Source organism: Pseudomonas helmanticensis (genome assembly GCF_900182985.1).
Lineage (GTDB): Bacteria > Pseudomonadota > Gammaproteobacteria > Pseudomonadales > Pseudomonadaceae > Aquipseudomonas > Aquipseudomonas helmanticensis.
In genome coordinates, this window is sequence record NZ_FXUY01000001.1 from 3725469 (window position 1) to 3956154 (window position 230686).

General features: G+C 60.3%; 189 protein-coding genes, 4 pseudogenes and 1 riboswitch (2 of these 194 only partly in view). Of the genes and pseudogenes, 92 read left to right on the forward strand and 101 right to left on the reverse strand.

All coding sequences use genetic code 11. From position 1 onward, the window contains the following. The 4 genes in view from mutL to QOL84_RS16705 are tightly spaced (at most 51 nt apart) and all read right to left on the reverse strand, a layout consistent with a single transcriptional unit that may run on beyond the window. Positions 1-1756 carry the 5' portion of a DNA mismatch repair endonuclease MutL gene (gene mutL / locus QOL84_RS16690; RefSeq protein ID WP_174823959.1) on the reverse strand. 146 nt of this gene lie to the left of the window's left edge, so only the first 1756 of its 1902 coding nucleotides appear in the window; its start codon is at positions 1754-1756; its stop codon lies beyond the left edge, outside the window. 8 nt (positions 1757-1764) lie between these two features. Continuing rightward, on the reverse strand, positions 1765-3150 hold the full coding sequence (locus QOL84_RS16695; protein ID WP_430458734.1) for an N-acetylmuramoyl-L-alanine amidase: 1386 nt from the start codon (positions 3148-3150) through the stop codon (positions 1765-1767). Positions 3151-3201: 51 nt separating this feature from the next. Further along, positions 3202-3672 carry a tRNA (adenosine(37)-N6)-threonylcarbamoyltransferase complex ATPase subunit type 1 TsaE gene (tsaE, locus tag QOL84_RS16700; RefSeq protein WP_283437909.1) on the reverse strand — a complete coding sequence of 157 codons (471 nt, stop codon included), beginning with the start codon at positions 3670-3672 and terminating at the stop codon, positions 3202-3204. After that, positions 3660-5159, reverse strand: a complete 1500-nt coding sequence (locus QOL84_RS16705) for an NAD(P)H-hydrate dehydratase (RefSeq protein WP_283437910.1) — start codon at positions 5157-5159, stop codon at positions 3660-3662. Before QOL84_RS16705 ends, tsaE begins: the two co-directional genes overlap by 13 nt. 63 nt (positions 5160-5222) lie before the next feature. Here QOL84_RS16705 and queG point away from each other — a divergent pair, with 63 nt between their 5' ends. Further along, positions 5223-6287 carry a tRNA epoxyqueuosine(34) reductase QueG gene (queG, locus tag QOL84_RS16710; RefSeq protein WP_129388287.1) on the forward strand — a complete coding sequence of 355 codons (1065 nt, stop codon included), beginning with the start codon at positions 5223-5225 and terminating at the stop codon, positions 6285-6287. 94 nt (positions 6288-6381) lie between these two features. Here queG and QOL84_RS16715 read toward each other — a convergent pair whose 3' ends face one another. Together QOL84_RS16715 and orn are read right to left on the reverse strand one after the other, a co-directional pair. After that, on the reverse strand, positions 6382-6993 hold the full coding sequence (locus QOL84_RS16715; protein ID WP_129388284.1) for a trimeric intracellular cation channel family protein: 612 nt from the start codon (positions 6991-6993) through the stop codon (positions 6382-6384). 174 nt (positions 6994-7167) lie between these two features. After that, a complete protein-coding gene (orn, locus tag QOL84_RS16720; protein ID WP_053116764.1) occupies positions 7168-7710 on the reverse strand; it encodes an oligoribonuclease in 543 nt (180 codons plus the stop codon). A 107-nt stretch (positions 7711-7817) separates the two neighbouring features. On the opposite strand from orn, the gene rsgA reads away from it, so the two are divergent. The 4 genes from rsgA (at position 7818) to QOL84_RS16740 (ending at position 10914) form a co-directional block, all read left to right on the forward strand. Further along, positions 7818-8849, forward strand: coding sequence for a small ribosomal subunit biogenesis GTPase RsgA (gene rsgA / locus QOL84_RS16725; RefSeq protein ID WP_129388278.1), 1032 nt, complete (start codon positions 7818-7820; stop codon positions 8847-8849). A gap of 210 nt (positions 8850-9059) precedes the next feature. Further along, positions 9060-9467, forward strand: a complete 408-nt coding sequence (locus tag QOL84_RS16730) for a TIR domain-containing protein (RefSeq protein WP_283437911.1) — start codon at positions 9060-9062, stop codon at positions 9465-9467. Between the two features lie 2 nt (positions 9468-9469). Then, positions 9470-10429 carry a caspase family protein gene (locus QOL84_RS16735; RefSeq protein ID WP_129388271.1) on the forward strand — a complete coding sequence of 320 codons (960 nt, stop codon included), beginning with the start codon at positions 9470-9472 and terminating at the stop codon, positions 10427-10429. Further along, on the forward strand, positions 10429-10914 hold the full coding sequence (locus QOL84_RS16740) for a toll/interleukin-1 receptor domain-containing protein (protein WP_129388268.1): 486 nt from the start codon (positions 10429-10431) through the stop codon (positions 10912-10914). Before QOL84_RS16735 ends, QOL84_RS16740 begins: the two co-directional genes overlap by 1 nt. A gap of 322 nt (positions 10915-11236) precedes the next feature. Here the strand turns inward: QOL84_RS16740 and motB are convergent, their stop codons facing one another. Continuing rightward, the gene (gene motB / locus QOL84_RS16745; protein WP_283437912.1) at positions 11237-12289 is read right to left on the reverse strand and encodes a flagellar motor protein MotB; all 1053 of its coding nucleotides are present in this window, start codon (positions 12287-12289) and stop codon (positions 11237-11239) included. Positions 12290-12292: 3 nt separating this feature from the next. Next, positions 12293-13144: a flagellar motor stator protein MotA gene (gene motA / locus QOL84_RS16750; protein ID WP_007952169.1), complete on the reverse strand. Its 852-nt coding sequence runs from the start codon at positions 13142-13144 to the stop codon at positions 12293-12295. Between the two features lie 166 nt (positions 13145-13310). Here motA and QOL84_RS16755 point away from each other — a divergent pair, with 166 nt between their 5' ends. The 4 genes from QOL84_RS16755 (at position 13311) to QOL84_RS16770 (ending at position 18522) form a co-directional block, all read left to right on the forward strand. Next, positions 13311-14849 carry an HDOD domain-containing protein gene (locus tag QOL84_RS16755; protein ID WP_283437913.1) on the forward strand — a complete coding sequence of 513 codons (1539 nt, stop codon included), beginning with the start codon at positions 13311-13313 and terminating at the stop codon, positions 14847-14849. A gap of 42 nt (positions 14850-14891) precedes the next feature. After that, a complete protein-coding gene (rhdA, locus tag QOL84_RS16760; RefSeq protein WP_283437914.1) occupies positions 14892-15707 on the forward strand; it encodes a thiosulfate sulfurtransferase in 816 nt (271 codons plus the stop codon). An 18-nt stretch (positions 15708-15725) separates the two neighbouring features. Beyond that, on the forward strand, positions 15726-16586 hold the full coding sequence (gene asd, locus QOL84_RS16765) for an archaetidylserine decarboxylase (protein ID WP_283437915.1): 861 nt from the start codon (positions 15726-15728) through the stop codon (positions 16584-16586). Positions 16587-16770: 184 nt separating this feature from the next. Next, positions 16771-18522, forward strand: a complete 1752-nt coding sequence (locus QOL84_RS16770; protein WP_283437916.1) for a molecular chaperone — start codon at positions 16771-16773, stop codon at positions 18520-18522. An 81-nt stretch (positions 18523-18603) separates the two neighbouring features. Here the strand turns inward: QOL84_RS16770 and serB are convergent, their stop codons facing one another. Continuing rightward, on the reverse strand, positions 18604-19818 hold the full coding sequence (gene serB / locus QOL84_RS16775) for a phosphoserine phosphatase SerB (RefSeq protein ID WP_129388249.1): 1215 nt from the start codon (positions 19816-19818) through the stop codon (positions 18604-18606). A 134-nt stretch (positions 19819-19952) separates the two neighbouring features. On the opposite strand from serB, the gene QOL84_RS16780 reads away from it, so the two are divergent. Beyond that, a complete protein-coding gene (locus tag QOL84_RS16780; protein ID WP_283437917.1) occupies positions 19953-21467 on the forward strand; it encodes an AhpA/YtjB family protein in 1515 nt (504 codons plus the stop codon). 323 nt (positions 21468-21790) lie between these two features. Here the strand turns inward: QOL84_RS16780 and QOL84_RS16785 are convergent, their stop codons facing one another. From QOL84_RS16785 to QOL84_RS16825, 9 genes are all read right to left on the reverse strand, one after another. After that, a complete protein-coding gene (locus QOL84_RS16785) occupies positions 21791-22504 on the reverse strand; it encodes a PqiC family protein (RefSeq protein ID WP_129388243.1) in 714 nt (237 codons plus the stop codon). Positions 22505-22681: 177 nt separating this feature from the next. Beyond that, positions 22682-24946 (reverse strand): DNA topoisomerase IV subunit A, encoded by a 2265-nt coding sequence (gene parC, locus QOL84_RS16790; protein WP_129388240.1) that lies wholly within the window; start codon positions 24944-24946, stop codon positions 22682-22684. 7 nt (positions 24947-24953) lie between these two features. Beyond that, a complete protein-coding gene (locus QOL84_RS16795) occupies positions 24954-25478 on the reverse strand; it encodes a retropepsin-like aspartic protease family protein (protein WP_283437918.1) in 525 nt (174 codons plus the stop codon). After that, complete coding sequence (locus QOL84_RS16800) at positions 25475-26464, reverse strand: esterase-like activity of phytase family protein (protein ID WP_129388233.1); 990 nt, start codon at positions 26462-26464, stop codon at positions 25475-25477. The genes QOL84_RS16795 and QOL84_RS16800 overlap by 4 nt, the downstream gene beginning before the upstream one ends. After that, positions 26464-28371, reverse strand: coding sequence for a DNA topoisomerase IV subunit B (gene parE / locus QOL84_RS16805; protein ID WP_129388230.1), 1908 nt, complete (start codon positions 28369-28371; stop codon positions 26464-26466). The genes QOL84_RS16800 and parE overlap by 1 nt, the downstream gene beginning before the upstream one ends. A gap of 41 nt (positions 28372-28412) precedes the next feature. Continuing rightward, positions 28413-29021 (reverse strand): YqiA/YcfP family alpha/beta fold hydrolase, encoded by a 609-nt coding sequence (locus QOL84_RS16810; protein WP_283437919.1) that lies wholly within the window; start codon positions 29019-29021, stop codon positions 28413-28415. Between the two features lie 173 nt (positions 29022-29194). Then, positions 29195-30010, reverse strand: coding sequence for a 3',5'-cyclic-AMP phosphodiesterase (gene cpdA / locus QOL84_RS16815; protein WP_283437920.1), 816 nt, complete (start codon positions 30008-30010; stop codon positions 29195-29197). 99 nt (positions 30011-30109) lie between these two features. Further along, positions 30110-30562, reverse strand: coding sequence for a DUF1249 domain-containing protein (locus tag QOL84_RS16820; RefSeq protein WP_053116744.1), 453 nt, complete (start codon positions 30560-30562; stop codon positions 30110-30112). Next, complete coding sequence (locus tag QOL84_RS16825) at positions 30553-31170, reverse strand: NUDIX domain-containing protein (RefSeq protein ID WP_093430152.1); 618 nt, start codon at positions 31168-31170, stop codon at positions 30553-30555. Before QOL84_RS16825 ends, QOL84_RS16820 begins: the two co-directional genes overlap by 10 nt. Before the next feature lie 227 nt (positions 31171-31397). Here QOL84_RS16825 and QOL84_RS16830 point away from each other — a divergent pair, with 227 nt between their 5' ends. Further along, positions 31398-32144: an RsiV family protein gene (locus QOL84_RS16830; RefSeq protein ID WP_283437921.1), complete on the forward strand. Its 747-nt coding sequence runs from the start codon at positions 31398-31400 to the stop codon at positions 32142-32144. On the opposite strand, the gene cytX is transcribed toward QOL84_RS16830, so the two are convergent. Continuing rightward, positions 32113-33405, reverse strand: coding sequence for a putative hydroxymethylpyrimidine transporter CytX (gene cytX / locus QOL84_RS16835; protein WP_283437922.1), 1293 nt, complete (start codon positions 33403-33405; stop codon positions 32113-32115). The genes QOL84_RS16830 and cytX overlap by 32 nt on opposite strands. 148 nt (positions 33406-33553) lie before the next feature. Continuing rightward, positions 33554-35446, reverse strand: a complete 1893-nt coding sequence (thiC, locus tag QOL84_RS16840) for a phosphomethylpyrimidine synthase ThiC (protein WP_129388215.1) — start codon at positions 35444-35446, stop codon at positions 33554-33556. 146 nt (positions 35447-35592) lie between these two features. After that, positions 35593-35698, reverse strand: a riboswitch (TPP riboswitch). A 206-nt stretch (positions 35699-35904) separates the two neighbouring features. Between thiC and QOL84_RS16845 the strand changes: the two genes are divergently transcribed. Continuing rightward, positions 35905-37338, forward strand: a complete 1434-nt coding sequence (locus QOL84_RS16845) for a TolC family outer membrane protein (protein ID WP_129388213.1) — start codon at positions 35905-35907, stop codon at positions 37336-37338. Between the two features lie 169 nt (positions 37339-37507). Here the strand turns inward: QOL84_RS16845 and waaA are convergent, their stop codons facing one another. Continuing rightward, positions 37508-38782 (reverse strand): lipid IV(A) 3-deoxy-D-manno-octulosonic acid transferase, encoded by a 1275-nt coding sequence (waaA, locus tag QOL84_RS16850; RefSeq protein WP_283437923.1) that lies wholly within the window; start codon positions 38780-38782, stop codon positions 37508-37510. Positions 38783-38793: 11 nt separating this feature from the next. Then, entirely contained in the window at positions 38794-39690 is an 897-nt protein-coding gene (locus QOL84_RS16855; RefSeq protein WP_283437924.1) for a LysR family transcriptional regulator, read from the reverse strand. A gap of 109 nt (positions 39691-39799) precedes the next feature. Here QOL84_RS16855 and QOL84_RS16860 point away from each other — a divergent pair, with 109 nt between their 5' ends. From QOL84_RS16860 to QOL84_RS16875, 4 genes are all read left to right on the forward strand, one after another. Further along, positions 39800-40132 (forward strand): DMT family transporter, encoded by a 333-nt coding sequence (locus tag QOL84_RS16860; protein WP_016985677.1) that lies wholly within the window; start codon positions 39800-39802, stop codon positions 40130-40132. Positions 40133-40278: 146 nt separating this feature from the next. Further along, positions 40279-41454 (forward strand): NAD(P)/FAD-dependent oxidoreductase, encoded by a 1176-nt coding sequence (locus QOL84_RS16865; RefSeq protein WP_129388204.1) that lies wholly within the window; start codon positions 40279-40281, stop codon positions 41452-41454. Next, on the forward strand, positions 41451-42263 hold the full coding sequence (locus QOL84_RS16870; protein ID WP_283437925.1) for an aldo/keto reductase: 813 nt from the start codon (positions 41451-41453) through the stop codon (positions 42261-42263). Before QOL84_RS16865 ends, QOL84_RS16870 begins: the two co-directional genes overlap by 4 nt. Before the next feature lie 31 nt (positions 42264-42294). Further along, entirely contained in the window at positions 42295-43263 is a 969-nt protein-coding gene (locus QOL84_RS16875) for a metal ABC transporter ATPase (protein WP_283437926.1), read from the forward strand. 78 nt (positions 43264-43341) lie between these two features. Here the strand turns inward: QOL84_RS16875 and hldE are convergent, their stop codons facing one another. From hldE to msbA, 4 genes are all read right to left on the reverse strand, one after another. Beyond that, positions 43342-44763: a bifunctional D-glycero-beta-D-manno-heptose-7-phosphate kinase/D-glycero-beta-D-manno-heptose 1-phosphate adenylyltransferase HldE gene (hldE, locus tag QOL84_RS16880; RefSeq protein WP_129388195.1), complete on the reverse strand. Its 1422-nt coding sequence runs from the start codon at positions 44761-44763 to the stop codon at positions 43342-43344. Positions 44764-44865: 102 nt separating this feature from the next. Then, positions 44866-45477 carry an adenylyl-sulfate kinase gene (gene cysC, locus QOL84_RS16885; protein WP_283437927.1) on the reverse strand — a complete coding sequence of 204 codons (612 nt, stop codon included), beginning with the start codon at positions 45475-45477 and terminating at the stop codon, positions 44866-44868. Then, the gene (locus tag QOL84_RS16890) at positions 45470-46174 is read right to left on the reverse strand and encodes a sulfotransferase family 2 domain-containing protein (protein ID WP_283437928.1); all 705 of its coding nucleotides are present in this window, start codon (positions 46172-46174) and stop codon (positions 45470-45472) included. Before QOL84_RS16890 ends, cysC begins: the two co-directional genes overlap by 8 nt. 256 nt (positions 46175-46430) lie before the next feature. Beyond that, the gene (gene msbA, locus QOL84_RS16895; RefSeq protein WP_283437929.1) at positions 46431-48233 is read right to left on the reverse strand and encodes a lipid A export permease/ATP-binding protein MsbA; all 1803 of its coding nucleotides are present in this window, start codon (positions 48231-48233) and stop codon (positions 46431-46433) included. Between the two features lie 154 nt (positions 48234-48387). On the opposite strand from msbA, the gene QOL84_RS16900 reads away from it, so the two are divergent. Further along, the gene (locus QOL84_RS16900; protein WP_283437930.1) at positions 48388-50250 is read left to right on the forward strand and encodes a bifunctional O-antigen ligase/aminoglycoside phosphotransferase family protein; all 1863 of its coding nucleotides are present in this window, start codon (positions 48388-48390) and stop codon (positions 50248-50250) included. Further along, positions 50250-51467: an acyltransferase family protein gene (locus QOL84_RS16905; RefSeq protein ID WP_283437931.1), complete on the forward strand. Its 1218-nt coding sequence runs from the start codon at positions 50250-50252 to the stop codon at positions 51465-51467. Before QOL84_RS16900 ends, QOL84_RS16905 begins: the two co-directional genes overlap by 1 nt. A gap of 18 nt (positions 51468-51485) precedes the next feature. Here QOL84_RS16905 and QOL84_RS16910 read toward each other — a convergent pair whose 3' ends face one another. From QOL84_RS16910 to glnE, 16 genes are all read right to left on the reverse strand, one after another. Next, on the reverse strand, positions 51486-52370 hold the full coding sequence (locus QOL84_RS16910) for a glycosyltransferase (protein ID WP_283437932.1): 885 nt from the start codon (positions 52368-52370) through the stop codon (positions 51486-51488). Continuing rightward, positions 52367-53521: a glycosyltransferase family 4 protein gene (locus QOL84_RS16915; RefSeq protein ID WP_283437933.1), complete on the reverse strand. Its 1155-nt coding sequence runs from the start codon at positions 53519-53521 to the stop codon at positions 52367-52369. Before QOL84_RS16915 ends, QOL84_RS16910 begins: the two co-directional genes overlap by 4 nt. Beyond that, complete coding sequence (locus QOL84_RS16920) at positions 53518-54954, reverse strand: PIG-L family deacetylase (RefSeq protein ID WP_283438662.1); 1437 nt, start codon at positions 54952-54954, stop codon at positions 53518-53520. Before QOL84_RS16920 ends, QOL84_RS16915 begins: the two co-directional genes overlap by 4 nt. A gap of 8 nt (positions 54955-54962) precedes the next feature. Continuing rightward, positions 54963-55859, reverse strand: a complete 897-nt coding sequence (locus QOL84_RS16925; protein WP_283437934.1) for an antimicrobial resistance protein Mig-14 — start codon at positions 55857-55859, stop codon at positions 54963-54965. Then, positions 55859-56989, reverse strand: coding sequence for a glycosyltransferase (locus QOL84_RS16930; RefSeq protein WP_283437935.1), 1131 nt, complete (start codon positions 56987-56989; stop codon positions 55859-55861). Before QOL84_RS16930 ends, QOL84_RS16925 begins: the two co-directional genes overlap by 1 nt. Continuing rightward, positions 56973-58730 carry a carbamoyltransferase family protein gene (locus QOL84_RS16935; RefSeq protein WP_283437936.1) on the reverse strand — a complete coding sequence of 586 codons (1758 nt, stop codon included), beginning with the start codon at positions 58728-58730 and terminating at the stop codon, positions 56973-56975. Before QOL84_RS16935 ends, QOL84_RS16930 begins: the two co-directional genes overlap by 17 nt. A gap of 165 nt (positions 58731-58895) precedes the next feature. After that, positions 58896-59684 carry a DUF3800 domain-containing protein gene (locus QOL84_RS16940; RefSeq protein ID WP_283437937.1) on the reverse strand — a complete coding sequence of 263 codons (789 nt, stop codon included), beginning with the start codon at positions 59682-59684 and terminating at the stop codon, positions 58896-58898. Between the two features lie 68 nt (positions 59685-59752). Beyond that, positions 59753-60085, reverse strand: coding sequence for a YceK/YidQ family lipoprotein (locus QOL84_RS16945; RefSeq protein WP_283437938.1), 333 nt, complete (start codon positions 60083-60085; stop codon positions 59753-59755). A 216-nt stretch (positions 60086-60301) separates the two neighbouring features. Continuing rightward, on the reverse strand, positions 60302-61753 hold the full coding sequence (locus tag QOL84_RS16950; RefSeq protein ID WP_283437939.1) for a lipopolysaccharide kinase InaA family protein: 1452 nt from the start codon (positions 61751-61753) through the stop codon (positions 60302-60304). After that, positions 61753-62505: a lipopolysaccharide kinase InaA family protein gene (locus QOL84_RS16955; RefSeq protein ID WP_283437940.1), complete on the reverse strand. Its 753-nt coding sequence runs from the start codon at positions 62503-62505 to the stop codon at positions 61753-61755. Before QOL84_RS16955 ends, QOL84_RS16950 begins: the two co-directional genes overlap by 1 nt. Beyond that, positions 62502-63236, reverse strand: coding sequence for a lipopolysaccharide kinase InaA family protein (locus QOL84_RS16960; RefSeq protein ID WP_283437941.1), 735 nt, complete (start codon positions 63234-63236; stop codon positions 62502-62504). Before QOL84_RS16960 ends, QOL84_RS16955 begins: the two co-directional genes overlap by 4 nt. Then, positions 63236-64042 carry a lipopolysaccharide core heptose(I) kinase RfaP gene (gene rfaP, locus QOL84_RS16965; RefSeq protein ID WP_283437942.1) on the reverse strand — a complete coding sequence of 269 codons (807 nt, stop codon included), beginning with the start codon at positions 64040-64042 and terminating at the stop codon, positions 63236-63238. Before rfaP ends, QOL84_RS16960 begins: the two co-directional genes overlap by 1 nt. Further along, complete coding sequence (locus tag QOL84_RS16970; protein ID WP_283437943.1) at positions 64042-65163, reverse strand: glycosyltransferase family 4 protein; 1122 nt, start codon at positions 65161-65163, stop codon at positions 64042-64044. Before QOL84_RS16970 ends, rfaP begins: the two co-directional genes overlap by 1 nt. Beyond that, complete coding sequence (gene waaC / locus QOL84_RS16975; protein WP_283437944.1) at positions 65163-66224, reverse strand: lipopolysaccharide heptosyltransferase I; 1062 nt, start codon at positions 66222-66224, stop codon at positions 65163-65165. Before waaC ends, QOL84_RS16970 begins: the two co-directional genes overlap by 1 nt. A gap of 1 nt (position 66225) precedes the next feature. After that, a complete protein-coding gene (waaF, locus tag QOL84_RS16980; RefSeq protein ID WP_129388133.1) occupies positions 66226-67260 on the reverse strand; it encodes a lipopolysaccharide heptosyltransferase II in 1035 nt (344 codons plus the stop codon). Positions 67261-67587: 327 nt separating this feature from the next. Next, positions 67588-70527, reverse strand: a complete 2940-nt coding sequence (gene glnE, locus QOL84_RS16985) for a bifunctional [glutamate--ammonia ligase]-adenylyl-L-tyrosine phosphorylase/[glutamate--ammonia-ligase] adenylyltransferase (protein ID WP_283437945.1) — start codon at positions 70525-70527, stop codon at positions 67588-67590. A gap of 384 nt (positions 70528-70911) precedes the next feature. Between glnE and aceE the strand changes: the two genes are divergently transcribed. From aceE to msrA, 5 genes are all read left to right on the forward strand, one after another. Beyond that, positions 70912-73557 carry a pyruvate dehydrogenase (acetyl-transferring), homodimeric type gene (aceE, locus tag QOL84_RS16990; protein ID WP_129388127.1) on the forward strand — a complete coding sequence of 882 codons (2646 nt, stop codon included), beginning with the start codon at positions 70912-70914 and terminating at the stop codon, positions 73555-73557. Between the two features lie 11 nt (positions 73558-73568). Further along, on the forward strand, positions 73569-75530 hold the full coding sequence (aceF, locus tag QOL84_RS16995; RefSeq protein ID WP_283437946.1) for a dihydrolipoyllysine-residue acetyltransferase: 1962 nt from the start codon (positions 73569-73571) through the stop codon (positions 75528-75530). Positions 75531-75810: 280 nt separating this feature from the next. Beyond that, positions 75811-77208: an alkaline phosphatase D family protein gene (locus tag QOL84_RS17000; protein ID WP_283438663.1), complete on the forward strand. Its 1398-nt coding sequence runs from the start codon at positions 75811-75813 to the stop codon at positions 77206-77208. 247 nt (positions 77209-77455) lie between these two features. After that, positions 77456-80152, forward strand: a complete 2697-nt coding sequence (locus QOL84_RS17005; protein ID WP_283437947.1) for a putative bifunctional diguanylate cyclase/phosphodiesterase — start codon at positions 77456-77458, stop codon at positions 80150-80152. A 183-nt stretch (positions 80153-80335) separates the two neighbouring features. Continuing rightward, positions 80336-81001, forward strand: coding sequence for a peptide-methionine (S)-S-oxide reductase MsrA (gene msrA / locus QOL84_RS17010; protein ID WP_283437948.1), 666 nt, complete (start codon positions 80336-80338; stop codon positions 80999-81001). 129 nt (positions 81002-81130) lie between these two features. On the opposite strand, the gene QOL84_RS17015 is transcribed toward msrA, so the two are convergent. Next, positions 81131-81970, reverse strand: coding sequence for a 23S rRNA (adenine(2030)-N(6))-methyltransferase RlmJ (locus tag QOL84_RS17015; protein WP_053116708.1), 840 nt, complete (start codon positions 81968-81970; stop codon positions 81131-81133). A gap of 330 nt (positions 81971-82300) precedes the next feature. Here QOL84_RS17015 and QOL84_RS17020 point away from each other — a divergent pair, with 330 nt between their 5' ends. Then, positions 82301-82717: a T6SS amidase immunity protein Tai4 family protein gene (locus QOL84_RS17020; RefSeq protein WP_283437949.1), complete on the forward strand. Its 417-nt coding sequence runs from the start codon at positions 82301-82303 to the stop codon at positions 82715-82717. A gap of 97 nt (positions 82718-82814) precedes the next feature. Here the strand turns inward: QOL84_RS17020 and QOL84_RS17025 are convergent, their stop codons facing one another. The 4 genes from QOL84_RS17025 to putP form a co-directional block, all read right to left on the reverse strand. Further along, entirely contained in the window at positions 82815-83135 is a 321-nt protein-coding gene (locus tag QOL84_RS17025) for a hypothetical protein (RefSeq protein WP_283437950.1), read from the reverse strand. A 333-nt stretch (positions 83136-83468) separates the two neighbouring features. Then, positions 83469-84173, reverse strand: coding sequence for a DUF4123 domain-containing protein (locus tag QOL84_RS17030; protein WP_283438664.1), 705 nt, complete (start codon positions 84171-84173; stop codon positions 83469-83471). Continuing rightward, positions 84163-86178, reverse strand: a complete 2016-nt coding sequence (locus QOL84_RS17035; protein WP_283437951.1) for a type VI secretion system Vgr family protein — start codon at positions 86176-86178, stop codon at positions 84163-84165. The genes QOL84_RS17030 and QOL84_RS17035 overlap by 11 nt, the downstream gene beginning before the upstream one ends. A gap of 353 nt (positions 86179-86531) precedes the next feature. Next, positions 86532-88016, reverse strand: coding sequence for a sodium/proline symporter PutP (putP, locus tag QOL84_RS17040; protein WP_129388105.1), 1485 nt, complete (start codon positions 88014-88016; stop codon positions 86532-86534). Between the two features lie 458 nt (positions 88017-88474). Here putP and putA point away from each other — a divergent pair, with 458 nt between their 5' ends. After that, positions 88475-92428: a trifunctional transcriptional regulator/proline dehydrogenase/L-glutamate gamma-semialdehyde dehydrogenase gene (gene putA, locus QOL84_RS17045; RefSeq protein ID WP_283437952.1), complete on the forward strand. Its 3954-nt coding sequence runs from the start codon at positions 88475-88477 to the stop codon at positions 92426-92428. A gap of 278 nt (positions 92429-92706) precedes the next feature. Then, positions 92707-94509, forward strand: coding sequence for an acyl-CoA dehydrogenase (locus QOL84_RS17050; protein WP_283437953.1), 1803 nt, complete (start codon positions 92707-92709; stop codon positions 94507-94509). Positions 94510-94710: 201 nt separating this feature from the next. On the opposite strand, the gene QOL84_RS17055 is transcribed toward QOL84_RS17050, so the two are convergent. The 3 genes from QOL84_RS17055 to QOL84_RS17065 all read right to left on the reverse strand — a co-directional run bounded on the left by QOL84_RS17055 (position 94711) and on the right by QOL84_RS17065 (position 97277). Continuing rightward, a complete protein-coding gene (locus tag QOL84_RS17055) occupies positions 94711-96648 on the reverse strand; it encodes a methyl-accepting chemotaxis protein (protein ID WP_129388097.1) in 1938 nt (645 codons plus the stop codon). A gap of 99 nt (positions 96649-96747) precedes the next feature. Then, positions 96748-97050, reverse strand: a complete 303-nt coding sequence (locus QOL84_RS17060) for a cell division protein ZapA (RefSeq protein WP_129388094.1) — start codon at positions 97048-97050, stop codon at positions 96748-96750. After that, positions 97047-97277, reverse strand: coding sequence for a hypothetical protein (locus QOL84_RS17065; protein WP_283437954.1), 231 nt, complete (start codon positions 97275-97277; stop codon positions 97047-97049). Before QOL84_RS17065 ends, QOL84_RS17060 begins: the two co-directional genes overlap by 4 nt. A gap of 343 nt (positions 97278-97620) precedes the next feature. On the opposite strand from QOL84_RS17065, the pseudogene QOL84_RS29545 reads away from it, so the two are divergent. The 6 genes and pseudogenes from QOL84_RS29545 to trxC form a co-directional block, all read left to right on the forward strand. Then, a pseudogene (locus tag QOL84_RS29545) lies at positions 97621-98277 on the forward strand (MCP four helix bundle domain-containing protein); the annotation flags it as partial. A gap of 303 nt (positions 98278-98580) precedes the next feature. Further along, positions 98581-99180, forward strand: a pseudogene (locus QOL84_RS29550) (methyl-accepting chemotaxis protein); the annotation flags it as partial. A 533-nt stretch (positions 99181-99713) separates the two neighbouring features. After that, positions 99714-101456: a potassium/proton antiporter gene (locus tag QOL84_RS17075; protein ID WP_283437956.1), complete on the forward strand. Its 1743-nt coding sequence runs from the start codon at positions 99714-99716 to the stop codon at positions 101454-101456. 34 nt (positions 101457-101490) lie between these two features. Next, complete coding sequence (gene mscK / locus QOL84_RS17080; RefSeq protein WP_283437957.1) at positions 101491-104844, forward strand: mechanosensitive channel MscK; 3354 nt, start codon at positions 101491-101493, stop codon at positions 104842-104844. 48 nt (positions 104845-104892) lie between these two features. Next, entirely contained in the window at positions 104893-106356 is a 1464-nt protein-coding gene (gene selO / locus QOL84_RS17085; protein WP_283437958.1) for a protein adenylyltransferase SelO, read from the forward strand. Positions 106357-106436: 80 nt separating this feature from the next. Then, on the forward strand, positions 106437-106871 hold the full coding sequence (gene trxC / locus QOL84_RS17090) for a thioredoxin TrxC (protein WP_283437959.1): 435 nt from the start codon (positions 106437-106439) through the stop codon (positions 106869-106871). 129 nt (positions 106872-107000) lie between these two features. On the opposite strand, the gene QOL84_RS17095 is transcribed toward trxC, so the two are convergent. Next, a complete protein-coding gene (locus tag QOL84_RS17095; RefSeq protein ID WP_283437960.1) occupies positions 107001-107771 on the reverse strand; it encodes a ParA family protein in 771 nt (256 codons plus the stop codon). 352 nt (positions 107772-108123) lie between these two features. Between QOL84_RS17095 and QOL84_RS17100 the strand changes: the two genes are divergently transcribed. The 22 genes from QOL84_RS17100 (at position 108124) to QOL84_RS17205 (ending at position 127541) form a co-directional block, all read left to right on the forward strand. Next, complete coding sequence (locus QOL84_RS17100) at positions 108124-108852, forward strand: beta-ketoacyl synthase chain length factor (RefSeq protein WP_283437961.1); 729 nt, start codon at positions 108124-108126, stop codon at positions 108850-108852. Beyond that, the gene (locus QOL84_RS17105; protein WP_283437962.1) at positions 108828-109637 is read left to right on the forward strand and encodes a lysophospholipid acyltransferase family protein; all 810 of its coding nucleotides are present in this window, start codon (positions 108828-108830) and stop codon (positions 109635-109637) included. The genes QOL84_RS17100 and QOL84_RS17105 overlap by 25 nt, the downstream gene beginning before the upstream one ends. Next, positions 109618-109878 (forward strand): phosphopantetheine-binding protein, encoded by a 261-nt coding sequence (locus QOL84_RS17110; RefSeq protein ID WP_110719529.1) that lies wholly within the window; start codon positions 109618-109620, stop codon positions 109876-109878. The genes QOL84_RS17105 and QOL84_RS17110 overlap by 20 nt, the downstream gene beginning before the upstream one ends. A 9-nt stretch (positions 109879-109887) precedes the next feature. Next, entirely contained in the window at positions 109888-110142 is a 255-nt protein-coding gene (locus QOL84_RS17115) for an acyl carrier protein (protein ID WP_064388843.1), read from the forward strand. Continuing rightward, positions 110139-110684 (forward strand): COG4648 family protein, encoded by a 546-nt coding sequence (locus QOL84_RS17120; RefSeq protein WP_283437963.1) that lies wholly within the window; start codon positions 110139-110141, stop codon positions 110682-110684. The genes QOL84_RS17115 and QOL84_RS17120 overlap by 4 nt, the downstream gene beginning before the upstream one ends. Beyond that, complete coding sequence (locus QOL84_RS17125; RefSeq protein WP_283437964.1) at positions 110681-112360, forward strand: acyl-CoA synthetase family protein; 1680 nt, start codon at positions 110681-110683, stop codon at positions 112358-112360. Before QOL84_RS17120 ends, QOL84_RS17125 begins: the two co-directional genes overlap by 4 nt. A gap of 77 nt (positions 112361-112437) precedes the next feature. Beyond that, entirely contained in the window at positions 112438-113172 is a 735-nt protein-coding gene (locus tag QOL84_RS17130) for a glycosyltransferase family 2 protein (protein ID WP_283437965.1), read from the forward strand. Then, positions 113169-114116, forward strand: coding sequence for a lysophospholipid acyltransferase family protein (locus QOL84_RS17135; protein ID WP_283437966.1), 948 nt, complete (start codon positions 113169-113171; stop codon positions 114114-114116). The genes QOL84_RS17130 and QOL84_RS17135 overlap by 4 nt, the downstream gene beginning before the upstream one ends. After that, the gene (locus tag QOL84_RS17140; protein WP_129388042.1) at positions 114097-115641 is read left to right on the forward strand and encodes an HAL/PAL/TAL family ammonia-lyase; all 1545 of its coding nucleotides are present in this window, start codon (positions 114097-114099) and stop codon (positions 115639-115641) included. Before QOL84_RS17135 ends, QOL84_RS17140 begins: the two co-directional genes overlap by 20 nt. Next, a complete protein-coding gene (locus QOL84_RS17145; protein WP_201230110.1) occupies positions 115634-116059 on the forward strand; it encodes an acyl-CoA thioesterase in 426 nt (141 codons plus the stop codon). Before QOL84_RS17140 ends, QOL84_RS17145 begins: the two co-directional genes overlap by 8 nt. Continuing rightward, the gene (locus QOL84_RS17150) at positions 116056-116658 is read left to right on the forward strand and encodes an outer membrane lipoprotein carrier protein LolA (protein ID WP_283437967.1); all 603 of its coding nucleotides are present in this window, start codon (positions 116056-116058) and stop codon (positions 116656-116658) included. The genes QOL84_RS17145 and QOL84_RS17150 overlap by 4 nt, the downstream gene beginning before the upstream one ends. After that, positions 116642-118981 carry an MMPL family transporter gene (locus tag QOL84_RS17155; protein WP_283437968.1) on the forward strand — a complete coding sequence of 780 codons (2340 nt, stop codon included), beginning with the start codon at positions 116642-116644 and terminating at the stop codon, positions 118979-118981. The genes QOL84_RS17150 and QOL84_RS17155 overlap by 17 nt, the downstream gene beginning before the upstream one ends. Next, on the forward strand, positions 118978-120141 hold the full coding sequence (locus QOL84_RS17160) for a cation:proton antiporter (protein WP_283437969.1): 1164 nt from the start codon (positions 118978-118980) through the stop codon (positions 120139-120141). The genes QOL84_RS17155 and QOL84_RS17160 overlap by 4 nt, the downstream gene beginning before the upstream one ends. Then, on the forward strand, positions 120128-121375 hold the full coding sequence (locus tag QOL84_RS17165; RefSeq protein ID WP_283437970.1) for an NAD(P)/FAD-dependent oxidoreductase: 1248 nt from the start codon (positions 120128-120130) through the stop codon (positions 121373-121375). Before QOL84_RS17160 ends, QOL84_RS17165 begins: the two co-directional genes overlap by 14 nt. Then, positions 121372-122097: a class I SAM-dependent methyltransferase gene (locus QOL84_RS17170; RefSeq protein WP_129388024.1), complete on the forward strand. Its 726-nt coding sequence runs from the start codon at positions 121372-121374 to the stop codon at positions 122095-122097. The genes QOL84_RS17165 and QOL84_RS17170 overlap by 4 nt, the downstream gene beginning before the upstream one ends. Before the next feature lie 128 nt (positions 122098-122225). Continuing rightward, positions 122226-122693 carry a hypothetical protein gene (locus tag QOL84_RS17175; protein ID WP_129396082.1) on the forward strand — a complete coding sequence of 156 codons (468 nt, stop codon included), beginning with the start codon at positions 122226-122228 and terminating at the stop codon, positions 122691-122693. Continuing rightward, the gene (locus QOL84_RS17180) at positions 122690-123886 is read left to right on the forward strand and encodes a beta-ketoacyl-[acyl-carrier-protein] synthase family protein (RefSeq protein WP_129388021.1); all 1197 of its coding nucleotides are present in this window, start codon (positions 122690-122692) and stop codon (positions 123884-123886) included. Before QOL84_RS17175 ends, QOL84_RS17180 begins: the two co-directional genes overlap by 4 nt. Next, entirely contained in the window at positions 123883-124347 is a 465-nt protein-coding gene (locus QOL84_RS17185; RefSeq protein ID WP_129388018.1) for a hotdog family protein, read from the forward strand. The genes QOL84_RS17180 and QOL84_RS17185 overlap by 4 nt, the downstream gene beginning before the upstream one ends. After that, complete coding sequence (gene fabG / locus QOL84_RS17190) at positions 124340-125068, forward strand: 3-oxoacyl-ACP reductase FabG (protein ID WP_129388015.1); 729 nt, start codon at positions 124340-124342, stop codon at positions 125066-125068. Before QOL84_RS17185 ends, fabG begins: the two co-directional genes overlap by 8 nt. Next, positions 125068-126303: a beta-ketoacyl-ACP synthase gene (locus QOL84_RS17195; RefSeq protein ID WP_283437971.1), complete on the forward strand. Its 1236-nt coding sequence runs from the start codon at positions 125068-125070 to the stop codon at positions 126301-126303. The genes fabG and QOL84_RS17195 overlap by 1 nt, the downstream gene beginning before the upstream one ends. Before the next feature lie 20 nt (positions 126304-126323). Next, a complete protein-coding gene (locus QOL84_RS17200; protein ID WP_283437972.1) occupies positions 126324-126767 on the forward strand; it encodes an excinuclease in 444 nt (147 codons plus the stop codon). Between the two features lie 336 nt (positions 126768-127103). After that, positions 127104-127541, forward strand: coding sequence for an excinuclease (locus tag QOL84_RS17205; RefSeq protein ID WP_129388006.1), 438 nt, complete (start codon positions 127104-127106; stop codon positions 127539-127541). A 103-nt stretch (positions 127542-127644) separates the two neighbouring features. Here the strand turns inward: QOL84_RS17205 and QOL84_RS17210 are convergent, their stop codons facing one another. Continuing rightward, complete coding sequence (locus tag QOL84_RS17210) at positions 127645-128547, reverse strand: LysR family transcriptional regulator (RefSeq protein WP_129388000.1); 903 nt, start codon at positions 128545-128547, stop codon at positions 127645-127647. 118 nt (positions 128548-128665) lie between these two features. On the opposite strand from QOL84_RS17210, the gene QOL84_RS17215 reads away from it, so the two are divergent. Beyond that, entirely contained in the window at positions 128666-129940 is a 1275-nt protein-coding gene (locus QOL84_RS17215) for an MFS transporter (protein ID WP_129387997.1), read from the forward strand. Positions 129941-130063: 123 nt separating this feature from the next. Here the strand turns inward: QOL84_RS17215 and hemE are convergent, their stop codons facing one another. From hemE to QOL84_RS17270, 11 genes are all read right to left on the reverse strand, one after another. Further along, positions 130064-131131 carry a uroporphyrinogen decarboxylase gene (hemE, locus tag QOL84_RS17220; protein WP_016983859.1) on the reverse strand — a complete coding sequence of 356 codons (1068 nt, stop codon included), beginning with the start codon at positions 131129-131131 and terminating at the stop codon, positions 130064-130066. 361 nt (positions 131132-131492) lie between these two features. Next, positions 131493-132911: an FAD-dependent oxidoreductase gene (locus QOL84_RS17225; RefSeq protein WP_007909438.1), complete on the reverse strand. Its 1419-nt coding sequence runs from the start codon at positions 132909-132911 to the stop codon at positions 131493-131495. Positions 132912-132944: 33 nt separating this feature from the next. After that, positions 132945-137390 carry a glutamate synthase large subunit gene (gene gltB / locus QOL84_RS17230; protein ID WP_283437973.1) on the reverse strand — a complete coding sequence of 1482 codons (4446 nt, stop codon included), beginning with the start codon at positions 137388-137390 and terminating at the stop codon, positions 132945-132947. A gap of 350 nt (positions 137391-137740) precedes the next feature. After that, positions 137741-139330 carry an AAA family ATPase gene (locus QOL84_RS17235; protein ID WP_283437974.1) on the reverse strand — a complete coding sequence of 530 codons (1590 nt, stop codon included), beginning with the start codon at positions 139328-139330 and terminating at the stop codon, positions 137741-137743. Between the two features lie 10 nt (positions 139331-139340). Then, positions 139341-140441, reverse strand: coding sequence for a 3-dehydroquinate synthase (gene aroB / locus QOL84_RS17240; RefSeq protein ID WP_129387985.1), 1101 nt, complete (start codon positions 140439-140441; stop codon positions 139341-139343). A gap of 152 nt (positions 140442-140593) precedes the next feature. Next, on the reverse strand, positions 140594-141112 hold the full coding sequence (aroK, locus tag QOL84_RS17245; RefSeq protein ID WP_129387982.1) for a shikimate kinase AroK: 519 nt from the start codon (positions 141110-141112) through the stop codon (positions 140594-140596). A gap of 4 nt (positions 141113-141116) precedes the next feature. Beyond that, positions 141117-143198, reverse strand: a complete 2082-nt coding sequence (locus QOL84_RS17250) for a type IV pilus secretin PilQ (protein WP_283437975.1) — start codon at positions 143196-143198, stop codon at positions 141117-141119. A gap of 13 nt (positions 143199-143211) precedes the next feature. Further along, entirely contained in the window at positions 143212-143739 is a 528-nt protein-coding gene (locus tag QOL84_RS17255; RefSeq protein ID WP_283437976.1) for a pilus assembly protein PilP, read from the reverse strand. Then, positions 143736-144359: a type 4a pilus biogenesis protein PilO gene (gene pilO, locus QOL84_RS17260; protein WP_129387974.1), complete on the reverse strand. Its 624-nt coding sequence runs from the start codon at positions 144357-144359 to the stop codon at positions 143736-143738. Before pilO ends, QOL84_RS17255 begins: the two co-directional genes overlap by 4 nt. Continuing rightward, complete coding sequence (locus QOL84_RS17265) at positions 144356-144922, reverse strand: PilN domain-containing protein (RefSeq protein WP_129387971.1); 567 nt, start codon at positions 144920-144922, stop codon at positions 144356-144358. Before QOL84_RS17265 ends, pilO begins: the two co-directional genes overlap by 4 nt. Then, positions 144922-145986, reverse strand: a complete 1065-nt coding sequence (locus tag QOL84_RS17270; protein ID WP_283437977.1) for a pilus assembly protein PilM — start codon at positions 145984-145986, stop codon at positions 144922-144924. The genes QOL84_RS17265 and QOL84_RS17270 overlap by 1 nt, the downstream gene beginning before the upstream one ends. 216 nt (positions 145987-146202) lie before the next feature. Here QOL84_RS17270 and QOL84_RS17275 point away from each other — a divergent pair, with 216 nt between their 5' ends. Beyond that, on the forward strand, positions 146203-148650 hold the full coding sequence (locus QOL84_RS17275; RefSeq protein WP_129387965.1) for a penicillin-binding protein 1A: 2448 nt from the start codon (positions 146203-146205) through the stop codon (positions 148648-148650). Between the two features lie 315 nt (positions 148651-148965). On the opposite strand, the gene QOL84_RS17280 is transcribed toward QOL84_RS17275, so the two are convergent. The 3 genes from QOL84_RS17280 to rpmE all read right to left on the reverse strand — a co-directional run bounded on the left by QOL84_RS17280 (position 148966) and on the right by rpmE (position 151461). Then, positions 148966-150234, reverse strand: coding sequence for a malic enzyme-like NAD(P)-binding protein (locus QOL84_RS17280; protein WP_283437978.1), 1269 nt, complete (start codon positions 150232-150234; stop codon positions 148966-148968). Positions 150235-150418: 184 nt separating this feature from the next. Continuing rightward, complete coding sequence (locus QOL84_RS17285; RefSeq protein WP_283437979.1) at positions 150419-151219, reverse strand: thermonuclease family protein; 801 nt, start codon at positions 151217-151219, stop codon at positions 150419-150421. 14 nt (positions 151220-151233) lie between these two features. Beyond that, positions 151234-151461: a 50S ribosomal protein L31 gene (gene rpmE / locus QOL84_RS17290; RefSeq protein WP_129387908.1), complete on the reverse strand. Its 228-nt coding sequence runs from the start codon at positions 151459-151461 to the stop codon at positions 151234-151236. 286 nt (positions 151462-151747) lie between these two features. Here rpmE and QOL84_RS17295 point away from each other — a divergent pair, with 286 nt between their 5' ends. Then, the gene (locus tag QOL84_RS17295; RefSeq protein ID WP_283437980.1) at positions 151748-153967 is read left to right on the forward strand and encodes a primosomal protein N'; all 2220 of its coding nucleotides are present in this window, start codon (positions 151748-151750) and stop codon (positions 153965-153967) included. A gap of 93 nt (positions 153968-154060) precedes the next feature. Here the strand turns inward: QOL84_RS17295 and QOL84_RS17300 are convergent, their stop codons facing one another. Beyond that, positions 154061-154183 carry a hypothetical protein gene (locus tag QOL84_RS17300; RefSeq protein ID WP_256677627.1) on the reverse strand — a complete coding sequence of 41 codons (123 nt, stop codon included), beginning with the start codon at positions 154181-154183 and terminating at the stop codon, positions 154061-154063. On the opposite strand from QOL84_RS17300, the gene argS reads away from it, so the two are divergent. The 9 genes from argS to QOL84_RS17345 all read left to right on the forward strand — a co-directional run bounded on the left by argS (position 154182) and on the right by QOL84_RS17345 (position 164750). After that, positions 154182-155918: an arginine--tRNA ligase gene (gene argS / locus QOL84_RS17305; RefSeq protein WP_283437981.1), complete on the forward strand. Its 1737-nt coding sequence runs from the start codon at positions 154182-154184 to the stop codon at positions 155916-155918. The two genes, QOL84_RS17300 and argS, sit on opposite strands and share 2 nt — an antisense overlap. Position 155919: 1 nt before the next feature. Beyond that, positions 155920-156627: an SPOR domain-containing protein gene (locus QOL84_RS17310; RefSeq protein WP_283437982.1), complete on the forward strand. Its 708-nt coding sequence runs from the start codon at positions 155920-155922 to the stop codon at positions 156625-156627. Positions 156628-156915: 288 nt separating this feature from the next. Next, positions 156916-157446, forward strand: coding sequence for an ATP-dependent protease subunit HslV (gene hslV / locus QOL84_RS17315; protein ID WP_016984593.1), 531 nt, complete (start codon positions 156916-156918; stop codon positions 157444-157446). 55 nt (positions 157447-157501) lie between these two features. Continuing rightward, the gene (hslU, locus tag QOL84_RS17320) at positions 157502-158839 is read left to right on the forward strand and encodes an ATP-dependent protease ATPase subunit HslU (RefSeq protein WP_283437983.1); all 1338 of its coding nucleotides are present in this window, start codon (positions 157502-157504) and stop codon (positions 158837-158839) included. Positions 158840-158965: 126 nt separating this feature from the next. Then, positions 158966-159343 (forward strand): gamma-butyrobetaine hydroxylase family protein, encoded by a 378-nt coding sequence (locus QOL84_RS17325; RefSeq protein WP_283437984.1) that lies wholly within the window; start codon positions 158966-158968, stop codon positions 159341-159343. Between the two features lie 258 nt (positions 159344-159601). Next, positions 159602-161281 carry a class II poly(R)-hydroxyalkanoic acid synthase gene (gene phaC / locus QOL84_RS17330; RefSeq protein WP_283437985.1) on the forward strand — a complete coding sequence of 560 codons (1680 nt, stop codon included), beginning with the start codon at positions 159602-159604 and terminating at the stop codon, positions 161279-161281. 142 nt (positions 161282-161423) lie between these two features. Further along, on the forward strand, positions 161424-162278 hold the full coding sequence (phaZ, locus tag QOL84_RS17335) for a poly(3-hydroxyalkanoate) depolymerase (RefSeq protein WP_129387894.1): 855 nt from the start codon (positions 161424-161426) through the stop codon (positions 162276-162278). A 138-nt stretch (positions 162279-162416) separates the two neighbouring features. Further along, complete coding sequence (gene phaC, locus QOL84_RS17340) at positions 162417-164099, forward strand: class II poly(R)-hydroxyalkanoic acid synthase (RefSeq protein ID WP_129387892.1); 1683 nt, start codon at positions 162417-162419, stop codon at positions 164097-164099. A 30-nt stretch (positions 164100-164129) separates the two neighbouring features. Continuing rightward, entirely contained in the window at positions 164130-164750 is a 621-nt protein-coding gene (locus QOL84_RS17345) for a TetR/AcrR family transcriptional regulator (protein WP_283437986.1), read from the forward strand. Positions 164751-165005: 255 nt separating this feature from the next. Here the strand turns inward: QOL84_RS17345 and QOL84_RS17350 are convergent, their stop codons facing one another. The 3 genes from QOL84_RS17350 to QOL84_RS17360 form a co-directional block, all read right to left on the reverse strand. Then, positions 165006-165908, reverse strand: coding sequence for a phasin family protein (locus QOL84_RS17350; protein ID WP_283437987.1), 903 nt, complete (start codon positions 165906-165908; stop codon positions 165006-165008). A gap of 10 nt (positions 165909-165918) precedes the next feature. Next, positions 165919-166341 (reverse strand): phasin family protein, encoded by a 423-nt coding sequence (locus tag QOL84_RS17355; protein ID WP_129387886.1) that lies wholly within the window; start codon positions 166339-166341, stop codon positions 165919-165921. 242 nt (positions 166342-166583) lie between these two features. Beyond that, the gene (locus QOL84_RS17360) at positions 166584-166859 is read right to left on the reverse strand and encodes a polyhydroxyalkanoic acid system family protein (protein WP_122599417.1); all 276 of its coding nucleotides are present in this window, start codon (positions 166857-166859) and stop codon (positions 166584-166586) included. A gap of 154 nt (positions 166860-167013) precedes the next feature. On the opposite strand from QOL84_RS17360, the gene ubiE reads away from it, so the two are divergent. The 11 genes and pseudogenes from ubiE to QOL84_RS29560 all read left to right on the forward strand — a co-directional run bounded on the left by ubiE (position 167014) and on the right by QOL84_RS29560 (position 175185). Next, positions 167014-167784, forward strand: coding sequence for a bifunctional demethylmenaquinone methyltransferase/2-methoxy-6-polyprenyl-1,4-benzoquinol methylase UbiE (gene ubiE, locus QOL84_RS17365; protein ID WP_008080626.1), 771 nt, complete (start codon positions 167014-167016; stop codon positions 167782-167784). Continuing rightward, positions 167784-168407, forward strand: a complete 624-nt coding sequence (locus tag QOL84_RS17370; RefSeq protein WP_258677980.1) for a ubiquinone biosynthesis accessory factor UbiJ — start codon at positions 167784-167786, stop codon at positions 168405-168407. The genes ubiE and QOL84_RS17370 overlap by 1 nt, the downstream gene beginning before the upstream one ends. Further along, positions 168404-170008, forward strand: a complete 1605-nt coding sequence (ubiB, locus tag QOL84_RS17375) for a ubiquinone biosynthesis regulatory protein kinase UbiB (protein WP_123592978.1) — start codon at positions 168404-168406, stop codon at positions 170006-170008. Before QOL84_RS17370 ends, ubiB begins: the two co-directional genes overlap by 4 nt. Positions 170009-170089: 81 nt before the next feature. Next, positions 170090-170491: a phosphoribosyl-AMP cyclohydrolase gene (gene hisI / locus QOL84_RS17380; protein ID WP_007909357.1), complete on the forward strand. Its 402-nt coding sequence runs from the start codon at positions 170090-170092 to the stop codon at positions 170489-170491. Beyond that, positions 170484-170816 carry a phosphoribosyl-ATP diphosphatase gene (locus tag QOL84_RS17385; RefSeq protein WP_003220849.1) on the forward strand — a complete coding sequence of 111 codons (333 nt, stop codon included), beginning with the start codon at positions 170484-170486 and terminating at the stop codon, positions 170814-170816. The genes hisI and QOL84_RS17385 overlap by 8 nt, the downstream gene beginning before the upstream one ends. Positions 170817-170841: 25 nt before the next feature. Beyond that, positions 170842-171123, forward strand: a complete 282-nt coding sequence (locus QOL84_RS17390) for a twin-arginine translocase TatA/TatE family subunit (RefSeq protein ID WP_201235906.1) — start codon at positions 170842-170844, stop codon at positions 171121-171123. Between the two features lie 10 nt (positions 171124-171133). Continuing rightward, a complete protein-coding gene (gene tatB / locus QOL84_RS17395; RefSeq protein ID WP_283437988.1) occupies positions 171134-171577 on the forward strand; it encodes a Sec-independent protein translocase protein TatB in 444 nt (147 codons plus the stop codon). Continuing rightward, on the forward strand, positions 171574-172365 hold the full coding sequence (gene tatC, locus QOL84_RS17400; protein ID WP_083367258.1) for a twin-arginine translocase subunit TatC: 792 nt from the start codon (positions 171574-171576) through the stop codon (positions 172363-172365). Before tatB ends, tatC begins: the two co-directional genes overlap by 4 nt. Then, the gene (locus tag QOL84_RS17405) at positions 172362-173069 is read left to right on the forward strand and encodes a 16S rRNA (uracil(1498)-N(3))-methyltransferase (RefSeq protein WP_283437989.1); all 708 of its coding nucleotides are present in this window, start codon (positions 172362-172364) and stop codon (positions 173067-173069) included. Before tatC ends, QOL84_RS17405 begins: the two co-directional genes overlap by 4 nt. A 316-nt stretch (positions 173070-173385) precedes the next feature. Beyond that, positions 173386-174330: pseudogene (locus QOL84_RS29555) on the forward strand (methyl-accepting chemotaxis protein); the annotation flags it as partial. 141 nt (positions 174331-174471) lie between these two features. Beyond that, complete coding sequence (locus tag QOL84_RS29560) at positions 174472-175185, forward strand: methyl-accepting chemotaxis protein (protein WP_430458735.1); 714 nt, start codon at positions 174472-174474, stop codon at positions 175183-175185. A 122-nt stretch (positions 175186-175307) separates the two neighbouring features. On the opposite strand, the gene QOL84_RS17415 is transcribed toward QOL84_RS29560, so the two are convergent. The 18 genes from QOL84_RS17415 to hutC form a co-directional block, all read right to left on the reverse strand. Continuing rightward, complete coding sequence (locus QOL84_RS17415; RefSeq protein ID WP_283437991.1) at positions 175308-176042, reverse strand: amino acid ABC transporter ATP-binding protein; 735 nt, start codon at positions 176040-176042, stop codon at positions 175308-175310. Continuing rightward, the gene (locus QOL84_RS17420; protein WP_053116625.1) at positions 176035-176994 is read right to left on the reverse strand and encodes an amino acid ABC transporter permease; all 960 of its coding nucleotides are present in this window, start codon (positions 176992-176994) and stop codon (positions 176035-176037) included. The genes QOL84_RS17415 and QOL84_RS17420 overlap by 8 nt, the downstream gene beginning before the upstream one ends. Positions 176995-177132: 138 nt before the next feature. Beyond that, entirely contained in the window at positions 177133-177930 is a 798-nt protein-coding gene (locus QOL84_RS17425; protein ID WP_034152980.1) for a transporter substrate-binding domain-containing protein, read from the reverse strand. Between the two features lie 375 nt (positions 177931-178305). After that, positions 178306-180876 (reverse strand): glucans biosynthesis glucosyltransferase MdoH, encoded by a 2571-nt coding sequence (gene mdoH, locus QOL84_RS17430; RefSeq protein WP_283437992.1) that lies wholly within the window; start codon positions 180874-180876, stop codon positions 178306-178308. Then, a complete protein-coding gene (locus QOL84_RS17435) occupies positions 180869-182680 on the reverse strand; it encodes a glucan biosynthesis protein G (protein ID WP_129387863.1) in 1812 nt (603 codons plus the stop codon). Before QOL84_RS17435 ends, mdoH begins: the two co-directional genes overlap by 8 nt. A gap of 431 nt (positions 182681-183111) precedes the next feature. Continuing rightward, positions 183112-183549: a D-aminoacyl-tRNA deacylase gene (dtd, locus tag QOL84_RS17440; protein WP_283437993.1), complete on the reverse strand. Its 438-nt coding sequence runs from the start codon at positions 183547-183549 to the stop codon at positions 183112-183114. After that, positions 183546-184517 carry a prolyl aminopeptidase gene (gene pip / locus QOL84_RS17445; protein WP_064117068.1) on the reverse strand — a complete coding sequence of 324 codons (972 nt, stop codon included), beginning with the start codon at positions 184515-184517 and terminating at the stop codon, positions 183546-183548. The genes dtd and pip overlap by 4 nt, the downstream gene beginning before the upstream one ends. 220 nt (positions 184518-184737) lie before the next feature. Next, positions 184738-185541 carry an N-formylglutamate deformylase gene (gene hutG / locus QOL84_RS17450; RefSeq protein WP_283437994.1) on the reverse strand — a complete coding sequence of 268 codons (804 nt, stop codon included), beginning with the start codon at positions 185539-185541 and terminating at the stop codon, positions 184738-184740. A 10-nt stretch (positions 185542-185551) separates the two neighbouring features. Further along, on the reverse strand, positions 185552-186757 hold the full coding sequence (gene hutI, locus QOL84_RS17455) for an imidazolonepropionase (protein ID WP_283437995.1): 1206 nt from the start codon (positions 186755-186757) through the stop codon (positions 185552-185554). Between the two features lie 135 nt (positions 186758-186892). Continuing rightward, entirely contained in the window at positions 186893-188425 is a 1533-nt protein-coding gene (gene hutH, locus QOL84_RS17460) for a histidine ammonia-lyase (protein ID WP_283437996.1), read from the reverse strand. Between the two features lie 118 nt (positions 188426-188543). Further along, the gene (hutH, locus tag QOL84_RS17465; protein WP_283437997.1) at positions 188544-190067 is read right to left on the reverse strand and encodes a histidine ammonia-lyase; all 1524 of its coding nucleotides are present in this window, start codon (positions 190065-190067) and stop codon (positions 188544-188546) included. A 133-nt stretch (positions 190068-190200) separates the two neighbouring features. Beyond that, the gene (locus tag QOL84_RS17470) at positions 190201-191031 is read right to left on the reverse strand and encodes a quaternary amine ABC transporter ATP-binding protein (RefSeq protein ID WP_077570367.1); all 831 of its coding nucleotides are present in this window, start codon (positions 191029-191031) and stop codon (positions 190201-190203) included. Then, a complete protein-coding gene (locus QOL84_RS17475; protein ID WP_007949591.1) occupies positions 191028-191879 on the reverse strand; it encodes an ABC transporter permease in 852 nt (283 codons plus the stop codon). The genes QOL84_RS17470 and QOL84_RS17475 overlap by 4 nt, the downstream gene beginning before the upstream one ends. Before the next feature lie 83 nt (positions 191880-191962). Then, entirely contained in the window at positions 191963-192931 is a 969-nt protein-coding gene (locus tag QOL84_RS17480) for an ABC transporter substrate-binding protein (RefSeq protein WP_283437998.1), read from the reverse strand. 70 nt (positions 192932-193001) lie between these two features. Next, positions 193002-194474 (reverse strand): purine-cytosine permease family protein, encoded by a 1473-nt coding sequence (locus tag QOL84_RS17485; protein ID WP_283437999.1) that lies wholly within the window; start codon positions 194472-194474, stop codon positions 193002-193004. Between the two features lie 122 nt (positions 194475-194596). Then, complete coding sequence (gene hutU / locus QOL84_RS17490) at positions 194597-196279, reverse strand: urocanate hydratase (RefSeq protein ID WP_283438000.1); 1683 nt, start codon at positions 196277-196279, stop codon at positions 194597-194599. A gap of 480 nt (positions 196280-196759) precedes the next feature. Further along, positions 196760-197329, reverse strand: a complete 570-nt coding sequence (locus QOL84_RS17495) for a HutD/Ves family protein (RefSeq protein WP_283438001.1) — start codon at positions 197327-197329, stop codon at positions 196760-196762. Continuing rightward, a complete protein-coding gene (gene hutC, locus QOL84_RS17500) occupies positions 197326-198036 on the reverse strand; it encodes a histidine utilization transcriptional repressor HutC (protein ID WP_162130175.1) in 711 nt (236 codons plus the stop codon). The genes QOL84_RS17495 and hutC overlap by 4 nt, the downstream gene beginning before the upstream one ends. Positions 198037-198182: 146 nt before the next feature. Between hutC and QOL84_RS17505 the strand changes: the two genes are divergently transcribed. Continuing rightward, on the forward strand, positions 198183-199547 hold the full coding sequence (locus QOL84_RS17505) for a formimidoylglutamate deiminase (RefSeq protein WP_283438002.1): 1365 nt from the start codon (positions 198183-198185) through the stop codon (positions 199545-199547). Between the two features lie 89 nt (positions 199548-199636). Here the strand turns inward: QOL84_RS17505 and QOL84_RS17510 are convergent, their stop codons facing one another. Together QOL84_RS17510 and QOL84_RS17515 are read right to left on the reverse strand one after the other, a co-directional pair. Further along, positions 199637-200206 (reverse strand): lipocalin family protein, encoded by a 570-nt coding sequence (locus QOL84_RS17510; protein WP_129387831.1) that lies wholly within the window; start codon positions 200204-200206, stop codon positions 199637-199639. Between the two features lie 30 nt (positions 200207-200236). Then, entirely contained in the window at positions 200237-200491 is a 255-nt protein-coding gene (locus QOL84_RS17515) for a lipoprotein (protein WP_034152995.1), read from the reverse strand. 293 nt (positions 200492-200784) lie between these two features. Between QOL84_RS17515 and QOL84_RS29565 the strand changes: the two are divergent. From QOL84_RS29565 to QOL84_RS17530, 4 genes and pseudogenes are all read left to right on the forward strand, one after another. Then, a pseudogene (locus QOL84_RS29565) lies at positions 200785-201807 on the forward strand (HAMP domain-containing protein); the annotation flags it as partial. A 93-nt stretch (positions 201808-201900) separates the two neighbouring features. Further along, positions 201901-202665: a methyl-accepting chemotaxis protein gene (locus QOL84_RS29570; RefSeq protein ID WP_371850962.1), complete on the forward strand. Its 765-nt coding sequence runs from the start codon at positions 201901-201903 to the stop codon at positions 202663-202665. A 210-nt stretch (positions 202666-202875) separates the two neighbouring features. Beyond that, positions 202876-203148, forward strand: coding sequence for a type II toxin-antitoxin system Phd/YefM family antitoxin (locus QOL84_RS17525; protein ID WP_158832480.1), 273 nt, complete (start codon positions 202876-202878; stop codon positions 203146-203148). Next, the gene (locus tag QOL84_RS17530; protein WP_158832482.1) at positions 203145-203477 is read left to right on the forward strand and encodes a type II toxin-antitoxin system RelE/ParE family toxin; all 333 of its coding nucleotides are present in this window, start codon (positions 203145-203147) and stop codon (positions 203475-203477) included. The genes QOL84_RS17525 and QOL84_RS17530 overlap by 4 nt, the downstream gene beginning before the upstream one ends. Before the next feature lies 1 nt (position 203478). Here QOL84_RS17530 and QOL84_RS17535 read toward each other — a convergent pair whose 3' ends face one another. The 5 genes from QOL84_RS17535 to QOL84_RS17555 form a co-directional block, all read right to left on the reverse strand. Continuing rightward, the gene (locus tag QOL84_RS17535) at positions 203479-204081 is read right to left on the reverse strand and encodes a DUF924 family protein (RefSeq protein ID WP_283438004.1); all 603 of its coding nucleotides are present in this window, start codon (positions 204079-204081) and stop codon (positions 203479-203481) included. A 3-nt stretch (positions 204082-204084) separates the two neighbouring features. Further along, complete coding sequence (locus QOL84_RS17540) at positions 204085-205095, reverse strand: class 1 fructose-bisphosphatase (protein ID WP_008080580.1); 1011 nt, start codon at positions 205093-205095, stop codon at positions 204085-204087. Between the two features lie 331 nt (positions 205096-205426). Next, a complete protein-coding gene (locus tag QOL84_RS17545; protein WP_400775299.1) occupies positions 205427-206782 on the reverse strand; it encodes a DUF3999 domain-containing protein in 1356 nt (451 codons plus the stop codon). 5 nt (positions 206783-206787) lie between these two features. Beyond that, complete coding sequence (locus tag QOL84_RS17550; protein ID WP_283438006.1) at positions 206788-210372, reverse strand: DUF2339 domain-containing protein; 3585 nt, start codon at positions 210370-210372, stop codon at positions 206788-206790. A 167-nt stretch (positions 210373-210539) separates the two neighbouring features. After that, the gene (locus tag QOL84_RS17555) at positions 210540-212990 is read right to left on the reverse strand and encodes a glycogen/starch/alpha-glucan phosphorylase (RefSeq protein WP_283438007.1); all 2451 of its coding nucleotides are present in this window, start codon (positions 212988-212990) and stop codon (positions 210540-210542) included. Between the two features lie 260 nt (positions 212991-213250). Here QOL84_RS17555 and QOL84_RS17560 point away from each other — a divergent pair, with 260 nt between their 5' ends. After that, complete coding sequence (locus QOL84_RS17560) at positions 213251-213688, forward strand: YkgJ family cysteine cluster protein (protein ID WP_038359983.1); 438 nt, start codon at positions 213251-213253, stop codon at positions 213686-213688. 310 nt (positions 213689-213998) lie between these two features. Here QOL84_RS17560 and typA read toward each other — a convergent pair whose 3' ends face one another. Both typA and thiI read right to left on the reverse strand, forming a co-directional pair. Then, positions 213999-215819, reverse strand: coding sequence for a translational GTPase TypA (typA, locus tag QOL84_RS17565; protein ID WP_129387813.1), 1821 nt, complete (start codon positions 215817-215819; stop codon positions 213999-214001). A 139-nt stretch (positions 215820-215958) separates the two neighbouring features. Further along, positions 215959-217413: a tRNA uracil 4-sulfurtransferase ThiI gene (gene thiI / locus QOL84_RS17570; RefSeq protein ID WP_008080571.1), complete on the reverse strand. Its 1455-nt coding sequence runs from the start codon at positions 217411-217413 to the stop codon at positions 215959-215961. A 328-nt stretch (positions 217414-217741) separates the two neighbouring features. Between thiI and glnA the strand changes: the two genes are divergently transcribed. The 5 genes from glnA (at position 217742) to ntrC (ending at position 223304) form a co-directional block, all read left to right on the forward strand. Next, positions 217742-219148, forward strand: a complete 1407-nt coding sequence (gene glnA / locus QOL84_RS17575; protein WP_008080570.1) for a type I glutamate--ammonia ligase — start codon at positions 217742-217744, stop codon at positions 219146-219148. A 273-nt stretch (positions 219149-219421) separates the two neighbouring features. Further along, complete coding sequence (locus QOL84_RS17580; RefSeq protein WP_283438008.1) at positions 219422-219934, forward strand: DUF4124 domain-containing protein; 513 nt, start codon at positions 219422-219424, stop codon at positions 219932-219934. Continuing rightward, positions 219931-220554 carry a DUF4124 domain-containing protein gene (locus tag QOL84_RS17585; RefSeq protein ID WP_283438009.1) on the forward strand — a complete coding sequence of 208 codons (624 nt, stop codon included), beginning with the start codon at positions 219931-219933 and terminating at the stop codon, positions 220552-220554. Before QOL84_RS17580 ends, QOL84_RS17585 begins: the two co-directional genes overlap by 4 nt. Before the next feature lie 231 nt (positions 220555-220785). Beyond that, positions 220786-221871 (forward strand): nitrogen regulation protein NR(II), encoded by a 1086-nt coding sequence (gene glnL / locus QOL84_RS17590; protein ID WP_283438010.1) that lies wholly within the window; start codon positions 220786-220788, stop codon positions 221869-221871. Beyond that, a complete protein-coding gene (gene ntrC, locus QOL84_RS17595) occupies positions 221868-223304 on the forward strand; it encodes a nitrogen regulation protein NR(I) (protein ID WP_007909238.1) in 1437 nt (478 codons plus the stop codon). Before glnL ends, ntrC begins: the two co-directional genes overlap by 4 nt. A gap of 606 nt (positions 223305-223910) precedes the next feature. Here ntrC and QOL84_RS17600 read toward each other — a convergent pair. Next, complete coding sequence (locus tag QOL84_RS17600) at positions 223911-224351, reverse strand: hypothetical protein (protein ID WP_129387801.1); 441 nt, start codon at positions 224349-224351, stop codon at positions 223911-223913. Here QOL84_RS17600 and QOL84_RS17605 point away from each other — a divergent pair. Continuing rightward, positions 224350-224805, forward strand: a complete 456-nt coding sequence (locus QOL84_RS17605; protein WP_053116597.1) for a tRNA (cytidine(34)-2'-O)-methyltransferase — start codon at positions 224350-224352, stop codon at positions 224803-224805. The two genes, QOL84_RS17600 and QOL84_RS17605, sit on opposite strands and share 2 nt — an antisense overlap. Before the next feature lie 181 nt (positions 224806-224986). On the opposite strand, the gene secB is transcribed toward QOL84_RS17605, so the two are convergent. From secB to QOL84_RS17620, 3 genes are read right to left on the reverse strand one after another with little or no spacing between them, the layout of a single operon-like run. Continuing rightward, entirely contained in the window at positions 224987-225472 is a 486-nt protein-coding gene (gene secB, locus QOL84_RS17610) for a protein-export chaperone SecB (protein ID WP_007909233.1), read from the reverse strand. Positions 225473-225529: 57 nt separating this feature from the next. Further along, complete coding sequence (grxC, locus tag QOL84_RS17615; protein ID WP_025110925.1) at positions 225530-225784, reverse strand: glutaredoxin 3; 255 nt, start codon at positions 225782-225784, stop codon at positions 225530-225532. A gap of 1 nt (position 225785) precedes the next feature. Continuing rightward, the gene (locus QOL84_RS17620; RefSeq protein ID WP_008080560.1) at positions 225786-226199 is read right to left on the reverse strand and encodes a rhodanese-like domain-containing protein; all 414 of its coding nucleotides are present in this window, start codon (positions 226197-226199) and stop codon (positions 225786-225788) included. A 153-nt stretch (positions 226200-226352) separates the two neighbouring features. Here QOL84_RS17620 and gpmI point away from each other — a divergent pair, with 153 nt between their 5' ends. From gpmI to QOL84_RS17635, 3 genes are all read left to right on the forward strand, one after another. Next, positions 226353-227882, forward strand: a complete 1530-nt coding sequence (gpmI, locus tag QOL84_RS17625; RefSeq protein WP_283438011.1) for a 2,3-bisphosphoglycerate-independent phosphoglycerate mutase — start codon at positions 226353-226355, stop codon at positions 227880-227882. 230 nt (positions 227883-228112) lie between these two features. Further along, a complete protein-coding gene (locus QOL84_RS17630; protein ID WP_283438012.1) occupies positions 228113-229399 on the forward strand; it encodes a murein hydrolase activator EnvC family protein in 1287 nt (428 codons plus the stop codon). Positions 229400-229430: 31 nt separating this feature from the next. Then, a protein-coding gene (locus QOL84_RS17635; RefSeq protein ID WP_129387789.1) for a S41 family peptidase crosses the window boundary here: on the forward strand, positions 229431-230686 show its 5' portion. 64 nt of this gene lie beyond the right edge of the window; 1256 of the gene's 1320 nt are visible here — the first part of the coding sequence; it begins with the start codon at positions 229431-229433; the stop codon falls past the right edge of the window.

Below are 230686 nucleotides of genomic sequence, written 5' to 3' on the forward strand. Positions count from 1 at the left end.
TGGCGCGGATCGCGCCGTGGCAGGCCATGGTGCCGAGCAATTCGTTGAGGTGCGCTTGAATGCGGTCGCTGGTGCCGTATTCCATCAGGTCCGACAGCACGTCGCCGACCAGACGGTTGGCTTCAGCCTGCTTCAACAAGGCCGGAATCTGACGGATCGCCAAGGTCTCCGGACCCAGACGCTGCAATTCGAAGCCCAGGCGCTGGAACCATGCCGCGTGCTCTTCAGCACAATCGGCTTCGCGCTGACTGACCGCCAGCGACTCCGGCACCAGCAACGGCTGGCCGCTCAAGCCTTCGCTGGCCATGGCGATTTTCAGGCGTTCGTACATGATCCGCTCGTGGGCGGCATGCATGTCCACCAGCACCAGGCCTTGGGCATTCTCGGACAGAATGTAGATGCCCTTGAGCTGCGCCAGTGCGTAACCGAGCGGGGGAATGTCTTCCTGCCCGGCCGGCAGCGCATTGGCATTGGCCTCAGGCAGCGGTGCGAAAAACTCGCGATACGCAGCCTGAGCCTCGGCAGCCGGCGGCATCGCCGATTGCGGACGCGGTGTGTATTGATACTGATAAGCGCCACCGGCACTGGCGCCGGACGTGGTATTGAACGCCGGTTGCGCCTGCGGCTGTTCCAGCAAAGCGTTGGCCGCCAGACGCATTTCACCTTGCGGACCGAATTCACCGGCATCAAGGCCGGTCGGGCGGACGATGGCAGTGGTCACCGAGCCGGCCAACTGATCTTCCGGACGCACATCGCCCAATGCGCGGTGCAGCGTGCCGTAAAGGAAGTCATGCACCATGCGCCCGTCACGGAAGCGCACTTCGTGTTTGGTCGGATGCACGTTGACGTCGACGGCTGCCGGATCCACTTCAAAAAAAAGCGCAAAGGTCGGATGACGACCGTTGAACAGCACGTCGCGATAGGCCTGACGCACGGCGTGAGCGACCAGTTTGTCGCGCACCGCCCGGCCATTCACGAAGAAATACTGCAAATCCGCCTGGCTGCGGTTGAAGGTCGGCAAACCGACCCAGCCCCACAGGTGCAAACCGTTGCGCTCGATCTCGATCGGCAACGCCTGCTCGAGGAAACCCGAACCGCAAATCGCCGCCACACGCCGGGCGCGAGCCGCATCATCGTGGGCCTCGTGCAGGCTGAGGATGGTTTTGCCGTTGTGGCGCAGATGGAACGCGACGTCGAAACGCGCCAGCGCCAGACGTTTGATCACTTCTTGCAGGTGATCGAATTCGGTTTTTTCGGTCTTGAGAAATTTGCGCCGCGCCGGGGTGTTGAAGAACAGGTCGCGAACTTCCACCGAGGTGCCGACCGGGTGCGCCGCCGGTTGTACCCGAGGTGCCATGTCGCGGCCTTCGGTTTCAACTTGCCAGGCCTGATCGGCATCGCGGGTGCGCGAGGTCAGGGTCAGGCGCGCCACAGAACTGATCGACGCCAGTGCCTCACCGCGAAAACCGAGGCTCATCACCTGCTCAAGATCTTCGAGGTTGCGGATCTTGCTGGTGGCGTGACGGGCCAGCGCCAGCGGCAGGTCATCGGCGGAAATACCGCTGCCATCGTCGCGTACGCGCAGCAGCTTGACGCCGCCCTGCTCAACGTCGACATCGATACGCTTGGCACCGGAGTCGAGGCTGTTTTCCAGCAACTCCTTGATCACCGAGGCCGGGCGTTCGACCACCTCACCGGCGGCGATCTGGTTCGCCAGCCGTGGGCTGAGCAGTTCGATGCGCGCGGCAGCGTTCAGCACTTCGTTCATTCTTTGGACGCCAGTTCGGTGCCAGGAATGGTCAGGTGCTGGCCGACTTTCAACTCATCGCTTTTCAGGTTGTTCGCACTGCGCAATGTGGCCGGCGACACCTGATAGCGCACGCCGATCATCGCCAGCGTTTCACCCGGGCCGACACGGTGATCGCGCGGGCCTTGGGCGATCTTGCCGGAATCACGCAGCCAGGCGATGTAGGTGCCCGGTGGCGGATTCTGCTGGAAGAACTGACGCACGCCGCTGCTGATCGAACGCGCCAGCGCTTGCTGGTGGCTCGATGCCGAGAGCTTGTTGGCTTCGTTGGCGTTGGAGATGAACCCGGTTTCGACCAGGATCGACGGAATATCCGGCGACTTCAGCACCATGAACCCGGCCTGTTCCACGCGCTGTTTGTGCAGCGGCGTAACGCGACCGATGTTGGTCAGGACCTTCTGGCCGACGTTGAGGCTGGAGGTCAACGACGCGGTCATCGACAGATCGAGCAGCACGCCGGCGAGCATGCGGTCCTTGTCGTCGAGGCTGACGTTGCCGGCACCACCGATCAAGTCAGAACGGTTTTCGCTGTCGGCCAGCCAACGCGCGGTCTCCGAAGTGGCGCCACGATCAGACAGGGCAAACACCGATGCACCGAAGGCTGCGGCAGATGGCGCGGCGTCGGCGTGGATCGAGACGAACAGGTCGGCGCCCTTCTTGCGGGCAATTTCGGTACGGCCGCGCAACGGAATGAAGTAGTCGCCAGTACGGGTCAGTTCGGCGCGGAAGCCTTTCATGCCGTTGACCTGACGCTGCAATTCGCGGGCGATCTGCAACACCACGTCTTTCTCACGCTGGCCGCGCGAGCCGGACGCACCCGGGTCTTCGCCACCGTGGCCGGCGTCGATCACCACGACGATGTCGCGCTTGCCGGCCGGGGCTGGCGGCAGCTTGATTGCAGGTTCTGTCGGCGTCACCGGGACTGCCGGCAGGGTTGCCACCTGTGGCGTTGGTATTGGCGCAGGTGGCGGCGCGGCGTCGGCCGGGTTGTCGAACAGATCGACCACCAGACGGTTGCCGTACTGCGCATTAGGCGCCAGCGAGAAGCTTTTCGGGGTGACGGCTTTCTTCAGGTCGATGACCACCCGCAGATCGGTCGGCGTACGCTGGGCCGAGCGCATCGCAGTGATCGGCGTGTTTGCGGTCGGCACATTCAGTGGCGCACCGAGGGTGGCACCATTGATGTCGATCACCAGCCGATCCGGAGCGGTCAGGGTAAAAACGCTGTGCTGCACCGGGCCGCTGAGGTCGAAGACCAGTCGCGTGTTATCCGGCGCCCGCCACAGGCGCACGCTGTTGACCTTTGAATCGGCCACAGCGTTGACGGTTACTGCCATCAACATCAGTCCAGCGGCAGCCACCAACGCGCGAAAGCGCATACCTAACCCCATCATTTAATTGGATTCCAATGCCAAAGCGGCACACCAGGCCTCGCCACGCGAGCCCTGGGATAAAATTTTCAGCGAACGCCCGCTGTCTTGCGGGCTAATGGTAATGGTCAGGTCGGGCTTTGGCAAAAAGCCTGCACCTTTATCGGGCCACTCGATCAGGCACAGGGCATCGTCGTCGAAGTAGTCGCGGATGCCGAGAAACTCCAGTTCTTCCGGATCGACCAAGCGATACAGATCAAAGTGGAAGGCGCGGATGTCACCGATTTCGTAGGGCTCGACCAACGTGAAGGTCGGACTTTTTACCGCGCCAACATGACCCAACTCGCGAATGATGCCCCGCGACAGGGTGGTTTTGCCCATTCCCAGGTTGCCTTCGAGGAAAATCAGGCCATGGCCCTGGGTCACGCGGGCGATCCGTGCGCCAAAGTCGCTCATCGCCTGTTCATCGGCCAGGTACAGGGTTACTTCAGACACGGTGCTTGCTCCTCCAACAACTGACGAATGGCTGGAATCAGATCACTGGCCGCCAGCCCACGGCCGAATTTTCCTTGTTGTATGCCCGCATTGGCGTGCAGCCAGACCGCCAGGCAGGCGGCATCGAAACCGTCCATGCCTTGCGCCAGCAACGCGCCGGTCAAGCCGGCCAGTACATCACCGAGACCCGCCGTCGCCATGGCCGGATGACCTTGGTGACACAACGCCAAGCGGCCGTCGGGATGAGCGATCAGACTACCGGCACCCTTGAGCACCACCACCGCTGTATATTTTTTGCTCAATGCCAGCGCTGCCGCCGGGCGATCAGCCTGCACCTCGGCAGTACCGACCCCCAGCAACCGCGCCGCCTCGCCCGGATGCGGCGTGATCACGCAATCCTTCGGCAGATCGACGAAACCGCTTGCGAGCAAATTCAGTGCATCGGCGTCCCAGACCTGCGGCAATCCCGCATTGGCTGCCGCCGACAGTAACGCACGGCCCCAACTGGCCTGACCAAGACCGGGGCCGACGACCAATACCGACACCTTTTCCAGCAGTCCCATCAATTGATTGGCCGACGATGTACCCAGCGCCATGGCTTCCGGGACTCGCGTCAACGCTGCCGGGACGTGCTCAGGGCGGGTCGCCAGCGAAACCATGCCTGCGCCGCTGCGCAAAGCGGTTTCGGTGCTGAGTAAAATCGCTCCGCCAAAACCGTGATCGCCACCGATCAGCAGCACATGACCGAAGTGTCCCTTGTGCGCAGCCGGGGCACGCGCCGCCAGCCTCGGAAGATTAGCCGGGCTGAGCCGTCGGGCGATAACGGGCATGTCACGATAGATGTCGGCGCTGGCTTGCAGATCATTAAACAGTAACGAGCCGACGTGGTCCGCAGCGTCGCCGGTGAACTGGCCGATTTTCAGCCCGATAAAGGTCACCGTCAGATCGGCCTGCACGGCGACGCCCAGCACATGCCCGGTATCGGCACACAACCCGGAAGGAATATCGACGGCCGTCACCGGCAAACCGCTGGCGTTGATGGTTTTGATCGCCGACAGATAGGGCTCGCGCACATCCCCGTTGAGACCGGTACCGAGCAAGGCATCGAGGATGACCCCGCGCAGTTCGCTCCGGGCTTGCCAGCCTTGCACCGCAACACCTTCGGCCACAGCTTCGGCATGCGCTTGCGCCGCATCGCCCTGCAAACGTTGAGGCTCGCCAACCGCCAAAACCCGCACCTGCCAGCCGGCCCGCTGCGCCATCGCCGCAACCAGATAACCGTCACCGGCATTGTTGCCATGCCCGGCCAGCACGGTCAGCTCAGTCGCCGCCGGCCATTGCCGCACCAGCGCGCGCCACGTCGCATGCGCGGCGCGCTGCATCAATTCGAAGCCCGGCGTGCCGGCGGCAATCAGCCGTGCATCGAGCTCGCGCACCTGTGCAGCGCCATACAGCGCGTCGGGTAATTGATCTTTCGTGTGCGGCATGCGTCTTCGGGCTCCGATGTCTGGCAGAATTATACGCACCTCAGCTCCGGTTTCTCTCGCCTCATGTCCGCCATTACCACAGACCTGCCCGCCCTCGCCCAATCGATCAAGAATTGGGGCCGCGAGTTGGGCTTTCAACAAGTCGGCATCAGCGGTCTGGATCTCGCCGAACATGAGCAGCATCTTGCGCGCTGGCTCGAGGCCGGCTACCACGGCGAAATGGATTACATGGGCGCCCACGGCAGCAAACGCTCGCACCCGGAAGAACTGGTGCCGGGTACTTTGCGCGTGGTCTCGCTGCGCATGGACTACCTGCCCGGCGACACACAAATGGCGCAAATGCTCGCGCAACCGGAAAAAGCTTACGTGTCGCGTTATGCCTTGGGCCGCGATTACCACAAATTGATCCGTAAACGCGTGCAACAATTGGCCGACAAGATTCAATCCGAGATCGGCCCCTTCGGTTTTCGTGCGTTTGTCGACAGCGCGCCGGTACTGGAAAAAGCCATCGCCGAGCAGGCCGGTCTGGGCTGGATCGGCAAAAACACCCTGGTGTTGAACCGCAAGGCCGGCAGTTATTTTTTTCTCAGTGAGTTGTTCGTCGATCTGCCGTTGCCGGTCGACGAGCCACACAGCACTGAACACTGCGGCCGCTGCACCGCCTGCCTCGACATTTGTCCGACCAATGCCTTTGTCGGCCCCTATGTGCTGGACGCGCGACGCTGCATTTCGTACCTGACCATCGAACTGAAAAACGCGATTCCGGAAGATTTGCGCCCGCTGATCGGCAACCGGGTGTTCGGCTGCGATGACTGCCAGATTTGCTGTCCGTGGAACCGTTTCGCCAAACCCTCTGGCGAAAGCGACTTCAAGCCACGGCACAATCTAGACAACGCTGAACTGGCCGAGCTGTTTTTGTGGGATGAGGACAAGTTTCTCAGCAGCACCGAAGGCTCGCCGCTGCGCCGCGCCGGGTATGAGCGCTGGTTACGCAATCTGGCGGTGGGACTGGGTAACGCGCCGTCGAGCATTCCGGTGCTGGAAGCGTTGAAAGCGCGGCGGGACTATCCGTCGGAGCTGGTGCAAGAACACGTCGAATGGGCCCTGAAACAACACGGAATCGCGTAACACCCCTGTAGGAGCTGCCGCAGGCTGCGATCTTTTGATCTTGAAACAACGTCAAAAGATCGCAGCCTGCGGCAGCTCCTACACAGGGATCGCGTCAGGGCTGATCGTTGTAAACGAACTTGGGCATTTCCCAGTGGAAACGGATCGCCAGCAAGCGCAGCAGGAAGCCGCCAAACAGCGTGATCAAAATCGCCTGCTCGCCCGGCACGTTCAGATACAGGCAGAGCATGTAGCACCACGCCGCCGCGAACGAGACGCTGGCATACAGTTCCCGGCGGAAGATCAGCGGGATGTCGTTGCAGAAGATGTCGCGCAGGATGCCGCCGAAGACCCCGGTGATCACGCCGCTGACCGAAGCCACCAGCATGCCGTGACCCATTTCCAGTGCGGTCATGCAGCCGATCAGGGTGAAGGCCACCAGGCCGACGGCGTCGAGCACCAGAAACAGCGAGCGCAGGTGACGCATCCAGCGTGCGGTGAACACGGTGAACATCGCGGCGACCGAGGTCAGCACCAGGTATTCCGGGTGTTTGACCCACGTCAGCGGATAATGCCCAAGCAGCACATCGCGCACCGAACCGCCGCCCAACGCCGTGACGCAGGCGATCAGCACCACACCAAACCAGTCCATGCCGCGACGCCCGGCAGACAGCGCGCCGGTCATGGCTTCAGCGGTGATGGCGACGAGATAGAGCATCAGCAACATGGTGGCGATCCAGGCAGGAAGGCGCGCAGTCTAGCCATTTCGGTGCGGCACCAAAAGAGGGCGTCGCAGCAAACACAAAACCCTGTAGGAGCTGCCGAAGGCTGCGATCTTTTGATTTTGCTTTTAAAAAAGATCAAAAGATCGCAGCCTTCGGCAGCTCCTACAGGGATTACATCAGAATTTGATGAAGTGCTTGCGGTAGTGCTGCAGCTCGGCGATCGATTCGCGGATATCGTCCAGCGCCAGATGAGTGCTGCCTTTCTTGAAGCTGTCACGCACGTCTGGTGCCCAGCGTGCCGCCAGTTCCTTGAGCGTGGAGACGTCGAGGTTGCGGTAGTGGAAGTAACTTTCCAGCGCTTTCATGTGGGTATAAAGGAAGCGGCGATCCTGGCAGATGCTGTTGCCGCAGATCGGCGACTTGCCCTTCGGCACCCACTTTTCCAGGAAGGCGATGGTTTCAGCTTCGGCTTCGGCCATGCTGATGCGGCTATCACGCACGCGCTGGGTCAGGCCGGAATTACCGTGGGTGCGAGTGTTCCATTCGTCCATGCGCGCGAGAACTTCGTCGCTGTGGTGGATAGCGATCACCGGGCCTTCGGCCAGCGTGTTGAGGTCGCTGTCGGTGACGATGGTGGCCATTTCGATGATGACATCGTTGTCCGGGTCCAGACCGGTCATTTCCAGGTCGATCCAGATCAGATTCTGCGGGTTTTGCATATTTCGGCTCCTAGGCAATGCTGCGCAGTTTAGCCTAGGCCAGTGGCCGGGCGTGCTAAACTCGCGACCGTTTTACCTAATCGCTGCATTCTTCAGACGGAACACCCATGGCCAAACGCCAACTCAATCGTCGTCAAAACTGGCGCATCGAAAAGATTCAAGGCGAGCGCGCAGCGCGCGCCGCCAAACGCGAGTCCTCGGCTGTCGAAGCGCTCGAGGGTGGCGACTTGGGCCCGGAACAGACCGGCCTAGTGATCGCCCACTTCGGTGTGCAAGTCGAGGTCGAGGCCACTGATGGCGATCAGGCCGGCCAGGTATTCCGTTGCCACCTGCGCGCCAACCTGCCAGCCCTGGTGACCGGCGACACGGTCGTCTGGCGTGCCGGCAATCAAGGTATCGGTGTGATCGTCGCGCAACTGCCGCGCACCACCGAACTCTGCCGCCCGGACAGCCGTGGCCAGTTGAAACCGGTGGCGGCCAACGTCGACATGATCGTCATCGTCTTCGCCCCGCTGCCCGAGCCGCATGCCAACCTGATCGACCGCTATCTCGTCGCCGCCGAACACGCCGGCATTCGCCCGTTACTGCTGCTGAACAAATTCGACCTGATCGACGAGCAGAACGCCCCGGCGCTCAACGCGCTGCTGGCGGTGTATCGCACGCTCGGTTATCCAGTGCTGGAAGTCTCGGCGCACCACGGCAACGGCATGGAACAACTGCAACAGCAGCTCGACGGGCGCATCAGCGTGTTCGTCGGCCAGTCCGGCGTCGGCAAGTCGTCGCTGGTCAACAGCCTGCTGCCAGAAGTTGAAACCCGCGTCGGGCCGTTGTCCGAGCTGTCCGGTCAGGGCACGCACACGACGACCACCGCGCGCCTGTTCCACTTCCCTGGCGGTGGCGAGTTGATCGACTCCCCGGGTATCCGCGAATTCGGCCTCGGCCACGTTAGCCGCGCCGACGTTGAAGCCGGTTTCATCGAGTTCGACGACCTGCTCGGCACTTGCCGTTTCCGCGACTGCAAGCACGACCGCGAGCCAGGCTGTGCACTGCTCAAGGCGCTGGAAGAAGGTCGCGTGCAGCAACAACGCATGAACAGCTACCGCTCGATCATCGCCAGCCTGCCTGAAAACGGCTATTAAACAGCTGCACCGGCGGCTCTCGCCCGAGGGCTGCCGGATGTCGGTCTGCATCTGACACAGCCCTGTCCTTTTTAAACATCAGGCTTTTCTGTAGGACTTCTGCACGCCTGATTGCAGGACATTTCTCTTTGTTCCTGCACACCTTGTCGGCGCGTTTCACAGGCCTACATTCAGTTCCTCTTCGCACTTTCGCGTCCTTGAGGATCTGCCATGCAAACCTACCATTTGTTCATCAGCCACTCGTGGAACTACTCCCACGCCCACGACAATCTGGTGCGCCTGCTCAGTGCCCACCCCGACTTCACTTATAAGAATTTTTCGGTGCCGACGCACAACCCGATCATGGGCGCACAGACCGACAAACAGCTTGAAGAAGCCATCGAAAACAAGATTCGTCCGTGCTCGGCGGTGCTGATCATGGCTGGCATGTACTCGACCTACAGCAAGTGGATCAACAAGGAAATCGAGATCGCCAAGCGCATGGGCAAGGTGATCATCGCGGTGAAACCGTTCGGCGCCGAGCGTATTTCCACGGTGGTGCGTAACGCCGCACACGCCGAATGCGCGTGGAACACCAACAGCATCGTCGGCGCGATCCGCCTGCACACGGCGGCCTGAACATGCGCAAGGGACTGTTTATCGGCATCAACGACTACACGCATATTTCGCGCCTGAGCGGTTGCAGCAATGACGCCATGGCCATGGCCTCGGTGCTGAAAACCGACGCCGATGGCGACCCCAACTTCAAGAACGTCGTGCTGACGTCGGCTGAGGATTACCTGGGCCGGGAGATGCTCGAAGATCAGATCCGCGAGCTGTTTTCCGGCGACTGCAACGTTGCGCTGTTGTATTTCGCCGGGCACGGCGGCTTCGACACCGACAATGACGAAGGCATGCTGCTGCCCCAGGATTATCGCAACGCCAAGGACGGTATCCGCATCAGCGACATCCTCAACTGGGCGAGCAAAGCCACGCGCATCAAGAACAAAGTGATCATCCTCGATTGCTGCCAAAGCGGCGCCGCTGGCGAGGTGCGTGCCTTGCGCAGTGAAAGCAGCGTGGTCGGCGAAGGCATGACCATTCTCACCGCTTGCAAAAAGGAAGAGCCGGCCATGGAAGGTGCGCAACACGGCGTGTTTACCGGGTTGCTGCTGCAGGCCTTGCACGGTGGCGCGGCGAACATCCTCGGCAAGATCACTCCCGGCAGCCTGTATTCCTTCGTCGACAACGCGCTCGACGCCTGGGAACAACGTCCGGTGTTCAAGACTAACGTCTCGCAATTCATTTCCCTGCGGGAAGTCTCGCCGCTGATCCCCAAAGAGATCCTGCGCAAACTGCCTGACTGGTTTGCCGAAGCCGAATCGACTTACCCGCTCGACCCGAGCTACGAGCCGACCGAAGCCAACTTCAACCCGGACCACGGCGAAATCTTCGCGCAACTGCAAAAGTGCAATCGCCACAGCCTGATCGAACCGGTCGACGCCGAGCACATGTACTACGCCGCCCTCCACTCCACCGGCTGCCGCCTCACCGCCCTCGGCGCCTACTACCGCGAACTCGCGCTCAAAGGACATTTCTGATGCCTGTCTTCATCAGCTACCGCCACATGGATCGCCTGCATGCCGTGGCGATCAACAATCGCCTCAAGCAGGCCAACATCAAGACTTATCTGGATGTGCTGGACCCCGAGTCGCAGACCACCGACGACATCACCGGCGTGATCACGCGCAACATCACCGAATGCACGCACTTGCTCGCGGTGGTGTCGGAGAGGACTGCTTTGTCGTGGTGGGTGCCGTTCGAGATTGGTGAGGCGACCATTAGCAACCGGCGGATTTGCTCGTTCAAGACCGGGCCGGCGGAGCTGCCGCTGTATCTGGATAAATGGCCGAAGTTGAGTACGGATAAAGACATCGATTTCTTTATCGATGCCTATCGGGAGGAAGTATCGAACAAGCGCTCGATGGTGCTGGATTCGATCAGCGAATCCACCAAGGGCACTTACAAGCGCAATGCCGAGCTCTTTCATGATCAGCTGAAGAGCAGGATTCGACGGGGGTTTTGATTGGTCGGCTTGGCTTGAGAGCCCCTCACCCTAGCCCTTCCGAAACGTCGGACCGCCCGGAGGGAGAGGGGACTGACAGCGGTGAATATGCGAGGTTTGCCGACCTGAAATTCCTGAGTCGTACTCAGGTTTTGAACTGCACAAAGATCTGCTCCCTTGCATCAGTCAAACGCAGACTCTGAACAGCATGAAGATCGGCTCCCTTCCCCCTCTACCCCTTGGGGGAGAGGGCTGGTGTGAGGGGGGATGGATCTCAAGTCCCGCACAAGATCCAAACCGACAGCCACAAAAAAGCCGACATCTCTGTCGGCTTTTTCGTCTCTTACTGCTTCGGCGCAGGAGCCGGCGCTGGCGCCGCACTCCCCAGCTCGGCCGGTTTCGGTGCAGCGTCGTCGAACAGGTTCAGGCGTTCGCGCAGTTCGTGCGCCGGTACCGGCTGCTGATCCGCCGGCAGTGCGTTCGGGTCGACCGGCGTCGCCGGAGCGGCGCCGTTCTGGCCTTGATCCGCCGGTTTCGCCGGATCGGCACCTTGCGAGCCTTCGATGGCAGCCTGGGCTTTCTTGGTCAGCACGACGATGTCGATACGACGGTTGACCGGGTTGAACGGGTTTTCCTTGTCGAACAGCGCCGACGAGGCATAACCGACGACCCGCGCCACTTGCGCATCCGGATAGCTACCGGCGACCAAGGCACGACGGGCCGCGTTGGCACGGTTGGCCGAGAGTTCCCAGTTACCGAAATCGCCGGTGCCGGTGTACGGCTTGGCGTCGGTGTGGCCGCTGATGCTGATCTTGTTCGGCACCGCTTTGATGGTGTCGGCCATGGCCAGCAGGATGTCTTCGAAGTACGGCTTCAGGCGTGCAGAACCCGAGTCGAACATCGGCCGGTTCTCGGCGTCCATGATCTGGATGCGCAAGCCGTTCGGCGTGATCTCGAAGAGGATCTGATCCTTGAATTTCTGCAGTTGCGGGTTCTCGTCGACCTTGTTCTGCAGTTCTTGCAGGAGCAGTTCCAGACGTTCCTTCTCGACCTGCTCGGCCATGCCTTCAACCTGCTCGGTGTCGACCGTGACCTTGTCCGGTTGCGGCTGCGACTTCACTTCCGGGTTGAGGGTGTTTTCCGGCGCCAGGGTCGGCGTGCCGCCCAGATCGATGATGTACGGCGTGCCGCTTTCGGAAAAGCCGACCGGGTCCTTGAAGTAACCGGCGATGGCGATCTTCTGCTCAGGTGTGGCGGTGGACAACAGCCACAACACCAGGAAGAACGCCATCATCGCCGTGGCGAAGTCGGCGAAGGCGATTTTCCACGCCCCGCCGTGATGCCCGCCGGCTATGCGCTTGACGCGCTTGATGATAATCGGCTGATTATTTTCCATGGCTTAGCGACCGCGAACGGCTTGTTCCAGCTCGGCAAAGCTTGGACGGTGGGCCGGGTACAGAACCTTGCGACCGAACTCGACCGCCAGCGATGGCGGCATGCCGGAAGCCGAAGCCACCAGCGAGGCCTTGATGGCTTCGTAGACGTTCAGCTCTTCTTTGGCATCGTGGGCCAGCGAGTGCGCCAGCGGGCCGAAGAAACCGTACGCCGCGAGAATACCGAAGAAGGTACCCACGAGTGCCGCACCGACGTGCAGGCCGATGGACTTCTGGTCGCCTTCACCCAGGGATGCCATGGTCACCACGATACCGAGTACCGCCGCAACGATGCCGAAACCGGGCATGGCGTCGGCAATACCGTTTACCGCGTGGGATGGGTGTTCGAGGTCTTCTTTGAGGCTGTACAACTCCATGTCGAACAGGCCTTCAAGTTCGTGCGGGGCCATGTTGCCGGACGACATGATGCGCAGGTAATCGCAGATGAACGCGGTCATGCGCTCATCTTTGAGCACTGCCGGGTACTTGGCGAAGATCGGGCTCGCAGCGGCATCTTCAATGTCGCCTTCGATGGCCATCATGCCTTCGCGGCGGCTTTTGTTGAGAATCTCGTAGATCAGGCCGAGCACTTCCAGATAGAAAGTGTGGCTGAAGCGCGAACTGAACATGCTCAGGGATTTCTTGAGCACGTGCATCGTCATGTAGCCGGGGTTGGCCTGGAGGAATGCGCCAAGGGCCGCACCGCCGATAATCATCACCTCGAAGGGCTGGATCAGGGCGGCAATCTTGCCGTGGGAGAGCACGTATCCGCCGAGCACGCTCGCGAATACGACGATGATGCCGATAATTTTAGCCATAGGTAGGAAAGTACTTACTGAGTCGGGTTCAAGGTCATATTCGGAAGTTAAAAAATCTCTTCTTCTACTTATCGGCAAAACTGCGCCAGACTATAGCCAGTTCAGGCGAAAAGCCAATTTAGCCCATGCCGGGCGCGTCTACAGTCAGTGAAGATCCCCTCCAGACATGGCTAATGAAACGAACGTCCCACATGCAAAACCGACCACGCTCGACGGCTGGGTCAAGCTGCTCGACAGCGTTCGACTGCCCGTACCGCAAGAGGCTCACGACAAGGTTTGCCGGGCGATTCGCGACAATCGCAGCTCGCTGCGAGACATTGCCGATCTGATGCAGGACAGCCCCGCACTGGCCTTGAGCATCATCCGTGAGGCCAATCGTCACACCCACGGCAATATGGCTTCGCCGGCGGAAAATCTTGAAGTGGCGATCAACCGTCTCGGCCTGGCGCGTACCGAAGAGTTGCTCGCGCGCTTGCCCGCCGAGCCACTGATGCAAATTCCCAAGGCCCTGCGCCAATTGCAGATGATCAGCCAGCACGCGACGCAACAGGCCAACGGTTTTTTCGCCAGCCGCCTGGCGCGGCTGTGGCAGGACATTCATTGGGGCAGCCTGCTGTTTCTGTCGCCGTTGTGGCCGCTGGCGCTGACCTATCCACAGTTGCTGGAAGAATGGGAACTGCGGGTTATCCACAAGGGCGAGTCGGCACGCACCGTCGAAAAGCAATTGTTTGGCGTGCGCCTGTTGAGAATCGCCGACGCGCTGGTCGAAGCCTGGCATCTGCCGATCTGGGTTCAGCAGGGCTACAAACTGCTCCTCAGCGAACAACGCGAATTGGTCAAAGTGCTGCGCATCGCTCGCGACAGCGAACATCCGTTGCGCCAGCAAAACCGCCTCGACGATGACCCGACATTGCGCCGCTGGCTCAATCAGCCGGCCAACACAGTGCTACTGGCCAATGGTCTGGCGCTGTCGGCGCAACAGGCCTGGGACAGTCCGCACAGCGAACGCTGGCAGTACCTGACCAGCCTTTACCTGCAAATTTCGATGGATGAAGTGCAGCAACAATTGCACCAGCAGGCCGCCAACAGCGCCCGTCATCATGCAATGCCAGACTTGTGGCACCCGGCGGTTTCGCTGTTGTGGCCGTGGGGCACCCGGCGCTTACCGGCCGGCATGTTGCCCGCCGCAGCGCCCAACGCCGAAGACCTGACGCAATGGCGCAAGCAGTGCGCCGAACTGCTGGCAGAACCGAGCCGCTTCACCAATGCCATGAGCCTGACCGTTGCGGCCCGCGATGCATTGGTTGCCAGCGGCATGCGTCGGGTGCTGATCCTGATGGCCGACCGCACGCAATCCAGTCTGCGCGTGCAACAAACGCATGGTTTGCCAAAAGAAGCCGCTGCGCTGACGTTCGCCGTCAGTCAAAGTACCGTGCTGCAACGCCTGCTCGCGCAACAAGCGCAGGTGCGCATCAACCAGGACAACAACGCACAGTTTTCCGCCCTGCTGCCTCCGAGCCTGCGCGCACTGTTTCGTGGCGAGCATCTGCTCTTGCGTTCATTGGTCAATAACGGCCGGGTGATCATGATCGTCGTCGCCGACCAGGGCGGCGGGCCGTTCGCCGATATCAGCGTGCAAGCCTTTGGCAAAACCGCGCAATGCATCGAAAAAGCCCTGCAAAGCTTTAGCAGCCGTGGCCGATGAGGCTGCGCTACAATCCTCCCCTTTGTGCTCTGGAGACCTCACATGTCTGACTTCTCTGGCTTGCCGCTCGTCATCGAACCGAGCGACTTGCTTCCTCGGCTTGAGGCCAGCAACCTGATTCTGGTGGACCTGACCAGTCCCGCCCGCTACACCGAAGGTCACCTTCCCGGTGCACGCTTTGTCGACCCGAAACGTACCCAGCTCGGCCAGCCGCCGGCGCCAGGTTTGCTGCCGGCCAAAGCCGATCTGGAAGCATTGTTCGGTGAGCTGGGCCATCGCAAGGACGCGGTCTACGTCGTGTATGACGACGAAGGCGGCGGCTGGGCCGGGCGCTTCATCTGGCTGCTCGACGTGATCGGTCACGACAAGTACCACTATATAGACGGTGGTTTGCCGGCATGGCTGGCAGATGGCATGCCGATGTCGATCCAGGTGCCACCAGCAGTGGGCGGCCCGGTCGCGCTGACCTTGCACGACGAGCCGACCGCAACCCGTGAATACCTGCAAAGCCGCCTCGGTGCAGCCGATCTGGCGATCTGGGACGCGCGCGGGCCGCTGGAATACTCCGGCGAGAAAGTGCTGGCCGCCAAGGCCGGGCACATCCCCGGCGCGGTCAATTTCGAATGGACCGCCGGCATGGACAAGGCCCGTCAGTTGCGCATTCGTACGGACATGCCACAGATCCTCGAAGACCTCGGGATCACCAAGGACAAAGAAATCATTACCCATTGCCAGACCCATCACCGGTCGGGCTTCACTTATCTGGTGGCCAAGTCCCTCGGGTATCCGCGGGTCAAGGGCTACGCCGGTTCCTGGGGCGAATGGGGCAACCACCCTGACACGCCTGTCGAGATTTAAGGTTTTTAAGGACAACTAATGAAAGAGCGTCTGTTTATCCTCAGCCAGTACCTGCTGCCTCATCACCTGCTGTCGCGCCTCGCCGGCTGCATTGCCGAGTGCCGCGTGCGCTGGTTCAAGAATGCCTTCACCCAGTGGTTCGCCAAGCGTTACCAGGTGGACATGTCGCAAGCGCTGGTCGAAGACCTGACCGCTTACGAGCACTTCAACGCCTTCTTCACCCGCGCTCTGAAAGACGGCGCGCGCCCACTGGACGAAACCCCGGGCGCGATCCTCAGCCCGGCCGACGGTGCGGTCAGCCAGCTCGGCCCGATCGAGCACGGTCGCGTATTCCAGGCCAAGGGCCACAGCTTCAGCGTGCTGGAATTGCTCGGCGGTGATGCCGCCAACGCGGCGCCGTTCATGGGCGGCGATTTTGCCACCATCTATCTGTCGCCGAAGGACTACCACCGCGTGCACATGCCGTTGGCCGGCACTTTGCGCGAGATGGTTTACATCCCGGGCCGGATCTTCTCGGTCAACCAGACCACCGCCGAAAACGTGCCGGAGCTGTTTGCCCGCAACGAGCGCGTAGCGTGCATTTTCGACACCGAGCGCGGGCCGATGGCCGTTGTACTGGTGGGCGCGATGATCGTCGCTTCGATCGAAACCGTCTGGGCCGGTCTGGTCACGCCGCCGAAGCGTGAACTGAAAACCTTCCGTTACGACGAAGCCGCGCGTGCGCCGATCCATCTGGAAAAAGGCGCCGAGCTGGGCCGCTTCAAGCTGGGTTCGACTGCCGTCGTGCTGTTCGGCCCGGATCAGGTGAAATGGGCTGAAGAACTGGTAGCCGGTTCTCCAGTACAGATGGGCCAAGGCCTGGCAGTGCCAAAAGCCTGATTCTAGAAACACACAATCCCTGTAGGAGCTGCCGCAGGCTGCGATCTTTTGATCTTGGTTTTTAAAATCAACATCAAAAGATCGCAGCCTTCGGCAGCTCCTACACGTTGTTATGTGTGCATCGTCAATGACGAAGCGTTGAGGCAGAACACCAGTTCGCTTATTTGCTGCTATGGTTTTTGGCATGAGCCAGACCATTTCCCCACCGCAGCTACGCGCACCGACCCCGAGTCAGCCACGCCTGTCGTTTTGCGAAGCCAGCCCGCGCGACCTCAAGCGCTGGATCGCCGACTTGCCCAAGGCCAACATCGGCGAAACCGCCCGCCTGCTGTATCAAGGCCTCGGCGAACTCAACCAACTGCTCACCCCCAGCGACAACCGTCTGCAGTTGCTCGAATTGCTGCGCCCCGAGGTTTACTTCGTCTGCCAGCATCTGGAGCGACACTTTCTTCATCAGGCGATCATGCTCGACGAGCGCTCTCGCAAGATCAGCAATCTCTGTCAGGCGCTGCAAAGTCATCTGGCCATCGGCTACAAACAGATCGTCCTGCGCATTGCGCCGAAGTACGCCAAGGATCGCGCAGCGCTGCTCAGCACCGCACTGCAACGCGCAACGCACGCGTCGAAAGGCCAACTGGTTCGCGCGACTCAACTCTATAGCCCGCCACCGGAACACCTGTGGTTTGAGCTGCATCAGCTGTATCGCACAGCGTGTGAGTTGCAACTGCAACAGCGTCGAGTGCATGACGATCTGGCCAGCCTGACCACCGAATTGAGCCTGGAGCAGACCTACATCGCCGCCCTGCTGCTGGGCAGCGCCCGCTGCAATCAACTGCGCCAGAACCAGATCGCCCGATTGGCAGAAGTGCTCGAACCATGGAGCGCTCTGCTCAAGCTGCATCCCGCCCGCCCGGACGACGGTCTGTTTGCGGTCAGCGCGCAAATCGACGCCGGGCCGCGTTATCGCAACATGTTTCGCAGTGAGCAACAGGCCGGATTGCTCGGCTTCGATCCACAGCCGCTGGTAAACGCCATCGAAGCGCATTTGCTGCACCAGGACACGTCGACACCCTTGCCGATCCCGACCGGGCTCAGCTTCGACACCTTGCAACACCTGCATGCCGCATGGGTCCAGGCCGCCGAGCGCAGTTTTCAGCGCACCGTCGGTCAGGGCAATCTGACCGTGTGCGTGGGCATGAGCGCCCTGCACTTCTACCTCGGCGGCGAGCGTAGCTTCAGCGATATGCTCAAACACCCCGGCGCCCGCGCGGCGAATTTCAGCCACGCCGTGGCAAAAGGTGAGAAGGACAGCTGGAGCCAGGCTTTCGACGCGGCGCCGCAGAATAACGAGCAGTTTTTGCCCTACGAAGAAATCCAGTACGACCACCTCGTCGAAGACGAAAGCAGCGCCGATGCGGCGCCGCACTACCCGACTTACGCATTGCCCGTGATCAATCACAGTCCCGGCGGTTACTGCCTGGGCTGGCCGAAAGAAGTGCCTGCCGAATTGCAGGCCGGAGAAATGCTCGGCATTCAGGACAGCGTCAGTCTGGGCTGGAGCATCGCGGTGATTCGCTGGATTCGTCAGGTGCGCGGCGGCGGTACGCAAATGGGCATTGAACTGGTGGCGCCACATGCGCAGCCCTGCGGCTTGCAACTGGTGCGTTCACGCGACGATCACAGCCAGTATTTGCGCGGATTATTGTTGCCGGAGATCAGCGCGATCGACGTGCCCGCAACGCTGCTGGCGCCACGCTTACCGTTTCAGGAAGGCAATAAAGTGCTGATCAACACTCAGGGCGAAGAACACCGCGCCGGCCTTGATCGACGGGTGGCGAGTACGCACAGTTTCAATCAGTTTGCTTATCGCTCGCTGGAGGCCGCGCAGAATGGCGCGAGCGAGGAGGATTTTGATTCGTTGTGGAAATCGCTTTAAAGCAAAAGATCGCAGCCTGCGGCAGCTCCTACAGGAAACCTATGTAGGAGCTGCCGAAGGCTGCGATCTTTTGCTCTTTATTTACAACTGCCCGTCGCGATCACGAAAGCCCAGCAGATACAGCACGCCATCCAGACCCAACGTCGAAATCGCCTGCTTCGCCGATTGCTTGACCAGCGGCTTGGCACGGAACGCCACGCCCAACCCGGCAATCGCCAGCATCGGCAAATCGTTCGCGCCATCGCCCACGGCAATGGTCTGCTCCAGACGCAAACCTTCTTTGTGCGCCAGCTCTTTCAACAGATCCGCCTTGCGCTGCGCATCGACAATCGGCTCGATCGCCACGCCCGTGCACTTGCCGTCGACCACTTCCAGTTCGTTGGCGAACACGTAGTCGATGCCGAGCTTGGCCTGCAACTGTTTGGCGAAATAGGTGAAGCCGCCAGACAGGATCGCGGTCTTGTAGCCCAGACGCTTGAGTTCGGCGAACAGCGTTTCGGCGCCTTCGGTCAGACGCAGCGAAGCACCGATCGAGTCCAGTACGCTGACATCCAGACCTTTGAGCAAGGCCAGACGCTCTTTGAAACTGGCACGGAAATCCAGCTCGCCGGCCATTGCCCGCTCGGTGATCTCGGAAACCTGATCACCCACGCCGGCAGCCTTGGCCAGCTCATCGATGACTTCGGCTTCGATCAGCGTCGAATCCATGTCGAACACCGCCAGGCGACGGTTACGACGGAACAGCGAATCTTCCTGGAAGGCGATATCGACATTCAGTTCCTGCGCGACACTGAGGAATTCGGCGCGCAGCGCCTGCGGATCAGCCGCTTCGCCACGCACGGAAAATTCGATGCAACCTTTGCCTTTATCGGCCGGAGTGTCCAGCGGCATACGACCCGACAGACGGTCGATATGATCGATATTCAAGCCATATTTAGCGGTGATCGAACTGACGGCCTGCAATTGGCCGGCAGTCACTTTGCGGGTCAGCAGGGTGACGATGTGGCGTTTCTTGCCCTGATTGCCCACCCATTGCTGGTAGTCCTCTTCGGACACCGGGGTGAAGCGCACCTGCTGGTCAAGCTCGTAGCCCTTGAACAGGATGTCCTTGAGCACGGATTTACCTTGCTCGGAGTCAGGAATTTCAACCAGGATGCCGAACGACAGGGTGTCGTGGATCACCGCCTGACCGATATCGAGAATGTTCACACCACCTTGTGCCAGAACACCGGTAATGGCTGCCGTCAGACCCGGACGGTCGACTCCCGTGATGTTAATCAGGACGATTTCGCGCAACGCGCACCCCCGCAACTGGAAAAAAACCGCATTCTACCCACTTTCAGTGACCATCGGGCACCGCGAGCGCTTTGCCGGTCTAGGGCCTGTCGCTATACTGCGCGTCAACTTCACGGACAAAAGAGCCGAGCTCAGTGAACCGGCCCACGCCAGTTAAAACCGATAACTTCTTCCTGCTGATCTTCCGTGCACTGCGCCACCGCCGTGTACCGATTGCATTGCGCATTGCCAGCCATAACGTGATCCTGGTCGCTCTGGCCCTGGTGATCTATGCCGGCGTGATGGGTTTACAATTCAAGCAGGCCATGCACCAGCAGGCCGATGCGCTGGGCGAAAGCCTGACCACGCAGACCGCGACCTCTGCCACCGAGCTGTTGGTGTCCAACGACATCCTCAGCCTCAACGTGCTGCTCAACAACCTGACCAAGAACAAACTGGTCGCCCACGCGGCGATCTACAGCGTGGATAACCGCATCCTCGCCGAGTCCGGTCAGCGGCCCAAGCACAGCCTGCTGGGCGAAGCCGAAGGCATGTACGAGAGCAAGATCACTTTCCAGGACGTGACCGCCGGGCAACTGCGCATCAGCCTGGACATGGATCAGTTCCAGCAGCCAATGACCATCAGCCTGCAAAGCATGGGCATTCTCAGCGGGATTCTGCTGGCGCTGTCGCTGGCCTTGAGCCTGCGCATGGGCCGCTATCTGTCGACGCCGCTGCTGCAATTGCGCGTCTGGCTGCGCAACATCGACGAATACACGCCGGGCACTGATCGCCAGGACGAGATCGGCGATCTGGCGCGCCAGTTGCACGCCAACTACGCCCCGGAGCCCGCGCCTAAACCTGAGCCGGAACCCGAGTTCGAAGAAGAAGAGGACGACGAGCCGGAGTTCGAAGTGCGTAACCTGCGCGACCCGAGCTTCGACGAAACCCGCCCCCTGGCCGCCCAAAAGCCGGCGCCGCGCCACGTGGTCAGCACCGTTGAAGACGATGAAGACGACGACGCCTTCGCCGATCTGCGCGACGAATCCCTTGATACCGCGCCCCAGCCGGTAATCCGCAAGGCCACGCCAAGCGTGCCGCAACACAGCGCTGTGCTGGCGGTGCAATTGGGCTCGCAGGAGCAACTGCGTCGTCTGCCGCGTGCGCGTCTGGAAGAGTTGCTGGAGCGCTATCGCGATTGCCTCGATCAAGCGGCGTCGCTGTATCAGGGCGAAATCGAAACCCTGAACGACGGCAGCACGCTGATGCTGTTCCACACCGAAGACAGCGGCGACGATTACCTGACCAACGCGATTTGCTGCGGCGAGTTGCTGCGGGCGCTGGGTCATCAGTTGCAGATCGAGGTCGCAGACAGCGGCATCACCCTGCAATTGCAACTGGGCCTGACCCTCGGTGACGAGTTGTTCGGTTTGAGCCAGATCGATCTTCTGCTGACCGATTCGGCCCAGGACGCGTTGGCCTTGTCGCAACATAGCCGCAATCTGTTGCTGGTTGAGCGCAAGATCAGTGACGATGCGCTGATCCGCCAGCGTGCGCGGATCCGCCCGATTGCCAGTCCTGAGGGCGCTTGCTGTGTCGAGCGGTTGATGGAGCCTTATCCGTCGATGCTGGAACGGCAGCTCGCGCGGATGCATGAACGCCGGGCGTAGCCTCAAGCCCGATGTGAAAAAGCCCGCAGACAAGCGATTGTCTGCGGGCTTTTTTGTTGCCTGCACTTTCCCCCTCACCCTAGCCCTCTCCCAGAGGGAGAAGGGACTGATTGAGAGATATTGGAGAGCTACACCGACTTGAGCGCCCTGCTGTGAATCCATAATCGCCAAGTTCTTTCAGGTCGATGTAGAGCGCAAGACACCTCGGTAAGTCCCCTCTCCCTCCGGGAGAGGGTTAGGGTGAGGGGCTTTTGATCTTTCGCGCAGAACCCCAGACACAACAAAGCCCGCACAAGGCGGGCTCTGTTTAACTCGATCCAGCGTTAGAAGCGGAACACTTCCATGTCCGTACGAATCGGCGAGGCCATCGGGATCTTCGGCTGCTTCTCGGCTTCCGCCGCCGGCGCTGCTGGCTTCGGTGCCGATTTACGCGGCGCTTCAGCCACTGGTGGCTGGTTGGCCAACGGTTTCAGCGCCACCGACAATTGCTCGGCCAGACGCTGCAACAGAATCCCCTGCGCCTGTACCTGCGACGCCGTGCTGCCAGCGTGCAGCTCTTGCAGATGGACGATGCGGTTATCGCGCACCTGACCACGACGGTCGATCAAGCGCCATTGCGCATCGAGAATCGCCGGCTGCTTCTCACCAGAGTCCAGACGGGTGATGGTCAACAAAACCTGCACATCCGGGGTAAATCCGCTGGTGGCCGGTGCCAGCACCACACGTTGGCTGTCGAGGTGACCAGCAACCTGACGCATCAGCAACTGATCGATATCCGACGAAAGGCTCCCTGCCCAACGACCATCGGTCGCTGCTTGCAAGCTGCCGTCCGGTTGACGTTGCAGCAAAGTCTCACGTTGCAGGTAATCAGCCACGACTACCGGGCCCAACAAAACTGCCATGCCCGCGCTTTGCGCAGGCTGAACCGGACTTCCGCTGTCCAGTTGATACAGCGACACCGGCTGGTGAACACTGCAACCCGCCAGGCCAAGAACGCCGGCGAGCAACAAAATAAGTGGAAGGCGCAGCGCAGTCATCATCCCGTCCAGGTGGCCGCCACAAGGCTGACCACAGTGAAAATACTCAATAAATATGAAGAACGCTCGGCCACGCCGGCGCTTGGAAAGGCCATATCATCCGTGAATATGCGTTCCGACTCCAGCGCCAAAGCGTCGATCTACGCGTTAAATCGTAGATCGAACGCTCTAGGGCGCCTAATTGAGGTTTTCGACGAGCAGCGCATCTACCCGCTGGAAGCCCCGTGGGAGTTTATTCCCGCGACGTCCACGCTCACCTTTGTAGTGTTCGAGGTCGTCGGCTTTCAGCGACAAGGTACGTTTTCCGGCCTGCAACACCAAGGTGGCGCCTTCTGGAATGACGGCGATGTCCGTGACATATTCTTCGCGACTGGCCACACGTTCACCGGGAATACCGATGATCTTGTTGCCTTTGCCCTTACCTAATTGTGGCAGATCGCTGATTTTGAAGATCAGCAAGCGACCTTCGGTCGTCACCGAGGCCAGCCAGTTGTGCTCACGATCGGCCACTGCTCGCGGCGCGATCACCTTGGCGTTGTTCGGCAAGCTCAACAGGGCTTTACCGGCCTTGTTCTTGGCTTGCAGGTCTTCGCCTTTGACGACAAAACCGTAACCGGCGTCGGAAGCGATCACGTACAACGCTTCGTCTTCCGGCATCAGCACGCATTCGAACGTCGCGCCCGGTGGTGGGGTCAGACGACCGGTCAACGGTTCGCCCTGGCCACGCGCCGACGGCAGCGTATGCGCAGCAACCGAATAACTGCGTCCGGTGGAGTCAATCACCACGGCAGACTGGTTGGAGCGCCCCGCCGCCGAGGTCTTGAAGCCGTCGCCAGCCTTGTACGACAGGCCGGTGGCGTCGATTTCGTGGCCTTTGGCCGAACGAATCCAGCCCTTTTCCGACAGCACGACGGTGACTTTTTCGTTCGGTAGCAGATCGTGTTCGGTCAACGCTTTGGCTTCGCTGCGCTCGACGATTGGCGAGCGGCGGTCGTCGCCATAGGTTTCGGCGTCCTTGATCAGCTCGGTGCGCACCAGCTTCTTCAGCTTGGCTTCGCTGCCCAGCAAAGCTTGCAGCTTGGCTTGTTCCTTGAGCAGTTCGTCCTGCTCATCGCGCAGCTTCATCTCTTCCAGTCGCGCCAACTGACGCAAACGGGTGTCGAGGATGTAGTCGGCCTGGATTTCGCTGAGGGCGAAACGCTCGATCAGCTTGGCTTTCGGGTGTTCCTCGGTACGGATGATGTGGATCACTTCATCCAGGTTGAGGTAAGCGATCAACAAACCGTCCAACAGGTGCAGGCGACGTTCGACCTTGTCGAGACGAAATTGCAGGCGGCGACGCACGGTCTGCACGCGGAATTCCAGCCACTCGACCAGCAGCGCGCGCAGGTTCTTCAGCTGCGGTTTGCCATCCAGACCGATGATGTTGACGTTGACCCGGTAGGTCGACTCCAGCTCGGTGCTGGCGAACAGGTGCTGCATCAGCGCATCGTGATCAACGCGGCTGTTGACCGGAATGATGACGATGCGGCACGGGTTTTCGTGGTCGGATTCGTCGCGCAGGTCAGCGATCTGCGGAGCTTTCGACGGTTTCGCCTGCATCAGCGCGGCGATCTGCTCCAGCACCTTGGCACCGGAGACCTGGTGCGGCAGCGCGGTGACGATGATGTCGCCGTCCTCGACGTGATACACGGCGCGCATGCGCACCGAGCCCTTGCCGGTTTCGTACATTTTCAGCAGGTCGGCACGCGGCGTGATGATTTCCGCTTCGGTCGGATAGTCCGGGCCCTGAATGTGTTCGCAGAGCTGTTCGACCGTGGCTTTCGGCTCATCAAGCAAACGCACGCAAGCGGTGGCGACTTCGCGCAGGTTGTGCGGCGGCACGTCGGTGGCCATGCCCACGGCGATGCCGGTGGTGCCGTTGAGCAGGATGTTCGGCAGACGCGCCGGCAGCACCAGCGGCTCCTGCAGGGTGCCGTCGAAGTTCGGGCCCCAGTCGGCAGTGCCCTGGCCAAGCTCGCTGAGCAGTACTTCGGAATAACGCGACAGACGCGCTTCGGTGTATCGCATGGCGGCGAAGGACTTCGGATCGTCCGGCGCACCCCAGTTACCCTGGCCGTCGACCAGCGTGTAGCGATAGCTGAACGGCTGAGCCATCAGCACCATCGCTTCGTAGCACGCCGAGTCACCGTGCGGGTGAAACTTACCGAGCACGTCACCGACGGTACGTGCCGATTTCTTGTGCTTGGAATCAGCGTCCAGCCCCAGCTCGCTCATCGCATAAATGATGCGACGCTGTACCGGTTTCAGACCGTCGCCGATATGCGGCAGTGCACGGTCCATGATCACGTACATGGAGTAGTTGAGGTAGGCACTTTCGGTGAAGTCAGCCAGCGACCGGCGTTCTACACCGTCCAGGCTGAGATCAAGGGGATTGCTCATGCAGGCCTCATCGGTTCGTTGTCTGGCGCAGCAACATGGTGCCACCGCGCTGAGTAAATTCAAGTTTGTTCAGGGCGCTCATGCCGAGCAGCACCTGATCGCCATGCAGCCCCGGCGCCACCAGTGCGCGAACATCCCGCAGCACGATGTCGCCCAGTTGCAGGCGGTCGATTTTGCTCCGATAGCCCTGGCTCAGGCCGTTGGCCGTGCTCAGGGTCACACCGAAACCTTCTTCCAGCTTCAAGCGTTTGGCCAGATCCGCCGGGATCGCCACGTCAGTGGCGCCGGTGTCGAGCATGAACTCGACCGGCTCACCGTTGATCTGACCGCTGGCGACAAAATGCCCTTGAGCGTTGCCGGCCAGTTTCACTTCGATAAAACCTTCGCTCTGCTCCGAACTGACCACCACGTTCGGATTCTGCTGGCGCTGCTCCCACTGGCCGAAAAACCGCGTGGCCAGAAACAACGCCGCGCACCATGCCAGAATCATCAGCACCCGCCCGGCGCGTTTGCCCGCAGGTTGCTGGCTCACGGCTTGGCGCTCCAACCGCCATCCGGCGCTGCGAAGCGCCAGATGATCGGGCGTTTTTCGCCGTCGGCGCGGACGCCTTCATTGTTGTCGATACCGATCCACGCGCCCTGCGCATCCACCACCAATGCTTCTGCCAGACCGTAGGCCTGTGAGTATTGGCGCTGCGGTTGCAAGGCATCTTCAGCATACGACCAGCAATGTTCGACTTTAGCCGTGACTGCATCGCGGCGGCAGATCTGGAAGGCGTTGCGCTCCAGCGTGAACAGTTTGCCGCTGAACAGTGACAGGTCGGCGAAATCACGGGTCACGGCGCGCGCCTTGGGAAACTGCGACGGCTGCATTTCGACCCCGGCTTCGCTGAGCAGCACACAAGCACCGTCACAATCCCAGACCGTTTGCTGGCGCTTGATCTTCAGCAGGCCGCGACGCTCGCGCTCGGCCGCCAGCCATAACTGATCGCCCGCCGGGTTGATCGCCAAACCTTCGAACAGCGCATTGAAGTGCAGCAACATGCCACTGGCACGGGCTTCTTTCACCAGCATCGGCGAGATTTTCAGCCATGACGCCGGGCCTTGTGGCGGCACTTGCAAAACGGCCGCATGAGCTTCGCTGACAATGAAGCGATTGCCGGCGTTGTCGCAGGTGATGCCTTCGAAGTCCAGATCGCCACCGCGAACAAATGATGCCGCCCAGGTGCGCGAACTCAAGCCCCACGGCAAGCCGCTGTCGGGCACTGGCGGGACGTCGATGTGCACGGTTTCGGCCTGCCAGACCTGGTCGCGGGTGTCGAGACGGTAGATCTGATCGTCATCGCGATCCGACACCGTCCACAACTCGTTACCGCACAGCGCCAGGCCCGAAAGATTGCCGCCGCGCATGCCGTCGACCGGATGCTCGGCAAGCAGGCGCAACTCCTGTAACGGCTCGGCCGATACTGTCATCGCACTCAGCAGCAACGCACCCGCCAAGGCCCAGCCAAACTGCATCAGGTCAGCACCTCGGCGAGGTTGCCTTTGGATTCGAGCCAGGTCTTGCGGTCACCGGCGCGTTTCTTCGCCAGCAGCATGTCCATCATTTCCGCGGTTTCGGCAAAGTCTTCGCCCAGCGTCAATTGCACCAGACGCCGAGTGTTCGGGTCCATGGTGGTTTCACGCAGCTGCGGCGGGTTCATTTCACCCAGACCTTTGAATCGGGTGACCTGCGGTTTGCCGCGTTTCTTCTCGGCGACCAGACGGTCGAGAATGCCGTCGCGCTCGGCTTCGTCGAGGGCGTAGTAGATCTCTTTGCCCAAGTCGATGCGGTACAGCGGTGGCATCGCCACGTAGACGTGACCGGCATCCACCAGCGGGCGGAAATGCTGGACGAACAGCGCGCACAGCAAGGTCGCAATGTGCAGACCGTCGGAGTCGGCGTCGGCGAGGATGCAGATCTTGCCGTAACGCAACTGGCTCATGTCCGCCGCACCCGGATCGACACCGATGGCCACGGCAATGTTGTGCACTTCCTGACTGGCGAGCACTTCGCTGCCATCGACTTCCCAGGTGTTGAGGATCTTGCCGCGCAACGGCAGGATCGCCTGGAATTCCTTGTCCCGCGCTTGCTTGGCGGAACCGCCGGCGGAATCACCTTCGACCAGGAACAGTTCGGAACGCATCGGATCTTGCCCGGCGCAATCCGCCAGTTTGCCCGGCAATGCCGGACCTGCGGTGACGCGTTTGCGCTCGACTTTCTTGCTCGCCTTGAGGCGACGGCCGGCGTTGTTGATCGCCAGTTCGGCCAGGGCCAGACCGGTTTCCGGGTTGGCGTTGAGCCACAGGCTGAAGGCGTCTTTAACCACACCGGAGACGAATGCCGCCGCTTCACGGGACGACAGTCGTTCTTTGGTCTGGCCGGAGAATTGCGGCTCCTGCATTTTCATCGACAGGACGAACGCAATGCGCTCCCAGACGTCTTCCGGCGCCAGCTTCACGCCGCGCGGCAGCAGGCTGCGGAACTCGCAGAACTCGCGCATCGCATCGAGCAAACCCTGACGCAAACCGTTGACGTGGGTACCGCCCTGCGCCGTCGGGATCAGGTTGACGTAGCTTTCCTGTACCGCGTCGCCACCTTCCGGCAGCCACAGCAGTGCCCAGTCGACCGCTTCTTTATTACCGGCGAAGGCGCCGCAAAACGGCTCGTTCGGCAAACGTTCGAATTCGCTGACGGCGTCGACCAGATACGAGCGCAGGCCGTCTTCGTAATGCCACTCGACTTTCTCGCCGGTGCCTTTGTCTTCGAAGCTGACCAGCAGCCCCGGGCACAGCACAGCCTTGGCCTTGAGTACGTGCTTGAGGCGGCTGATGGAGAATTTTGGTGAATCGAAATATTTCGGATCCGGCGCGAAGTACACGCTGGTGCCGGTGTTGCGCTTGCCGACGGTGCCGACGATTTCCAGCTCGGAGGCTTTGTAGCCATCGGCGAAAGTCATCTGGTATTCGTTGCCGTCACGCTTCACACGTACGCGCACTTCGGTCGACAAGGCGTTGACCACGGAGATACCGACGCCGTGCAGACCGCCGGAGAACTGGTAGTTCTTGTTGGAAAACTTGCCGCCGGCATGGAGTTTGGTGAGGATCAGTTCGACGCCCGACACGCCCTCTTCCGGGTGGATGTCGACCGGCATGCCACGGCCGTCGTCGCTGACTTCCAGCGAGTGGTCAGCGTGCAGGATGACCTGCACCGATTTGGCGTGACCGGCCAGGGCTTCGTCGACGCTGTTGTCGATGACTTCCTGGGCGAGGTGGTTCGGCCGACTGGTGTCGGTGTACATGCCGGGGCGTTTGCGCACCGGGTCGAGGCCCGAGAGGACTTCGATGGCGTCGGCGTTATAAGAGCTAGCGCTGGGAGTGGCCATAGGGTCTCGTCGTCAGTCATTCATGAAATAGGGGCAAGACTTCACAGTGCGGTGAAATCGATTGCCTTATACAAATCGGCGCCAATGCCGGCAAAACTCAGCAACGCCGGCAACTGCCCGACGAAACCCTGAAAACTGTGGTCGCCGCCGGCCTGAATGCGCAAGGCACAGGCCCGGTAATACTGCTGGGCGAGGCGATAATCCAGTGTTTCATCGCCGGTCTGCAACCAGACCTGATAGCGCTGGGCATCCTGAGGCGCCGGCACTTCCAGTTCGGCCAGGGCCGTGACGTGGTCGTGGGTCAATTCCCAGGTTTCATCGGTATACAGGTTTTTCTGCGTGCCCAGATAGCCGTCGAACATCCGGTGCGGGCTGACCGCCGGGTTGACCAGCAGGGCTTTCAGGCCATGGCGTTCGGCAAGGTGAGTCGCATAGTAGCCGCCGAGTGAACTTCCCACCAGCAATGGGCTGCCCAGCTCGGCGATTGCCTGCTCCAGCTGACCGATGGCTTCGCGCGGATGGTGATGCAGCGCCGGCACCCGCAATTGCTCGCTCAAACCCAGCCGCTCCATCACCGCGACCAGCTGACAGGCCTTTTTGGAGGCCGGGGCGCTGTTGAAACCGTGGATATAGAGGATCGAACCGGACATTTGAGCTCCCTGAGTGTCGGCCAAAGATAGCGGAGTTTACAGGGAGTCAGGGCAGGATGGGCCATCCAAATGATGCCCGCCTGCATCCTGTAGGAGCTGCCGAAGGCTGCGATCTTTTGATTCTGTTTTTAAAATCAAAAGATCGCAGCCTGCGGCAGCTCCTACAGGGATTATCAATAGCCGTTGGAGCCGTAGTCGACGGTGAAGGCGAAATTGATGACGCGTTCGACGCCAGTTTCCAGCCGCCCATCCGGCAACAACCTTAACCACCGATACCCCGGTGCCTGCTCTCCCACTTTGAAGTCCTCACTGCCCGGCTCGAACTGAATGCACGTCGAAGGCGAAGCCATCAGGCGCACGCCATTGCGCTCGCGATCAATCTCTTGATGCACATGTCCCCACAGCACCGCGCGGGCCTGTGGAAAACGATCCAGCACCTCGAAAAACGCTTCAGGATTGCGCAAGCCGATCGGCTCCATCCATGCGCAGCCGATCGACACCGGATGATGATGGAAGCACACCAGATGATGACGCTCCGGCGCTTCGCTCAGCGAACGGGCCAACAGTTGCAGTTGATCGTCCTGCAAATACCCCGGCACCGAACCCGGCACCGCCGAATCCAGTAGCGTCACCCGCCAGCTGCCGATATCGACCACCGGTTCGAGCAGCGCGCTCTGCACGGCGGCCTCGGCCATGATCATCGGTTCGTCGTGATTGCCGGGAATCCAGCGCGCCGGGGCGTCAATCTGCGCGCTCATCTGGCGAAACTGCTGATACGACTCCAGCGTGCCGTCCTGGGAAATATCCCCGGTAGCCAGAATCAGATCGATCTGCGGTTGTTGCCCCAGCACCAGCTCAATGACCTTTTGCAGGCTCTCGCGGGTATTCATGCCCAGCAGCGTACCGTCCGCTTCAGCGAACAGATGGCTGTCGGACAACTGCACCAGCAGCGCCGCATCGGCGGTGGTCAACGTGGATACGCTCGGCAAGGCGTCCTCCCAAGGCAAAAGCACGGAATCGATCGAGTGCCGCAATTATGCTGGGGGATCAGTCAAAGAGGAAACCGCCGAACCGGACGCAGTTCACAACTAGCGTACGACTTCGTACTCATGCCCCAATGCCAGGCAATGACTCAGCCATTCCCCCAGGAACAGATTGAGCTGGGCCTTTTCATCTGGCTGATGCATGGCCGCGTTCGGATAAGGATAGATGCCGCGAAAGCGTCGTGCATGTTCGGCGCTGACCACTTCGGCCATGCGTGCGTCGTGATAGACCTGCACTTCCAGTTGCGGCACCGGCAGCCACGGCAGGCTGTGCTCCTGACGCACTTGCAACGTCGTGGTGTACGGACAGGTTTGCAGCACTTCGAGGGCCAGCACGCCGAGCATCTGCTCGCCCTGGGTCACGGCGATGCGCCGCGCCTCCGGGTCGTTGCGCATGTCCGGGACCAGTCGCATCAGGCGCGCGTAGTTGGCCTCGCAGGCGGCTTGCAGCCCCGCGAGGTCGACTCGATAACGATCGCGCAACTTGTTTACGACCATAACCCCCTCACTTCGGCGCGGTTCAGCGCCAGCCACTGCAAAGCGATGATGCTCGCCGCGTTGGCAATGCGTCCGTCGCGGACGGCCTGCAAGGCATCTTCAAAAGCCCAGACCGTGACGCGGATATCTTCTGCCTCTTCTTCCAGGCCATGCAGACCGCCAACGCCCTCGGTGCTGCAACGCCCCAGATACAAATGCACGAACTCGTTGCTGCCGCCCGGCGACGGGAAGTATTTGGTCATCGGCCAGAGGGCCTTGATGTCCAGTCCAGCTTCCTCCTGCGCCTCGCGGTGAGCAACTTCTTCCGGTTGTTCATCCTTGTCGATCAGACCAGCGACCAGTTCGACCAGCCACGGGTTGTCGGTCTTGCCCATGGCGCCAACGCGAAACTGCTCGATCAGCACCACTTCGTCGCGCTGTGGATCGTAGGGCAGCATGCACACGGCATCGTGACGGACAAACACTTCACGGTTGATCTCGCGGCTCATGCCACCGGCGAACAATTCATGGCGCAGGTGCAAACGGTCGAGCTTGTAGAAGCCCTCGTAGCAGCGTTCGCGCCGTACGACGTCGACGGTGGTCGGAATAGCATTGGCAAAATCAGTCATGAGCATCCTCTTTACTGCACATCCATTACGAAGTTGCCGTGTGTGAATGGCAACCTCGACTTCGCGCCATCCTAACGCGCCCGAACGGTTTGATGCAGCCCCTTTACCGTCAGCGGGATGGACGGTGGCGGCGAAACGCACTCTAATTAGCTTAGTGGCGAACTGACTGCTTCGTTGAGAGTCGAAGCGGTAACTTTTTGCCTTCCCTTGCTTTCGAAAGGACGCCCATGTCGCTTTTCAAAATTGCCTCCGTGGCCGCCATTGCCCTGACTCTGGGCGCGTGCGCAAGCCTGTTCCAACCCAACTACCGCACGCCGCTGGAAACTACCCGCGATGCGTCGGAACAACTGAAACCGGGCTGTTCAAATCCGGATTGCCCGCTGGTCAACATCGACACCCTGCGCTTCCCGGCAGAACCTGCGCTGGACGGCATCATCGAAAAACGTCTGCTGCAAATGACCCGCACCGAGAAAAACGCCCCGGTAGCGCCAACCCTGGCGGCTTATCGCGATCAGTTTCTGGCCAGCGCCGGCCCGCGCAACAGCAGCTACCTGCAAGCGAAAGTACGCGAGCAGCATGACGGCTTGGTGATCATCGAGTTGTCGAGCTACCTCGACACCGGTGGCGCGCATGGTACCCCGGGGCGCGGCTTCATCAACTATTCGCGCCAGCAGCACAAGGTACTGAACCTGTCCGACATGCTGATGCCGGGTCAGGAAGACGCTTTCTGGAAAGCGGCGCAGGTTGCGCACAACAGCTGGTTGATCAGCACCAAGCTCGATCAGGAAGCGGAGTTCGTGAAGAACTGGCCGTTCGTGAAAACCCCGAACGTGGCGCTGACCTATGGCGGCGTGGTCCTCAAGTACGACGTGACCACCATTGCGCCTTACGCGCTGGGCCACGTCGAACTGAAGATTCCTTATCCGCGTCTGAACGGCATTCTCAAGCCCGAGCTGTTTCCTGGCCGTAACTGAAGGCCCGGCCCAGCACTAGCTGCAACAGCCCTGCCAGCACCAGCGCCGGCAGGGTTGCGCCGACATCCGGATACAGATTCGCCAGCAAATGGTAGGTGCTGACGCCACCCAGCCACGCCAACAACGCCGGCCAGCGCAATGCGGCTGAAGCGACCTGAGCGCTGCGCTTGCGCAGGATGAAGTGATCCACCAGCACCACGCCAAACAGCGGCGCAAACACCGAACCAATCAACAACAGGAAATTCTGGTACTGCGCCAACGGCGCCAGCAGGGCGATCAGCGTGCAGATCACGCCGATGGCCAAGGCCAGATGCTCGACTTTCAGGCGCAACAGAATCCCGCTGGAGACCGCTGCCGAGTGAATGTCGGCGAAGGCGTTTTCCGACTCATCGAGCAGAATCAGCAACAGCGGAATGCCCAGCCCGGCACCGGCCAGTGCCAGCAACAGTGCGTTGACTTCACCGCTCGGCGCGAACGCCAAGGTGTAGGCAACGCCGAGGCTCATCAGCCAGAAATTACCGATGAAGAAACCGACGGCCGTGCCACCGAAGACATTCTTCGCGCGCTTGCCGAAACGCGAGTAGTCGGCGATCAGCGGCAGCCACGACAGCGGCATCGCGATGGCAATGTCGAAGCCCACGGCGAAGGGCATCGAACCGTCACCGGCGCGCGACCAGAGATCGGCCAGATCGGCTTTGGCGAACAGGTTCCAGGTCAGCCAGAGGCACGCGGCGAGCAGCAGCCAGATGCCCCATTTGCGCAGGATCTGCCGGACGAAAGTCAGCGGCCCGCTAACCGCAAGCAAGGTCGCCAGCGCGCCGAAAAACAGTGTCCACAACACCGGGTTCGACCACAGCGAACCTTCGCTGAACGCGCGGGTACCGAGCAGGCTGGCCGCATCGCGCATGACGATGATTTCGAACGAGCCCCAACCGATCAGTTGCAGCAGGTTGAGCAGCGCCGGCAGGCTCGCGCCTTTGCTGCCGAGGCTGAGTTTCAGCGCGGCCATCGACGACAGGCCGGTGTCGCTGCCGATCACGCCGACAGCGGCCAGCAGCAGCACGCCGACCAGCGTGCCGAGGAAAATCGCCAGCAACGAACCGGACAGGCCCAGACCCGGCGCGAGCAATGCGCCGGTCTGCAAGACCATCAGGCCGATGCCGAGGGAGAACCACAGGGAAAACAGATCGCGACCGCCGAATACACGCTTGTCGGCGGGCACGGCGAGGTCAGGGGAATAAGTGCTGGGTTGAATGCTCAAGGGTGTTATCTCAGAGGGACATTTGTTGTTGTGTTGTGATCGTTCCCACGCTCTGCGTGGGAATGCCTCTAGGCACGCTCCGCGTCCAGTGACGCGGAGCGTCACGGGCTGCATTCCCACGCGGAGCGTGGGAACGATCAGTACGGGATCAAACTTTTTTGTACAGCTGACTGCCTTCCTTCTTGAACCGCTCGGCCTGTTCCGCCAGGCCTTGGGCGATGTCCACGTCGACCGCTTCGATCCGCTGGTTGGCCGCGTATTCGCGGACTTCCTGCGTGATCTTCATCGAGCAGAATTTCGGCCCGCACATCGAACAGAAGTGCGCGACCTTGGCCGAATCCTTCGGCAGGGTTTCATCGTGATACGAACGCGCAGTGTCCGGATCAAGTCCCAGGTTGAACTGGTCTTCCCAACGGAATTCAAAGCGCGCCTTGCTCAAGGCGTTGTCGCGAATCTGCGCACCCGGATGCCCTTTAGCCAAGTCCGCCGCATGCGCGGCGATCTTGTAGGTGATGATCCCGGTCTTCACGTCATCCTTGTTCGGCAGGCCCAAGTGTTCCTTCGGCGTCACGTAGCAAAGCATCGCGCAACCGAACCAGCCGATCATCGCCGCACCGATACCGGAGGTGATGTGGTCGTAACCCGGTGCGATGTCAGTGGTTAGCGGGCCGAGGGTGTAGAACGGCGCCTCGTCGCAGCACTCCAGCTGCTTGTCCATGTTCTCTTTGATCAACTGCATCGGCACGTGGCCCGGGCCTTCGATCATCGTTTGCACGTCGTGCTTCCAGGCGATCTTGGTCAGTTCACCGAGGGTTTCCAGCTCACCGAACTGGGCAGCGTCGTTGGCGTCGGCAATCGACCCCGGACGCAAGCCATCACCCAGCGAGAAGCTGACGTCATAGGCTTTCATGATTTCGCAGATTTCTTCGAAATGCGTGTAGGCGAAGTTTTCCTTGTGATGCGCCAGGCACCACTTGGCCATGATCGAACCGCCACGCGAAACGATACCGGTCACGCGTTTGGCGGTCAGCGGCACGTAGCGCAGCAACACGCCGGCGTGAATGGTGAAGTAGTCGACGCCCTGCTCGGCCTGCTCGATCAGCGTGTCGCGGAACAGCTCCCAGGTCAGGTCTTCGGCCGCGCCGCCGACTTTTTCCAGCGCCTGATAGATCGGCACCGTGCCGATCGGCACCGGCGAGTTGCGGATGATCCACTCGCGGGTTTCGTGAATGTGCTTGCCGGTGGACAAGTCCATGATGTTGTCCGCGCCCCAGCGAATGCCCCAGGTCAGTTTCGCCACTTCTTCTTCGATGGACGAACCCAGCGCGCTGTTGCCGATGTTGCCGTTGATCTTCACCAGGAAGTTACGGCCGATGATCATCGGTTCCAGTTCGGTGTGGTTGATGTTGGCCGGAATGATTGCGCGGCCACGGGCGATCTCTTCACGGACGAATTCAGGGGTGATGATTTTCGGCACGCTGGCGCCGAAGCTGTGACCCGGGTGTTGCTGATCCAGCAAGCCGGCGGCGCGGGCCACTTCGAGCTTCATGTTTTCGCGGATGGCAACGAATTCCATCTCGGGCGTGATGATGCCCTGACGCGCGTAGTGCATCTGCGTGACATTGCCACCGGCCTTGGCGCGGCGCGGATTGTTGACGTGGGCAAAGCGCAGTTTGGTCAGTTCCGGGTCGGCGAGGCGCTCGCGACCGAAGTTGGAACTCAGGCCCGTCAGACGCTCGGTGTCGCCACGGTCGTCGATCCACGCCGAACGCACATCGGCCAGGCCTTTGCGCACATCGATAATCACGTTCGGATCGGTGTACGGGCCGGAGGTGTCGTAAACGGTGACCGGCGCGTTGATTTCGCCGCCGAAGTCGGTCGGGGTCACGTCGAGGGTGATTTCGCGCATCGGCACGCGGATGTCCGGGCGCGAGCCCTGAACGTAGACTTTTTGCGAACGGGTGAACGGCTTGACCGATTGCTCGTCGACCTTGGCCGAGTCACTCAGGTTGATCGCGTTTTTTGATTTTGTAGTAGTCATCACGGGCTCTCCAGACAGCATCCAGGCAGTGGATTGTCGGAGCAGAACCTGAAAGGCACGGACGCACCAGGACTGGTGCTGTGCATCGTCGTCGAGCGTTCGATTGTCGAACAATTTCCCGGACGAAGCACAAGAGGACTCGCCGGGTGACGAGAAATCTTGTTCCCTACGCAGGCGCTAACCTGATCAGGTTCAACGGGATCCGAAATTATTCGATCTCAGCCTCATAGCAAGGCACCCCGACAAGAACCCGGCCAGTCTAGACACAACTGGCAAAGAACGCCAACACCGCAGCAATCACCATGATGAATGGCGCAAATACAGGGGCTTGGCCGATTGTTGTCATGCAAATGCGCAACTACACTCGCCTTGCCCCGTCACGCCTTGACGCTATGGGGCCTGCGCCTTACCTTTGGCGCCCGGATTACTTCCATAATATTAATGCTAGGGATCGCCTCATGCTGCGCAAACTTTCACTGGCTGTTGCCGTGTCTTGTGCGTCCAACGCAATGGCCTGGGCAGCAGAAGCGCCCTTGTCGACCAAAACCGATCTGGTCAGCGTCTATCAGGAAGCGGTCGACAACAACGCCGACCTGGCCGCCGCCCGCGCCCAGTACGGTGCGCAGAAAGAAGTCGTGCCACAGGCCCGCGCCGGTTTGCTGCCGAACCTGTCCGGTGGCGCCGAAACCGCCAACGTGCGCACCTCGATCGATCAGCCTTCGGCCGTCGCCAATCGCAGCGCTCACTCGTATCAGGCGACCCTCGCCCAACCGTTGTTCCGCGCCGATCGCTGGTTCCAGTACCAGGCGGCCAAGGACGTCAACGAACAAGCCGCGCTGCAACTGTCGGCGACCGAGCAGAACCTGATCCTGCAATCGGCGGAAGATTACTTCAACGTGCTGCGCAGCCAGGACAACCTCGCTTCGACCAAAGCAGAAGAAGCCGCGTTCAAGCGACAACTCGATCAGTCCAACGAGCGCTTCGATGTCGGTCTGTCGGACAAGACCGACGTCCTGCAATCGCAAGCCAGTTACGACACCGCACGCGCCAACCGCATCGTCGCCCAGCGTCAGGTCGATGATGCCTTCGAGGCGCTGATTACCCTGACCAACCGCCAGTACAACTCGATTCAGGGGATCGTCCACTCGCTGCCGATCCTGCCGCCGGCGCCGAATGACGCCAAGGCCTGGGTCGACACCGCAGCGAAACAGAACCTCAATCTGCTGGCGAGCAACTTCGCCGTCAGCTCGGCTGAAGAGACCTTGAAACAGCGTAAGGCCGGCCACTTGCCGACTCTCGACGCTGTGGCCAAATACGAAAAAGGTGACAACGACGCCCTCGGCTTCGGCAACCCAAGCGTGTTCGGCGCGCCGTACCATGGCAACGTCGAGCAGACCACAGTGGGCCTGCAATTGAGCGTACCGATTTACAGCGGCGGCCTGACCAGTTCGCAAGTGCGCCAGTCGTATGCGCAACTGGATCAGAGCGAGCAGCAACGCGAATCGCTGCGTCGGCAGATCGTCGAGAACACCCGCAACCTGCACCGTGCGGTGAACACCGACGTCGAGCAGGTGCAGGCGCGCAAGCAATCGATCATTTCCAACCAGAGCGCGGTGGAAGCGACGGAAATCGGTTATCAGGTGGGTACCCGCAACATCGTTGACGTGCTCGATGCGCAGCGCCAGCTGTACACCTCGGTGCGCAACTACAACAACACGCGGTATGACTACATTCTCGACAACCTGCGCTTGAAGCAGGCGGCGGGGACGTTGAATCCGGGGGATCTGGAAGATCTGCGGCGTTATCTGAAAGCCGACTACAACCCGGACAAGGATTTCCTCCCGCCGGATCTGGCCAAGGCGGCCGAAGCGCAGCTCAAGGCGCGCCCGTAAACAATCTGGAATGAATCCCCTGTGGCGAGGGGATTTATCCCCGTTCGGCTGCGCAGCAGTCGCAATACCGGTGAACAGGGTTTTCCTGAATCACCGCGGTGAATGGTTTTGGGGCTGCTTCGCAACCCAACGGGGATAAATCCCCTCGCCACAGTAATATTCCAAGCGACTATTTGATCAGCCGCGCCAAGCCATCCAGCAAGCGCTGCAATGCACCTTGATTGCGGCGCATCACTGCCAGCCCGGCGTCGGCCATGCGCTGCGCATCACGCGGCAATTCGAACAAGCGCTGCACTTCCACTGCCAACCCTTCGGCATCATCGACCTCGGCCAACGCCCCGGCTTCGCGTAATTGCGCGGCGATGTCGAGGAAGTTGAACAGGTGCGGGCCACTGAGCACCGGTTTCGCCAAGGCGGCCGGTTCCAGCAGATTGTGCCCGCCGTTCGCCACCAGGCTGCCGCCGACAAACGCGCTGTCCGCCAGGGCATAGAGAAACAGCAACTCGCCCATGGTGTCGCCGAGCAGCACTGACGTCTGCGCATCGACATCGATCCCGGTCGAACGCCGCACCGTGGCAAAACCTTCGCGCTGGCACAACTCGAACACCGAATTGAAACGCTCAGGATGACGCGGCACCAGAATCAGCAACGCATCCGGGTGATTGGCCAGCAAGCGACGGTGGGCGTCGAGCACCACTTCGTCCTCGCCTTCATGGGTACTGGCGGCGATCCACACCGGACGCTCCAGCGCCTGCCATTGGCTGCGGAGGTCGGCGGCGCGTTGCAGCAGTTGCGGGTCGATGGTCAGGTCGAACTTGATCGAACCAGTGACTTCGACCGTCTGCGCGCGAGCGCCGAGATCGCGGAAGCGCTGGGCTTCGGTTTCGGTCTGCACGGCAAACAGGCTCATCTCGGCGAGCATCGGTGCGGTCAGCTTGTTGAAGCGACCATACCCTTTAGCCGAGCGCTCGGACAAACGCCCGTTGGCCAACGCCACCGGAATCCCGCGCTTGGCGCACTGATGAATGTGGTTGGGCCACAGCTCGGTTTCCATGATCACCGCGAGTTTCGGCTGCACGCGGTCAAGAAACCGCGCCGCCGCACACGGCAAGTCATACGGCAGATAGCAATGCTGGATGCGCGGCTCGTTAGCGAACAGCGCCTGAATCCGCTCCGATCCGGTCGGCGTCATGCAAGTCACGGTGATCGGCAACTGTGGATAACGTTGCAGCAGAGCGCGGATCATCGGCGCAGCGGCGATACTTTCGCCCACCGACACCGCGTGCACCCAGATGCCGCCGGGTTGCAGCGTCGGCATGCCGTAGGAGAAACGCTCGCCTATGCGCTTGGCGTACGCCGGCGCCTTGCGCGCCCGCAGCCACAGCCGAATCGCCACCAATGGCAGCCCCAGGTAAAACAGCGCGGTGTACAGAGTTCTATTCATGGCGGCGGAGTTTATCGACTTTTCTCGCCGATCGCGCGCAAGTGCACGGCAAAACGCTCCGCCAGCCAACGTGCCGCCGGGCCTAAAGGCTCATCGCGGCGCCAGACCAGTTCGACCACCAGCGCCGGCGGCGTCCATTCGCTGTCGAGTTCGACCATCAAACCCTGATACGCCGAATACTGCACCACATGCCGCGGCAACCAGGCCCAACCCAGATCGCGCACCAGCCATTCGGCCATCACGTAGAAACTGTCGGCGCGCCACACTTGCGGGCTGGCCGGTTCGTTGCCGGGGTAAACGCTGGTTTGCGTCGACATCAACAGTTGCCGGTGTTGCGCCAATTGCTGGCAGGTGACATAGGACTGCGTCGCCAATGGATGATTGATGCCGCAGACCGTGACCATTTCCACGCTGCCGAGCACTCGGCGCTCCAGCGCTTCGGGGATTTCGTCGTGATAGAACAGCAAACCCAGGTCGGCACGCCGTTCGACCAGTTTGCGCGCGACCTCGCCTTGGGCAGCGCTGGTCAGCTGTAATTCGAGGCTGGGAAACTGCTCGGCCAGTGCACCGAAACTTTCCACCAGCGCCTGATAAGGCATCGCTTCGTCCTGGGCCACCCGCAGTTGCGCTTCCTGGCCGCGCAGCATCGCCATCGCCCGACCATTCAGGCGTTCGCATTGGCGCAAGACTTCCCGCGCCTCTTCGAGCAGCGCTTTGCCCGCTTCGGTGAGCGTTGGCTGACGACCGCTGCTACGCTCGAACAGGCTGACACCCAGATCATCTTCCAGCATCGCAACCGCGCTACTGATCGCCGACTGGGCCTTGCGTTGCTGGCGTGCCACCGCCGAAAACGAGCGTTGCTCGGCGACATCGACAAACACCCGTAGCTGATCGAGATTCCATTGCATGCTGACTTACCAACCCATCTTCGAAACAGATAGGTAATGACTTTACCCCATCTGGGGAATCTCTAGAATGCCGCCTCAGTAAGCAACGTTTCACATGAGGATTTGAACCATGAACGCCTACGCCTACCTGGCCATTGCCATCTGCGCCGAAGTCATCGCCACCGTCTCGATGAAAGCAGTCAAAGGCTTCAGCACGCCGCTGCCACTGGTGCTGGTCATCGTCGGCTACGCGATTGCGTTCTGGATGTTGACCCTGGTGGTACGCACCGTACCGGTCGGTGTGGCCTACGCGGTGTGGGCCGGGATGGGCATCGTGATGGTCAGCGTCGCGGCGCTGTTCATATACGGGCAAAAACTGGATATTCCGGCGATGCTAGGGATGGCCTTGATTGTGCTGGGCGTCGTGGTGATCCAGTTGTTCTCGAAAACCGCGGGGCACTGAAGAAAAAGATCGCAGCCTGCGGCAGCTCCTACAGGGGATCGCATTCTCTGTGTAGGAGCTGCCGCAGGCTGCGATCTTTTTTCACATCTGAAGCCGAACTCCGAGTCTGTATACTGCGCCCTCGTCTTGAACACTGAGGTCGTTGCATGCCATCCGTTATTTCCACCGACGTTCTGATTGTCGGCGCTGGTGTCGCCGGCCTCTGGTTGAACGCACGTCTGCGCCGTCAGGGTTTTTCGACCGTGCTGGTGGAAAGCGCCAGCCTCGGCGGCGGGCAGAGCGTTAAATCCCAAGGCATTATTCACGGCGGCGCCAAATACGCGCTGCACGGCGCGCTGACGGGTGCCTCGGAAGCCATTGCCGACATGCCGCGCCGTTGGCGTGAAGCGCTGGCCGGCAATGGCGAACTGGATCTGACCGGCGTGCGCCTGTTGTCCGAAGCTCATTACCTGTGGTCGCCCGGCACCCTCGCCGGCAACCTCACCAGTTTCTTCGCCAGCAAAGCCGTGCGCGGCCGCGTCGATCAGGTCAAGGGCGAGCAATTGCCACCAGCCCTGCAGGACAAGCGCTTCAAGGGCAAGGTCTACCGCCTCGCCGAACTGGTGGTCGATGTGCCGAGCCTGATCCAGCGCCTGGCCGATCTGGCGGGCGACGGTCTGCTCGCCGGGCAAACCATCGAGCCACTGTTGGAAGCGGGTGTGCTGGTCGGTTTGAAAGTCGACGGCCGCGAGATCCGCGCCCAGCGCATCGTCCTCAGCGCTGGCGCCGGCACCGCGCAATTGCTTGAAGACCTCGGTCTGACGCAACCGGCCATGCAACGCCGGCCGCTGCACATGATCATCGCCAAAGGCCCGGGCCTGAAACCGCTGTACGCGCATTGCCTGGGCGGCGGCACCAAACCGCGCATCACCGTGACCACGCATCCGGCGGCTGATGGCCAGTGGGTCTGGTACATGGGTGGTGACATCGCCGAAAGCGAAGGCGTGCACCGCGAGCCGGCCGAACAGATCGCCACCGCGCAAAAGGAAATCGCTCAGTTGCTGCCATGGATCGACCTCAGCACCACGCAATGGGCGACCTTGCGCGTTGACCGTGCCGAACCGCTGCAAACCGGGCTGACACGCCCCGACAACGCCTTCCTCGCCGAACAGGGTCGTCTGCTGGTCGGCTGGCCAACCAAGCTGGCACTGGCGCCGGACTTTGCCGACCGGGTGATCGCCTCGCTGGAGCGCGACGCTATCCAGCCGCAAGCCAGCGAACCATTGCCAGCCCTGCCGAAACCACCGATGGGCGTTCCAGCCTGGGAGCAACTGCTGCCATGAGCATCGCCAACCTGCATGATCTGCATCGCCCACTGGGCAGCACCGGCCTGATGGTTTCGCCTCTGGGCCTGGGCACGGTCAAACTCGGCCGCGACCAAGGGGTGAAATACCCCAACGGTTTCCAGATTCCCGGCGACGATGAGGCGCGCATGCTTCTGCGCCAGGCACGCGAACTGGGCATCAACCTGATCGACACCGCCCCGGCCTATGGCCGCAGCGAAGAACGCCTCGGCCCGCTGTTGCGTGGCCAGCGTCAGGACTGGGTGATCGTCAGCAAGGTTGGCGAAGAGTTTGCCGATGGCTTGTCGCACCATGACTTCAGCGCGACACACACGCGAATGTCGGTCGAGCGCAGCCTGCAACGTCTTGAAACCGATTTTATCGATCTGGTGCTGGTGCATTCCGACGGCAACGACATGGCGATCCTTGAGCACGAAGAAGTTTACGCGACACTCGCGGCGCTCAAGGCCGAGGGCAAGATTCGTGGTTTCGGTTTCTCCGGCAAAACCGTCGAAGGTGGCTTGAAAGCATTGGAGCAAGGCGACTGCGCAATGGTCACCTACAATCTGAACGAACAAAACGAGAAGGCTGTCATTGACTATGCTGCTGCCCACGGCAAAGCCATTCTGGTGAAAAAAGCCTTGGCCAGTGGTCATGTCTGCCTGAGCCCCGGCGTCGATCCGGTGCGTGCCAGTTTCGAATTGCTGTTCGCGCAGCCTGGTGTGGCCAGTGCTATTGTCGGCACGATCAATCCGCTGCACCTCGCCCACAACGTAGCGACCGTTGCCCAGGTCCTTCGTGGTCACTGACGCCGCTTCGCGGCCTTAAGCAGGAGCCGATATGCCGCGCACGCTCATCAGAAAGAACCCGAGCAACTTCAAGACCCTGCCGCTGTTCGTCGAAGCCACGCCCGAAGGCCTTACCTATCAGAGCGTCGGCATGCCGCTGAATTTCGCCCAGACCTTGCAGCGACGCAAACCGGTGAGCGTCGCCGATGCCGAGCGTTTCTCGCTGGAACTGGCCAACCTTGGGGTGTCGGTGCGCCTGACCCTGCATTGGCAGAATCGCGATTACTGGGTGCTGGTGCGCCAGCGCCGGCAAGATCGCGGTGACGTGGTGCTCAAGCTTATTTCCGGGTACGTGCCAGCCCACGAGCTGAATATTCCGCTGCACACCGCCATTCAGGAGATTGCTGAAGAGTGCCTGCTGGAAACCCCGGAAGGCTGGCTCGGCGGGCGTTTCAATGACACCTGGCTGCCGGCGCCTTATGCGACGGCCCTGCATTATCGCGAAGCCCTGCCCTTTCGCCTGACGCCACTCTCCGGCTCGGCGCGGCCGGTGCGCTGCGCCAACCTGCAATTGCAGGAACGACCACGGGCCTATGTGCATTTGCCCACCGCCTCGCTGCAATTGATCTACGACCTGCGACTGGAAGTGCCCAAGGAAGCCAAGTCCCTGAGCCTGTTTCATGTCGATGAGCGACTGGAAGGCGATCAACTGGTGGCGCGGCTGGATCGCAAACGTCCGGATCTGTACTTGATGCCGCTGCTGGATGGCGAGCCGCTGGCCGAACTCTACACCCTGAAAAAAGGCCAGCTGTACCCGGCGGGTACCCGTGGACTTTATCTGGCTGAGAGTTTTGCCAAACAGGATGGCTGGCTGGTGCGTGAAGAGCGGATTCGCTGGAAGGACTGGTTGCGTCAGCAGGGTTTGACGCCGCCGGAGAAGGCTACTGGCCTGGCGCGGTTGCGCGGCAGGGCCAAACAGTTGCTGAAGAAGATCGTGCCGCGCAAGAAAGTGAATTCCTGAAAAGCAAAAGATCACAGCCTGCGGCAGCTCCTACAGGGAAATATTGTAGGAGCTGCCGCAGGCTGTGATCTTTTGATCTTATTGGCCGCGGATTTTTTCGACGATCGCCGTGGTCGAGCTGTTTTCCACCAGCCCCAGCACTTTCACCGTGCCGCCGTAAGCGGCGACGATATCGGCGCCGACCACTTGGTCGATGCCGTAATCCCCACCTTTGACCAGCACGTCCGGCTTGACCTCGCGCAGGAGGTTTTCCGGGGTGCCTTCAGGGAAGCTGATCACCCAGTCCACCGCACCGAGTCCGGCGAGCACCGCCATGCGTCGGTCGACACTGTTGATCGGACGACCCGGTCCTTTCAGACGGCTGACGGAAGCGTCATCGTTGACCGCCACGATCAGACGGTCGCCTTGCGCACGCGCCTGTTCCAGATAGGTGACATGGCCGGCATGGAGGATATCGAAGCAGCCATTGGTGAAGACGATCCGCTCGTTGTGCGCGCGGGCATCGTCAACCGCCAACAGCAATTGCTCCAGACCCAGCACGCCGCGTTCGGAACCTTCTTCGCGCTGAATCGCGCGACGCAGTTCCGGCGCGCTGATCGCAGCTGTACCCAGCTTGCCGACGACGATGCCCGCCGCCAGGTTGGCCAGGGCTACCGCGTGCGGCAGTTCTTCACCGGCCGCAATCGCTGCCGCCAATGTAGAAATCACCGTGTCGCCGGCACCGGTCACGTCGAACACTTCGCGGGCGCGGGCCGGCAAGTGCAACGCCGGATGATCCGGGCGCAACAGGGTCATGCCGTGCTCGCCACGGGTCACCAGCAACGCACCGAGTTCGAGGTCGTGCATCAGGGTCGCGCCCTTGCTCACCAACTCGTGCTCGTCGGCGCAACCGCCAACGATGGTTTCGAACTCGCTGAGGTTCGGCGTGATCAGGCTCGCGCCACGATAGATCGAGAAATCCTTGCCCTTGGGATCGGCCAGCACCGGAATGCCCTTGGCGCGAGCAGCCTGGATCAAGGCCTGATGGTTTTTCAGCGCGCCTTTGCCGTAGTCCGAAAGCACCAGCACCTTGATGCCTTCGAGCAGGTCATCGACCTGCGAGGCCAAGGCCAGGGCATCGGTGGCGAACGGTTCTTCAAAGTCGATACGCAGCAATTGCTGGTGCCGGCTCATGACCCGCAATTTGACGATGGTCGGCTGATGCGCGATGCGCTGGAACAGCGCACGCACGCCCGCGCCCTTGAGACTGTTGCTCAGGCTGTCGGCGGCTTCGTCATCACCGGTCACACCGACCAGCGACGCCGGCGCACCCAGCGCGGCAATGTTCAAGGCAACGTTGGCAGCGCCGCCTGGGCGGTCTTCGATTTGCTCGACTTTTACGACCGGAACCGGCGCCTCAGGGGAAATCCGTGAGGTACCACCATGCCAGTAACGGTCGAGCATGACATCGCCGACCACCAAGACAGGGGCTTGATCGAATCGCGGCATGGACAACTTCATGGAGCAACCCACATACAAAATGAACAGGGGCGCGATATTAACACAGGGTTGGCGAAGGCTTGTGCGCGGGCTGCAACAGGATGAAACAGCTGGCTTTTTTGCTCATTTTTTGAGCAGCAACGCTGCCAACTGCTGACAGGCTTCGGGCAGTTCAAGGGCCTCGGTGTCGATTCGGCATTCCGCACTCAGCGGAGCCTCATAAGGACTGTCGACGCCGGTGAAGTTGTTGATCCGGCCCTCGCGAACCGCTTGATACAACCCTTTCGGATCGCGCCGCGCACAGACCTGCAACGAGGTACTGACGTGCACCTCGATAAAATCCTCCGGTGCAAAAAGTCGGCGTGCGGCGTCGCGCTCGGCGCGAAACGGCGAGATGGCCGCGACGATCACGATCAACCCGGCATCGACCATCAGCCGCGCCACTTCCGCCATACGCCGAATGTTCTCGCGGCGACAGCTATCGCCCATGCCCAGATCGCGACACAGGCCACTGCGCACATTGTCGCCATCGAGTAAAAACGTGTGCAGGCCATACTGATGCAGATACAGCTCCAGCGCATTGGCCAGTGTCGACTTGCCTGCACCGGAAAACCCGGTCAGCCACAGGCAGCGCGGACGCTGCCCCTTGATCATGGCGCGGGCCTGATGCGACAACGCCAAGCCATAAGGGCGAATGGCCGGCGCTGGCGACGGCAGCGACAGGGATTCATTCATAACCGAGCAACTCATAATCGCGCTGATAAGCCCGTTTCACCAAGCGCCGGGTGCGCGCGGTGCAAAACTCGCGTGCGGGCATTGGCTGACGTTGCCGAGAGCTGTTGACGTGGGGCAACTGACTGGCCAATCCCAACTGCTCGCAGACCAACTGAAAGTCGCGCTGCAGATGTTCTTGATAGCCGATGAAATCCAGCGCCAGATGGCCTAGCGAGTCAGTGAGAAAATCGGTTTGCGCAGCGAAGTGCAATTGCCGAGAGATGTTGTGTGGATGTACCCAGCGCAAAACAAAATCGTCGAAATCCCGGTACTGCCTGACCAGTTGCTGCGCCGCCTGATCGCGGCCACTCAGTTCATTACCGCGCAGAAACGCGAAGGCCGAGTACGCGCGCTCCAGCGGATCCCGCACGAAAGCGAACTTCCAGGCCGTGGCGAATTGTTGCGGAAACTGTTCCTGATACCAGTACAAGGGCAGATGCCCCGGACGCCAGCCGTCGAACATCGCCTCGCAGACACTGCTGCCAGCGCACTTGGGCACATGAATGAACAGACACCCGTGCTGCTGGAAAGCCTTTGGAAACACCACACAGGCCGACAACGACTTGTTCACGACCTGCCGGTCAACCACCGACAAGCGCCCAAGCAGAAAGGCTCGCTGCGGCTTGGGCAGCAGTTTCCACAGATAGCGTTGCAACATGAGAGTACCCGCGCGACGGGGATAGCCCCTTCGATAGATGTAAGAGTTCGTTGAAGAACCTTAACAAGCGCGGTGCCCGGTTTTATGCCGGTTTGGTCAAGAAGGGTAAAGGTCTGGATACAAACAACGGCCCACAACTGCAATGCACTTTCCCTGTAGGAGCTGCCGAAGGCTGCGATCTTTTGACCCTGCTTCTAGAAAAACAGATCAAAAGATCGCAGCCTGCGGCAGCTCCTACAGGGCCGCGTGGGCATTCTCAGGCGATGTCTTCAGCCGGGGCATCGAGGCCCATGGCGTTGAGGCGTGCGTAGTAGCCGTTCTGCGCCAGCAATTGATCATGCGTGCCGCGCTCGACGATACGGCCCTGATCCATGACCAGGATCAGATCGGCTTTCTCGATGGTCGACAGACGGTGAGCAATCACCAGCGTGGTACGGCCCTTCATCACTTGATCCAGAGCGGCCTGAATGTGCCGCTCGGATTCGGTGTCGAGTGCCGAAGTGGCCTCGTCGAGAATCAGCAGCGGAGCGTTCTTCAGCAAGGCGCGGGCAATCGCCAGGCGCTGGCGCTGGCCGCCGGAGAGCAGCACGCCGTTTTCGCCGACCTGCGTATCGAGGCCTTCGGGCAATTGCGCGATGAAGTCCATCGCGTAGGCGTCACGCGCGGCTTTTTCGATGTCTTCACGCGGCGCGCCAGCCAGATCGCCATACGCGATGTTGTTGGCCACGGTGTCGCTGAACAGGGTCACGTGCTGGGTCACCTGTGCGATATGACGACGCAGGTTCAGCAGCTTGTAGTTTTCGACTTCGACACCGTCGATAAGGATTTCGCCCTTGTCGTGGTGATAGAAACGCGGAATCAGATTGGCCAGCGTCGACTTGCCACTGCCGGAACGGCCGACCAGCGCGACCATCTGCCCCGGCTCGACGCTAAAGCTAATGTTGTCGAGCACCTGGCGCTCGGTGTCCGGATACGTGAAGCTGAGATTGCGCACATCCAGACGACCGGTGACCGCATCGCGTTCGACCGTGCCGGCGTCTACTTCAGGCGTCACGTCCAACTGTTCGAAGATGCTTTCCGCACCGGCCACGCCCTTCTGGATCGTCGAGCTGACTTCGGACAATTGACGAATCGGTTTCGGCAGCAGGCCGGCCAGGGTGATGTAGGCAACCATGTCACCGGCCGAGGCGTCACCGCGCAAGTACAGGACGAGGAACATCAGCACGGCCATGGCGCTGTAGATCACCAGTTGCAGCATCGGCGTGTAGATCGCGCCGGTGCGGGTCATGCGCAGCTGTTTGTCGGTGTTGCTCTGGCTGGCCTTGAGGAAGCGCTTCTCTTCGTAGACTTCGCCGCCGAAGCTGCGCACCACGCGATAGCCCTGGATGGTTTCCGAGGCCACGTGCGTGACGTCGCCCATGGCCAGCTGGATCTTCTTGCTCTGCTTGCGGAATTTCTTGCTCGCGGTGCGCACCATCACGGCGATCAACGGCAGGATGGCGACCATCACCAGCGTCAGCTTCCAGTTCATGAACAGCAGGGAGGCGAAGAGGAAGATCACCGTCATGCCTTCACGGATTACGACCTTGATCGCATCGGTTGCCGCCCCTGTGACCATGGTCACGTTGAAGGTGATACGCGAAATCAGATGACCGGAGTTATGCTTGTCGAAGTAGCGGTTCGGCAGCACCAGCAGGTTGTTGAACAACTGCACCCGCAGGTCGTGCACCAGACCGAGGGAAACCTTGGCCAGAAAGTAGTTGCCCAGATAAGATCCCAGACCCTGCCACGCGGCAATCAGGATGATCAGCAGCGGAACAGCCTGCAACAGTTGCAGATCGCGCAGGTATGGGACGCTTGGAAACAGCACCGCCTCAGGGTTGGACAGGCCGTCGACGAAGTACTTGAGGATGTAGCCAAGCATCGGCTGGGTCGAAGCGAAAATCAGGAAACCGACGATGCTGATCAGGAACAGACTGATGTACGGCCGAACATAGCCGAGCAGGCGGAAGTAGATTTTCAAGCTCGAAGGGCTTGCGGCGGTACTGGAGTCAGTCATATCACGCGAAAGTCGATAAAAAGGACGCTGACTTTAGCACAGCTTCTTCAGGGTTCTGGCAAACGGCGAAAGGCTGTTATTGTTAGGCACGTTTTTCAGCATCAAATAGCCATCACCCGAATGGTCGATCAACTTCAGGATTGAATCTCACAGCATGCAACTTCGCGGCTTTAACAGTACGTCCAATCGAGTCTTCGATTTCATTAGTCTGTGGATTCTTCCCGCCGGCTATTTCCTGCTCTTGTGCGCGCTGTTTTTTCTGCCGGGCCGAAGTCTGCATCACAAGCTTTTTTACGGCTTGTTCAGCATTCCGACATTGATCGCTTTGTGCCTGCGTCCGCGTGAACTCAAGGAGTTGCTACGCGAGCCGGTGTTCGTGGCGCTGCTGGTGTTTGTCGCCTGGGCCTTGCTCAGCCTCAGTTGGGGACCGCGCGACGAAGGTATCGCCGGGATGTTCAAACCGTCACTGCACACCTTGCTGCTGTTTGCCGGCACCTATCTGCTGGTGCGTTATCGCAGTGAGATTCTGCAACCTCTACTGTTCGGCGCCGCGTTGGTGGCGCTGGTCGCAACGACGTGGTTCTTGTTCAGATTCGCCCATATTTACGAACCCGGCATGCGTCTGATCGGCGGTGGCGCTTTTGACAACCCATTGCTCAGCTCGCACCTGTTCGGTTTCTTCAGCGCCTATTGGCTGAGCGTGACCATGACCTGCAAACGCCGCCAGATGATGTGGCTGAGTGTGCCGGCAATGGCAATCATGTTTATGGCAGTAATCGGCACCGGGTCCAGAACGCCGCTTGTGGCGCTGACCATGGCCGCGTTGTGGCTGTGCTTCATTTGCTGGAACCGTCGCTCGATAGGCTTGTTGATCGGCCTGGCGCTCAGTGGTGTAACGGTCGCCTTCCTGTTTGCACAAATGATCATCGAACGTGGCGATTCGTATCGACTGGAAATCTGGAAACAGGTGCTGCACATGATTGCCGACCATCCTTGGATCGGTCACGGCTACAGCGCCACGCTGTCTGTCGACCCCGGTGTCGGCATCAACTTCCAGGAGCCGCACAGTTTCGTGCTGGGCGTTCTCTATTACGTCGGCATCTTCGGCCTGTTGCCGTGGCTGTTCTTCATTTTCTGGGGCCTGCTGAGCAGTTGGCGCCAGCGCGTACAACCACTGTTGATTGTTGCCTCGACGCTGCTGATCTTTGGCATCGGCGCCGGACTGACCGAAGGTGGCGGAATCATTTCACGGCCCAAGGAGCACTGGTTCCTGTTGTGGATTCCGCTGGCACTGATCGCGGCACTGAGCATCAATCAACGTGCGCGGCGACTGCTGACAATGCCGGTGCAAAAACTCACCGTCACCGGCCTGCAAAATCTGAGCAACGCCGCTCAGGTGATCGAAGAGGATGGTTTGGGCCCGAAAGTCTTGCGCCTGACCGATGGCAGCTTCCTCAAGCTGTTCCGCCGTCGTCGCTGGTACACCTCGGGCAACTTCAATCCGTATTCCGAACGCTTTGCCGTCAACAGTGAACAGTTGCGCCTGATGGGCATTCCAACCCCGCAAGTGCTCAACCTGTATCGCCTCAACGATGGCAGCAGCGCCGTGCACTACGCCCCCCTGCCCGGCCACACGCTGCGTCAGGTATTGCAGAGCATTACCGCACCGGCCGTTCGTCAGGCGCTGGTGGAACGTTTTGGCAAGTTCATGGCGCAACTGCATGAGAAAGGTGTCTATTTCCGCTCTCTGCACTTGGGCAACGTGTTGGTGCTGGAGGATGGCGAGTTCGGCTTGATTGATCTGGCTGACCTGCGCATTTACCCTAGCCCGCTCAGTCTGGCCCTGCGCCAGCGAAATTTGCGCCATATGCAGCGCTATACCGTCGACAAACGCTGGTTGTTCGAAGAACACTTCGAAGCACTGCTTCAGGGCTACGCCGTCACGGCGTCGCAATCTGCGGTGGATAATCTGCACAGGCAAGTGCTGGCCGGCAATACTCCGGCCCGAGTTCACTGATGATCGAGACTAACCCCCTGATTGCGCTGGCCGCCTACGCGCTGGCCATCGTATCCGCCGCGCTATTGCTGCGCGTTGTGCCGAAAATCGCCCGCCATCTGCAGCATTCCGGTGAAAGCCGCTATGCCAGCATCGATGGCTTGCGCGGCTATCTGGCGTTTGGTGTTTTCGTGCACCACGCGGTCATTACCTGGATTTTTCTGCGCACTGGAGAGTTCGGATTTCCGCCCAGCAACTTTTACTCGATGATCGGTCAGGGCAGCGTTGCGCTGTTTTTCATGATCACCGGATTTCTGTTCTGGAACCGTCTGCTGACCCAAGGACGTCAGCACGATTGGTTGGCGTTTGGCATTTCGCGGGTTTTTCGACTTTATCCGCTGTACCTGCCGCTGATGCTGATTGTGTTTGTCACCGTGTTCCATTTGCAGAACTGGGAGCTGAAGGAGCCTGGCAGCGCCCTGTTCAAACAGATTCTGGCGTGGCTGACTTTTGACCGCCCCGACATCAACCAATATCCGCAAACCGGCATGCTGATCTCCAATGTCACCTGGACGCTGGCCTATGAAGTGTTCTTCTATCTGGCGCTGCCGCTGGCCGGGATGGTCTTCATCTACCGCGGCAACTGGATACACGTGGTGCTGTGCCTGATCGGCATCTATGCGCTGTATCAAGTGGTCGGTTGGGAGCATTCGCTGAAGAAGCACTTCATCGCCAGTTTTCTCGGCGGCATCGCGGCGGCGTACTGGATTCGCCGACCGGCGTTGGTGGCGTGGAGTCGTACCCCTCTGGCGGGGATCATTGCGTTACTGGCGCTGGTGATTGCGTTCACCGCGTTCAACCGTGCCTTCAAGACCGGGCCGCTGTTCCTGCTGTCACTGTTTTTCGTGATCGTGGCGTCGGGCAACAGCCTGTTCGGTGCGCTCAAGCCACGCAGCATCCGCTGGCTCGGCGAGATCAGCTACAGCACCTATCTGCTGCACGGTTTCGTGTTGTGGCTGATGGTGCAGCGTCTGCCGCTGCTGCTGAATCTCGACGCGCGGGAGGCGAATGTTTATCTGCCGCTGATCGCGATCTGCACGTGCCTGCTGATTCTGATCAGCAGCCTGAGCTTTCTGTACATCGAGTTGCCGGGCATGGCCGCCGGCAAAAAAGTCCTGCTGTGGATTCGCTCGCGCCAGAAAGGCGATAAGCAGCTCCCGGAGAAAGTCGCCCGCTAAGCGCGGGCGACCGCTGTTTCAGCTCTTTTCCTGCGGCGAAAACAGTAACCGCCCAAGACCGCGCCAGGTCTTCTTGTTCCACGCCTTGAACGGGATCTGCTTCAGCAGCTCCCACGCCAGCTTGCGATTGCGGTTGGCGGTCTTGAGGAACATCGAGTTGAGCGCCTTGTAACGCACTTCGTCGTACAGAGGGTGATCGCTGAACAATGCGTAGATACGCAGGATGCTTTCGATCATGAAACGGTGGTTCTTGTACGAGTTGGTGGCGTGCTTGCGGTAGCGCGCCATGACCACGTTCAAGCCATCGATGAAATAACCGGCGCGCGTCACCTTCAACTCGATATACAGATCCTCAAGACGAATCGTCGAATCGAACCCGCCAACCTTGTCCAGCGCCTCGCGGCGGATCATCAGGGTCGGCGCCGGCGGATACGGCTTGCGCTCCAGAAACATGTCATCGAAATCCAGACGACGGAACGGCACATCGCGACGCTGACGTTTTTCCGGATAGAGGTTGCCGTCAGCGTCCATCAATTCGATGTTGCCGGCGCAAATCCCGACTTCGGGTTTGTCCGCCATGTACGCCACCTGAACCGCGATGCGCTCCGGGTACATGATGTCGTCGGAACCGAACGGCACAATCAGACTGCCCTTGGCGCGCGCGATGGCGCCGTTGAGCGTATTGGTCAGGCCCTGATTCTGCTGCACCCGAAAATCGAAACCGTACTGTGCCTGCAAGGCGTTGATGCGCTCGACGCTGTCGTCGTTCGAGCCGTCATCGATCACCAGCAGTTCGATGTTCTTGTAGGTCTGGTTGATGACACTGAGGATGCTTTCCTCAATGTACGGCCCGTGGTTGTATGAGGCGATGATCACGGTGACGAGGGCGTTCGCTTCGCTCATGGCTGCACCTTACGAGCCTGTTCCAGGCCAGAGTCGATCAGGTTCAGGTATTCCTGACGGAACACCTCGATGTCATGTTGTTCCTGCAGATAGCGGTAGGCTTGTTCGCCCTTGGCCTTGAGTTCGTCATCGGTCAGCGCAAGGTACTGATCCAGCGCTGCGACAATACTAGGCACATCCTTCGGCGTAATCGCCAGACCGCCGGCGCCTTCGATCAGCGGCACCATCGCCGGCACGTTCGAGGCGATCACCGGCAAATGTCCGCTCATGCCTTCCAGCAACGCCAGACCGAGACCTTCGGCCAGCGACGGCATCGTCCAGATATCAAACGCGCGCACGTATTGCAGCGCGTTTTCCTTGAAACCCAGCAGATGTGCGCGACCGTTCAAACCCAGTTGCTCGATCTCGGCAGCCAGCGGCGCTTGCAGGCGCCCGGCACCGATGATCGCCAATTGCGTGTTCGGGTATTTGTCCTTGAGCGCGGCAAATGCCTGCAACAGATAGGTGTGACCCTTGACCGAAACCAGTCGCCCCAGCGCGCCGATCAGGCGCACATTCGGATCGATACCGAGCAGCTCACGCGCCTTTTCGCGGCTGTGTTGCAAGCCTTCGGCCTGCTCGATATCGATGGCGTTGGTAATGGCGTAGGTATTCTGGTCGGTGAAACCGCAATCGCAGTCCAGCAGGTACTGTTTTACCGCCGGCGAAACACCGACGAAACGCCAGTGCCGATCGATCAGACGCTGAGTCTGACGACGACGGTAAAAACGATCGTACTCGCCAAAACCGTGGGAGATGCCAATGCACAGCGGCACCTTCAACCAGCGGTTGAGCGTGAGCATCATGTTCACCGGTTTGAAGCGGTTGCAGATGACTACATCGAACTTTTCCCGACGGCAGAACTTGTACAGTTCCCACATCGCGCGCAGGCGCATGCCTTTGAGGGACTTGTCGGAAAACTCGAAATACACCGAACGATCGGCGCGGCTGACCGGCTCACCAGGCGTGGGTTTGCCGCGCAGGAACGCCGCCGTGATCTCATAGCGATCCGAAGGCAACGCCTTGACGATCTGCTCGGCAAGGTCGGCGAAATCATGGGCTTTGACGTTGTAATCGGGCTGCAGCTGCAGAACCTTTGACCGTTGACTCATAAATCTCCCCGATTCACGCCTGATTCACCCGGTTTCAGCAGCCAGAGTAATTCCTGGCGTCGGACCGCTTTTCGAAAGAACTCGTTCTCGCCGTATATCGACGGCGCACGCCCGGCCAGCACGCGCTGAATCAAGCGACGCAAACGGCGCTTGAACGGTGCTGGCGGTTGCAAGTCATGCATCATGCCCAGCGCCATGGCCTTGTCGCGTTGCTGCGCAAGGGTCAGTGGCAAACACAACGGCTGCATCGGTACGGCGGCGTCGAAGGCCGGTGGCAGCGCGATGCCCTCACCGGCGTTGCCCATGGGCCAGCGATCATTGTCATGCAGATGGTTGGCGTAACCGAGCAGCGTCGGCTGCCAGTCGAGACTGCCCAGCACTTGCAACACAGCTTGCTGGCTACAGATATGGTCTGGATGCGGATCCAGCGTCGGATGCGGCAGGACGATCACGTCCGGACGTGCACGCAGCAACACTTCGCGCAGGTCGGCCAGCAGATTGTTCCAGGTCGGTGCGCCATCGACGTCGCCCGGCAAGGTGAACGGATTCAACTGACGGAACAGACGGGTATCGTCCAGATCCGCTTCGCGTGAACCGATCGCCTGATTCGGTGCAGCCTGCATCGCTGCCAGTTGCAGACAGAAATAGCCCAGCTGCACGCAGTTTTCCGCCGGCACGCCGGCCCAGCGCGGCACGGCGAGGCTGTCCCAGGCGCGCAATCGGCCCTTGAGGCGCGCCGCTTCGACCTTGTTCAGGCCCATCTGCTGATAGTGTTCGGCTTCGATTTCGCCGGCGGTCAGGGTGACAATCCAGGCTTCGTCTGCCTGGCTGTACAACCCGTAGGCTGCCAGTTCGGCGTCGTCGGCATGCGGTGCGATCACCATGACCCGCTGACGGCGATAATCGGTTTGCTCCAGCGCCCACAACACCGGCTCGCCAGAGACGCGGCAGAAACGCCCGCGCAAACGCAGCGAGCCTTGCGACAAGGCCTGTGCCTGACCGCTGAGGTTCAGGTAGCGCAGGCCGTTAACCCCACGCTCAAAAGCTTGTGCGTCCGGATTCGGGCCGCCCGTCAGCTCGACACGAGGATCGAAGAAGCGTCCCAGCCAACTGCTTTTGACTCGCAACGCCAGAATCAGCGTGGCGTCATCCATCACCATCACGCCTTCATCCAGGCGCAGTTGCTCACCGTTGAGGTGCACTTTTGGCTGTGGCGTAAACGGCGGGAAGCTGTACTGGTAATCGTCTTTCGGCGAATAGAACAAATGATCGGCAAACCACGCTTCATGGGCGATCCAGCCGATCACTGCCAGTACCAGCGGCAACCACCAGGCCACCAGCACGCCGATCGCGATCAACACGATCAGGGCAATCAGCAGGCCGACGCGTTTGTTGCGCCGATGGCGCTTGAGCAGTTGCTGTTTGCGGCTAATGGGCTGGCTCATACGGTGAATACCGGCACAGGATTGCACCAGCGATCCTTGTATTCACGGTCGGCGCGACCGAAGGAAAAGCGCAACGGTTTGTCCAGCGCTCGCGCGTGTTCCCAGGCGCTTTGCGTATTGAGGAAACTCAATACGCTGCCGGGGCTGAATTCGCGGGTTTCAGGGTCTACGCCGCCATTGATGTACTCGACGCTGATCCACTCCGGCGCCTCGACGCGGTACACCAGTTGAATCGCGATCGGTGCATCGTTGAGGAAAATCACCGAGCCGATCAACAGCTCGCGCAACAGTTCGATGACCTCGGCCATGCGTGCCGCGCCTGTGGCCGGGAAACCCCAGCGGCGCTGAAACAGATCGCAGTAGATGGCGGCCAATTCGGCGCTGGAGAATTCGCTGACCGCACGCACCACGCCGCCCGCCTCTTCGAGCAGACGCAATTCGCGGCGCTGGTTGTAGCGAAACTTCTTCGACAGTTCTTCCGGGGTACGGGCCATGGCCAGTTGTTCGGTCTGCAACTTCATGCCGCTGAAACGGCTTTCGTTGAGGGCAGACAGATAGCGTGCGCGATGGCGCAGCGGCGCCTGAGCATCGGCAGCGGCCGGCAGGATCAACTCGGCGTTGCCGAGGTCGAACAAGCCTTTTTTGCCGTTGCGCTTGAGGACGTCCTTGGACAACGCCAGATCGCGGCCCCAGGTCGGGATTGCCGCTTTGATCTCGCCCTGTTGCTCCCACGCCAGATAGCGCACCGGGATGCCGGCGAGATCAGCCAGACGCTCGACCACCAACGGATGAGTCGCGACGCTGCCGCCAAAACGCTGCCAGGCGGTTGCATAGGTCGAGGCGTCGACAGGCGACCAGCCACGTTCACGCCAGCCTTGAAATCGGTTGAGCATCAGCCCCTCGGTGCCAGATCGGTAACTTGCGGCAGATGCCAGAAGGTGTCGCGCACCGCGCGGTCGGAGAAACGCTCACGCAGGCGATCAAGCATCATTTCGGCGCACTGCAGGCGCTGCTGATCATCCATTCCGGCCAGATGCTGCAGGCCTTGCGCAAGGTGTTGGGCATCGCCCAGCGGGAACAGAATACCCACGCCTTCGACCACTTCTTTGGCCCCACCGCACGCCGTGGCGAGCAGTGGCACGCCGGCGGCCATGGCCTCCAGCAGGACCATGCCAAACGGCTCATGATCGGAACTCAGCGCAAAGACATCAAAGGCGCGGAAGTAATTGCGCGCGTCCGGCACCTGACCGAGGAACAGGACGCGATCGCCGATACCCAGCTCGCGCGCCAGCTCTTTGAGATCCTGTTCGAGACGGCCCTTGCCCAGAATTACCAGCTGACTGTTACCCGGCAAACCCGGCAACGCCGCCGCAAAACCGTGCAGCAAGGTTGCCTGATCCTTGTCCGGATGCAGCCGACCGACGTTGCCGACAATCCATGCATCCGCCGCCAGACCCAAGGTCTCGCGGGCTTCACGGGCCGACACTTGGCTGAACTGCAACGCCGACACGTCGATCCGGTTATACAGCGTCTGAATCCGCTCTTGCGGCCACTTCGGCAGGCAACGACGCATGTCGTCGCGCACCGCATCGGACACGCCAAGCAGGCTCAGGCGCTTGCGGAAAATGTGCGCGAACAACTTGCGCGTACCGCGTTTGTAATCCTCAAACGCGTGGTGCACGCCAATCACCGGCAGCGAAGTGCCGAGCAAGGCGATGTAGATCGGCTTGAAGCGATGGGCGATGCAGAAACTGAAATTGCGTGAAGCGGCGATCTTGCGCAGATCGCCGATGGCGCCCAGCTTCAGGCCACGAATGGCCTTGGAGCTGTATTCCATGAACAACACTTCATCGGAGGCACACGCTGCGGCCACCTCGCTATCGGCGGCCCCGGTCAGAAAGACCGTGGTCACCCGATAACCGGTGCCCGCGAACAGGCTGGCGTACTGCCGTGCGCAGTCGAGGAACGGCCCGTCATAGCCGTGACAGAACTGCAGCACATGGCGTTCAGCCGAGCGAGTCATAAGCGTTTGCGCCCTCTTTGACCACCAGAATGTCTTCCATGATCAGGTACTGCAGATCGGAGCCGAAGAACATGTTCAGCGCGTCAGTCGGCGAGCAGATCATCGGTTCGCCACGACGGTTGAGCGAGGTGTTCAGCGACACGCCGTTGCCGGTCAGGACTTCGAGCGCTTTCATCATGTCGTAGTAGCGCGGGTTGTATTCGCGCTTGAGCACCTGGGCACGGGAAGTGCCGTCTTCATGGACGACTTCCGGTACGCGGGTTTTCCACTCGTCCGACACTTCGAAGGTGAAGGTCATGAACGGCGCCGGGTGATCGATCTTGATCATCTGTGGCGCAACGGTGTCGAGCATCGACGGGCAGAAAGGCCTCCAGCGCTCGCGGAACTTGATCTGGTGGTTGATGCGGTCAGCCACACCGGCAATGCTCGGGCAGCCGATGATCGAACGACCACCCAATGCGCGCGGACCGAATTCCATGCGGCCCTGGAACCAGGCCACCGGGTTGCCATCGACCATGATCCTGGCGATCTGCTCCGGCATGTTGTCGAGCTTGCGCCAGGTCGGTTTGTTCTCGTGACGGGCGCACGCGGCGATCACGTCTTCGTTGCTGTACGACGGGCCGAGGTAGACGTGTTCCATCTTCTCGACCGGCACGCCACGAGCGTGCGACACGTAAGCGGCAGCGCCAACAGCGGTGCCGGCATCGCCGGACGCCGGCTGTACGAACAGCTCTTTGACGTCATCGCGGGCGATGATTTTCTGGTTCAGCTTGACGTTCAACGCACAGCCGCCAGCGAACGCGAGCTTGCCGGTTTCCTTGAGGATGTCGCCCAGGTAGTGGTCGATCATCTGCAGCGAGATCTTCTCGAACAGCGCTTGCATGCTCGCGGCGTAGTGGATGTACGGTTCGTCAGCGATGTCGCCTTCGCGTTTCGGACCCAGCCATTCGATCAGCTTCGGCGAGAAGTAGAAGCCCTTGCCCTTCTCTTTGTAGCGACGCAGGCCGATCACGTTGGCGTAGTCGGTGTTGATCACCAGTTCGCCGTTCTCGAACGAGGCCAGACGCGAGAAGTCATATTTGCTGGCGTCGCCGTACGGCGCCATGCCCATGACCTTGAACTCGCCGTCGAGCATCTCGAAACCGAGGAACTCGGTGATCGCGCCGTACAGGCCGCCGAGGGAGTCCGGATCGAAGAATTCCTTGATCTTGTGGATCTTGCCGTTTTCGCCATAACCGAAGAAGGTCGTGGCGTACTCACCCTTGCCGTCGATGCCGAGGATCGCGGTTTTCTCTTTGAAACCCGAACAGTGGTAGGCGCTGGAGGCGTGAGCCAAGTGGTGCTCGACCGGTTCGATCTTGATCTTTTTCGGATCGAAACCCAGTTGCTCAAGGCACCAGACGATCTTGTTGCGATAGCGCTTGTAGCGACGGTTGCCCATCAGGATCGCATCGAGGGCGCGATCCGGGGCGTACCAGTAACGCTTGGCGTAGTGCCAGCGAGCCTCGCCGAACAGGCTGATCGGCGCGAACGGAATCGCTACCACGTCGACGTCGGACGGCTTGATGCCAGCCTGCTCCAGGCAGAACTTCGCCGACTCGTAGGGCATGCGGTTCTTTGCATGTTTATCGCGTACGAAGCGCTCTTCTTCAGCCGCCGCCACCAGCTTGCCGTCAATGTACAAGGCTGCTGAGGGATCATGGCTAAGGGCGCCGGACAGGCCAAGAATCGTCAATGCCACAGGGGTCTAGCCTCTTTAGTCTGCATGCAGGCGCGATGCGCCTTGAAAATTGATGTGCCCTCGCAACGGGCGAGAGACAGCTAAAGGGCGGGATTATAGCGTAAAAGCGCCCACAAGCCTCTAGCCGAACTGCCGCGCCTGCGCGTTGACACTCTGTACCTCTCGTCATATGCTCGTTCGCAAATGGACTGGGGGATCCCGGTCGGCGCTAAATGCCTCGGTGAGATCACCGGGGCTTTTCGCTTTCTGGGAGGGGAAAATCTTCAAGCCCCAGTTCTCGAAACCTACTCCGACTTTGTTCCGCCCGCCGCTGCAGTAAAATTTGCGCTTGAGTACTTCAAATGCACGATTTTCCTGACCAGCCTTCAGAACGCTCATGCCGATGGGTCTCGCAACGAGATCAGCGAGCTGCAGACCGGTGGAATTCACTTGTTTTGTGGCAAAGACGATGTCAAATGGCAGTTGAGCCCCCAAACGATTCGCACCACCGCACATCCTGCGAAACTCCAACTCAAGCTCGTTATCTTCCCGCCTCCCTCCGCGCTCGAAAATCACATGCGTCGTTGCCCCTTGCTGCTTCTTTTCCTGCAAGAACTCATAGAGCGTTTCCAGACAAAAGCCGCGAGCGAGGTGGTATGGATTATGGCTGGGGCCTTGCCTTTCGCGCAGAGCAGCCTTGTCTATGACGCAGCTGATCAGAACGAAGTCGCTGGCTTCAATGATGCACGTCAGTTCCTCAAGAAAAGCATTCTTGTGCTCCCGGGAAATGAAAAGTCCTGAGAACGCGCCTTTCTCTTTGCGAATTTCAAGTTCATGCAGACCAATCAGGTCGTGGCCCATATGGGTGAATTTGAATTTCTGCAGGGCAGGAATGACTTTTTTGCAGTAATGCCGCTTGTCGAAGGCGCAAAACGCGAGCACAAAAACGGGATATTTGGGATCCAGTGTTTGCATCCCATGGTCACCGCTCTCATCGACATAGACGATGACATCGCTGTACCTGGCTATCGAAGGCAAACCAGTTACCCGCCACCTGAACGCCAGTAAATATTCAGATTGCCATCTTCGATCTGCCGATAAAGCGTGTACGGCAGCGAGACCGTGTCGAAAACCCCGGACAGCGGCAGGTCCAGCAACACGAAAGGCACCAGGAAGCCCGACGGGTCGGGAGGCGCGTTCAATACGCAGAAGTCATAGGTCAGCCCGCTGTAGATGCGCGGAATGGATTGGCAGTAGGTTTTTTGCTTGCGCATGTCGCGGGCGACGTCGGCGTCGTCCTGCAGCACGGTCAGGGCACTGCCGCAACCCGATAAAACCCATGAAAAAACAGCCAGTGTTGCAGCCTTGTTGATCATCAAGCGTTGCCCTCCGAAGTCGGAGGGTAAACTAGCATCGGGGCTGGACGCGGCACAGTTCATGGCTTCTGTAGAAGCTGTAGGAGAAGTCAGTGGGGTTTGTGCACCGTTTCCCCGTGGGAATTACAGTGCTTGAGCGGACCTCATCGCCAGCAGGCTGGCTCCTACAGGGGGAACGTATTTCCAATGTGGGAGCCAGCCTGCTGGCGAAAGGATTCAGGCAGCGCCGGAGATGTCTTTAGGCAACCGCTGATCGATGACCTGATACAACGCGCTGCTCTCTGGCCAGTTACGCATGAACCGCGCACGATCGCGGACGTAGGCCGGGGCGAAGCTGCCGAGGGAGCCGTGCTGACACATCGAGTCCAGATCGATCAGCGCCCAGCGATCATCCTGCCAGAACAGGTTATGCCCCTTGAAGTCGCCATGACTGATGCGCTCGGCGATCAACCTTGCGAACAACTGATCCAGCGCCTGCAATTCGGATTCCGGCGCTTCGCCGCTTTCAACATAAGGTGCAAAACGCTCGATGATGTCTGGCCCCGGCAGGAATTCGGTGACCAGATAGGCACGACTGCGCAGCCACAGAAAACGCCTCTCCAGTACCGCCAGCGGTTTCGGCGTGGCGATACCGAGGAACGCCAGACGATTGCCTTCACGCCACGAATGCCACGCGCGGCTTGGGCGCCAGAAGCGCTTGAGCCAATGGGCAAAATTCTTGATGTTGTAGCGTTTGATCACCAGCGTGCGCCCGGCCACGTCGACCTTGCCAACGCTCGCCGCGCCACCGGTCTTGTACAAATGGCCCTGATCGAGCAGTGCATCGGCCTGCTCCAGCACGGGCAACATTGCCGCTTCTTCCTCGCGACGAATAGCGCGCAAAGCGAAAGCACCGCGCTGCACGGCAAACAATGTGCACTCACGCCCGACTTTGATCAGGTAATCGCGCAGACGCCAGGCGCGCACCTTGGCGATCTGCTTCTGCAACTGTTCCAGCGGCAACGCGTGTTCGCCGTTGCTCAGCAGGTAATACACCAGCAATTCTTCGGTGAACGGCTCCAGCGCCTTGGGCAACTGGGCGAAAAACACCCCGAGATTTTCCAGAACTTTCTGCCGCGACAACGGCTGGCCAGCGGTTTCTGCGCAGATGCCCGCGCCGTCGATCAAATGCAACTGACCATCGTGGCGCAGCAGATTGTCCAGATGCAGGTCTTCCTGCCACAGGCCTTTACTGTGCAACTGAGCAATCGCGCCCAGCGCCTCGGCCAGTACCGCCGATTGTTCATCCGCCAGCATCGGCAGCGACTCGACCTGACTCCAGGCATCACCGAGACTCTCGGCGTCTTCGAGGAATTCGAACAGCAGCCAGCCGCCCTCGCCGTCCTGCAAGCCATCAGCCAGCAGCAACGGTGTGGTCAGGCCTTGCGCAGCGAGCAGCTTTACGCCATTGAGCTCACGCTGAAAATGCCGCGCCGCTTTGCTGCCGACCAGCAATTTCGCCAGTACCGGTCGCCCGCGCCACACGCCAGCACCGACATAACGCTGCCCCGGCAACACCCGCAGCAGACTCAGCAACTGCAAATCGGCAGGCCCGGCGGCATCGGCCAGGGAAATCGTCAGCGGCAGACTTGGCGTGCGCCCGGCGTTTTTCAGGTCGGACAACTGCATCAGCGAGTCTCCTTGCGACTGCGCCGCGCGGTCAGGCGCGTAACCCAGGCGTCGACCAGTGAACTGTCGGTCGCCTGATCGACATAGGCCGCGAGCAGCTCACGCAGTTGCGCCTCGCTCCATTGCGGCGCGCGGCGCACCAGTGGTTCCAGATCCTTGACCCGATCGCGCATGCCCCACAGCAATGGCCGGGTTTTCTCCAAGTCGATCAACTGCGCCCGATACTCAACGCCATCGGCCTGCAAGAAAATATGTTTGGGGTAAAAGCAGCCGTGCACCTGACGCAGACCGTGCAGCAGCCGCGCCAGCTGTCCGCAGGCCTTGAGAATCGCCGATTGCTGCGTGACAGTCAGTTCCGACCAGCGCTGCAACAACGAATCGAGATCGTCCCAGCCATCGAGGGCACGGGTCAGCAGGATCGCGCGGACTTCGCCGTCGACCTTGCGCTGCCCGAAGAATGCCGCTTGCAACGCCGGAATCCCCAGCGTGTTGTAGCGACTGATGTTACGAAATTCGCGGGCAAAACTTGGCTCGCCGAACGGCGCATGCAAGGTGCGCGTCAGGTAGTTGCTCTGGCGCTTGAGGTAATAGGCGTGACCTTCCAGCTCAAGGCGAAACACGCTGCTCCAGCCGCCACCGTCGGTGTTCGGTTCATCCACCGCTTCGAGCTGTTTGGCCCACAGGGCGTCGAAGGTGCCGAGGCCGTTGCGCTCAAACAGCGCACGGTCTTCAGCGGCCAGGAAATCAGTCATTCGCGTCCCTCGAAAAATCTCACCACGTGGCGAATGCGCTTCTTGTCAGCGGCATTCAGGCGATCACGCCCACGGTATTGCAGGTAAAAGCGCAGGCGCTGGGTGTTCGACAGGTGGTATTTGGCAACCTTGTCGAGGCAGGCCAGGTCCTTGGTGATGCGGTATTTGAGCCAGAAACCGCGCCAGAAATCGCCGTTCGGGCAGTCGATCAGAAACAGTCGCGCCTGATCGTCGATCAGCAGGTTGCGCCACTTCAGATCGTTATGAGTGAAGCGATGGTCGTGCATGGTCCGCGTGTAAGCGGCCAGTTGCCGACTGACGCCGTCGACCCAGGCACGATCCTTGAGCTTGGGATCGTTGCGCTCGGCCAGCGCCGAGAGGTCTTCGGTGCGCGGCAGTTCGCGGGTGATCATCGCGCCACGGTCGTACGCCGCACCGCGTCGTTCCAGGCCCCAGGCCACCACTTCAGCAGTGGGAATGCCCCACTTGGCGAAGCGCTTGAGGTTCTGCCATTCCATCTTCACCCGCGGCTTGCCGAGGTAACGGCGCAAGCCCTTACCGGCGCCGACGTAGCGTTTGACGTAATAGTTGACGCCGTTACGTTCGACGCGGATGACTTCCGACAGCGGATCGCGGGTCAGACGTTCGCCTTGCAGGGCGAACACCGCTTCGAGGCTGCCAAAATCTTCGGCGAGTTCACTGTATTGCGGCTCCAGAATCCAACCCGCCATCAGAGCGCATCCCCGTAACGCTGTTTACGCGCATAGAGTTTGTTGGCCTTGCCTTCCAGCCAGCTCAGCAACGGCGCTTCTTCAGCGAGAATCTGCCGCAGCGGTTGCTGGAAATAGCCCTTGAGGAAGCGCAGCTTGTCGCGACGGGTCAGGCCGATGTCCAGCGCGGAAAAGTACAACGCCGCCAAATCCTTGTTGCGCCAGCGCTGCGTGATTTTCGCGCGGGTCTGCGCACGGTGCAGGTCGATCACCGAAAGCTTGAAATCGTCTGCCGTCACCGGTTTATCGGTGTGCAGCAGGAAGTGGCAGATGTAGCAGTCGCGGTGGTTAACGCCCGCGCGGTGCATCATGCCGGTCATGCGCGCGACTTCGGCGATCAGCGCGCGCTTGAGTTTCGGCTCCGGCGGCTGCTTGACCCAGTCAATGCTGAAGTCTTCAAGGCTGACGGTCGGCGCCAGCTCTTCGGTGACGATGAACGAGTGTTGATCGGCCGGGTTGCTGCCCTTCTCGCCGTAGGCGACGGCGGTCATGGTCGGCACGCCGACTTCCTGCAGACGCTGGATGGCTTGCCACTCCTGACCCGCGCCGAGTACCGGCAGCTTGGCGGTCAGAAGATTCTTGAAAATCTCGCCCCAACCGATGCCACGGTGGATCTTCACGAAAAATCCGTTGCCGTCGACTTCCGTGCGCAGTGTCCGGCGTGCTTCCAGCTCGCGGTATACCTCGCCCTGCAAGCCTTCGACTTCGGCGAACGGGTCGCGTCCGGCCCAAAGGCTCTTGAACGGTTCAGCCAGCATCAACTTCATTAAGCGTGCTCCGCCAGAATCACATCGGCCGCGTGTTGCGGCATGCTGTAGAGGTCGGCCGTCTCGGCGAAGGCCAGACCATTGCGGCTCCAGGCCGCGCGTGCAGCGTCGTCATGCAACATTTCAGTCAGGTATTGCGTCAGCTGCGCCTGCTCGAACGGTTCGTCCAGCACGCGCCCGGCGTCGGCCTCGGCGATGTAGTGGGCGTAACCGCAGACCGCGCTGACCAGCACCGGCAAACCGGCAACCAGCGCTTCAAGCAACACGGTACCGGTGTTTTCGTTGTACGCCGGGTGAATCAACAGGTCGGCGCCGAGCAGGAAACGCGGGATATCGCTGCGCCCTTTCAGGAACGTGACGTTATCGCCCAAACCCAAGGTCGCACTCTGCATCTGGAATAATTTGGGGTCATCCTGGCCGATTACAAACAGCCGGGTGCGTTTCTTCAGCTCGGCGGGCAATGCCGCCAATGCTTTGAGGCTGCGATCAACGCCCTTGGTCTTGAAGCCGGAACCGATCTGCACCAGCAGCAGTTCGTCGTCCTTCAGATTGAATTCGGCGCGGAAACCGGCGCGGATTTCGTCAGCATCTGCCGGACGGCGGCGATCCTGCGCGATGCCCGGTGGCAGCAAATGGAAACGCTCAAGCGGCGTGTCGTAATGCTTGATGAACAGCGGCTGCTGCACTTCGGAAATCATCAGCACTTCGGTTTTCGCGTCTTTGGCGAACACCGCGCGCTCGTACTCGGCGAAGTGGCGATAGCGGCCCCAGCGGCGGTACAGCGAATTGCGCAGGTTTTGCGCCTTGTCTTCGAAGCAGCCGTCGGCGGCGTAATAAACGTCCAGCCCCGGCATCTTGTTGAAGCCGATCAGACGATCGACCGGGCGCTTGGCCAGATCCGCTGCCATCCACGCACTGAGTTTTTCGTTGCGACGATGATTGAAGAACGCCTTGACCGGCGCCACCAGCACTTCGAAACCGGGCGGCACCTCGCCTTCCCAGATCAGCGTGTAGACGCGGATCTGATGACCGCGCTGTTGGCATTCGAGGGCGATGCGCATGAAATCGCGCTGCAAGCCGCCGAACGGGAAATATTTGTACAGGACGAATGCCAATTGCATCAGCGCAGCTCCTCAGCCATTAACAACGTGCTCAGTCGGCTGGCGACACGCTCGGGGTTCAGACGCGTGAAGCACAGCGGCTGTTCACGCTTCAGGTCAAACTGACGGGCATCCTGCGCGGTCGGTTGATAGGTACATTTCTTTTGCAGGCACGGCGCGCACGGGAAGTCGCTGGCCAAGTGTATCTGCAGCTTGCCGTAGGCGCCGGTCAGGCCCGGGTTGGTCGGACCGAACAGGGAGATGGTCGGCACGTCCAGCGCCGCGGCCAAGTGGCCGAGACCGGTGTCCACCGCGACGCAGGCTTGCGCGCCGGCGAGGACTTTGCCGACGCCGGCCAGATTGAGTTTCGGCAGCACTTCGGCGTGTTTGAAACCGGCGGCGATGCGCTCGGCGCGGGCCTTCTCCTGCGGATTGCCCCACGGCAGTTTGATGCCGACGCCGAGATAGCCAACGCGTTCGGTCAGTTCGCGCCAGTAGCTTTCCGGCCAGTGCTTGGTGTCCCACGTGGTGCCATGCAGGAACACTACGAATGCGTTTTTGCGTGGCAGCTCGACCAGACGCTCGACGTTGAGGCCGTAATCGCCGAGGCCTTTTGGCAGGTCGTAACCGAGGGCGATGGCGAACAGTTGGCGCACGCGTTCGACGGCGTGTTGACCACGGGCCACTGCCAGTTTGCGGTCGTAGAAACGCGCGGCCACCGGCTCGCGGGCCGAACCTTTATCGAGGCCGGCCACCGGCGCTTTGACGTAACGGGTCAGCCAGGCGCTTTTCAGCAGGCCCTGGGCGTCGATCACCAAGTCGTATTTGTTCGCGCGCACGCTTTGTTTGAAGCGTTTCCACTCACCGCTGGTGATGGTTTTCCAAAGGTTTTTGCGCCAGCGACGGATCGCCACCGGAATCACCTTGCCAACGGCCGGATGCCAGGTCGGAATCTCGGCGAAGCCTTCTTCCACCACCCAGTCGAATTTGATCCCGGGAATCGCCCGGGCGGCGTCGGTCAGCGCCGGCAACGCATGAATCACGTCGCCCAGCGATGAAGTCTTGATCAACAGTACCCGCAACTTAATGAACCTCGACCACAGAGCCCTGCAATTTCTGCAAGGCATCGTTGACCGCGTCCGGCATCAGCTGGCGCAGGCAGTTGTAATGGCCGAAACGGCAGGTACGGTCGAAACACGGGCTGCATTCCAGGCCCAGACGCACCACTTCGACGTGCTCGGCCAACGGCGGAGTGAAGCCCGGCGAGGTCGAGCCGTAGACGGCGACCAATGGACGGTTCAGCGCGGCGGCGACGTGCATCAGGCCGGAGTCGTTGGAGACCACCGAGTCGGCGCAGGACATCAGGTCGATGGCTTCAGCCAGCGAGGTGCCGCCGCTGAGATTGACCGATTCTTCGCGCAGGCCAGGGATCAGCCGAGCGCGAATGTCTTCGCCGACCGCGTGATCGTTTTTCGAGCCGAACAGCCACACCTGCCAGCCTTCGCGAATGCGTGCTTCAGCGACTTTGGCGTAATGCTCGGACGGCCAGCGTTTGGACTCGCCGAACTCGGCGCCGGGGCACAGAGCCAATACCGGGCGATCGAGGCTCAAACCGAACTTGGCCAACGCGGCTTCGCGGGTGACCGGGTCGATTTGCAGGCTTGGACGCGGATACGGTTTCGGCAGCTCGGCGTTCGCTTCATAGGCCAAAGCCATGAAACGCTCGATCATCAGCGGATAGCGCTCTTTGTCGAGGGTGCGCACATCGTTGAGCAGGCCGTAGCGGAATTCGCCGCGCCAGCCAGTGCGTTTCGGGATGCCTGCAAAAAACGGCACCAGCGCCGACTTCAGCGAGTTCGGCAGCAGGATCGCTTGATCGTACTGGCCGCGCAGGGATTTGCCGATGCGCCGACGCGTCGCCAATTCCAGCGCGCCGTGGCCGAGCGGGAAGCTCAAGGCCTTGCGCACTTCGGGCATGCGCTCAAGGATCGGCCGGCTCCACTCGGGGGCCAGCACGTCGATTTCGCATTGCGGGTGGCGCTGCTTGAGACACTGAAACAGTGTCTGCGCCATCACCATGTCACCGACCCAACTGGGCCCAACGATCAGAATATTCATATGGTTTCCAAAAACGAACCGGGGAGGCATTTACGCCTCCCCGCCTCGAGAACTCTACAAACACTGTAGATCTACTGTGGGAGCGGGCTTGCTCGCGATGGGGCCAGCACATTCAACCTTGATGTCGCCTGATATTCCGCCATCGCGAGCAGGCTCACTCCTACAGGGTTTTGCATCCGGTCCAACATCTGCGATTCACCGCAGATCTATTGTAGGAGTGAGCCTGCTCGCGATGGGGCCGTTGCATTCAACATTGATGTTGTCTGACACTCCGCCATCGCGAGCAGGCTCGCTCCCACAGGGTATTGGGTGCTGCATAAACTGGTTTCAGCTTAGCCCCATCTCCTTCCAGATCCGCAAAACCTGTTGGCGTTCCTCAGCAAACTGGTCTCCCGCAATGACTCCGGCGTCCTTCTGCAAGGCCTGCCGGTGAGCGGCGGAGCGGTAGGCTTTATAGGCCTCGCGCAACAGGCTGGCATCTTCGGCAGGCATCAGCCCTTCGTGTTCCAGCTCTTCCGTGATGCGGATGTTATCGGTCCAGCGCAGCAATGGCGGGTGACTGTGCGACCACGCCAGGGCCGCGTATTGCACCATAAATTCAATATCGACGATACCTCCGGCGTCCTGCTTGAGGTCGAACGGCGCCGTGGCGTCGAAGGCATTTGCCGCTGTGCCGGCCGCGGTGCTCTTGGTGCCGAGGTTGTCGCGCATCTTCGCGCGCATCTCGCTCACTTCCTGTTGCAACTTCGCCAGGTCGCGGGACTTGCCCAACACCTGCGCGCGAACCTTCTCGAACGCCTGACCGACATCCTGACTGCCGACCAGCACCCGTGCGCGCACCAAGGCCTGATGCTCCCACGTCCACGCTTCATTTTCCTGATAGCGGGCAAAAGCCCCCAGCGAACTCACCAACAACCCCGAAGCGCCGGATGGCCGCAGACGCATGTCCACTTCATAGAGCTGGCCCGAGTTGGTCTGCGCCGTCAGCAAGTGAATGATCCGCTGTCCCAGCCGGGTAAAGAACTGCGCGCCATCGATCGGTTTCGCCCCGTCGGTTTCCGCCTGCGGATCGCCGTCGTGGATGAACACCAGATCCAGATCGGAACCATGCCCCAGTTCCAGCCCGCCGACTTTCCCATAACCGACAATGATGAAGCCGGGATCGCACAAGGTGCCGTCGGTGCGCAGCGGTGTGCCGTGTTTGGCCACGGTCTGGCGCCAGGCCAGGGCCAGCACTTGTTCAAGAATCGCTTCCGCCAGCCACGTCAGGTAATCGCTGACTTTCATCAGCGGCAGGCTGCCGGCGATTTCCGAAGCGGCGACACGCAAGCGGTGCGCCAGTTTGAAATGACGCAGGGCTTCCATTTGTTGTTCGAGGTCGTCTTCGGGGATTCGTGTCAGACGCTCGCGCAATTCGGCGGCCAACTCCGGCGCCAAGGGTGGCTTGAACAGACGACCTTCGTTGAGCAGCTCATCAAGCAGCAGCGGGAAACGGGTGATCTGTTCCGCGATCCATGGACTCGCTGCGCACAGCGTCAGCAAGCGTCGCAGGGCGCTGGGGTTTTCCGTCAGCAAGACCAGATAAGCCGAACGCCGTGCAACCGCTTCAATCAACGGCAGTACGCGTTCAAGCACCAGATCCGGGTTGGCATGTTCAACGGCCTGCGCCAACAGACGCGGAATGAACGCATCGAGACGCTCGCGTCCCAGTCGCTGCATCGCCCGCAATTGCGGACTGCCACGCAAACCGGCCAACGCTTTCAGCGCTTTGCTCGCATCGGCGAAACCGCCCTCTTCGAGCTGGCGACACGCAGCCTCTTCATCTTGGGTTTCTTCCCACAGCGGCAGCCATTCACCGCCGACCACCACTTCACTTTCGGCGCCTTCTTCCTCATCGGGATCAGCGATCACCTGCGCGAAGTGCCAGGCGACGCGGCCGCGCCAGAACATCAGTTTTTCGTGGAAAGCCTCCCAATCGGCAAAACCGAGCATAAAGGCAATGCGCGCCTGATCCTGTGCGCCGTCCGGCAGCATCTGGGTCTGGCGGTCGGCAATCGCCTGGATCGCATGCTCGGTGTAACGCAGAAACTCGTAACCTTCACGCAACTCGCTGATCACCGCCGGCGGCAAATAACCCTGCCCTTCCAGCGTGCTCAACACCTTTAATAGAGGACGTTGCTGCAAGCTCAAGTCGCGGCCACCGTGGATCAACTGAAAAGCCTGAGCGATAAACTCGACCTCACGAATCCCGCCGGAGCCCAGCTTGATATTGTCGGCCATGCCCTTGCGCCGCACTTCCTGCTGGATCAACTGTTTCATGGTGCGCAGCGCTTCGATCGCCGAGAAGTCCAGATAACGCCGATAAACAAACGGCCGCAGCATGTCGAGCAACTGCGCGCCCGCGACCTGATCGCCGGCCACCACCCGCGCCTTGATCATCGCGTAGCGTTCCCAGTCGCGGCCCTGATCCTGGTAATACTGCTCCAGCGCATTAAAGCTCAGCACCAGCGCGCCGGACGAACCGTACGGGCGCAGGCGCATGTCGACGCGGAACACAAAGCCGTCGACCGTCATCGGATCCAGCGCCTTGATCAGACGCTGACCGAGGCGAATAAAGAATTCCTGATTATCCAGCGAGCGCTTCACGCCGACCGTTTCGCCGCCCTCGGGGTAAGCGAAGATCAGGTCGATGTCCGAAGACAGGTTCAACTCGACAGCGCCGAGCTTGCCCATGCCGAGGATGACCATTTGCTGCGGCTCACCGCTGCGGCGGCCGGTCGGCGTACCGAATTGCTCGCAATGGCGGCTGTACAACCATTGATAAGCTTGATCGATGGTGGCGTCGGCCATGTCCGAGAGGTCGCGGCAGGTCTGCACCAGATCGGCCTGACGGGTGAGATCACGCCAGATGATCCGCACTTGATGGCGGGCACGCTGGCGACGCAGGGCGCGACCGAGTTCATCTTCGGTCTGTGCCGCGTTCACCGCAGCGGAAATCTGCGCACACAATTCACCCGGTGCGAACGGTCGGTCGAGTTCGCCGGACTGCACCAGCGCAAGCAACATCAAAGGGTCACGCACGCTCTGTTCAATGACAAACTCGCTGGCGGCGGTGACGCGGGCGAACTGCGCCCAGCGCTCTGGCGTCCAGTTCGCAAAGCCGTGATCGTCTTCAAGCTCGGCGACGGCCGTACGGAACGACTGCTCGGATCGAGTGACCAACGGCAGGAGAATGGCAGGCAGTTCGGCAAGCACGGGCAGGGTCATGGTCTATCCTTGATCGGCGTGTAAACGGCCGCTTGTAGTGAATGGTGAAAACCCGCTACGTGAAGGACTGTCGAACAAAAGTTAGAAATAGCTGAAATTTCTTCTTCTTTAGCACCCAGCATCAAAGTTTCACCTTTTACGGATGGTAATCGACCAACCTTAACGATTATTCTCACAACGCAGTCGGAGGCCACAAGCCTTTCATCTGTAGTTTTACTACTCGTCTATACATCCGAAAGGCTGAAATGCCGGAAGATTTGTAGTAAAACTACACGCCGCCGGAACAACCTGTCGGCAATCCAAGAATTTTAAATCGTCTGCCCACAAGGCCAGTCGCAAACTCAGGCAACCGATTCTGGAAGCCTTTCCGCCCTGGAGCAAGCCATGCAAGACCTCGATCCCGTCGAAACCCAGGAATGGCTGGACGCCCTGGAATCGGTTCTCGACAAAGAAGGCGAAGACCGTGCTCACTATTTGATGACCCGTATGGGTGAACTCGCGACCCGCAGCGGTTCGCAGCTCCCTTACGCCATCACCACGCCTTACCGCAACACCATCCCGGTAACCCACGAAGCACGCATGCCTGGCGACCTGTTCATGGAACGCCGCATTCGCTCGCTGGTACGCTGGAACGCGATGGCCATGGTAATGCGTACGAACCTGAAAGATTCTGACCTCGGTGGTCACATCTCCAGCTTCGCTTCCAGTGCGACCCTGTATGACATCGGCTTCAACTACTTCTTCCAGGCCCCGACCGACGAACACGGTGGCGACCTGATCTACTTCCAGGGCCACACCTCGCCAGGCGTTTACGCCCGTGCGTTCATGGAAGGCCGCATCACCGAAGACCAGATGAACAACTTCCGCCAGGAAGTCGACGGTCAGGGCCTGTCGTCCTATCCGCACCCTTGGCTGATGCCTGACTTCTGGCAGTTCCCGACCGTATCGATGGGTCTGGGTCCGATTCAAGCGATCTACCAGGCACGCTTCATGAAGTACCTGGAACACCGCGGTTTCATCCAGCCGGGCAAACAGAAAGTCTGGTGCTTCCTGGGCGACGGCGAGTGCGACGAGCCGGAATCCCTGGGCGCCATCTCCCTGGCCGGCCGCGAGAAGCTCGACAACCTGATCTTCGTCATCAACTGCAACCTGCAGCGCCTCGACGGCCCGGTTCGCGGCAACGGCAAGATCATCCAGGAACTCGAAGGCGTGTTCCGCGGTGCTCAGTGGAACGTGACCAAAGTCATCTGGGGCCGTTTCTGGGACCCACTGCTGGCCAAAGATGTCGACGGCATCCTGCAACGTCGCATGGACGAAGTCATCGACGGCGAGTACCAGAACTACAAAGCCAAAGACGGCGCGTTCGTTCGCGAGCACTTCTTCAACTCGCCTGAACTCAAGGCAATGGTTGCTGATCTGTCCGACGACGAGATCTGGAAACTCAACCGTGGCGGCCACGACCCGTACAAGGTCTATGCGGCGTACCACGAAGCGGTCAACCACAAAGAACAACCTACCGTTATCCTCGCCAAGACCATCAAAGGTTATGGCACCGGTGCCGGCGAAGCGAAAAACACTGCGCACAACACCAAGAAAGTCGATGTCGACAGCCTGAAGTTGTTCCGCGATCGTTTCGACATCCCGGTCAAGGACGAAGAGCTGGAGAACCTGCCGTTCTTCAAGCCAGAGCCAAACAGCGCCGAAGCCCGCTACCTCAGCGAGCGTCGCACTGCACTGGGCGGTTTCGTACCTCAGCGCCGCGCACAAAGCTTCAGCGTGCCGACTCCGGATCTGGACACCCTCAAGGCCATCCTTGACGGCTCCGGCGACCGTGAGATTTCCACCACCATGGCCTTCGTGCGGATCCTCGCGCAACTGGTCAAAGACAAGGAAATCGGCCCGCGCATCGTTCCGATCATCCCGGACGAAGCCCGTACCTTCGGTATGGAAGGCATGTTCCGTCAGCTCGGTATCTACTCGTCCGTCGGCCAGCTCTACGAGCCAGTCGATAAAGACCAGGTGATGTTCTACAAGGAAGACCAGAAAGGTCAGATCCTTGAAGAAGGCATCAACGAAGCTGGCGCCATGAGCTCGTTCATCGCTGCCGGTACTTCGTACTCCAGCCATAACCAGCCAATGCTGCCGTTCTACATCTTCTACTCGATGTTCGGCTTCCAGCGTATTGGTGACCTGGCCTGGGCTGCCGGCGACAGCCGTACCCGTGGCTTCCTGATCGGCGGCACCGCCGGTCGTACCACCCTGAACGGTGAAGGTCTGCAACATGAAGACGGTCATAGCCACTTGCTGGCCGCGACCATCCCGAACTGCCGCACCTACGATCCAACCTACGGCTACGAGCTGGCGGTGATCATTCAGGACGGCATGAAGAAGATGACCGAAGAGCAACAGGACATCTTCTACTACATCACCGTGATGAACGAGTCGTACCAGCAGCCAGCCATGCCGGCCGGTGCCGAAGAAGGCATCAAGAAAGGCATGTACCTGCTCGAAGAAGACACCCGCGATGCGGCGCACCACGTCCAGCTGATGGGCTCCGGCACCATCCTGCGTGAAGTCCGTGAAGCGGCGAAGATTCTGCGTGAAGAGTTCAACGTGGGCGCTGACGTGTGGAGCGTTACCAGCTTCAACGAACTGCGTCGCGACGGCCTCGCTGTAGAGCGCAGCAACCGTCTGAAGCCGGGCCAGAAGCCTAAGCTGAGCTATGTCGAAGAGTGCCTGAACGGCCGTAAAGGTCCGGTCATCGCCTCCACCGACTACATGAAACTGTTCGCCGAGCAGATCCGTCAGTGGGTACCGTCGAAGGAATTCAAAGTCCTCGGCACCGACGGTTTCGGCCGCAGCGACAGCCGCAAAAAACTGCGTCATTTCTTCGAAGTTGACCGTCATTTCGTGGTGTTGGCAGCCCTGGAAGCACTGGCTGACCGTGGTGATATCGAACCTAAGGTTGTGGCTGAAGCCATCACCAAGTTCGGCATCGACCCGGAAAAACGCAACCCACTGGACTGCTGAGGAGACATTTTGTGAGCGAACTCATTCGCGTACCTGACATCGGCAGCGGTGAAGGTGAAGTAATTGAACTGTTTGTGAAGGTCGGCGACCGTATCGAAGCCGACCAGAGCATCCTGACCCTGGAATCGGACAAGGCCAGCATGGAAGTGCCGGCCCCGAAAGCCGGCGTCATCAAAAGCCTGAAAGTGAAGCTGGGCGACCGTCTGAAAGAAGGCGACGAACTGCTTGAGCTGGAAGTCGAGGGCGCCGCTGCTGCGGCCCCTGCTCCGGCTGCTGCACCGGCTAAAAAGGCTGAAGAAAAACCGGCCGCCGCTCCTGCTGCTGCCGCGCCTGCCGCTGCCCCTGCTGCCGCTTCGGTTCAGCAAGTGCACGTGCCGGACATCGGTTCGTCGGGCAAGGCACAGATCATCGAGATTCAGGTCAAGGTCGGCGACACCGTCGAAGCTGATCAATCGCTGATCACTCTGGAATCCGACAAGGCGAGCATGGAAATCCCGTCGCCTGCCGCTGGCGTGGTCAAGGCCATCAGCGTCAAGCTCAACGACGAAGTCGGCACTGGCGACCTGATTCTGGATCTGGAAGTGGCGGGTGCTGCGGCCCCTGCTGCTGCCGCTCCAGCTCAGGCTGCTGCGCCGGCCGCTGCCGCTGCCGCTGCGCCTGCTGCGGCAGCCGCGCCGGCAGCTCCGGTTGCTGACACCGTTCAAGACATCCACGTTCCGGATATCGGTTCGGCTGGCAAAGCCAAGATCATCGAAGTGTTGGTCAAGGCTGGCGACACCGTTGAAGCTGACCAGTCGCTGATCACTCTGGAATCCGACAAGGCGAGCATGGAAATTCCATCGCCTGCCGCTGGCGTGGTGGAAAGCGTTTCCATCAAGCTGGATGACGAAGTCGGTACCGGCGACCTGATTCTCAAGCTGAAAGTCAAAGGCGCGGCGCCTGCTGCTGCCCCGGCTCCGGCTGCCGCTGCTGCACCAAGTGCTCCGGCCGCTGCTGCTCCGGCTGCCGCTGCGCCTGCACCTGCTGCCGCTCCAGCCGCCCCGGCCAAGCCGGGCGCCAAAGTTCACGCCGGCCCTGCCGTGCGTCAACTGGCCCGTGAGTTCGGCGTCGAGCTGAACGCTGTCGGCGCCAGCGGCCCGCACGGTCGTATCCTGAAAGAAGACGTGCAGGTTTACGTCAAAGCGATGATGCAGAAGGCCAAGGAAGCACCGGCCGCTGCTGGCGCAACCGGTGGCGCGGGCATCCCGCCGATTCCGGTCGTCGACTTCAGCCGTTTCGGCGAAATCGAAGAAGTGCCGATGACTCGCCTGATGCAGATCGGCGCGTCGAGCCTGCACCGCAGCTGGCTGAACATCCCGCACGTGACTCAGTTCGATTCGGCTGATATCACCGAGCTGGAAGCCTTCCGCGTCGCGCAGAAAGCCGTTGCAGAGAAGGCCGGCGTCAAGCTGACCATCCTGCCGCTGCTGCTCAAGTCGTGCGCGCACATGCTCAAGGAGCTGCCGGACTTCAACAGTTCGCTGGCACCAAGCGGCAAAGCGATCATCCGCAAGAAGTACATCAACATCGGCTTCGCCGTTGACACCCCGGATGGCCTGCTGGTACCGGTCATCAAGAACGTCGACCAGAAGAGCCTGTTGCAACTGGCAGCCGAAGCCGCTGCGCTGGCCGCCAAAGCCCGCGACAAGAAGCTGACTGCTGACGACATGCAGGGCGCCTGCTTCACCATTTCCAGCCTCGGCCACATTGGCGGCACCGGCTTCACGCCGATCGTCAACGCGCCGGAAGTGGCGATCCTCGGTGTTTCCAAGGCAACCATCCAGCCAGTCTGGGACGGCAAAGCCTTCCAGCCGAAACTGATGCTGCCGCTGTCGTTGTCCTACGATCACCGTGTGATCAACGGCGCCGCTGCCGCACGCTTCACCCAACGTCTGGGCAGCCTGCTGGCGGACATTCGCACCATCCTGCTGTAATCCCAGGCGGCCCTCCGACAACGGAGGGCCGCTTGTGCTTCACGTTTTCGAGCGCCACACGCTCGTACCTCAACCCCGTCAGTTTGGCGGGGCTTTTTTTTGCCTGAATTTTATAAACCGGTACTTTTCCCACAAAACCCGCTGACATCGGCTACGACCTGAGTCCACTTCACAGCGATCTTTTTATTCTGTCGGCAACTAGTCTTGCGACAACAAAGTCAGCGCATCGACTTTTTCGCAGTGTATGCACTTCGCCTTACTCTTTCGAATGGATTCGAATATGTTAAAACCCGTTATCGGCCCGATTATTGGCCACACCACAACTAACCACGCACGCATCTTCGTTCGTGGCGAATATCAAAAGAACCTGCAAGTGTTTGCCGGCTTGCGTTATCGTCCGAGCAATTCACAACTATGGTCAACCGCCCTGTTTAGCAAACTGGGTGAATTAGGCGACATGTGCAAAGTGTTCATCCTGAATGATTTGCTGGAAGACACCGAGTATGAATTTCAAACCGGCTGGTTCAGCCCGATGAGTCCGGTACATACCGTGGACAGCGTCGCGGAACTGCCGCTGCAATGGCCGCGGGAAATTTATCGCTTGCGTACTCGCAGCAGCGAGCCGTTGCGGCCCCGCGCCTATATTCTCGGCTCCTGTCGCTATCTACGCCTGACAGCAGGCGTGCCGGTATTGCCATTACTGGGGGATCGGATCTTTACGTCCATCAACCAATTGATCGAAGGCCAGCAACCGCCGATCAGCGCAACCATCATGAGCGGCGACCAGATTTATGTCGATGACCTGAACCGGATCGGTCCCGATCGCAGTTATAAAGATATCCTCATTAAATACCGCGCTGCCTTTTCACAACCGGGCATAAAACGCCTGATGTCCGGCACATCAACTTACATGATACTTGACGACCACGAGATTGAAGACAATTGGCCAGCGAATGCCGAACCGGCTGACGACGAGTTATATCGCAACGCCATGGCGGCATACGAGTTATACCAGGCCAGCCATAGCCCGGCCTATGCACTGACAACTAACGGACAACTTGATCATGCTTCACTGGAGCATTACTGGTACCAATTCAGCGAAGCCGATATCGAATGGTTTGTGACCGACACGCGCACCCGACGCGACCTGTCGAACAATGAGCGACGCATCCTCGATGAAGCTCAGGAACTGGCCTTGTGCCAATGGCTGATCAACAGCACGGCGCGGGTCAAGTTTGTGGTGACCAGCGTGATGTTTTTCCCGGATCGCCAAGCCAATGGCGACGATGGCTGGCAGGGCTTTGCCGAGCAACGACTGCGCCTGCTGGAAACCGTGCGCACGCACAAAATCAGCAATGTCGTGATCATTTCCGGCGATGTCCACGGCTCGCTGACTGCGCGCCTGAGCCATAGCGAGGATGCCGATTTCGCAATCCACACCGTGGTGTCTTCGCCGCTGTGCAACAGCAAACTGCTGCCGTATGCCAAGGCGTCGACGTTTGCCCTCAATCAACCGTTGGCGCGCACCGCGGCGGGTGACTATGTGCACGAATTGACCAGCGAGGTGATCAGCCAAGACAACTTTGCGCATATGCTGGTCGAGAGTGATCATATTTTGATCAATTATCATGACCGCGATGGCAAGCCACTGCAGTCGGTCACCATAAAGCTGCGCTAAGCCTTAAAAATCGCAGCCTTCGGCAGCTCATTGTTCGAATTGCCCTGCAGGAGCTGCCGCAGGCTGCGATCTTTGGCTCTTTTCACCCCCACGCTGGAGAAATGTTCAACGCAGCCGACACATTCTTATAGCACTTGGCCTTCATCTCTCTTGTCAGTCAGTGCCGCAATGATGCAACCTTGCCGCAGGCAACGTTAAAGAGGGCGAGAGCCCCCGCGTTCAGCATATTTTCAAGCGAGTTCCCTTCATGAAAAGCCAACCCGATGCCGCCAGCCGTATGGCGGCCGAGGTAGTGACGCAGTTGCCTGTGCCCTCGCGGCTCGGCATGCTGCGTTTCGAGCGCTTGAATGAAGCCAGTTGGGCGATGTTGTTCCTCGATCCCAACTGCGAACGCCAATTCGGTCAACCGGCTGTCGAGCTGTGCGCTCTGGTCGGTTCACCCTACGCCAGCCTGATGGAGCCGGAAGCGCGTTATCAACTGCATGACGCGATCCAGCAACAACTGACCGCCAGCCCGCATTATCTGGTGCGCTATACCCTGCACACTGCGGCCGGTGCGCTGAGCATCCTCGAACTGGGCGAAGCCTACAAACAACACAATCGTCACCTGCTGCGCGGCTATCTGCTGGCAGTCGATGACGTATTTGACGATGCGCCGCTACCGCCTTCCGTCGATCTGGAAACCCAGAACTCGCGCCTGCAAATAGCCCTGGAACTCAACCAGCGCGCCCAGCAGGAACAGCTGCAACACCTCGAACGCGTGCGCGCCCAGCAGGATCTGATTCTGTTGCTCGCCCGTCAGCGCTACAGCACGCACAACTCGTTGCAGGAAGCCGCCGAACTGATCACCCGCTGCGCCTGCGATATCTATGAAATCGACTGCGCCAGCCTGTGGAACCTCGAAGGCCAGCGCCTGGTACCGATCTCCGCGTATCACCGCGCGACGCAGGAATACATCCTGCCCGACGAAATCGACGTCAGCACCTTCCCTGACTACATGGAAGCGCTGCACAGCAGCCGTGCGATCGACGCGCACAACGCGATGCGCGACCCGCGCACCCGTGACATGGCCGAAGCGCTGCGCCCGCGCGACGTCAACGCGATGCTCGATGCGAGCATCCGTGTCGACGGTCAGGTCGTCGGCGTGTTGTGTCTGGAACAGACCGGCGTGACCCGCGCCTGGCAATCCGATGAAATCGCCTTTGCCGGTGAACTGGCCGACCAGTTCGCGCAAGTCATCAACAATCACAACCGGCGCACCGCCACCAGCGCCCTGCACCTGTTCCAGCGTGCGGTCGAGCAAAGCGCCAACGCCTTTTTGCTGGTCAATTGCGACGGCGTGGTCGAGTACGTCAACCCGAGCTTCACCGCGATCACCCAGTACACCACCGAAGAAGTCCACGGTCAGCGCCTGTCCGAGCTGCCGGCACTGGAGAACCTCAGCGAGCTACTGTTCGACGCACCTTCCGCGCTGGCCAAGAGCAACAGTTGGCAAGGCGAATTCAAGAGCCGGCGCAAGAACCTCGAACCGTACTGGGGCCAGTTGTCGATTTCCAAGGTCTACGGCGATAACCGTGAGCTGACCCACTACATCGGCATCTACGAAGACATCACCCAGACCAAACTGGCGCAGCAGCGCATCGAGCGCCTCGCCTACACCGACAACCTGACCAACCTCGGCAACCGCCCGGCGTTCATCCGTAACCTTGACGAACGCTTCGCCCGGGATAGCGATACCCCGATCAGCCTGTTGCTGGTGGACATCGACAACTTCAAGCGGATCAACGACAGCCTCGGCCATCAGACCGGCGACAAACTGCTGATCAGCCTGGCGCGGCGTCTGCGCAACAGCCTGAGCCCGAGTGGCAGCCTTGCGCGCTTCGCCAGTAACGAGTTCGCCGTGCTGCTCGACAACACCGACCTTGAGGCCGGCCAACAGATCGCCAGCCAGTTGCTGATGACCCTCGACAAGCCGATGTTCGTCGACAACCAGTTGATCAGCGTCACCGGCTCAGTGGGCCTGGCCTGCGCGCCGCTGCACGGGCGCGATCCGCAAACGCTGATGCGTAACGCCGGCCTGGCGCTGCACAAGGCCAAGGCCAACGGCAAACATCAGGTGCAAGTCTTCACCGAAGCGCTGAACGCCGAGGCCAGTTACAAGCTGTTCGTCGAGAACAACCTGCGCCGCGCCCTGACCCAGAACGAGCTGGACGTGTTCTATCAGCCCAAGCTGTGCCTGCGCAGCGGTCGTCTGCTGGGGATGGAGGCGCTGTTGCGCTGGAATCACCCGGAGCGCGGGATGATTCGCCCGGACCAGTTCATCAGCGTCGCCGAAGAGACCGGCCTGATCATTCCGATCGGCAAATGGATCGCCCGCCAAGCCTGCCGCATGAGCAAAGCGCTGACCGCTGCCGGCATGGGCAATCTGCAAGTGGCGATCAACCTGTCGCCGAAACAGTTCTCCGACCCGGATCTGGTCGCCTCCATCGCCAACATCCTCAAGGAAGAAGCGCTGCCGGCCAATCTGCTCGAACTTGAGCTGACCGAAGGCCTGTTGCTGGAAGCCACCGAAGACACGCATTTGCAGCTTGATCAGCTCAAGCGTCTGGGCCTGACCCTAGCCATGGACGACTTCGGCACTGGCTACTCGTCGCTGAGCTATCTGAAAAAATTCCCGATCGACATCATCAAGATCGATCGCAGCTTCATCCACGAAATCCCCGACAACCAGGACGACATGGAAATCACCTCTGCGGTGATCGCCATGGCGCACAACCTCAAGCTCAAAGTTGTGGCCGAAGGCATCGAGACCGCCGAGCAACTGGCGTTCCTGCGCCGGCACCGTTGCGACGTCGGCCAGGGCTACCTGTTCGACCGGCCAATCCCCGGCGCCGAACTGATCCAGGCGCTGAAACGCTACCCGCGCGGCCCGCTCTGCCTCTGATCCCCGCCGCCCTTTCATGTAGGAGCTGCCGCAGGCTGCGATCTTTTGACCTTGCTTTTCAAAGACAAGATCAAAAGATCGCAGCCTGCGGCAGCTCCTACATTGGGTAGTGATTAACTCCGCATCATTGGGCACACTGGCGGTCTGACTTTTTACATCCCATCCTGACTGAGAGGAACGATCATGGTTCTGCGCTCGGAAATTCTGGTGAACAAAAACGTGCTCCCGACTAAAGAACAAGCTCTGCCCGGCCGCGAAACCGCGATGACCCTGCCTGAAAAGCACTTCGTCTTCGAAGAAACCCCATTGCTTGGCCCGTTTTTCCAGGACGTCGACTTTGCGATTTTCGGTCTCGGTTGCTTTTGGGGTGCCGAGCGCCGCTTCTGGCAGCGCGAAGGCGTGGTCAGCACGGTCGTCGGTTACGCCGGCGGCTTCACGCCGAACCCGACCTACGAAGAAGTCTGCTCGGGCCTGACCGGCCACGCCGAAGTGGTGCTGGTGGTGTATGACAAGGATAAAGTCAGCTACGAAGAGCTGCTGGCAATGTTCTGGGAACTGCACAACCCGACGCAGGGCATGCGTCAGGGCAACGACATCGGCACGCAGTACCGCTCGGTGATCTACGCGACTTCGCCAGAGCATCTGGACGCGGCGCTGAAGAGCAAGGCTACGTATCAGGCCGAGTTGTCGAAAGCAGGTCTGGGAGAAATCAGCACCGAGATCGAACAGGCGCCGACCGTGTTTTTCGCCGAGGCGTATCACCAGCAGTATCTGGCGAAGAATCCTGAAGGCTATTGCGGGATTGGCGGTACCGGCGTGTGCATGCCACCGAGCCTGGCGGGTAACTGACCCCTAAAAGCGAAAGATCGCAGCCTTCGGCAGCTCCTACAGGAGATCAGTGATCGTCCGCACATTGGTGGACGACGCCTAACCGTGTAGGAGCTGCCGCAGGCTGCGATCTTTTGATCTTGCCGTTGATCAGCTCTCGGCAATCAACCAATCCATCTGCCAGCCGCCCTGGGTCTGCCCCAGCTTCTTCGACAACCACGGCAGCAACTCACGCAGTTCCTCCTCCAGCCCCCACGGCGGATTGGCAATCGCCATGCCCGAACCGTTCAGGCTGTTCGGCGTATCCAGCGGATGCACCAGCAGCTCGACGCGCAACAACTTCGGCGCACCCGAGCCGGCCAGATCCTGATAGAAACGACGCAACGCGCGTTGATCCTTCACCGGATACCAGATCGCCGCCACCGTTTGGCGCATCCGGCCGATCGCCTCTTTCAACGACGCCGCGCAACGCTGCATTTCATCGAGCTGCTCGAACGGCGGATCGATCAGCATCACCGCACGCTTCTCCTGCACCGGCAACATCGCTCGTGCGACATGCCAGCCTTCGCCGAGATGAACCTTGACCCGACGATCACCGGCCATGTTGTCCTTGAGCAGCACGCCGTCTTCCGGGTGCTTTTCATTGAGCATCACCCGATCCTGCGGACGGGTCAGACGCCGCGCCAGCTCCGGCGAACCCGGGTAATAGCGCAACTGGCCATCAGGGTTCATCTCGTGCAGCACTTTCATGTAGTCAGCGGTCAGCGCCGGCAGATCCGGCTGATCCCACAAGCGCGCGATGCCTTCCAGGTATTCGCCGGTGCGATTCGCCTGATCGCCCTGCAAGTCATACAGACCGATGCCGGCGTGGCTGTCGAGATAGGCAAACGGCTGCTCCTTGCGCGACATCAGGGCGATGAGGCGGGTCAAGGTCAGGTGTTTGAACACATCGGCGTGATTGCCGGCATGGAAGGCGTGACGATAATTCATGGCTGCTCCTGCGAAGGGCGCAAAGTTTACCTTTTACCGGGCGGCAAGTCAGGGGTTGGCGGCTGAGCGGGCAAAAGCCTGCCCTCACCCTAGCCCTCTCCCGGAGGGAGAGGGGACTGATTGAGGTGATCTTGCGGCTTATGTCGACCTGAAAGATCAGCGCGAACTCAAGCCTGGCGAAGCAAAGTGCGCCGCTGAAGTCGCAGGTCGGCGTATCTCAACCAGACAACTCGATCAGTCCCCTCTCTCTCTGGGAGAGGGCTAGGGTGAGGGGCTTCGCTGTCATGCAGTTACACTGGCTAACCATGATCGACAGGAAGTCAAAAACTCATGCGACACCCGATCATCTTCCTACTCGGCGCATTAGGCCCATATCTCGCACTTGCCGACGTAAACCACACCGATCAAGCCCGGCAAACCCTCAAAAATTACGGCTTGAGCCACTGCCTCCTGGCGCCATTCAATGAGCAATCCGCCCTGAGAAAAGACATCGCATTGGCCGCAGTTGCCTACTCGTTCATGGGCAAGGGCATGCACACCGTTCCGCAAAATGAAGACACGCTGCAGGTGCTGCACGATCCCTATAACGAGACGAGGAACCATGTGTCAGCGGCGTATGCCCAGACCTCCGCCGGCAGCAAATACTCGGATGAAAAAATGGTCTTCCATGCTTGTCTGCAGGTTTACAACTCAGAGGCGTTTGACCGTTTTATTCGGGCTCAGGATGCTTACATCGTTGTTGATTGAGCCTTTTTGAGAGTCAAAAGATCGCAGCCTTCGGCAGCTCCTACACGGCGATTCATGTAGGAGCTGCCAAAGGCTGCGATCTTTTGATCTTGAGCCGTCAGGACGGCATGCCGCCCAACCTGCGCCCAATCACATCCAGCACATCACAGCCATCGCGCAGCGGGATGGCGCAGAGCATGGCGAAGTCGCTGAGGATGATCGAGTCGCACTCGACCGAGCCGCGCATGCACATGTTTTCCAGGACCTGAACCACGGTGCGGATGCGGTGATTGGCGGCGTCCATGAGGATGTCGAGGGGAACGTGGGTGTCGATGAACAGAGTGGGCATGTCGCTGCAATTACCGGTCAGGGCCATGAAGCGGTTGTCGGGATGGGGGATGAGTTTTTCGTAGGGTGGAGCTGGTTTAAGCGTTGTCATATTTTGCACCTCAACTGATTAAATGAGGCTACCAATGACCTTCCTACAGGTTTGGGTGGCAGCCGTACGCGAGAGTAGGAAACTGAGGAACCAGCCAAAACTCAGCTACGCCGAAGCGTTCCCGCGCACAGCCGCCGCGAAAGATGTTACGGACACACGTTAGGTGCCGCAATCAGACAACAGGGCTGGTGCACGGTAAATTCCAAGGGTTCCTACACCCTGCCACCACGCTCGCAGTGACAACGAAAAGACTATCCCTGCAACCCACCGCCCACCAGTTCATGAAAACCGCCGCGACTCGAAGGAAAACTCCCAAGCGCTCGCCCGGAAATATCACTCCGACTCTGCCAGCAAAAACGCCAACAATGCCGATTGCGACGATTCTTCCGACATTGAATCCTGAAAAAACTGCCTGACCTTGCAGCGCAAAACCGCTTCGGGAAAGGTTTCGAAGAGTGCCGGATGCTCTTCGCTCAACCACTGCAACGCATTGGCCGTCCGAGCCTCATCGCCCTGCTGCGTCAACACTGATTGCGGAATCTGCCACCACGGAAATGACCGCGCTAAAACTTGTGCCCTGCCACCGATTTCCAGCGGCTGACCATTGATCAATCCACGCCCGATCACCGGTAAAATCTGCGCCGTGTCCACCTCATCAGCCTGCAGGATCGGAAATAGAAACCGCCCGTCCCAGAACCGGAAAAACACTGTTTTGCCGCCCGGCATCAGCACTTGGGTCAGGCTGCGAAAGTGCGCCACTACCTCTTCAAGCGTTGCTGAGGACACCGCCAACCAGCCCCAGTCCCGAGACTCGGTGGTCGCTACCCAATCGAGAAACTCACTGTCGGCAGCGACAACTCCCACGAAGGGCATCACCGCATCCCACTCGGCGTAGATCGTGCCCGCCCAGATCGGGCTCGGCGAAACCAGCGGAGGATTGGCGTCGCTGGCATGACTGAAGATCGCGAACAGTTGCTCTGTCGGTTTCAGCGGTTCCTGCGCCAGCCACACGCGGGGGTCGAGAACATCAGGCTGCACAGACACCGCCCTTGCACCGCTCACACTCTTCGCAGAACGGCGCGTCGCCTTTGAAACTCATGATTTGTGCGGCGGTGAGCATGGCCGCAGGTGCAGCGACCAGCTTCTCCGGCAATCCCGGCACAACCGGCGCCGCACTCATCGCTGCCATCGGCGCGCCGCCGACGACAATTGGCACACTGCTGAAAATCCCGCCTGGGCCGATGTTGATCCACTGCCCGCCCGCCTGAATGGTTGCGCTCGCACCACCATCGATGACCACTTGCTGGCCAGCGCTGACATGAAATTGTCCGCTGGCGCTGAGCGCCTGACTGCTGACGCGAATATGCCGGTCGCCAGTCACGGTCAGGTGATCGTCTTGCCGCACTTCGGTTTGCCGCTGGCCGTGGGTGATGCGTTGTTCATCGGCCTTCAATTCATGCCGCGCGGTGCCGGTGACGACAATGCTGCGCTGGTTATCGACCTGCACCTGTTGATCGTGCAACACGTGCTGCGTCCAGTTGCGCTGGGCGCGCAGGTAGATTTCTTCGGCGCCTTTGCGATCCTCGATGCGCAGTTCGTTGTAACCACCGCCGCCGGGGCTGCTTTGGCTGCGGAAGATGCTGCGGGTCTTGTCAGCCGGAAGATCGAGCGGCACCGGCGTCGCGGCGTTGGGCAGACAGCCCATGACCAGCGGTTTGTCAGCATCAGCGTCGATGAAGCCGACCAGCACTTCCATGCCGACCCGTGGAATCAGCACGCTGCCATAACGATCATGGGCCCAGCCGGTGGCAACGCGCAGCCAGCAACTGGAATGCTCGTTCAGCTCGCCATCACGATCCCAGGCCAATTGCACTTTGACCCGGCCGTACTCATCACAGTGGATCTCGGTGTCTTTCGGGCCGGTGACAACCGCCGGTTGATAACCGAGCATTCGCGGTTTTTCCGGGCCCAGCGGCGGGCGGAAGAACACTGCCCACGGCGTGGCGAGAAAGGTATTACGGTAACCCTGGAATTCTTCCCCATCGCTGGTGACCGATTCCTCCAGCACTTGCGGCTGTCGGCCATGGTGCTCAACGGCGGTGAGTAGCCACAGATCATTCCAGTCGTGGCGCGGATGGTCGATCAGTTGCAGGAAATGTCCGCAAACCAGTGCGGATTCATCGCTGATGCCCTCGGCCTGACGGTAATCGGCGACATGTCGCTCAAGTGCACGCTGGGCGAGGTGTTTGCCGGTTTCACGATCATTGAATTGACCGGGGAAGTGATAGTCCTCGAGCACCGGACGTTGCTCGCCGTCAATGCGACTCTCCAGTTGCAGGCGCGGCTTTTCAAAGTTGTAGTCGCGCCGGGTAACCACGCTGGAACGGGTTTCCACACGCACATTGAAGCGCTTGATCGCCGGCGCCCCGGCAGACATGCCGCTACCGGGCAGATAAAGCGTTGGCTCGGCCAATCGCGGGAACACGGTTTGATCGTCGCCGAACACCAACAGATGTCCGGCGGGGCTGTGCTGAAAGTGGTAATGAATACCGACCTCGGCACACAGGCGTTGAATGAACGCCAAGTCGCTCTCGGCGTACTGCACGCAATACTCACGCACCGGGTATTCGCTGCCTAACCGAAACTCGAAAGCGTCACGGAGGATCGCGTGATCTTTAAGCACCTGCGCAACAATTTGCGGCACGCTCTGATGCTGGAAAATCCGCTGATTGATGCGGTGCGCGAGATACGTCAGACGCGGGACAAGACTAAGGTGATAACGCGTCAGGCGTTTCCCGGAATCACCCTGCCCGACCTGATAAATCTGACCGTGAACGCCAGAACCCTGAGCATCAAAACTCAGAAACGCCTGACAGTGCAGCAGGCTTTCGAGGTCCAGATCGGGCCGTTCACTGACCAGTTCAAGCTCGAAACGAAACGGCTGGCTGATGGCTTCCTTGCCCGTGAACTCAAGGACCTTGAGGTCATGCTGGGCGCCTTCGAAGGTCAACGTGAAACGCGGTTGATTGGCAGGCGCGAACATCCGATGTCTCTTTGCAGAATGAAGGGCGGGCGATTCTGCATGAGGGGCAAGGGGGGATGGGTGGGTGACGGGAAAATCAGATTTGCCCTACTTCTATTGCTGAAAACTCCGGCAAAAACCGGCGCCTTCGACTACAGACAAATCCCCCAAACCCACCAGCATCACCTGTAGGAGTGAGCCTGCTCGCGATAGCGGCGTGTCAGTGGCAAAAAATACCGACTGATACACCGCTATCGCGAGCAGGCTCACTCCTACAGGGGAACTGCGGTGAATCAGAGAAATCACAGGCAATAAAAAACGGCCCGTCTCCTGTAGGAAACGGGCCGTTTCTTTGTGAGCCGAAGCTCAGTACATTACTTGTTCAAGTTGAAATCTTTTTCCGCTGCGTCGAAGCGCTGCACCATGCCAGCAGTCGGCGAACCGAGCTTGCTGACGATGAAGATGGCCAGGCTGGCGAAGATGAAGCCCGGAATGATTTCGTACAGCCCCAGCAGTTCGAAATGCTTCCAGACCACAACAGTGATCGCGCCGACCAGGATACCGGCCAGTGCGCCATTGCGAGTCATGTCTTTCCAGATCACCGAGATCAGTACCACCGGACCGAACGCGGCACCGAAACCGGCCCAAGCGTAGGACACCAGGCCCAGCACGCGGTTTTCCGGGTTGGCGGCCAGACCGATAGCAATCAGGGCAACCAGCAGAACCATCGCACGGCCAACCCACACCAGTTCAACCTGGGAAGCGGATTTACGCAGGAATGCTTTGTAGAAGTCTTCGGTCAGGGCGCTCGAGCACACCAGCAACTGGCAGCTCAGGGTGCTCATCACAGCAGCCAGAATGGCCGACAGCAGCACACCGGCAATCCATGGATTGAAGAGGATTTTCGCCAGTTCGATGAACACACGCTCGTGGTTCTCGGTAACAGGGCCGGCCAGTTCCGGGTGTGCCGAGAAGTAGGCGATACCGAAGAAGCCCACCGCCACGGTGCCGCCCAGGCACAGGATCATCCAGGTCATGGAAATACGACGCGCCTTGGCGATCGATTTCACCGAGTCCGCCGCCATGAAACGCGCGAGGATGTGCGGTTGACCGAAGTAGCCCAAACCCCAGCCCATCAGCGAGATGATGCCGATGAAGGTGGTGCCTTTAAGCATGTCGAAGTTGCTTGGGTCCTGTGCTTCGATCGCCAGGAACGTAGTATCGACACCACCGGTGGCCAGCAGGACGATGATCGGCGTCAGGATCAGCGCGAAGATCATCAGGGTGGCTTGTACAGTGTCGGTCCAGCTCACTGCCAGGAAACCACCGATAAAGGTGTAGGCAATCGTCGCCGCAGCACCGGCCCACAGCGCCGTCTCGTAGGACATGCCGAAGGTGCTTTCGAACAGACGGGCACCTGCCACGATGCCGGAAGCGCAGTAAATGGTGAAGAACACCAGAATCACGATCGCCGAGATGATCCGCAGCAGACCGCTGTTGTCTTCAAAACGGCTGGCGAAGTAGTCCGGCAGGGTCAGGGCATCGCCGTTGTGCTCGGTCTGCACACGCAGACGGCCGGCAACGAACAGCCAGTTCAGGTAGGCACCGATGATCAGACCGATGGCAATCCAGCTTTCGGACAGACCGGACATGTAGATGGCGCCCGGCAGGCCCATCAGCAACCAGCCGCTCATGTCGGAGGCACCGGCAGACAGCGCGGTGACGACGCTGCCGAGGCTGCGACCGCCGAGAATATAGTCAGAAAGGTTGTTGGTGGAGCGATAGGCCATCAAGCCGATCAGCACCATTGCTGCGATGTAGATCACGAACGTGATCAGGGTTGGATTGCTTACGCTCATTGAGTTACGCCCTGGCTTTGTTTTTATGTAGCGGCGGTGGTGAACCGCACGCAAACGACGACGTTTGGCAGACGATCCGGGATCCCGCGCATTTAGGACTGATGTTTCCCCAGGAAAGCCATCAGCCGGCACACCGGGTTATTCCCGGTTGCACCTAGGGCGCGAATGCTATGCAACAAAGCAAATAAGGTGCAACCAGTTTCGTGAGAATTAGTTGCACCTAGTCGGATTTATCGACAATCACCCCGTTTTTGCTCCCTTTTGTCGCAGTCATGGCCCTTTGCTAGAAGCAAAAGCACCAAGCAGGAGCAGTACTTTCGTACCAGAAAATAATTCCTGACGAGCTGCCTATTATTCCGACAAAAAAAGGGTTGCACCCGGTTGCACCTCTTTCAGCGCACGGCTAATCTTGCCGCCAGCTGATGCCACGCAACTGTGGCAACCATGAGGATAAAAATATGGCTACCACCACCCTTGGGGTCAAACTCGATGACCCGACCCGCGAGCGCCTGAAGGCTGCCGCGACCTCGATTGATCGCACACCGCACTGGCTGATCAAGCAGGCAATTTTCAATTACCTGGAAAAACTCGAGGGTGGTGCAACCCTGACCGAGCTGAACGGTTTGACCGCCAAGGACGCCGATGAGGCAGGCGAAGTCCACACCGATCACGCCCACCAGTGCTTCCTCGAATTCGCCGAAAGCATCCTGCCGCAGTCCGTTCTGCGCGCCTCGATCACCGCCGCTTACCGTCGCCCGGAGCCGGAAGTCGTGCCGATGCTGATCGAGCAGGCTCGCCTGCCGGTAGCGATGGCCGAAGCCACTAACAAACTTGCTGCCTCCATCGCGGAAAAATTGCGTAACCAGAAAAGTGCCGGCGGTCGTGCAGGCATTGTTCAAGGTCTGCTGCAGGAATTTTCCCTGTCGTCCCAGGAAGGCGTGGCGCTGATGTGCCTGGCCGAAGCGCTGTTGCGTATCCCGGACAAGGGCACTCGCGATGCACTGATCCGCGACAAGATCAGCACCGGTAACTGGCATCCTCACTTGGGCAACAGCCCATCGCTGTTCGTCAACGCTGCCACTTGGGGCCTGCTGCTGACCGGCAAACTGGTCTCGACGCACAACGAAGCCGGCCTGACTTCGTCGCTGAGCCGCATCATCGGCAAGAGCGGCGAGCCGATGATCCGCAAGGGCGTCGACATGGCCATGCGCCTGATGGGCGAGCAGTTCGTCACCGGCGAAACCATCGCCGAAGCACTGGCCAACGCGAGCAAGTTCGAAGCTAAAGGCTTCCGTTATTCCTACGACATGCTCGGTGAAGCGGCGCTGACCGAACACGACGCGCAGAAATACCTGGCGTCGTACGAACAAGCCATTCACTCGATCGGCAAAGCCTCCCACGGTCGTGGGATTTATGAAGGCCCGGGCATTTCCATCAAGCTCTCGGCACTGCACCCGCGTTACAGCCGTGCACAGTACGAGCGCGTGATGGACGAGCTGTACCCGCGCCTGCTGTCGCTGACCCTGCTGGCCAAGCAATACGACATCGGCCTGAACATCGACGCCGAAGAAGCCGACCGTCTCGAACTGTCGCTGGATCTGCTGGAGCGCCTGTGCTTCGAGCCGCAACTGACTGGCTGGAACGGCATCGGTTTCGTCATCCAGGCTTACCAGAAGCGTTGCCCATACGTGATCGATTACGTGATCGACCTGGCTCGCCGCAGCCGCCATCGCCTGATGATCCGTCTGGTGAAAGGCGCGTACTGGGACAGCGAAATCAAGCGCGCCCAGGTCGAAGGCCTGGAAGGCTATCCGGTCTATACCCGCAAGGTGTACACCGACGTTTCCTACATCGCTTGCGCACGCAAACTGCTGTCGGTGCCGGAAGTCATCTACCCGCAGTTCGCCACGCACAACGCCCACACCCTGTCGGCCATTTACCACATTGCCGGTCAGAACTATTACCCGGGCCAGTACGAATTCCAGTGCCTGCACGGCATGGGCGAACCGCTTTACGAACAAGTTGTAGGCAAAGTTTCCGACGGCAAGCTGAACCGTCCGTGCCGCGTGTACGCACCGGTCGGTACTCACGAAACCCTGCTGGCGTATCTGGTTCGTCGCTTGCTGGAGAACGGTGCGAACACCTCGTTCGTCAACCGCATCGCCGACCAATCGATTTCGATTCAGGAATTGGTGGCCGATCCGGTAGCGCAGATCGAGCAGATGGCGACCGTGGAAGGTGGTTTCGGCTTGCCGCATCCGCGTATTCCGCTGCCGCGTGATCTGTACGGTGCCGAACGCGCCAACTCCAGCGGCATCGACATGGCTAACGAACATCGTCTGGCTTCGCTGTCCTGCGCCCTGCTCGCCACTGCCCACACCGACTGGAAAGCCGCGCCGATGCTCGGTTGCGCGTCCAGCACCGAAACTCCGGCGCCAGTGCTGAACCCGGCAGATCACCGTGATGTGGTTGGTCACGTTCAGGAAGCCACCGTCGAAGACGTCGACAACGCCATTCAATGCGCGCTGAACGCCGCGCCGATCTGGCAGGCCACTCCGCCGGCCGAACGCGCGGCGATTCTGGAACGTGCCGCTGATTTGATGGAAGGCGAGATCCAGCCGCTGATGGGCCTGTTGGCTCGTGAAGCCGGCAAGACTTTCGCCAACGCCATCGCCGAAGTCCGTGAAGCGGTCGACTTCCTGCGTTATTACGCGGTGCAGGCACGCAACGATTTCAGCAATGACGCCCACCGTCCATTGGGTCCAGTCGTATGCATCAGCCCGTGGAACTTCCCGCTGGCGATCTTCAGCGGTCAAGTCGCTGCGGCACTGGCTGCCGGTAACCCGGTATTGGCCAAACCTGCAGAGCAAACTCCGCTGGTTGCCGCTCAAGCCGTGCGCTTGCTGCTCGAAGCCGGCATCCCGGAAGGCGTGCTGCAACTGCTGCCGGGTCGCGGTGAAACCGTCGGCGCCGGTCTGGTTGGCGATGAGCGCGTCAAAGGCGTGATGTTCACCGGTTCCACCGAAGTCGCGCGTCTGCTGCAACGCAACATCGCTGGCCGTCTCGACAGCCAGGGCCGTCCGATTCCACTGATCGCCGAAACCGGTGGCCAGAACGCAATGATCGTCGACTCTTCGGCACTGACCGAGCAAGTCGTGATCGACGTGGTGTCGTCGGCTTTCGACAGCGCCGGTCAGCGTTGCTCGGCGCTGCGGGTACTGTGCTTGCAGGAAGATTCCGCTGATCGTGTCATCGAAATGCTCAAAGGTGCCATGGCGGAAAGCCGTCTCGGCAACCCGGAGCGCCTGTCCGTGGACATCGGCCCGGTGATCGACGCCGAAGCCAAGGCTGGCATCGACAAGCACATCCAGGTCATGCGCGACAAAGGTCGCAACGTCTACCAGGTGGCGATCGCCGACACCGAAGAAGTCAAACGCGGCACCTTCGTCATGCCGACCCTGATCGAACTGGAAAGCTTCGACGAGCTGCAACGCGAGATCTTCGGCCCGGTGCTGCACGTGGTGCGCTACAAGCGCAAAGAGATCGATCAACTGATCGGCCAGATCAACGCTTCCGGTTATGGCCTGACTTTGGGCGTGCACACCCGTATCGACGAGACCATCGCCAAGGTGATCGACAACGTCAACGCCGGTAACGTCTACGTCAACCGCAACATCGTCGGTGCCGTGGTCGGCGTGCAGCCATTCGGCGGCGAAGGCCTGTCGGGTACTGGCCCGAAAGCCGGTGGCCCGCTGTACCTGTATCGTTTGCTGGCGACCCGTCCTACCGATGCCATCGAACAATCCTTCGCTCGCGGTGATGCTGTCGTCGCCCCGGACGTTCGTTTGCGCGACGCCATGAGCAAACCGCTGAACGCCCTGAAAGCCTGGGCCGAAAGCAACAAGTACGCAGAACTGAGCACGCTGTGCGCGCAGTACGCTGCGCAATCGCAGAGCGGCATCACTCGCGTACTGGCCGGCCCGACCGGTGAGAAAAACAGCTACGCGATTCTGCCGCGCGAGCACGTGCTGTGCCTGGCGGAGGTTGAAGGTGATCTGCTGACGCAACTGGCAGCGGTGCTGGCGGTAGGCGGCTCGGCGGTATGGCCGGAGTCCGACATCAGCAAGGCATTGTTCGCACGCCTGCCGAAGGAGATTCAGGCGCGGATCAAGCTGGTAGCTGACTGGAATAAAGACGAAGTGGTGTTTGATGCGGTTCTGCATCACGGCCATTCCGACCAGTTGCGCGGCGTGTGCCAGCAGATTGCCAAGCGTGCCGGCGCGATCGTTGGGGTTCAGGGCTTGTCCCAGGGCGAGACCAACATTGCCTTGGAGCGCCTGGTGATTGAGCGGGCGTTGAGCGTTAACACCGCGGCGGCGGGTGGTAATGCCAGTCTGATGACTATCGGCTAAACCGCTGTAACTCCAGGCGCCCGCAACGGTCGCCTGGAATGCAATTCCCTGTAGGAGTGAGCCTGCTCGCGATAGCGGTCTGTCAGTTAAATAAATGTGTCTGATAGATCGCTATCGCGAGCAGGCTCACTCCTACAAAAGATCAAAAGATCGCAGCCTTCGGCAGCTCCTACAGAAGGCTGCGATCTTTTGCTTCTGTATCACGCCCATCAATCATCCTGTTCAGCCTTTATCAGCACGCCTAGACTCGGCCCAACCCCAATTTCAGGTAGGTCGCCATGTCCGAGACGCTGCTCAGTTCCCGCAATCTGGCTTTCGAGCTGTATGAAGTCCTCGATGCCGAGGGCCTGACCCGGCGTGAGCGCTTTGCCGAGCACAATCGCGAGACGTTCGACGCCGCCATCGGTACCGCACGCAACATCGCCGAGAAGTACTTCGCGCCGCACAACCGCAAGGGCGACGAGAACGAGCCGCGCTACGAGGACGGTAAGGCGATTCTGATCCCCGAGGTGAAACCGGCGGTAGATGCCTTCCTTGAAGCCGGATTCCTCAACGCCGCGAGAAGTTTCGACGCTGGCGGCATGCAACTTCCTACATTGCTGTCGCAAGCCTGCTTCGCACATTTCCAGTCAGCCAACGCGGCTTCGACTTCTTACCCGTTTCTGACCATGGGCGCGGCGAATCTTATTGAAAGCTTCGGCACCGATGAGCAGAAACAGCGTTTCCTGCAGCCAATGATCGATGGGCGCTTCTTCGGCACCATGGCCCTGACCGAACCCCACGCTGGTTCGTCGCTGTCGGATATTCGTACGCGCGCCGAGCCTGCGTCCGACGGCACTTATCGCCTGAAGGGCAACAAGATCTTCATTTCCGGCGGCGATCATCCGCTCTCGGAAAACATCGTGCACATGGTCCTGGCCAAGCTGCCAGATGCGCCTGCGGGCGTTAAAGGCATTTCGTTGTTCATCGTGCCGAAGTTTCTGGTCAACGATGACGGCAGCCTCGGCCAACGCAATGACGTGCTGCTGGCCGGGTTGTTCCACAAGATGGGCTGGCGCGGCACGACCTCTACCGCACTGAACTTCGGCGATAACGGTGAGTGCATCGGTTATCTGGTGGGCGAGCCGCATCGTGGTTTGAGCTACATGTTCCAGATGATGAACGAGGCGCGAATCGGCGTCGGCATGGGCGCGGTGATGCTCGGTTACGCCGGTTACCTGTACTCGCTGGAATACGCCCGCGAACGTCCGCAGGGTCGCGTGCCGGACAGCAAGGACCCGACCGCCGCGCCGGTGGCGATCATTCAACACGCCGATGTACGACGCATGCTGTTGACGCAGAAATCCTACGTCGAAGGTGCCTTTGACCTCGGTTTGTATGCCGCTCGCCTGTTCGATGACACCACCACGCTTGAGTCCGAAGCCGAGCGTAAACAGGCGCATGAACTGTTGGATTTGCTCACGCCAATCGTCAAATCCTGGCCATCGGAGTTCTGCCTCAAGGCCAACGAACTGGCGATCCAGATTCTCGGCGGCCACGGTTACACCCGTGAGTATCCGGTCGAGCAGTATTACCGCGACAACCGTCTGAACCCGATCCATGAAGGCACCCACGGCATCCAGTCGCTGGACTTGCTCGGGCGCAAACTGGCGCAGAACGGTGGTGCCGGGTTGAAGCAACTGATCCGTCTTATCGCCAACACTGCTGAACGCGCGACAGCCTATGAATCGCTAAGCGCACTGCGCGAGCCACTGGAGAAGCTGGTGGCGCGCCTGCAAACGGTGACCATCGGTTTGTTGACCGATCTGGCGCAGGGCAAGGTCAACAGCAGCCTGGCGAACTCGGCGCTGTACCTGAAGGTGTTCGGCCACACGGTGATTGGCTGGCGCTGGCTGGAGCAAGCGATTCGTGCCGAGGAAGGGTTGGCCAAGGGCAATGCGGCAGACGCTGACTTCTATAAGGGCAAGTTGCAGGCGGCGCGGTATTTCCTGACGTGGGAAGTGCCGGGTTGCCACCATGAACTGGCGTTGCTGGAGGCGCGGGATGATACGTGTCTGGCGATGCAGGATGCGTGGTTCTGACACCCTGCCCTCACCCCAGCCCTCTCCCGAAGGGAGAGGGGGCCGACCGAGGTGTCTGGCGCTATACATCGACCTGAAAAACCGCGTCGATTATGGATTCGGTACAGCATTTTCAGGTCGGCGTACTTCCTGAATGCTCCACGGTCAGTCCCCTCTCCCTCTGGGAGAGGGCTAGGGTGAGGGGCTTTTCTGATAGAACACTCAGCTCAGCTTGAACCCACCCATCTGCCGCGCCAGATCATCCGCCAGTTTCTGCAACATCTGGCAGTCTTCACGACAAGCCCGCACCTCACCCGCCGTAGCGCGGGCCAGATCGGAAATCCCCTGCACATTGCGGTTGATCTCTTCGGTCACCGCCGATTGCTCCTCGGTCGCCGTCGCCACCTGATGGTTCATGTCGCTGATGCGTTCGACCTGCCCGGTAATCGCCGTCAACGACGCCCCGGTGCGCTGGCTCGACTCAACCCCGGTGCCGGTCGCGGCCTGCCCCGTGCGCATCGACGACACGGCATTTTCCGCGCCTTGCTTGAGGCTGCCGATCATCTGCTGAATCTCGTCGGTCGACGCCTGCGTGCGGCGCGCCAAGGTGCGCACTTCATCGGCTACGACGGCAAAGCCGCGGCCCATGTCGCCGGCACGCGCGGCTTCGATCGCCGCATTGAGCGCCAGCAGATTGGTCTGTTCGGACACCCCGCGAATCACTGCCAGCACCGAGTCGATCGACGCTACCTGATGCGCCAGTTCACCCACCGCACCCGCCGCCAAACCAATCTCATCCGACATGCTTTCAATATGCCGAATCGAACCGCCGACCACTTCCCGCGCCTGCATCGCTTCATCGCGCGCGGTTTGCGAGGCGAGCGCCGCGTTGCCGGCGTTCTGCGCAATTTCCTGCACGGTCAAGCCCATCTCGTGAACGGCAGTCGCGACCATGTCAGTCATTTCCTGCTGACGGCCGGAGCGCTCTGCAGTGTTCTCGACAACTTTTGCCACCTGTCCCACGGCAGTGCGCAGGCGCTCGCTGGTGGTCAGCACTTCGCCGATCATCCCGCGCTGGCTGTCGAGGAAACGATTGAAGCCGCGAGCAAGGTCGCCCAACTCATCGGCGCGACTGGAATCTAACCGGTGGGTCAAATCTCCCCCACCGCTACCGATTGCTACCAGTGCGGCTGTTACTTGACGAATCGGTCGCACCAGACCTTGCGCCAGCCACACCACCAGGGCGAGGCACACCAGCGCCACCGCCAGGCCGATGCCGCCGCTCATCCACATGGCTTTGCGCGCCTCGGCGTAGATTTGCGACTGCGGCACTTCGGCCACCAGGGTCCAGCCTAAATCGCGCAAAGGCAGACTGAAGGCGAGGAAGTCTTCGCCGTCTCGCTGGAAGTTGCTGCTGACGGCAGTTTTTTGACCGAGGACTGCCTGCGCAGCATTGCTGCCGATCTGCTCGCTTAAGGTGCGCTTGCCACTGAACTGCGCCTCCGGATGCACCTGGATCAAACCGTCGGAACGCACGAGATAGACCTTGCCGCGCTCACCAAAGCTGAAGTTGTGGATCAGCTCCGAGAGCTCTTTCATGCTCAGCCCAAGCCCCGCGACGCCGACCACTTTGCCGGCCTGCTCGACCTTCAAATCGATGAACAGCGCCAATTCTCCGGTGGCTCCGTCGTTGTCGATGTTCAGGGTGCGCGGCTGATTGCTGTCGAGAAAGGAATAGAACCAGGCATCGGCCGGTTTGGCCCGGCTGAGGGTGCGATCGAGGCCTTTTTCGGTGATGTAATGATTGGACTCGGTGCCGATGATCAAAGCGGTAAAAGCCTTGTGTTCGGCGCGGATGCCTTCCAGATACTGCGCGAAGCCGGCTGTTTTGCTGCTGTCTTCACCGGAGGCCAGCCAGTCGCGGACCATGGTGTTGCTGGCAATGTCTTTGGCCGCCGTCAGCGGCTGCACGAGGATGCGTTCGATATCGTTGCGCGTCGCTTCGATGCTCGACGGCAGTGCTTGTTCCACCAGATAGCTCTGGGCAAGGCGGTTGACCACAAGGGTATAAATGCCAACCACGATCAGGATACTGACCAGCAGGGCGGTGCCCATGCTGAGAATCAGCTGCCATTGAATACTGCGTCGCCACAACTGCATGGAGCACCCCCAAAGAATAAGTGGCGGAAGCAATGCAACAGCCGTGCCGATTGTATACAACCCGATCGACAATCTATTCTTTGGTTGTGCGCAACCCCATCACCCCTGATTGATGGTCTTGGCGATGGTGTCGACCGTGGCGCTGACTTGCTCTTGGTAACGGTCGAGTTCTTCTTTGTGCTGTTTCTTCATTTCGATCTGCTGCGAGCACAGATTCATCGCTGCCAGCACCAGCAAGCGGTCACCGATCAGCGTCGGGTATTTGCGTTTGGTGTCGGCCAAAGCGGCCTTGAGCATGAGTGCCGCGTCCAGCAGGGTCTGTTCTTCCCCGGCCGGTGCCTTGATCGAATAGTCCTCCCCGAGAATGGAGACGACTTTTACCCCTGCTGTGCCGTGGTTCATGCGCTGACAGGACCTGCGTTGACGCGATCAACCAGAGCTTGAATACGTGCGGCGGTAGCGCCGTGCTTTTCTTCCTGTTCCATCAGGCTCAGTTGCAGGCTTTCGTTCTCATCCTTGGCCTGGGCCAGTTCCGTGGACAGATTCTGGTTGGTTTGCGCGAGGCTCTGGTTCTGTTGCACCAGGTCGCTGACGAGCTGTTCCAATTGGCTGAGGGATGCTTCCAACATTTTGATCTTCCAGGCATTTTCAAAGGGCGCGTACGATAAAGAAAAGTCACCACGGATGCCAGGGTTAAACCGGCGCAAAGCCTTGATTTTCCTGGCGGGAGACCATTCTTGCGAGTTTTAAAGACTGTGATCTGCCGATCTGGTTCCTGCACTTCGTCGCCCCAGCCCTTCTGCGACAAATACGCACACTGCCTCAAGACTTTAGTCGTATGACCGATAAGTCATCCATACAGCAGTCTCAGCCCGCATGGATGCGGCCCTCTCTTGGTATCCGCCCATGTCCCTCCGCAATATGAATATCGCCCCACGGGCGTTTACCGGCTTCGCTTTGATCGGCGGCCTGATGCTGATTCTCGGCGTGTTCGCCCTGAACCAGATGAGCAAAATCCGTGGCGCCGCCGAGGACATCTCCTCAAGCAGCGTGCCGAGCATCAAAAACCTCGACGAGTTCACCCAACTGACCCTGCGCCTGCGCGTGTTGTCGTACCGTTTGCTGGTCAATCGCGAACCGGACGTGCAGCAGAAAACCGTTGAGTTGCTGGACATGCGCAACCAGCAGATCCGCGCCGCTCAGACGGCTTACGAGCCGCTGATCGGCAGCTCCGAGGAACGTGCGGCCTACGACCAGTACGTGCAGTTGCTCGGTCAGTACCGCCAGATCGAAGACCGCATGAAGAGCCTGTCGCGCAACAATCAGGTGGATGAACTGCGCAACCTGCTCAACACCGAACTGCTCAACAACTCCGAAGCGATGAACACCGTGCTCAACCGCCTGATGCAAATCAACGGCGAGCAGATCAGCGAAACCAACCAGCAAGCGGCAGATCAGTATTCTTCCGCGTTCGATCTGGTGGTGACCCTGTTGGTGATCGCCACTGGCTTGACCTTGTTGTTCGCGTGGTTGCTGACCACCAGCATCACCAAGCCGATCGCCAAGGCCTTGGATGCTGCGGAAACCATTGCCGAGGGCAATCTGACTCAGCCGATCCATGTTGACGGCACCGACGAAGCCGGGCGCTTGCTGGCGGCGATGGCGAAGATGCAATCGAAGCTGCGTGACACCTTGCAGCGGATTTCCGGTTCGGCCACGCAACTGGCGTCGGCAGCGGAAGAGCTGAACAGCGTCACCGACGAAAGTGCTCGCGGCCTGACTCAGCAGAACAACGAAATCGAACAGGCGGCGACTGCGGTCAACGAAATGACCAGCGCCGTGGAAGAAGTCGCGCGCAACGCAGTGAGCACTTCGGAAGCCTCGAAGAACGCCACCACGTCTGCCGGCGACGGTCGTGATCTGGTCCAGGAAACTGTCAGCGCCATCGAACGCATGAGCGCCGATGTGCAGAGCACCGCGAGCCTGATCGGTGATCTGGCCAACGAATCCCGTGATATTGGCAAAGTGCTGGACGTGATTCGTGGTCTCGCGGATCAAACCAATCTGCTAGCGCTGAACGCGGCCATTGAAGCGGCGCGTGCCGGTGAAGCTGGCCGTGGTTTTGCGGTTGTAGCGGACGAAGTGCGCGCCCTGGCGCATCGCACCCAGCAATCGACCAGCGAAATCGAACGGATGATCGGCAGCATTCAAAGCGGTACCGAACACGCCGTGGATTCGATGCGCAACAGCACCGAGCGCGCCGAGTCGACGCTGAACATCGCGCGTGGCGCCGGCATGTCGCTGGACACCATCAACACCGCCATCGTCGAGATCAATGAGCGCAACCTGGTGATCGCCAGCGCAGCGGAAGAGCAGGCGCAAGTGGCGCGTGAAGTGGATCGCAATCTGGTCAACATTCGTGATCTGTCGGTGCAATCGGCGACCGGCGCGAACCAGACCAGCGCGGCGAGCAACGAGCTGTCGCGCCTGGCCCTGGACCTGAACAACATGGTTGGGCGGTTCAGCCTTTAATTGAGTAGATCAAGATCCAAAGCACCCTCACCCCAGCCCTCTCCCAGAGGGAGAGGGGGAAAGGGAGCAGATCTTCGTGCTTTTCAAAACCTGAGTTCGACTCCGGACTTTCAGGTCGGCGTACCTCGCACAAACACCTCGATCAGTGCCCTATCCCCCCTGTATGTACCGGAGACATGGTGGACGGGTGTTCGGAGACATGGTGGACACTTTTTAATAGACACATTGCTCATCACCTCGATCAGTGCCCTCTCCCCCCAGGCGAGGGGAAAGGGAGCAGATCTTCGTGTTTTTCAAAACCTGAGTTCGACTCAGGATTTTCAGGTCGATGTACCTTGCACAAACAACTTGATCAGTTCCCTCTCCCTCCGGGAGAGGGCTAGGGTGAGGGCAGCAATCGCCCGCCGAACATAAAACCTGATGCCACACTGAAAAACCTTTTTGACAGCATCACATTTCAACAGGTTAGAATCGCTGGCACGCAGACTGCATGGTCAGTTTGTGCCCGTCTTTACGCTTCTGGAGTACTGCCTTTGAATGCGACGACCATCAACAGCCTGTTCTTGATCGGCGCGTTGCTGGTAGGTGCGAGCATTCTTGTCAGTTCCCTGTCTTCGCGTCTCGGCATTCCGATTCTGGTGATTATTCTTGCGGTCGGCATGGCTGCCGGGGTCGATGGCGGCGGGATCATTTTTGATAATTACCCGACGGCCTATCTGGTCGGCAACCTCGCACTGGCGGTGATCCTCCTCGATGGCGGTTTGCGCACGCGGGTCTCCAGTTTCCGCGTGGCGTTATGGCCAGCGCTGTCGCTGGCCACGGTCGGGGTGTTGATCACCACAGGGCTGACCGGCATGGCGGCCGCGTGGCTGTTTGACCTCAACCTGATTCAGGGCCTGCTGATCGGCGCCATCGTTGGCTCTACCGACGCCGCGGCGGTGTTCTCGTTGCTGGGTGGCAAAGGCCTGAACGAACGAGTCACTGCCAGCCTGGAAATCGAATCCGGCAGTAACGATCCGATGGCGGTGTTTCTCACCGTCACCCTGATCGACATGCTCGCCAGCGGCCAGACCGGTCTGCACTGGAGCCTGCTGACGCATCTGCTGCGCGAGTTCGGCATCGGCGGCGTGATCGGCCTCGGCGGCGGCTGGCTGATGCTGCAACTGGTCAACCGGATCAACCTCGCCGCCGGCCTCTATCCGATATTGGTGATCGCTGGCGGTCTGGTGGTGTTTGCCTTGACCAACGCCCTGCACGGCAGCGGCTTCCTCGCGGTGTACCTGTGTGGCCTGGTGATCGGCAACCGTCCGGTACGCAGCCGCCACGGTATTCTGCACATGCTCGACGGCATGGCGTGGCTGGCGCAGATCGGCATGTTCCTCGTGCTCGGCCTGCTGGTCACTCCGCATGACTTGCTGCCGATCGCCCTGCCCGCCCTCGGTCTGGCGCTGTGGATGATTCTGTTTGCGCGGCCGCTGTCGGTGATCGTCGGCCTCCTGCCGTTCAAGGCCTTCCATGGCCGCGAAAAAGCCTTTATTTCCTGGGTCGGCCTGCGCGGCGCGGTACCGATCATTCTGGCGGTGTTCCCGCTGATGGCCGGGCTGCCGAATGCGCAGCTGTACTTCAACCTCGCCTTCTTCATCGTGCTGGTGTCGCTGCTGGTGCAGGGCACGAGCCTGCCGTGGGTGGCCAAACTGCTCAAGGTCACGGTACCGCCGGAGCCTGCACCAATCTCGCGATCGGCGCTGGAAGTGCACATCACCAGCGAGTGGGAACTGTTCGTTTACAAGCTCGGTGCGGAGAAATGGTGCATCGGCTCGCCCTTGCGTGAACTGAAAATGCCCGAAGGCACACGTATCGCTGCGCTGTTTCGTGGCCAGCAACTGCTCCATCCGTCGGGTAGTACGGTGCTGGAAGTCGATGATTTGCTGTGCGTTATCGGCCATGAACACAACCTGCCGGCGCTCGGCAAACTGTTCAGCCAGGCACCGCAACGCGGCCTCGATCTGCGCTTCTTCGGCGACTTCGTGCTGGAAGGAGACGCCCAGCTTAAAGCGGTCGCAGCGCTGTACGGGTTGCCGGCAGAAGGCATCGATCCTGACACGACCCTGGGCGCCTTCATTGCCCATAAAGTCGGTGGTGCACCGATCGTTGGTGACCAGGTGGAGTGGAACAACACCCACTGGACAGTCGCGGTCATGGACGGGAACAAGATCGGCAAAGTCGGCGTCAGATTCCCCGAAGGAAGTCGCCCGGGTCCCGGGCTCTTCCTCTAAACTGCGTCCACTCTCACTTGCTTGACCGGTCTCTATGCCTACCCTGCGCTCCTTTTTCGCCGCGGCCCTGCTGGGCCTGAGTCTTACTGTCGGCCCGCTGTACGCCGCCGAACCACCGTCCAGCGAAGCCGTGCAGGCGAGCCTCGACAAGCTCGCCGACAGCAAACTGCCGGATGCCGACAAAAAGACCCTGCAAACCGTCCTGCAGAACACCCTTAATCAGCTGAACAATCAGCGTGATTACGAACAGAAGCTGATCGATCTCAAACAGCAACTGGCGACGGCGCCCAAGCAGACCATCGAAAATGCCCGCGAACTGACGCGCCTCAAGGCCACCAGCGTGGTGCCGGTGGCGCAGCGTTTCCCCCGCGAATCGATTCCACAGCTGGAGCAGATCCTCACCGAGCGCTCGACCCAGCAGAGTGACCTGCAAAAAGCCCTGGCCGACGCCAACAGCCTGATCATCACCGCACAGACCCGCCCGGAGCGCGCCCAGGCGGAAATCTCTGCCAGCCAGACCCGAATTCAGCAGATCACCAACATCCTCAAGTCCGGCAAGGACGCGGGCAAAACGGTCAGCGCCGAGCAACGTGACCAGTTGAACGCCGAACTCGCCGCGCTGAATGCGCTGATCCCGCTGCGCCGTCAGGAACTGGCCGGCAACAGCCAGTTGCAGGATCTGGGCAACGCCCAGCATGACCTGCTCTCGGAGAAATCCGACCGCCTCGACCGCGAGATCCAGGAACTGCAAACCCTGATCAACCAGAAGCGTCTGGCGCAGTCTCAGGAAACCGTCACCCAGCAGTCGATCGAAGCACAAAAGTCCGGCGGCAGCAGCCTGCTCGCCAGCGAAAGCACGGCCAACCTCAAGCTCTCGGACTATCTGCTGAAAAGCACCGACCGCCTCAACGAGGTGACCCAGCAGAACCTGCAGACCAAACAGCAACTCGACAGCCTGACCCAAAGCGACTCGGCACTCGACGAGCAGATCAACGTGCTCAAAGGCAGCCTGCTGCTGTCGAAGATTCTCTATAAGCAGAAACAGGCGCTGCCGCGCTTGAAGGTCGACCGCGACCTCGCCGATCAGATCGCCGACATTCGCCTGTATCAGTTCGAAGTCAGCCAGCAACGTGAGCTGCTCAGCAACCCCTCGACCTACGTCGACAATCTGCTGGCGACGCAACCGCCGGAACAGGTCACCCCGCAACTGCGCAAAAGCCTGCTTGATCTGGCCAACACCCGCGCCGACCTGCTCGAACGCTTGAACCGCGAACTGAGCGCGGTGCTCAACGAATCGATCACCCTGCAACTCAATCAGAAACAACTGCTGAGCACCGCGCAAAGCCTGCGCGCGACCCTCGATGAGCAAATGTTCTGGATTCCCAGCAACAAGCCGCTGGACATCGAGTGGATGCGCAGTGTGCCGGAGCGCCTCAAGCGCCAGATCGATACGCTGCCTTGGGCGTCCAGCCTGAGTGAGCTGACCGACGGTCTGATCCAGCGCCCCTTGCTGTTCCTGCCGCTGGCCCTGCTGATCGGCGCCCTGCTGTGGCGACGCAAAGCCCTGTACGGCAGACTCAACAAGGTTCACCAGGACATCGGCCACTTCAAACGCGACAGCCAGTGGCACACGCCGCAAGCGATCCTGATCAATATCCTGCTGGCAATGCCGGTGGCGCTCGGCCTGGCGCTGTGCGGCCTGGCGTTGCAGATCGACGCTCGCGGGCAGAACGCCAACATGGGCGCAGCCCTGTTGCAGATGGGCCAGGCGTGGCTGGTGTTCTACACCGCGTATCGAATTCTGGCGCCGGGCGGCGTGGCGGAACTGCACTTCCGCTGGGAAAAACCGCAGGTCGAATTCCTGCAAGGCTGGATCCGTCGGCTCGGTCTGGTGGTGATGGCGCTGGTGACCATTGTCGCCGTCGCCGAACTGCAACCGGCGGCGCTGGCCGACGACGTACTCGGGATGCCCGTGGTACTGACCTGCTACGCATTGATGGCATGGCTGCTCAGCCGTCTGTTGATCAGCAGCCCGGCCCACGAAAACACCTCGCTGTTCCGCAAGGCCGTTGGCGTGATGTTCACCCTGCTGCCGATCGCGCTGTTTGTCGCGGTGTGCTTCGGCTACTACTACACCGCGCTGAAGCTCAGTGATCGCTTGATCAACACCCTGTACCTGCTGATGTTCTGGCTGGTGATCGAGGCCACCTTCGTCCGTGGCCTCAGCGTTGCCGCGCGGCGTCTGGCCTACCAGCGTGCGCTGGCCAAACGTCAGGCGGCGAAAGAGGCCGGCGACGGCGAGGCGGTGATCGAAGAGCCAACGCTGGACATCGAAAAGGTCAACGAACAGTCTCTGCGCCTGATTCGCCTGGCCCTGCTCGGTGGCTTCATCGCGGCGCTGTACTGGGTCTGGTCGGACCTGATCTCGGTGTTCTCGTACCTCGACAACATCACCCTCTACGAATACACCAGCGGCACCGGCGCCAACATGAGCATGGTGCCGATCAGCATCGGCGACATGCTCGGCGCGCTGATCATCATCGGCATCACCTTCGCCCTCGCACGCAACTTGCCGGGCCTGCTCGAAGTGTTCGTGCTGTCCAAGCTCAATCTGGCGCAGGGCAGTGCCTACGCAACCACCACGCTGCTGTCGTACGTGATTGCCGGCGTCGGTTTCGTCTCGACCCTGTCGACCCTCGGCGTCAGCTGGGACAAGTTGCAATGGCTGGTGGCGGCGCTGTCGGTCGGCCTCGGCTTCGGCATGCAGGAGATCTTCGCCAACTTCATCTCCGGCATCATGATTCTGTTCGAGCGCCCGGTGCGGATCGGCGACACCATCACCATCGGCAACCTCTCGGGCACGGTGAGCAAGATCCGCATCCGCGCCACGACCATCACCGACTTCGACCGCAAGGACATCATTGTTCCGAACAAGACGTTCATCACCGGGCAACTGATCAACTGGTCGCTGACCGACACCATCACCCGTGTGACGCTGAAGCTCGGCGTCGATTACGGTTCCGATCTCGATCTGGTCAGAGAATTGCTGCTCAAGGCTGCCCGCGAAAACCCACGGGTACTAAAAGAACCCGAGCCGCACGTGTACTTCCTCAACTTCGGCGAAAGCACCCTCGACCACGAGTTGCGCATGCACGTGCGCGACCTCGGTGACCGTAACCCGGTGCTCGATGAGGTCAACCGCTTCATCAACCGCGAGTTCAAGAAGCAGCACATCAACATCTCGTTCCGCCAGATGGAGGTTTACCTGAAGAACCTGCACGGCCAGGAATACAAGTTGGTGCCGGTCGAGGCCGATGCGAAAACCATCGTGCCGGTCGCCGACGATCAGAAACCGCTGCAAGAGCCGCCGCCGGCCAAACTCGACTAACCGGTCTGATCCCAGCAGAATGCTCGAACATTCTGCTGGAGCCGGCCCTTGAAAGCCCTCGACGAACTGACCTTCGACAATCGCTTTGCCCGCCTGGGCGACGCGTTCTCCGCCCATGTGCTGCCCGAGCCGATCGACAATCCGCGTCTGGTCGTGGCGAGCCCGGCGGCCCTGGCCTTGCTCGATCTCGATCCGGCGACCGCTGAAACCGAGGAATTTGCCGAACTGTTCGGCGGCCACAAGCTGTGGGCCGATGCCGAGCCGCGAGCGATGGTCTATTCCGGGCATCAGTTCGGCGGCTATACGCCGCAACTGGGTGATGGTCGTGGTTTGTTGCTCGGCGAGGTCTACAACACTGCCGGCGAGCATTGGGACTTGCACCTCAAGGGCGCCGGGCAGACGCCGTTTTCGCGCATGGGCGATGGCCGCGCGGTGTTGCGTTCGTCGATCCGCGAGTTCCTTGCCTCCGAAGCCTTGTACGCGCTGAACATTCCTTCCTCGCGGGCAGCCTGCGTGATCGGCTCCGACACCCCGGTGTGGCGCGAAAAGCAGGAACGCGCGGCGATGGTGCTGCGCTTGGCGCCGAGCCATGTCCGCTTCGGCCACTTCGAATATTTCTACTACACCAAACGTCCCGAGCAGCAAAAGCAGCTCGGCGAACACGTTTTGGCAATGCACTTCCCTGAGTGCCTGGAGCAACCGGAACCGTATCTGGCGATGTTCCGCGAAATCGTCGAGCGCAACGCCGAACTGATCGCCAAATGGCAGGCCTACGGCTTCTGCCACGGCGTGATGAACACCGACAACATGTCGATCCTCGGCATCACGTTCGACTTCGGCCCGTTCGCCTTCCTCGATGACTTCGACGCTAACTTCATCTGCAATCATTCGGATGATCAGGGGCGTTACTCGTTCAGCAATCAGGTGCCGGTCGGCCAATGGAACCTCAGCGCACTGGCGCAGGCGTTGACGCCGTTCATCAGCGTTGAAGCCCTGCGCGAAACCCTCGGCTTGTACCTGCCACTGTTCCAGGCGCACTACCTCGACCTGATGCGCCGGCGCCTCGGCTTTACCAGCGCTGAAGATGACGACCAGCTACTGCTGGAAAACCTGCTGCAACTGATGCAGAACAGCGGCGTCGACTACACGCTGTTCTTCCGCCGACTCGGTGAAGAGTCGGCCGAACAGGCCGTCGCCCGGTTGCGTGATGACTTCGTCGACATCAAGGGTTTTGATGCCTGGGGTGAACGCTACGTCGCCCGGGTTGCCCGCGATGGCGATGCTGATCAAACGCAGCGCCAAGCGCGGATGCATGCGGTCAATCCGCTGTACATCCTGCGCAACTATCTGGCGCAAAAAGCCATCGATGCGGCTGAGCAAGGGGATTACTCAGAAGTACGCCGACTGCATGCGGTGTTGAGCAAACCGTTTGAAGAGCAGCCGGGGATGGAGGGTTATGCCGAGCGGCCACCGGAGTGGGGCAAGCATTTGGAGATCAGTTGTTCTTCCTGATGGCCAACGCCTCATCTTGATAAACAGTTCGTACGACTCCAGATAAGTCGTACGAACCGCAGAACTCCAATGAGCCAAACATGACCAACCCAGTCCTCATCCCCTGCCCCTCCTGCAACGGCCTCAACCGTATCCCCGCCGAGCGCCTCGCTGACCAGCCCAAGTGCGGTCGCTGCAAATCCGCGGTGCTGTTGAGCAAACCGTTCGAACTCAAGCAAGGCGATTACGCCAGTCAGATCAAGGGTGATCTGCCGTTGCTGGTGGATGTCTGGGCGCAGTGGTGTGGGCCGTGCAAGTCGTTTGCGCCGCTGTTCGAGCAGGCGGCGGCGCAATTGGCGGGCAAGTGTCGGTTGGCCAAGCTCGACAGCGAGGCGAATCAGCAGTTGTCGGCGCAGTTGGGGATTCGCTCGATTCCGAGTCTGATTCTGTTCAGGAACGGCCGGGAGGTGGCGCGGCAGAGCGGTGCGTTGCCGTTGCCGCAATTGATGGCGTGGCTGCGTAGCCAGGGCATCTGAAACACCACAAATCCAACTGTAGGAGTGAGCCTGCTCGCGATGGCGTTCGTCCAGCCAACATCTATGTGGCTGACACACCGCTATCGCGAGCAGGCTCACTCCTACAGGGGATCTGCGTAGCTCAAGAGATCAGTGCCCTTCGAGCAAGTTATGCAGTTCAACAAACTGCTGAGTCAGCTTGTGTCGCGGATCGAGATGGATCAGCGGCGTGCTGGCCTGGTGCGACTCGCGCATGCGCACTGAGCTGGTCAGGTACACCGGCAGCACCGGCAAGCCTTCGGCAATCAGCTCATCGAGAATCTGCTGCGGCAGGCTGGCCCGGGCCTGGAACTGGTTGACCACGATGCCTTCGACTTCCAGGCCTTCGTTGTGGTCATCCTTCAATTCTTCAATCTCGGCCATGAGACCGTAGAGGGCCTGACGCGAAAAACTGTCGCAATCGAAGGGAATCAATACCCGATCAGCGGCAATCAGCGCCGATACCGCGTAGAAATTCAATGCTGGCGGTGTATCCAGGTAGATCCGGTCGTAATCTTCCGCCAACTCATCGAGCAACTTGCGCAGCTTGTTGATCTTGTGTTTCGCCTCGAGCTTGGGTTGCAGGTCGGCCAGCTCGGCGGTGGCGGTGATGATGTGCAGGTTGTCGAACGGCGTTTCGTAGATGTCCGCCTGGTTTTTCTTCGAGAACGGCCCGGACGACAGCGTCTGCTTGAAGAAGTCGGCAATGCCCATCGGGATGTCGTCGCCGGTGAGCCCGGTCAGATACTGAGTGGAGTTGGCTTGGGCATCGAGATCCACCAACAGCGTGCGATAACCCTCGCTGGCGCTGACCGCCGCCAGATTGCAGGCAATGCTGGACTTGCCTACGCCACCTTTCTGATTGAACACCACGCGCCGCATGACAAAACCTCCGTGTATCAAAGAATGACCGAGTGTAGATGCGCGCGACCTCGCTTCGCTACCTTCACGGACACGGACTACAAAGTCAGGTGCAAATATCTCCGTGTGCCTGGCGCAAAAACTGTCATTGATCGTCGCGATGCCCGACAGACAAGCCGCCGCCAATCTGGATAATGGCCAAGTGACAGTTTTTCAGCGTACGACTCAGTACATTTTACTGCGCAAAATGTAACCAGCATTTGCTACACACTCGTCGCACCGGGATAATGCGCGCCACCCGGCGCCAAGCGCCACGTCAAGCCTGCTGCGGTTCTGGCGACTCAACGCGTCAACAATAGCCCGCAGGGGCGGGATGAAATCCGTGATCAACTTCAACATCGCCCAATGGCGCGCGTGGGCCCCCGGGCTCGACAGCGTGGACGCCTGGCAGGCCTGGAGCCGACAACCGGTGGTGCTCCAGGCCAGTGATGCCGCGCCCGATGTGTCGTTTTTGCCGGCCATGCAGCGTCGGCGTCTCAGTCGCTTGGCGCGGATGGCGTTCAGTGTCGGCTGGCCACTGGCCGACGGACGGGAAAACCTGCCCCTGGTATTCGTTTCCCGCCATGGTGAAACCCCACGCACCTACGAGATTCTCCGCGATCTGGCCACCGAGCAACCGCTGTCGCCGACCCAGTTCAGCCTGTCGGTGCATAACGCGATCATCGGCCTGTGGTCGATCATGCGCGGTGAAACCAGCGAAATGACCGCCCTCGCTGCGGCGGGCGACGGTCTCGAACACGGCATGCTCGAAGCGGCAGCGCTGCTCAACGAAGGCGCCCCGGCGGTGCTGCTGGTGATCACTGAAGAACAACCGCCCGCAGCGTATTCGGAGTGGATCGACGATGTGCCGTTTCCGTATGCGGTCGGTCTGTTGCTCACCCCGGGTACCGATTGGCGGCTGACCCTGAACAGCACCACAGAAGCACTGTCCAAAGCGCACTGGCCCCACGCGCTCAATCTGCTGCGAACCCTGCTCGGCCAGCAACCCCTTTGCCAACATGCCTGGAAAAATCGCGTATGGACCTGGCAACGCAGCCTGTGACCGAGAAAAACCGCGACGCCTACTACTGGCGCCTGCTGGCCACCGCCGCCAGCTTTGCCCTGTTCGGGCTGGGCGGGTTGTGCCTGCGCGTGCTGGTGTTTCCGCTGCTCGGCTGCCTGCCCGGCGATGCGCGCGCGCATCGCCGGCGTGCGCGGCAGACCGTCAGTCGGCTGTTCTGGTTTTTCGTGCGGTTCATGGCCCGCACCGGCGTGCTGACCTACGACATTCAAGGCGCCGAGCGTCTCGGTCGGCCAGGGCAGATGATCATCGCCAACCACCCGTCGCTGATCGACGTGGTGTTCCTCATCGGTCTGGTGCGCCAGGCCAACTGCGTGGTGAAGAAAAGCCTGTGGGAAAACCCCTTCACGCGCGGACCACTGCGCAGCACCGAATACATCAGCAACGACGGCAGCATGGACATGCTCGATGCCGCCGCCCAAGCCCTGCAAAACGGCCAGACCCTGATCATTTTCCCCGAAGGCACGCGCACCCAGCCGGGGCAGGCGCCGGCCTTTCATCGGGGCGCGGCGGCGATTGCCCTGCGCGGTGCGAAAATCCTCACCCCGGTGATTATCAAGGTCAACCCGACCACGCTGACCAAAGCCGAACCGTGGTATCGGATCCCATGCCGCCGCGTGCACTTCAGTTTTCGAATCGGCGCCGATATAGACCCACAGACCTTCGCCGCGCAGGGGCCTGCACCGCAAGCCTCGCGCAAGCTCAACGATTATTTGCACTCTTACTTTATTAAGGAGCTCGCCGAAGATGAGCGATCTGAATCGTGACATCAAACTGCTGATCATCGATGCCCTCGGTCTTGAAGACATCAGCGCCGACGACATCGGCGACGAGCAGACGCTGTTCGGCGAAGGCCTCGGCCTGGATTCCGTTGACGCGCTGGAACTGGGGCTGGCGATCCAGAAAAAATACGGCATCAAGATCGACGCCGATGCCAAAGACACCCGTAACCATTTCACCAACGTGGCCAGCCTTGCGGCGTTCGTCACGGCAAAACAGGCAGCTTGAGACCGGACCATGCAAACTCGTGACGATATTTTCAACACCCTGCGCGATGCCCTGGTCGAGCTGTTCGAACTGGATCCGGCCCGTGTGAGCCTGGACTCCAACCTGTATCAGGATCTGGAAATCGACAGCATCGACGCCGTCGATCTGATCGATCACATCAAGCGCCAGACCGGCAAGAAAATCGCCGCCGAAGAATTCAAATCGGTGCGCACCGTCGGTGACGTGGTCGAGGCGGTCTACCGTCTGGTTCAACCGGCCGCATGAGCCGATTGATCGGCCTCGGCCTGCTGCTGGCCGGTCTGCTGTACCCCTTTGCGGTGTATTTCGGCATGGAGCATTTTGCCCCGTGGCAGTTCGGTCTGCTGCTCGGCAGTCTGTGGCTGGCGCGGGCCCTGAGCGGCGAGCGCAAGCCTGGCAGCCTGTGGATGGCGTGCGTGGCCATTGTCTTCTGCGTGTTGTTGGCGCTGTTCGACAGTCCGCTGTTGCTGCGCTGGTATCCGGTGCTGATCAGCGGCTTCATGCTGGTGCTATTCAGCCTGAGCCTGAAATACGGGCCGCCGATGGTTGAGCGTCTGGCGCGCCTGCGTGAGCCGGAGCTGCCGGACATCGCGATTCGCTACACGCGCAAGGTCACGGTGGCCTGGAGCGTGTTTTTCTTCTTTAACGGTTTGTGCGCCGCCCTCCTGACCCTGTGGGCGCCGCTGAATTGGTGGATGTTGTACACCGGCCTGATCTCCTATGGATTGATCGGCCTGATGTTTGCCATTGAATGGCTGATACGACAACGGGTAAGAGGCCGTACATGAACTGGATAAAACTTGAGCAGCTGTTGCTCAAGGCTGTGCCGGCGCGGGCAATCAGCCACGCACCGGCCATTGATCACGCGCAGTTGTGTGAACAGGCGCTGAGCGTCGCCGCCGGCCTGCAAGCCCGGGGCGTCAAGCGTGTGGCTGTGCATCTGGAAGATGCTGCCGACCTGGCCATCGTCTTGCTGGGTGCGTGGCGTGCAGGCGTCAGCGTTCTGTTGCCATCGGATCTGCAAGCGCAAACCCGCCAGCGTTGGTCAGGCGAAGTTGACTTGTGGCTGACCGATCAATCCGCTGACGCGCAACTGCACGACTTTCAGCAGCCACCGCTGCCTGGCGCTGCACTGGATCTCGATCAGTGCCGCCTGAGCCTGTGCACTTCCGGCTCCAGCGGTGAACCCAAGCGTATCGACAAGACCCTGCGCCAACTGGCCAATGAGGTCGAGGCGCTGGAACAACTGTGGGGCGCTGATCTCGCTGACGCCTGCATCATCGGCAGCGTCGCCACCCAACATATCTACGGTTTGCTGTTTCGCGTGCTGTGGCCGCTGTGCGCCGGGCGCCCGTTCGTGCGCAAGCAACTGGCATTCCCCGAAGACTTGCAACGCGCCAGCCGCGAATGTCCGGCGTTCGCCTGGGTCGCCAGCCCGGCGCTGCTCAAGCGCATGGGCGACAACCTCGACTGGCCGGCCCTGAGCGTCGTGCGCCGGGTGTTTTCCTCCGGTGGCGCGTTACCGGCAGACGCCGCACACAGCCTGCATCAGCGGTTGCAGCAGTGGCCGACCGAGATTCTCGGCAGCTCGGAAACCGGCGGCATCGCCTGGCGTCAGGGCGAACAACTGTGGCAGCCATTTGCGGGTGTTGAATTGAGTCAGGACGCCGACGGTGCACTGCTGATTGCGTCGCCTTATCTGCCTGCCGGCCACATCGAACACACCGCCGATGCCGCGCGCATCGCCGCCGATGGCCGCTTCGAGTTGCTTGGACGTCTGGACCGCATCGTCAAACTGGAAGAAAAACGCATCTCCCTGCCGATGCTCGAGCAAGCTTTGGTCGCCCATGCCTGGGTCGCCGAAGCGCGCCTGGGCGTGGTCCAGGAAAATCGCGCGTCGCTGGGCGCCCTGCTGGTCCTCAGCGAAGCGGGCCTGTTCGCCTTGCGTGAACACGGCCGGCGCAGCCTGACTGAGGGCCTGCGCCAGCATTTGCGTCAACATTGTGAAGCGCTGGCCCTGCCGCGACGCTGGCGGCTGGTGCGGCAATTGCCGCTGAACAGCCAAGGCAAACTGCCTCAGGCTGACGTCGAAGCGTTGCTGCTGGCGCCACGGCCGAAGGCCCCCGAAGTGCTTGAGCAAATCGAGACGGACGGCGAGTGGAGCCTGCAACTGGGCGTGCCGGCGGATCTGGCCTATTTCAGTGGGCACTTTCCCAAGGCCCCGGTTTTGCCGGGCGTTGTGCAGGTGGAATGGGCGCTGAATCTGGCTCGGCAACTGCTGAATCTGGGCGGCGCGTTTGCCGGCATGGAAGTGCTGAAATTCCAGCAACTGGTGCGCCCGGGGGATGAAATTCAGCTGCATCTGCGCTTTGATCCGGAGCGCAGCAAGTTGTATTTCGCTTATCGCAATGACACGGCGACGTGCTCCAGTGGGCGGATTCTTTTGGGTGTAGAGCATGATTGACCTTGGTGAGTGCTGCGCACTCAATCGCGAGCAGGCTCACTCCTACAGGGATCGCGGTTTTCCACAGGAGAACTGTTATGCATAACCCTTGCGCGGTGATTCCGGTTTATAACCACGAAACAGCGATCGGAACGGTGGTCGAGGCTCTGCTCGAGCAAGGTCTGCCGTGCATTCTGGTCGACGATGCGAGCACACCCTCCTGCGCCCGCGTACTCGATACGCTGGCCGAGCGCGACAACGTGCATCTGGTACGCCTCACCGCCAACCAAGGCAAGGGCGGCGCGGTGATGACCGGCCTGCGTGAGGCCTCAAGACTGGGCTTCAGCCATGCCTTGCAGGTCGATGCCGACGGTCAGCACGACTTGCACGATGTCGCGCGGTTTGTCGACGAATCCCGCGCCCACCCCGAGGCGTTGATCTGCGGTTATCCGCTGTTCGACGAGAGCGTGCCGAAGGGCCGCCTGTATGCGCGCTATCTGACCCATGTCATGGTCTGGATCAACACGCTGTCACTGCAGATCCGTGATTCGATGTGCGGTTTTCGCGTGTACCCGCTGGTGCCGACACTGGCCCTGATCGACTCGGCAAAAATCGGCAAACGGATGGATTTCGACTCGGACATTCTCGTCCGCCTGGCGTGGCGCAATCAGCCGATGCGCTGGCTGCAGACCAGCGTGCATTACCCGCTGGACGGCATGTCGCACTTTCGCCTGTTCCACGACAACGCGTTGATTTCGAGCATGCACACACGCTTGTTCTTCGGCATGTTGCTGCGCCTTCCCGTGATCCTCTGGCGACGGTGGCGAGCATGACCGGCGAAACCGACAAGAAGCACTGGGCGGACCGCGAGGAACGCGGCAGCTTCCTGCTGATGAAATTCACGGCGCTCGCCGCCAAGCTCTTGGGGCGACGCCTGCTCAGCCCATTGTTGTACGGCATCGTTCTGTACTTTTTCCTGTTCGGCCGCACGGCACGGCGCAGTGCCTGGCAATACCAGCAGCGCCTCGCCGAATCGACCCGGCGCGAAGATTTGCGTCCGAGTCATCGGCGGGTGTTTGGCCAGTTCATGGCCTTCGCCGACTCCATGCTCGACAAACTCGACGTGTGGAACGGCAAGCTGCGCATCGAACAGATCGAGATCATCGACCCGGCGCTGCTGCGCAACCAGTTGCGCGGCAGTCGCGGGCAACTGCTGGTCGGCGCGCACCTGGGCAACCTCGAGGTGTGCCGCGCACTGGCGGAGATCGGTGAGAAGGTCACCATGAACGTGCTGGTGCACACCAAGCACGCCGAGCAATTCAACCGTTTGCTCGGTGAAGCCGGAGCGACCAACCTGCGCCTGATTCAGGTCAGCGAGCTCGACCCGGTGATCATGCTGCAACTGCATGAGCGGTTGGAGCGCGGCGAGTGGCTGGCGATTGCCGGTGACCGTGTGCCGCTACACGGCGGGCGCAGCGTGACCGTGGACTTTCTCGGCCATCCGGCGCCGTTCCCGCAAGGCCCGTGGCTGCTGGCCGGTTTGCTCAAATGCCCGGTCAATCTGCTGATGTGCCTGAAACAGCCGGACGGCCACTATCGCCTGACCCTCGAACCCTTCGCCGAGACCATCGTGTGGAAGCGCAGCGAGCGCGAGCAGGTCATTCATCAGTGGGCCACCCGCTATGCGCAGCGCCTGAGTCACTATTGCCTCGAAGCGCCGCAACAATGGTTCAACTTTTACCCTTTCTGGAAGACCGATGACGACGCCAACCCATGAGCCGGTAACCTTCGGCGAACGCCCATTGCGCATCGAAGACGTGCTGGCCCTGGCCAACCGTCAGGCGCCCGTGCAATTGCAGAGCGACGCCGATTACCGCGAGCGCATCGCCAAGGGCGCGCGGTTCCTTGATTCGCTGCTGGACAAGGAAGGCGTGATCTATGGCGTGACCACCGGTTACGGCGACTCCTGCGTGGTCGCGGTGCCGTTGCATCACGTCGAAGCGTTGCCGCGTCACCTCTACACCTTCCACGGTTGCGGGTTGGGCAAACTGCTCGACGCGCAAGCCACCCGCGCGGTGCTGGCAGCGCGTTTGCAGTCGTTGTGCCACGGAGTTTCCGGGGTGCGCGTAGAGCTTCTCGAACGCCTGCACGCCTTTCTCGAATATGACATCCTGCCGCTGATTCCCGAAGAAGGCTCGGTCGGTGCCAGCGGCGATCTGACGCCGCTGTCCTACGTCGCCGCGACACTCTCCGGCGAGCGTGAAGTGATGTTCCGTGGCGAACGCCGTCAGGCTGCCGACGTGCATCGCGAACTTGGCTGGACGCCTTTGGTGCTGCGTCCGAAAGAAGCGTTGGCGCTGATGAACGGCACCGCCGTAATGACTGGCCTCGCCTGCCTCGCCTTTGCCCGCGCCGACTATCTGCTGCAACTGGCCACGCGCATCACCGCGCTCAACGTGGTCGCGCTGCAAGGTAATCCGGAACACTTCGACGAACGTCTGTTCGCCGCCAAACCGCATCCGGGGCAAATGCAGGTCGCCGCGTGGCTGCGCAAGGATCTGGCGATCGACGCGCCGACCGCGCCGCTGCACCGCTTGCAGGATCGCTACTCGCTGCGTTGCGCCCCGCACGTGCTCGGCGTCTTGGCTGACAGCCTGAACTGGCTGCGTTCGTTCATCGAAATCGAACTGAACAGCGCCAACGACAACCCGATCATCGACGCCGAAGCCGAGCGCGTGCTGCACGGCGGGCACTTCTACGGTGGCCATATCGCCTTCGCCATGGACAGTCTGAAAAACCTCGTGGCCAACGTCGCCGACCTGCTCGATCGGCAACTCGCGCTGCTGGTCGACGAGCGTTACAACCACGGTTTGCCGAGCAACTTGTCCGGCGCGCCAGCGGATCGCGCAATGCTCAACCACGGCTTCAAGGCTGTGCAGATCGGCACCAGCGCCTGGACCGCCGAAGCGCTGAAAAACACCATGCCGGCCAGCGTGTTCTCGCGCTCCACCGAGTGCCACAACCAGGACAAAGTGAGCATGGGCACCATCGCCGCCCGCGATGCGATCCGTGTGCTGGAGCTGACCGAACAGGTCGCCGCTGCCACCCTGCTCGCCGCCAACCAAGGCGTATGGCTGCGCGCGCAGGCCGAGGACGCGCGACCGCTGCCGCCGTCGCTGGCAGCGATGCACGCAGAGCTGGCCAAGGATTTCCCGCCGGTGATCGAAGACCGCGCGCTGGAAGGCGAACTGCGCCTGTGCCTGCAACGCATCGCCGCGCAACACTGGAGGCTGCATGCGTAGCGCCGGAGTGCTTCACGCCGACACGGAAATCCTCGTACCGTTTTTCGACGTCGACACCATGCACGTGGTCTGGCACGGCCATTACGTCAAATACCTCGAAGTCGCGCGGTGTGCGCTACTCGACAAGATCGGCCACAACTACACGCACATGGTCGAATCCGGGTTCGCCTGGCCGATCATCGACCTGCAACTGCGCTACGTGCGCGGCGCGGTGTTCGGCCAGCGCTTGAATGTGCGCGCCAATCTGGTCGAGTGGGAAAATCGCCTGAAGATCAACTACCTGATCACCGACCTGCAAACCGGCGAGCGCCTGACCCGCGCCAGCTCGGTGCAGGTCGCCGTCGACGTAAGCAGCCGCGAGATGCAGCTGGCTTCGCCGAAAGTTTTCACCGATGCCGTGGAAAGGATGCTGCGATGAATGTTTTTGTTAAAACCTTGAGCGTATTGGCGCTGCTGACGGTGTCGGCGCTGGCCAATGCTTTCGAGCTGCAACAATTGAGCGAACAACTGGCAAAACCGGAGGTGATCCACGGCCGGTTCATCCAGGAAAAACACCTGCGTGCCCTGCCGCAGCCGCTGCTCAGCAAGGGCAATTTCGTCCTGGCGAAAAACCGCGGCCTGCTCTGGCTGCTGAAAACGCCATTGCAGCAGGACTACCGCATCACCGCACAGGGCATCGCTCGTCGCGACGATAACGGCTGGCAACTGCTGCCGAACAAGAGCGCCGGGGCCGAGCAGAACCGCTTGTTCCTCGCCGTACTGCAAGGCGACAGCAGCGGCCTGCAACGCGACTTCGAACTGGCCCTGAGTGGCGACGCGCAACAGTGGAAACTCACCCTGACCCCGCGCTCGCTGCTGCTCAAGCAAGTGTTCAAACAGATCAACATCGACGGCGGCGCGCTGGTGCAGACCATCGAACTGCTGGAAACCCAGGGCGACAGCACTGTGCTGCGCATGCAGGACAGCATCGCCAATCAACCGTTGAGCGACGCGGAGCAACATGACTTTGCCGAGTGAACGCAGGCTGCCCTGGCTGTTTCTTATCCTGCTGCTGGCAGTCGTTGCGCTGGCCGGTTGGCAATGGCGTGACGGCGCGCCGCTGTCGGCGAACCTGATGGAACTGGTGCCCGGCACCAACCCTGATGCCCTCGAACTGCGCGCCGAACAGCGCATGCAAGAACCGCTCAACCGCGAAATGCTGGTGCTGGTCGGCCACGCCGATCGCCAGCAAGCGGTGGCCATGGCGCAGACGCTGGGCGAGCAATGGCAGGCCAGCGGGCTGTTCGAAAAAGTCCAGTGGAACCTGCAAGCGGACTTGCCAGCCTTGCGCACGCAATTGCTGCAAGGGCGGCTGGCGATGCTCTCGGCGGACGACCGGCAACTGCTCAGCGAACACCCCGACGTCTTCATTCAACAACGCGTGCAGGCACTGTTCGACCCGTTCACTGGGTTCAGTCTGGTGCCGAGCCAGGACGACTGGCTGGGCCTGACCGGACGCATCCAGAACAGCCAGCCGAAACACGGCGCAGTGCAACTGGACATCGGCAGCGGGGCATTGGTCGCCGATGCCGACGGCAAGAGCTGGGTGATGCTGCGCGCGCGCACAACCGGCAACGCCTTCGACATGAACCTGCCGCTGCAAGTGGCCGACCTGCTCCAGCACAGTCGCGAGCAAGCGGCAAAATCCGACGTGCAACTGCTCGCCGCCAGTGGCCTGCTGTACGCGGCCAACGGTCAACAACAGGCAACGCGCGAAATGACCTGGGTCGGCGGCGGTGCCACGCTCGGCATTCTGCTGTTGCTGCTGTTGGCGTTTCGCCGCTGGCGGGTCTTGCTGGCCTTCGTGCCGGTGCTGGTCGGCATGTTGTTCGGCGCGGTGGCGTGCGTGGCACTGTTCGGCCACATGCACGTGATGACGCTGGTACTGGGCTCAAGCCTGATCGGCGTCGCCGTCGATTATCCGCTGCACTATCTGTCGAAAAGCTGGAGCCTGAAACCATGGCGCAGTTGGCCGGCGCTGCGCCTGACCGTGTCCGGGCTGACGCTGAGCCTGATCACCAGCGTCATCGGATATCTGGCACTGGCCTGGACGCCGTTTCCGGCGCTGACGCAAATTGCCGTGTTCTCCGCAGCCGGGTTGCTCGGTGCGTACCTGTCGGCGGTGTGTCTGCTGCCAGCGCTGCTGAAAAACCTTGAGCTGCGTCCCGCACAATGGCCGCTGCGACTCGCCGAACGCTTGGTCAATCTGCGCGAAAAACTGCTTGAGCGGGTGCGTACCCCGGTCCTGCTAGCGCTGCTGATCGCCTTCTGCACCGGCGGTCTGGTGCAGCTGCAAAGCAAGAACGATATCCGCCAATGGGTCGGCGCGCCGCAGCGTCTGACCGATGAAGCGCAGACCATCGCGCGCATCACCGGCTATCAGCCGACCAGCCAATTCTTCCTCGTGCGCGCCGCCGATCAGCAGCAACTGCTTGAACGCCAGGCGGCGCTCAGCGAGCGCCTGGAACAACTGGTCAACCTCGACAAACTGCAAGGCTATCTGGCCCTCGATCAACTGGTCAGCCCGCCGAGCCAACAGGAGCAGGTGCGCGCAGCGCTGAATAAACTGCCGCAATACTGGCAGCCGCTACTCGACCTTGGCGTTCCGCTCGCGGCGCTGCAAACCGAGTTGCAACAGTTGCAAACGGTGCCTGCCGAAGACATCGACACCGCGCTGGCCGGCCCGCTCGGCGAGCCTTATCGCATGCTCTGGCTAGGCCCGAGCGCCGAGGGCGTGGCGGCGATGACCAGCCTGCAAGGCTTGAACAACCCTGCGCTGTTGCGGATTCAGGCACTGGACTTACCGGGTGTGACATTGGTCGATCGTCTCGGTGAATTGAATGCGGTGTTCGCCGCCACGCAGATCAGCGCAGCCGAATTGAAGCTCGCCTCGTGCGTGTTGATCGTGCTGGTACTGATCCTGCCGTTCGGCTTCGGCGGTGCCTTGCGTATCGTTGCCCTGCCGCTGCTGGCAGCGCTGTGCAGTCTGGCCAGCCTCGGTTGGCTCGGCCAGCCGCTGACCCTGTTCAGCCTGTTCGGCCTGCTGCTGGTCACGGCGATCAGTGTCGATTACGCGATCCTCATGCGTGAACAGGTCGGCGGTGCGGCGGTGAGCCTGCTCGGCACATTGCTGGCGGCGCTGACGACATGGCTGTCGTTCGGTCTGCTGGCGGTTTCGAGCACGCCGGCGGTGAGCAATTTCGGCCTGTCGGTAAGCCTCGGTCTTGCCTTCAGCTTCCTGCTGGCACCGTGGGCCGGACGTCACGAACACCCTGCGCCGGTTGCGGAGCCGGCAGCATGATGGTCGTTGCCTTCTGGCTGCTGGCCCTGGCGTTGTTTGTCGCGGCCACCCGTGTCGGTCGTCATTTCGGCTTGATCCCGATTGTCAGTCAGTTGCTGTTGGCGAGTTTCGGCTTGCCGCTGCTGATGTACTTCTGGATCGAACCGGGCTGGCAGCTCAGCGGCGCGCAACTGATCGCACCGGACTGGTTGAAGAGTCTGTACAGCCTGAGTTTTGCCCTGCTGCTCGGGCATATCCTCAGTGATGTGATCGATCTGCAACTTGATCGCCAAAGCGTGAAAATCGCCGTGCCGAGTTTCGCCGTGCCATTCGTCTGTGGCCTGGCGACGGCTTACTGGCTGCTGCCCACACAACCATGGCTCAACTCACTGGCTATCGGCCTGGTGTTCGCGATTACCGCGATTCCGGTGCTGTACCTGTATCTGCGCCATATCGACTATCCACCGGCCGCCACCCGACGGCTGGTGCAAACCGCGATCCTCATCGACCTGACGTGCTGGACGCTGTTCGGCCTCGCTCAGGGTAGCCTGCACCTGAGCAGTCTGTTGCTGCCGGTGGGGCTTGCGTGCGTGCCATTGCTGCTGCGTCTGCTCGGTGTACGGCGACCGCTGACCTACAGCCTCGGTTTCTTCGCGCTGCTGGTCATGGCCGAGCATTACAAACTCAATGCGCTGATTTTCGGCATCGGCTATCTGCTGTGCATGGCTGCGCTGAAAGTGCCGCTGGTGCTGCCAGTACCGGCGCGCTGGATGAGCCGCTTGCAGACGTGGATCGCCATCCCGTTGATCCTCACATTCGGCATCGTGCAGATCGATGTGCACAGCGCCGTCGCCAGCCTTGGCGCCCTGCAATGGGCAGCACTGCTGCTGGTGCCGATTGCCAGCAAACTGCTGGGCAACTGGCTCGGCCTCGGCTGGGCCGGCGCCTCGTTCGAAGGCGCCAGCCGCTGGCGCGAAAGCGTGCTGCTGAACATTCGTGGCCTGAGCGAAATCGTCTTTCTCAATTTGCTGCTGCAACAACAGCTCATCACGCCTGCGCTGTACTTCGCGCTGATGCTGATGGGCCTGATTGCCACGCTGTTGCCGGCCCTGATCGGCCTGCACAGCGCCCCACTGAATTTGAACAACCCTTTGCCCCGGAGCTCGCGTGCCAATCGTTGAAATGGAATCCCGTCAGGTCGTGATCATCGGCGCCGGCCCGTCCGGCGCAATCGCTGCAGCATTGCTCAAGCGCAAGGGCCACGATGTGCTGGTCATTGAACGCCAGCACTTTCCGCGTTTTTCCATCGGTGAAAGCCTGCTCAGCCATTGCCTGGATTTCGTCGAAGAAGCCGGCATGCTCGAGGCGGTCAACGCCGCCGGTTTCCAACGCAAAACCGGCGCTGCGTTTGCCTGGGGCGAGCGTTATAGCGCGTTCGATTTCAGCGATACGTTCTCCGCAGGCAAGCCCACCACTTTCCAGGTGCAACGCGCCGATTTCGACAAATTGCTGGCTGATCAGGCGGCGTTGCAAGGCGCCGAGATTCGCTATGGCGATGCCATCGTCAGCGTGGATTTCGAGCGAGTAAAACCGCAGCTTGATGTACGTCGCGAGGACGGCAGCGAATACCGCGTCGAAGCGGATTTCGTCCTCGATGCCAGCGGCTACGGCCGCGTGCTGTCACGCTTGCTCGATCTCGAAGCACCGTCGAATTTCCCGGTGCGTCAGGCGGTGTTTACCCACGTCGAGGATCACATCGACAGCCCCGCGTTCGACCGTGAAAAAATCCTCGTCACCACCCATCCGCAGCATCGCGACATCTGGTTCTGGACGATCCCGTTCAGCAACGGTCGTTGCTCAGTGGGCGTGGTCGCGGCCGCCGAACATTTCGCCGGTCGCGATGCCGACCTTGATGCTTGCCTGCGCAGCTTCATCGCTGAAACACCAAGCCTTGCCGACGTCCTCGACAACGCCGTATGGGACACCCCTGCGCGCACCCTCGGCGGCTACGCAGCCAACGTCAAAACCCTGCACGGCCCGGGTTTTGCCTTGCTCGGCAACGCGGCGGAGTTTCTCGACCCGGTGTTCTCCTCCGGGGTGACCATCGCCATGCGGTCGGCGAGCATGGCGGCGGCGGTGCTGCATCGTCAGTTGCAAGGCGAAACGGTCGACTGGCAGCGCGAATTTGCCTTGCCGCTGAAACGTGGCGTCGACACCTTCCGCTGCTACGTCGAAGGCTGGTATGCCGGTACGTTCCAGGACGTGATTTTCTACGAGGACAGCCAGGCGGAGATTCGCCGGATGATCTGCTCGATCCTCGCCGGTTACGCCTGGGACGAACGCAACCCGTTCGTCAGCGAGGCGCGCCGCCGCTTGAAGATGATTTCCGAACTCTGTGCAAAGGACGCCACATGAACTACTTGAGCGACAGCTACGTCGAGGAAACCCGTTTCGGTTTCTGGTTCCTGCGCAGCCATACCTGGCAGCACCATGTCTTGCGCGTGGCGATCAACGATTTGCGCGGGCTGTTCAGCGAACCGTTGCCGGAACATCCGGTGTTGCTGGACGCCGGTTGCGGCCAGGGCAAGTCGTTCGGTCACTTGCGCCAGACCTTTGCACCCCAGCGCTTGATTGGCATCGATGCCGACCCGCACAGCCTTGAACTGAGCGGCGAGGAAGCCAAACGTCTGAGCCTTGATGTCGAGCTGATCGGCAGTGACTGCGCTACCCTGAATGTGCCGGACGCGAGCGTCGACCTGCTGTTCTGCCACCAGACTTTTCATCATCTGGTCGAGCAGGAAAAAGCCCTCGCCGAGTTCTATCGCGTGCTCAAGCCGGGCGGTTATCTGCTTTTCGCCGAGTCCACCGAGGCTTACATTGATACCTGGGTGATTCGCTGGTTGTTCCGCCATCCGATGCATGTGCAGAAAAGCGCGGGGCAGTACCTGGAAATGATTCGCGAGCAGGGTTTCGAGTTTGCCGAGCGCAATGTTTCGTACCCGTATCTGTGGTGGAGCCGGTCGAAGGATTTTGGCTTGCTTGAAAGATTTGGCCTGCTCAAGCCGAAGCCGTTCGGGCAGCGTGAAGAAACGCTGGTCAATGTCGTCGCGCGCAAGCCACTGCAGGGTGACCGTTGATGCGACACATTACCTGTGGGAGCGAGCCTGCTCGCGAAAGCGATAGGTCAGCCAATCTCTTTGTCGAATGTGCAGGCGCCTTCGCGAGCAGGCTCGCTCCCACAGTGACCGCAGCGCTGCGACTGGTGATGATCGGCGTTGTATTGCTGTTAAGTGCCTGCGCCAGCCAGGCACCGTTGCCGGCGGGCAACCCGACTCTGCCATTGCCGCTGCAACTGCACATCGAGCGCGATCAGGCCGGGCAACGCCAGGACTGGCTGCTGGTGATCCAGCGTGAAGGCTCCGGCATTCGCTGGTCGATGATGGACCCGCTAGGCATTCCCCAGGCCCGTCAGCAACTGATCGACGGGCATTGGCAGGCCGATGGTCTGCTGCCGCCCAATCCGGAAGCTCGCGAGCTGTTCGCTGCGCTACTGTTTGCTCTGACCCCGGCCAACGAACTGCTGCGCAATTATCCCGACGCGCAACAACAGGTCGGGCAACGTTCGCTGCCGGCGCGCTGGGACATCCGTTATGCACAACCGCTGAGCTTTCAAATGAATCTGCCCCAAGGCCCGCACTATCGCGTGTCTGCGCTGGATGAATCGACACCATGACCGCCTACCTGAATGCCCTCGGGGTGATTTGCTCACTGGGCCGCGACAAGCAAAGCATCGCGCACAAGCTGTTTGCCGGCGATTGCTCGGGCATGCGCCACGAATCCGGCTGGGTCGCGGAGCGTGATTTGCCGGTGGCTGCCGTGCAGGGTGAACTGGCGGCGATTCCAGCAGCACTCGCCGAGCAGAGCAGCCGCAACAATCAGTTGTTGCTCGAAGCCGCAATGCAGATTCGCGATGACATCGATCAGGCGATCCGCACCTACGGCCGCGAGCGCATCGGCGTGGTGCTCGGCACCAGCACCTCGGGCATCGACGAGGCCAGCCGTGGCCTGGCGCACTACATTCGTGAACAGCAATTTCCGGCGCAATACGATTACCGTCAGCAGGAGCTTGGCGCTCCAGCGAATTTCCTTGCCGACTGGCTGCAACTCAGCGGCCCGGCCTATGTGATTTCCACCGCTTGCACGTCGAGTGCGCGGGCCTTGATGAGCGCTCAGCGCCTGCTCGACCTGGGCCTGTGCGACGCGGTGCTGTGCGGCGGGGTCGACAGTCTGTGCAAACTGACGCTCAACGGTTTCTCGTCACTTGAGGCGGTTTCAGCGGAGCGCTGCAATCCGTTTTCGGCCAATCGCAACGGCATCAACATCGGCGAGGCGGCGGTGCTGTTCGTGATGAGCAAACAGCCAGGCGACGGCCCGGCCATCGCCTTGCTCGGCGCCGGTGCCAGCTCCGACGCGCACCATATTTCCGCGCCCGAACCGAGCGGCCGCGGTGCGCTGCAAGCGATGCAGAAAGCCTTGAGCCGCGCTCAGTTGCAAGCCGCGCAAATCAATTATCTGAACCTGCACGGCACCGCCACGCAACACAACGACGCCATGGAAAGCCTCGCCGTCGCCGCGCTGTTCCCCGAAGGCGTCGCCTGCTCATCGACCAAACCGCTGACCGGCCATACCCTCGGCGCTGCCGGCGCGCTGGAAGCCGCGTTCTGCTGGCTGAGCCTCAGCGCCGACAACCCCGCCCACCTTTTGCCACCGCACGTCTGGGACGGCCAGGCCGACCCGGCTCTGCCGCCCCTGAAGTGGGTGACCGCAGACGAACGCCTGACGTCCATTGCACCCCGCTACCTGATGAGCAACTCGTTTGCTTTCGGCGGCAACAACGTCAGCCTGATTATCGGAGATGCCCCATGACTGCCTGGCCGCTCGCTGAGCTGCTGCCCCATGCGGGCGACATGATCCTGATCGACAGCATCGAAAGCTTCGACGATGAACAGATCTACACCACGCTCACGGTCAAGCCTGACGGTTTGTTCAACCTGCCCGACGGCAGCCTGCCGGCGTGGGTCGGCATCGAGTTGATGGCGCAAAGCGTCGCGGCCTTCGCCGGTTGCCATGCGCGCCAGCAAGGCAAACCGGTGGAGTTGGGTTTCCTGCTCGGCACGCGCAAGTTCGAGTGCAACGTCGACGCGTTTCCAGCCGGCAGCGAATTGACCATTCATGGCATTCGCTCGCTGGAAGACGACAACGGCATGGGCGTTTTCGAATGCCATATCAACGCGCCCGGCATCGAAGCGACTGCCCGGTTGAATGTGTTCCGGCCGCCTGCAGCGGCTGATTATCTTGTGCAAAAAAAGGAGTCGAACGATGACTGAATCCGTACTGGTCACCGGCTCCAGCCGTGGCATCGGCCGCGCCATTGCCTTGCGCCTGGCACAAGCCGGGCACGACATCGTCGTGCATTGCCGCAGCGGCGTAGCGGAAGCCCAAGCGGTGCAGGCTGAAATCGAAGCGTTGGGGCGCAAGGCGCGCATTCTGCAATTCGATGTCGCCGACCGCGAAGCCTGCAGAAGCATTCTCGAAGCCGACGTTGAAAACCACGGTGCCTATTACGGCGTGGTGCTCAACGCCGGTCTGACCCGCGACGGCGCGTTTCCAGCGCTGAGCGATGACGATTGGGACGTGGTGCTGCGCACCAACCTCGACGGTTTCTACAACGTTCTGCACCCGGTGATGATGCCGATGATCCGCCGCCGCGCCGCCGGTCGCATTGTTTGCATCACTTCCGTCTCGGGGCTGATCGGCAACCGTGGCCAAGTCAACTACAGCGCCTCCAAGGCCGGTGTGATCGGCGCGGCAAAGGCGTTGGCGATCGAGCTGGGCAAGCGCAAAATCACCGTTAACTGCGTCGCGCCGGGCCTGATCGACACGGCCATGCTCGACGAAAACGTGCCGGTGGAAGAACTGATGAAAATGATCCCCGCGCAACGCATGGGCACGCCTGAAGAGGTGGCCAGTGCGGTGAATTTCCTGATGTCGGCGGAAGCCTCGTACATCACCCGCCAGGTCCTGGCGGTCAACGGAGGCTTGTGCTGATGAAGCGCGTCGTCGTCACCGGCATGGCCGGTATCACTTCGCTGGGCAGCGACTGGCAGACCATCGCCGGCAATTTCGCCGCCAACCGCAGCGGCATCCGCCGGATGGACGAGTGGGATCGCTTCAGCGAACTCAACACGCGCCTCGCCGGCCCCATCGATGACTTCGTCGTGCCCGCGCACTGGACGCGCAAACAACTGCGCAGCATGGGCCGGGTGTCGCGGCTAGCAGTCGGCGCGGCGGAAAAAGCCCTCGCCGATGCCGGCCTGTTGGGCGACCCGACGATCAAGGACGGGCGTATGGGCGTGGCCTGTGGTTCATCTACCGGCAGCACCGACGAGATCAAGGCGTTCGGCAACATGCTGCTCAACTCGGTCGCTGAAGGCCTCAACGCCAACTCCTACGTGCGGATGATGCCGCACACCACGGCCGCCAATATCAGCATCTTCTTTGGCCTCACCGGGCGTTTGATCCCGACGTCCAGCGCCTGCACCAGCGGCAGCCAGGGCATCGGCTACGCCTATGAGGCCATCAAGTTCGGTCGCTTGCCGCTGATGCTTGCCGGCGGCGCCGAAGAACTCTGCCCGACCGAAGCGATGGTCTTCGATGCGCTCTACGCCACCAGTCTGAAAAACGATGCGCCGCAGACCAGCCCGCGTCCGTATGACAAAGGCCGCGACGGTCTGGTGATCGGTGAAGGCGGCGGCATGCTGGTGCTCGAAGAGCTGGAACATGCCCTCGCGCGCGGTGCGCACATCCACGCCGAACTCGTCGGTTTCGGCAGCAACGCCGACGGCCAGCACACCACCCGCCCCGAGCAAACGACCATGCGCCGCGCGATGGAACTGGCGCTGGAAGACGCCGGGCTGACACCGGATGCCATCGGCTATGTCAACGGCCACGGCACCGCCACCGAACAGGGCGACATTGCCGAAACCCTGGCGACCAGCAGCCTGTTCGGTGAACGCATGCCGATCAGCTCGCAGAAGAGCTTCCTCGGCCACACACTGGGCGCCTGCGGTGCACTGGAATCGTGGTTCAGCATTGAGATGATGAATCGCGACCAGTACGTGCACACGTTCAACCTAGACGAGGTCGATCCGCACTGCGGCAAGCTCGACTACCTGCGCGGTGAATTCCGCCAGATGCACCACGACTATGTGATGAACAACAATTTCGCGTTCGGTGGCGTCAACACCTCGTTGATTTTCCGTCGCTGGCCGCAACCGAATTAATCCAGGTCAAGGAGACCTTCATGCGCTTCAACAAACTCGCTGTCACCACCCTGCTGCTCTGCGCCTTGCCGGCGGTCAGCCAGGCCCGTGACACGGCGGTTTACCTGCCATTCGACAAAGCCGTCGCCGAAGCCACCCGCTCCGGCAAAATCGATGGCAGCGTCAAGTTCTACCTGGCCGGCAACACCCCGGCCGGCAAAGTTAGCGTCATCAGCCCCGGCGCCGTCACCAACAAGAAGACCAACGCCTTCAACAAGTCCGACGCAGAAGCCTGCCAATGGGTTGCACAGTCGGCCATCATCAGCCTGCACCAGGCCGCGAAAAGCGCCGGCGCCAATGCCGTGACCAACATCGTCAGCTTCTACAAAAGCAACGAGCGCAAGGATGCGCAAACCTACGAATGCCACGCCGGCGCGATCATGGCGGGCGTTGCGTTGAAGGGTGACCTGGCGAAGGTTCAGTAAACGCCAGAAACGACAAAGGGCGCCTCTCGGCGCCCTTTCACAAACAGGTCGGCTTGTCATGGCCGACACTCTGTCTGCTTCAAACACTGATTGAATTGTGCTGAACCTGTGGCGAGGGAGCTTGCTCCCGCTCGGCTGCGCAGCAGTCGCAAAATCCGGCGACGCGGGCTCGCTGAAAAACGGTGAATGCAAGACTTGGGTCCACTTCGTGCCCCAGCGGGAGCAAGCTCCCTCGCCACAGAGTGTGCTGCGTCTGGACGGCGTCTACACTCGCTGATGCAGGCCTCAGCACATCACCTGCACTCGCGCTTCTCTTTCACCGTCAAGGAGATGACCATGCAAGTGAAAGCCCTGATCGCCGTTGCGCTTTTCGCTCTATCGCCGAGCGCTAGCCATGCCACCAATCTCATGTATATGCCCTTCGAAACGGTCGTTTCGGATGCGCTGCGGGCCGGGCGGCTGGATGGCAGTGTGAAGTTTTATCTGCTTGGCAATGGGCCGCAGGGTACTCAGCAGTTGCTGCGTCGGGATGTGATCAGTGATCTGAGCACCAACGGTTCCAACAAGAGTGATCATGATTCCTGCGAGTGGGTGTTGCAGTCGAATCTGATCAAGTTGCAGGCGGACGCCAAGCGGGTCGGGGCGAATGCGGTGGTCAATCTCGTCAGTTATTACGACCAGCATGTGCGCAAGGATTTGAATACGTATGAGTGTCGGGCGGGGATTTTTGTCACGCGGGTGGCGTTGAAGGGGGATCTGGTACGACTGCCCTGAAAAATCTGCTGTTTGAGCGGGCGCCTTCGCGAGCAAGCCCGCTCCCACATTGGAATGCGATTTCTTGTGGGAGCGGGCTTGCTCGCGAAGAGGTCAGCCGCCATTACCCAATTGATGGTTCTACCTTACGTGTGAGCAGGTCGACAAAGGCCTTGGCCATCGGGGATTTCTGATCCTTGCGCTGCACCAGCCACACGGCGGTCACCGCTTCGGGATCAAGCAAGGGCCGATAGACCACGCCATCGATGCGCATCCGCTGATACGACGCCGGCATCACCGACACGCCCAACCCCGCTGCCACCAGACCGATAATGGTCATCGCCTCGCCGGCCTCTTGCGCGAAATGTGGGCTGAACCCGGCGTCGCGAGCCAGGCTGAGCAGTTGCGCATACAAACCACTGCCGTAGCTGCGTGGGAAAAACACAAACGGTTCATGGGCCAGCGCCGCCAGAAACAAGCCGTCCTCGGAACCCTGCGCCAGCGGATGCTTGGAACTGAGCACCGCCACCAGCGGCTCTCGCATCAATTCCACTACGCTCAGTGAATCCGGCAAACCCAGCGGCCGCATGATGCCGACCTCGATCGACTGATCGACCAAGGCATCCGCAACCATGGTGCTGCTCATCTCGCGCAAGTTCAGGTGCACCGCCGGGAAGCGCTGGCGAAAGGCAAAAATCGCCTGAGGAATGGTCGAGTTGAAGGGTGCCGAAGAGGTGAAACCAATCTTCAACTCGCCCAGCTCACCCAACTGTGCACGCCGCGCCACATCCGCTGCTTTATCAACCTGGGCCAGCACCAACCGCGCCTCTTCGAGAAACAGTCGACCCGCTTCGCTCAACTCGACCCGACGATTGGTCCGTTCAAACAGCCGCGCGCCGACCTCCTGCTCCAGCGCCTGAATCTGCTGGCTCAGCGGTGGCTGGGAGATGCCCAGCACCTGTGCGGCACGGCCGAAATGCAGCTCTTCGGCGACGGCGATGAAGTAGCGCAGATGACGAAATTCCATGGATATCCCATTAGGTCGTAAAAGCTATCAAACAGGTCGAACAATATATTGGATAGAAACATTAGCCAGCTATATGATTTTTTCATTGCCAGCCTGGCCGTGCCCTCCGAGGTCTGAAGTGAAAACTGCTGTCGCGCCCCTAGCCCATGAAGTCCCGCCCGCGGCGGCGGACGATGTCGTCACCGAGCTGCAAGAGATCTACATCGAAAAAGGCACGCCGATGTTCATGCGCACGGTGCTGGCATTGTTCAGCGGCGGCTTCGCGACGTTTGCCCTTTTGTACTGCGTGCAGCCAATGATGCCGCTGCTGTCTCACGAATATGGCATCAACGCGGCGCAGAGCAGCCTGATCCTCTCGGTGGCCACCGGCATGCTCGCCATCGGCCTGCTGATTACCGGGCCGATTTCTGATCGGGTCGGGCGCAAACCGGTGATGGTGACTGCGCTGTTCGCGGCGGCGCTGTGCACGATGGCCAGTGCAATGATGCCGAGTTGGGAAGGCGTGCTGATCATGCGCGCACTGATCGGGCTGTCGCTGAGCGGTCTGGCGGCGGTGGCGATGACTTATCTGAGCGAAGAGATTCACCCGCAGCACATCGGTTTGGCGATGGGTCTGTACATCGGCGGCAACGCGATTGGCGGGATGAGCGGGCGCTTGATCACCGGCGTTCTGATCGACTTTGTCAGCTGGCACACGGCAATGCTGGTAATCGGCGGTCTGGCGATGATCGCGGCGGCGGTGTTCTGGAAAATCCTGCCGGAGTCGCGCAACTTCCGCTCGCGCTCCCTGCACCCGCGCAGCTTGCTCGACGGCTTCACCATGCACTTTCGCGATGCCGGTTTGCCGTTGCTGTTTCTTGAGGCGTTCGTGCTGATGGGCGCGTTCGTCACGCTGTTCAACTACATCGGTTATCGCTTGCTGGCGGCGCCGTACAACCTTGATCAGGTCTTCGTGGGTTTGCTCTCGGTGGTGTATCTGTCGGGGATTTACAGCTCGGCGAAGATTGGTTCACTGGCGGACAAGCTGGGCCGGCGCAAGGTGTTGTGGGCCACGATTGCATTGATGTTCGCCGGCCTTGCGCTGACGATGTTTACGCCGCTGCTGCTGGTGATTGTCGGCATGCTGATTTTCACCTTTGGTTTCTTTGGCGCGCATTCGGTAGCGAGTAGCTGGATCGGTCGTCGCGCGACCAAGGCCAAGGGACAGGCGTCGTCGTTGTACCTGTTCAGTTATTACGCCGGGTCGAGCATTGCCGGGACGGCGGGCGGGGTGTTCTGGCATTTGGGCGGGTGGAACGGGATTGGCTTGTTTATCGGTTCGTTGCTGCTGATCGCGCTGCTGGTGGCGCTGAAACTGGCGAAGTTGCCGCCACTCGGTGGTGTCAAAGCTTAAAAGCAAAAGATCGCAGCCTTCGGCAGCTCCTACATTAATCCCATGTAGGAGCTGCCGCAGGCTGCGATCTTTTGATCTAAAAAAACGCCCGGCATATGCCTGGCGTTTTTTATGGTGTGGCGATCACTCGTGATACTGCGCCGACAACTCATGCACCGCGCGCAGGAACGCACCGGCGTGCTCCGGATCAACCTCAGGCGTGATGCCATGGCCGAGGTTGAACACGTGACCGCTGCCCTTGCCGTAGCTGGCCAGAATGCGCCCGACTTCAGTGCGGATCGCTTCCGGTTTTGCGTAAAGCACAGTTGGGTCCATGTTGCCTTGCAAGGCAACCTTGTCGCCAACACGGGCGCGGGCGTTGCCGATGTCGCACGTCCAGTCCAGGCCCAGTGCGTCAGCACCTGCGTCGGCGATGCTTTCCAGCCACAGGCCGCCGTTTTTGGTGAAGAGGATTACCGGCACTTTGCGCCCGTCGTGTTCGCGGATCAGGCCGCTGACGATTTTCTTCATGTAGGCCAGCGAGAATTCCTGATACGCCGCGGCCGACAGGTTGCCGCCCCAGGTATCGAAGATCTGCACCGCTTGCGCGCCGGCCATGATCTGGCCGTTGAGGTACGAAGTCACCGACTGCGCCAGTTTATCCAGCAGCAGGTGCATGGCTTGCGGGTTGTCGTAGAGCATCGCTTTGGTCTTGCGGAAGTCTTTCGACGAGCCGCCTTCGACCATGTAGGTCGCCAGGGTCCACGGGCTGCCGGAGAAACCGATCAGCGGCACACGACCGTTCAGCTCGCGTCGGATGGTGCTGACCGCGTCCATGACGTAGCCGAGGTCTTTGTGTGGATCAGGGATTGGCAGCGCTTCGATATCGGCGAGGGTGCTGACGACTTTCTTGAAGCGCGGACCTTCACCGGTCTCGAAGTACAGGCCCTGGCCCATGGCATCGGGAATGGTGAGGATGTCGGAAAACAGGATCGCCGCGTCCAGTTGTGGATAGCGGTCGAGCGGTTGCATGGTGACTTCGCAGGCGAATTCCGGATTCATGCACAGGCTCATGAAATCACCGGCCTGGGCGCGGCTGGCGCGGTATTCAGGCAGGTAGCGACCGGCCTGACGCATCATCCACACCGGGGTGACGTCTACGGGTTGCTTGAGCAGGGCGCGGAGGAAACGGTCGTTCTTCAGGGCAGTCATGTCGGCATCCGGAAAAAAAGTGCGGGCATTTTCTCAGAGCGCGACGCAAAAGGCACGGATGCAGGTCAGCCTTTTGTCTATCGGGTCAATTTATTGCGCAATGATCGTTCCCACGCTCTGCGTGGTAACGCCTCCTGTGACGCTCTGCGTCACGCTTTTGAGGACGCAGAGCGTCCCCGACTGCATTCCCACGCAGAGCGTGGGAACGGTCAATGCGTTATCACTAACACCGAGAAACAACTGTGGGAGCGAGCCTGCTCGCGAAGAGGTCGGCACATCCAACATTTAAATTGGCTGGCAGACCGCTTTCGCGAGCAGGCTCGCTCCCACAGGTTTATTGCGTTTGGCTCAGGAGCCGGGTTTAGACGCCCAGGTAGTCGAGGATCCCTTCGGCGGCGTTGCGGCCTTCGAAGATCGCCGTCACCACCAGGTCGGAACCGCGCACCATGTCGCCACCGGCGAAGATTTTCGGGTTGCTGGTCTGGTGCTTGTACTGACCTTGCTCAGGCGCGACAACACGGCCCTGGCTGTCGGTCTGGATTTCAAACTGTTCGAACCACGGCGCCGGGCTCGGGCGGAAACCGAAAGCGATAACCACGGCGTCGGCCGGGATGATCTCTTCGGAACCCGGGATCGGTTCAGGGCTGCGACGGCCACGGGCATCCGGTTCGCCGAGACGGGTCTCGACCACTTTGACGCCTTCAACCTTGTCTTCACCGACGATGGCGATCGGCTGGCGGTTGTAGAGGAATTTCACGCCTTCTTCCTTGGCGTTCTTCACCTCTTTGCGCGAGCCGGGCATGTTCGCTTCGTCACGACGATAAGCACAGGTCACCGACTTGGCACCCTGACGGATCGAAGTACGGTTGCAGTCCATCGCCGTGTCGCCACCGCCGAGTACCACGACCTTCTTGCCTTTCATGTCGACGAAATCTTCCGGCGACTTTTCAAAGCCCAGGTTGCGGTTGACGTTGGCGATCAGGAAGTCCAGCGCGTCATAAACGCCCGGCAGGTCTTCACCGGCAAAACCGCCCTTCATGTAGGTGTAGGTGCCCATGCCCATGAACACTGCATCGTATTCGGCGAGCAGTTGCTCCATGGTCACGTCTTTGCCGACTTCGGTATTGAGTCGGAACTCGATGCCCATGCCGGTGAAGACCTCGCGACGATTGCTCAGCACGGTCTTTTCCAGCTTGAACTCGGGGATGCCGAAGGTCAGCAAACCACCGATTTCCGGGTTTTTGTCGAACACCACCGGGGTCACGCCGCCGCGTACCAACACATCCGCACAACCGAGACCCGCCGGGCCTGCGCCAATGATGGCGACACGTTTGCCGGTCGGTTTGACCTTGGACATGTCCGGGCGCCAGCCCATGGCGAACGCGGTGTCGGTGATGTACTTCTCGACCGAACCGATGGTCACCGCGCCGAAGCCGTCGTTAAGGGTGCAGGCACCCTCGCACAGACGATCCTGTGGGCACACCCGGCCGCAGACTTCCGGCAAGGTGTTGGTCTGGTGAGACAGCTCGGCGGCCTGAAGGATATTGCCTTCGGCCACCAGCTTCAGCCAGTTGGGAATGAAGTTGTGCACCGGGCACTTCCATTCGCAATACGGGTTGCCGCAACCCAGACAGCGGTGGGCCTGATCGGCCGACTGCTGGGGTTTGAACGGTTCGTAGATCTCGACGAACTCTTTCTTGCGTTGACGCAACAGTTTCTTCTTCGGATCTTTGCGCCCGACATCGATGAACTGGAAGTCGTTATTCAGACGTTCAGCCATTGTTAAAACCTCATCAAACTCTTCAGGCGCATATCACTGCGGGTTGGCACGAGTGCTGGAAAGCAACGACTTCAGGTTGGCAGCCTTGGGCTTGACCAGCCAGAAACGGCGCAGGTAGTCATCGAGGTTTTCGGCGAGTTCACGACCCCACTCGCTGTCGGTTTCCGCGACGTACTCGTTCAGCACGTTTTGCAGGTGGCTGCGATAGGCTTCCATCGCCTCGCCGCTGATCCGCTGGATTTCCACCAGTTCGTGGTTGACCCGGTCAACGAAGGTGTTGTCCTGGTCGAGCACGTAGGCGAAACCACCGGTCATGCCAGAGCCGAAGTTGTAACCGGTCTTGCCCAGAACGCAGACGAAACCACCGGTCATGTACTCACAGCAGTGATCGCCAGTACCTTCCACAACCGTGTGGGCACCGGAGTTACGCACGGCGAAACGCTCGCCTGCGGTGCCAGCGGCGAACAACTTGCCGCCGGTGGCGCCGTACAGGCAGGTGTTGCCGATGATGGCGCTTTCCTGAGTCTTATAAACGCTGCCCTTCGGCGGCACGATGGTCAGCTTGCCACCGGTCATGCCTTTGCCGACGTAGTCGTTGGCGTCGCCTTCGAGGTACATGTTCAGACCGCCGGCGTTCCACACACCGAAGCTCTGACCGGCAGTGCCCTTGAAGCGGAAGGTGATTGGCGCTTTCGCCATCCCCTGGTTGCCGTGCTTGCGGGCGATTTCGCCGGAGATCCGCGCGCCGATCGAACGGTCGCAGTTGCAGATGTCCAGGTCAAACTCGGCGCCGCTCATGTCGTTGATCGCCGACGAAGCCATCTCGACCATTTTCTCGGCCAGCAAACCTTTGTCGAACGGCGGGTTGCGCTCAACACCGCAGAACTGTGGCTTGTCTGCCGGGATGTGATCGCTGCCCAACAGCGGCGTCAGATCCAGGTGATTCTGCTTGGCGGTCTGGCCTTCGAGGATTTCCAGCAGATCGGTGCGACCGATCAGCTCTTCGAGGGAGCGCACACCGAGCTTGGCCAGCCACTCACGGGTCTCTTCGGCGACGTAGGTGAAGAAGTTGATCACCATGTCGACGGTGCCGATGTAGTGGTCTTTACGCAGCTTCTCGTTCTGTGTCGCAACGCCGGTGGCGCAGTTGTTCAGGTGGCAGATACGCAGGTATTTGCAGCCCAGCGCGATCATTGGCGCGGTACCGAAGCCAAAGCTTTCGGCGCCGAGTATCGCTGCCTTGATCACGTCGAGGCCGGTTTTCAGGCCACCGTCGGTCTGCACCCGGACTTTGCCGCGCAGGTCGTTGCCGCGCAGGGTCTGGTGGGTTTCGGCGAGGCCGAGCTCCCACGGTGCGCCGGCGTACTTGATCGAAGTCAGTGGCGAAGCACCGGTACCACCGTCGTAACCGGAGATGGTGATCAAGTCCGCATAGGCCTTGGCCACACCGGCAGCGATGGTGCCGACGCCCGCTTCAGCTACCAGCTTCACCGAAACCAGTGCTTTCGGGTTGACCTGTTTCAGGTCGAAAATCAGCTGCGACAAGTCTTCGATCGAGTAGATGTCGTGGTGCGGCGGTGGCGAAATCAGCGTTACGCCCGGCACTGCATAACGCAGCTTGGCGATCAAACCGTTCACTTTACCGCCAGGCAGTTGCCCGCCCTCGCCCGGCTTGGCGCCTTGCGCGACCTTGATCTGCAGTACTTCGGCGTTGACCAGGTATTCCGGTGTTACACCGAAACGGCCAGTCGCAACCTGCTTGATTTTCGAGCTCTTGATGGTGCCGTAACGCGCCGGGTCTTCACCACCTTCGCCGGAGTTGGAACGCGCACCGAGGCGGTTCATGGCTTCGGCCAGGGCTTCGTGAGCTTCTGGCGACAAGGCGCCCAGCGAGATACCGGCGGAGTCGAAGCGCTTGAGCACCGATTCCAGCGGTTCGATTTCACTGATGTCCAGCGGCGTGTCGAGGGTCTTGACCTTGAACAGGTCGCGAATCATCGACACCGGACGGTTGTCCACCAGCGAGGTGTATTCCTTGAACTTGGCGTAGTCGCCCTGCTGCACGGCGGCTTGCAGGGTGTTGACCACGTCCGGGTTGTAGGCGTGATATTCGCCACCGTGGACGAACTTCAGCAGACCGCCCTGCTGGATCGGCTTGCGCGGGCTCCAGGCTTCGCTGGCGAGAGCTTTCTGTTCGGCTTCGATGTCGACGAAACGCGCACCCTTGATGCGGCTCGGCACGCCACGGAAGCTCAGGTCGCAGACTTCTTCGGACAGGCCAATGGCTTCGAACAGCTGCGCACCACGGTACGAAGCGATGGTCGAAATACCCATTTTCGAGAGGATCTTCAGCAGACCTTTGGTGATGCCTTTGCGGTAGTTCTTGAACACCTCGTAGAGGTCGCCCAGTACTTCACCGGTACGGATCAGGTCGCCCAGCACTTCGTACGCGAGGAACGGATACACCGCCGAGGCGCCGAAACCGATCAGCACCGCGAAGTGATGCGGGTCACGGGCGGTCGCGGTTTCAACGAGGATGTTGGAGTCGCAACGCAGGCCTTTTTCGGTCAGGCGGTGGTGCACCGCACCGGTCGCCAGGGATGCGTGGATCGGCAGCTTGCCCGGAGCGATATGGCGGTCGCTCAGGACGATCTGGGTCCGACCGGCACGCACGGCTTCTTCAGCCTGATCGGCGACGTTGCGGATCGCCGCTTCGAGGCCGACGCTTTCGTCGTAGTTGAGATCGATGATCTGCCGCTCGAAACCCGGGCGGTCGAGGTTCATCAGCGAGCGCCACTTGGCCGGCGAGATCACTGGCGAGCTGAGGATGACGCGCGAGGCGTGTTCCGGCGACTCCTGGAAAATGTTGCGCTCGGCACCGAGGCAGATTTCCAGCGACATCACGATCGCTTCACGCAGCGGGTCGATCGGCGGGTTGGTGACCTGCGCGAACTGCTGGCGGAAATAGTCGTACGGCGTGCGCACACGCTGGGACAGCACGGCCATCGGCGTGTCGTCGCCCATCGAGCCAACGGCTTCGTAGCCTTGCTCGCCGAGCGGACGCAGTACCTGGTCGCGCTCTTCGAACGTGACTTGGTACATCTTCATGTATTGCTTGAGCTGATCGACGTCGTAAAAAGCCGAACCGTGGTCGTTGTCTTCCATGGTCGCCTGAATGCGCAGGGCGTTCTTGCGCAGCCATTGCTTGTACGGATGACGGGACTTCAGACGGTTGTCGATCGCATCGGTGTCGAGGATCTGCCCGGTTTCGGTGTCCACGGCGAAGATCTGGCCAGGGCCGACACGGCCTTTGGCAATCACGTCTTCCGGCTTGTAATCCCACACGCCGATTTCCGAGGCGAGGGTGATGAAACCGTTGGTGGTAGTGACCCAGCGTGCCGGGCGCAGACCGTTACGGTCGAGCAGGCACACCGCGTAGCGACCGTCGGTCATGACCACGCCGGCCGGGCCGTCCCACGGCTCCATGTGCATCGAGTTGTACTCGTAGAACGCACGCAGATCCGGGTCCATGGTTTCGACGTTCTGCCACGCTGGCGGAATGATCATCCGCACGCCACGGAACAGGTCGATGCCACCGGTGACCATCAGCTCGAGCATGTTGTCCATGCTCGAGGAGTCGGAACCGACACGGTTGACCAGCGGGCCGAGTTCTTCCAGATCCATCAGATCGTTGCTGAACTTGGTCCGACGGGCCTGTGCCCAGTTGCGGTTTCCGGTGATGGTGTTGATCTCGCCGTTGTGGGCGAGGAAGCGGAATGGCTGAGCCAGCGGCCATTTCGGCAGGGTGTTGGTGGAGAAGCGCTGGTGGAACACGCAGATCGCGGTTTGCAGGCGCTCGTCACTCAGGTCTGGATAAAACGCGGCCAGGTCGGCCGGCATCATCAGGCCTTTATAGATGATGGTTTTGTGCGAAAAGCTGCAGATGTAGTGGTCGGAATCGACGGCATTGGCCACCGACGAACGACGACGTGCACTGAACAGCTTCACGGCCATGTCCTGATCGCTCAGGCCTTCGCCGCCGATGTACACCTGCTCGATCTGTGGCAGGCGCTCAAGAGCGAGGCGGCCGAGGACGCTGGTGTCGATTGGCACTTTGCGCCAGCCGATCAGTTGCAGGCCTTCAGCAAGGATCTCGCGGTTCATGTTTTCGCGAGCGGCTTCGGCCTTGGCCGGATCCTGATTGAAGAACACCATGCCCACGGCATATTGCTTGGGCAGCTCGACGCTGAAGGTTTCCTGGGCAATGGCTCGCAGGAACGCGTCAGGCTTCTGAATCAGCAGACCGCAACCGTCACCGGTCTTGCCGTCGGCATTAATCCCACCGCGGTGGGTCATGCAGGTCAGGGCCTCGATGGCCGTTTGCAAAAGGGTATGACTGGGCTCGCCCTGCATATGGGCTATCAGGCCGAAACCGCAGTTATCCTTGAATTCATCTGGTTGGTACAGACCTGCTTTCATAGACACTTTCTCACCAGGCTGCCTCTTTTCGAGGCAAATTTCTTTTCAATTCAACCACTTGCATTCCGCGCCGAACGTACGCCGGCTTAGCGGGGGCAAAAGGGTGGTCATTGTACACAGCGACACAGAGGCTCACAAATTTGACGACGAAATGTCGCAAATTCATGTCGCATTTGTGAAAGGTTTAAAGCGATCTGCTGTGCTAGTCAAAACTTTTTTAATTCTGACCGCAACGACTCAAAGACTACTGTGACGCAGACACCACAAGGCACGCGGTCTGTAGAGACGGCGCGCACTCGTAGAAATTTTGAGGTGCTTGGAGAGGCGGCCTGGGTAAGGCCGCCGAATCTTCAGCGAGTTGTTGCCAGTTCCTGTTGGACGCTGGCGACAGTGCGAGGCCAAGGTTTACCAGCCTGAACCTTCGCTGGCAAGGCCTTGATAGCAGAAACGGCTGCGTCACGATTGGCGAAGTTGCCGTAGGTGATCACGTAGAGAGGCTTGCCGTTGAGGACTTTCTTGAAATAACGGTACTCGCCGCCCTGCTCCTTGACGAAGTTTTGCGCGGTCGCTTCGGAGCTGGTGCCGAGGATCTGCACCACGTAGTTGCCGGTCGGCTGACCGGCGTACCAACTGCCACCGGCAGCCTTGGCAACGGTAACCGGCTTCTCGGCAGGTTTCGCTGCTGCAACCGGTTTGGCTGGCGCAGGAGCCGGTTTCGCCGCCGGCGCTGCTGGTGCAGGTTTGGCAGAAGCGATCTGCGTTGGCGCAGGGGTCGGTTTGGCGGCTGGCAGCGGCACCGGCGTCGGTGCAGGACCGGCCGGCACTCCCACTGGTGGCGCTGAAGTGGTCACGGTTGGCGGCGTGGCGCTGGAGCCTTCGACCGGCACGCCGTCGTCGCCTTCGGTGATACCACCGGCAGCTTCGGCCAGCGGGCCGCGCATGACCGGTTGCGAGTTGCCGACCAGCGGCAACGGCATCGGCTGCGTGTTACCGGCGAATTCGACGGATGGATTTCCACCATTGGCGCCTTGGCCCAATGGCAGCTGTGCCTGTTCATTGGCCGGAGCACCGGTGGTCGGCGCCTTGCTGCGGCCCGGCATCAACCAGGCGGCGGCGACCGCGACCACGACGACGGCGGAAATCGCCAATACGTGTTTCTTCGGCATGTTGAACCCCATACTTGGACGCTTCACCGCAGAGCGGCTGGCAATCATGACTTCGATCAGTGCATCGCGAGCTACCTGGTTGATATTGCCAGGCCAACCCTCGGCGCTTTCGTGAATATCAGAGATCTGATCCGCAGTGAAAAGTTCGACACCGCGGCCGGCACCTTCGAGCCGCTGGTCGAGATACTCGCGGGTCTCTTCTTCGGTGTACGGCTGCAATTCGATGACGTGGAAGCGCTCTTCCTCAAGGTGCAAAGCCTCGAGCTGAGCGATCAGCGACGATTCACCGAACAGGAACACGTGCGGGCGACCTTCCGGCGCACCGGCACCCAGCGCCATCAACGCTTCGAGCGCGGATTCATCGAGCTGCTCGGCGTCATCTACCAGCAAGTAGACTTCCTGACCGGTCAGCGCCAGCTGCACGACTTGCGCCAGAATCGCGCCGACGTCAGCCTGCGCCACATCCAGCGCCTGAGCGACCTGACGCAACACGCCAGCGGCATCACCGGCGCCACGGGCGGAAACCACCACGCTCTGCACAGATTGCTTGTTAGTGCTGGCCACCAACGCCTGACGCAGCAGGGTCTTGCCGCTGCCTTGCGGGCCGGTGACCACCAGCAGCAACTGGCTGTAACGCGCCAGATGATGCAGTTGACCCAGAACCGGTTTGCGCTGGGCCGGGAAAAATTTGAAGCCCGGCACGCGCGGCGCGAACGGGTCGTGACTTAACTGAAAATGGCCGAGGAACGCCTCGTCGGCATGCAAACTAGTCATCGGAATCTTATTAACCTTTAAGCTGAGCCAGGGCGCGGTAATCCGCTCCCAGCGTGGCCTGTAGAACCTCTTTCGGATAATCGGCGGTCACCACCGCTTCGCCCATCCGGCGCAGCAGCACCAGGCGCAGACGACCGTCGATCACTTTTTTATCAATTGCCATGTGTTCGAGAAAATCGGCTTCGGTCATTTCTTCTGGCGGAATCACCGGCAGGCCGGCGCGCTGGAACAGACGGATGCCGCGATCACGCTCCGCTTCGCTGATCCAGCCCAGACGCGCGGACATTTCCAGCGCCATCACGGTGCCAGCCGCGACCGCCTCACCATGCAGCCAGACACCATAGCCCATGTGGGTCTCGATGGCGTGGCCGAAGGTGTGGCCGAGGTTGAGCGTGGCGCGCACGCCGGTTTCTTTTTCGTCGGCGCCAACCACCAAAGCCTTGGCTGCGCAGGAGCGCTCGATGGCATAGGTCAGGGCTTTCTGATCCAGCGCGCGCAGGGCATCGACGTTGTCTTCGAGCCAGGTCAGGAACGGCTCGTCGCAGATCAGACCGTACTTGATGACTTCCGCCAGGCCCGCCGACAGCTCGCGCTCTGGCAGGGTTTTCAGGGACGCGGTATCGATCAGCACCACATTCGGCTGATAGAACGCGCCGACCATGTTTTTGCCCAGCGGATGGTTGATGCCGGTCTTGCCGCCCACCGACGAATCGACCTGGGACAACAACGTGGTGGGAATCTGGATAAAATCGACACCGCGCTGATAGCAGGCAGCGGCGAAGCCGGCCATGTCGCCGATGACACCGCCGCCGAGGGCGATAACGGTGGTGCGGCGATCATGCCGAGCGGTCAGTAGACCGTCGAAAATCAGTTGCAGGGTTTCCCAGTTCTTGAAGGCTTCGCCATCGGGCAACACCACGGAGATCACCGAGAACTGCGTCAGGCTGCGGGTCAGACGTTCAAGATAGAGCGGCGCAACGGTCTCGTTGGAGATGATTGCCACCTGCCGCCCATGGATATGCGGAGCCAGCAGCTCAGGCTGATCCAACAAACCTTCGCCAATATGAATCGGGTAGCTGCGCTCGCCTAGATCGACCTTGAGTGTCTGCATGTGTCCCCACAGTGAAGATGGAAGCAGGCGTCCTGCCCTGAATTATTGGTTATCGGCGGCCTGTAGCGGGTATGACGCCGCTCGCACGCCATCCGCCACAACCTCGACGGGCTGTGACAGGACGCCGAGGATAGCGCATTTCGAGCGATGCTTTAACGGGGAGGAAGCTGCGCCAGACGATCGAGAATGTCGAGCACCACCATGCGTGGCGGCCGTTCGTCGGTTTCCACCACCAGATCGGCGATCTCCCGATAAAGCGGATCGCGGATCGCCAGCAAGTCACGCAGGGTTTTTTCTGGATTGGCGGTGCGCAGCAACGGCCGATTGCGGTCGCGCGACGTGCGGCCGACCTGCTGTTCGACAGAGGCGTGCAGGTACACCACTCGCCCGCCCTCATGGAGGGCCTTGCGATTGGCATCACGCATGACGGCGCCGCCACCGGTCGCCAGCACCACGCCATCGAACCCGCACAGCTCGGCGATCATCGCCTGCTCACGGTCACGAAAGCCCGGTTCGCCTTCTTTATCGAAGATCCACGGGATATTGGCGCCCGTGCGCAGTTCAATTTCCTTGTCGGAATCTTTGAACGGCAGGCGCAGCTCTTTGGCCAGCAGCCGGCCGATGGTGCTTTTTCCAGCGCCCATCGGTCCTACAAGAATCAAATTTCGCACAGAATCAATGACTCACAGCAATCGCCTGGTTATTCATGATACGCGGAGTGAGAAATACCAGCAGCTCGGATTTTTTCTCCGAAACCACATCACGCCGGAAAAGGCGGCCAAGATACGGCACATCGCCAAGAAATGGCACCTTATCTACGACCTTGCTTTGAGTATTTGAGAAAACACCACCAATCACGATGGTTTCGCCGTCGTTGACCAGGACCTTGGCATTGACCTCGTTTTTCTTGATCGGCGGCACATCCTGCACTTTGTTCAGATAGTCCGGCTCATCCTTGGTGACCTTGACCTCCATGATGATGCGGTTGTCCGGGGTGATTTGCGGCGTCACTTCCAGCGACAACGAAGCTTCTTTGAACGACACGGAGGTAGCGCCGCTGGAGCTGGCTTCCTGATACGGAATCTCGGTGCCTTTGAGGATCTTCGCAGTTTCCTTGTCGGAGGTGACGACCTTGGGCTGCGAGACGATTTCGCCGTTGCCGGTCTTCTCCATGGCCGTCAGTTCGAGATCAAGCAAAACGTTGTCGGTGATAAAAGCAATGCCGATCCCCGAGGTATTGCCGACCGTGCCCATGTCGACGAAGGGCGAGTTAGTGCTGGTGCTGCCCGGCGTGCCAATGGTTGTCGATGATCCGTTGCTGACTCCGGAGGTGTTCCAGTTGCCCTTGTTCTGCACCGAACCACCCCAGCGCACGCCCAGACTCTTGTCGTAATCGACGTTGGCCTCGACGATGCGCGCCTCGATCATCACTTGGCGCACCGGAATATCCAGTTGCGCCACGATTCGCCGCAGCTCATCGAGGCGATCCTGGGTCTGGTAGGCAATGATGTTGTTGGTCCGCTCATCCACCGTGATCGAACCACGCTCGTCGATTTTCGCCTCGGCGCTGGTCACTGACTGGAACAGTTTGGCGATGTCTGCAGCCTTGGCGTAATTCACTTGCAGCAGCTCACGGCGCAGCGGCGCCAGTTCGGCAATCTGTTTCTGCGATTCCAGTTCCTGGCGTTCGCGGGCGGCAATCTCGTCGGCCGGCGCCACCAGCAGCACGTTACCGATCTTGCGTTTATCCAGGCCTTTGGTTTTCAGCACCAGATCCAGCGCCTGATCCCACGGCACGTTTTGCAGACGCAGAGTAATACCGCCCTGCACCGTGTCGCTGGCCACCAGATTGAGGTTGGTGAAGTCGGCAATCAGTTGCAGCACAGAACGCACGTCGATGTCCTGGAAATTCAGCGAAAGCTTTTCACCGACGTAGGCGTTGCGGTCGGCGTTGCGTTTTTGCAGATCGTCGAGCGTCATCGGCCGGATACTGACGGTCAGCTTGTTGTCGGTCTGGAAGGTGGAATATTCGAAAGTGCCGCTCGGCTCGACAGTAATCACCGTGCGATCACCGCTCACGCCGGCATTGACGAACTGCACCGGCGTGGCGAAATCCTTGACGTCGAGGCGCACCCGCAGTTTTTCCGGCAACTGCGTACGGGCAAAGCCGAGGATGATCTTGCCGTCATGCTCCTGGATATCCGGGGCGATGGTCGGGTCAGACAGATCAATGACGACATTGCCTTCACCCGCCGTACCACGCTGAAAGTCGACGCCGCGAATGGCGCGGTTTTTCGCCAAGAATGACTTGGCCGGTGTCACTGCCGCCGCCGTCGCGCGCGGTGCTACAGCGGCGGTGCGCGGTGCGGCTGTCGGAGCGCCCTGCCCGACCACGACGAACAGATTATTGCCCTCGACCCTCGTGCTGTACGGCGCCAGTTGGGTGAGACTGACGATCAGCCGCGTGCGGTCCTTGGCTTCGACCACCGTCGCCGTGCGCGCATTGCCGCTGCCCAGATCGACATTCTTGCTGGCCAACTGGCTGGCAACACCCGGCAAGTCGAGGGCGATCCGCGCGGGCGAATCGGTGGTGTAGCCCTTTGGTACTGGCGGTGGACTGTCGAATGCCAGCTTCAGCTCGACGCGGTCGCCGGGCAATGCCGCGACATCCAGCGTCTGCAGATTGGCCGCGTAAACCATCGGCGACAACAGCGCTATCCATAGCGAAAAACCGAGGGTGGAGAAAATCCTGTTCATTATTCGACTTCCACTATGAGTGCTCTTTCAAAGGAATGGTGCGCGGACGCTCCAGCCAGGCGCCTTCGCCGTCGGGAACGATTTCGACCACATCGACCTGCGTGGCGCTGATGGCGACGATGCGACCGTCGTTGCGCCCCAGGTAGTCGCCCACTTTCAGGCGATGCACCCCGCCCGCCCCGCGCAACAGCGCGAAGGAGCCGGTGGCATTGGCAATCGTGCCGACCATCTCGAACTGCTCGATGTTGAAACCTTCGAGGTATTGCTTGACCCGGTTGAGGTCCGGTTTGACGTTGCGTGAACCGTGCTGCCGGCCGGCCAGATCGACGCGCACCTGGCGTGAAAACGGGCTGCGCAGGTTCGCGGCGCTGTAGGTGAATGTGGGGTAAGACCGGAATGTCGGGGTGGGTTCAATCTTGCCGGCCGGGCGCAGACGGACTTCGTTCAGATAGGCATCGAGGTCGCTGAAGTCGCTACTGCCACCACAACCGCTCAGCGCCAACAAGGTCATCGACAAGGCGAAATAACGGATCGGGGTCATTTTTGCAGCCCCTTGTCGTTATAGCGGTAAGTCTTGGCGAGGATGCTCATGCGCAGTTTCGGCCCGCCCTCGGGGTTGGCCGGCGCCAGCTCGAAGTCATGCAGGGTGACGATGCGCGGCAGCCCGGCGACGCCGCTGACGAACGTCGCAAGATCGTGATAGGCCCCGGTGACGGTGATCTGGATCGGCAGCTCGATGTAAAACTGCTGGGTGACTTCCGGCAGCAGTTTGATTTCTTCAAACTCCAGGCCGCTACCGAGACCGGTACGCGTGATGTCTTCGAGCAGCCCCGGCACCTCGGTATCGCTGGGCAACTGCCGCAACAACACGCCGAAAGAGTTTTCCATTTCCTTCATCTGTTGGGTGTACAGCTCGAGATTGGCCGACAGATGCGCTTTGCTGGCGAACTGCTCCTTGAGCGTGGTTTCTTCTTCGCGCTTGGCCTCCAGCTGGTTTTCCATGTCGCTGATGAAAAAGTTATAGCCAAGGCCCAACACCAGCACCATCAACAGCGCCCCGGCGATGGCCTTGACGGCGGCCGGCCAGGAACCGATGTTGCTGCTGTCGAGATCGTTGAAATCGATATTGCGCAGGCTATCCAGCCATTCGGACGGTTTCATTGGTCGTCCTCCAGGCTTTTCGGCTGCGTCTGACGAACGGTCAACTGAAAGGTGTTGGATTGCTCCACCTGATCGGCCGAGGTCGCCTTGACCTCGTTGAGGCTCGGCGCATCGAACCAGTCGGAAGCATCGAGATTGCGCATCAGCTCGGAAACGCGGTTGTTCGACTCCGCCGCACCACTGATGGAAAGGGTTTTACCGACCATTTTCACCTGGGTGAAATACACCCCGTCAGGCAGCGTGCGCGCCAGTTGATCGAAGATCCGCCCGCTGATCTGCCGGTTACCCTGCAAGTCCTGGATGATGCGCATGCGTTCGACCAGTTGCTGGCGGCGCGCCTTGAGATCGCTGATCTGCTTGATCCGCTCATCGACCACGGCGATCTGCTTGCCAATGTAATCATTGCGCGCCATTTGCTGATCAATCGCCGCGCTGATGATCTGATCGGCAATGAATACCGCGCCTACCGACCCGACGACCACGCCGATCAGCGCCAGCAGAAAGCGTTTGCGGCGTTCTTCACGACGCTCTTCGCGCCACGGCAGAAGGTTGATCCGCGCCATCAGTCGAAACTCCTGAGCGCGAGCCCGCAGGCAATCATCAGGGCTGGCGCATCACTGGCCAGTGCCCCGGCGTTGACCTTGCTGCTCAGGGCCATGTTGGCAAACGGATTGGCCACTTGGGTCGGGGTGTTCAGGCGCTGTTCGATCAACCGATCGAGCCCCGGCACCGACGCCGTGCCACCGGCCAGCAAAATGTGATCGACCGCGTTGTACTGGCCGGAAGCGAAGAAGAACTGCAGTGAACGGGACACCTGCTGCACCAGCGCCTCGCGAAACGGCTGCAAGACCTCGCTGACGTAATCGTCAGGCAGGCCACCCTGCTTTTTCGCCAGCCCGGCCTGCTCGACGGTCAGGCCGTAACGCCGCTGGATTTCCTCGGTCAGTTGTCGACCGCCGAACAGTTGCTCGCGGGTGTAGATGATCTTGCCGTTGTGGAGGACGCTGAGGGTGGTCATGGTCGCGCCGATGTCGACCACCGCCACGGTCAAGCGCTCTTGCGAGGCGGCCAGTTGTGTGGCGAGCAGGCCGAACGAGCGCTCCAGCGCATAGGCCTCGACATCGACCACTCGCGCATTCAGGCCGGCGAGGGCGAGCGCCGCTTCACGGACTTCGACGTTTTCCTTGCGACAGGCGGCCAGCAACACGCTGACCCGTTCCGGGTTGCGCGACGACATGCCCTGGACTTCGAAGTCGATCGCGACCTCGTCGAGCGGATAGGGAATGTACTGGTCAGCTTCGATCTTCAGCTGGTTTTCCAGCTCGTCGTCGGAAAGTCCGGCGTCCATTTCGATGATCTTGGTGATCACCGCAGAACCGGCCACCGCCACTGCCACGCTCCTGAGCCCGGTGCGCGCCTTGACCAGCACGCGGGTCAAGGCCTGACCGACGCCTTCGAGTTCGGCGATGTTTTTTTCGACCACGGCATTCGCCGGCAAAGGCTCTACCGCGTAGGCCTCGACGCGGTAGCGATCACCTTGACGGCTCAGTTCCAGCAGCTTCACTGACGTGGAGCTGATGTCGATCCCCAGTAACGTATTGGTCTTTTTATTGAAGAGTCCCAGCACTACCAATTCCCTATGACTTTCCGTGAGTTACGGACTCTGTAATACGCATTGCGTTCCTTCACTCCGTCTTGACAGAAGCGCAAATGACGCCCCCAGCAGAAAAGTGCTTATAATGCCCAGCGTTTTTTTCCGCTTTTTACTGCCAGCGCGGGTCGTTCTGTGTGTAGCCGGAACCCCGTCGCCAAATTCATTCTTTGCCCTGGATGTCCAAAAGCCTTGATTCGTCTGCTGAAATTTTTCGGTTGGTCCATCGTCGCCGTTTTCTGCGGACTGCTTTTAGGTCTCAGCGGCGCGTTTCTTTACCTTAGTCCGGGTTTGCCGTCTGTGGAGGCGCTGAGAAGCATTCAGTTGCAGATTCCCCTGCGCGTCTACTCCAGCGACAACAAGTTGATCGCAGAATTTGGCGAAATGCGCCGTACGCCGATCCGTTTCGCCGACATTCCCCCCAACTTCATTAATGCGTTACTAAGTGCTGAAGACGACAATTTCGCCAACCACTATGGCGTTGATCCGAGCAGCCTGATGCGCGCCGCGACCCAATTGGTCAAAAGCGGGCACATTCAGTCCGGCGGCAGCACCATCACCATGCAGGTGGCGAAGAACTTCTTCCTGACCAGCGAACGCAGCTTCTCGCGCAAAACCACCGAAATTCTTCTGGCCCTGCAGATCGAACGACAGCTGACCAAGGACGAGATCCTTGAGCTGTACGTGAACAAGATCTATCTGGGCAACCGCGCCTACGGCATCGAGGCGGCGGCGCAGGTGTATTACGGCAAGTCGATCCGTGACATCAGCCTGGCGCAGATGGCGATGATCGCCGGCCTGCCGAAAGCACCGTCGCGCTTCAACCCGCTGGCCAACCCGGCGCGCAGCAAAGAGCGCCGCGACTGGATCCTCGGGCGCATGTACAAACTCGGCAAGATCAGCGAGCCGGACTACACCGCCGCGATCAACGAACCGCTGAACGCCAGCTATCACGTGCCGACCCCGGAAGTGAATGCGCCATACATCGCCGAAATGGCCCGTGCCGAAATGGTCGGTCGTTATGGCAGCGACGCCTACACCGAAGGTTTCCGCGTCACCACTACAGTGCCAAGCAACCTGCAGGAAATGGCCAACACCGCGCTGCACGAAGGTTTGATGACCTACGACCAGCGTCACGGCTACCGCGGCCCTGAATCGCGCCTGCCGGGCAAGACCCGCGAAGCCTGGGCCAGCGAGCTGACCAAACAACGCACCATCAGCAGCCTCGAACCGGCCATCGTCACTCAGGTCGACAAGAACGGCCTGCAAGTGCTGACCCGCACCGGCGAAGAGCACGTCGCCTGGGACACCATGAAATGGGCGCGTCCATTCCTCAACACCAACAGCATGGGCGCCAACCCGCGTCAGCCGTCGGATGTTGCGCAAGTCGGCGATCTGGTTCGCGTGCAGCGCCAGAAAGACAATTCGCTGAAATTCAGCCAGATTCCACAGGCGCAGGGCGCACTGGTGTCGCTGGACCCGCAGAACGGGGCGATTCGCTCGCTGGTCGGTGGTTTCGCCTTCGAGCAAAGCAACTACAACCGCGCCATGCAAGCCAAGCGTCAGCCGGGCTCGAGCTTCAAGCCGTTCGTCTACAGCGCCGCGCTGGATAACGGCTACACCGCCGCGACCCTGGTCAACGATGCGCCGATCGTGTTCGTCGACGAGTATCTGGACAAGGTCTGGCGTCCGAAGAACGACACCAACACCTTCCTCGGCCCGATCCGTCTGCGTGAAGCGCTGTACAAGTCGCGCAACCTCGTCTCGATCCGCTTGTTGCAGGCGATGGGCGTGGGCAAGACCATCGACTACATCACCCGCTTCGGCTTCAACAAGCAGGACCTGCCGCCTAACCTCTCGCTGGCATTGGGTACTGCGACGCTGACGCCGATGGAAATCGCCACCGGTTGGAGCACGTTCGCCAACGGCGGCTACAAGATCACCCCGTACATCATCGACAAGATCGAAAGCCGTAACGGTGACACGCTGTTCGTCGCCAACCCGCCGACCGTGCCTCAGGGCGGTTCGGCGACGGACGGTATCGCGGCGCCGGACGCGCAGTCGTTCACGGTCAATGCCGCGCCGGTTCCGGGCGAAGCGCCGGGCAACGCGGCGGTGCCACAAGCACCGGCCGTGGCTGAGCGAATCGTCGATGGCCGCACCACGTACATCCTCAACAGCATGCTGCAGGACGTGATCAAGCTCGGCACCGGTCGTCGCGCACTGGCCATGGGCCGTAGCGACATCGCCGGTAAAACCGGTACCACCAACGAATCGAAAGATGCCTGGTTCTCCGGTTACAACGCCGATTACGTGACCACGGTCTGGACCGGTTTCGATCAGCCGGAAAGCCTCGGTCGCCGCGAGTTCGGTGGCACTGTGGCGCTGCCGATCTGGATGAACTACATGTCCGCCGCACTCAAGGACAAGCCGCCGCATGTTCAGCCTGAGCCGGAAGGTTTGCTGAGCCTGCGCGTGGACCCGGTCAGCGGTCGTGCGGCGACGCCGAGCACGCCGGGTGCGTACTTCGAGCTGTTCAAGTCTGAAGACACGCCGCCGTCGGTGAACGAGCTGGGTAACGGCACTGCGCCGGGCAGCCCGCTGCCGGCGGATGAGCAGGCGCCGATCGATCTGTTCTGATCCAGCGTCACTGAAAAGCCCCGCCTTCGAGAGAAGTGCGGGGCTTTTTATTACCCGAAAATCAAGAGCCCCTCACCCTAGCCCTCTCCCAGAGGGAGAGGGGACTGACCGGGGGATGCTCGGGAGTTGCGCCGACCTGAACGTGCTGTGCCGAATCCATTATCGACACCACACTTTCAGGTCGGTGCATAACCCCAGACACCTCGGTCAGTCCCCTCTCCCTCCGGGAGAGGGTTAGGGTGAGGGTTGCTTTTGCCCCACAAAAAAGCCCCGACTCTCACGAGCCGGGGCTTTCAGTTGAAGCGCTACAACGGCTTAGCCGTTGAACACGTCATCCACGCTTTTCAGCGGGTAGTTCTTCGGATACGGCAGAGTTGCCACACCGGTCTCGATTGCCGCTTTGGCCACAGCATCGGAGATCAGGGTGATCAGGCGCTTGTCCATTGGCTTCGGAATGATGTACTCACGGCCGAATTCCAGCGGAGCGCCACCGTAGGCATCGCACACGTCCTGTGGCACTGGCAGCTTGGCCAGTTCACGCAGGGCGTTGGCGGCAGCCACTTTCATTTCTTCGTTGATGCGCTTGGCGCGAACGTCCAGGGCACCACGGAAGATGAACGGGAAGCCCAGTACGTTGTTGACCTGGTTCGGGTAGTCCGAACGGCCGGTCGCCATGATCACGTCGCTACGGGTAGCGTGCGCCAGTTCCGGGGAGATTTCCGGATCCGGGTTCGAGCAAGCGAACACGATCGGGTTGGCAGCCATCGACAGCAGGCCTTCCGCGCTCAGCAGGTTCGGACCGGACAGACCGACGAACACGTCAGCGCCTGCCAGTGCGTCAGCCAGGCTGCGCTTCTCGGTAGCGTGGGCGAATACGGCTTTGTACTGGTTCAGGTCGTCACGGCCGGAGTGGATCACGCCGGTACGGTCAACCATGAAGATGTTTTCGATGCGAGCGCCCATGCTCACCAGCAATTTCATGCAGGAGATGGCGGCAGCGCCAGCGCCCAGGCAGACGATCTTGGCGTCAGCGAGGGTTTTGCCAGCGATTTCCAGGGCGTTGATCATGCCCGCAGCGGTCACGATCGCGGTGCCGTGCTGGTCATCGTGGAATACCGGAATGTCGCACTGCTCGATCAGAGCACGTTCGATTTCAAAGCACTCTGGCGCCTTGATGTCTTCCAGGTTGATACCACCGAAGGTGATGGAGATGCGTTTTACGGTGTCGATGAAGGCTTGCGGGCTTTCGGAGTCGACTTCGATGTCGAATACGTCGATGCCGGCGAAGCGCTTGAACAGTACGCCTTTACCTTCCATCACTGGCTTGGAAGCCAATGGGCCGAGGTTGCCCAGGCCGAGAATCGCGGTGCCATCGGAAATGACTGCAACCAGGTTGCCCTTGCCGGTGTATTTGTAGGCCAGTTCAGGATTGCGAGCGATCTCACGCACTGGTTCAGCTACGCCGGGGCTGTAGGCCAGCGACAAGTCGCGAGCGGTAGCAGTGGCCTTGGTGAGCTCGACACTCAGCTTCCCTGGACGAGGATTGGCATGATATTCGAGAGCGGCAGTTTTCAGATCAGACATTTTGGCATTCCGCTTTTTACTGTTGGACAGACTGGTCAGCGAGGATACGCGCCTCGCAAAGTCCCCACAAGACTGAGCGGTCACCCCTGTCAAGCGCCCTGCCCTACGACTTTGGGCCAAGAGCCACGGCGCACAAGGGCTGTACTGTTCACAATCGACAGAAAAAATGTCTACAATTTTTTGTTCAGCGGGTGCTTTGCAACATCGCAGGATCTGTCAGCGGAAGCAGCCAACGTGGCTGACCCGGTTTCACGCCGCCGCGTCGCGAACGATCGACAATCCAGCCGCGCGCCTCGATCTGCTGGCCCTTCAGCGCCTGCAAGCGGGCATTGTCGAATTGTCCGACCAGATTGGGTGCAACGCGCAATACAAGCGCACCCTGCAACTCGATCCAGATTCCCCCGCGATTGCGCTGAACCTTGCTCACACGCCCACTTATAACGGCGAAACCCGAGCGCTGGATCTGCTCCGCTTTCAGTACAGGCGATTGCCGCCAGAGGCCCAGACCGGCCCGTCGCGCACTGCTTTCGGCGGCTTGCTGGCAGGTGGCAAGATCGACATTCGGTGCCACCGCGACCTGGAATCCCAGGCCATCGGCGAGCATTTGCGCTTCGAAATTGGCACCGCTGACACTGTAAATATGCGCGAGCGTACGCCCGTAATGGTCTTTGGCCTGCCTACCCAGGCGCAAACCGACCCGTCCACCGCTGTCATCCACCAGGCTTTGCAGGCGTTGGCGCGCCGCCAGCGCAAACGGTTCGTCGCTGCGGCCCTGCTTGCCCAGTTCAGGGGTGTTGAGGCCGATCATCCGCACGCTGCGGCCGTCGCTCAGGCGCAAGGTGTCGCCATCGACCACGCGCTGCACCGTGACGCGGGTCAATCCGGCGGGCGCCGGGCAGAAGGCCTGCGCGCCGGACAGCCAAATCGCGGACACAAAAAAGGCGCCCGCTAGGGACGCCTTTTTCAGCAACGAGGAAAAGCCCACCGGGCCCTTCAACCTTACTCTGCAGCAGCAGGTTTCTTGCCGAAAGCACCGAAACGGTCTGCGAACTTCTGAACGCGACCACCGGTGTCCAGAGTCTTCTGCTTACCGGTGTAGAACGGGTGGCATTCGTTGCACACGTCGATTGGCAGAGCTTTGCCGAAAGTCGAACGGGTTTCGAACTTGTTGCCACAGCTGCAGGTAACAGCGATGACTGGGTAATTCGGGTGGATTTCAGCTTTCATGGTGTCTTCCTCAGCTAGCGTGCCGCCATCCAACACTATTGTTGAATACCGCACGTAATTAGGCCGCGGATTCTACCAGACCTTTTCAATCACGCAAGCTGTCACCGAGACCGACCGTCTGCTAGGCTCCCGGCCCAATACGCGACCCCCTGTAGGAGCGAGCCTGCTCGCGATAGCGGTCTGCCATGCAACATTGATGTCGTCTGATACACCGCTATCGCGAGCAGGCTCACTCCTACATTAGGTATGTGCCATGCCCTTGTTCTGCTTATAGAGATCTCCCCGCGTGCCCGACGCCATTCTGCGCCTCGCTTTGCCTTCACCCCTGCGCCGCCTGTTCGACTATCGAGCGCCGGCCGGCGTGCTGCGCGAGCAATTGCAGCCGGGCATGCGCCTGCGGGTGCCGTTCGGTCGACGCGAGATGATCGGGATTCTGGTCGAGGTCACCGACACCAGCGAAGTGCCGGTGGAAAAACTCAAGCCGGCGCTGGCCCTGCTCGATGCCACGCCGCCGTTGCCGCCAGCCCTGTTCAAGCTGTGCCTGTGGACCTCGCAGTATTATCAGCACAGCCTCGGCGACACCTTGAGCTGGGCGTTGCCAGTACTGCTGCGCCAGGGCGAACTGGCCGAGGCGCGACAGGAACGCTTCTGGTCGATCACTCCCGGCGCCAGCCTTGAGGATCCGCGCATTGCCCGCGCCCCGCGCCAGCGCGAAGCACTCGCAACGCTGGCACAGCACCCGCACGGCGTCGCCCATCAGTTGCTGAGCAAACTGATGCTGAGCAAGGACAGCCTTGATCTGCTGCTGGCAAAGAATCTGGTGCAGGTGGAAATCCGCCGCCACGCACCGGGCGTGCGTCACGAACACTGGCTCGCCCAGCCGGAACTCCCGCTCAACGCCGAGCAACGCGCCGCCTACGAAGCGATCCGCGCCGGTTTCGACAGTTATCACGCCTTCCTGCTGGCCGGCGTCACTGGCAGCGGCAAGACCGAAGTCTATTTGCAGCTGATCCGCGAAACCCTCGAAGCCGGCAAGCAGGCGCTGGTGCTGATTCCGGAGATCAACCTCGGCCCGCAAACGCTGGCGCGCTTCGAGCAGCGCTTCAACGCGCGTATCGCCTTGCTGCACTCGGCAGTCAATGACCGCGAACGCCTCGACGCGTGGCTCGCTGCCCGTGATGGCGAGGCCGACATTATTATCGGCACTCGCTCGGCGCTGTTTACGCCGATGAAAAACCCCGGGCTGATCATCATCGACGAAGAGCACGACGGCTCTTATAAGCAGCAGGAAGGTTTGCGTTACCACGCTCGCGACCTCGCGCTGGTGCGCGCACGGCAGGAAAACATCCCGATCGTCCTCGGTTCCGCCACGCCGTCGCTGGAAAGCCTGCACAACGCCTACACCGGACGCTATGGCCTGCTGCGCCTGAATGAACGCGCTGGCGGCGCCAAGCAGCCGCGCTTCTTGCGCCTGGATGTAAAAAGCCGTCCGCTGGACAGCGGTATTTCCGGACCGATGCAACAAGCCATCGGCCAGACGCTCGCCAATGGCCAGCAGGTGCTGGTGTTCCTCAACCGTCGCGGCTTTGCGCCGACGCTGCTGTGTCACGATTGCGGCTGGATGTCCGAGTGCTCGCGTTGCGATGCGCGGATGACCGTGCACCAGCGTCATGGTGAGTTGCGCTGCCACCACTGCGGCTATGTCGAGCGTACGCCGCGCCAGTGTCCGAAGTGCAACAAGGTCGATCTGCGGCCCGTCGGTGCCGGCACCGAGCGCGCCGAAGAACGTTTGGCGATTCTGTTCCCGGACTATCCAGTGCTGCGCGTCGACCGCGACAGCACGTCGCGCAAAGACGCGATGAATCAGCTGTTCGCAACGATTCAGAAAGGTCAGCCGTGCATTCTGGTCGGCACGCAAATGTTGGCCAAAGGGCACCACTTCCCACGAGTGACGCTGGTGTCGATCCTCGATGCCGACGGCGGCTTGTTCTCCGGCGACTTCCGCGCCAGCGAGCGCATGGCGCAGTTGATCGTGCAGGTCGCCGGACGTGCCGGGCGAGCGGAAGAGCCGGGCAAGGTGATTATTCAGACGCACCTGGCGGACCATCCTTTGCTGGTGCAACTGACCGAGCAGGGTTACTTCGCTTTTGCCGAACAGGCTTTGAGCGAGCGCCGGGCTGCCGGACTGCCGCCGTTCGCGCATCTGGCGCTGTTGCGCGCCGAAGCGCACAAGCCGGGACAGGCTGAAGGGTTTCTTGATGAAGCGTGCAGCGAGGCCGAGCGTTTGCTGGCTGAGCAGAATCTGAGCGGGATCGAGTTGCTCGGGCCGGTGCCGGCGCCGATGGAGCGACGCGCCGGACGTTATCGCGCGCAGCTGTTGTTGCAGGCGAACGCGCGGGCACCGCTGCATCGGTTGCTGGCCAGTTGGCTGCTGGTGCTGGAGCAGATGCCGAGCGGGCGGGCGGTGCGCTGGTCGCTGGATGTCGATCCGGTCGATTTGTATTGAAGATCAAAAGATCGCAGCCTTCGGCAGCTCCTACAGGGTTAATCGCGTTTACCTGTAGGAGTTGCCGCAGGCTGCGATCTTTTGCCTTTAATGTCACCACATATCCATAACCTGCCTGCTAAGGTTGGCAAGCCCGTCTTCGCAACGGATAATGCCCAGTTTTTCCACCCGCGCATCGATGCGCCCGCCGCGCTTGCGGTCGAAAGAGAAGACCATGAAAGACACCATTCGCCAGCTGATCCAACAAGCCATCACCCAACTCGTCAACGAAGGTGTGTTGCCTGAAGGCCTGACGCCGGCGATCCAGGTGGAGAACGCCCGTGACAAGACCCACGGCGACTTCGCCAGCAACATCGCGATGATGCTGGCCAAGCCTGCGGGCATGAAGCCGCGCGATCTGGCGGAGAAAATCATCGCCGCGCTGCCGGCCGACGAGAACGTCACCAAGGCCGAAATCGCTGGCCCGGGCTTCATCAATTTCTTCCAGAACACCCAGGCGCTGGCCTCGCGTCTCGACGCTGCCTTGGCTGATGCCCATGTTGGCGTGCGCAAGGCTGGTCCTGCACAACGCACCGTGGTCGACCTGTCGGCGCCGAACCTGGCCAAAGAGATGCACGTCGGTCACTTGCGTTCGACCATCATCGGTGACGGCGTGGCCCGCGTACTCGAATTCCTCGGCGACGAGGTGATCCGTCAGAACCACGTCGGCGACTGGGGCACCCAGTTCGGCATGCTGATGGCGTATCTGCAGGAAAACCCGATCACCAGCGACGAGCTGTCCGATCTGGAAAATTTCTACCGCGCCGCCAAGCAGCGTTTCGACGAGTCCGCAGAATTCGCCGACCGCGCCCGTGGCCTGGTGGTCAAGCTGCAGGCCGGCGATGCCGAGTGCCTGGCGCTGTGGACCAAGTTCAAGGACATCTCGCTGTCGCACTGCCAGAAGATCTACGAACTGCTCAACGTCAAACTGACCATGGCCGACGTGATGGGCGAAAGCGCCTACAACGACGACCTGATCAACGTGGTCAACGACCTGAAAGCGGCCGGCATGCTGGTCGAGAGCAACGGCGCGCAGTGCGTGTTCCTCGACGAGTTCAAGAACGCCGACGGCGACCCGCTGCCGGTGATCATCGTCAAGGCTGACGGCGGTTACCTCTACGCCACCACTGACCTCGCGGCCGTGCGCTACCGCAGCGGCAAACTGAAAGCCGATCGCGCGCTGTATTTCGTCGATCAGCGTCAGGCCCTGCACTTCCAGCAAGTGTTCGCCGTGGCGCGCAAGGCCGGTTTCGTCACCCATCCGATGGAGATGGAACACATGGGCTTCGGCACCATGAACGGCGCCGACGGCCGTCCGTTCAAGACCCGTGACGGCGGCACCGTGAAGCTGATCGACCTGCTGACCGAAGCACAGGAACGTGCCTATACCCTGGTCAAAGAGAAGAACCCTACGCTTGCCGAAGACGAACTGCGCAACATCGCCAAAGTCGTCGGCATCGGCGCGGTGAAATACGCCGACCTGTCGAAGCACCGCACTAGCGATTACAGCTTCAACTTCGACCTGATGCTGAACTTCGAAGGCAACACCGCGCCGTACCTGCTTTACGCTTACACCCGCGTCGCCGGTGTGTTCCGCAAACTGGGCAAGGATTTCAGCGAAGTCGACGGCCAGATCGTTCTCGAGGCGGAACACGAACTAGAGCTGGCGGCGAAACTGGCGCAGTTCGGTGAAGTGCTGAACAACGTGTCCGACAAGGGCACGCCGCACATTCTCTGCACCTACCTGTATGACGTTGCCGGTCTGTTCTCGAGCTTCTACGAGAACTGCCCGATCCTCGCCGCCGAGACGCCAGCCCGGATGCAGAGCCGTCTGCGCCTGGCCGCGCTGACCGGTCGCACCCTCAAGCAAGGCCTGGAACTGTTGGGTCTGGAAACTCTGGAGCGTATGTAAGTTGGCTGCCAAGAAAAAACCTGCACCCAAGCGTGGCGCCAGCCGTTACCAAGCTCCTGCGAAGCAACCGATTCCGGGTTGGCTGTGGATGGCCATCGGCCTGACCGTCGGCGCGTTTATCGTGTTCCTGATGAAACTGGAGCCGGGCAAAGGCAGCGACACGGTCAAGCGCGAGAAGGTCGAACAGGCGCAGCAGCAGAAAGCGACGAAAATCGCCGAGGCCAACAAGACTCCGCCGAGCCCGACGCAACCGGTGAAGCCGAAGTACGATTTCTACACCCTGCTGCCGGAATCGGAAGTGATCGTGCCGCCGGACGCCGTGCCGGAGAAGACCCTGCCGACGCCACAGGTGCCAACCACGCCGGTAACGCCAGCGGAAGCGGCGAAGATCGACACAGCGCGCGCTCAGGCCGCGCTGGCCGGGATTACGCCACCGCCAGCACCACCCGTGAGCAAAGCCGCGCCGGTGACCAGGTTCTTCTTGCAGGCCGGTTCGTTCCGCAAGGAAACCGATGCTGACAAGGTCCGCGCGCAGATCATTCTGCTCGGCCAGGCGGTGGCGGTTGAGTCCGGCACTGTCAAGGATGAAACCTGGTACCGCGTATTGGTCGGCCCGTTCAGCAACCGCGAACAACTGACCACCGCACAGAAACAACTGGCGGGCGCCGGCTTTAGCAACCTGTTGTTACAACAACGCCAAAGCCGCTGATCCACCGATGGTGGGCACCTCTTCCTGAGGTTGCCCACAATCCCTGTGGCGAGGGGATTTATCCCCGCTGGGTCGCGAAGCTGCCCTGAAACCAGCAATTACGGTGCATCAGGCACACCGTGAATGCTGGAATAGCGACTGCTTCGCAGCCGGACGGGGATAAATCCCCTCGCCACAGTCATCACCCGCCGTTCGTCCTTCAGCGCCCCTCACGGTTGAAATCCTCTCCAGCACCCCCATATGAATGGGCATAAGGCACTTTCGCCCCGCTGTGTGGAGACTCTTCCCTTGACCACCATCGTTTCAGTCCGCCGTCACGGCAAAGTCGTCATGGGCGGCGACGGCCAGGTTTCTCTCGGCAATACCGTGATGAAAGGCAACGCGAAAAAAGTTCGTCGCCTGTACCACGGCCAGGTCATTGCCGGTTTTGCCGGTGCCACCGCCGACGCCTTTACCCTCTTCGAACGTTTCGAAGGCCAGTTGGAGAAACATCAGGGCCACCTGGTGCGCGCCGCTGTCGAACTCGCCAAAGAATGGCGCACCGACCGCTCCCTGAGCCGCCTCGAAGCCATGCTCGCGGTCGCCAACAAAGACGCCTCGCTGATCATCACCGGCAACGGTGACGTGGTCGAACCCGAAGATGGCCTGATCGCCATGGGTTCCGGCGGTGGTTACGCGCAGGCTGCGGCCAGCGCCCTGCTGAAAAAGACCGACCTGTCGGCCCGCGAAATCGTCGAAACCGCCCTCGGTATCGCCGGCGACATCTGTGTATTCACCAACCACACTCAGACCATTGAGGAGCAGGATCTCGCCGAATAAGCCTGTCCTGGCCACCGCGCCACGGCTTGTTTGTGCTTGAGGACCGCCAACTACTATGTCCATGACTCCCCGCGAAATCGTCCACGAACTCAACCGCCACATCATCGGCCAGGACGATGCCAAGCGCGCCGTCGCGATTGCCCTGCGCAACCGCTGGCGCCGCATGCAGCTGCCTGAAGAGCTGCGCGTTGAAGTGACCCCGAAAAACATCCTGATGATCGGCCCGACCGGTGTCGGTAAAACCGAGATCGCCCGTCGTCTGGCGAAACTGGCCAACGCGCCGTTCATCAAGGTCGAAGCGACCAAGTTCACCGAAGTCGGCTACGTTGGCCGTGACGTCGAATCGATCATTCGTGATCTGGCTGACGCGGCGATCAAGATGCTTCGCGAGCAGGAAATGACCCGCGTCCGTCACCGCGCCGAAGACGCCGCCGAGGATCGCATCCTCGACGCGCTGCTGCCGCCGGCCCGCATGGGTTTCAGCAACGAGGAAGCACCGAGCTCCGATTCCAACACCCGTCAGCTGTTCCGCAAGCGTCTGCGCGAAGGTCAGCTGGATGACAAGGAAATCGAGATCGAAGTCGCCGAGGTTTCCGGCATCGAGATCGCCACGCCGCCAGGCATGGAAGAGATGACCAACCAGCTGCAATCGCTGTTTGCCAACATGGGCAAGGGCAAGAAGAAGTCGCGCAAGCTCAAGGTCAAGGAAGCGCTGAAGCTGGTGCGCGACGAAGAAGCCGGGCGTCTGGTCAACGAAGAAGAGCTGAAGGCCAAGGCGCTGGAAGCGGTTGAACAGCACGGCATCGTGTTCATCGACGAGATCGACAAAGTCGCCAAGCGCGGCAATGTCGGCGGCGCCGATGTCTCCCGTGAAGGCGTACAGCGCGACTTGCTGCCGTTGATCGAAGGCTGCACCGTCAACACCAAACTGGGCATGGTCAAGACTGACCACATCCTGTTCATCGCCTCCGGCGCGTTCCACCTGAGCAAGCCAAGCGATCTTGTGCCTGAGCTGCAAGGTCGTCTGCCGATCCGCGTTGAACTCAAAGCGCTGAGCCCGTCGGACTTCGAACGTATCCTCAGCGAACCGCACGCTTCGCTCACCGAGCAATACTGCGCGCTGCTGAAAACCGAAGGCCTGAACATCCAGTTCCAGCCGGAAGGCATCAAGCGCATCGCCGAGATCGCCTGGCAGGTCAACGAGAAGACCGAGAACATCGGTGCCCGTCGTCTGCACACGCTGCTTGAGCGTCTGCTCGAAGAGGTATCGTTCAGCGCCGGCGATCTGGCCAGCACCCACGATGAGCAGCCGATTCTGATCGACGCCGACTACGTCAACAGCCACCTCGGCGAATTGGCGCAGAACGAAGACCTGTCCCGTTATATCCTGTAGGTCACTTCTCCCTGTAGGAGCTGCCGCAGGCTGCGATCTTTTGACTTTGATTTCTAACAGACAAGATCAAAAGATCGCAGCCTGCGGCAGCTCCTACAGGGTGTTCCTCTAGTCGGATGACCTGCAATGACTACTATCCCTACCGACATCAAACTGCACAAAGCCTCGAAAACCCTGACGCTCACCTACGCGTCCGGCGAGGAATACACCCTGCCCGCCGAATTTCTGCGCGTGCACTCTCCCTCCGCCGAGGTCCAGGGCCACGGCAAACCGATCCTGCAATTCGGCAAGATCAACGTCGGTCTCAGCAAGCTGGAACCGGCCGGTCACTACGCACTGAAACTGACCTTCGACGACGGTCACGATAGCGGCCTGTTCACCTGGGATTATCTCTACGAGCTGGGGCGACGTTATGACGCACTCTGGGCCGATTATCTGGCCGAGCTCAAAGCCGCCGGAAAAACCCGCGACCCGAACGAGTCGATCGTCAAGCTGATGCTCTAGCCCGAGCCTTGCGCTCATTAGAGGGCATTTTCTAAATTCATCTGTTTGAATGCTCCGCTGTGTGGCCGAGGATCGGCCCGCTTGCGAAAAAAATTAAACTCGGGTAACCAATGGAGCTGGCAAGTTCCCTGCAGTGCTCTACGACTGTAAAGCAGCTATGCAGAATTAACGGTCACCCGAGCAGTAGTACCTGGCATTGGCTGTGGAACTGCACAGCACAAAACCGGGTACTCGTCTCAGGACAATGGAGCGTCGTAGATGAGTAACAAGAATAACGATGACCTGAAGTACCAAGCCTCGGAAAACACCCTGGGGCTTAATCCCGTCGTTGGGCTACGCGGAAAGGATCTGCTGGCCTCTGCTCGTATGGTGCTCAAACAGGCCATCAAACAACCGATCCATAGCGTCAAACACGTCACCCATTTCGGCCTCGAACTGAAGAACGTGCTGTTCGGCAAATCCGAACTGCAACCGGCTGGCGATGACCGTCGCTTCGCCGATCCGGCGTGGAGCCAGAACCCGCTCTACAAACGTTATCTGCAAACCTACCTGGCATGGCGCAAGGAACTCCATTCCTGGATCGATGACAGTAGCCTGTCACCCAAAGACATCGCACGCGGTCACTTCGTCATCAATCTGATGACCGAAGCCATGGCCCCGACCAACACTGCCGCCAACCCGGCTGCGGTGAAACGCTTCTTCGAAACCGGCGGCAAGAGCCTGCTCGATGGCCTCTCGCATCTGGCCAAGGATCTGGTGCACAACGGCGGCATGCCGAGCCAGGTCAACATGGGCGCGTTCGAGGTCGGCAAGAGCCTCGGCGTCACCGAAGGTGCGGTGGTGTTTCGCAACGACGTGCTGGAGCTGATCCAGTACAAGCCGATCACCGAGCAAGTCCACGAGCGCCCGTTGCTGGTGGTGCCGCCGCAGATCAACAAGTTCTACGTATTCGATTTGAGCCCGGACAAGAGTCTGGCGCGCTTCTGCCTGCGCAATAACGTGCAGACGTTCATCGTCAGCTGGCGCAACCCGACCAAGGCGCAGCGCGAGTGGGGCCTGTCGACGTACATCGACGCGCTGAAAGAAGCGGTCGACGTGGTCACCGCGATCACCGGCAGCAAAGATGTGAACATGCTCGGCGCCTGCTCCGGTGGCATCACCTGCACCGCCCTGCTCGGCCACTACGCGGCTATCGGCGAGAAGAAGGTCAATGCCCTCACGCTGCTGGTCAGCGTGCTCGACACGACGCTGGACAGCGACGTCGCCCTGTTCGTCGACGAGCAGACCCTGGAGACCGCCAAGCGCCATTCGTACCAGGCTGGCGTGCTCGAAGGCAAAGACATGGCCAAGGTCTTTGCGTGGATGCGCCCCAACGACCTGATCTGGAACTACTGGGTCAACAACTACCTGCTCGGCAACGAACCGCCGGTGTTCGACATCCTGTTCTGGAACAACGACACCACACGGTTGCCGGCGGCGTTCCACGGCGACCTGATCGAGATGTTCAAAAACAACCCACTGATCCGCCCGAATGCACTGGAAGTGTGCGGCACACCGATCGACCTCAAGCAGGTCACGGCCGATATCTTCTCGCTGGCCGGCACCAACGATCACATCACGCCGTGGAAGTCCTGCTACAAGTCGGCGCAGCTGTTCGGCGGCAAAGTGGAATTCGTGCTGTCGAGCAGCGGGCATATCCAGAGCATCCTCAACCCGCCGGGCAACCCGAAATCGCGTTACATGACCAGCGAAGAAATGGCCGCGAATGCCGATGACTGGCAGGAAAACTCGACCAAGCACACTGATTCCTGGTGGCTGTACTGGCAGACGTGGCAAGCCGAACGTTCGGGCAACCTGAAAAAGGCCCCGCTGAAACTGGGCAACAAAGCGTATCCGGCAGGCGAAGCCTCGCCGGGCACCTACGTTCACGAGCGGTAACTGACACCACCCCTCCCCTGTAGGAGCTGCCGCAGGCTGCGATCTTTTGACTTTTGATTTTTAAAAAACAAGATCAAAAGATCGCAGCCTTCGGCAGTTCCTACACGGGGTGTGGTGAATTTAAATCCACAGGGCCTGACGCATGCCGCAACCGTTCATATTCCGTACCGTCGATCTGGATGGTCAGACCATCCGCACGGCGGTACGCCCCGGCAAGCCTCACTTGACGCCCTTGCTGATTTTCAACGGCATCGGCGCCAACCTGGAGCTGGTGTTTCCATTTGTCGCGGCGCTGGACCCGGATCTGGAAGTGATCGCCTTCGACGTCCCCGGTGTCGGCGGCTCCTCGACGCCGAACCGGCCGTATCGCTTTCCCGGCCTGGCCAAGCTGACCTCGCGGATGCTCGATTACCTCGATTACGGCCAGGTCAACGTCATCGGCGTGTCGTGGGGCGGCGCACTCGCGCAGCAGTTCGCCTACGACTACCCCGAACGCTGCAAGAAACTGGTGCTGGCGGCGACTGCGGCCGGTGCGGTGATGGTGCCGGGCAAACCGAAAGTGCTGTGGATGATGGCCAGTCCACGGCGCTACATTCAGCCCTCGCACGTGATCCGCATCGCGCCGCTGATCTATGGCGGCTCGTTCCGTCGCGACCCGACCCTGGCCGCCAGCCACGCGGCGAAGGTGCGCTCGGCGGGCAAGCTCGGTTATTACTGGCAGCTGTTTGCCGGCCTCGGCTGGACCAGCATTCACTGGCTGCACAAGATCCATCAGCCGACGCTGGTGCTGGCCGGTGACGACGATCCACTGATCCCGCTGATCAACATGCGCATGCTCGCCTGGCGCATTCCCAACGCGCAGTTGCACATCATCGATGACGGCCATCTGTTCCTGATCACCCGCGCCGAAGCCGTGGCGCCGATCATCATGAAGTTTCTCCAGGAGGAACGTCAGCGCGCGGTGATGCATCCGCATCCGACACCGCAGGGCGGCTAAGCGCTGCGGCAGGCTTTATGCAGGGCTTTACAGAAAGTGCGTGGCAGGACGCCGCGCAGGCAGCAACCGATAACAGCGTCTATGGTGTTCTGGTTCGGTGAATGTGTTTTTGGCCTGAAGACGAAGGAGTGTTGAGTCATGCGCGACAAACCAGCGACGGGCGGAGTGCCCAGCCCCGCCGTGTTCATCAACGCACAAAGTGCGATCACCGGCCTGCGTGGCCGGGACCTGATCTCGACCTTGCGCAGCGTCGCCGCCCATGGTTTGCGCAACCCGATTCATAGCGCAAAACACGCCTTGAAACTCGGCGGCCAACTGGGCCGCGTGCTGCTCGGCGAAACCCTGCACCCGACCAATCCACAGGACAGCCGTTTCGCTGATCCGGCGTGGAGCCTCAACCCATTTTACCGGCGCAGCCTGCAGGCGTATCTGGCCTGGCAGAAGCAGGTCAAAAGCTGGATCGACGACAGCGACATGAACCCGGAAGACCGCGCTCGCGCGCACTTCGCTTTCACCCTGCTCAACGACGCGGTGGCGCCGTCCAACACCCTGCTCAATCCGCTGGCGGTGAAAGAGCTTTTCAACTCCGGCGGCCACAGTCTGGTGCGCGGCCTCAGTCATTTATTCGATGACTTGCTGCACAACGACGGTTTGCCGCGCCAGGTGACCAAACAGGCTTTCGAGGTCGGCAAGACCGTCGCCACCACCACCGGCTCAGTGGTGTTTCGCAACGATTTGCTTGAGCTGATCCAGTACAAGCCAATGAGCGAAAAGCAGTACGCCAAGCCGCTACTGGTGGTGCCGCCGCAAATCAACAAGTACTACATTTTCGACCTGAGCCCGCACAACAGCTTCGTCCAGTACGCGCTGAAGAACGGCTTGCAGACGTTCATGATCAGCTGGCGTAACCCGGATGTGCGCCATCGCGAATGGGGCCTGTCGACCTACGTCGAGGCGGTGGAGGAGGCAATGAACATCTGCCGGGCGATCACCGGCGCCCGCGAGGTCAACCTGATGGGTGCCTGCGCTGGCGGGCTGACCATCGCCGCGCTGCAAGGGCATTTGCAGGCCAAGCGGCAACTGCGTCGGGTCTCCAGTGCGACCTATCTGGTCAGCCTGCTCGACAGTGAAATCGAAACCTCGGCCACACTGTTTGCCGATGAGCAAACCCTCGAAGCCGCCAAGCGTCGTTCCTATCAGAAAGGCGTGCTCGACGGTCGCGACATGGCCAAAGTCTTCGCCTGGATGCGCCCCAACGATCTGATCTGGAGCTACTTCGTCAACAACTACCTGTTGGGCAAAGAGCCGCCGGCGTTCGACATTCTCTACTGGAACAACGACAACACCCGCCTGCCTGCGGCGTTTCACGGCGACTTGCTGGACTTCTTCAAACACAACCCGCTGACCCATCCGGGTGGCCTGGAAGTCTGTGGCACGCCGATCGACCTGCAGAAAGTCACCGTCGACAGCTTCAGCGTCGCTGGCATGAACGACCACATTACGCCATGGGATGCAGTGTATCGCTCGACCTTGCTGCTCGGCGGCGAGCGACGTTTCGTGCTGTCCAACAGCGGCCATGTGCAGAGCATTCTCAACCCACCGAGCAACCCGAAAGCCGCGTACGTCGAGAACGGCAAGATGAGCAGCGATCCACGCGCCTGGTACTACGACGCCAAGCACGTCGATGGCAGTTGGTGGCCGCAGTGGCTGGAATGGATTCAACAGCGCTCCGGCGCGCAGCACGAAACCTCGTTCACCCTCGGCAACCCTAACTATCCACCGATGGAGGCAGCGCCCGGTACCTACGTGCGTGTGCGCTGACGCTTAACCGAACTTTTCTAAGAAGACTGGATGAAAACCCGCGACCGGATTCTCGAATGTGCTTTGCAATTGTTCAACGAAAAGGGCGAGCCGAACGTTTCCACCATGGAGGTGGCCAACGAAATGGGGATCAGCCCGGGCAACCTCTACTACCACTTCCATGGCAAGGAACCGCTGATTCTCGGGTTGTTCGAACGCTTCCAGAATGAACTGGCGCCGCTGCTGGATCCGCCATCGGATGTCGAGCTGGCACCGGAGGATTACTGGCTGTTTTTGCATTTGATCGTCGAGCGGCTGGCGCAGTATCGGTTCCTGTTTCAGGACCTGTCGAACCTCGCCGGACGCTTGCCGAAACTGGCCAAGGGCATTCGCAATCTGCTCAATGCATTGAAGCGCACGCTGGCGTCGTTGCTGGCGCGGTTGAAGGCGGGGGGGCAATTGGTCAGTGATACCCAGGCGTTGGGGCAGTTGGTGGAGCAGATCACCATGACGCTGCTGTTTTCGCTGGATTATCAGCGGATTCTGGATCGTGAGGGGGAAGTGAGGCTGGTGGTTTATCAGATCATGATGCTGGTGGCGCCGCATCTGTTGCCGCCGGTGAAAGTGGCGACAGAGCGAATGGCCCTGCAGTACCTTGAAGATCATGACTGAATCAAAAGCCCCTCACCCTAGCCCTCTCCCGGAGGGAGAGGGGACTGATCGGGGAATGCTTGAGATTTACGCCGACCTGATAGTGCGTTTCCGAATCCATAATCGATAAGGTCTTTCAGGTCGATGTATGGCGTAAGACACCTCGGTCGGCCCCCTCTCCCTCCGAGAGAGGGCTGGGGTGAGGGCAAGCTTTAAAACGCACAAACAAAAACGCCCGACCTTCACAGGCCGGGCGTTTTGTTTTGCCCTGATAAATCAGGACTGACTGGTTGGCGTCGACGGCGTCGATGCAACAGTCGGGGTAGCCACCGGAGTCGGTGCTGCGGCGGAGTTCGACGCGCTCACCGGAGCTGCCGGAGTGGCCGGCTTGGCTGCAGCAGGCGCGGCCGGTTTCGGTGCAGCGGCTTTCGGTGCGGCCGGTTTTTTCACTGCCGGTTTTTTCGCCGCAGCAGGTTTCGCTGCAGGCTTGGCAGCCGGCTTCGCGGCAGCAGTTTTCGCTGCTGGCTTGGCCGCAGGCTTCGCTGCGGTTTTGGCCGCAGGTTTTGCTGCCGGTTTGGCGGCGGCTTTGGCGGCAACCGGTTTGGCTGCAGCTTTTGCTGCTGGCTTGGCGGCAGCAGTTTTCGCGGCAGGTTTAGCCGCTGCCTTGGCCAGTGGCTTGGCCGTCGTTTTAGCAGCAGGTTTGGCCGCCGCAGTTTTCGCTGCAGGCTTGGCAGCAGCGGTTTTCGCCGCCACAGGCTGAGCTTTCAGACCGGTGAGTTTTTCGATCTGTCTGGTCAGTGTGTCGACCTTGCTGTTGAGCGCTTTGACTTCATTGCGGCTCGGTACACCGAGGCGCGAAATCGCGCTGTTCAGGCGCTTGTCAAAAGCCCCTTCCAGCTCGTCCCACTTGCCCAGTGCGCGATCTTTCACGCCGCTGATGCGCGACTTGGCCGAGGTAGCAGAGTCCTTGGCGGCATCGACTTTCTTGCCAACTGCCGACTTGGTGAGCTTCTCGGCTTTCTCGCCGTCTTTGACCAATGTATCGAAGAGCTTGCTGCCGTCAGTGTCGATCTTCGAGTACACGCCTAAACCAGCCAGCCAGATTTTGCGGGAGTAGGATTCGACCTTCCCGACCCACGAGCTGCTATCTTTTTTATCAGTAGTCTTTTTGCCAGCCATCCCGTTCTCCTTAAGATTTACGCGCGACGCGTTCGAGCAATGCCGTCAGCTCATCGAGCTTAGCAGAGAGTGTCTCAACGTCATGTTTAGACGGAATGCCGATACGATTCAAGGCGCTTGCTACACGGGAGTCGAACGCCTTCTCGACCTTGTCGAGCTGAACTTCGACGCGACCTTTGAATGAACTCACTTCACCCTTGGCTTCATCGATCTCGGCGTTGGCCGCTTCGAGTTTTTCGGTGACGGCTTTTTTGCCTTTCTTTTCAACAGTTTGACCAGCTTTGATCAACTCTTGAAAGTACTCGTTGCCCTCTTGGCCGACCTTGGCGTAGGCACCCAGGCCTGCCAGCCAGATCTTGCGGGCATAGGATTTGACGTCGCTCAGAGCAGAAGTCGAAGCGTCGATTTTTTTCTTCAAAATTACTTTGGCCATGGTGCACCTCACGCGCAGAAGGTTTGAGGAACTGCCCGGACAAGTGTCGGGCTCATGCACAAAGTAAGTAGAAAAATTAGAAACGGCACCCTAACAACTGACATGAACAGAGGGAGCACCACAAAACAAATGTAGGAGTGAGCCTGCTCGCGATAGCGGTCTGTCAATCAACATTCCAGTGACTGACAGACCGCTATCGCGAGCAGGCTCACTCCTACAGGGAATCGCGTTTCAAGCGGGAATCAGACCAAAGCTTTGTCGAGGGCTTTCTCGATCTCGGCTTTGATCATGCCGCTCATGGCCGACATCATGATGCCCAGCTCAACATCGACCTTGATCGAATCGTCCGCCACATGCACCGCGCCTTTCACGCCCGAGCGCTTGAGGTTCAGGGTGTCGCCGGACCATTGCGGCTCCAGGCCATATTGCTCGGAAAGTTTCTGCGCGAGCTTGTCGGCCTTCTCGCGGGCGGCTTCCTTACCCAGGTTGTGGGCACGTTCAACACTGATTTTGGCCATTGAATGCCTCCTGATTGATCAATAGGTGTCGGTAAATCTTGACCGCTGCTGCGGCAAATCGTCCCGAAGGTCGCCCATCTTACCTTTAGCCATTCCAAGACAAAGCATGGCTTGGGGATTAGAATGTCGCGCATTCTCTTTTGGTGACAGCGATATGACTGATCAGCGCAAAGGCAGCGATGCCGAACCCACCACTCACTTCGGCTTCAAAAACGTTCCGGAAAGCCAGAAAGCGGAAAAAGTCGCTGAGGTTTTCCACTCGGTAGCCGCCAAGTACGACCTGATGAACGACCTTCTGTCGGGCGGCATGCACCGTCTGTGGAAGCGTTTCGCGATCGAACTGTCGGGTGTGCGCAGCGGTAACCGCGTGCTGGACATCGCCGGCGGTACCGGCGACCTGACCAAAAAATTCTCGCACCTGGTCGGCCCGACCGGTCAGGTGGTATTGGCCGACATCAATGAATCGATGCTCAAGGTCGGCCGTGACCGCCTGCTCGATCTGGGTGTCGCCGGCAACGTCGAATTCGTTCAGGCGGACGCCGAAAAACTACCGTTCCCGGACAACCACTTCGACTGCGTGACCATCGCCTTCGGCCTGCGCAACGTGACGCACAAGGAAGACGCCTTGCGCTCGATGCTGCGCGTGCTCAAGCCGGGCGGTCGTCTGCTGGTGCTGGAGTTCTCGAAGCCGACCAACGCGCTGATGTCGAAAGCCTACGACGCTTACTCGTTCGCCTTCATGCCGCTGATGGGCAAGCTGATCACCAACGACTCGGAAAGCTATCGCTACCTCGCCGAATCGATCCGCATGCACCCGAATCAGGAAACCCTGAAGTCGATGATGGTCGACGCCGGTTTCGACCGCGTGACCTATCACAACATGACCGCAGGCATCGTCGCCCTGCACCGTGGCATCAAGCCCTGATGTTGCTCACCGGGCTGCTCGCCAGCGTTGAACTCGGCCTCAACCGGGTGCTGCGTCTCGACAGCACGGCGCTGCCGCGGCTGGCGCATTTGACCGGCAAGGTGATTGCCGTCGACTGCCGCAGCCCGGCACTGCAACTGTTCATCCTGCCGAGCGACGAAGGTCTGATGCTGGCCTCGCACTGGGAAACCGGTGTCGACTGCACCCTGCGTGCCCCGGCATCCAGCCTGCTGAAACTGGCCGTGAGCAAAGACAAGACTGCGGTGTTGCACGCCCCGGAAGTCGAGCTCGATGGCGACAGCGGCGTGCTGCTGGAATTGGCCGGCGTGTTGCAGGATCTTGAGCTGGACTGGGAGTACGAACTCTCGCGCTGGCTGGGACCTGTCGCCACGCAACTGATTGGCGGTCATCTGCGCAGCCGCGCACGCTGGTATCAACAAGGATTTGCCAGCCTCAACCAGAATCTCGCCGAATACCTCGCCGAAGAATCGCGCACCCTCGTCGGGCAGCGCGAAGCCGAAGCGCGCTTCAGCGAACTGGACCGGATCAAACTTGATCTGGAACGTCTCGAGGCGCGTTTCGAGCGCCTTTCCCGATCCCTCGACCCAAGCGATAACGCATGAAGCTGCTTGCCGTCCGCCGTCTGTTGCGCATCCAGCGCGTCGTGATCCGCTACCGCCTCGATGACCTGCTGTTCGATCTGCCGTTGCCGTGGTTTCTCTTGGCGCTGCGCTATGTGCTGCCGTGGCGCTGGTTCCCGCGCAAGCCGCTGGATCTGAGCCGGGGCGCGCGTTTGCGTCTGGCGTTGCAGGATCTCGGGCCGATTTTCATCAAGTTCGGGCAGATTCTTTCGACCCGCCGCGACCTGCTGCCGGAAGACATCGCCGATGAGCTGATGCACCTGCAGGATCGTGTGCCGCCGTTCGATTCGCAGCTGTCGATCAAGCTGATCGAAGAGCAACTGGGCAAGAAAATCAGCGACGTGTTCAGCCGCTTCGACGTCGAACCGCTGGCCTCGGCCTCTGTGGCGCAGGTGCATGCCGCGCAGCTGAAAACTGGCGAAGAAGTGGTGGTCAAGGTGATCCGCCCGGGCCTCAAGCCGATCATCGCGCAGGATCTGGCGTGGCTGTTCATCCTCGCCCGCGCTGCCGAAAAAGTCTCTGCCGACGCGCGTCTGCTGCACCCGGTCGACGTGGTGCAGGACTACGAAAAAACCATCTACGACGAACTCGATCTGCTGCGCGAGGCGGCCAACGCCAGCCAGTTGAAGCGCAACTTCGAAGGTTCGCCGCTGTTGTATGTGCCGCAAGTCTATTGGGACTGGTGCCGGCCGAAAGTGCTGGTGATGGAGCGCATCTACGGCATTCAGGTGACGGATCTGGCGACCCTCGCCGACCAGCGCACCGACATGAAAATGCTCGCCGAGCGTGGCGTGGAGATTTTCTTCACCCAAGTGTTCCGCGACAGTTTTTTCCACGCCGACATGCACCCGGGCAACATCTTCGTCAGCACCGTCAACCCGTGGAGCCCGCAATACATCGCGATCGACTGCGGCATCGTCGGCAGCCTGACCCCGGAAGACCAGGACTATCTGGCGCGCAACCTGTTCGCCTTCTTCAAGCGTGACTACCGTCGCGTGGCGCAGTTGCACATCGATTCGGGCTGGGTGCCGGCAGAAACCAAACTCAATGAATTCGAAGCGGCGATCCGTACCGTCTGCGAACCGATCTTCGAAAAACCGTTAAAAGATATTTCATTTGGCCAGGTGCTGATGCGCCTGTTCCAGACCGCACGGCGCTTCAACATGGAAGTGCAACCGCAACTGGTGCTGCTGCAAAAGACCCTGCTGAACATCGAAGGCCTTGGCCGTCAGCTGTACCCGGACCTGGATCTGTGGAACACCGCGCAGCCGTTTCTGGAGCGCTGGATGCGCGAACGCGTCAGCCCGAAAGCCTTGCTCGGCAACGTGCAGAGCCAGTTCGAACAGCTGCCGCACCTGGCCAACATGGCCCGCGATCTGCTCGAACGCATGTCCCAGCCACACGCCTACGATCCACCGCCACCGTGGCATAAACGCAAGGACGACTGGTTCCTGCGCCTGCTCGGTTGCGCGCATCTGGCCGGTGGGGTGATCCTCGCCCTCGGTGGCCCGTTGCACGAATTGGGGCATTGGCCGGCGGGAATCATGGTGGCAGTCGGCTTGTATCTGGTCGTTCGCCGATAGCCAGTTTCGTGATCGGCTGGCACACTGTTTCAATGCCTGAACCCGACTATTGAAGTGTGGGGTTCGCTGTCGGAGTCGAAGATGAAAAACTGGCTGGACGAGATCAAGTGGGACGCTGATGGCCTGGTGCCGGCGATTGCCCAGGATCACAAGACCGGACGCGTGCTGATGATGGCCTGGATGAACCGCGAAGCGTTGGAACTGACAGCTGCGGAAAACCGTGCCATCTACTGGTCACGTTCGCGTGGCAAGCTGTGGCGCAAGGGCGAAGAGTCCGGCCATGTACAGACCTTGCATGAGATGCGTCTGGACTGTGACGCCGACGTGATCATCCTGATGGTTGAACAGATCGGCGACATCGCTTGCCATACCGGCCGTCAAAGCTGCTTTTATCGCGTCTTTGAAAACGGCGACTGGAAAACCGTCGACCCGGTTCTGAAAGACCCGCACGCTATCTATTCCGCAGGACACAAACATGAGTGACACCCTGACCCGCCTGGCGCAAGTGCTCGAAGAGCGCAAAGGTGCAGCCGCCGACAGCTCGTATGTAGCTAGTCTGTATCACAAGGGTTTGAACAAGATTCTGGAGAAAGTCGGCGAAGAGTCGGTCGAAACCATTATTGCCGCCAAGGATGCCGCGATCAGTGGCGACTGCAGCGATGTGATTTACGAGACCGCCGACCTGTGGTTCCACAGCATGGTCATGCTCGCCCAACTGGGGCAGCATCCGCAGGCTGTGCTGGATGAACTGGATCGCCGCTTCGGCCTGTCCGGACACGTCGAGAAAGCCTCGCGTCCGTCCGCCTGAACAATTTTTAGAGAGGAACAGCAACATGGGCATTTTTGACTGGAAACACTGGATCGTCATTCTGGTAGTCGTGGTGTTGGTGTTCGGCACCAAGAAACTGAAAAACCTCGGCACCGACGTTGGCGAGTCGATCAAGGGCTTCCGCAAAGCAATGAACGACGACGAAAAATCTGCCGCTGATCCAACCGTGACGCCGGCGCAGCCAGTGCCACCGGTGCAGCCGCAAGCCACCGCTCAGGCCAACCCGCCGCACACCATTGACGTGCAGGCGCAGAAAGTCGAAGAGCCGATCCGCAAAGACGTGTGAGCACTGACTAATGTTTGGTATCAGCTTCTCTGAACTGCTGCTCGTCGGCCTCGTCGCCCTGCTGGTGCTAGGCCCCGAGCGTCTGCCGGGCGCTGCGCGCACCGCTGGCCTGTGGGTTGGACGGCTAAAGCGCAGCTTCAACGCGATCAAACAGGAAGTTGAACGTGAAATCGGTGCCGACGAGATTCGTCGGCAACTGCACAACGAGCACATTCTGTCGCTGGAGCAGGAGGCGCGGAAGATTTTCACGCCGGTTCAGCAAGAGCCAACGCCGGTTGAGCATGTCGGGCAGCAGACGATTCATGCGCCTGCAGTTCCTGCACCTGCTGCCGTTGTAGCACCGACAGAACCGGCGCCAGCCGCTGTGGAACAGTCTGTTGAACACGTTGCGCCAACCGCCGCGCCGATCACACCAGCGCCTCACGACCCTACTCTGCCGCCGCGAGCCCCATGAGCGATCTCCCCGAAAACGACCAGCACATGCCGCTGGTTTCGCACCTCACCGAGTTGCGCACCCGCCTGCTGCGTTGTGTGGCGGCGATCTTCATCATCTTCGCCGGGCTGTTCGCCTTCACCCAGCAGATCTACACCTTCGTCTCGACGCCGCTGCGCCAGTACCTGCCGGTTGGCGCGACGATGATCGCCACTGATGTGTCGTCGCCGTTCCTGACGCCGCTGAAGCTGACGATGATGGTCTCGCTGTTCCTCGCGATCCCGGTGATCCTGCATCAGATCTGGGGCTTTATCGCGCCGGGCCTGTACAAGCATGAGAAGCGCATCGCGGTGCCGCTGCTGGTCTCCAGCATTTTGCTGTTCTACACCGGCATGGCGTTCGCTTATTACTTCGTATTCCCGCTGATCTTCAAATTCTTCGCTGCGGCCACCCCGGCCGGCGTGGAAATGATGACCGACATCGCCAGTTACCTCGATTTCGTCATGACGCTGTTCTTCGCTTTCGGCGTGGCGTTCGAGATTCCGGTGGCCGTGGTCCTGCTGGTGTGGATCGGCGTGGTCGACGTCAAATACCTGAAGAAAATCCGCCCGTACGTGATCATCGGCTGCTTCGTGGTCGGCATGATTCTGACGCCGCCAGACATCTTCTCGCAGACCCTTCTGGCCGTGCCGATGTGGATGCTGTTTGAAATCGGCATTCTGTTCGGTGGTTTGATCAGCAAGCGCGAACGCCCGGACGAAACCCCGGCCGACGACCACAACGACCAGCCGCCAGCGACCCAGGCATGAACCTGCTGTTGCTCGAAGAGGCCGATTTCATTGCGGCCGACCGCGTGGTGCTGCGTGATCGCCGCCTGACCCATATGCAGGAAGTTCACCGCTCGGAAGTCGGTGACAGCCTGCGCGTTGGGCGCATCAACGGCCTGATGGGGTCGGCCGAGTTGCTGCGCCTGGAACCGGGTGAAGCGGAATTACGCGTAACCCTCGATCAGCCACCGCCGGCCAAGCTGCCGCTGACGCTGGTGCTGGCGCTGCCGCGCCCGAAAATGCTTCGTCGGGTGTTTCAGACCGTGGCGACCATGGGCGTCTCGAAGGTCATTCTGGTCAACAGCTATCGGGTCGAGAAGAGTTTCTGGCAGACGCCGTTTCTTGATCCTGAGGCGATCCGTGAGCAACTGGTCCTCGGTCTGGAACAGGCCCGCGATACGGTGCTGCCGGAGATCATCATCGAGAAACGCTTCAAGCCGTTTGTTGAAGATCGGTTGCCAGCAATTACCGACGGCACCCTCGGCCTCGTCGGCCACCCCGGCAACTATCCGCCGTGCCCACGCGCCCTGAGCGAACCGGTCACGTTGGCGATCGGTCCCGAAGGCGGTTGGATCCCTTACGAAATCGACCTGCTGGGTAAATCCGGCCTGCAACCGGTGCAACTCGGCGAGCGTATCCTGCGCGTCGAAACCGCCGTCACCGCCCTCCTCGCCCGCCTCTTCTAACCCCAATCCCCCTGTAGGAGCTGCCGCAGGCTGCGATCTTTTGATGTTGTTTTTTAGAAGCAAGATCAAAAGATCGGAGCCTCGTTCCACTCGACAGCTCCTACAGGATGGCGGCGTCTCGGATAAATGGTGTTACAGATTGCCATCTTCCAGCCGATACAGTCCCCATAAGTCCAATTAGTGGTCGGGGAGTTGTCGCATGTACCGTTGGTTAGCCGAGAATCTGGGAAATGTCAGCGTCAAACGCAAGTTGGGGATCGGTTTCGGCCTGGTGCTGTTGCTGACGCTGCTGATCACCTTCACCGGCTGGACCGGCATGAGCGGCATCATCAGCCGTGGCGACAAGCTCGGTTTCATCTCCAGCCTCAATGAGCTGACCAAGGACCTGCGCCTGGCGCGCCTTGACTATGAAGCGCGCCGTGGCGAGCAAGGCCCTGGCGCGGTGAACGAGCTGCTCGGCAAACTCGGCAGCGGCCTGCAAACTGCGCGCGGCTTGATTGAACAGCCGTCCGACGCCGCCATGGTCGATCAGCAACTGGCCGCCGTCGCCGAATACAAGCGCGCCTTTGCCGACATGACCCAGGCCACCGTGCAGCGTGAAGACGCGCGCAGCAAGCTCGGCGCCAGCGCCGACAACGCTGTGGCGAAAGTCGCCGAAGTGGAAAAATCCATGCTGCAAGGCGACAGCGTCGCGCAATTCAACAGCGTGATCGAGCTGAGCAAACTGCTGCAACAGGCGCGCTATCAGGTTCGCGGCTACACCTACAGCGGCAAGGCCGACGCCGAGCAACCGGCGCTGGACGCCATCGACAACGCGCTGAAAAATCTGGACAGCCTGCCGGCGAAACTGCCGGAGCAGCACATCGCCAACCTGCAACAGGCCACCAATTCGATCAAAGCCTATCGCGCTGCGGTCAGCCAGTTCCGCGACTCGCAGGTCAACAACGCCAGGGCTCAGGTGCAGATGGCGACGCAAGGCGACATCCTGCTCGACGTCAGCAAGAAGCTCACCGAATCGCAGACCGTGGTGCGCGACACCGACGCCGCTCACGCGAAGAACATGCTGATCATAGCCACCCTGCTGGCCGTGGCGTTCGGCCTGCTGGCGGCGTGGGCGATCACCCGTCAGATCATCATCCCGCTGAACCAGACCCTGAAAGTTGCCGAGCGCGTCGCCGCTGGCGATCTGACCCACAACCTGGTTTCCCAGCGCCGCGACGAACTTGGCCAGCTGCAACGTTCGATGCAGAGCATGACCCAAGGCCTGCGCGACTTGATCGGCGGGATCAGCGATGGCGTCACCCAGATCGCCAGTGCCGCTGAAGAGCTGTCGGCCGTCACCGAACAGACCAGCGCCGGGGTCAACAATCAGAAGATCGAGACCGATCAGGTCGCCACCGCCATGAACGAAATGGCCGCCACCGTGCAGGAAGTCGCGCGCAACGCCGAGGAAGCCTCCGAAGCGGCCGTGGCTGCCGACCAACAGGCTCGTGAAGGCGACAAGGTCGTCGGCGAAGCCATCGCACAGATCGAGCGCCTGGCGGTTGAAGTCGGTCACTCCACCGAAGCGATGGGCGAACTCAAGCGCGAAAGCGACAAGATCGGCAGCGTCCTCGACGTGATCAAATCCGTGGCCCAGCAAACCAACCTGCTGGCGCTCAACGCCGCTATCGAAGCCGCGCGTGCCGGTGAAGCCGGACGTGGTTTTGCTGTAGTTGCCGATGAAGTGCGCAGCCTTGCTCAGCGCACGCAGAAGTCCACCGAAGAGATCGAAGAGCTGATCATCGGCCTGCAAAACGGCACCCAGCAAGTCGCAACGATCATGGACAACAGCCGCACCCTGACCGACAGCAGCGTCGAATTGACCCGCCGCGCCGGCGGTTCGCTGGAAAGCATTACCCGCACGGTGTCAGCGATTCAGGCGATGAACCAGCAGATTGCCGCAGCGGCCGAGCAGCAGAGCGCGGTGGCTGAAGAGATCAACCGTAGCGTGCTGAATGTGCGGGACGTGTCGGATCAGACCTCGGCGGCGAGCGAAGAGACCGCGGCGTCGAGCGTTGAGCTGGCACGTCTGGGGACGCATCTGCAAATGCTGGTGGGGCGCTTCAAGGTCTAGCCCAATGGTCGTTCCCACGCTCTGCGTGGGAATGCATCCTGCGACGCTCCGCGTCGCGCATACAAAGGGACGCGGAGCGTCCCGGGCGGCATTCCCACGCGGAGCGTGGGAACGATCTGGTACTACAAGACCTGACGCAGGAAGGCCTGGGCACGCGGATCTTTCGGCGCATCAAAGAACTCCGCCGGCGCCGCATCTTCCAGCAGTTTGCCGTGATCGAAGAACAACACCCGATCCGCCACTTCCCGGGCGAAACCCATCTCGTGGGTCACGCAAACCATGGTCATGCCTTCCACGGCCAGGTTCTTCATCACGTCCAGCACTTCGCCGACCATTTCCGGGTCGAGCGCCGACGTCGGCTCATCGAACAACATCACCTTCGGCTCTATCGCCAGCGCCCGGGCAATTGCCACGCGCTGTTGCTGACCGCCGGACAGGCGTGACGGAAACTCGTTGGCCTTCTGCGCGATGCCAACCTTTTTCAACAATTCCATGGCCTTGGCCTCGCGCTCTTTCTTGCCGCGCTTGCGCACGACTTTCTGCGCCAGACAGAGGTTTTCCAGCACGGTCATGTGCGGGAACAGGTTGAAATGCTGAAAGACCATGCCGACTTCACGGCGGTAGGCGTTGACGTCGGTTTTCGGGTCGGCCAGTTGCAGGCCGTCGATGCTCACCGAGCCGGAGTCGAACTCCTCCAGGCCATTCAGGCAGCGCAGGAAGGTCGACTTGCCGGAACCCGACGGACCGATCACCACCAGCACTTCACCCTTGGCCACCGTGGTGCTGACGTTATCCACCGCGCGCACCACTTGCCCACGAGTGTCGAAGACTTTTACCAGATCGCGGACTTCAATCACTTTGCGCGAGCCTCCGCTCAAGCCGGCTGGCGATTTTCGACAGCGGCAGGTTGATCAACAGGTACAGGCCGGCAACGCAGAACAGAATCTCGAACGGCGAAAACGAGGTGGTGATGACTTCACGGCCGCTTTTCAGCAGTTCGGTGATAGCGATCACCGATACCAGCGAGGTGTCCTTGACCAGACTGATGAACTGCCCGGCCAGCGGTGGCAGCACGCGTTTCAGCGCCTGCGGCAACACCACGTGGCGCATCGACTGACCGGCACTCAGGCCGAGCGAGCGTGCCGCTTCGTTCTGGCCACGGGCGATCGATTGCACACCGGAACGAATGATCTCGGCCACGTAGGCGCCGGTGAACAGCGACAGCGCGGCGATCCCTGCGAACTCGCGGGACAGGTTCATCACCGTGCCGATGAAGAAGTAGAAAATGAAGATCTGCACCAGCAGCGGCGTGCCGCGCACCAGTTCGACGTAGATGGTCGAGAGGTCGCGCAAGGTCGGGTTGTTCGACAGTCGGCACAGGCCGGTGACCAGACCAATGAGCAACCCGAGAATTCCGGACACTACCGACAGCCAAAGCGTCGTCCACAGCCCCCACAACAGCGGCCCTGCCGCCCAATGGCGAGTGACCCCCACGACGTCGCCTTCGGCCACATCGTCGCCCTGAGCGAATTGCAGGCTGTTCTCGTCGACGGTCAGGTGCTGCTCGTCACCAGCGTCGTTGCGCAGGGTGACTTGCGCGCTGCTGCCCTTGCGCACGAGTTCGGTGACGGTGGAAATGTCAGCGGCGCGCTGGGTTTCTTCGGCCTGATAGGCGAAGTACTGCGGCACACGGTTCCAGCGCCATTCGTAGGACATCAGCGACGTCGCGTAATACAACGCGCCCGCGAGGCCGACCAGCACCAACACGGTGAGGACGTGCCAGGGCCATTGGGCTTTTTTCTGTTTCATTGCAGGTTCTCGGATGATCGTTCCCACGCTCTGCGTGGGAATGCCGCTCGGGACGCTCTGCGTCCCTGCCTGATCGTGACGCGGAGCGTCACAGGATGCGTTCCCACGCAGAGCGTGGGAACGATCAGCGGATGCGCGTTATTCCATGTCCTTGAGCCACTCGGTGCTCTTGAACCACTTGTCATGGATGCGATCGTAGGTGCCGTCTTCGTGGATCTGGTGCAGGAAGTTGTTGATGAAGTTGAGGCTGTCGTAATCGCCCTTCTTCAGACCAAACGCCAAAGGCTCGTAGGTAAACGGCTTGTCGAGGAACACCAGTTTGCCGGCGCCGACCTTGGTCACTGCAACCACGTTATACGGAGCGTCGTAGATGAAGGCGTCAGCCTTGCCGTTGACCACGTCGAGCACGGCTTCTTGCTCGTTGTCGTAGCCGTGGTACTTGGCTTTGGAGATCAGCTTCTTGGCGACCATTTCGCCGGTGGTGCCGAGCTTGGAGGTGATGCGGTAGTCAGCGGTGTTCAGGTCTTTATAGGACTTGATGGTGCCTTCCAGCTCTTTGCGGATCAGCAGGGTCTGGCCGACCACGATGAACGGTTCGCTGAAGTTCAGGCGCAGGTTGCGCTCTTGAGTCAGGGTCATGCCGCTGCCGATCATGTCGAACTTGTCGGTCATAAGCGCCGGGATGATGCCGTCGTAGCCGGTGGAAACCAGTTCCAGCTTGACGCCCATGGCCTTGGACATGGCTTTGAGGATGTCGACTTCGAAGCCGATGATTTCGCCGCGCTTGTTGGTCATTTCGAACGGCATGTAGGTCGGATCCATACCGACTTTCAACGTGCCGCGCTTGACCGCGTCATCGATTGCGCCAGCCTGCGCCGCATTGACTGCAACCAGTGCCGTGACGCCGACCAGCAGCATCGACAGATACTTCTTCATCTTCAAGTCCCCAAAACCATTGCGTGTGCGGCGCGAAAAACCGACAGAAATGGGCCAAAAAGCCCGGGCGCGCCAATTCGGGGACGGATGCTAACGCACTCGTTTTTTTGCACAAGGTTTAATCGGGGATTTGTTTGAAGATCAAGAGCACACCCTCACCCCAGCCCTCTCCCGGAGGGAGAGGGGGCCGATCGGGGGATGCTTCAGGGATACGCCGACCTGAATCGGATTTGCCGAATCCATAATCGACACGATGTTTCAGGTCGACGGAGAGCGCCAGACACCTCGGTCAGTCCCCTCTCCCTCTGGGAGGGCTAGGGTGAGGGGCTTTTCAGCAGGCCAAAAAAAACCCCGCAACATCGCGGGGTTTCTTCATCAGGCCGGCTGAGCCTGCAGGCTCAGCGGTCGCAATGGTAATGGCGGCGCATGCGGATCGGCCTTCACCGACGCCCGCCATGCATCCAGCCACTCTGCGTGACCTTCGGCCCAGACCTGCTCATGCAAACGCGCCAAAGCCACAGGGTCGCTCAGCAGTTGCAGGCGATCATGGTTGTTCAGCCCGGCAGGGCCGACCTTGAGCGCGTGACGCACACGCTCCTGACGCAGCCACTCGATCGGTTCGGCCTGACCATGACGGGAGGTCGCCAGCGAGCACGCCAAAGCGTTCTGCTGAGGATCGACCACTGCGCGGACGAAGCCGTCATTGAGGGCGTGGTAACGATTTTCGTGGGTGTACTGATCGGTCGCCAGCAGCGCCTGCGGCGGATTGTATTCCTCAGGGATGAGGAACAGGCTCTCGTCACGGGACTTCAGGCCCAGACCGACACGGCTGGAGATCACCGACACCGGGATCGACAGCATCAGCGAACCGACGATCGGCACCAGCCACCAGAGGAAGCTCGGGTTCAGCCAGATCACCAGCAGCGCCCAGCAGAAACCCAGCAGTGTTTGCGGGCCGTGGCGTTTGACCGCTTCGCTCCATGGCGTCGAGTCGTCGTCACGTTGCGGCGAGTTCCAGGTCGCAGCCCAGCCGAGGAACGCAGCCAGCACGAAACGGGTGTGGAAAATCATCCGCACCGGCGCCAGCAGCATGGAGAAGAGCATCTCCAGCAGCATCGACAGGGTCACCTTGAACTTGCCGCCGAACTCTTTCGCGCCCTTGGCCCAGATCAGGATGATGCTCAACAGTTTCGGCAGGAACAGCAGCACGATGGTCGTCGAGAACAGTGCGATCGCCTTGTCCGGATGCCATTGTGGCCACAGCGGATAAAGCTGACGTGGTTCGAGGAAGTACTGCGGCTCCATCAGCGTGTTCACCGCCAGCAGCGCGGTCGACAACACCAGGAAGAAGAACCACAACGGCGCCGACAGGTACGACATCACGCCGGTCAGGAACACCGCACGGTGCACCGGATGCATGCCTTTAACCAGGAACAGACGGAAGTTCATCAGGTTGCCGTGACACCAGCGACGGTCACGCTTGAGTTCGTCGAGCAGGTTCGGCGGCAGTTCTTCATAGCTGCCCGGCAGGTCGTAGGCAATCCACACACCCCAACCGGCACGGCGCATCAGCGCGGCTTCGACGAAGTCGTGAGACAGAATCGCACCCGAGAATGCCCCTTTACCCGGCAACGGCGCCAAGGCGCAGTGGTCGATAAACGGCTTCATGCGGATGATCGCGTTGTGACCCCAGTAGTGGGATTCACCCAGCTGCCAGAAGTGCAGACCGGCGGTAAACAGCGGGCCATAAACGCGGGTCGCAAACTGTTGCATGCGCGCATAGAGAGTATCCATGCCCGACGCACGCGGCGCGGTCTGGATGATCCCGGCGTCCGGCGTGGCTTCCATCAAGCGCACCAGACTGGTCAGGCACTCGCCGCTCATGACCGAGTCGGCGTCGAGAACGACCATGTACTTGTAATCACCGCCCCAGCGACGGCAGAAGTCGTCGAGGTTGCCGCTCTTGCGTTTCACACGACGGCGACGGCGGCGATAGAAGATCTTGCCGAAGCCTTTGGCTTCGCGGCAGACGTCCAGCCAGGCCTGTTGCTCGGCGATACAGATATCGCTGTCGTTACTGTCGCTGAGAACGAAGAAGTCGAAGCGATCGAGATCACCGGTGGCAGCAACCGATTCGAACGTTGCCCGCAGACCGGCGAAGACGCGCGGCACGTCTTCGTTACAGATCGGCATTACCAGCGCGGTACGCGCGTCTTTGGCAATCGGTTCGTTGCCGGCGCTTTTGCCGGAGATACGGTATTTATCGTGACCGGTGAGCAACTCGAGGAAGCCCATCAGCGCCGTCCAGAAACCGGCCGAGACCCAGCAGAACAGAATCCCGAAGAGAATCAGGATGCTGGTTTGCAGCGCATACGGCAGCACTTGCGTGGCGGTTTGCAGCAGCGGTTGGTGCAGGACTTCGTCAAGATCGACGAACGACCAGCCCTGGTACGGCATGATGCCTTTCATGTACCAGCCGGCGACGATGGTCTGGCCGAGCATCAGCAGCAACAAAATGTAGCGACGAATCGAACCGACGGTACGCCAGCGCGCGGCCGGCAGAACGTTTTCGTCTTTCGGCGGCTGCGGCGGGTTGGTGCGACCGGTCAGCCGGCGCCAGCCACGCACCAGGATATTGGTGCGCCATGGCTCCGGCACGACTTTGGTCCGACGGATCGGCGGCGTCGCCTTCATGCTGACGCGACCGCTGGCGTCGAGCACCAGCATCTCGGCGTCTTCAAGTTCCTCGGCGGTGCTCAGGGTCAGGCGCTTGCCCACCGAGGCCTGGGCGGCCTCGGCAGGGGCGTCGAACGTCGAGGACGACAGGCGTTCATGCAACTCGCTGAACGACTGGCAGCCCGCGAGTTCCGCGCGCTGCTCGTCGGTCATCGGCAGATGCGCCAGATACTCGGACAGAGTCTCTGGCTGTACTTGAGAGTTACTCATCGGCAGGCAACTGATAGCTCCAGGTCTCGGTCAGGACTTCTTCAGTCGGTGCCGATTCCGGTGTGGCTGGGGCCGCGTCGGCAGCAACTGGCTGCTTGGCGTCTTTGTTGGCCTTGTCCTTGGCATCTGCTGCTGGCTTGGCGTCGGCTTGTTTGGCCTCGGCTGCCTTGGCTTCCTTGTCGAGTTTCTCTTGTTGCTTGGCGGCAACCTTGTCGGCCTTGGCGACGGACGAGTTGGACGCCGGCACCGATTTCGCCAGATCAGCGGTCACGACTGGCTGAACCAGGGCAGCACGCATTTCGGTCGACTTGCCCGCGTCCTTGATTTTCATCCGCAGGGTCAAGCGCCAGCCCTTGGTTTCCGGGTTGTAGCGCACGCTGTTTTCAACCAGCTCGGCGTTGTCGCCGACGCTGACCTGACTGCGAACGTCGGCATCCGGCGTCAGAGCGGCCAGCGATGGACCTTCGAAATCGACCAGGTAGGCAACGCTGCCGTCCGGCTGACGGATCAGGTTCGATTGCTTGACGTCACCGGTCGAACGCAAAGTCTGCGAAACCCAGGCGCTGTCCGGCGCGTGAATCGCCGCTTCGTCCATGGTCCAGTGCATGCGGTAAGCGAAGTCCAGCGGCTGGCCCGGCTCCGGCATTTTTTCCGGGCTCCAGAACGCAACGATGTTGTCGTTGGTTTCGTCAGCGGTCGGAATCTCTACCAGATCAACGGTGCCTTTGCCCCACTCGCCCTTCGGCTCGATCCAGGCGCTTGGGCGCTTATCGTAGCGATCGTCGAGGTCTTCGTAGTGGCTGAAGTCGCGGCCACGTTGCAGCAGACCGAAACCACGCGGGTTCTCGATGCTGAAGTTGCTGACGGCCAGGTGTTTCGGGTTGTTCAGTGGACGCCAGATCCACTCGCCGTTGCCGGCATGGATCGACAGACCGCTGGAGTCGTGCAGTTCACGACGGTAGTTGAGCACTTTCGACGGCTGGTTGGCGCCGAACAGGAACATGCTGGTCAGCGGCGCGATGCCCAGTTTGCCGACCTTGTCACGCAGGAACATCTGCGCTTTGACGTCGACAATGGTGTCGCTGCCCGGACGCAGGATCAGACGATAGGCACCGGTGGCGCGTGGCGAATCGAGCAAGGCGAAGATCACCAGATGCTTGTCGCCCGGCTTCGGCTGTTGAATCCAGAACTCGCGGAAACGCGGGAATTCTTCGCCCGACGGCAGCGCGGTATCGATCGCCAGACCACGGGCCGACAGACCGTAGGTATGACCCTTGCCAACGACGCGGAAGTAGCTCGCGCCGAGCATGGTCATGATTTCGTCTTGCTTGTCGGCCTTGTTGATCGGGTACAGCACACGGAAACCGGCATAACCCAGTTGTTCGGTGGCTTTCGGATCGAATTTCAGGTCGCCGAAATCGAAGCGACTCGGATCGTATTTGATCTCTTCGACGGTGTTCGCGGTGATTTCGTTGATTTTCACCGGTGTATCGAAGTGCATACCCTGGTGATAGAAGGACAATTTGAACGGGGTCTTCTGATCAGCCCACTCAGCCTTTTCGGTGAGGAAGCGGATTTTCTGATAGTCCGCGAATTTCATGTCGCGGAATTCGTTCGGCAGGTTGCTGCGCGGGGCTTCGAATTTTTGCCCGGCCAGCTCTTTAGCCTTGGCCGATACATCGTCAAGATTGAACGCCCAAAGCTGACCGGCGCTGAGCAGGCACAGGAGCGCCGAACCCGCTACCAGGGCACTTCGCACGCGTTTGGCAGACAATTTTGCTGCATTACAGGGACTAACAATCACGAGCAACCCTCGCCGAAAACAGATCAATAAACCAACGGCCAGCAAGCCGTCTGTGTGGCCATTTTTGTCAGCTTATTTCGGTTCCAGGGAGCCAGATACTGCGTTGCTGGTCCTTCCCATAGCAAGCTATGAGTCGTCGCAGCGCCTTGTCTCTGACTCCCTGGCCCTCGAAATAACGCTGGCAAAAATGGCCGTACAGACCGCTCATACCAGGTTGGCGAGCATTGTTCCGACTCCGCTGGGGCAAAATGATTCCCCAATCGGATCCGGACAAGTCTCTACCTAAGTGAAAAATGGATCAGCGAACGCTGATCCCAGTGCGCGCGATTATCTAGTAGCCCGCATGACAACGCATCAGGGGTAACAAAGTATTTATCGCGAAAACACCCTAAAAACAGTCGAAATTTCCTAAAAAGGTGTTTCAAGCACTTTCAGGTCTGTAACAAAAAGGTCACCGGGCCATCGTTGACCAAATGCACCTGCATATCGGCGCCGAATCTACCTGATGCCACAGTGCCATGCACCTGTTTCGCTCTGTTTAATAGATAGTCGAACAACTCCTCGCCCAACGCGGGAGGCGCCGCCGTCGAAAAGCTCGGTCGCAACCCGCTTTTGGTGTCGGCAGCCAGGGTGAACTGAGAGACCAGCAGTAACCCACCGCCAACATCCGCCAAAGACAAATTCATCTTGCCCTCGGCGTCGCTGAATACACGATAGTTAAGCAGCTTATGCAGAAGTTTGTCGGCGCTGACACGCGTGTCGTCGGGTTCGACCGCTACCAGCACCAGCAAACCGTGATCCACCGCCCCCACTACTTCGCCTGCCACCTCGACTCGCGCACCGCGTACGCGCTGTAAAAGCCCCTTCATGCTTCTTCGGGCGGCAGATCGAGCAGGCGCCGGGCCATGTTGCTCGCGGCGCGCACCAACGCATCGGTGATACCCGGTTCCGACGCCGCGTGGCCGGCATCGCGGATTACCTGCAGCTCGCTGTTCGGCCAGGCTTGATGCAGTTCCCAGGCGTTGTCGAGCGGGCAGATCACGTCGTAACGACCGTGAATGATCACCCCCGGCAGATGGGCGATTTTGCCCATGTCGCGAATCAACTGGTTCGGCTCAAGGAAGGCGTTGTTGGTGAAGTAGTGACATTCGATCCGCGCGATCGACAATGCGCGCTGCGGCTCGGAGAAGCGATCGACCACCAGCGGGTTCGGCCGCAGGGTCGCGGTGCGCCCTTCCCAGGTCGACCAGGCTTTGGCTGCATGCATCTGGGCGATCTGGTCGTTGCCGGTCAGGCGTTTGTGGAAAGCGCTGAGCAGGTCGTCGCGCTCGTCCAGCGGGATCGGTGCGATGTAGTCCTGCCAGTAATCGGGGAACAGACGGCTGGCGCCAGCCTGATAGAACCATTCGATTTCCTGCGGACGGCAGAGAAAGATCCCGCGCAGGATCAGACCGTGGACACGCTCAGGGTGGGTTTGTGCGTAAGCCAGCGCCAGGGTCGAGCCCCACGAGCCGCCGAACAGCACCCATTTGTCGATGCCCAGATGTTTGCGGATGCGCTCAAGGTCGGCGACCAGATCCCAGGTGGTGTTGTTTTCCAGGCTGGCGTGCGGCGTGGAGCGCCCGCAACCGCGCTGGTCGAAGGTAACAATGCGATACAGGTTCGGATCGAAATAACGCCGGCTCTGGGCGTCGCAACCGGCGCCGGGGCCGCCGTGGATGAACACCACCGGCAAACCCTCCGGTGAACCGCTTTCGTCGACGTACAGCGTGTGGGTGTCATCGACAGCCAGATCGTGCCGGGCGTGAGGTTTGATCTGCGGAAACAAAGTCTGCATTGCGCGCTCCGTAAGGGGTCGAGGTCATCCCTGGGGGGACATCTATTATTCTGCCGTTGGGCATCATAAACCCGATTTACGTCAATGAGCATGCTCAGGACATGAATCAAAACTTGCTCCTTTGTAGGAGCTGCCGAAGGCTGCGATCTTTTGACTTTGTTTTTCAAAATCAAAAGAAGATCAAAAGATCGCAGCCTTCGGCAGCTCCTACAGGGGTGAGTCAACCGCGGTAGTGTTTTTCGCCCCAGGCCAGATAGCCCTGCAACAACTCCTTCAACACCACCCGCGTTGGCTCCGCCAGATCTGCGCGATAGCGGAACGGTTCGAACTCTTCCATGTAGGTGCACTGGCCCAGTTCCAGTTGCACGGCATGAATGTTCTCCGCCGGATTACCGTAATGGCGAGTGATGTGGCCGCCCTTGAAGCGGCCGTTGAGCACATGGCTGTAGTGGCTGTGGCCAGCGCAGATTGCTTCGAGCTGACTGGCCAGTTGCGGATCACAACTGGCGCCATTAAAGGTGCCAAGGTTGAAGTCCGGCAGCTTGCCGTCAAACAGGTGCGGAATGATCGAACGAATCGAGTGCGCATCGAACAGCAGCGCGTAACCAAACTCGGCCTTCAATCGCGCCAACTCTTCTTGCAGGGTGCGGTGATACGGCGTCCAGATCTGCTCCAGATACGTCGCGCGTTCTTCCTTCGAAGGCTCGTGCCCTTCGCGGAACAACGGAATGCCATCGAACAACGTCGCCGGATACAGCCCGGTCGTCGCCCCGGCGTAGAGCGGTTTATCGTCGGACGGACGATTCAAGTCGATGACAAACCGCGAGTACTCAGCCGCCAACGTGCTCGCGCCCAGCTCTTCGGCGAAGTCGTACAGCTGCGGAATGTGCCAATCGGTGTCCGGCAGGCTTTTCGCATCGGCGATCAACCCGGCTTCCACCGCCGGCGTCAGGCGTACGCCGGCATGCGGCATGCTGATCAGCAGCGGCACGCGACCTTGTTTGAAGTTCAGAACCTTATCCACAACCGCTCTCCTACAGACTTGATTCGACGCCGTGACGGACGACGCGTTTGTCCAGATCACCACCCAGCCAATAGGCCAGATCCGCCGGACGATCGATGTGCCAGGCAACGAAATCCGCGACCTTGCCGACTTCCAGCGAGCCGTGGGTATCAGCCATGCCCAGCGCTTGCGCGGCGTGAATCGTCGCGCCGGCCAAGGCTTCTTCCGGGGTCATGCGGAAACAGGTGCACGCCATGTTCAACATCAGCCGCAACGACAGCGCCGGCGAGGTGCCGGGATTGAGGTCGCTGGCGATGGCGATTTTCACCCTGTGCTTGCGCAGGGCGTCCATCGGCGGCAGCTGGGTTTCACGCAGGAAGTAGAACGCGCCCGGCAGCAGCACCGCGACGGTGTCGGACTTGGCCATGGCCATGGCGTCAGCCTCGTCCATGAATTCCAGGTGATCGGCGGACAACGCCTTATAGCGCGCGGCAAGGCTGGAGCCATGCAGTGACGATAATTGCTCGGCGTGCAGCTTCACCGGTAAACCGAGTTTATGCGCGGCAATAAACACCCGCTCGACCTGTTCCGGGGAGAACGCCAGGTATTCGCAGAATGCATCCACGGCATCGACCAGACCTTCGGCAGCCAGCGCCGGCAGCATCTCGCTGCAGATCAGCTCGATGTAGTCGTCGGCGCGATCCTTGTATTCCGGCGGCAGCGCGTGGGCGGCCAGACAGGTGCTGCGCACGCTGATCGGCAACTCTTTCTGCAAGCGTCGAATGACACGAAGGATTTTGCGTTCGTTGACCAGATCGAGGCCGTAGCCGGACTTCATTTCCACCGTGGTGACGCCGTCGCGTATCAGGCTTTTCAGGCGTTTGGCGGCGCTGGCGAACAACTCGTCTTCAGTGGCTTCACGCGTCGCACGCACGGTGCTGGCAATGCCGCCGCCGGACGCTGCGATTTCGGCATAGCTGACGCCTTGCAGACGTTTTTCAAATTCGCCGCTGCGGTTGCCGCCGAACACCGTGTGGGTGTGGCAGTCGATCAGGCCGGGGGTGACCCACGCGCCTTGCAGATCATTGACCGCCGGGTATTCGCCGGACGGCAATTGATTGCGCGGGCCGATCCACTCGATGAGCGCACCGGACGTCACGATGGCCGCATCTTCGATGATCGAGTAGACGCCCTGCGCCATGGTTGCGACGTGGCAGTGTTGCCAGAGGGTTTTCACTGTTGGCCTCCGTTGGGGCTGGTGATCGTTCCCACGCTCTGCGTGGGAATGCCTCAAGGGACGCTCTGCGTCCAGTGACGCGGAGCGTCACGGGCTGCATTCCCACGCAGAGCGCGGGAACGATCAGTGGATGGGTTAAAGGCTAGGCAAAAGCTTCGCCGGAACCAGCTCGGTCAGGCAGCGCGAAGCCAACAGCTCAGTCGCCGCGTTAATGTCCGGCGCAAAGAAGCGGTCCTTCTCATAGAACGGCACTTCCTTGCGCAGAATCGCCCGCGCCTGCTCGAGCTTCGGCGAAGTCTTCAGACCGTTACGAAGGTCCAGGCCCTGCACCGCCGCCAGCCATTCCACCGCGAGAATCCCGCGGGTGTTCTCGGCCATTTCCCACAGACGCTTGCCAGCCGCCGGGGCCATCGACACGTGGTCTTCCTGGTTGGCCGAGGTAGGCAGGCTGTCGACCGAATGCGGATGCGACAACGCTTTGTTCTCGCTGGCCAGTGCCGCAGCGGTGACCTGCGCAATCATAAAGCCGGAGTTGACGCCGCCATTGGCGACGAGGAACGGCGGCAGCTGCGACATGTGCTTGTCCATCATCAGCGAAATGCGGCGTTCGCTCAGCGAGCCGATTTCGGCGATGGCCAGCGCCATGTTGTCAGCGGCCATGGCCACTGGTTCGGCGTGGAAGTTGCCGCCGGAAATCACGTCACCTTCAGCCGCGAACACCAGCGGGTTATCGGAAACCGCGTTGGCTTCGACGACCAGCACTTCAGCGGCCTGACGGAACTGGGTCAGGCAAGCGCCCATGACTTGCGGCTGGCAGCGCAGCGAGTACGGATCCTGAACCTTCTCGCAGTTCTGGTGCGAGTCGGAGACTTCGCTGCGCTCACCGAGCAGATCACGATAAGCGGCAGCAGCATCAATCTGACCTTTCTGGCCACGCGCCGCGTGAATGCGTGCGTCGAACGGTGAACGCGAGCCCAATACGGCTTCGACGGTAAGGCCGCCCAGCGCCAATGCGCCAGCGAACAGATCTTCACCTTCAAACAAACCACGCAGGGCAAACGCGGTGGAAACCTGAGTACCGTTGAGCAGCGCAAGACCTTCTTTAGCCGCCAGTGTCAGCGGCGTCAGACCAGCGACTTTCAGCGCTTCAACCGCCTCCATCCACTCGCCCTTGTAGCGCGCCTTGCCCTCACCCAGCAGCACCAGCGACATGTGCGCCAACGGTGCCAGATCGCCGGAAGCCCCCACCGAACCTTTCAGAGGAATGTGCGGATAAACCTCGGCGTTGATCAGCGCAATCAGCGCATCGATCACCACGCGACGGATACCGGAAAAACCACGGCTGAGGCTGTTGACCTTGAGCACCATGATCAGCCGCACCAGCTCATCGCTGATCGGCACGCCAACGCCGGCGGCGTGGGACAACACCAGCGAGCGCTGCAGGTTCTCGAGATCTTCGCTGGCGATGCGCGTCGACGCCAACAGGCCGAAACCCGTGTTGATGCCGTAGGCGGTGCGGTTCTCGGCGAGGATCTGCTCGACGCAGGCAACGCTGGCTTCGATCTGCGCCGAGGCGCTGTTGTCGAGAGTCAACTTGACCGGATTCTGGAAGACGTCACGCAGTTGGGCCAGGGTCAGTTGGCCGGGAATCAGGTTCAGCGCAGTCATTTAAATGCTCCTTTTGAGAGTTTGTTATTAACTTGCCATTCGCTCCGGAGCATTCCGTTATCCGTCGCTTTCAGCCTTGTGGGCATCCGGCACCTTGGCACGCTGGCAGGGTAGTTTTTCAGTGCAAATTCGATAGAACGTTGTTCAGCAAATCCGGGGTTTTCAACACGCTCGCGGCAGCGGCGATATCCGGCGCCAGCCAGCGATCCTGATCGTAGGCCGGAACCGTTTCGCGCAGCAGTCGCCATGCGCGGTCAGTGCCCACGCCAAAGCGCTGTTCCTTAAGGAATTCAAACGCCTGCGCCGCCAGCAGATATTCGATCGCGAGGATCTGCGTGCAGTTTTCCAGCGCGCGATGCAGCTTCAGCGCGGCGTTGGTGCCCATGCTCAGATGGTCTTCCTGCAGGCCGGAAGTGATGTAGTTGTCGAGCACCGCCGGCTGCGCCAATTGACGGTTTTCCGCACACAACGATGCGGCGACGTATTGGACGATCATCATCCCGGAATTCACCCCTGGATTGGCCACCAGAAACGCCGGCAAACCACTGACGTGCGGGTTGACCAGACGATCGAGGCGACGCTCGGCGATCGAGCCGATTTCGGCCATGGCAATCGCCAGCAGGTCCGCCGCCATCGCCACCGATTGGCCGTGCGGGTTGGCTTGCGACATCACCCGGAAATTGTCCGGTGTCCCCAACAACAGCGGGTTATCGGTACAGCCATTGAGTTCGGCTTCGACCTGTTTGATCGCATGTTCCAATTGATCGCGGGCAGCACCGTGCACCTGCGGGATCGAACGAATGCTCAGCGCATCCTGAGTGCGAATGCCTTTGCTCGACGCGATCACTTCGCTGCCATCGAGCATCGCGCGCAAATTGATACCTACGTGCTGCATGCCCGGGTGTGGTTTCAGCGCGATGATTTCAGCGTCGAATGCATCGATCTGGCCGCGCTGGGCTTCGAAACTCATCGCGCCGATGACGTCGGCCCATTGCACCAGACGCGTCGCGTCGGCAATCGCCAGACAGCTGAGGCCGGTCATGCACGGCGTGCCGTTGACCAGGCACAAGCCGTCTTTCGCGCCGAGTTGCACCGGTTGCAGGCCTTCTTCGGCCAGCGCCTGTTGCGCCGAGGTGATCTGCCCGCGATAGCTGACATTGCCGACGCCCAGCAGCGTGATGCCGATGTGCGCCATGTGCGTCAGGTAACCGACCGAGCCTTGCGATGGCACCTGTGGAGTAATGCCGCGATTGAGCAGCGCCAGCAGCGCTTCGACGACCCGCCGGTGGATGCCGGATTTGCCGTGACTGTAATTGTGAATAGCGGCGCAGATAATCGCGCGGGTCTGCTCGTCGGCGAGTACCGGGCCGACGCCGCAGGCATGGCTGAGTAAAGTGTTGCGCGAGAGCTGGCTGAGCTGTTCATCTTTGAGCGAGACGTTGGACAAACCGCCCAGGCCGGTGTTGACGCCATAGGCGCGCTCGCCGCTTTCGACGATGCGCTGGACGATGCCTTGCGCGTTTTCGATGCGCGCCCAGGTGTCGCTCGACAGCTCAAGTCGAGCACCGTGACGGGCGACGGCGACCACGTCCTGCCAACGCAGATGATCGCCGGTGATAACGATTTTTTCAGCCTGGGACATCATTAACCTCATCCGAACATTGATGCAGCTGTGCCGCCGCCTTCGCGAGCAGGCTCGCTCCCACATTGGAATGCAGTCCCCTGTGGGAGCGAGCCTGCTCGCGAAGAGGCCAGCCCAACCAAAACAAATCTACCTAAACCACCGCCGCCCGCCGCTGCACAAACCGGTCAACGTACTCATCCGCCGGCGAATGCAGAATCTCGCGCGGCGTGCCGACCTGTATCAACTTCCCGTCCTTGAGAATCGCAATGCGGTTACCAATGCGCACCGCCTCATCCAGGTCGTGAGTGATGAAGACGATGGTCTTGTGCAACGTCTTTTGCAGCTCCAGCAACTGGTCCTGCATCTCGGCGCGGATCAGCGGGTCAAGCGCACTGAACGCTTCGTCCATCAGAATGATGTCGGTGTCCGCCGCCAAGGCCCGAGCCAAACCAACACGCTGGCGCATGCCGCCGGAGAGCTGGTGCGGGTATTTGTTTTCGTAGCCCTTCAGGCCCACGGTGTTGATCCAGTGCAGCGCACGTTCCGAGCACATTTGCTTGCTCTCGCCACGTACTTTCAGGCCGTAGGCGACGTTATCCAACACGGTCTTGTGCGGCAGCAGGCCGAAGCTCTGGAACACCATGCTGATCTTGTGCCGGCGAAATTCGCGCAGGGCGTCCATGTCGTATTGCAGGATGTCCACGCCGTCGACGAGGATCGCGCCGCTGGTCGGGTCGATCAGCCGATTGAAGTGACGCACCAAGGTTGATTTGCCGGAACCGGACAGCCCCATGATAACGAAGATCTCGCCGGTGCCGATGCTCAGCGACAGGTCGTTCACACCAACCACGCATCCGGTTTCGCTCAGCACCTGATCCTTGGTCTTGCCCTGGCCGACCATGGCCAGTGCGTCCTTGGCGCGGTTGCCGAAAATCTTGAAGACGTTTTTGACTTCGATCTTGCTCACGGTTGCGTTGCTCATTTGCTCACCTCGTGCCGTGGCCGACCGTACGCCTGAGTAATGCGGTCGATGACCACTGCGAGAATCACGATCGCCAGACCGGCCTCAAGACCACGTCCGACGTTGAGGGTCTGAATCCCCACCAACACATCTTCACCCAGGCCACGGGCGCCGATCATCGAGGCGATCACCACCATCGACAGGGCCATCATGGTGGTCTGGTTGATCCCGGCCATGATGCTCGGCAGGGCCAGCGGCAATTGCACGCCGAACAGTTGCTGCCAGCGGTTGGCGCCGAACGCATTAATGGCTTCCATCACTTCGCCGTCAACCTGGCGAATGCCCAGATCGGTCAGGCGAATCAGCGGCGGTGCGGCGTAGATCACGGTAGCGAAAATCGCCGGCACCTTGCCCAGACCGAACAGCATCAGCACCGGAATCAGGTACACGAAACTTGGCATGGTTTGCATGATGTCGAGCAGCGGCATCAGCACCGAACGCAGGCGATTGCTGCGTGCCGAGAGAATCCCCAGCGGGATGCCGATCAGCACCGAAATGATCGTCGCGACCATCATCAGCGCCAGCGTCTGCATGAGTTTGTCCCACAAGCCGACAGCGCCGACGAGGAACAACAGACCGACGATGACCGCTGTGGTCACCACCTTGCGCGTGGCGTGCCAGGCGACCACACCGACGATCGCCAGCATCAACCACCACGGCGCCGCACGCAGCAAGCCTTCGAGGTTGACGATGGCCCACAGCAGGGTGTCGGAGATATGACGGAACACATCACCGTAGTTGGTGACCAGTGAATCGACCCAACCGTTGACCCAGTCGGCGATGGAAAAGGTAAAGCTCTCGGGAAACATAAGCGGCTCTCAATCAGAAATCTCAATCAAGCGATTACGGCATATCTCCCGGCCTGCCTCTCGGTTGGCCGGGAGGTATCGACCTACAGCGCCGCGTCGATTTTCTTGGCTGCGTCGCCACTGACCCACGCATGCCAGACCTCAGGATGTTCCTTGAGGAAGATTTTCGCCAGTTTTGGCGACTCGATACGTTCCTTGGCCATGCGACCCAGGTTCTGGTTCAGCAGGTCGATCGGCAGGTTGACCTTTTCCAGTACGGCGACCAGTTCCGGCGCCTGTTCGTGGAAGGTTTTCGACAGGCCGACCTTGATGCTCACGGTCTTGTCGACGCCCGGTTTTTCTTCGAGTTTGACCAGATCCACCTGACCCATCAGCGGGGTTGGCGACCAGTAGTAGAACAGGATCGGCTCGCCACGCTTGTAGCTCGACAGCACTGCCGCATCCAGCGCCGGCCCGGTGCCCGGACGGAAGTTGGTGTAGCTGCTTTCGAGACCGTAACTTTTCAGCATTTCGCTGTTGTCGAGTTCGCAGGTCCAGCCGGCCGGGCAATTATAGAAACGGCCCTTGGAAGGCTCTTCGGCGTCCTTGAACACGGCGGCGTATTTGCCCAGGTCGGCGATGTTTTTCAGGTCCGGCGCTTTCGGCTCAAGCTTGCGCTTGGCGTCGCCTTCGATCACGTAACGCGGCACGTACCAGCCTTCGACAGCACCCACTACCGGAGCGCCGACACCGACAACCTTGCCGGCCTTCTCGGCCTTGTTCCAGACCTCGCTGCGACCGACCCACTCTTCGGCGAACACTTGAATATCGTTGCTGCTCAGCGCGTTTTCCATGGTGATGGAGTTGCCCGGCAAACTGTCGGTCTTGCAGTCGTAGCCCTTCTCCAGCACCACTTGCAGGACGTCGGTCAGGAGCATGCCGCTTTCCCAGTTCAGCCCGGCGAACTTCACCGGTTTGCCCGATTCGCACCAGCCGGCGGCTTGCGTTGCACCGGCACTGGCCAGCAGGCCCATGGACAGCAATGTGGTCAGCAGGGTCTTGTTCGATTTCATTGTTGTGACGCTCCTAATCATGAATTGGCTTACGGCAGTCAAGAGGCATCCAGCCCTGTCCACGTCCAAATCAGGCCTGCGCCGCAGCGCGACCGGCCCCGCTTGTTTTAGGTTGTACAACGCTGTTCTGCTCGACCGGCAGAATCAGTTGATCGGGTACCGCGCTGTGCCATTTTTTCGCGCACACGTAGTAGACGACGGCCGGCAACACCAGACCGATGATCCAGGAGATATCCACATCACCGAGAGCAGCCACCAGTGGACCGGTGTAGAACTTGGTAGAGATGAACGGCAACTGCACCAGCACGCCGAACACGTAGACGCTGATGCCGAGCAGGTTCCAGCGCCCGTAGCGACCGTTCGGATCAGCCAGTGCTGGCACGTCATAGCGCTCGCGGGTGATGCAGTAGTAGTCGACCAGGTTGATCGCGCTCCACGGGGTGAAAAAGGCGAGCAGGAACAGGATGAAAGACTTGAACGCACCGAGGAACGAGTGCTGGCCGAGCAGTGCGATCAGCGTCGCCGTGCCAACGATCACCAGCACGAACACCAGACGCTGCAGGCGCGTAACGGTCAGGTGACCTTTGAAACCACTGATGATGGTCGCGATGCACATGAAGCTGCCGTAGGAGTTCAGTGTCGAGATGGTCACCTTGCCGAACGCGATGCTGAAGTACAGCAGCGCGGCAGTGGCACCGGTGCCGCCCAGACCGACAATGTAGGCAACTTCGTGGCCGGCGAACTGGCCGTTGGCAGAAGCCGCGGCAAACACGCCGAGCACCATCGCCACTTGCGCGCCAACCACAGAACCCAGGCCGGCGGCAAAGAAGGTTTTTACCGCCGAAGTCTTGTTCGGCAGGTAACGGGAATAGTCAGCCACGTAAGGGCCGAAAGCGATCTGCCAGGACGCGGCAAGCGATACCGCGAGCAGGAAGCTGCTCCAGCTGAAGTGACGGATTTGCAGAAGTGCGCTGACGTCAACCTGACTGATCAGACGGCTGAACAGATAAACGAAAGCGATCACGCCGATGACACTGGCGACCCGACCGATCCAGTGGATCACCCGATACCCGAGCACCGTGACCACCACGATGACACTGGCGAACAGCAGGATGCCAACGGTGTCGCTGACACCAAACAATTGGCCCAGCGCCTGACCGGAAAGGACCGTGCCCGTCGCGGTAAAGCCCAGGTACATCAGGCACACCAGCACGATCGGGATCGCCGCGCCATAAACGCCGAACTGTACACGGCTGGAGATCATCTGCGGCAGGCCGAGTTTCGGCCCTTGCGCGGCGTGCAGCGCCATCACGCCACCGCCGAGCAATTGACCGATCAACAGACCGATCAGCGACCAGAACACATCACCACCGAGCACCACGGCCAAGGCCCCGGTGACAATCGCAGTGATTTGCAGGTTGGCACCCATCCACAGGGTGAATTGGCTGAACAGACGACCGTGTCTTTCCGCTTCCGGGATGTAGTCGATCGAACGCCTTTCGATCAACGGTTTGTTGCTTGCACGATCGGTGTTGACAGCCATGATTCAACCTCTGTGGATTGTTAGATTCTCTGTAGGAGCTGCCGCAGGCTGCGATCTTTTGATCTTGAAAAACCAACATCAAAAGATCGCAGCCTGCGGCAGCTCCTACAGGGCTTTTGCGTTTATTTACCGGTGATCATCGGCAGGTTCAGGCCCTGTTGCTTGGCGCAGTCGATGGCGATCTGGTAACCGGCATCGGCGTGGCGCATAACGCCGGTGGCCGGGTCGTTGTGCAGTACGCGCGCAATGCGCTCGGCCGCTTCATCCGTACCGTCGCAGACAATCACCATGCCCGAGTGCTGCGAAAAGCCCATGCCGACGCCGCCGCCGTGGTGCAGGGAGACCCAGGTCGCGCCGCTCGCGGTATTCAGCAGAGCGTTGAGCAGTGGCCAGTCGGATACGGCGTCGGAACCGTCCTGCATCGATTCGGTTTCACGGTTCGGGCTGGCGACCGAGCCGGAGTCGAGGTGGTCACGACCGATCACGATTGGTGCGGACAATTCACCGCTGCGGACCATCTCGTTGAAGGCCAGACCAAGCTTGGCGCGCAGGCCCAGACCGACCCAGCAGATACGTGCCGGCAAACCCTGGAAGCTGATGCGCTCGCGGGCCATGTCCAGCCAGTTGTGCAGATGGGCGTCGTCCGGGATCAGCTCTTTGACCTTGGCGTCGGTTTTGTAGATGTCTTGCGGATCGCCCGACAGTGCCGCCCAACGGAACGGGCCGATGCCACGGCAGAACAGCGGACGGATGTAGGCCGGTACGAAACCCGGGAAGTCGAACGCGTTTTCGACGCCTTCTTCCTGCGCCATCTGACGAATGTTGTTGCCGTAGTCGAAGGTCGGAATGCCTTGCTTCTGGAATTCCAGCATGGCTTTTACGTGCACGGCCATCGACTGCTTGGCGGCTTTGATCACAGCGGCAGGTTCGGTCTTGGCGCGGGCGCGGTATTCGTCCCAGGTCCAGCCGGCAGGCAGGTAACCGTTGAGCGGGTCGTGGGCGCTGGTCTGGTCGGTGACCATGTCCGGGCGCACACCGCGCTTAACCAGTTCCGGAAGGATTTCTGCGGCGTTACCCAGCAGCGCGATGGAGATCGCTTTGCCTTCTTTGGTGTATTTGTCGATGCGCGCCAGGGCGTCGTCGAGATCTGTCGCTTGCTCGTCGACGTAACGGCTTTTCAGGCGGAAATCGATGCTGACTTGTTGGCATTCGATGTTCAGCGAGCATGCGCCAGCCAGGGTTGCAGCCAGAGGTTGCGCGCCGCCCATACCACCGAGACCTGCGGTCAGGACCCACTTGCCGGTGAGGTTGTCGTTGTAGTGCTGGCGACCGGCCTCAACGAAGGTTTCGTAGGTGCCTTGAACGATGCCCTGGCTGCCGATGTAGATCCAGCTGCCGGCGGTCATCTGGCCGTACATGGCCAGGCCTTTGGCGTCGAGTTCGTTGAAGTGTTCCCAGCTCGCCCAGTGCGGCACGAGGTTGGAGTTGGCGATCAGTACGCGCGGGGCGTTGCTGTGGGTTTTGAACACGCCGACCGGCTTGCCGGATTGCACCAGCAGGGTCTCGTCGTCATTCAGGTTGGTCAGGCTCTCGACGATCTTGTCGTAGCACTCCCAGTTACGCGCGGCGCGACCGATACCACCGTAAACCACCAGTTCTTTCGGGTTCTCGGCGACTTCCGGGTCGAGGTTGTTCATCAGCATGCGCAGCGGCGCTTCGGTCAGCCAGCTCTTGGCGGTCAGCTTGTTGCCACGGGCGGCACGGATTTCAACATCACGGAATTTTGTACGGTTGTTGTCAGTCACGAAAAAGACTCCTCAGCGATCAATTCAAACCAACCCTGGCAGTGGGCAAGTGGCCTGCGCGCTTCGATGCGCGACAAGCGAATCAGTGGACGCTGCGGAGAGTCTCGAGCGACTCATACGCATACGTCTTTACTTGTACATACAAGCATATGCAATCAAGCGGCCAACTTGCTGGAGAGGCGTCCAAGAAAAATCGCGGGCAGGGCTGGAGAGCGCCTGAATCAAGGGTTCAGGCGTGGATGAAATTTTTCGCGGAGAGATTTTGTGCGGTCGGGGCTTGGTTGGATGAGCGTGGTTTTGCGCCACGCTGGGGCGTTCGGTAACAAGTTGGTGCGAGGATGGAAACAGGAAGTGTGAATGCAATTGTGGCGAGGGGATTTATCCCCGTTGGGTCGCGAAGCGGCGCCATTTTTCGATTGGAAGAAGCGGGGCTGCTGCGCAGCCCAACGGGGATAAATCCCCTCGCCACAGGGGTTGTGTTCAGTTTTGGAGGAGTTCGATTACGCAGCAAGGGGCATTGGTGGATATTTCGATCAGGCCACTGTTACCGTCCAGTTGCAGGCAATCATGGCAACCGAGTTGCGAAACGCTGTCACCGACCTGAACTTCCAACAATTCACTGACACTGAACACCAACACCGTCCCCGCCGAGCTGAAGAATCGCTGCTCACCGTCCAGCCACTGCAACCGCGCGCTATAACGCTGCGGCGCATAGATCAGGTTGAAATCGCGAATCGCACCGCCAAGCAGCGTGCACGAAACCTGGCTTTCGCCACTGAAGGCAAACGGGTCGAGCGGTAACAGCGGCCGCGTATCGTCACCGTCGACACACAAGGTCATGCCATCACCCTGCAACACGGTGATCACCCGCTGATAGCCAGCGAACGTCGAAAACCCGCCCGACTCGGCGATGTCGGCAATCGACAGGCGCCAGCCAAAACCATCCAGCCCGGCACCGGCGTCACGGGTGATTTCTTCGGTGCTGCCGCCGCCGTTTTTCCACGGCATGCGCGGGTAACCCTCAGCGCGTAAAACCTTAAGTGCGCTCATTTATGGAACCGACCTTCCAGACGATGACGAGAACCCGGGTGAATCAAACGTGCAGCGGTCACCGGCTGACGCCCCGACCACGTGCGACGACGAATCAACAAGCAAGGCTCGCCCTTCTCGATCTGCAACAACTTGCACTCGGACGATTCAGCGAGGATCGCTTCGACCACGTGTTCGCCTTCGGTCAGCGGCGCGACCTGGTTCAAATAGGCGTACGGCGTTTGCAGAGTGAAGTCCTGCTTGAGGTATTCCGGGGCGACCAGCGCGTTGACGAAACGGTCTTCGATTTGCACCGGAATGTCGTTTTCGTAATGCACGATCAGCGAGTGGAACACCTTCTGCCCTTCACGCATGTCCAGCGCCAGTGCGCGCTCGGAACCGGCGGCCTCTTCTTCGAGGGTGATCACCTGGCAGGTGTGGCGATGGCCACGGGAGGCGATTTCGTCGGCGATGTTGTGCACTTCGAACAGCGCGGACTGGCTCTTCGGCTCGGCGACGAACGTGCCGACGCCTTGCATGCGCACCAACAGGCCGTCGGCGGTCATCTCGCGCAGGGCGCGGTTGATGGTCATGCGGCTGAAACCGAGTTGGTTGACCAGCTCGCTTTCGGACGGCACGCGGTAGTGCGGCGGCCAGTTTCCGCTGTCGATCTGCTGGGTGATCATCTGTTTGACGCGGGCGTACAAGGGCGCCGGACTGTCGCCCATGTTCGCGGCCAACGGGGAGACTGGAGGCGGAGTCGGCACGGTTGATCCCTGTTCTTTGGATGAAAGTGGCTAGCTTGCCGGAGTTTACCGAGCAGGCAAACGTCTGTATATGTATATACAAATAACACACGATGGGGTGCTGAACCATGTCCGCCTTCTTTGCCGAACGCGCGCTGCTGCCTAACGGATGGGCCAACAATGTACGTCTTGAGGTCAGCGCCGAGGGCCTGCTGACCCGAATCCAGGCCGATTCCACCGCAGATGGCGCCGAACGGTTGAGCGGCCCGCTGCTGCCAGGGATGCCCAATCTGCACTCCCACGCGTTCCAGCGGGCGATGGCCGGACTGGCTGAAGTGGCCGGTAATCCGAACGACAGTTTCTGGACCTGGCGCGATCTGATGTATCGGCTCGTCGGAAAAATCAGCCCGGATCAGCTCGGCGTGATCGCCCGTCAGCTGTACATCGAAATGCTCAAGGCTGGTTACACATCCGTCGCCGAATTTCACTATGTGCATCACGACAGCAACGGTCAGCCTTACGCCGATCCGGCTGAACTGGCGCTGCGCATCAGTCAGGCCGCTAGCGAAAGCGGTATCGGTCTGACCCTGCTGCCGGTGCTCTACAGCCACTCCGGTTTTGGCGGCCAGACGCCGAATGATGGCCAGCGCCGTTTCATCAACAGCACCGAAAACTACCTGAATCTGCAAGCGCGTTTGCAGCCAATGCTCGCGCAGCAAAAGGCGCAATCGCTGGGCCTGTGCTTCCACTCATTGCGCGCGGTGACGCCGCAGCAGATCAGCGAAGTGCTGGCGGCCAGCGACAAGCAATGCCCAGTGCACATTCACATCGCTGAACAGCAGAAGGAAGTCGACGACTGCCTGAGCTGGAGCGGTCGGCGTCCGCTGCAATGGCTGTACGAAAACACCGAAGTCGATCAGCGCTGGTGTCTGGTTCATGCGACCCACGCCAACCCGGAAGAAGTCACGCTGATGGCCAAGAGTCGCGCCATCGCCGGTTTGTGCCTGACCACTGAGGCGAATCTGGGCGACGGGATTTTCCCGGCAGTGGATTTCCTCGCTCAGGGCGGGCGCATGGGCATTGGTTCCGACAGCCATGTCTCGCTCAGCGTGGTGGAGGAATTGCGCTGGCTGGAATACGGCCAGCGTCTGCGTGATCAGCGGCGTAACCGTTTGTATGGCGCGGATCAGCCGATGGTCGGGCGCACGTTGTATGACGCAGCGCTGGACGGTGGTGCGCAGGCGTTGGGGCAGCCGATTGGTGCGCTAGAAGTTGGCAAGCGTGCGGACTGGATCGTGCTCGATGGCAATGATCCGTATCTGGCGACGGCGAGCGGTGACGGGATTCTGAATCGCTGGTTGTTTGCCGGTGGCGATCGGCAGGTGCGCGATGTGCTGGTCAATGGCCAGTGGGTGGTGCGCGATGGACGGCATGCTGGCGAAGAAGACAGCGCCCGCGCGTTCACCCAGGTCCTGCGCGACCTTTTAGGTTAAGAAAAGCAAAAGATCGCAGCCTTCGGCAGCCCCTACAGGGTGAGCACTTTCCCATGTAGGAGTTGCCGAAGGCTGCGATCTTTTCGCGCTTAATTCGAGGTCTTGGCCATCTGCCGATCCGACGCTCGCCAGATCAATCGCGTGGTGTCATAGCCCTGCTGACGCGCCTTGCTCAGCAGTTCTTCACGCACCACACCGTTGACGGTCGGCGTGCGTGAAAGCAGCCACAGGTACTTGCGACTCGGGTCGCCGACGATGGCGGTCTTGTAGTCATCGCTGACGTACAGCACCCAGTATTCACCTTTCGCCACACCCGGAATCAGACGCGAGAACCAGGTATCGAACTCGACCCACAACTTGTCGGTTTTGCCCGGCACTTGTGGCGAGGCCGTGCCCTTCACTTCTTCCCATTGCCATTGCGGGGTCAAGCAGCGATTGAGCACCGCGACGTTGCCGTCAGGCTTGAGGGTGTAATGCGCTTCGGATTGCGCGCAGTCGCGCTGGAAGTACATCGGCAAGCGCGCCAGTTCATACCAGGTGCCCTGATAACGTTTGAGATTGACGCTGTTGACGGTTTTCGGCGCCAACGGATCTACGCCGGAACTGGCGCAGCCGGCCAGTACCAGGCCGGCAAAAAGGACAAGCAATAACCGCTTCATTTTTCTTCTCCGTGGGCGCGAAGCCCCGGTTTACTTCAGGCCTTGGCCGGAAAACATCAGCACTTTGTCACCGGCGTACTGCACGCTGATAAAGCTGTTCTTGTCGCCCCAGGTGCAACTGGACATGCCGAGCGCGCCCGAGCAATCAGTCGGTTTGCCGAGCAGGGTCTCGACTTCGGCCTTGGCCATGCCGGCCGAGAGCTTCGAATAGTTTTCCTGATTGACCTTGCTGCATGCGGCCAACAGCACGCAAAACGACAGAAGGGCGAGAGATCGCAGCGACATGGTGTAACTCCTGGAACGAGGGGGGATGGCATGGTGCCAACCAGAAGCTTAGAAGAGAAAACCCTCATCTGGTTCCGTGGGGCGAAGGCTATTTATTAGCCCGCCCGTCCGGCTTTTGCCGATAAATCAGACACTTTGTAGGGCTATTGAGCATTTCGTCGCATTTCGCAAAAGACGCCTAATCTTTGGCGCGCGGCGGTCGAAATAAGAGCAGCGCAAAGCCCCCGAGTGTGGCAAATTGCCGCCCTTTCTTGACCAGCCCCTTCGCGGTAGTTCATTCGATGACCAGAAACATGAAATTCAGCCACAAGATCTTGTTGGCTGCCGCCCTCGTGGTGGCCGTTGCGTTCGCCTGTTTCATTTTCTTCAACGACTATCGACAGCGCGAAGCTTTGAGCAGCAGCACCGAAGCCTCGATGCAGGAACTGGGCAGCCTGACCACCAGCAACATTCAAACATGGCTGGAAAGCCGCATTCAGTTGCTGCAATCGCTGTCGCAGCAAGTGGCTGTCGACGGCAATGCCCCGGCCAGCCTGAAACGCATCATCGACCTGCCCGCTTACACCGGCAATTTCCAGCTCAGCTACTTCGGTGGCGCCGACGGCGTGATGTTCTCGGTACCGGCCGGCAACCGCGCCCCGGATTACGATCCACGCGCCCGTGGCTGGTACAAGGCGGCCAACAGCGCGCAGCAGACCATCGTCACCGAACCGTACATCGCCGCCTCCTCGGGCAAACTGGTGATCACCGTCGCCACTCCGGTACAGCGCCAGGGCCAGATGCTCGGCGTTGCCGGTGCCGACATCGACCTGACCAGCGTCAGCGCGATCATCAACTCGCTGAACTTCGGCGGCCACGGTCATGCGTTCATCGTCAGCAGCGAGGGCAAGATCCTGATTCACCCGGACAGCAAACTGGTGCTCAAGACCCTCGCCGAGGCGTACCCGAACGGTGCACCGAAAGTCAGCCCGGGGCTGAAAGAAGTCGAGTTCGACGGCAAGACTCAGTTGATCTCCTTCACCCACGTCAACGGCGTGCCATCGGCCGACTGGTACGTGGCGCTAGTGCTCGACAAAGACACCGCGTTCGCGATGCTCAGCGAATTTCGCACCTCGGCGTTGATCGCCATGGTCATTGCCGTGGTGATCATCATCGCCCTGCTCGGCATGCTCATCCGCGTGTTGATGCAACCGCTGCTGACCATGGGCCGCGCCATGCACGACATCGCTGAAGGTGAAGGCGATCTGACCAAGCGTCTGGAGATTCACGGCAACGATGAATTCGGCGCATTGGGCACTTCGTTCAACCGCTTCGTCGAACGTATTCACACCTCGATTCGCGAAGTGTCCTCGGCCACCGGCCAGGTCAACGAAGTCGCCCTGCGCGTGGTCGCCGCGTCGAACTCGTCGATGTACAACTCCGACCAGCAAGCCACTCGCACCAACAGCGTCGCCGCCGCGATCAACCAACTCGGCGCCGCCGCGCAGGAAATCGCCCAGAACGCCGCCCTCGCCTCGCAGCATTCAAGCGATGCGCGCAGCCTCGCGGTGGACGGTCAGCAAGTGGTGGATAAAACCATCCAGGCCATGCAGCAGCTGTCGGCGAAGATCAGCGATTCGTGCGGCAACATCGAAACCCTGAACAGCAACACGGTGAACATCGGCCAGATTCTCGAAGTGATCACCAGCATTTCCCAGCAGACCAACCTGCTCGCACTCAACGCCGCGATCGAAGCGGCGCGTGCCGGCGAGGCCGGTCGTGGTTTCGCCGTGGTTGCCGATGAGGTGCGCAACCTCGCGCACCGCACTCAGGATTCGGCGCAGCAAGTGCAGAAGATGATCGAAGAGCTGCAAGTCGGCGCGCGGCAGGCGGTCAGCATCATGACCGAGAGCCAGCGCGAGAGCGAAAGCAGCGTCGGCATCGCCAACCAAGCCGGCGAACGCTTGGGCAGCGTGACCCAGCGCATCGGCGAGATCGACGGGATGAACCAGTCGGTGGCAACTGCGACCGAAGAACAGACCGCTGTGGTCGAGTCGATCAACGTCGATATCAACGAGATCAACACACTGAATCAGGAAGGTGTGGAGAACTTGCAGGCGACGTTGCGCGCGTGCTCGGATCTGGAGCAGCAGGCGGCGCGCCTGAAGCAATTGGTCGGTAGTTTCCGCATTTAAGCGGTGCTGGATCTGTCGCCTTCGCGAGCAAGCTCGGCTCCTACAGTGGTTCTGTATCGCTCACAGATATCCTGTAGGAGCCGAGCTTGCTCGCGAAGGCGACATCAGCGACGAAGGAATGTGGAAATTGGAACACGTTGGTCACCTCGCACTGACGCTGGACTGAATTAGGACTAAACTCAGTCCTGTTCAATTTGACGGGGTTCAATCATGAAGCTTTCATCACAAATCAAACCGATCAGTTACCTGAAAAGCCACACGGCCGAAATCGTCAAATCCATCACAGAAAGCCGCGAGCCGCTGGTAATCACTCAAAACGGTGAAGCCAAGCTAGTGGTTATGGATGTGAAAAGCTTTGAAGAGCAAGAAGGCACGATGGCTTTGTTGAAACTGTTGGCGATGGGTAATCGGGAGATTGAGGAAGGCAAGTTCAGTGATGCTGAAGATGTCTTTGCCGAACTGGACAAGGCCGATCATCAATGAGTTTAAAGGTCGTTATTCTCCAGTCCGCACAAGCAGATCTCAAAGAACTTCGCACCTACCTCGTCAGACAGTTCTCAAGCCAAATTTGGCAAAGCACTTATGCCGATCTCAAGACTGCAATTTTTGGTCTCGCAGATCTGCCTTATTCAGGATCAATCCCCGAAGAAATCGAAAAGCTCAATCTCTGCCAATACCGCCAGATTGTTTTGGGAATGAACCGGATTATTTATGAGGTGCGAGAAAAAACCGTTTTCATCCATATCATTGTCGATACGCGAAAAAGCCTGCCGGCCCTGTTGATGAAACGGCTTCTACGAGGCAACCCTTGATTTAGAACCGTGACCCAGGCTGACCGAGAAACACCAACTCCTCAGCCGTAGACTCGCGCCCCAACACCGCATTGCGATGCGGAAACCGGCCAAACCGCGCGATCACCTGCTGATGCCGCTCGGCATAATCCAGATTATCCGCAAACACCGCCCGCTCAGATTCCGGCTGTTCAGCCACCAGTTCGATAAACCGGGAAATCGCCTCGTTCTGCACCGCGAGGTTTTCGCAGTGTTCGAACACCAGATAAATGAATACGCGCTGAATCGGCCTCAACTGCCGATCAAAGTCCGCAGCAATGCCTTGGGCGACGAGTTTCTGCGCGCGCAGATCACCGGAAAACGCTTTGGGAGTGTCGCGAAAGATCATTCGCGGCAGTTGATCAAGCAGTAACACCAGCGCCAGCCAACCTTCGGGACATTGCGTCCACTCGGTCAATTCGCCAGCCAGGGCCTGATCGACAAAGACCCCGAAACGCGTCTGCGCTTCGAGGTCTTGGCTGTCTCGCTTACCGAACCACAACTTGCCCTTGTCAGCCGATATCTCGTCGGGGGATTCGGCGTGTCCGAACCACCAATCGAGCAACGGCTGCCAGGGCGCGGTCATGGTTTATTCCTTGTGGTAGGCCGTAGCGCGTGCGACTTCTTCTTTCGAACCGAGGAATACCGCTACACGCTGGTGCAGGCCTTCCGGCTGGATGTCGAGAATGCGCTGGTGACCGTCGGTGGACGCGCCGCCCGCTTGTTCCACCAGGAACGACATCGGGTTGGCTTCATACATCAGACGCAGTTTGCCTGGCTTGGATGGCTCACGGCTGTCGCGCGGGTACATGAACAGACCGCCACGGGTCAGGATTCGGTGTACGTCGGCAACCATCGCCGCGACCCAACGCATGTTGTAGTTCTTTTTCAGCGGACCTTCTTCACCGGCCAGCAGCTCGCCCACGTAGCGTTGTACCGGGGCTTCCCAGTGACGCTGGTTAGACATGTTGATGGCGAATTCCTGGGTCGATTCAGGAATGGTGATGTTTTCGTGAGTCAGCACGAAGCTGCCCATTTCACGGTCCAGGGTGAAACCTTTGACGCCGTCGCCCAAGGTCAGGATCAGCATGGTTTGCGGGCCGTAGATCGCGTAACCGGCGGCAACCTGTTGGGTGCCTGGCTGCAGGAACGCTTTCTCGTTCAGCGGCTCGTTCTGGCTCAGGTATTCGTTCGGGCAACGCAATACCGAGAAGATGGTGCCGACCGGGGCGTTGATGTCGATGTTCGACGAACCGTCCAGTGGGTCGAATACCAGCAGGTACGCGCCTTTCGGGTATTTGCCCGGGATCTGGTAGGCATTGTCCATTTCTTCGGACGCCATGCCGGCCAGGTGACCGCCCCATTCGTTGGCTTCGAGCAGGATCTCGTTGGAGATCACGTCGAGCTTCTTCTGCACTTCGCCCTGAACGTTTTCGGTGCCCATGCTGCCCAGAACACCACCCAGGGCGCCTTTGGACACGGCGTGGTTGATCTCCTTGCAGGCACGCGCCACCACTTCGATCAGGAAACGCAGATCGGCAGGAGTGTTATTGCTGCGGGTCTGCTCAATCAAATAGCGACTCAGGGTAACGCGGGACATGGACGGCTCCGGTGGAATGGGGGGCTAAAAACCCGCGCAGTTTACAGGGAGTCTGAAAACGTAGCGAGCGAAGACGCCCGGTAACGTGCGTTGGGGTGTAATTGCCTGCATGAGACGTGATTGTCGGTGGAGAGTTCAGGTAGCGGGTTTAGCGTAGACCGGTTCGGGACGGGTGGTGCAGGGTACGCGCGACAGTTTATGGATTTTTGTTGTTTTGGAAAACGCTATCGCGAGCAGGCTCACTCCTACAGTTGACGGTATTCCAACTGAAGAAATGTGATCCCCTGTAGGAGTGAGCCTGCTCGCGATCGGGTGCGCAGCACCCGCCTTTTCAGGAATTGGCAGGAGGCTTACGCAACAAGCTAAACGCCATCGCCCCGAGAAAAACCACACTCAACAACAGCACTGCCCACAACCCGATCTTCTTCCAATTGGTCTCAGCCACCGCTGCCGTGATCGCCGTCGAAGTCTGCGTAGCCACCACCTCACCCTGCACCGCAGCCTTGCCCAACGTCGCCAGTTTCTCCGGTTTGAAATCCGGGATCAGCGTCGTCAACGGCAGATTCGCCGTCTTCACACTCGCATTGCCCAACGCCAGACTGTACGGCCCATCGCCCCGCGCAAGGAATATCACCTGCGTCGCCCGCACCGCATATTTCACGCTCGGCGCCTGCTCACCGAGACCGCCGCCGCGCTCATCCACTGTCAGCTTCAACTGCTGCACGGTCTGCCCATAGAGCTGCAATTCGTTCTGCACCACGTCCTCGCCATTCTGGGTCAGGCGATAGAGCAAACCATTGCTCAGCGGTTGCCACGGCAGACTGCTTTCGCGTCGCCCCGCCAGGGTCACTGGCGCCAGACTGTTCGGCTGTTTCAGTTCAACCTGCACCCGCTCGACGTTCAGTCCCATCGGCAATTGCCAGGTGTATTCCCCGGACTTGGCGCTGCTGCCGGCCAATGCCTGCGACCAGACCAACGGCAGCGGAAGATTGCGCGGGTCGCTGCTTTTCAGCTGTGCCGCCGTGAGGATCGGCGCCGAAGTCGGCGACTCCCACAGCAAGCGCACATAGCGCGCCGATTGCCCCGGCAACGTCACCTCATGCTGCTCGATACGTTCATCAGAAAAAGTCAGCCGTGCAACCTGACCTTCGCCCCACGGTTGCCAATGCTGCAAGTCATCGCTGGCTTCGATGCTGAAGCGCTGAAAGCCGTCGCGCTCGCTGGTCCAGTCGAGGATCAATTGCTGCAACGGCGCCTTGATCGCGCTGGCATCGAGCAGCCAGCCGCGCAACACTTCTTCACCCGCCTCCAACTGGCTGGACGGTTGCACTTCTACCAGCGTGCCGTTGGTGGTCGATTGCACGCGCACATTCGGCGCGCGCTCACTGGCATCGGCGGCGTTGTACAGCGGGAACCATTTCACCTCGTGCAACTGGCCATCGTCGCGGGTCTGCGCCGACTCGCGCGCCAGGGCGTAAGCCTGCGGTTCGCCAGCGGCATTGAACACGCGCAGATCACTGAGATCGGTCTGGCGCGCCTGCAATTGCACGTTCAGCGGCAATTCGAGGCGGTACCACGGGCCGTTGCCGCTGACCGCCAGCGGCACCTGCGTGGCAAAGTCCGCCGGTTTTTCCTGGGCGCTGGCCGCCAGCATCACGCCCAACGCCAACCAACCCGGATTTCGCATGCGACTCAAGATGAAACTCCTTCGGTGTCCGGGGCCGGTTTGTCCGCCACCGGCTCAGCCTCGACGCGTTTGGGCGGCAGTGGCGCGAAATAACCGACCACCAGCAGCAACACGCCAACGCCGATAAACGAGACGATCCGGGCGAGGCCGCCACGGTTGCTCAGTTCGACAAAAATCAGTTTGGCCACCACCAGCGCAATCAGCGCTGCGCCGATCAGCCAGACTTCGCGGCGATGGCGCAGATGTCCGCCGATCATCAGCCCGAGCGCCATTAGCGTCCAGACGATCGACAACCCGGCCTGCACCAGCATCGAGGCGAGCAGCGTATCCAGTTCGAACGGAATCCCCGCCCAATGGTGCGCGGCGCGGGTGACCAGCGCAGTACAGAAGGCGAACAACGAAACCCCGGCGATCAGTTGCGTGGCGTAATCGGCATAGTCCTGACGAATCGACAATTGCGAAATCGCACTGCGCGACCACACGTAAACGCCGAACAGTGCGAACAGCAAGCCCAACTCCAACGGGTTAAGCAGCGGCACGTACGGCAACGGTTCGGCGTTGCCATCGCTGACGCCATTCGCCAGCCAGAACCACGCGAGCATCAGCACCGCCAACGGCACGGCGGCGTAGAAGCGGTACTCGCGGGCAAACGCAGCAACTGGCCACGGCCAGGTGCGCGGGGCCGCCGCCAGCAGCAGATACAGACTCGGCAGAATCGCCCAACCCAGCCAGCGCCAAGCGTTGTATTGCTCGGACAACAGCAGCAGGCCGTAACGCAATTCCAGCGCCAGCACGCCGATCAGCAGCCAGCAGCCGAGTACATGCGCCGTGCTCAAGGCCCGCGCGGGCAACATCGGCGCCAAGCGTCGCAGACTGAAGAAATGCACGGCGAATACCGCCGCCCACGCCAGCCAACCGAAATCCGCCGCCGGGTGATAACGCGAATGCCACGCGCCGATCAGGATCAATCCAGCCGCCGGAATCAGCAACGTGCAGAGCAATCCCAGCGCCGGCCATTTCAGGCGTAGCGACAGCAGCGTCCACAGCGCCACGCTCACAGCGGCCACCAGCAGCAATAACGTGCCTTGCAGATTAGGCGAGGCAAAACGCAGTACTTCACTCACCCACGCCAGCGTCCACCAACCGGCGCCCCACACCAGTAACACTTCGGACAGGCGCTGCAAACTCAACGCATCAAATGCCGAGGCGTGATTGCCCAGTTGCAGGCGCCACGCTCCGATCATTGCCGCCAGACCCAACACCAGCGGCGTCCAGAATCCGCCATGCGCCAACGGTTTCAGACCTTCGCTGGACAACGGCCCGAGAAGCTCGGGACCGGCAAACAAAAACGCCGCGCCGCCAATCACCTGCAACAGCAGACCGAAGACAAAACTCACACGCTGCTTGAGGTACAGGCTCAGCCAGATGATCAGCAGACCACTCGCCGCCCACACCGCGCTCGCGGTTTGCCACGGCAGCACGAACAGCACCGCCAGATTGATCAGCACCAGACCGGCCAGCAGCACCACCGACAGACCGCGCAACAGGCGCACGTCGTTGCGCACCATTTCATCGCGCGCCGCCAGCAGCATGCCGGCGATCAACGCCAGACCGATCAACGAAGCACTGAGCAAACCGCTCCAGCCGGCGCTGAACACCGCTGCCGAATCCTGCCCCGCGCCTTGCAGACGCAACAGGAACAACGCGCCGCCCAGCAACTGCACGGCAAATGCGCTGAACAGGAACGTGCGCGACTGAATCCGCAGGCCGACAAACAATGTCGCCAACCCGGCCAGCGCCCAACTGATCGCCGTGCCTTGCGTGAAGAAAAACAGCGGCGCCAGCAGGTAAAGGAAGGTCAGGCCCAAGCCCGCCAACACCGGCAAACCTTGGCGCTCCCATGGCGAGGTCTGTTGCGGCGCAGCTTTGCGCACCTGGTAGAAACTGAACAGCAACGCGACGCCAAGCATCAGTGCACCCAGCGCAGCACCGTCGAGCAAACTGCTTTCGCCGACGCGCAATTGACTGAGGAACGCCAATGCCGAGCCCAGTTGCAGCAGCAAGGCGAACGCCCGGGCGAACGGCCGCTGCTGACGCAAACCGAGCCAGAGAATCCCCGCGCCTTCCACCGCCCACGCCGCCGACGTCCAGCGTGCATCCAGCCCCAGCGGAATCGCCAGACTGGCGAAAATCACCCCGAGCGCGAGACAGGTTTCACCCAGAAGCAGCGCGCGACCGCCCATCAACACCTTGGCCAGCGCCATGTAGATCATGCCCAGCGCGAGCGCACTGAACGCGGCGGCAAATTCCAGATGCTGCACCAGCGCGAACTGCAAACCGAAGCCAATAATCGGCGGGCCGAACAACAGGGTGCCGTCGACGTAATCGCCCTTGCGCGCCGACCAGTGCAGCAGTGCCTCACGGTCGCCATTCGCCGGGGCGTCGGGTATGTCGAGCAGTTTGCGTCGAGCGAACAACAGGCCGATGGCGAGGTACATCAGGAAAAACAGAATCAGAAACGGCTCGGTGCTCCACAGCAACTCTGGTGCATACGAACGCAGGCCCCAGGCGAAACCGATGCCGAAGGTGCCGACGAAACCGATCAGGTTGAGCAGACGCCAGGCCTTGAACCAGGCAATCGCGAGGATACCGGCATTGAGCAAGGCGAAATAACTGAACAGCGCGACGTGGTTGCCGGCACCGGTCGAAGTGAGGATCGGTGCGGCGAATCCGCCCAATGCGGCCACCGCCGCCAACGCAAGCGAGTCCTGGGTGATGGCGAGAATCGCCGAGAACACCGTCACCGCGACCAGCAAGCCCAGCGCGGCAGAGGGATCGAGCAACGGATGCAGGCGCATCGCCGCAAACACCGTCAGGTACAGCACCGCAATCCCGGTGCCTTGCAGCATCAGCGCATAACTGCTGTTGCGCTGCCGCAGCCACCAGCCCAGCGCGAGCAACGCCAGGGCTGCGGCCGCTACACCGGCGTAACGCAATTCGATCGGCACGACCATGCCTTCAGTGGCGTAGCGCAGCAGAAACGCCAGCCCAAAGAACAGCAACACCACGCCGACACGCAGCACGGTGTTGCCGCCAAACAGCCAGTTGCGCGCAGCGCTGATGCCGCGTTCGATGAAGTTCGGGCGACGCGGTTCGTCGGGAATCGAGGGTTCAGGGGTAACAGCGTCGAGGCGCCAGACATCGGCAGGCAGCGGTTGGCTGGTTTCGCTGGCGACGGCGGAAATCGGTTCAAGTTCAGGTGGCAGCTCCCAGACCAATTCGGCGGCTGGGGCCTCTTCGACGGCTTTGGACGGTTCGGCGACTGGCTCGGTAACCGGCGCCGTACTCGGCGAAGGCACCGCATGAGAAGGCGAACCTTCCAGCACAAACAGACGCTGCGCGACGCCCTGCAGGGCTTCCTTCGCCTGTTCGAATTGTCGTTGCTGCTCCGCCATCTGCGAGCCAAGCCGCGCGATACGGATCGTCTGCCCGATCGCCAGCCCCAGCAACGCGCCCAACAGCGCATCGCTGAACGACTCGTCGAGCAGCCAGCCGAGCACCAGCCCGATCAACATGAACATCCATTGCATGGTCGATATCCCTAAGCGCGAAGGCCAATCCGGGAAGATTAGCGCAGCCTGACCCAAAAAGATCGCAGCCTGCGGCAGCTCCTACAGGGTTATGCGAACACCTGTGTAGGAGCTGCCGAAGGCTGCGATCTTTTCCGGCGCGCGATTATATCGAGCCGAGCGAAAAGTTACTCCAGCGCTTTCCAGATATCCGTGGCGTACTCGCGAATCGTCCGGTCCGAGGAGAACCAGCCCATCCGCGCCGTGTTGAGTACTGCCGAACGCCACCAGTTATTGGCGTCGTGCCAGTGCGCTTCAACGCGCTTCTGCGCTTCCCAGTAGGAATCGAAGTCAGCACAGACCAGAAAGCGGTCGTAATCCACCAGCGAATCGATCAGACCGGTATAACGCGAGGTGTCATCCGGCGAGAACACCCCGCCGCGAATCGCCTGCAATACATCGTTCAATCGATGGGAGGCGGCAATGTCTGGCAAGGCGCTGAACTCGTGATTCTGTTTGCGCGCTTCCACTTGCTGCGCACTGAGGCCAAAGATGAACATGTGTTCAACGCCGATACGCTCAGCCATTTCCACGTTGGCGCCGTCCAGCGTGCCGATGGTCAACGCACCGTTAAGGCCGAACTTCATGTTACTGGTGCCCGAAGCCTCGAATCCGGCGGTGGAGATCTGCTCGGACAAGTCCGCCGCCGGAATGATGCTCTCCGCCAGGCTGACGTTGTAGTTGGGCAGAAACACCACTTTCAACAAGCCGCGCACCGTCGGGTCGTTGTTCACGACGCGGGCGATGTCATTGCTCAACTTGATGATCAGTTTGGCCTGGTGATAACTCGCCGCCGCTTTACCGGCGAAGATTTTCACCCGTGGCACCCAGTCGACTTCCGGCTCGGCGCGAATTGCCTGATACAGCGCCACGGTGTGTAGCAGGTTGAGCAACTGGCGTTTGTATTCGTGAATCCGTTTGACCTGCACATCGAACATCGCCGCCGGGTTGACCGCAATGCCCAGCCGTTCGTGAATCAGATAGGCCAAGGCTTTTTTGCTGTGCAGGCGCTGTTCGGCGAAGGCTTTGCGGAACGCGGTTTTCTCGGCAAAAGGCTCTAGGTCGATCAAACGTTCTTCCGCGTTATCGAGTAGGTCCGGGCCCAGTGCATCGACCAGCATCGAGGTCAATTCCGGGTTGGCCTGATACAGCCAGCGGCGGAAGGTAATGCCGTTGGTTTTGTTGTTGATCCGCTCTGGATACAGCTTGTGCAGTTCGGCGAACACGGTTTTGCGCATCAGTTGCGTGTGCAATCCGGACACGCCGTTGACGCTGTGCGAACCAAGGAACGCGAGGTTGCCCATACGCACCCGGCGACCGTTGTCTTCTTCAATCAGCGACACCGCGCGCAGCACGTCGAAATCGTGAATGCCCTTGGCCCGCAGCGAATCGATGTGCTGTGCGTTGATCAGGTAAATGATCTGCATGTGTCGCGGCAGCATGCGTTCCATCAGACCCACCGGCCAGGTTTCCAGCGCTTCCGGCAACAGCGTGTGGTTGGTGTACGACAGCGTGTCGACGGTCACTTGCCACGCCGCATCCCACGCCACGTCGTAGACATCGACCAATTGACGCATCAATTCGGCGACAGCAATCGAGGGGTGAGTATCGTTGAGCTGGATCGCCGCATGATCGCCGAGGGTCAGCACCGAGGTGTGCATGTTGCGGTGACGACGGAGCAAGTCCTGCAGGGAGGCGGCGACGAAGAAGTATTCCTGTCGCAGGCGCAGCTCTTGCCCCGCTTCGGTGCTGTCCGCCGGGTAAAGCACGCGGGAGATACTTTCGGCGCGCGCCACTTCGGCGACCGCGCCCAAGTGGTCACCGGCGTTGAAGCGCTCAAGGTGCAAATCTTCCATGGCGCGGGCACGCCACAGACGCAAGGTGTTGACGCTCGCCCCGCGCCAGCCGACCACCGGCGTATCGTAGGCAATCGCGCGGACGGTTTCTGCCGGCGACCAGACTTGTTTGGATTTGCCGCTGACATCGGTGACGGTTTCAACGCTGCCGCCGAAGCCGATGGAGTAGACGACTTCCGGCCGTTCGAACTCCCATGGGTTGCCGAAATCCAGCCAGTGTTCGGTCTGCTCCTGCTGCCAGCCATCGACAATGGCCTGGCGGAACAAACCGTGTTCATAACGAATGCCATAACCGTGGCCGGCGATGCCGAGGGTCGACATGCTTTCCATGAAGCATGCGGCCAAGCGACCAAGGCCGCCGTTGCCAAGCGCCGCATCGGGCTCCAGCAATCGGATGCGCTCCAGATCGACACCGAGTTCGGTCAGCGCTTCACGGGCAACGTCGAGCAGGCCGAGGTTGCTCAGGCTGTCGTAGAGCAAACGGCCGATAAGGAATTCCAGCGAGAGGTAATACACCCGCTTCTGGCCTTTGCGGTAGATCTGCCGGGTGTGGTCCATCCAGTGTTCGACCATGTGATCACGCGCGGCCAGTGCGATGGCTTCGAACCAGTCATGGTCGAAGGCGTGATCGGGGTCTTTGCCCACCGCGTAGGTGAGTTTGGTCAGGACGGCGTCGCGGAATGCGGCCACCTCTGCTTCGCGAACTAGTGGTTCTTGAGTCATCGATAGGACCTCGAGCGAGCGGGGAATTGTCTGAGCCTAGACGGTCTGACCGACGGTAGCGGCTCTGGTTCGGCAGTTTTTCCCGAGACTGTGAGATAGCCCGGCATTACCTTGTCGAGTGAGCTAATGAATGCAGGGGCCGTGCCGAATTGTCCGGCAATGTGCCTGCACGCAGAAAAAATCTGGCGAAAGGTTGTTCAAAAATCCACCAGTCCCGGTATGATCGCGCGCCCTGATGCACACACGCCTGGTAACTCCCGATGATGAAGCCCAACCTGATTGCTGCCGCCGAGATCGATCGTCTCGATACGTGGGCAAAATACTCAGCCCCGATGTGCGGTTCCTGCGTATCCAGCTGCTGCACGCTGCCGGTTGAGGTGAAGATCAAGGATCTGGTGCGCATCGGTGTGGTCGACGAATTCGAACTCGGTGACCCGCCGAAGAACATCGCCAAGCGTTTGCAGAAGGAAGGCCTGGTCGAGCGTTTCAACCAGAAGTCGGGCATCTTCACCCTGCAGCGCATGAGCAACAACGATTGCTACTACCTGGATCGTAAGAGCCGCCTGTGCACCATTTATGACAAGCGCCCGGATACCTGCCGCAATCACCCGAAGATCGGGCCGCGTCCGGGGTATTGCGCGTACAAGCCGAAGGAAGTGGTGCGCGAACAGAATTTCCGGGCGATCGAGAAGTTTTAAAAGCTTACCCTCACCCAGCCCTCTCCCGGAGGGAAAGCCGACCGAGGTGTCTGGCGCCATACATCGACCTGAAACACCCAGTCGAATATGGATTCGGTTGAGCCCCACCAAATCGATTTTGGATTCAGCAGAATTCTTTCAAGTCAATGTATCCCCTGAGCATCCCCCATTCAGTCCCCTCTCCCTCCGGGAGAGGGCTAGGGTGAGGGGCTCTTGATCTTCAAGGCCCAATCTGCACATTCCCCCAGACAAACAAAAACGCCCCCGGTCTCTCGACCGGGGGCGTTTTCATTCAGCCGGAACTAATGACTCAGTTCTTGGCTTTCTTGGCAGCGCGGGTACGCTCGCTTTCGTCCAGGATCTTCTTGCGAAGACGGATGGACTTAGGAGTTACTTCGCACAGCTCGTCTTCCTGGATGTATTCCAGAGCCTGTTCCAGAGTGAACTTCACTGGTGGAACCAGAGCGATGGTTTCGTCTTTACCCGAAGCACGCATGTTGTCGAGCTTCTTACCCTTGGTAGGGTTAACGCCCAGGTCGTTGTCGCGGCTGTTCTGACCAACGATTTGACCGTTGTAGATCTCCTGGCCGTGTTCTACGAACAGTTTGCCACGAGCCTGCAGGGTTTCCAGCGAGTAGGTCAGTGCCTTGCCGGTTTCAACCGAAACCAGAACGCCGTTCTGACGGCCGGACATGTGGCCCGACTTGACGGTGTCGTAACGATCGAAGATCGAGGTCAGGATGCCAGCACCGTTGGTCAGGGTCAGGAACTGGTTACGGAAACCAATCAGACCGCGAGCAGGGATGTTGTATTCCAGACGAACACGGCCCTTGCCATCCGGCACCATGTTGCTCAGGTCACCTTTACGCAGACCCATCTCTTCCATGACCTTGCCCTGAGCTTCTTCAGGGATGTCGATGGTCACGTTTTCAAACGGTTCCTGCTTGACGCCGTCAACTTCACGGATGATCACTTCCGGACGACCCAGAGCGATTTCGAAGCCTTCGCGACGCATGGTTTCGATCAGTACCGAGAGGTGCAGCTCACCACGGCCGGAAACCTTGAACTTGTCAGCGGTGTCGCCTTCTTCAACGCGCAGTGCAACGTTGTACAGCAGCTCTTTGTCCAGACGGTCCTTGATGTTACGGGACGTCACGAACTTGCCTTCTTTACCGCAGAATGGCGAGTCGTTTACCTGGAAGGTCATCGAAACGGTTGGCTCGTCAACGGTCAGAGGCTTCATCGCCTCGACGGTGTCCGGGTGGCACAGGGTGTCGGAGATGAACAGCGAGTCCATACCGCTGATGCAAACGATATCGCCTGCTGCAGCTTCTTCAACGTCAACGCGGTGCAGACCGTGGTGACCCATCAGTTTCAGGATACGACCGTTGCGACGCTTGCCGTCGGCACCGATAGCCACAACCGGGGTGTTCGGCTTGACGCGGCCACGAGCGATACGGCCAACGCCGATAACACCCAGGAAGCTGTTGTAGTCCAGAGCGGAGATCTGCATCTGGAATGCGCCGTCACGGTCAACAGCCGGAGCCGGAACGTGGTCGACTACCGCTTGGTACAGCGGGGTCATGTCTTCAGCCATGTCGGTGTGATCAAGACCGGCAATGCCGTTCAGGGCCGAGGCGTAAACAACCTGGAAGTCCAGTTGTTCTTCGGTAGCACCGAGGTTGTCGAACAGGTCGAAGATCTGGTCCAGAACCCAGTCCGGACGCGCGCCTGGACGGTCAACCTTGTTGATTACCACGATTGGACGCAGGCCGGCTTCGAAAGCCTTCTTGGTCACGAAACGGGTTTGCGGCATAGGGCCGTCTTGAGCGTCAACCAGCAGCAGAACGGAGTCAACCATCGACATTACGCGTTCAACTTCGCCGCCGAAGTCGGCGTGGCCCGGGGTGTCCACGATGTTGATGTGGTAGCCGTTCCAGTTGATGGCGGTGTTTTTCGCCAGAATGGTAATACCGCGCTCTTTTTCCTGGTCGTTGGAGTCCATCACGCGCTCGTCGTTGAGCTCGTTGCGCTCCAGAGTGCCGGATTGACGCAGGAGTTTGTCTACCAGGGTGGTTTTACCATGGTCAACGTGGGCAATGATGGCGATGTTGCGTAGATTTTCGATCACTTGTGTATCTCGATCAGAGGATTCGGTTTGCTGACAAGTCTTGGCAGCGATTAGCAGTAGTGTCCGGCATGGCCGTTACAGCTTGACGGCGGTGTCGGGGGGCCGGTGACGCAGGCCACAGGCAAACAGCCCCGGGCACTTAGCTCGGTCGATAAACGCGCACATTGGCATGCCCCTCACTGAGCAAATGGTGAGCATGCAGGCGACTCATCACGCCTTTGTCGCAATACAGCAGGTACTGGCGAGTCGGATCCAGCTCCTTGAAACGAGCGTTCACTGCGTAGAACGGCATCGTCTGTACTTCTACGCCAGCGAGTTCCAGCGGCTCATCCTCGGCGGCATCCGGGTGACGGATGTCGATCACGATCTGGCCGGCCAGTGCTTCGCTGACTTCTTCAATCTGTACGTCCTGGCCCAATTCGTCGATCACCCGATCGATCGGCACCAGTTTGGCGTTTTCGAGCGCACGCTCGAGGACTGCCATGTCGAATTCTTTCTCTTCGTGTTCAACGCGACCGCGTTTGGCGGCGGTCTTCGGATTGACCGAAATGACCCCGCAGTATTCCGGCATGTGCCGGGCGAAATCGGCGGTGCCGATCTCGTTGGCGGTGTCGATGATGTCCTGCTTGTGCGCCACGATCAGCGGACGCAGGACCAGCTTGTCGGTCACGCAGTCGATCACCGACAGGTTCGGCAGCGTCTGGCTCGACACCTGGGAGATCGCCTCGCCGGTGACCAGCGCCTCGATCTGCAGGCGGTCGGCGATGTTGGAGGCCGCGCGCAACATCATACGCTTCAATACGACGCCCATATGACTGTTATCGACTTTGCCGAGAATTTCGCCCAACACTTCTTCGAACGGAACACTGACAAATAGCACGCGTTGCGAGCTGCCGTACTTCTTCCAGATGAAATGCGCGACTTCCATCACGCCCAATTCGTGGGCTCGACCGCCCAGATTGAAGAAGCAGAAGTGCGTCATCAGGCCGCGACGAATGATCTGGTAAGCCGCAACGGTCGAGTCAAAGCCGCCGGACATCAATACCAGCGTCTGCTCCAACGCACCAAGCGGGTAACCGCCGATGCCGTTGTGCTGGCTGTGGATCACAAACAACCGTTTGTCGCGAACTTCGATACGGACTTCGATTTCCGGCGCTTTCAGGTCGATACCGGCGGCACCGCACTCACGGCGCAGCTTGCTGCCGACGTATTTTTCGACGTCCATCGAGCTGAACGTATGCTTGCCGGCACGCTTGCAGCGTACCGAGAAAATCTTCCCGGCCAGTGCAGCGCCGTAGTGCTCTTTGCACTTCTCGGTGATGTCGTCGAAATCGCCCAGCGGGTACTCGTCGATCTGCAGGAAGTGCGCGATGCCCGGCATGCAGGTCAGGCGCTCACCCATCTCTTTCAAGGCTTTGGCGTCGGTAATGCGGGTTTCCAGCTCGAGATTGTCCCACACACCGTTCACCACCACGGCCGGGTCCAGGTCGCGGAGCACGGTGCGGATGTTCTTGGCCAGCTGGCGGATGAATTTCGTCCGGACAGGTCGGCTTTTGATGGTGATCTCGGGGAAGACTTTTACGATTAGTTTCATGAAAACAGCGCGCGAACGGCCAGCCGAAAAAGGGGGGCGCGGATTATAGCGGAAATTGCTCAAGGTTTAACCAGTTAATGTGCAGAAGGTTTTGCGCGCACCAAAACGGGTCATTTTTGCTCGGAGACGCTACATTAGAGGGCGAGATTTTCTGCATTCAGGCACTTTGCACCTTAATAAGCGTGAAATTGGGGCAAAAAACCCATGCTGGGGCACTGGCATGCAATTTGCTCCCTTGTGAGGCAGGTTGCCTTGGCAGAGTATTCGCGCCGGCATCACCCAAATTCAAGGGCATCCACTACCAAGCCCGAAGCCACCCGGAGGACATATGTCGAAGACGGTTCAACTCATCAAAGATCATGACGTCAAGTGGATTGATCTGCGCTTCACGGACACCAAAGGCACTCAGCACCACGTGACCATGCCGGCTCGCGATGCTTTGGACGACGACTTCTTCGAAGTCGGCAAGATGTTCGACGGTTCCTCCATCGCTGGCTGGAAAGGCATCGAAGCCTCCGACATGATCCTGATGCCGGTTGACGAAACTGCCGTTCTCGACCCGTTCACCGAAGACGCCACCCTGATCCTGGTGTGCGACATCATCGAACCTTCGAGCATGCAAGGCTACGATCGCGACCCACGTGCGATCGCCAAGCGCGCCGAAGAACACCTGAAAGCCACCGGTATCGGTGACACCGTGTTCGCCGGTCCAGAGCCAGAATTCTTCATCTTTGACTCGGTAAAATTCAAGTCGGACATCTCCGGCTCGATGTTCAAGATCTACTCCGAACAAGGTTCGTGGATGTCCGACCAGGACATCGAAGGCGGCAACAAGGGTCACCGTCCAGGCGTCAAAGGCGGCTACTTCCCGGTTCCACCGTTCGACCACGACCACGAAATCCGTACCTCCATGTGCAACGCGCTGGAAGAAATGGGCCTGACCGTCGAAGTTCACCACCACGAAGTGGCGACTGCCGGCCAGAACGAAATCGGCGTCAAGTTCAACACCCTGGTGAAGAAAGCCGACGAAACCCAAACCCTGAAGTACGTTGTGCACAACGTTGCTGATGCATACGGCCGCACCGCGACCTTCATGCCGAAGCCACTGTACGGCGACAACGGTTCGGGCATGCACGTACACATGTCGATCTGGAAGGACGGCAAGAACACCTTCGCAGGTGAAGGCTATGCCGGCCTGTCCGATACCGCTCTGTACTTCATCGGAGGCATCATCAAACACGGTAAGGCCCTGAACGGCTTCACCAACCCGGCGACCAACTCCTACAAGCGTCTGGTACCAGGCTTCGAAGCTCCGGTAATGCTGGCCTACTCGGCTCGCAACCGTTCCGCTTCGATCCGTATTCCTTACGTGTCGAGCCCGAAAGCCCGCCGTATCGAAGCACGCTTCCCGGATCCGGCTGCCAACCCGTACCTGGCCTTCGCAGCACTGCTGATGGCCGGCCTGGACGGTATCCAGAACAAGATCCACCCAGGCGACGCTGCCGACAAAAACCTGTACGACCTGCCGCCTGAAGAGGCGAAAGAGATTCCACAAGTTTGCGGCAGCCTGAAAGAAGCCCTGGAAGAGCTGGACAAGGGCCGCGCGTTCCTGACCAAGGGCGGCGTATTCTCCGACGACTTCATTGACGCTTACATCGCGCTGAAATCGGAAGAAGAAATCAAGGTTCGCACCTTCGTACACCCACTGGAATATGAGCTGTACTACAGCTGCTGATCCGGTAGCGCCGCGTTTCTCGGCGTGAGTGAAAGAGGCCTCCTTCGGGAGGCCTTTTTTATTGCAGATCAAAAGATCGCAGCCTTCGGCAGCTCCTACATCTACCCCTGTAGGAGCTGCCGAAGGCTGCGATCTTTTGGCTGATCATTCCCACGCAGAACGTGGGAACGATCGATTGTGGTGTCTGAATGATCTCTGGATGTGTGCAGGGTTGGGCCAACCGCCGCGTCTGTCCTATGCTGCACTCCATCGTTTTCAATTCCGGTCGATGTCATGGGTCGCACCTTTCTCTACATTCTGCTGCTGATCGCCCTGCCCGCCGTCGCGCAGATCTACAAGTACACCGATGCCAACGGCAACACGGTGTACAGCGATCACTCGCCGGACGGAGTGCAGGCGCAACCGGTGGAGTTGCCGCCGCTCAATCGCGTCGAACCGCAAGCACCCAGCGCACCACCCGCGCCCGAAACCGATAATCGGCAGCCCGCGCGCAACGCCTACGACATTCTTGAACTGGCCGGCCTGCCCAACGAAGAAGCCCTACGCGCCAACAACGGCACCTTCACCGTCAATGTACTGATCAAGCCCCGCCTGCAGTCGCCGCATCAATTGAGGCTGGTTTTGGATGACGAGCCCTACGGTCAGCCGAGCAACGTGCCGATCCTGCAACTGGTGAACATCGATCGCGGCGAACATCGGCTCGCCGTGCAGGTGATTGACGGGCAGACGATCATCCAGCAGAGCCCGCCAGTCCCCCTCAGCGTGCAGCGAGTGCACAAGCCATGATCCCCGCGTGGCTGATCGCTGTGTTGGCACTGACAACGCTGCAAGCCTCGGCAGAGGTGTTCACCTACACCGACGCCCAAGGCAATCGGGTGTTCACCGACCAGCCGCGCGGCAACGCCAAACGAGTACCCATTGCCACCAGCAATCGCATGTCCGCAAACCCCACCGCCGCCGCGCCGATCACCACCGCGAAAAAAGCCTTGGAACAACCACTGTTCCACTACGACATGCTGCGCATTCTGGTGCCCGAACCCGATGCCACGATTCGCAGCAGCGCCGGCGAAATCATCGTCAGCGTCACCAGCGAACCGGGCCTGCAAAGAGGTCATCGCTATCGTCTGTTGCTGGACGGCCAGGCCACCGGCGAACCCGGCCTGACACCGGTGTTCCCGCTGAACAATATCGACCGTGGCAGCCATAACCTTTCGGTGGAAATCCTCGATGCCGAGGACCGTATCGTCGAACGCACGGCGAACCAACCCTTCCACATGCTGCGCATTTCCCTCGCGCAGAAACGCCAGGTCAAACCCTGCGTCGCCGAAGACTACGGCGTGCGCCCGGAATGCCCTTTGAAAGACAAACCCGAAGAGCCGAAAAACCCCTTCCTGCGTTTCTTCTAACGCCGTTCAGCTTTGCGCACTATATTGGTGCAATAGACTGCACCGTACCCACATTCCAACCCATTTTGGTTCGAAACTTCCCGTTCGAGCTTATCGGCTGCCACGCAAACGAGCGTCAAACGCCTGTTTCAGGCGATGAACGCTTCTTTTCGGAGCCTTGGTTTGGTTTTTGCATTTTCCCGCTACCGACGCTTGCTTGTTGCGCACGCTCCGCCCCCAAAAGAGGCTCCGATGACTATTAGCGACGCAATCCACCGTTTGCTGCTCGACAACCTGACCACCGCTACCATTCTGCTCGACGCCGAATTGCGCCTCGAGTACATGAACCCGGCGGCGGAGATGCTGCTCGCCATCAGCGGGCAGCGCAGCCATGGGCAGTTCATCAGCGAGCTGTTCACCGAATCCACCGAAGCACTGAATTCCCTGCGCCAGGCCGTGGAACAGGCGCATCCGTTCACCAAACGCGAAGCGATGCTCACCGCCCTCACCGGCCAGACCCTGACCGTGGACTACGCGGTGACGCCGATTCTCAGCAACGGCGCGACCCTGCTCCTGCTTGAGGTTCATCCGCGTGACCGCCTGCTGCGGATCACCAAGGAAGAAGCGCAGCTGTCCAAACAGGAAACCAGCAAGATGCTGGTGCGCGGCCTCGCCCACGAGATCAAGAACCCGCTGGGCGGCATCCGCGGCGCTGCACAATTGCTTGCTCGCGAGTTGCCGGAAGAAAGCCTGCGCGACTACACCAACGTGATCATTGAAGAGGCCGACCGCCTGCGTAACCTGGTCGACCGCATGCTCGGTTCGAACAAGCTGCCGTCGCTGGCGATGTGCAACGTCCACGAAGTACTGGAGCGCGTCTGCCAACTGGTTGAAGCGGAAAGTCAGGGCTGCATCACCTTGGTGCGCGATTACGACCCAAGCATTCCCGACGTATTGATTGATCGCGAGCAAATGATTCAAGCCGTGTTGAACATCGTGCGCAACGCGATGCAGGCGATCAGCAGCCAGAACGAGCTGCGCCTGGGCCGCATCAGCCTGCGCACCCGCGCGATGCGCCAGTTCACCATCGGCCACATCCGCCATCGCCTGGTGACCAAGATCGAGATCATCGACAACGGCCCGGGGATCCCGGCGGAACTTCAGGAAACCATTTTCTTTCCCATGGTCAGCGGACGCCCGGACGGTACCGGGCTCGGCCTGGCCATTACCCAGAACATCATCAGCCAGCACCAGGGCCTGATCGAGTGTGACAGCCATCCAGGCCACACCACCTTCTCGATCTTTCTGCCACTGGAACAAGGAGCCACATCGACATGAGCCGTAGTGAAACCGTGTGGATCGTCGATGACGACCGTTCTATCCGTTGGGTACTGGAAAAGGCCTTGCAGCAGGAAGGTATGACCACCCAGAGCTTCGACAGCGCCGACGGCGTGATGAGTCGCCTGGCCCGTCAGCAGCCTGATGTGATCATCTCCGACATCCGCATGCCCGGTGCCAGCGGTCTGGACCTCCTGGCGCGGATTCGCGAACAGCATCCACGGTTGCCGGTCATCATCATGACCGCTCATTCCGATCTGGACAGCGCTGTCGCCTCTTATCAGGGCGGCGCCTTCGAGTACCTGCCGAAGCCGTTCGACGTTGATGAAGCGGTATCGCTGGTCAAGCGCGCCAATCAGCACGCACAAGAGCAGCAAGGCCTGGAAGTTGTGCCGGCACTGACCCGCACCCCGGAAATCATCGGCGAAGCGCCGGCGATGCAGGAAGTGTTTCGCGCCATCGGCCGCTTGAGCCATTCCAACATCACCGTGCTGATCAACGGCGAATCCGGCACTGGTAAAGAGCTGGTCGCCCACGCCCTGCACCGCCACAGCCCGCGCGCGGCCTCGCCATTCATCGCGCTGAACATGGCGGCGATCCCCAAGGATCTGATGGAGTCCGAGCTGTTCGGCCATGAGAAAGGCGCGTTCACCGGCGCGGCGAATCTGCGTCGCGGCCGTTTTGAGCAGGCTGACGGCGGCACGCTGTTCCTCGACGAAATCGGCGACATGCCGGCAGATACGCAAACCCGTTTGCTGCGAGTTTTGGCGGATGGCGAGTTCTATCGCGTGGGCGGGCATGTGCCGGTCAAGGTCGACGTACGGATCATCGCCGCGACGCACCAGAATCTGGAAACCCTGGTGCACGCGGGCAAATTCCGTGAGGACTTGTTCCATCGTCTCAACGTGATCCGCATCCACATCCCGCGCCTGTCGGATCGTCGCGAAGACATCCCGACCCTGGCCAAACACTTCCTCAGCCGCGCCGCGCAGGAACTGGCGGTCGAGCCGAAGCTGCTGAAAAGCGAGACCGAGGAATACCTGAAGAACCTGCCGTGGGGCGGCAACGTGCGTCAGCTGGAGAACACCTGCCGCTGGATCACGGTGATGGCGTCCGGGCGCGAAGTGCACATCAGCGACTTGCCGCCAGAGCTACTGAACCTGCCGCAGGATTCGGCGCCAGTGACCAACTGGGAGCAGGCGCTGCGTCAATGGGCCGATCAGGCTCTGGCGCGTGGTCAGTCGAGCCTGCTCGACAGCGCGGTGCCGGCGTTTGAGCGGATCATGATCGAGACGGCGTTGAAGCATACCGCCGGGCGCCGGCGTGATGCGGCGGTGTTGCTGGGTTGGGGGCGTAATACCCTGACGCGCAAGATCAAGGAATTGGGGATGAAGGTTGATGGTGGCGATGATGATGAGGGGGATGAGGGGTAAAGACCTCGTTCGCTTGAGGTCGTATGTGCACGCAAGATCTCTCCCCTCACCCCAGCCCTCTCCCGAGGGAGAGGGAGCCGATTCATGTGGCTTCCAAATGTGTGTTCGACTCGGACTTTCATGTCGGCGCAGTTCTTTATAACAACTCGGTTAGTCCCCTCTCCCTCTGGGAGAGGGTTAGGGTGAGGGCAATTCAGCCGTGCACCACCTTAAGGCACTTTGACCCGCAATCGAGCATGTCCAGCGGCTGACTACCCAAATCAAAACCACTGCAAAACTTTAACTTTTAAAACGCGAAAGCCCCGTACTCCGGGGCTTTCGCGTTTCCGAAAGCTATTTTTGTTTCAAAAAAATAAAACCTGGCACGCCCCCTGCAACACCTCTCACAGGTGATTCGTTTCACCACCCGTTTCGGGGACCTTGGTACAGGCAGGCCGGGGATTCCCCTCTTTACACCGGGCGCAGATCGCCACGCGATGCGCCCACCCTTTTGGGATCCTTGGTACAGGCAGGCCGGGGGTTCCCTCTTTACACCGGACCGACGCGTCACGCGAAGTCCACACCGTTTTGGGAACCCTGATACAGGCAGGTCAGGGATTCCCGCTTTTATTGCTCGCGGAGATGGATCTCCAGTCGCCAGCGGTCATCGACCTTGCTGCCGGCCCAGTCCCCCTGCAGCGGCCGCGCTGCCAGCACCGTCAGCAACAACCCACCATCACTCGCTCGCGTCCGCCAGTTCAGGTCTTTGCCGTTGAGCTTGAGCTGACCTTTCTGCGCTTTGCCTTCAGCCTGAAACAGCAGCGCCACGGTGCCGTCGATGATTTCTCCGTGCAGCTTGGGCTCGTTGTTGAACCACACCACCAGCCCCTGTTCCGTCACCTCGACTTGCTGCAGCACGGTCGGATCGGGCGTGGTCAGGCGGCCGATCATCAAGCCGATCATTACGCCGACAATCGCCAGCGAACCGACCACTCGCGGGAATAGTTTCGAACGGTTGTCCACAGGCGGCGTAGAATGCCGCTCGTCTTTACCTTCGGAGCCGTGCATGTTTCACGTCATCCTTTTTCAACCAGAAATTCCGCCGAATACCGGCAACGTTATCAGGCTGTGCGCCAACAGCGGCTGCCACCTGCATTTGATCGAACCGCTGGGCTTCGAGATGGACGACAAGCGATTGCGCCGTGCCGGTCTCGATTACCACGAATATGCCACGCTGCAACGTCACGCAGACCTCGCCAGTTGCCTGGAGAGCATCGGCAACCCTCGGGTGTATGCGTTCACCACCAAGGGTTCGCGGCCGTTTCATGATGCGGCGTTTGTCCCGGGTGATGCGTTCATTTTCGGCCCGGAAAGCCGTGGCTTGCCGCCGGAAGTGCTCGACGCCCTTGGACCGGATCAGCGCCTGCGTCTGCCGATGCGCGAAGGCTGCCGCAGCCTGAACCTGTCCAACACCGTGGCCGTCGCTGTATACGAAGCCTGGCGCCAGAACGACTTCAAGTAACACCACACCTGATCGTTCCCACGCTCTGCGTGGGAATGCAACCCGTGACGCTCCGCGTCACTGGACGCGGAGCGTCCCCAGAGGCATTCCCACGCGGAGCGTAGGAACGATCAACCAGGAGTATTTCAGCCCAAGAAAAAAGCGCCTGTTACGGCGCTTTTTTCGTTGTAGCCAGGACCGTTTATTGAACGGTTGGCGTCTCGCCGCTTTCCTGCATGCGCTGCAATTCTTGCGCGTACAGGGCGTCGAAGTTCACCGGAGCCAGCATCAGCGCCGGGAACGAACCGCGGGTCACCAGGCTGTCCAGGGTTTCACGCGCGTACGGGAACAGGATGTTCGGGCAGAACGCACCCAAGGTGTGGCTCATCGAAGCCGCATCGAGGTTCTTGATCAGGAAGATACCGGCCTGCTGCACTTCAGCGATGAAGGCCACTTCTTCACCGTTTTTCACGGTAACGGACAGGGTCAGTACGACTTCGTAGAAATCGCCTTCCAAAGCCTTCTGGCGAGTGTTCAGATCCAGCGCGACAGCCGGATCCCACTGCTGGCGGAAGATCGCCGGGCTTTTCGGGGCTTCGAAGGACAGGTCGCGTACATAGATGCGCTGCAAGGAGAATTGCGGTGCGGTTTCTTCTTCGCTGGCTGCAGTGTTCTGTTGGTCAGTCATCTCAGATCCTTATCGATCTTGGGTCTTTTAGGGAGTGCTGTACGTGGGTGCAGCCGTTCAGGCCTTGAGCAGCGCGTCGAGCTTGCCGGCGCGCTCCAGGGCATACAAATCATCACAACCACCGATGTGCTGACTGCCGATCCAGATCTGCGGCACGGACGTGCGCCCGGCTTTCTGGGTCATTTCGGCACGCACCTGCGGCTTGCCATCGACCTTGATCTCTTTGAAGGCCACGCCTTTGTTCTCGAGCAGGTACTTGGCTCGCGAGCAATAAGGGCAGTAATCACTGGAGTAGACGATGACTTCGCTCATATCACTTCACCAGCGGCAGGTTGTCGCCTTTCCAGCTGGAAATCCCGCCGGACAGCTTGGCGGCGGTGAAGCCGGATTTCATCAGCTCGCGGGCGTGGGTGCCGGCGGTCTGACCGAGGGCATCGACCAGAATGATGGTCTTGGCCTTGTGCTTTTCCAGCTCGGCGGTGCGCGCAGCCAGTTTGTCCTGGGGAATGTTGATCGCGCCAACGATGTGGCCGGCAGCGAAATCCTTGGCCGGACGGATGTCCACCACTACGCCTGCGTCTTTGTTGACCAGTGCAGTCAGCTCGCCGGTGCTCAGGCTTTTACCGCCGCCCTGCATCGTGTGCGCCAGCAGCAGAGCCAGCAGTACGACGAAGATACCGACAAGAATGTAGTGGTTAGTGGCAAATTCAATCAGGTGAGCAACCATCGAAGGAGGTTCCAGGGCGTTAAAATGTCGGCCAGTATACACAGCCGCTATGGTCGGCCAAACCCCGTCCGGCGGTGACGCGGTCGGAACTTAGCTTTAAACTCCAACTCCCTTTTCCATCGCCCTCTTCTTTATTAGCCACGAGTGGATTCCATGACGACTACGCCTAAACCTTTGGTCCTGATGATTCTCGACGGCTTCGGTCACAGCGAAAGCCCCGAATCCAATGCCGTTTTTGCGGCGAAGAAGCCCGTCCTTGATCGCCTGTGGGCCAGCGTGCCGAACGGCTTGATCTCGGGCAGCGGCATGGACGTCGGCCTGCCGGACGGCCAAATGGGCAACTCCGAAGTGGGCCACATGAACCTTGGCGCCGGCCGCGTGGTGTATCAGGACTTCACGCGCGTGACCAAATCGATCCGCGATGGCGAATTCTTCGAGAACCCGACCATCTGCGCCGCTGTGGATAAAGCCGTGGCCGCTGGTAAAGCCGTGCACTTCATGGGCCTGTTGTCCGATGGCGGCGTACACAGCCATCAGGATCACCTGATCGCCATGGCCGAACTGGCCTTCAAGCGCGGCGCCGAAAAAATCTACCTGCACGCTTTCCTCGATGGCCGCGACACGCCGCCGAAAAGCGCTGCATCGTCGATCGAACTGCTCGATGCGACCTTCCAGGCACTCGGCAAGGGCCGCATCGCCAGCATCATCGGCCGGTACTTCGCGATGGACCGTGACAACCGTTGGGATCGTGTCGCTCAGGCCTACAACCTGATCGTCGACGGCAACAGCGAGTTCAACGCCGCCACCGCGCAGGAAGGTCTCGACGCGGCTTACGCTCGTGGCGAAAGCGACGAATTCGTTAAAGCCACGACCATTGGCGAGCCGGTGAAAGTCGAGGACGGCGACGCTGTGGTATTCATGAACTTCCGCGCCGACCGTGCCCGCGAGCTGACCCGCGTGTTCGTCGAGGACGACTTCAAGGAATTCGAACGCGCACGCCAGCCTAAACTCACCGGTTTCGTCATGTTGACCCAATATGCCGCAAGCATTCCGGCACCGTCGGCGTTTGCCGCGGGCAGCCTGGAAAACGTGCTGGGCGACTATCTGGCAAAGAACGGCAAAACCCAGCTGCGCATCGCTGAAACCGAGAAATACGCGCACGTGACCTTCTTCTTCTCCGGCGGCCGTGAAGAACCGTTCCCGGGCGAAGAGCGCATCCTGATCCCGTCGCCGAAAGTCGCTACCTACGACTTGCAGCCGGAAATGAGCGCGCCGGAAGTCACCGACCGCATCGTCGAGGCCATTGAAAACCAGCGTTTCGACGTGATCGTGGTCAACTACGCCAACGGCGACATGGTCGGCCACAGCGGCGTGTTTGACGCGGCGGTGAAGGCGGTTGAATGCCTCGACACCTGCGTGGGCCGCATCGTTGAAGCACTGGAAAAAGTCGGCGGCGAAGCGCTGATTACCGCTGACCACGGCAACGTCGAAAAAATGGCCGATGAAGAAACCCACCAGGCGCACACCGCGCACACCACCGAGCCGGTGCCGTTCATTTACGTCGGCAAGCGTGATCTGAAAGTGCGCGAAGGCGGCGTGCTGGCGGACGTGGCGCCGACCATGCTGAAGCTGCTGGGTCTGGAGAAACCGGCGGAAATGACCGGCACCTCGATTCTGGTCTGACCCCAATCGCCGAAACACCGCAAAACCCTGTAGGAGTGAGCCTGCTCGCGATAGCCATCTGACAGTCAACTACTCTGTTGGATGTCAGCAGGCCATCGCGAGCAGGCTCACTCCTACACTGGTTTGTGGTGTTTTTCAGGCCAGTTATCACACAGCCCCAATTGGGCGTTTTTTTTGCAGCCTCGGGCGGGCATACTAGGCCGTCCCTTACCCTGGTGCCGCCCGCCTCTATGCTCCGCGTCCTGATCGCCCTTGCTCTGACCTGCCTGCTCCAACCGGCCTTCGCTGACGAGCGCGCGCAAACCCAACAGCAGTTGGACGCCACGCGTCAGGACATTGCCGAGCTGAAAAAGCTGCTGAACAAGGTCCAGGAAGAAAAATCCGGCGTACAGAAAGAGCTCAAGGGCACTGAAACCGAGATGGGCAATCTCGAGAAGCAGATCGATACGCTGCAAAAAGAGCTGAAGAAAAGCGAATCCGAGCTGCAGCGACTCGATGCGGAGAAAAAAAAACTCCAGAGCGCACGCACTGAACAGCAGCGACTGATCGCCATCCAGGCCCGTGCGGCCTATCAGAACGGTCGGCAGGAATACCTCAAGCTGCTGCTCAACCAGCAGAATCCCGAGAAATTCGCCCGTACCCTCACCTATTACGATTACCTGAGCCAGGCGCGCCTGGAGCAGCTGAAAAACTTCAACGAAACCCTGCGCCAACTGGCCAATGTCGAACAGGACATCGCCGCGCAGCAGGCGCAATTGCTGGTACAGAAAAGCAGCCTTGATACCCAGCGCGATGAACTCGACAAGGTTCGCAAGGAGCGCCAGCAAGTCCTCGCCAAGCTCAACGACGATGTAAAGGCGCGCGATCAGAAACTCGCCGCGCGTGAGCAGGATCAGGCAGACCTGTCTAAAGTCCTTAAAACCATTGAAGAAACCCTGGCTCGCCAGGCTCGTGAGGCAGAAGAAGCGCGGCAGAAAGCGCTGATCGCCCAGCAGGAAGCGGAAAAAAAGCGTTTGCGTGAGGCGCAGGCTGAAAACAGCGACGCCCCACGGAAACCCGCCAGATCCACTCCCGGCGCGCTGGTCTCCAGCAGCGGCGAGACCTTCGGTGGCCCTTTTGCTGCAACCCGGGGAAAACTTCCCTGGCCGGTTGATGGTCGACTGCTGGCGCGCTTCGGCGAAAGCCGTGGCGACGATGCCCGGACCAAGTGGGACGGCGTGATGATCAGCGCCTCCGCCGGTAGTCAAGTGCATGCCGTACACGGCGGTCGCGTGGTGTTCGCCGACTGGTTGCGCGGTGCCGGGCTGTTGGTGATCCTCGATCACGGCAACGGTTTTCTGAGTCTTTACGGTCACAACCAGACGTTGCTCAAGTCGGCCGGTGACGTGGTAAAAGCCGGTGAGTCCATTTCCACTGTCGGGAACAGTGGCGGCCAGGACACACCAGCGCTGTATTTCGCAATTCGTCAGCAGGGTCACCCGAGTGATCCGGCGCAATGGTGTCGTGCGCAAGGATAAGCGCACCGCCTAATTAAGGAGTTCGTTCGACATGCTGCATTTGTCCCGCCTTACCTCGCTGGCCCTGACGATCGCCCTGGTGATCGGCGCGCCTCTGGCGTTCGCCGCTCAACCGGCCCCGGCCGTCGCTCCGGCAGGCACTGCCGCGACCTCCAAGGCACCGCTGCCGCTGGAAGAGTTGCGCACCTTTGCCGAGGTCATGGACCGGATCAAAGCCGCCTATGTCGAACCGGTGGACGACAAGACCCTGCTCGAAAACGCCATCAAGGGCATGCTCAGCAACCTTGATCCGCACTCGGCCTACCTCGGCCCTGAAGATTTCACCGAGCTGCAGGAAAGCACCAGCGGTGAGTTCGGCGGCTTGGGTATCGAAGTCGGCGCTGAAGACGGCTTCATCAAGGTCGTCTCGCCAATCGACGACACACCGGCGTCGAAGGCCGGCATTCAGGCTGGCGACTTCATCGTCAAGATCAACGGTGCGCCAACGCGCGGCCAGACCATGACCGAAGCCGTCGACAAGATGCGCGGCAAGATCGGCCAGAAAATCACCCTGACCCTGGTGCGCGATGGCGGCACGCCGTTCGACGTGACCTTGGCGCGCGCAGTGATTCAGGTGAAGAGCGTCAAGTCGCAGCTGCTGGAATCAGGTTACGGTTACATCCGCATCACCCAGTTCCAGGTCAAGACCGGCGAAGAGGTCTCCAAGGCCCTGGCGAAGATGCGCAAGGACAACGGCAAGAAGCTCAACGGCATCGTTCTCGACTTGCGTAACAACCCGGGCGGCGTGTTGCAGGCGGCGGTGGAAGTGGTCGACCACTTCATCACCAAAGGCCTGATCGTCTACACCAAAGGCCGTATCGCCAACTCCGAACTGCGCTTCTCGGCCACCGGCAAAGACGAAAGCGAAGCGGTGCCGATGGTTGTGTTGATCAACGGTGGCAGCGCCTCGGCCTCGGAAATTGTCGCCGGCGCCCTGCAGGATCAAAAACGCGCCGTGGTCATGGGCACCACCAGTTTCGGCAAGGGCTCGGTACAAACCGTGCTGCCACTGAACAACGACCGCGCGCTGAAGATCACCACGGCGCTGTATTTCACGCCGAATGGCCGATCGATTCAGGCGCAAGGCATTGTTCCGGACATCGAAGTGCGCAAGGCCAAGATCACCAACGAGGCCGATGGCGATTACTTCAAGGAAGCTGACCTGCAAGGTCACCTGGGCAATGGCAATGGCGGCGCGGACAAACCAACCGGCTCCGGCGCCAAGCCCAAAGCCATGCCGCAGGATGA

Coding starts and splice junctions, on each gene's coding strand:
- QOL84_RS16695 (WP_430458734.1), bottom strand. CDS start 3,150: ATGTTGATGGCAGTAACCGTCAACGCTGTGGCCGATTCAAAGGTCAAC.
- QOL84_RS16705 (WP_283437910.1), bottom strand. CDS start 5,159: ATGCCGCACACGAAAGATCAATTACCCGACGCGCTGTATGGCGCTGCA.
- queG (WP_129388287.1), top strand. CDS start 5,223: ATGTCCGCCATTACCACAGACCTGCCCGCCCTCGCCCAATCGATCAAG.
- QOL84_RS16715 (WP_129388284.1), bottom strand. CDS start 6,993: ATGTTGCTGATGCTCTATCTCGTCGCCATCACCGCTGAAGCCATGACC.
- orn (WP_053116764.1), bottom strand. CDS start 7,710: ATGCAAAACCCGCAGAATCTGATCTGGATCGACCTGGAAATGACCGGT.
- rsgA (WP_129388278.1), top strand. CDS start 7,818: ATGGCCAAACGCCAACTCAATCGTCGTCAAAACTGGCGCATCGAAAAG.
- QOL84_RS16730 (WP_283437911.1), top strand. CDS start 9,060: ATGCAAACCTACCATTTGTTCATCAGCCACTCGTGGAACTACTCCCAC.
- QOL84_RS16735 (WP_129388271.1), top strand. CDS start 9,470: ATGCGCAAGGGACTGTTTATCGGCATCAACGACTACACGCATATTTCG.
- QOL84_RS16740 (WP_129388268.1), top strand. CDS start 10,429: ATGCCTGTCTTCATCAGCTACCGCCACATGGATCGCCTGCATGCCGTG.
- motB (WP_283437912.1), bottom strand. CDS start 12,289: ATGGAAAATAATCAGCCGATTATCATCAAGCGCGTCAAGCGCATAGCC.
- motA (WP_007952169.1), bottom strand. CDS start 13,144: ATGGCTAAAATTATCGGCATCATCGTCGTATTCGCGAGCGTGCTCGGC.
- QOL84_RS16755 (WP_283437913.1), top strand. CDS start 13,311: ATGGCTAATGAAACGAACGTCCCACATGCAAAACCGACCACGCTCGAC.
- rhdA (WP_283437914.1), top strand. CDS start 14,892: ATGTCTGACTTCTCTGGCTTGCCGCTCGTCATCGAACCGAGCGACTTG.
- asd (WP_283437915.1), top strand. CDS start 15,726: ATGAAAGAGCGTCTGTTTATCCTCAGCCAGTACCTGCTGCCTCATCAC.
- QOL84_RS16770 (WP_283437916.1), top strand. CDS start 16,771: ATGAGCCAGACCATTTCCCCACCGCAGCTACGCGCACCGACCCCGAGT.
- QOL84_RS16785 (WP_129388243.1), bottom strand. CDS start 22,504: ATGACTGCGCTGCGCCTTCCACTTATTTTGTTGCTCGCCGGCGTTCTT.
- parC (WP_129388240.1), bottom strand. CDS start 24,946: ATGAGCAATCCCCTTGATCTCAGCCTGGACGGTGTAGAACGCCGGTCG.
- QOL84_RS16800 (WP_129388233.1), bottom strand. CDS start 26,464: ATGCAGTTTGGCTGGGCCTTGGCGGGTGCGTTGCTGCTGAGTGCGATG.
- parE (WP_129388230.1), bottom strand. CDS start 28,371: ATGGCCACTCCCAGCGCTAGCTCTTATAACGCCGACGCCATCGAAGTC.
- QOL84_RS16810 (WP_283437919.1), bottom strand. CDS start 29,021: ATGTCCGGTTCGATCCTCTATATCCACGGTTTCAACAGCGCCCCGGCC.
- QOL84_RS16820 (WP_053116744.1), bottom strand. CDS start 30,562: ATGGTCGTAAACAAGTTGCGCGATCGTTATCGAGTCGACCTCGCGGGG.
- QOL84_RS16825 (WP_093430152.1), bottom strand. CDS start 31,170: ATGACTGATTTTGCCAATGCTATTCCGACCACCGTCGACGTCGTACGG.
- QOL84_RS16830 (WP_283437921.1), top strand. CDS start 31,398: ATGTCGCTTTTCAAAATTGCCTCCGTGGCCGCCATTGCCCTGACTCTG.
- thiC (WP_129388215.1), bottom strand. CDS start 35,446: ATGACTACTACAAAATCAAAAAACGCGATCAACCTGAGTGACTCGGCC.
- QOL84_RS16845 (WP_129388213.1), top strand. CDS start 35,905: ATGCTGCGCAAACTTTCACTGGCTGTTGCCGTGTCTTGTGCGTCCAAC.
- waaA (WP_283437923.1), bottom strand. CDS start 38,782: ATGAATAGAACTCTGTACACCGCGCTGTTTTACCTGGGGCTGCCATTG.
- QOL84_RS16855 (WP_283437924.1), bottom strand. CDS start 39,690: ATGCAATGGAATCTCGATCAGCTACGGGTGTTTGTCGATGTCGCCGAG.
- QOL84_RS16860 (WP_016985677.1), top strand. CDS start 39,800: ATGAACGCCTACGCCTACCTGGCCATTGCCATCTGCGCCGAAGTCATC.
- QOL84_RS16865 (WP_129388204.1), top strand. CDS start 40,279: ATGCCATCCGTTATTTCCACCGACGTTCTGATTGTCGGCGCTGGTGTC.
- QOL84_RS16870 (WP_283437925.1), top strand. CDS start 41,451: ATGAGCATCGCCAACCTGCATGATCTGCATCGCCCACTGGGCAGCACC.
- QOL84_RS16875 (WP_283437926.1), top strand. CDS start 42,295: ATGCCGCGCACGCTCATCAGAAAGAACCCGAGCAACTTCAAGACCCTG.
- hldE (WP_129388195.1), bottom strand. CDS start 44,763: ATGAAGTTGTCCATGCCGCGATTCGATCAAGCCCCTGTCTTGGTGGTC.
- cysC (WP_283437927.1), bottom strand. CDS start 45,477: ATGAATGAATCCCTGTCGCTGCCGTCGCCAGCGCCGGCCATTCGCCCT.
- QOL84_RS16890 (WP_283437928.1), bottom strand. CDS start 46,174: ATGTTGCAACGCTATCTGTGGAAACTGCTGCCCAAGCCGCAGCGAGCC.
- msbA (WP_283437929.1), bottom strand. CDS start 48,233: ATGACTGACTCCAGTACCGCCGCAAGCCCTTCGAGCTTGAAAATCTAC.
- QOL84_RS16900 (WP_283437930.1), top strand. CDS start 48,388: ATGCAACTTCGCGGCTTTAACAGTACGTCCAATCGAGTCTTCGATTTC.
- QOL84_RS16905 (WP_283437931.1), top strand. CDS start 50,250: ATGATCGAGACTAACCCCCTGATTGCGCTGGCCGCCTACGCGCTGGCC.
- QOL84_RS16910 (WP_283437932.1), bottom strand. CDS start 52,370: ATGAGCGAAGCGAACGCCCTCGTCACCGTGATCATCGCCTCATACAAC.
- QOL84_RS16915 (WP_283437933.1), bottom strand. CDS start 53,521: ATGAGTCAACGGTCAAAGGTTCTGCAGCTGCAGCCCGATTACAACGTC.
- QOL84_RS16925 (WP_283437934.1), bottom strand. CDS start 55,859: ATGCTCAACCGATTTCAAGGCTGGCGTGAACGTGGCTGGTCGCCTGTC.
- QOL84_RS16930 (WP_283437935.1), bottom strand. CDS start 56,989: ATGACTCGCTCGGCTGAACGCCATGTGCTGCAGTTCTGTCACGGCTAT.
- QOL84_RS16940 (WP_283437937.1), bottom strand. CDS start 59,684: ATGCAAACACTGGATCCCAAATATCCCGTTTTTGTGCTCGCGTTTTGC.
- QOL84_RS16945 (WP_283437938.1), bottom strand. CDS start 60,085: ATGATCAACAAGGCTGCAACACTGGCTGTTTTTTCATGGGTTTTATCG.
- QOL84_RS16950 (WP_283437939.1), bottom strand. CDS start 61,753: ATGCAGTTGTCCGACCTGAAAAACGCCGGGCGCACGCCAAGTCTGCCG.
- QOL84_RS16955 (WP_283437940.1), bottom strand. CDS start 62,505: ATGACTGATTTCCTGGCCGCTGAAGACCGTGCGCTGTTTGAGCGCAAC.
- QOL84_RS16960 (WP_283437941.1), bottom strand. CDS start 63,236: ATGGCGGGTTGGATTCTGGAGCCGCAATACAGTGAACTCGCCGAAGAT.
- rfaP (WP_283437942.1), bottom strand. CDS start 64,042: ATGAAGTTGATGCTGGCTGAACCGTTCAAGAGCCTTTGGGCCGGACGC.
- QOL84_RS16970 (WP_283437943.1), bottom strand. CDS start 65,163: ATGCAATTGGCATTCGTCCTGTACAAATATTTCCCGTTCGGCGGCTTG.
- waaF (WP_129388133.1), bottom strand. CDS start 67,260: ATGAATATTCTGATCGTTGGGCCCAGTTGGGTCGGTGACATGGTGATG.
- glnE (WP_283437945.1), bottom strand. CDS start 70,527: ATGACCCTGCCCGTGCTTGCCGAACTGCCTGCCATTCTCCTGCCGTTG.
- aceE (WP_129388127.1), top strand. CDS start 70,912: ATGCAAGACCTCGATCCCGTCGAAACCCAGGAATGGCTGGACGCCCTG.
- QOL84_RS17000 (WP_283438663.1), top strand. CDS start 75,811: ATGTTAAAACCCGTTATCGGCCCGATTATTGGCCACACCACAACTAAC.
- QOL84_RS17005 (WP_283437947.1), top strand. CDS start 77,456: ATGAAAAGCCAACCCGATGCCGCCAGCCGTATGGCGGCCGAGGTAGTG.
- msrA (WP_283437948.1), top strand. CDS start 80,336: ATGGTTCTGCGCTCGGAAATTCTGGTGAACAAAAACGTGCTCCCGACT.
- QOL84_RS17015 (WP_053116708.1), bottom strand. CDS start 81,970: ATGAATTATCGTCACGCCTTCCATGCCGGCAATCACGCCGATGTGTTC.
- QOL84_RS17020 (WP_283437949.1), top strand. CDS start 82,301: ATGCGACACCCGATCATCTTCCTACTCGGCGCATTAGGCCCATATCTC.
- QOL84_RS17025 (WP_283437950.1), bottom strand. CDS start 83,135: ATGACAACGCTTAAACCAGCTCCACCCTACGAAAAACTCATCCCCCAT.
- QOL84_RS17035 (WP_283437951.1), bottom strand. CDS start 86,178: ATGTTCGCGCCTGCCAATCAACCGCGTTTCACGTTGACCTTCGAAGGC.
- putP (WP_129388105.1), bottom strand. CDS start 88,016: ATGAGCGTAAGCAATCCAACCCTGATCACGTTCGTGATCTACATCGCA.
- putA (WP_283437952.1), top strand. CDS start 88,475: ATGGCTACCACCACCCTTGGGGTCAAACTCGATGACCCGACCCGCGAG.
- QOL84_RS17050 (WP_283437953.1), top strand. CDS start 92,707: ATGTCCGAGACGCTGCTCAGTTCCCGCAATCTGGCTTTCGAGCTGTAT.
- QOL84_RS17055 (WP_129388097.1), bottom strand. CDS start 96,648: ATGCAGTTGTGGCGACGCAGTATTCAATGGCAGCTGATTCTCAGCATG.
- QOL84_RS17060 (WP_129388094.1), bottom strand. CDS start 97,050: ATGAACCACGGCACAGCAGGGGTAAAAGTCGTCTCCATTCTCGGGGAG.
- QOL84_RS17065 (WP_283437954.1), bottom strand. CDS start 97,277: ATGTTGGAAGCATCCCTCAGCCAATTGGAACAGCTCGTCAGCGACCTG.
- mscK (WP_283437957.1), top strand. CDS start 101,491: ATGCCTACCCTGCGCTCCTTTTTCGCCGCGGCCCTGCTGGGCCTGAGT.
- trxC (WP_283437959.1), top strand. CDS start 106,437: ATGACCAACCCAGTCCTCATCCCCTGCCCCTCCTGCAACGGCCTCAAC.
- QOL84_RS17095 (WP_283437960.1), bottom strand. CDS start 107,771: ATGCGGCGCGTGGTGTTCAATCAGAAAGGTGGCGTAGGCAAGTCCAGC.
- QOL84_RS17100 (WP_283437961.1), top strand. CDS start 108,124: ATGAAATCCGTGATCAACTTCAACATCGCCCAATGGCGCGCGTGGGCC.
- QOL84_RS17105 (WP_283437962.1), top strand. CDS start 108,828: ATGGACCTGGCAACGCAGCCTGTGACCGAGAAAAACCGCGACGCCTAC.
- QOL84_RS17110 (WP_110719529.1), top strand. CDS start 109,618: ATGAGCGATCTGAATCGTGACATCAAACTGCTGATCATCGATGCCCTC.
- QOL84_RS17115 (WP_064388843.1), top strand. CDS start 109,888: ATGCAAACTCGTGACGATATTTTCAACACCCTGCGCGATGCCCTGGTC.
- QOL84_RS17120 (WP_283437963.1), top strand. CDS start 110,139: ATGAGCCGATTGATCGGCCTCGGCCTGCTGCTGGCCGGTCTGCTGTAC.
- QOL84_RS17125 (WP_283437964.1), top strand. CDS start 110,681: ATGAACTGGATAAAACTTGAGCAGCTGTTGCTCAAGGCTGTGCCGGCG.
- QOL84_RS17130 (WP_283437965.1), top strand. CDS start 112,438: ATGCATAACCCTTGCGCGGTGATTCCGGTTTATAACCACGAAACAGCG.
- QOL84_RS17135 (WP_283437966.1), top strand. CDS start 113,169: ATGACCGGCGAAACCGACAAGAAGCACTGGGCGGACCGCGAGGAACGC.
- QOL84_RS17140 (WP_129388042.1), top strand. CDS start 114,097: ATGACGACGCCAACCCATGAGCCGGTAACCTTCGGCGAACGCCCATTG.
- QOL84_RS17145 (WP_201230110.1), top strand. CDS start 115,634: ATGCGTAGCGCCGGAGTGCTTCACGCCGACACGGAAATCCTCGTACCG.
- QOL84_RS17150 (WP_283437967.1), top strand. CDS start 116,056: ATGAATGTTTTTGTTAAAACCTTGAGCGTATTGGCGCTGCTGACGGTG.
- QOL84_RS17155 (WP_283437968.1), top strand. CDS start 116,642: ATGACTTTGCCGAGTGAACGCAGGCTGCCCTGGCTGTTTCTTATCCTG.
- QOL84_RS17160 (WP_283437969.1), top strand. CDS start 118,978: ATGATGGTCGTTGCCTTCTGGCTGCTGGCCCTGGCGTTGTTTGTCGCG.
- QOL84_RS17170 (WP_129388024.1), top strand. CDS start 121,372: ATGAACTACTTGAGCGACAGCTACGTCGAGGAAACCCGTTTCGGTTTC.
- QOL84_RS17175 (WP_129396082.1), top strand. CDS start 122,226: ATGATCGGCGTTGTATTGCTGTTAAGTGCCTGCGCCAGCCAGGCACCG.
- QOL84_RS17180 (WP_129388021.1), top strand. CDS start 122,690: ATGACCGCCTACCTGAATGCCCTCGGGGTGATTTGCTCACTGGGCCGC.
- QOL84_RS17185 (WP_129388018.1), top strand. CDS start 123,883: ATGACTGCCTGGCCGCTCGCTGAGCTGCTGCCCCATGCGGGCGACATG.
- fabG (WP_129388015.1), top strand. CDS start 124,340: ATGACTGAATCCGTACTGGTCACCGGCTCCAGCCGTGGCATCGGCCGC.
- QOL84_RS17195 (WP_283437971.1), top strand. CDS start 125,068: ATGAAGCGCGTCGTCGTCACCGGCATGGCCGGTATCACTTCGCTGGGC.
- QOL84_RS17200 (WP_283437972.1), top strand. CDS start 126,324: ATGCGCTTCAACAAACTCGCTGTCACCACCCTGCTGCTCTGCGCCTTG.
- QOL84_RS17205 (WP_129388006.1), top strand. CDS start 127,104: ATGCAAGTGAAAGCCCTGATCGCCGTTGCGCTTTTCGCTCTATCGCCG.
- QOL84_RS17210 (WP_129388000.1), bottom strand. CDS start 128,547: ATGGAATTTCGTCATCTGCGCTACTTCATCGCCGTCGCCGAAGAGCTG.
- hemE (WP_016983859.1), bottom strand. CDS start 131,131: ATGACTGCCCTGAAGAACGACCGTTTCCTCCGCGCCCTGCTCAAGCAA.
- QOL84_RS17225 (WP_007909438.1), bottom strand. CDS start 132,911: ATGGCTGAACGTCTGAATAACGACTTCCAGTTCATCGATGTCGGGCGC.
- gltB (WP_283437973.1), bottom strand. CDS start 137,390: ATGAAAGCAGGTCTGTACCAACCAGATGAATTCAAGGATAACTGCGGT.
- QOL84_RS17235 (WP_283437974.1), bottom strand. CDS start 139,330: ATGACTAGTTTGCATGCCGACGAGGCGTTCCTCGGCCATTTTCAGTTA.
- aroB (WP_129387985.1), bottom strand. CDS start 140,441: ATGCAGACACTCAAGGTCGATCTAGGCGAGCGCAGCTACCCGATTCAT.
- QOL84_RS17250 (WP_283437975.1), bottom strand. CDS start 143,198: ATGAACAGGATTTTCTCCACCCTCGGTTTTTCGCTATGGATAGCGCTG.
- QOL84_RS17255 (WP_283437976.1), bottom strand. CDS start 143,739: ATGACCCCGATCCGTTATTTCGCCTTGTCGATGACCTTGTTGGCGCTG.
- pilO (WP_129387974.1), bottom strand. CDS start 144,359: ATGAAACCGTCCGAATGGCTGGATAGCCTGCGCAATATCGATTTCAAC.
- QOL84_RS17265 (WP_129387971.1), bottom strand. CDS start 144,922: ATGGCGCGGATCAACCTTCTGCCGTGGCGCGAAGAGCGTCGTGAAGAA.
- QOL84_RS17280 (WP_283437978.1), bottom strand. CDS start 150,234: ATGTCTGATCTGAAAACTGCCGCTCTCGAATATCATGCCAATCCTCGT.
- rpmE (WP_129387908.1), bottom strand. CDS start 151,461: ATGAAAGCTGAAATCCACCCGAATTACCCAGTCATCGCTGTTACCTGC.
- argS (WP_283437981.1), top strand. CDS start 154,182: ATGAAAGACACCATTCGCCAGCTGATCCAACAAGCCATCACCCAACTC.
- QOL84_RS17300 (WP_256677627.1), bottom strand. CDS start 154,183: ATGGTCTTCTCTTTCGACCGCAAGCGCGGCGGGCGCATCGATGCGCGG.
- hslU (WP_283437983.1), top strand. CDS start 157,502: ATGTCCATGACTCCCCGCGAAATCGTCCACGAACTCAACCGCCACATC.
- QOL84_RS17325 (WP_283437984.1), top strand. CDS start 158,966: ATGACTACTATCCCTACCGACATCAAACTGCACAAAGCCTCGAAAACC.
- phaC (WP_283437985.1), top strand. CDS start 159,602: ATGAGTAACAAGAATAACGATGACCTGAAGTACCAAGCCTCGGAAAAC.
- phaZ (WP_129387894.1), top strand. CDS start 161,424: ATGCCGCAACCGTTCATATTCCGTACCGTCGATCTGGATGGTCAGACC.
- phaC (WP_129387892.1), top strand. CDS start 162,417: ATGCGCGACAAACCAGCGACGGGCGGAGTGCCCAGCCCCGCCGTGTTC.
- QOL84_RS17345 (WP_283437986.1), top strand. CDS start 164,130: ATGAAAACCCGCGACCGGATTCTCGAATGTGCTTTGCAATTGTTCAAC.
- QOL84_RS17350 (WP_283437987.1), bottom strand. CDS start 165,908: ATGGCTGGCAAAAAGACTACTGATAAAAAAGATAGCAGCTCGTGGGTC.
- QOL84_RS17355 (WP_129387886.1), bottom strand. CDS start 166,341: ATGGCCAAAGTAATTTTGAAGAAAAAAATCGACGCTTCGACTTCTGCT.
- QOL84_RS17360 (WP_122599417.1), bottom strand. CDS start 166,859: ATGGCCAAAATCAGTGTTGAACGTGCCCACAACCTGGGTAAGGAAGCC.
- ubiE (WP_008080626.1), top strand. CDS start 167,014: ATGACTGATCAGCGCAAAGGCAGCGATGCCGAACCCACCACTCACTTC.
- QOL84_RS17370 (WP_258677980.1), top strand. CDS start 167,784: ATGTTGCTCACCGGGCTGCTCGCCAGCGTTGAACTCGGCCTCAACCGG.
- ubiB (WP_123592978.1), top strand. CDS start 168,404: ATGAAGCTGCTTGCCGTCCGCCGTCTGTTGCGCATCCAGCGCGTCGTG.
- hisI (WP_007909357.1), top strand. CDS start 170,090: ATGAAAAACTGGCTGGACGAGATCAAGTGGGACGCTGATGGCCTGGTG.
- QOL84_RS17385 (WP_003220849.1), top strand. CDS start 170,484: ATGAGTGACACCCTGACCCGCCTGGCGCAAGTGCTCGAAGAGCGCAAA.
- QOL84_RS17390 (WP_201235906.1), top strand. CDS start 170,842: ATGGGCATTTTTGACTGGAAACACTGGATCGTCATTCTGGTAGTCGTG.
- tatB (WP_283437988.1), top strand. CDS start 171,134: ATGTTTGGTATCAGCTTCTCTGAACTGCTGCTCGTCGGCCTCGTCGCC.
- tatC (WP_083367258.1), top strand. CDS start 171,574: ATGAGCGATCTCCCCGAAAACGACCAGCACATGCCGCTGGTTTCGCAC.
- QOL84_RS17405 (WP_283437989.1), top strand. CDS start 172,362: ATGAACCTGCTGTTGCTCGAAGAGGCCGATTTCATTGCGGCCGACCGC.
- QOL84_RS29560 (WP_430458735.1), top strand. CDS start 174,472: ATGAACGAAATGGCCGCCACCGTGCAGGAAGTCGCGCGCAACGCCGAG.
- QOL84_RS17420 (WP_053116625.1), bottom strand. CDS start 176,994: ATGAAACAGAAAAAAGCCCAATGGCCCTGGCACGTCCTCACCGTGTTG.
- QOL84_RS17425 (WP_034152980.1), bottom strand. CDS start 177,930: ATGAAGAAGTATCTGTCGATGCTGCTGGTCGGCGTCACGGCACTGGTT.
- mdoH (WP_283437992.1), bottom strand. CDS start 180,876: ATGAGTAACTCTCAAGTACAGCCAGAGACTCTGTCCGAGTATCTGGCG.
- dtd (WP_283437993.1), bottom strand. CDS start 183,549: ATGAAGGGGCTTTTACAGCGCGTACGCGGTGCGCGAGTCGAGGTGGCA.
- pip (WP_064117068.1), bottom strand. CDS start 184,517: ATGCAGACTTTGTTTCCGCAGATCAAACCTCACGCCCGGCACGATCTG.
- hutH (WP_283437996.1), bottom strand. CDS start 188,425: ATGACTGCGCTGAACCTGATTCCCGGCCAACTGACCCTGGCCCAACTG.
- hutH (WP_283437997.1), bottom strand. CDS start 190,067: ATGTCCCAGGCTGAAAAAATCGTTATCACCGGCGATCATCTGCGTTGG.
- QOL84_RS17470 (WP_077570367.1), bottom strand. CDS start 191,031: ATGAGCAACGCAACCGTGAGCAAGATCGAAGTCAAAAACGTCTTCAAG.
- QOL84_RS17475 (WP_007949591.1), bottom strand. CDS start 191,879: ATGTTTCCCGAGAGCTTTACCTTTTCCATCGCCGACTGGGTCAACGGT.
- QOL84_RS17480 (WP_283437998.1), bottom strand. CDS start 192,931: ATGAAATCGAACAAGACCCTGCTGACCACATTGCTGTCCATGGGCCTG.
- QOL84_RS17485 (WP_283437999.1), bottom strand. CDS start 194,474: ATGGCTGTCAACACCGATCGTGCAAGCAACAAACCGTTGATCGAAAGG.
- QOL84_RS17495 (WP_283438001.1), bottom strand. CDS start 197,329: ATGAGCGCACTTAAGGTTTTACGCGCTGAGGGTTACCCGCGCATGCCG.
- hutC (WP_162130175.1), bottom strand. CDS start 198,036: ATGGGCGACAGTCCGGCGCCCTTGTACGCCCGCGTCAAACAGATGATC.
- QOL84_RS17505 (WP_283438002.1), top strand. CDS start 198,183: ATGTCCGCCTTCTTTGCCGAACGCGCGCTGCTGCCTAACGGATGGGCC.
- QOL84_RS17510 (WP_129387831.1), bottom strand. CDS start 200,206: ATGAAGCGGTTATTGCTTGTCCTTTTTGCCGGCCTGGTACTGGCCGGC.
- QOL84_RS17515 (WP_034152995.1), bottom strand. CDS start 200,491: ATGTCGCTGCGATCTCTCGCCCTTCTGTCGTTTTGCGTGCTGTTGGCC.
- QOL84_RS29570 (WP_371850962.1), top strand. CDS start 201,901: ATGTACAACTCCGACCAGCAAGCCACTCGCACCAACAGCGTCGCCGCC.
- QOL84_RS17525 (WP_158832480.1), top strand. CDS start 202,876: ATGAAGCTTTCATCACAAATCAAACCGATCAGTTACCTGAAAAGCCAC.
- QOL84_RS17530 (WP_158832482.1), top strand. CDS start 203,145: ATGAGTTTAAAGGTCGTTATTCTCCAGTCCGCACAAGCAGATCTCAAA.
- QOL84_RS17535 (WP_283438004.1), bottom strand. CDS start 204,081: ATGACCGCGCCCTGGCAGCCGTTGCTCGATTGGTGGTTCGGACACGCC.
- QOL84_RS17540 (WP_008080580.1), bottom strand. CDS start 205,095: ATGTCCCGCGTTACCCTGAGTCGCTATTTGATTGAGCAGACCCGCAGC.
- QOL84_RS17545 (WP_400775299.1), bottom strand. CDS start 206,782: ATGCGAAATCCGGGTTGGTTGGCGTTGGGCGTGATGCTGGCGGCCAGC.
- QOL84_RS17550 (WP_283438006.1), bottom strand. CDS start 210,372: ATGCAATGGATGTTCATGTTGATCGGGCTGGTGCTCGGCTGGCTGCTC.
- QOL84_RS17555 (WP_283438007.1), bottom strand. CDS start 212,990: ATGACTCAAGAACCACTAGTTCGCGAAGCAGAGGTGGCCGCATTCCGC.
- QOL84_RS17560 (WP_038359983.1), top strand. CDS start 213,251: ATGATGAAGCCCAACCTGATTGCTGCCGCCGAGATCGATCGTCTCGAT.
- thiI (WP_008080571.1), bottom strand. CDS start 217,413: ATGAAACTAATCGTAAAAGTCTTCCCCGAGATCACCATCAAAAGCCGA.
- glnA (WP_008080570.1), top strand. CDS start 217,742: ATGTCGAAGACGGTTCAACTCATCAAAGATCATGACGTCAAGTGGATT.
- QOL84_RS17580 (WP_283438008.1), top strand. CDS start 219,422: ATGGGTCGCACCTTTCTCTACATTCTGCTGCTGATCGCCCTGCCCGCC.
- QOL84_RS17585 (WP_283438009.1), top strand. CDS start 219,931: ATGATCCCCGCGTGGCTGATCGCTGTGTTGGCACTGACAACGCTGCAA.
- glnL (WP_283438010.1), top strand. CDS start 220,786: ATGACTATTAGCGACGCAATCCACCGTTTGCTGCTCGACAACCTGACC.
- ntrC (WP_007909238.1), top strand. CDS start 221,868: ATGAGCCGTAGTGAAACCGTGTGGATCGTCGATGACGACCGTTCTATC.
- QOL84_RS17605 (WP_053116597.1), top strand. CDS start 224,350: ATGTTTCACGTCATCCTTTTTCAACCAGAAATTCCGCCGAATACCGGC.
- QOL84_RS17600 (WP_129387801.1), bottom strand. CDS start 224,351: ATGCACGGCTCCGAAGGTAAAGACGAGCGGCATTCTACGCCGCCTGTG.
- secB (WP_007909233.1), bottom strand. CDS start 225,472: ATGACTGACCAACAGAACACTGCAGCCAGCGAAGAAGAAACCGCACCG.
- grxC (WP_025110925.1), bottom strand. CDS start 225,784: ATGAGCGAAGTCATCGTCTACTCCAGTGATTACTGCCCTTATTGCTCG.
- QOL84_RS17620 (WP_008080560.1), bottom strand. CDS start 226,199: ATGGTTGCTCACCTGATTGAATTTGCCACTAACCACTACATTCTTGTC.
- gpmI (WP_283438011.1), top strand. CDS start 226,353: ATGACGACTACGCCTAAACCTTTGGTCCTGATGATTCTCGACGGCTTC.
- QOL84_RS17630 (WP_283438012.1), top strand. CDS start 228,113: ATGCTCCGCGTCCTGATCGCCCTTGCTCTGACCTGCCTGCTCCAACCG.